Raw genomic sequence first — 230,686 nt, forward strand, 5'->3', positions numbered from 1 at the left:
TCGTTGTCTAACGCAGCCGCCGTCGGAGCCGGCTCGTCCTCGAAAAGAACGGCTGCCGATAAGCGAATGTGCTGAGTATAGGCGTGGGACTCGCAGGTGGTTTGCAGAGCCGACTGAGCGACTTTATCGCCAAAACTGAACAACCAGTACTCGTCCATTTCGCTGATACGGGCAAGTAAGTCAGCGGTAGCCACCTTTTCAAACCGTTGAAAGCGGCCATGCTCATAGTAAATGAGCGTGGATACCTTTTGACGCAATTCTGCAATGATCCACTTCATGCGTGGCGTAAAACGCGCTTCGTTCGGCCATAAGTATGGAAGTAATGCGTTGGTGGTGCGGATAATAGAGGAGTAAATTGGCTCGACAACCTTCACTGGAATATTCATCGGTTCCAGCTCTGACATTAAGTTATTCAGGGCTCGCTCTGAGCTGACGGCTGCCTCTATATTGCCGTTGTTGTGTTGAATGTAGTCGTAAGAAAAGCCGCTTTCGTTATCCAGTGATGACGGAAGCTGCTGCAAAATACTTTCTTCGACACTGGCAGTCGAACTCTGACAGGGTAATTGCTGGTAATGCACTGCCTGATAGTCGAGGGCAGATATCAAGCCAAAGCGTTTTAATCGCTGTTTGTTTATGTGAGCCGTTAATTCGTGTGCGAAATGTTGAACTTTAAAGCGTCCCTGGCTTCTTATGAGCTGCAAAACTTTGCAGTTTTCCTGTTGAATACAGACCGCAATGGGCGTTTGCTCGAGCAACGACATGAAACAATATCCTTATTGTGTAAAAGCCAGATGCAATCGTAGTGTTCTGAACAAAAATCCGCCATAATATGGGGGTAGGATTTAAGCGGTACGTAGTGTCGGAAAATGCTTATTTTGCCGATAGTTACATTTTAAGTGGTTATGGAGCAGGTCATTGAAGTGGTTTAAACGGCTACTCTACACAATGCTAATTTGTGTGGTTCTTGGTGGTGCAACAGTTGGTGGGCTTTATTTATACGTCAAACCGGAGTTACCCAGTGTCGAAACGCTGCGTGACGTTCGTTGGCAGACCCCAATGCAGGTGTTTACCGCCGACGGGCAGCTTATCTCACAATTTGGTGAGAAGCGCCGCATTCCTATTAAACTCGAAGATGTCCCACAGCCACTGATTGATGCTTTCCTGGCAACCGAAGACAGCCGCTTTTATCAGCACTTTGGTGTTGACCCTATTGGCGTGATGCGGGCGTTTAGCGTGCTCATAACAACCGGCGAAGTGCAGCAAGGGGCCAGTACCATCACCATGCAGCTGGCACGGAACTTCTTTTTGACGTTTGAGCGTGCGCTCATGCGTAAAATTAAAGAGTCTTTTATTGCGGTTCACATCGAACAGCAACTGAGTAAAGACGAAATTCTGGAGCTTTACTTAAACAAAATCACCTTTGGTCACCGGGCACATGGTATTGGCGCAGCCGCGCAAGTGTATTACGGCAAAGAGCTGCATGAATTAACGCTGGCACAAATGGCGACCTTAGCAGGCTTGCCAAAAGCACCGTCTAATTTAAACCCGATCTCTAATCCGCAAGCGTCAAAAGAGCGTCGCAGAGTCGTGCTGTTGCGCATGCTGGATGAAAACAAAATTACCCGTCAACAATTCGAGGAAGCCGCGAGTGCGCCGGTGACGGCACGTCGTCATGGTGCGGAAGTGACCGTAAGCGCTCCTTATCTTGCTGAGATGGTGCGTCAGGAAATGGTTGATCGCTACGGCGAAGAGGAAGCCTACACTGGCGGGTACAACGTTTACACAACGGTAAAAAGTGACGTTCAGTTGGCGGCCCGGCAGGCGGTGTGGGATAACCTGCACAGCTACGATGAGCGTCATGGCTATCGCGGACCTATCAGTATTCTGTGGTCTGAAGAAGACGGCCGTAGTGCATTATCCGCTGAGGAAATTGAGCAGTATTTAGAACAGCTCAAGCGCATTGGCGATGTCACACCCGCTGTTGTGACTGGGGTTGAAGAAAAGACGGCGACTGTCATGGTAAAAGACAAGGGCGTTGTTACCCTGCCCTGGGAGTCAATGCACTGGGCCCGCGAATATTTGAATGAAGAGCGCCAGGGCGAGCCGCCGGAAACGGCGTCTGAGATTATGCAGCCGGGCCACGTTATATGGTTGCGTACGGTCGACGAGCAATGGCGTTTGGCACAAATACCCGAGCCTAGCTCAGCCATTGCGTCGTTAAGGCCCGACGACGGTGCCGTGGCCGCCGTCGTCGGGGGTTACAGCTTTACTCTGAGTCAATATAACCGAGCCTTGCAGGCTGAGCGTCAGGTGGGTTCGAATATTAAACCGCTGATTTATTCAGCCGCTTTTGATAAAGGATTGACGCTAGCGACGCTGGTGAACGATGCCCCCATTAACCAATGGAACCCGGGATCGGGCATTGCCTGGCGTCCTAAAAACTCTCCGGAAGTTTACGAGGGGCCTATCCGTTTGCGAAAAGGCCTGGCGAAGTCGAAAAACGTAGTATCAGTGCGCTTAATTCGCGAGGTGGGTGTTGAGCAGGTTGCTGACCATATTGCTAAGTTTGGCTTAAACAGAGACGCGATTCCTGAAAACGAGTCTTTGTCTCTAGGCTCTATGTCGATGACACCAATGGAAGTTGCGCGAGCCTACGCGGTGTTTGCCAACGGCGGCTTTCTGGTCGAGCCTTACTTCATTTCAAAAATTGAAAATTTAGGCGGCGACGTCGTTTATGAAGCTGATCCTGTAAGAGCGTGTTATGACTGTGAGAACCCAGCCCCGCAAATTATCAGCGAACAAAACGCGTTCTTGGTCGAACAAGCGATGAATTCTGCTGTTTGGGGCGGAGGCAGTTGGCCTAACGGTACGGGCTGGAATGGTACGTCGTGGCGTATTCAGCGGTCGAAGCCAATTACCCGGGAAGTGGGCCGCAATATTGCGGGTAAAACGGGTACTACCAACGATGTTCGGGACACCTGGTTCTCAGGCTTTACCTCGGGCTTGGTGACCACAACCTGGGTCGGTTTCGATGATGTGTCCCGTAAGCTGGGTCGTACTAGCAAACACCCTGACGTTGACTCAAGCCAACAAGCGATAACCGGCGGTGAAGCGGGTGCAAAAACGGCGCTACCGGGCTGGATACTCTTTATGGAGAAGGCTATTCCTCAATACCCTGCGAGAGAGTTCAGTATTCCACCTGGGGTGGTGAATGTTCGTATCGACTTGGAAACGGGCAAGCTATCACGTAAGAATGACTACACCTCGCGGTTTGAGTACTTTATTAAAGGTACGGAACCGACGGAGTATGTGCGGGGCAGTGACAAAAACGATAATATTTTTGACGATGACGGCGGGCTGTTTTAACGCCCGCCACCCGTCAATTTAGGTGCTAATGACCGACCGACAATTTGCCAAGCAGCTGGTTGAGGTCGGACTGCACACCGCCAGCGGTAACATGTTTACCGGCTCCTGGTCCGCTGATCACTAGCGGCATTTCTGAATACCAGTCGGTGTAAATCACGAAGATATTCTCGCCTGGAATGAGGTTGGCGAGCATATCGCCTTCCGGAATGTACTCAATGCCGATGCTGGCCGTGACTTTATTGTCCTGACTGACCGAAAAACTGGCCAGTAAGCGAGGAACTTTGCCGTCGTTCGCTGCTTCTTCCAGCATTTGATTCATTGGCTCATCCATTTCGGTGACGTTGCTCATGAAGTCAGCCGCTGAGATATCACGCAAGTGCTGTGGTACAAGTGACTGAACCTGTATGTCTTGCCAGTCCAGTTTTAAGCCAATTTCACGCGCCAGAATCAGCAGCTTTCGCACGAGATCCTGACAGGAGAGATCTTCGCGTGGGTCTGGCTCTGTATAACCACGAGTTTTCGCCTCTTTGACTAAGTCACTGAAGTTGACGCCTTTGGTGAAATTCTCGAACAGCCATGACATGGTGCCGGAAAATATCCCGGAAATACTGCGAATTTCGTCGCCTGAGTTGCGTAGATCATTTATGGCGTAGTTAAGTGGCAGCCCCGCGCCAACCGTGGTGTTGTAAAGCCACTCGCGTTTGTATTCGTGCTGAATGGTGCGTATTTCACGGTACAGAGTCTCGTCGGCAGAGCCGGCGCGTTTATTCGCACTAATGATGTGCATGCCGTTGGCAAACAAGCTTGGGTAGAGTTGTGCTACCTGTTTGGCGTCGGTCAAATCAATAACGACGAGTTCGTCATACGGCGCATTGGGTAACTCCCGGAGTAACTCGGTTAAGACGTAAGGGCGAGCGAGGCGATCAAAATCGCTCGCCCACTCGCCTAAATCGACGCCGTTGTAGTCCAGCCAAAGCTGACGTGAGTTAGCGATACCAATGACTCGCACATCCATGACTTGGTTAATCCGGTCGCGCTGCTGTCTGAAAAGTTCCAACCAAGCACTGCCTATATTGCCGCGGCCAATGACCAAGACGCCCAAACTGCGGCGATAGTTAAAGAGTTGGCTGTGTAAGCGGTTCAGTAAGCGGCTGTCGAGTGACTGCTCTAAAATAGCCACCGCAGAATCGCCTTTTTCGCTTAATACAAAGCGACGTACTTTCTGCTCCGATAATTGCAGTTTAAAAGTCGAAAACTGATCGGTTTCCTGAATGCGATTACCCACAATGGCCAGCATCGAGTAGCCGCGAATTTGTGTGATAGCGTCGTTGGCATCAGCGTCGTCCAGCCATTCGCTCAGGTAATCGGCATGGTTTTGGTGAAAGACCAAATACTGAGTGTGGTTTTCCGGCTCGACCCAGCTGACCAGCGGCGTTAAATCCAGCTGGTCGAGTTTCTCGACCAGTGCTTTATCCTGCAGTTCAACTTTAAACAGCAACACCTCAGAAAGTGAGGTAAATACTTTGCCGCGAGGCTCGGTATCGTGAAATTGTCCAATGCGGGTCTTTTGGTTTTCTACTTTTAAGCTGGAGCGAACAGAAATAACCATGCGGTCACGGTCGACCGGCTGAAAAGTTCGGGGGTGCAGCACCGGGCTGCCCAGACGAGCCAATTCTTCGGCTTCGGTCCAATCGAGCGTTGGTAGACTGACAACTCGTTCGACTTTGCGCGGATCGGCTGAGTAAACGCCGGCAACGTCTTTCCAAATCGTGACTTGTTTTACGTCGAGCAAACTGCCGACCAAGGTAGCGGAGTAGTCACTGCCGTTACGACCTAAGGTCAGGCTTTCGCCGTCTAATCCGCGCGCAATAAAGCCCGTAACAATAAAGCGAGTGCCTGAATGCGGCGCAACACGTTTGAGCAAATTCTCTCGCGATGTTTCCACCTGGATTACTGGCTCTGGAGCATCGGCAGCCAGTAAAAAGTCGCGCGCATCAATGTAGTCGGCGCGAGTTCCCTGCTTCTGTAGCAGAGCGGCTAATAAACGAGCAGACCAAAGTTCACCGTATGACAGAAGCTCTGCGTTGTGCGTTATCGTCTCTTCGCCGGCCAGCCATTGACGCCAGCGTCTAAAGTCGGTTTGCGACTGTTTCATCAGTCGCTCAGAGAGGTCGCCACTTAACAGCTCTTTAATAAGCCCCTGCTGAAACTGTTCGAGTTGGTCCAGTAAAATAGAGGCGGTATCACCCGGACTGTCTTTAGCATTAATAATGGCGAGTATGCGGTTGGTGGTATCGCCTGCTGCAGAGACAACGACGAGATCACTGGCGCCGGCGTATTCTGTTACAATACGCGCAACACGACGGTAGCAGAATGCATCGGCTAAACTACTGCCGCCAAATTTATGCACCTGCACGCTGTCAGCCACGTTTTGTTTTTCTGCGTCAGTGATTGGTACGTCTGTCATCCTTTTTCCTTAATAACTCTGCATTTGCGGTGGCTTTAGAAAGCGTTATTTCCCTAAGGCTAAAATATTGTGAGGCAAATGTCAGCAATTTTTAGCCATCTAGACGGATAAAAATTGACGGGGCCGCTCAGTTGGGTACAATTCAATATAACTTATGTGGTTTTGTTATAACGCAGGGCAAAAATAATGAAGTGGAACGGTGAATACATCTACCCATACGCTGAGCATGGTCTTAAGAGCCAACAGGTAAAAAAAGTGACGGTGTCTATTCCGACCCGTGTACTGAAAGTTCTTACGGATGAGCGAACTCGCCGTCAGGTCAACAATTTGCGCCATGCTACCAACAGTGAGTTGCTCTGTGAGGCATTTTTACACGCTTTTACGGGCCAACCGTTACCCACCGATGACGACTTGAAAAAGACGAACTCGGAGAAAATTCCAAAAGCCGTGCGGGATGAGCTGGAAAAGCGTGGTTTGCCCATCCCCACCGACGACGAATTAGACGATTAATCCATCATGTAATTGTCCGGCATATCGATTTTTGCCACGCCGGACTTCACTGCGGCTTCTGCCACCGCGCGGGCAACACGTTGGCACAAGCGCGGATCAATAGGCTTAGGAATAATGTAGTCTCTGCCAAAGCTGAGTGACTTCTCACCGGCACCTTTTAATACGGATTCTGGCACTTCTTCTTTGGCCAGTTGGCGAATGGCTTCCACCGCCGCCACTTTCATTTCGTCATTAATAGCCGTCGCGCGAACATCCAACGCGCCACGGAACATGAACGGGAAGCAAAGCACGTTATTCACCTGGTTTGGATAGTCCGAGCGACCTGTCCCCATGATGAGATCATCCCGCGCCTCTTTCGCCACTTCAGGTTTAATTTCAGGGTCGGGGTTAGAGCAGGCAAATATGACCGGGTTTGGCGCCATGAGCTTTAGTTCTTCCGGGCTTAACAAGTCAGGGCCTGACACGCCAACAAAAATATCGGCACCGTCAATAACGTCTTTTAACGTGCGCTTGTCGGTGTTGTTTGCAAACAGTTGCTTGTACTCGTTCAAGTCGTCGCGGCGGGTGTGTATCACGCCTTTTGAGTCCAGCATATAAATGTGTTCGCGCTGCGCACCGCATTTAATCAACAACTCCATACAAGCGATAGCGGCAGCCCCGGCACCTAAGCAAACAATGCGTGAGTCAGCCAGTTTTTTACCCTGAATTTCCAATGCGTTGAGCATACCAGCAGCAGTCACAATAGCGGTACCGTGTTGGTCGTCATGAAAAACCGGGACGTTGCAGCGTTCAATCAGCGCCTGTTCAATCTCAAAGCACTCTGGTGCTTTAATGTCTTCTAAATTAATACCACCGAAGGTATCGGCAATATTGGCCACGGTATTGATAAAGTCCTGTGTGGTGCGGTGACTAACTTCGATATCAATGGAGTCCAAACCTGCAAAACGTTTGAACAACAGTGCCTTCCCTTCCATAACCGGCTTCGAGGCGAGCGGACCTAAGTTACCTAAACCAAGAATGGCGGTGCCGTTAGATATAACGGCAACCATATTGCCCTTTGCGGTATAGCGATAAGCGTTGTCAGGGTCTTGAGCTATCTCGCGAACGGGCTCTGCGACGCCAGGGCTATAGGCTAATGCTAAGTCTTTACTGGTTTCAGCAGGGGTTGTTAGTTCGACGGAAATTTTTCCGGGGGTTGGGTATTCGTGGTAGTCCAGTGCCTGTTGGCGAAAGTCAGTCATGAGGTACGTTGCCCAATTTATTTTGCTGAGAATAATGACAGTCTATCGCTTCTCAGTGAAGAAACAAATCATACCTCCCGTTTGTGAGTGGACAGTAAACTTTTCGGGTGGTTAAAAGTACACCGGTTAACTTTTCTTTAACAATAGGCTGTTCAGCGGAGCCGGTAATAAAAAAGGCGCTGTTTAGCGCCTTTTCTAATGAATCTACTATAAAGTAGCGTTTTTTACAGGTTTTCTTAGGCTTATTTCTTGCCCAGGGTACCGAAACGCTTCTTAAATTTGTCAACGCGACCGCCAGTGTCCATTACACGTTGCTTACCAGTGTAGAACGGGTGGCACTCTGAACATACGTCAACCAGCAAGTCTTCAGTGCGAGTTGAACGCGTTTCAAATTTATTGCCGCAAGAGCAAGTTACGTTAATTGCTTCGTACTTAGGATGAATACCTTGTTTCATGGGATTACCTCAGTTATGGGCCGCATCGCTATTCGATCCAAAGCCGAACACCATGCGCAAAAAAACATCAATGATTTAAGAGCCGCGCATTTTATGCGATCCGGAGCTTGTGATCAAGCACAATCTATTGCCTTGTATTATCCGTTCGGGCGTTTCAAAATAGGCGTATGACGCAAGCCAGTACCAGCGGTGAACGGCGCTATAAAATCGCGCTGCCGCTACCTCTTCGACAAACTTACGATTATCTGTGCAAAAGCCCCGACCCTTTGCCGCAGGGCGTGCGCGTACGTGTGCCCTTCGGTCAACGACAACTCGTTGGTTATGTTGTGAATGAAGCCAATGACCCCGCGCCTGAGTTTGAGCTGAAGTACGTAAAAGAAGTGCTTGATAAACAGCGTATTTTGCCTGATGACGTATGGCAGCTAGTGAATTGGGCGGCAGACTACTATCACCATTCTCTCGGTGACGCGGCGGCAAACAGCCTACCGGTGCTGTTACGTAAAGGCGATGCGCCGGAATATCTGACAGAAACCTTCTATGCGCTGACTGATTTAGGGCTGGTGCAGTCCATTAATGAATTAAAAGGCGCGACACGTCAGCAGCAGGTGTTGGCGGCTTTAAAACATCAAGCCTTAAGACGCAGCGATTTAACTGATATTGGCGTAAGCTCAGCGGTGCTTAGAACGTTGCAGGACAAAGGCTGGATAACGGTTCAGGAGCGAGCACCTAAAAAACCAAAAGACTGGCGCAGTCAAGAAACGGTATTGCGAGAAGACGGTCATGCGTTAAATACGGAGCAGGCGGTAGCGGTTTCAACCATCAACCAACAGAGTCAGCACAGTACGCTGTTGCTTGAAGGGGTAACGGGCAGCGGTAAAACAGAAGTGTATTTACAGGCCATGCAGCCGGTGTTGGAGCGTGGTGAGCAAGTGTTGGTATTGGTGCCGGAAATTGGCCTGACACCACAAACTCTGCAACGCTTTAAAGAGCGTTTTGATGTGCCTGTGGTGATGCTGCATTCCGCTATGAGCGATCGCGAGCGTTTAAACACTTGGCTGGATGCGAAGCATGGTCATGCTGCGATTGTTATTGGTACCCGTTCGGCGGTGTTCACCCCCTGCCAGAAGTTGGGCCTTATTGTTGTTGATGAAGAGCATGACTTGTCTTACAAGCAGCAGGACGGCTTTCGGTATCATGCGCGGGATTTAGCCACAAAGCGTGCGGCGCTTTTAGACATACCACTGGTACTGGGCAGTGCGACAGCCTCGTTAGAAACGTTGAATAATGCCGTTAGCAAACGCTTCCACTGGCTTAAGCTGGGGCAACGCGCCGGCGGTGCGAAAATGGTTAAGCACGAGCTTATCGATTTGAAGCAGCAACCGGTAAAAGCCGGTATTTCAAAAGCGTTGCAGGAACAAATTCAAACCGAAATTGAGCGCGGCAACCAGGTGTTACTGTTTTTAAATCGACGTGGTTTTGCACCGGCGTTGATGTGCCACGAGTGCGGTTGGCTGGCGCAGTGTCACCGCTGCGATGCGTATTACACGGTGCATAAAACACATCAGCAGTTGCAGTGTCACCATTGTGGCGGCCAGCAGCGGATACCGCGACAATGCGGTTCATGTGGGTCGCCGCAGCTTATTTCACACGGTGTTGGCACCGAGCAACTGGAGCATACGTTAAAAGATTTATTCCCGGGGCGCGGTGTCTTGCGCATTGATCGGGATTCCACTCGCCGCAAAGGCCAACTTGACGAGTATCTGAAAAAAGCGACCAATAACGAATATCCGCTGTTGGTTGGTACGCAAATGCTGGCAAAAGGACATCATTTTCCGAATGTCACATTAGTGGCCTTGCTGGACGTTGATGGCGCGCTTTACAGTGCCGACTTTCGGGCTGCAGAGCGACTGGGGCAGCTGTATACGCAAGTCGCCGGGCGCGCCGGACGAGAACATAAAGCGGGCAAGGTGGTGTTGCAGACACACCATCCGGAGCATGAGCTCATACAGGACTTACTCAATAACGGGTACTCGCACTTTGCGTTAACCGCCCTCGCGGAACGCCAGCAAAGCGAGCTTCCGCCATTTTCGTACTTAGCACTATTCCGGGCAGAAGCGACCGATCGCGACGCGGTGATACAGGCAATGACACACATTCAGCAGCTCATGCCCGACGTTGAAGGTGCCTTCTTGTTGGGTCCGATGCCGGCACTGATGGAACGTAAAGCTGGTCGTTACCGGTATCAATTGCTGTTACATTGTTCTTCACGAAAACTACGCTTTCAGCTTATTGAGCACTTGCTGCCGCAAATTAACGCGTTGCCATTATTGAAAAAAGTCCGCTGGTCGCTGGATATCGACCCACAAGACTTTAGCTGATTAACACTTAAGCGGTTTTTTTTATCGGGCGTAGCGATTAAACTATACGCTTTGAATTTGAGCGTCTTGAATTCCCTCGTCGATTTTTCATATAGGTAGTCGCATTAATGAAAGAACAACTGGAACAGTTACTGACCGAAGCGATTGGTCAACTTAAAGCACAGGGCACTTTGCCTGATGATCTCCCGGTAAATATTAAGTTGGACCGTCCACGAGACAAATCGCACGGTGATTTTGCGACGAACCTCGCACTGATGTTGGCGAAGCCTGCTAAGTCGAACCCGCGTCAGTTAGCCGAAGCCATTATTGAGGCGATTCCAGAAAATACGTTGCTGGCAAAAACCGATATTGCCGGACCGGGTTTTATTAATTTCACGATTTCACAAGACCAGTTGAAAGATCAGCTGAGCGCGATGTTCAGTAGCGACCGCCTGAACGTCGATGTTGCTGACAATAGCGAAACCATTGTGATTGATTATTCATCGCCGAATTTAGCGAAAGAGATGCACGTTGGTCATTTACGTTCAGCGATTATCGGCGACGCAGTGTCTCGCGTTAGCGAGTTTTTGGGACACAAAGTTATTCGTCAAAACCATGTGGGCGACTGGGGCACCCAGTTCGGTATGCTATTGGCGTACATGGAAGCGCTGGACAACCAGTCTGCAGAGTACGAACTGAGCAACCTGGAAACCTTCTACAAAGCGGCGAAACAACGCTTCGATGAAAGTGAAGAGTTTGCTGATCGCGCACGTCAATTGGTGGTGAAGCTGCAGTCTGGCGACGAGTATTGTTTGAAGCTGTGGAATCAGTTTATTGATGTGTCACTCAGTCATTGTCAGGACGTTTACGACCGTTTAGGTGTTAAGTTAACGCGCGACGACGTCATGGCAGAAAGTGCTTACAACGATAAGCTGCCGGGCGTTATTGAACACCTGAAAGAAAAAGGACTGCTGACCGAGGATCAGGGCGCACAGTGTGTGTTCTTGGACGAGTTTAAAGGCAAAGAAGATGAGCCGCTGCCTATTATCGTGCAGAAAAAAGGCGGTGGTTATTTGTATGCCACTACGGACTTAGCGGCCATTGAATACCGCCAAAAAGTATTAGGCGGCGACCACCTGATGTACTTTGTCGACGCGCGTCAGTCGTTGCACTTTGACCAGATTTTTACGCTGGCTCGCAAAGCCGGTTTTGTCGAAGGCGATATTAAACTGGACCATTACGGTTTCGGAACCGTTATGGGCAAAGACGGTAAGCCATACAAAAGCCGTGACGGCGGTGTGACTAAGCTGGCCGACTTGCTGGACGAAGCCGAGCGCCGGGCACTGGAATTACTGCAACAAAAGACGACGGACTTAACCGAAGAAGAGCAAAAACGCGTTGCGGAAGTAGTCGGTATTAGCTCAGTGAAATACGCCGACTTATCGAAAAACCGCACCAGCGACTACATTTTCGACTGGGATCACATGCTGACATTCGAAGGCAATACGGCACCGTATTTGTTGTACGCCTTTACCCGTGTGAACAGTATTTTTTACCGTCTGGGTGAGACTGGTTTTGATGAAAGTGCCGACTTCATTTTAGACGACGAGCGTGAACTTGCGCTGGCAAACCAACTGGTGCGTTTCAACGAAGTGTTGGTGCAGGTTCAGAACAAAGCTATGCCGCATTTCTTATGCGGTTACCTGTTTGATCTTGCCGGTCGTTTCTCAAGTTTCTACGAAGCTTGCCCAATTTTGAATCAGGAAGATGAATCACTCCGTAACAGTCGTTTGAAGTTAGCACGGTTAACGGCCAATGTGCTGAAACAGGGCTTAGATTTACTGGGTATTCCAACGCTGGAGAAAATGTAGTTGAGTATGGACTACGCGAATCGTAAGCCAAAGCAAAACAAGCGCAAGCCGTCGAAGAAAAAGGGCAGTAGCAAGAAAACGCAACGTGGCGCAAAGCCGGTTAACGACAGACAGCCAGTGCCCTGGGCTATTGTTATTATTGCGATCGCTATCATTGCTGGCTTTGTTTACTTTCTGGTGTCCATTAGTGGCAAGTCTGAGCAACAGGCAAACCAGCCTGAGGTACAGGCACCGCCCGCCGATTTGCTGCCTGAGAAATCAGCCGAGCGCTGGCGCTACATAGAAGAACTGGAAAGCAAAGAAGTGGAAGTCGACGTGCCAGAGCGTGAAGTGGGGCCGCCTAAGCTTATGCAGTGCGGCTCATTTCGTCAGCAGTCAGACGCTGAGCGTTTGCGCGCACAAATTGCGATGGCGGGTTTAGAGTCACAAGTGCGGGCCACCGAAGGCAGCAACGGTCTATGGTATCGCGTCATTTTAGGGCCGTATGAAACTAAGCGCGATGCTGAGCGTGATCGCCATAAGTTGCAGCGTAATCAGGTATTTGGCTGCGCCATATGGAACTGGAACATCGATTAGTCCCCACCTACCATTGAAAAATCCTCAAAGGACCCTCAGATACTGGTCATCGTTGTCATAAATTGACGCAAAGACAAAAGAGGGTCCTGATTTGACTACTATCGTATCGGTACGCCGCGGTGACAAAGTTGTCATTGGCGGTGACGGCCAGGTATCACTTGGCAACACTGTAATGAAAGGCAATGCACGCAAAGTTCGTCGTCTCTATAACGAGCAGGTTTTGGCTGGTTTTGCCGGCGGTACTGCGGACGCTTTTACCTTATTTGAGCGCTTTGAAGCGAAGCTGGAGCAGCATCAGGGCAACTTGATGCGAGCGGCTGTTGAGCTGGCGAAAGACTGGCGCACCGACAGAGCGTTGAGGCGCCTGGAAGCCTTGCTGGCGGTTGCGGACAAAGAGTCTTCCTTAATTATTACCGGGAACGGCGACGTTGTGCAGCCTGAAAATGACCTTATTGCGATTGGCTCGGGTGGTCCTTTTGCGCAATCCGCTGCCCGCGCATTATTAGAGAATACAGAGTTAAACGCTCGCGACATCGTGGAGAAGTCACTGACCATTGCGGGTGACATCTGTGTTTATACCAACGGCAATCAGACCATCGAAGAGCAAGAGTCGATTGTCGAAGACAAGACAGCTAAGGGGAAAAGTTAAGATGTCTGAGATGACCCCAAGAGAAATTGTTGATGAATTGAACCGTCATATTATTGGTCAGGACAATGCTAAGAAAGCCGTTGCGGTAGCCTTACGGAACCGCTGGCGCCGTATGCAGCTAGATGACGATTTACGTCAGGAAGTGACGCCTAAAAACATTTTGATGATTGGCCCAACGGGCGTGGGTAAAACTGAAATTGCCCGTCGCTTAGCGAAGTTGGCAAAGGCGCCTTTTATTAAAGTGGAAGCGACCAAATTCACCGAAGTGGGTTATGTTGGTAAAGAGATTGAGTCCATTATTAAAGACTTGACCGACGTAGCGGTGAAGCAAACGCGCGAAGAAATGATGCAGCGTGTGCGCTACCGTGCGGAAGAAGCGGCAGAAGAGCGTATTCTGGACGTGCTGTTGCCGCCGGCTAAAACCGCGAATCAATCGGGTTGGGCGCAGCAGGAAGAAAAGACTGAAAGCGAAGAGCAGCGCGGTACGCGCCAGGTATTTCGCAAGAAGCTACGCGAAGGTCAGTTGGATGACAAAGAAATTGAAATTGATTTAGCCATGCCGCAAATGGGTGTTGAGATCATGGCGCCACCGGGCATGGAAGAAATGACGTCGCAGCTACAAAACATGTTCCAGAACATGGGTAGCGAGAAGACCAAAGCGCGCAAAATGCGCATAAAAGACGCTTACAAGCAGTTGGTTGAAGAGGAAGCTGCTAAACTGCTCAACCCGGATGACGTGAAAGAAGCCGCTATTGAGTCGGTTGAGCAAAATGGCATTGTCTTCTTAGACGAAATTGACAAAATTTGTAAGCGTGGCGACACCAGTGGTCCGGACGTATCACGGGAAGGCGTACAGCGCGACCTGCTGCCGTTAGTTGAAGGTACGACGGTAAACACCAAGCACGGCATGATTAAAACCGATCACATTCTGTTTATTGCCTCTGGTGCGTTCCAGATGAGCAAGCCGTCGGACTTAATCCCTGAGTTGCAGGGTCGCTTGCCTATTCGGGTAGAGCTTGAAGCATTAACCAGTGGTGACTTTGTTCGCATTCTGACTGAGCCAAGCGCCTCACTAACAACGCAGTACCATGCGTTATTAAATACCGAGGGTGTTGAGGTGAACTTTACCGAAGACGGTATTCAGCGCATTGCGGAAGTGGCTTTCCACGTTAACGAAACGACGGAAAACATCGGTGCACGTCGTTTACACACGGTGCTGGAGCGTTTAATGGAAGAAATTTCATTCAATGCAACCGACCATAGTGGCGAGAAATTGACGGTCGATGCGGCCTACGTGGATGAACACGTTGGGCAGCTGTCACAAGATGAAGACTTGAGTCGCTTCATCCTGTAACGCCATTTAAGTGAATTAATAAGCCGCTACTGCCCCGGGCCGTAGCGGTTTTTTATTGCTTTGAATTTGGCGCTCAATAAATTGCTCGGCAAATTGTTGGCGCATCGGCGGCGAGTAGAAATAGCCCTGCATCATGTCACAGCCAAGCTTTTGCAAAATGTCCTGCTGCTCTTCCGTTTCAATGCCTTCAGCAATGACTCGCTTGCCCAAACCGTGAGCCAAACGAATCATGGCTTTTAAAATGGTTACATCGTTATTGCTTTGCTGAAGTTCACTGACAAAGCTGCGGTCAATTTTAATTTTATTGATAGGCAATGAGCGCAAGTAGGCCAATGAAGAATGCCCTGTCCCAAAGTCATCGATGGCAATACCGTAACCCATTTCACGCAGTCGCTGGATCACACTCATACCATTGTGTAAGTCAGACATAGCCACATTCTCGGTAATTTCCAGTTCCAGCCACTCGGGTTCAATACCATATTCTTTTTGCAGACGTTCCATTTTCTCAATGAGCTGAAAATGCTGGAACTGCGGTGCTGATAAGTTAACGGCAATGGGCCAACACATACCGAATAGACGTTTCCAGTGCATCAATATATTGGCGGCTTCATTTAACACCCAATCATCTAGCTCTGCTGAAAGTCCAAGCTGTTCAATGTACGGCAGAAACTCGACAGGGCTGAGCAGGCCGCGTTCAGGGTGCTGCCAACGAACGAGCGCTTCAAATCCGCACAGTTGTTGATGATCAAAGTCGAACTGAGGTTGCAGGTATAGTTGAAACTCGTTGTCGCTCATCGCTTTACGCAGCACCGGCTCCATATCCACTAAATGTGAATACATTTCGTCCATACCACGCTCGTAAAAGGTAGCTTTGGGTTGATGCGACTCTTTTGACTGCGTCAGTGCGATAGTAGCTTTATTGATCAGTAGTTCTGATCGGGTTCCGTGTTGTGGGTAGCGGGAGATACCAACACCAGCGACAATATTGACGGTTTCATCATTGATTTCAATAGGTTCTGCAATACGATTTTGGATTTCAACCGCTAAGTCTTTAATGCGGTTGCGGCTTTTCAAATGGTCAAAAGCGACGGCGAAAACATCACCGCTGATGCGAGCGACGGTTAATGGTTGTTTATAAAAGTTCTGCAGACGTCTGGCGACTTCTTTTAGTACCTGGTCACCGCCACGAATACCGATGTTTTCATTCACGACTTTAAAGCGGCTAATACCGACCAGCATGACCGTTAAATGACGGTTGTTACTGCGGCAATACTCAATGAATAAGGGAATTTTACTGACTAGCTGGTCGCGGTTAGACACGCCGGTCAGAGCGTCGTGCGTGTGTAAATATTCAGCCCGTTGAATGGCACGAACGGCGGTGTTGCGCTCCGATTCGAGCAACCAGATAATGAGGCCGATCATGACGGCAGCGATAATAATAACGGTCAGTAAAGCCTGAAAGCTGAGTAACCAATCCAGAGCGTTCCCGGTAATAGTGTACATTCCGTAAAGCACGAAGAAGTTTTTAATACCGATACTTAAAAAGCCTGCGGAAACTAATTTAGGCCCAACACCTGAGCCCAGACGGCGCCACATGAATACGCCGATAGCGAATAAAGCAAGGCCAGTGACCAGGAACCGCATAAAGCCCGCATTAGCAGTGCTGGAGGTGTAGCTGATAGAAGGCTCTAGCCAGAAATACGAAATAATACCGCCGAACAACGAGGCGGCGTAGGCAACATAAAGCCAATATTGCTTCGGTTTGCTATTAAAGACGGCCGAGCAAGCGCCTAGTCCGATAAACGTAATAGCGAGGTACTGTAACGTCAGCGCTATACCCTGTAAGCCGCTGGACCAGCTGAGAGCTGACTCCGGATTGACCATAGCGCTGCTGGATAAAAGCGCCCGAATAAGCTCACTGGGACCAAATGCGAAGCCCGCAAATGACCAGAAGCGCAGGTAATCTCGACGGTAAAAGCTGTAGTAGTACAGCAGCAGCGCCGCGAAGCCCAGCAAAAACAATGCTTGTATCGCATGAGTAAAGGATTCTATGGCCAGACTGGTGATCAGATCGAGCTGAGGCATTAAGATTGATTCTGCTTTTATTATTCTTATAGTTACCTAGATTAAACGGGTTTTTATTCTATAATTCAAGAGGTTCGTGCGCTGCTATTGAATCCTTTAGTAATATGAGGATAGCAGGTATACTCCTAGCCCAAGCCAACAGTGACTTTAGGATACGCTCATGGAATACAATACTTCGGAACTTTGTGACCTTTATCCTGACATGGTGGATGTGGTCGAGCCCATGTTTGAATCCTACGGTGGACGCGCCTCTTTCGGCGGACGCTTAGTGATTGTTAAATGTCATGAAGACAAAGGCATTATTGAAGAAACGGTCGCGGAAGATGGCGGCGGAAAGGTGCTTTTGGTTGATGGCGGAGGCTCTTCACGCCGAGCGTTAATTGATGCCGCTATTGCTGAGCAAGCAATGGACAACGACTGGGAAGGTATCGTGTGCTATGGCTCCGTGCGTGATGTTGATGCGTTAGAAGAGCTGGATATTGGCATTTTAGGTGTCGCTTCAATTCCGGTTGCTGCAATGAGCGACGGTATTGGCGAGTTGAATGTGCCGGTGAATTTCGGCGGTGTTACCTTCCTGCCTGATGATCATTTATACGTCGATACCACCGGCGTTATCTTGTCACCTGAACCACTTGATATTGAGTAATGAGCGATATTTCATTTCTGGAACTGACGGACCCGGCAAAGTGGGTGAATGTCAGAGAGCATGAAACGAAAATAGGTCAGGCAATACGGGTGCTTTCAGAAGAAGGCACCTATGAAGAGAGCCTTCAGGAAGCCTGGAATGATGGTCAGCGCGTTGCCTTAGTGGGTATTCCGGAAAGTATCGGAGTACGCGGGAATTTAGGGCGCGGCGGCGCTGAAGATGGTTGGCAGGCGTTCTTAAAAAGCTTTTTGAACCTGCAAAAAACGGGTCTTTTGTCGACTCACGAACTGCTGTTAGTTGGCGCTGTAAATTGTGCTGACTTAATGGATAAAGCAGCAGGTTTAAACGCGAAAAAACCACACGACTTAGCGGAATTAAGAGAGCTGTGCGCTCAAGTCGATGCTCGTGTGCAGGCTGTGATTAAGCCTTTGTTTGAGCAAGGCTTTGAGGTTATCGTCATTGGTGGCGGTCACAACAATGCGTATCCTCTGCTAAAAAGCTTATCTGATATATCAAAAGAAGCTTGTGGCGCCGTCAATTTAGATCCTCATGCCGACTTCCGCCCGCGAGAGGGCCGGCACTCTGGTAATGGTTTCAGCTATGCCTATATGGAAGGCGCGCTGGAGTATTATCATGTTGTGGGTCTTCACCAGGGCAAAAATTCGGCGGACAGTTTGCGACAAATACAGGACGCTGGCATGCGGTACCACACCCTACACCGACTGTATGAGCGTCCCTTTTATGAAGTGATGGACGAAGTCGTCGCCAAGGCAGACTCCTGGCAGCGGCCGTTAGGTATTGAAGTGGATGTCGACGCGTTAAATGCCGTGCCGGCAAGCGCCGTGAATTATGCAGGGCTTAGCCTGGCGCAAGGGTTTCAGTACGTGAAGCGCTTAGCTGAAGTGAATGAAGCTCGTTATTTGCATCTGGCAGAAGCGGCACCGTCGTTATGCAGCGCCGGCTTTGAAGAAGGCCTGAAAATATGTGGCCAGCTGCTTAGCGAGCTGACCACGGCTTACTTACACGGTCGTGAGCGACGCCGTTAAACCACAAGATTTGCAGCGGGTTAACGCCGGTTTGGTAAGTTAGCTCGGCTGCATCCTGGCATTTCCATAAGGCTAAATCGGCGTAGTTACCTTCCGCAATAACACCTCGTTGAGTTTCCCCCAGTGCGTTAGCCGCATTGACTGTCACACCGCGTAGGCATTCTTCAGGCGTTAAATGGAAGAAGGTTGCCGCCATTTGTAACATCAGTGGCAAATTATGAATGGGCGACGAGCCCGGGTTGGCATCTGTTGCTACCGCCATAGGCACTTTATACTTTCTTAATAGATCAATGGGTGGCTTTTGCGTATCCCGCAGGAAGTAAAATGCGCCGGGTAACAATACAGCCACCGTACCGTTCTCCGCCATCGCTTTAACGCTGTCTTCGTCCAGTTGCTCTAAGTGATCAGCCGACAAGGCTTTATATTCAGCCGCCAGTTTTGCACCTTGCTGGTTAGTTATCTGCTCGGCATGAAGTTTCACCGGCAACTCAAGCGCTTTTGCCTGCTCAAAGACGCGACGCGTTTGTTCAATACTAAAGCCGATGCTTTCACAAAAGGCATCGACCGCATCGACAAGCCCTTCCTGAGTGAGTGTTGGCAGAATATTGTTGACGATATCGTCAACATAGCCGTCGGCGTTGTCTTGATATTCAGGGGGGACAGCATGAGCGGCCAGCAACGTTGTTTTCACGTGCACCGGTAGTTTTTCGGCCAACTGACGTGCGACTTTTAACTGCTTTCGCTCATTTTCCAGGTCAAGACCGTACCCGGACTTCACTTCCAGCGTCGTGACGCCTTGCGACATGAGCGCTTCTGCTCGCTCTAAAGCCAGTGCCAGTAACTCTTCTTCGTCGGCTTCGCGGGTGGCCTTTACGGTGCTTTTGATACCGCCACCCTGTTCAGCAATTTCCTGATAACTCATGCCGTGCAGGCGTTGGGCAAATTCATTGGCACGGGAGCCCGCCCAAACCAGATGAGTGTGGCAGTCGATAAGCCCGGGGGTCAGTAATCCACCGTTACCATCGACAACGTCCGCTGTCGGTGTTGCCGGTGCGTCATACGCCGGACCCACAAACTCAATTTTACCGTCGTTAATAATCACTACGGCGTCTTTTATAAGCCCATAGCCAGTGTCATCGGACATGGTCGCGGCAGTAATATTTTCGATGCGCTGCATAATTATCCTTACTGATTGCAATGCTAAAAAGAATAGCAAAACAAGCTTGTATATACAATTGTTCTCAACTAAACTTTCTCTCCACAACTGCCTGTTTAGCGGTGAGGATGCAGTGAACAAATTTACCAAAATAAAAGAACATATTTACCACAAAATTGAGTCTGGTGAGTGGCCTGAGAATCATCCGGTTAGCTCGGAAAATGCGTTGTGTAAGCAATTTTCGGTAAGCCGAATGACCGCTCGCAGAGCCTTGCAGGAATTGGCTGATGAAGGGTTAGTCATACGCACTCAAGGCTCGGGTACTTATGTCGCACCAATTAAGTCACAAACATCGTTTATGGCCATTCGCAATATTGCTGACGAAGTGCGCTCCCGCGGTCATGACTACCGGGCCAAAGTGCATTTACTGAAAGAGCAGCCGGCCTCAGCACAAATTGCCGAAGCATTAGAGCTTGAAGAAGGTGCGCCTGTTTATCATTCATTGATAACGCACTATGAGAATGACCAGCCAGTGCAACTGGAAGAACGTTTTGTGAACCCAACACTGGTCCCTGATTACCTCAAACAGGACTACAGCAAAGTGACGCCGCATGAATACCTCTGTGTGGTGAGTCCACTGACCGAAGCTAGCCATCAAATTGAAGCCATTTTGCCGGTTCACTCGGTCTGCCAATACTTGAGCATTGACCGTCATGAGCCTTGTTTACGCATTTTTCGCCGCACCTGGAGCTCGGGCGGCGTGGTGACTTTTGCCACGCTGACGCACCCTGGCTCTCGTTTTAAGTTAGGCGGCCACTTAACGTTTAAGGAGTAACGTATGTCATTCACCCGTTTGGACAAAAGTCGCAAAATCAGCGCACCTCATGGAACCGAGCTCACCACCTGTAACTGGCAGGTAGAGGCGGCCAAGCGCATGTTGATGAATAACCTGGACGACGAAGTAGCGGAGCACCCGCAAGCGTTAGTTGTTTATGGTGGTATTGGCCGCGCGGCACGCAGCTGGGAATGCTATGACAAAATTATTGAGACGTTAGAGCGCCTGAAACCTAATGAGTCGCTATTGATTCAGTCCGGTAAACCGGTGGGTGTCTTTCCAACACACGAAGATGCTCCGCGCGTACTGATTGCAAACTCTAACCTGGTGCCCGAATGGGCGAACTGGGACCACTTTAACGAGCTCGATAAAAAAGGTCTGATGATGTATGGCCAGATGACCGCCGGCTCGTGGATCTATATTGGCTCACAAGGCATCGTTCAAGGTACTTACGAAACCTTTGGTGCGGTGTCACGTCAGCATTTCAATGGTGATGCAAAAGGTAAGTGGATACTGACAGGCGGTCTGGGTGGTATGGGCGGCGCTCAACCGCTGGCGGCGACGATGGCCGGTTTTTGTATGCTGGCAGTTGAATGTGACGAGACGCGCATCGATTTCCGTCTGCGTACCCGTTATGTCGATCACAAGGCGACCAGCCTCGATGAAGCGTTGCAACTGATTAACGACGCTAAAGCCAAAGGCGAAGCCATTTCTGTTGGTTTGTTAGGTAACGCCGCTGATGTTTACGCAGAACTGCAAAAACGTGGTGTAACGCCGGATGTGGTGACGGACCAAACGTCCGCACATGACCCTTTGCATGGTTACTTGCCACAAGGCTGGACACTGGATGACTACAAAGCGAAGCAGGAAAGCGACCCAAGCGGCACCGTAGCCGCTGCGAAAGAGTCGATGGCGGTGCAGGTGCGCGCCATGCTGCACTTCCAAAAAGACGGTGCGGCGGTACTGGACTATGGCAACAACATTCGCCAAATGGCGAAAGACGTTGGCGTTGATCACGCCTTCGACTTCCCGGGTTTCGTACCGGCTTACATTCGTCCGTTGTTCTGCGAAGGTATTGGCCCATTTCGTTGGGTAGCGCTTTCGGGCGATCCGGAAGACATTTACAAAACAGACCAAAAAGTGAAAGAACTGATTCCGGACAACGAGCACCTGCACAACTGGCTGGATATGGCGAAAGAACGTATTAGCTTCCAGGGCTTGCCGTCACGTATTTGCTGGATTGGCCTGAAAGATCGTGCCCGCATTGCTCGTGCGTTTAACGACATGGTTAAAAGTGGTGAGTTAAAAGCACCAATCGTGATTGGTCGGGATCACTTAGACTCAGGCTCGGTAGCCAGTCCTAACCGTGAAACAGAAGCCATGCAGGACGGTTCAGACGCCGTTTCTGACTGGCCGTTGTTGAATGCCCTGTTAAACACCGCAGGCGGTGCAACCTGGGTGAGTCTGCACCACGGAGGCGGTGTTGGCATGGGATATTCTCAGCACGCCGGTGTGGTGATTGTGGCTGATGGTACCGAAGCGGCTGACAAACGTTTAAGCCGAGTGCTCTGGAATGACCCGGGAACCGGTGTTATGCGTCATGCGGATGCCGGCTACGACATCGCTAAGAACTGCGCTCGCGAGCAAGGTCTTGATTTACCCATGCTGGATACGAAGTAAGGAGGTTGCATGAGTCATTTTGAATTACAGCCAGGAAAGCTGCAGCTGAGCGATTTGCGCCGCTGGTTTTACGAACATCAGACGTTGAAACTGTCTGATGAAGCAAACGACAACATTGCGACTTCCGCAAAAACCGTTGCCGATGTGCTTGAGCAAGGGCGTGTGGTTTACGGTATTAATACGGGCTTTGGGCTGCTGGCGAATACACGTATTCCGCCGGAGCGCCTGACCGATCTTCAGCGCCGCATTGTCTTATCGCACGCTGCGGGTACTGGCGATTTAATGGAAGACGCGGTTGTGCGTTTAATGCTGCTGTTGAAAGTCAATTCACTGTCTCGCGGCTTTTCCGGTGTGCGGCCGGTTGTTATTGATGCGCTCATTAAGCTGCTGAACGCTGAAGTGTACCCATGTGTTCCGGAAAAAGGGTCGGTAGGCGCATCGGGCGACTTGGCTCCATTGGCGCACATGGTGTTACCGCTGTTGGGTGAAGGTACGGTTCGCTATAAGGGTGAAGTGTACGACGCTAAAGAAGGGATTAAACACGCCGGTTTGGAGCCGTTTGAGTTGGCGCCGAAAGAAGGTCTGGCTTTGTTAAATGGTACCCAGGCGTCCACTGCGTTAGCGTTAGCCGGACTGTTCCGCATTGAGCGCAATTATCACGCTGCCATTTTGGTAGGCGCAACATCCGTAGAAGCCGCCATGGGTTCCCGCTCACCGTTTGATGAGCGTGTACATGCGGTACGTGGTCAGCCTGGGCAAATGAAAGCGGCGGAAATGTTCCGCCATGTATTGACCGAAACGTCTGAAATCGCCAAAGATCACGAAGACTGTGAAAAAGTACAGGACCCTTATTCATTGCGCTGTCAGCCTCAGGTTATGGGGGCGGTGCTTGATCAAATCGAGCATGCGTCAGCCATTTTAGAGCGTGAAGCCAATGGGGTAACCGATAACCCGCTGGTATTCAGTGAAGAGCAGGACATTATCTCAGGTGGTAACTTCCACGCGGAACCTGTCGCTATGGCGGCTGATGTTCTGGCGATTGCCGCGAGCGAAATTGGTGCCTTGTCAGAGCGCCGTAGTGCTTTGCTGATAGACAGTAATTTAAGCAAGCTGCCGGCATTTTTGGTGAATGATGGCGGCGTCAACTCGGGCTTTATGCTGGCGCAGGTGACTGCAGCGGCACTGGCTTCTGAGAACAAAACCTTGGCGCACCCTGCCTCTGTCGACAGCATGCCAACGTCTGCTAATCAGGAAGATCATGTGTCGATGGCCACCTTTGCGGCACGTCGCCTGACGGATATAGCAAACAATGTCAGCGACATTATTGCCATTGAGTGGCTAGAAGCGGCGCAAGGCCTGGACTTCCGTCGCCCGTTAAAAGCGTCCGCAGCGGTTGAAACGGCCTTTAACTGCTTGCGTGAACACGTCGCCTATTATGACCAGGACCGCTATTTTGCGCCGGACATTAAGGCGGCCAGTGACTTAATTAAAAATGGTGAGTTGGCGGCAGTGGTGACACTACCGCATATGTTGTCTTAAGCTTTGGTTTTAAGCGCTAATCGCGTTTAGCCAGTACAACAAAGCGGCCGGTGAATTCTGCCACCGGTCGCTCTTCATCCAGAATTTGTGCTTTCATCATTAAGCGCGCATTTTTCCCTTCTTTAAGCGCCGAAAAGTCTCCCGTGACATCGCTTAATCGAGCCACTGCCCGCGGCTCTTGCGTGACCGGTTTATGATAGTGAATATTGCCATCGCCCAGTACGACTGCGCCTTCCAACTCCCGTTCGAGCAGTTGTAAGTGCAATAACCCCCAACAGGTTAGCGTGCCCAGTGAATAGATACTGCCGGCGAACATAGTGCCATGCACATTCACGTTACGCGACAATTGGGCGCGGGTTTCGAAAACGCGACCCGTGTACTGATGAATTTTGATGCCCATCGCGTCAGAAATAGGAATGTCATCTTGCCATGTCTTTTGCAGTTCGGCGCACCAGTCGGGGCGGTAAATAATGCGGTTGTAGTCGTTAAATGACTTGCGCAACTGGTGCTCAGCCATGGGGTTGTTAACGGTATCCGCTTCCTCGACAATGTCGTACCCACACTTCCGATAAAAACCGATGGTATTGTCGCGCGAGTTAATCACAACATGGGTGGCGCCTTCCTGACGCGCCGCTATTTCCAATGCGTAAATAATGGCAACGCCGTGGCCTTCGCCCCGATACTCTGGCGCAACGGCCATGAAGCGAATTTGTGCTTCTTCAGGGCTGTTAAAGTGCAGTCGTCCTACTGCGACGGCCTCGTCGGCTTCGTTAACCACCATGCGGTGATGACCGACTTGATCGTACTCGTCCTGTTCAGAGCCTAAGGGGCGTTGAAAGGGCTCGCGCAGTACTCGCCAGCGTAAGTAAAAGTAACGTTCTAGCTCGGTTTCATTCTGTGGTGTGATCACGCGGTACATAAATTTACACCCTTAATTCAAACGTAACAGGACCGTCATTGACCAGTTCCACTTGCATGTCTGCAGCAAACTGACCGGTTTCGACAGGCAAACCGAGCTTTTTCATAGCGTCGCAGAAGTGTAAATAGAGCGCTTTCGCCTGCTCTGGTGTTGCGGCCGATGAAAAGCTGGGACGGCGGCCTTTGCGGGTGTCTGCTGCTAACGTGAACTGCGACACCACTAGTACTGAGCCTGACTCGTCGATAACGCTGTTATTCATCTTACCTTCGCTATCTGTAAAAACGCGATAATTGGCAATGCGTTGAGCAAGTTTCTCAGCCGCTGCTTCGTCATCTGCGTGTTCGACACCCAACAAAACAAGCAGCCCCTTGTTTATAGAGCCAACGCTTTGGTTGTCGACGGTGACTTGTGCACGAGATACCCGCTGAATCAGTCCTATCATGTTAACCCGAGTTTGTTTAAACGAACCTGTTATGGTCTTTTAAAAACAGCCGCAGGTCAATCAGAAGTCGGCTCTTCCGGTAATTGCTGGTACTCCTCGAGGCTGACCGTTAACACAGCACCTGTGAGGACAATCATCCACGACAGGTAAACCCAAATAATCAGAATGGGTACGGTGGCCAACGCCCCGTAAATGGCTTGATAGGTCGGAAATGAAGTGATGTATAATGAAAAAAGTTGCTTGCTTAGCTCAAATAAAATGGCCGCAATAACGGCGCCAAAGGCAGCGTACCGAAGTTTTACCTGGCGGTTTGGGACCAATTGATACATTAACGTGAAAAATATAAACGACGTAGCGACCGGCACCATCCATAAGGTAAAGCTGCGGACGCCGGAAATATACTCATCAGCGAACTGGCTGAGTGAAATAAGGTAAGACGTTGCGGCAAGTCCTGAACCAATCAGTAATGGACCTAAGGTGAGTAACATCCAGTATACTGCGAAAGAGACCAGCCAGTGGCGCTTGTTTACGTCGCGCCAGATATTGTTTAATGCCTTATCAATGGCCGACATGAGCGTAATGGCAACAATAAACAAAAAGCCGACACCCACCGCCGTCATTTTTGACGCATTGGCGACAAATTCATTGATGTATTCCTGCAGCTGCTCGCCAGAGGTTGGCAATAAGTTCGCGAACAACGCCTGTTCCAAATTGCCTTTTAGCTCTTCAAAAACCGGAAACGCTGAAAAAATGGTAAACATGACAACCAGCAGCGGCACTAGTGAGAGTAGGCTAACATAGGTTAAATGCCCCGCCGTCACGTTAATGCTGTCGCTGTTAAACCGGCGCCCGAAATAGGTTAAAAAGCGCCAAGTCTCACCCGCGTAATGTTTCCAGTCTGTTTGTTTCATGCGATTGAGCCGCTTACCTTTCATTTGCGTAGTTATTAAAGACTATCATGATTGAGGACACGTTAAATGGCAATGGTGATATTGGGCGCCGGCGGCGGGCTTGGAAAAGCACTGACAAATGCACTCACAGCCGAATACCCTGAAGAAACCATCGTTACTGTATCAAGACAGGCACTGGAAGCGCCGGATGAACGTGTGCAGCGGATACAAGTAAAGGATTACAGCGAGGAAGCTTTGAATACCGTTGTTGATGATTTCCAAAGCCACGGGCTCAAGTTGACCGGGCTTATTTCAACGATAGGGATGCTGCACGACGACGATACGTTTCCGGAAAAGAAATTGGGCGACTTAAACGAAGCCAATTTACGCAAGCTTTTTGATGTGAATGCCATTCAGCCAATTTTGGCATTAAAGTCATTCAGTTCAGTTTTAGACAGAAAGCACACGAAGTTCTGGGTGCAGCTGTCGGCAAAAGTCGGCAGCATTGAAGACAACTATTTGGGCGGTTGGTACGCCTACAGAGCGAGTAAAGCCGCGTTAAATATGTTGCTGAAAACAGCATCTATAGAGCTCAAACGAACTCATAAGCGTCTAGTTGTTGCGGCTATTCACCCTGGCACCACAGATACCGCCCTCTCAAAACCGTTCCAAAGCAGGATTCCTGACGAAAAATTGTATACACCGGAATTGTCTGCTAAAAGAATCCTTAAGGTTATCAATGAGATTCAACCAGAGGATACCGGTAAATTATGGCATTGGGATGGGACGGAGCTGCCTTATTAATCGCATGAGGGGTTGATCTGGTTTCGTTGCTTTTGGGTAAGAAACGGTAATCGTTATTTGCTTTTACACTGAGAATATCGGTTAATTGGTAGCAAGGCCTTTCAGTGTAAGGAGTTATTATGCTTTATATTTTAGCCATTTTATTTCCGCCGTTGGCTATTTTGTTCACGGGGAAAATATTCCAGGCCATTTTCAATTTAATTATAGCGGTTGTGGGTGTGGTGTTGTTCATTGTGTCAATTGGCGCCCTGGGCATTGTCTATTTAATTGCGATTATTCACGCCATTATTGCGGTACATGACTATCGTCAACGCAAGCGCGATGAACGGTTAATTAAAGCGGCAAGAGGACAAGATAAATGAAACAGTGGATAGTTCCGGTAGCAGCAGTCGTCGCGCTTTCTGCCTGCCAAAGTGCGTATTATGGCACCATGGAAAAGTTTGGTGTTGAGAAGCGTGACATTCTCGTGGACCGCGTTGACGATGCCCGCGATTCGCAAGCTGATGCTCAGGAAGAGTTTCGTTCGGCTTTCGAACGCCTTGACGAAATGTTGAACATTGAAGGCGGTGAACTGGAAGAAACTTACAACGCGCTTAATGATGATTACGAAGACAGTAAAGCGGCAGCCGAGGACGTGAGAGATCGCATCGATGCGGTGGATGACGTCGCTCAGGATTTATTCGACGAATGGAGCGAAGAACTTGGCGAGTACAGCAATGACAACATGCGTCGTCAAAGTGAACGCCAACTTCGTGAAACAGAACGTCGTTATGCGGAGCTCCTGCGAGTGATGGAGCGGGCTGCCGACAAAATGCAGCCCGTGCTGGATAAAATGCAGGATAACGTGCTTTATCTGAAGCACAACCTAAACGCCAAAGCGATAGATGCCATTCGCGGTGAATTTAACAATCTGCAAAATGACATTTCGTCGTTAATTGCAGAGATGGAAGCATCTATTGAAGAGTCAAATCGCTTTATTGAGTCAATGAAGCAGTAATCAGTTAGGAGACAGTATGACGGTATTATTTATCGGGGGCAGCCGCCGCAAAGAGTCGCTGAATACGAAACTAAAACACCGACTGGTGGAGGTGGCAGAAAAGCATGGTATACAACACAAACTGCTGGATGCTGACGCTTTGGATGCGCCGATTTATCATGGGGATCTCGAAGAAGCTGAAGGTGTGCCTGAGTCAATGCAGGCGTTGGCGAAAGCCATTTATGTTGCCGACAAAGTGGTGCTAGTCAGTCCGGAATATAATTCGTCGGTATCTCCTTTGATTAAAAATGCCATTGATTGGGTCTCACGCCTTGATATGCAGGCATGGAGTGGAAAAACCGTATTGCTAGCGGCCGCGTCCCCGGGCGGTTTGGGCGGTTTACGCGCGGTCAGTCATCTGCGCGATATACTGGCAAATGTAAAAGCATGGACGGCGCCAATGTGTGCGAGCTGCCCCAATGCCAGTGACAGCGCTATTGCGTCAATGGACGAAGAGTTTTTAATTAATTTCCTGCGTCAGGGAGATAACGGTTAGTGATAGATTGGCAATTGGTTCAGGAATTAGGACCTTATTCCTGGGAAGGCATAGGCACAGCGCTTTTGTGTGGTGCCATTGTTGGTATAGAACGGCAGGTTCGCGGAAAACCCGTCGGCATTAGAACGTCAGCCCTTATTACTATCGGCACGTATCTATTTTTGGCGGGTGGTTCGTCGGTATTGTCAGAAACCGGCGATCCATCACGCATCATCGGCCAGATTATCACTGGTGTTGGCTTTCTTGGTGCGGGAGTGATGCTGGCGCGTGATGGTGTTGTTGTCGGTGTCACATCAGCCGCTACTATTTGGGCATTAGCCGCCATCGGTATTGCTGTTGGGCTTGGCATGTACGGTGTCGGTATCGTACTTTCTTTGGTTATTGTGGGTGTTTTACTTGGTGTCGACTTATTAGAAGATACCTTTCAGTCACTGACCAAAGGCGTGCACCGAAAGTACAGTGGCTGGCGCCGGCGGCGCGGCGACAGCAATGAGCCTTAAAGAAATTAGCGCGGTAACCCTTTGATGTAAGTGTCTATAGCAGTATTGCCGTACTCAACCAGAGGGAAGAAGTCGGGTGCAAGTAACCAGTTGTAAATAAGCCCGTCAACCAAGGAGAATAAACCAATAACAGCCATTCTTGCCTCAATAGTCGGGGCAATTTCGCCTGCATCTATTGCTTTCTGGAAGAGGCTTTCAACGTCATCAATACACTCATTCCGGCCGCTGACATGGCGAAGCTTTATTGGATTCACTTCGTCGATATACTCGCATTTATGAAGCAGTATGCTTGCAAGTGATTGAACTTGAGGTTCGTTCTGAACTCTTGCCAAAAACTCTTTAGAACGAGCTTTAATTTCTTCAAGAATTCCAAACTCACTGGCCTCTGAAATTTGCTCGCGCATTTCGTCTATAGGCAGTTTTACCCGTCCCATTAATGACTCAATGAGATCCATTTTATTTTCAAAATGGTGGTATATCGCACCGCGAGTCACACCGGCTTTTTCTGCCACGTGCATCATTGACGTATGGGTCACGCCCTTTTCACTGAACAACGCCTCAGCGGCGTCCAGTAATTTAGAGCGAGTTTCCATGGCGTCTTCTTTAGTGCGTCTAACCATTGTGAACTCCAATTACTTAACATTCGTTCATTATTATAACGGATTCTAATTAATCATGCACATGTGTATGTAAAAACTTAGGCAACTAAATTCAAACATTTGTTCCAAATCGGTTGTCGAAATGGTTTTAGACCCCAATAATAAAGGTATACATTTAACAAGAAGAGGTGCGGCATGAAAAACGAGCTAGACACAAAATTAATGCTTGATGCTTATGAAAAAATTCAGACCCACGGCGAAGCGCGTCAGGGACGCCATTATTTAGACGGTATAGAAGCGTATACCGATCATGACGGCTATACCGTTTTTTTAGAAGGTTACGGAGTCACGCTGACGCTTCAATTTCATAGTTCTTACCACTTGAATTATGAGAACGAGTCACAAGTCGATAAATTTATTCGAGCGGTAAAAAACATTGCGGACGGTTACGAGACACCAGGGTACGAGCGATGAGCCAGCATAAAGCCTATACGGCGATGGAAGAAGTCGCGCATGCGCTGACCCACGGTATTGGGGCGGCGTTAAGCATTGCGGCTTTAGTCGTCATGATACTCTGGTCTGTCGCCTATGGCGACGCCTGGCACGTCGTTGCGGCAAGCGTTTACGGAGCGAGCCTTATTTTGCTCTACACGGCGTCAACGCTCTATCATGCTTTTCCCTGGCCGAATATCAAAGCGGTGTTTCAGCAGCTCGACCATGCGGCTATTTATATTCTGATTGCCGGTACTTACACCCCATTTGCACTGATTAATTTGCGCGGAGCCTGGGGCTGGACGTTACTGGGGATTGTCTGGGGTATTGCCATTGTCGGAGTGGTGCTTGAGCTGGCCATGACCAAACGTATTAAATGGCTGTCACTGAGCTTATATTTAGGTTTGGGCTGGATGGCGCTTATTGCAATAAAACCCATGATAGATAATGTCGATTTCGGTGGCTTAATGCTACTGGTAGCAGGCGGGCTGGCTTATACGTTTGGGGTCATTTTTTATGTGTGGAAGTCACTGCCGTACCATCATGCTATTTGGCACTTGTTCGTGTTAGCGGGCAGTATTTTTCACTTCTTTTCTATTTTCTACTTTGTCCTGCCGCAACCGGAGCTTGTCGCTGCCAGCTAAACATCGTTGCGGCAACTTTCGGGCACATACAAAAAGCCCCGCCGTTAAGCGGGGCTTTCTTTTAGCAGCTAAAGCGTGATTAGCCTTTTGATTCGCGACCCAGTCGCTTACGCTCATTCTCGGTCAAAGCACGCTTACGAATACGGATAGACTCAGGGGTTACCTCAACTAACTCGTCATCGTTGATGAACTCAAGCGCTTGCTCAAGAGTGTACTTAATTGGTGGGCTCAGTGTTTGAGCGTCGTCAGTACCTGAAGCACGAACGTTCGTCAGCTGCTTACCTTTAAGACAGTTAACGGTTAAGTCGTTAGAGCGGTTATGAATACCAATAACCTGGCCTTCATAAACTTCGTCGCCGTGCGCTGCGAATAACTTACCGCGCTCTTGCAGGTTAAACAGTGCGTAAGTCAGTGCTTTACCCTGCGCGTTCGAAATGAGTACGCCGTTCACGCGCTGACCAATAGTGCCGCCTTTGTGCGGGCCGTAGTGGTCAAACGTGTGGTACATCAAGCCAGTACCCGATGTCAGTGTCATGAACTCGGTCTGGAAGCCAATTAAGCCACGGCTTGGTACTTCGAAGTCGACACGAACACGGCCTTTACCGTCAGGTGTCATGTTTGTCATCTCGGCTTTACGTAGGCCAAGTTTTTCCATGACTGCACCTTGGTGCTGCTCTTCGATATCAACGGTCAAAGACTCATACGGTTCCATTTTCTTACCGTCTTCTTCTTTGATGATAACTTCCGGGCGAGATACAGCCAGTTCGAAGCCTTCGCGGCGCATGTTCTCGATTAATACACCTAAGTGCAATTCACCACGGCCTGATACGCGGAATTTATCCGGGTTGTCCGTTTCTTCAACGCGAAGCGCAACGTTGTGAACCAGCTCTTGCTGTAAGCGTTCAAGAATTTGACGTGAAGTAACGAACTTACCTTCTTTACCCGCAAACGGAGAGGTGTTGACCTGGAAGGTCATGGTAACCGTTGGCTCGTCAACGCTTAGCGGCTTCATTGCTTCAGCTGCGCCAACCGCACAAACGGTATCTGAAATTTTCAGTTCGCCCAAACCGGTTATCGCACAAATGTCGCCTGCATGAGCTGATTCAGCGTCAATGCGGTCAAGGCCCAGGTAGTTAAAGACTTTACCAATTTTACCACTACGCTCTTTGCCGTCAGCACCCACAATGGTCACCGGTTGGTTGACTTTCACGCTACCGCGGGTCACACGACCAATACCGATAACACCAAGGTAGCTTGAGTAATCCAGCTGTGAAATTTGCATCTGTAAGTCAGCGTCCGGGTCGGCGTCTGGGTGGCTAACTTCATTGACGATAGTTTCGAACAACGGTGTCATGTTCTCGCCAACCGTGTCCTCTTCGCGAGTCGCCCAACCGTTCAATGCCGACGCGTAAACCACTGGGAAGTCTAACTGTTCGTCGGTGGCACCTAAGTTATCGAATAAGTCGAAGACCTGATCCATGACCCAGTCAGGACGAGCGCCCGGGCGGTCGATTTTGTTGATAACAAGAATTGGGTTCAAACCGTGCTCGAATGCTTTCTGTGTGACGAAACGTGTTTGTGGCATAGGACCGTCAACAGCGTCGACCACCAGTAATACAGAGTCTGCCATAGAAAGTACGCGTTCAACTTCACCGCCAAAGTCAGCGTGCCCTGGAGTATCTAGAATGTTGATGCGGTAGTCCTGCCAGTTAACGGCGGTGTTTTTGGCCAAAATAGTAATGCCGCGTTCTTTTTCCAGATCGTTCGAGTCCATGATGCGCTCTTCGAGCTCACCACGACTTTCGAGTGTACCGGATTGCTGGAGCAACTTATCTACGAGTGTCGTCTTACCATGGTCTACGTGCGCAATAATCGCAATGTTGCGAAGCTTATTGATATCAAATGCCTGAGTTGTCATTAAGAAAGCCTGTGTTTGTCGGTAGTGAGTGTAAACCCAACCCTTCCGACGGGGGTTTATGAAAAATAGCGGCGTATTCTACCTGCTTAGACGATATTAAAAAAGACCTGATTGTTTTTTGTTCGTTATTTTTGTCGAATAAACCGGCACTCATTCTGTTCCGAATTTGTGACTGTCGGTGATCGAATGCACCCTAATGGTGCGTAATGAACGGTAATGGTGCGCAAGTAAGTTTGCGCAAAAATGACACTGAAGTAACTGATTGATTTTTAATAAAAAGTAAATTGGCACAGGCTTTGCTATACTGTGGCTGTTACTTTTTAAAGACGCTGTCTACTGGAGGACAACATGTCAGCTGATAAGATTTTCGATACCATTAAAGAAAACGACGTAAAATTCGTCGACCTACGCTTTACCGATACTAAGGGTAAAGAACAACACGTCACTATTCCGGTGTCGCAAATCGATGACGACTTCTTCGAAGAAGGTAAAATGTTTGACGGCTCGTCAATTGCAGGCTGGAAAGGCATTAACGAATCGGACATGGTGTTAATGCCTGACAATGATTCAGCCGTACTGGATCCGTTCACTGATGAAATGACGTTAAACATTCGTTGCGACATTTTAGAGCCTGAAACACTGCAAGGTTACAGCCGTGACCCACGCTCTATCGCCAAACGTGCGGAAGAGTTCCTGCGCAGTTCTGGCATTGCCGATGAAGCTTACTTTGGTCCGGAGCCAGAGTTTTTCCTTTTCAACGATGTTCGTTTCCGTACTGATATGAGCGGTTCGTTCTATAAAATTGATGCGGATGAAGCAGAGTGGAACTCAGGTCGTGAGTACTCGGAAGGCAACATGGCTCACCGTCCGGGCGTGAAAGGCGGTTACTTCCCGGTACCACCGGTCGACTCAGCTCACGACATTCGTGGCACCATGAGTTTGGTTATGGAAGACATGGGCTTAGTGGTTGAAGCGCACCACCATGAGGTGGCGACAGCTGGTCAGAACGAGGTAGCGACCCGTTTCAACACCTTAACAACCAAAGCCGACGAGCTGCAGATTTACAAATATGTTGTGCACAATGTTGCTCATTCTTATGGCATGACAGCCACCTTTATGCCTAAGCCTTTAGTGGGCGATAACGGCTCAGGTATGCACGTGCACATGTCACTGAATAAAGGCGGCGAAAACCTGTTCGCAGGTGACCAATATGCTGGCTTAAGCGAAACGGCGCTTTATTACATTGGCGGTATTGTGAAACACGCTCGTGCGATTAATGCCTTCGCTAACGCATCAACGAACTCTTATAAACGTTTGGTGCCAGGCTTTGAAGCACCGGTGATGCTGGCTTACTCAGCGCGTAACCGTTCTGCATCCATTCGCATTCCGTTGGTGTCGAGTGCTAAAGCGCGTCGTATTGAAGTGCGTTTCCCTGACCCAAGTGCGAACCCTTACCTGTGTTTCACTGCACTGCTTATGGCTGGTCTTGACGGTATTCGTAACAAGATTCACCCGGGTGATGCAATGGACAAGGATTTATACAACTTGCCGCCAGAAGAAGCGAAAGACATTCCAACCGTTTGTCATTCGTTAGAAATGGCGCTGGAAGCACTGGACAAAGACCGTGACTTCCTGAAGCAAGGCGGCGTCATGGACGATGACATGATCGACGCTTATATTGGTCTTAAATACAACGAAGTAGAGACATTGAAGAAAACTACCCACCCGGTAGAGTTCGATATGTACTACAGCGTTTAACAACCTGTAAAGGGCGGTTTATACCGCCCTTTTTAATTGCACCAATTTGGTGCGTACGCTATTCTCTCCTTGTGAACACAAATACTTTAATCAACCAGCTTCTGACCGGGATACTCGTTTTAGACGAGAATTTCACCATACGCTATGTCAATTCAGCAGCAGAATCGTTGCTTGATCACAGCGCTAAGCGACTGCTCGGCGAGCCCTTTTCGACGGCATTTTTTCAATGCTCGCTGGCCAGTGAGACCATTGCAAACTGCTTTCAATATGAGCAGCGAGTGTTAAATACCGATGTGGAATTCACCTTACATTCCGGGCATCGAATTACCGTTGATGTGTGCATTCAGACGATACAGGACAGCGGTCAAACGCAATTGCTGATGGAACTTCGTAAGGCGGATCAGTTGCGTCGCATTAATCAGGAAGACCAACAGCGTAACCAGCTGTATGCAACTCAGCATTTACTGCGTGGTATGGCGCATGAAATTAAAAACCCGTTAGGTGGATTGCGCGGCGCGGCACAGTTGCTTGCCCGTGAGTTAAATGATGACTACCTGAAAGAATACACGGACTTAATTATCAGTCAGTCTGACCGGCTACGGTTTTTGGTTGACCGTCTGTTAGGTCCGATGAAACCCGGTAAACGGGGGTGGGTAAATATTCATGAAATAACCGAGCGTGTCGCAAAGACCCTGTCTTATGAATATGGCGATACGCTAACGATCACGCGTGACTATGACCCATCGCTGCCGGACATCATGATTGTTGAAGAAAGCTGCGAACAGGTGTTTTTGAACATCGCACAAAATGCGGCGCAGGCAATGAATGGTAACGGGAAGCTGACGGTAAGAACGCGGGTCGAGCATCAGCAGACACTGTTCGGTGAGCGTTATCGGCAATGTGCCGTGGTGCATTTTATTGATACCGGCCCGGGTATTTCGGACGCATTGCGGGACACGCTATTTTATCCGTTAGTCAGTGGCCGGGCGGAAGGCACCGGGTTGGGGTTGTCGCTGGCGCAAACCATCGTGCATCAGCACAAAGGCAAAATTGAGGTGAACTCAGAACCTGGGCGCACTCAATTTTCTGTCTATTTACCTTATGTAAGTGAGGGCTCTGGGAATGACTGACGCGAGTTTATGGATTATCGATGACGATGACTCCATTCGTTGGGTACTGGAAAAAGCGTTCGCAAACAGCCGTTATCAAGTGCGCGCGTTTTCCGACAGCGATTCGTTTTTTAACGCGCTTGAACAGCACCAACCCAGCGTCGTCATGACGGATATTCGCATGCCCGGCGATGACGGACTGGCTGTGCTGGAAAAACTAAAAGAGAACTACCCCGGTATGCCGGTCGTGGTCATGACGGCGCATTCTGACTTAGATACGACCGTCAAAGCCTTTCAGGGTGGGGCTTTTGAGTATTTACCGAAGCCATTTGATATTGATGAAGCGTTGACGACAGTAGACCGGGCTTTACGACACCTGGCTGAAAATAGACAACGTTCGCAGCAGCCGAAAACGGCCAAAGTGCCTGAAATTATTGGTGATGCACCGGCCATGCAGGATGTTTTCCGTGCCATTGGGCGACTGTCGTCATCGAGTGTGAGTGTATTGCTCACTGGTGAAACGGGTACAGGTAAAGAGTTAGTCGCTCGTGCACTACATAAGCACAGTCCGAGAGCTGAGGAGCCTTTCATTGCTCTGAATATGGCTGCTATTCCGGCTGATCTCATCGAGTCAGAACTGTTTGGGCATGAGCGTGGTGCTTTTACCGGGGCGGACAAAAAACGCATTGGTCGTTTTCAGCAAGCCAATGGCGGTACGCTGTTTTTGGATGAAATAGGCGATATGCCGTTGCCGGTCCAAACCCGGCTGCTGCGTGTATTAGCCGAAGGGCAGTTTTATCCGGTGGGGGCGCATCAACCGGTAGAGGTGGATGTTCGGGTTATTGCTGCGACACACCGGTCGCTGGAAACATTGGTGGAAAAGGGGCTGTTTCGAGACGACCTTTATCATCGCCTGAATGTGATTCGACTGAAGTTACCGCCGTTAAGAAAACGCCAGAATGATATTCCCACGTTAGCTGAACACTTTTTGGAAACTGCTTCCGAAGAACTTGGTGTTGCAGTGAAAAAACTGTCTAAAGACGCGTTAAGTGTTCTAAAAGCGTATGAGTGGCCGGGCAACGTGCGCCAACTTGAAAATACCTGTCGCTGGTTGACGGTTATGGCGCCGGGCCAGCGGGTGGGTATCGATGACTTACCGGATGATATTGTTCACCGGGAAAACGATAAAAGGGAGCGATTAAAAACTCCCCGCGAGCGCAGCGAAAGTGAACCTTTTGACGACTGGTTAGGTCTATTAGTCGGTGAACTTAAAAGGCTGCCCGATGATAGCGAAGCAGTATTAGAGAGCTATCAAAAAGAGTTTGAAAAAGCCGCGCTTGAGCACGCATTAAACCGGTTTCACGGACATAAACAGAAAGCCGCACTGTGGCTGGGGTGGGGCCGGAACACGCTGACCCGAAAACGGAAAAATCTGCTAAAGTAAAAGTTCTGTAAATTGGGTCGTATATTGAGCGGTCATTTTGGATCATGGATTTATTTCTGGAGAGAACAACAAGTTATGAGACATTCAGTACTACTCATTGATGATGATAGCGAAATGTCCGTCATGCTGACGGAGTTGTTTAAGCGTGAATCTGTCGATCTGACGACCGCTGAAGACGGCGTGAAAGGACTTGATGAAGCATTAAACGGTGACTATGAACTGATTCTACTGGACGTTATGTTGCCGGGAATTGACGGTATGCAGTTGCTGCAACGCCTTCGTCAACAACACCGTGACACCGCCGTGTTAATGCTGACCGCGCGTGGTGACGACGACGACCGGGTTATGGGACTTGAATTAGGTGCAGACGACTACCTGCCAAAACCTTTTAACCCCAGAGAACTGATTGCGCGCGTTAAAGCGCTGCTACGCCGTACGCCAAACACGACTATGCAGAGTGAACGCCTGTCGGTATGTGGCATTAATTTAGATCCTGCCACAACCGAAGTGCATTGTGATGGCTCTGAACTGATTTTAACGCCCACTGAGTTCGATATTTTACGTTGTTTAATGCAGCAGGCTGGGCACATGGTCAGTAAAGATCAGCTGTCGGTAGCGGCGCTAGGCCGAAAAATGGAGCCTTTTGATCGCAGTTTAGATGTCCACATCAGTAATATTCGTAAAAAATTACCGACCAAACCTGATCGTATTCAAACCATTCGTGGTCGTGGGTATCGCTTACTTGCGAGTTTATGAAAACACGACGCACGCGGTGGTATCGGTCATTAACGTTAAGGTTGCTGCTGGTTTTCTGGGCGCTGCTGTCAGTGACTGCCGCCAGCGGCTACCTTTTGGCTATTTGGAACAAACCTAAGGCGGAGCTTTCTCCGCTTAAACCTGAAATATACCAAACCTTGCAACCGCTTTTGAGCGACGCGCTAACCTTTCACTCCCTGCAGCCCGGACGCCTCATTGCCGGTGATTACCGAGTCGCTGCGCAATTGTCGAATACCGGTAGCGAAAAACTCCTGATGGATGAACTGTTGCGCATTAAACACGGTTCAACGTTATTGCGAATGTTAGGTCAGGAACAACCGCAGCAAATTCCCCTCGACGAACGATTGTTGATGGGTCCCTTCGAGCTTAATGGCAATAAAATACTGGTGACACGACCATTAGGCCCAGAGGAATACGTCGATAAAGAGCAACTTGAACAAGAGTCGATGCAGGCGCGGGCACTGACCGTCATTATCGGCAGTGGCGTGTTGGCTATTTTGTTAGGTATTTGGCTTATTCGCCCTATTCGCCGAATGATATTAGGTATGCGCGAAGTGGCAAAAGGCAGTGCGAAGCCTGATTTAAAGCGACTACCAAAGCGCAGCGACGAAGTGGGTGAGCTGGCACGGGCGTTGTCTCAAACTGCATTGGATTTGGCAAAATCGAGAGACGCTCAACGCCGACTTTTAAGCGATGTGTCACACGAACTGCGTTCGCCAATGGCGCGTATGCAGGTTGCTCTGGACTTAACCGAAACCGACGTAAGTCAGGAAGACCCGAACTGGCAGCAACTGCGCAGAGACACGGAGCGGCTGAGCGTCATTATAGAGCGTATTTTGTCGCTATCTCGTTTGGAAAACGGCTTAATAGAACTGAACAAAGAGGCTCTGGACAGTGGCGAACTGGTACAGCAGTTGATAAACGATATGTGCTATCAGAAGCCTGAGGTTGAAGAACGTTTAGTGAAACTCGGTGATGCCTGGCCAGAAGTGGAAACCGATGCGGAGCTATTCCGTTTGGTACTTGAGAATATTGTACGTAATGCGCTGCATTACACTGAGAATAACGTTGAGCTCGCTTGTGAAGTGGGCCGTGACAATATTTGTGTGATAATTCGAGATCACGGTCCGGGCGTGGAGGAGTCAACGCTTGAGAAACTGTTTGAACCCTTCTACCGGGGCGATCCGGCTCGCCATCATAAAGCGGGGGTCGGACTTGGCTTGGCTCTCAGTCAAAGAGCAGCGGTTGTACTTGGCGGGAGCTTGACCGCCAGAAACCACCCTGAAGGCGGACTGGAAGTCGTGCTAGAATTGCCAAAACGGTAATTTGAGCAACACGCATGTCGCTAAACGACCTTGTAAAACAAAAACCTTCCGATGATTCGCCTAATTGGCGAGCATTTTTTGATGAGACTATTGTGCCTTTCTGGGACACAGAGGTTCAGTCGGCGTACTTTAAAACTGAAGATGGACTCACCCTACATTATGCGTTTTATAAACACAGCGCAGATGCACCTTTGGTTGTTATTAGTCCGGGTCGTATTGAGTCGGCGTTAAAATACCAGGAGCTGTTTTGGGAATTAGCACAATACGGGCTGTCCGTCGCAGCTATCGATCATCGTGGTCAAGGGTTGTCGGATCGTTTAACGAGTAATCCACATCAAGGACATGTCGACGACTTTAATGACTTCGTTCGTGACTTTGCTATTTTTTCTTCTGAACTTCAGAAGCTCTTTGGGGATGCGCCTAAAACGCTATTCTCGCACTCAATGGGCGGAACCATAGCGACTTTGTATTGCGCAAATTACCAACACAGTTATCGCTCGCTTATTTTGTCAGCGCCTATGTTCTCAATTGAAACTGGCGGTGTGCCATATTGGTTAGCGAAGCTGGTTGTTTGTGTGGGGGCTCGGGTGAACCGATGGTTTGCCCGACCTTGGTACTTTTTGGGCATGAAAAATTATCAGCGCCTTGCGTTTGAAGACAATGTGCTGACACAAAGCCCGGCGCGGTATGATGCTTTTCGTGATGGTTATGACGCTCAGCCGGAGTTGAAGCTTGGAGGCCCGACGTTTAATTGGCTGTTTGAAGCAATAAAAGCCTCAGAAGCGGCTCAGAACGTGGTCAATAAAATTGGTATTCCGGTGACATTATTCCGTGCTAGTTCTGATCAGGTTGTTTCTAAAACGGGGCAGCTGGCGGTCGCCGCAAAGGCCACAGAAGAACGCTTCACCTTAAGAACAATAGAGGGGGCGTATCACGAGCTAATGATGGAAAAAGACGAGTACCGTGCACCCGTACTGCGCGCTATCGTTGAGCAGACCCTTCCACTATTGCAACAATCTCAGGATCCATGTGAACAATAATGTCGGCTCCCGGAAAAGCTTTCATTAATTCGGTCTCAACGTTATCGGCAATAGCATGGGCTCTCAATAGTGACAAACGGTTGTCAAGCTCAATATGGAGCTGGATAAAACGAACGGGTCCGGCCTCGCGAGTTCTTAAACCGTGAAACCCTTTAACCCCGTCAACAGACAGCGTGATTTCCGAAATCTGCTTTTGATGCTCTTCTGAGAGTTCGCGATCCATGAGTGACTGAAAGGCATCCCAGCCAATTTTTATTGCACCAACAATTAGATATAGTGCTATGCCAATGGCAAAAACGCTGTCTGCCCAGAACCACCCCATGCTGGTCAGTAGCAGCGCAACAATGACCGCCAGGTTCAGCAAAATATCGGACTGGTAATGCAGGTTATCGGCCTGGATGGCTTGTGACTGGGTTTGTCTTATAGCAATACGTTGAATCACTATCAGCACTGCCGTAATCACAATGGCGATAATAGAAACGATAATGCCATAACCCGCCTTAGGCACACCCCCACCTTGCAACAATTGCTGCACACTGTGAAAGACTAATAACATACTGGAGCCTGCAATAAAGGCACTTTGCGCCATAGCTGCCAGAGATTCAGCCTTACCGTGACCAAAGCGATGTTCCTCATCTGCCGGCTGAAGTGCATAGCGAATGGCAAAAAAGCTGAAAATAGACGCGCCGCTATCAAGAATTGAATCCGTTAAGGAAGCCAGCATACTCGCAGATTCGGTTTGTAACCAAGCAAACAGCTTTATTGCAATGAGGGTGGCTGCCACTATAACCGACGAAGCGCTGGCTAAGCGAACCCAGAAAGCGTAGTTTTGCTGATAATTTTTCTGCTTTGGCACGATGTGGACACACATTAAAAAAGAATATTCTGCTATTCTACCGTTTTTCTATAAATGATGAAAATTAGCCATGCTGCATTTAGTTTTATTTGAGCCGGAAATACCGCCTAACACCGGCAATGTCATACGTTTGTCCGCGAACACGGGCATGCGACTGCATTTAATAGAGCCGTTAGGTTTTGAGCTGGATGAAAAGAAAGTACGGCGTGCGGGACTGGATTACCACGACTTGGCAGCTGTGAGCATTCATGAGAGCTGGCAGGCGTTTTTGTCTAACGTTGAATACAATCGCATTTTCGCCTGTACGACAAAGGGCGAGACGCGCTATACCGACGTTCAATATCAGCCAAATGATGTGTTGTTGTTTGGGCCGGAGACTCGAGGTCTGCCAATGACGGTGCTGGAAACGTTTTCGTCGGAAAACTGGTTGCGCTTGCCAATGGCTGATACCAGCCGCAGCTTAAATTTGTCGAACTCAGTGGCAATTTTTGCTTATGAAGCGTGGCGTCAGCTTAACTTTGCGGGGGCTCGCTAACGTTATTAAAGACATAATTGTCGAATGCACGCTTTAACGAGCGACCGCGCTGTGTATCGGGAAATGCAACGAAAAGTGGACTCGGCTCCGCAATTAATTCTTGCTTATAGGGTTTTTCAGTCCAGTCAGGTAAGTTGCTTCGGTAATCAACAACAGCGTTGACCCGGCCCATGTCTAATAATGCAAAACAGTCGAGAGAGCTGTCTGCTCGGTAAAACGGCCGTTGCGTATCGACCAGATCTTCAATGAATCGTGGCCCCGATAGGCAAATAGGCCCTTCATTTTGTTCGTCCAGACTAAACAGATAAAGACTGTCGTCATAGCCAACGTGATACTTTGACAAAATGGTATTGGGAATGCGTTGGTTGGCTCGAACGCCTAACAGGGCATCGGCGCGAGCCTCCTGAATCATTTGCTTAGCCCGCTGCCAGCTGGTAACAACCGGATGCAACTCTGCCATTTCTGGAAAGACGCGCTTTGCAAATGCCCACAATTTGCCTGTACCGTCTGCGTTAGTTAATCCTTTTTGAACAGGTCCCAAAACAACCACAGGCTTCGATGGGTCGAGTGGCTGTGCGGGAGGCGCTGTATGAACACCATAGGCCTTTTGCAGCTCTTCAATACGGCCACTTTCTTTCAGTTTTTGCAGCTGGTACGTCAGTTGAGGAATAAGCCGGGCGTGCTCTTCGTTTAGGTAATGAAAGCCTTGTTCGATAGAGAGTCGGTGAGTAATAAAGTTAGGGTTTTTGCTCAGCACAGACCCCTGATACTGGAAGTCCGCTATAAAGGCGGCGTCTACTCGACCAGCCTCAACCAGTTTTACTACTTGCTCTAAATCGGTTGGCGTGACAACAGAGGGCGGTTTCGAAAGCTGTTTGACGACGGCAGTAATTGAATCCATGCCGTTAACGTACGCCAGGCTGTCATAGTGTCCCGGGCGACAATAACCACACTGACGTCGGTCGGTAACTGCCAGGATGTCAAACGTGAATAGTGGAAAAGGAACGCGTCGTAGTTCGTGCCGCTTGTTTTCTAAAGCAGTTGTTCTGCCGAGCTCCCCGGCAATGGTTCCTTCGGCGGCTAACTGCTCACCTCGCACCCGCGGCAGGTCTATATAGTTAAGTTGAATACCAAGTTCACGGTACGCTTCTTCGAGCACAGCGGTAACATAGTTGGTAAAGGCACTCTCGTCCGGCGCACGGAAAGTGAGCTTTTCCTGGGCCATTGAAAGACCCGAAAATAAGGTAGCCAGTAGTGCTACTGATGCGACTCGCACGATGAGCTTCATACGTTAAAAATAACCTGAACACGAACAACAGTGAGCTAGTATAACAGCGAACACTCACTATAATAAATGGAGTATTTACGAACGTTTGTTGACACGCATAGTCAGAATCTCTAGCGTTTCACGCGTTGTCACCCAATCGGAGTTTGTTATGGTCAAAAGGTTGTTGTTTTTAGGGACATCTTGTTTATTAGCGTTAGGTACGGCTCAGGCTAACGAGGAGAGTTACCGTCATGTCATGCTGGCAGGCGGGGGGATGTCGGTGTGTTCCAGTATGGCTTCTGATAAATGCGATGACGCGGACTGGATCGATAATGACACCATGCGCACAGACCGTTACCTAAACATTTCTAAGAAGTTTCGCTCAAAAGTAACGGCAGAAGCTGTTTGGCCAACGTATCGTGAAGAGACTCGAAAAGAAGTCATTGATGCATTAGCGCTTATTCATGATCGAATAAAAGAAGATATTGTGCCGGAGCGAGTGTTTCTAAGGGAGTTTACACGGCGGGCGACTCAGCAGCTCTACAACAACTTATCTGACGCAGAGTGGAACCGTATCATTGATTTATTGGAAATGCCGGTGCCGGACAATATTGAGGAAACGGTTAACCTAGATGATAACTTATCCGGAGAGTCGCGAGCTATTTACCGTCAGTTTGTTGGGATGGCAGAGACTGCCTCTGACGACAAACAGCCAACTATCTACTTCTTAACATCGTCGGCTCGAGACCCTTACGCTGAAATTGACTTTTACACTAGCGTCTTTGAACAACTTGGCGCAAAAGCAAAGTGGCTTCCCTTGGACTCTGCCGTTATTGAAGCACGCCGAGAAGGGCGTTGTGACGAGTTGGCTGATGTACAGCAGGAAGTATTAGGCGCCTACGAGCGAGATCGTGTTTACCGTGCAGATTATGCTAAACAGGTTGAGTTTTGTAAGTCGCCAGAAATGACAAAGGCAATGCTGTCAGATGCCGATGGGTTGTTTATTAACGATGGTAACGCTAACTATACACGCTCAACATTCGTAAAAAGCAACAACCAGATATCGGATGAACTGAAAGAAATAGTGGCATTAGTGCAGCAAAAAGAGCTGGTCGTTGGCGGTGTCGGTGCTGGCGCCGCAGTTATGACGGCTAAGCCGATGGTGTCCAACGGAACAACGGCAGCTGCTGTGCAGTCGGGAGCCCTTGCTTCTGACCCTCCGTTGCACGGCTGTGACTTAGACACCACTTGCCCGCCAAATACTGGCCCAGATACGCTGACCTATCATCCATTAGGTGGTATAAGCTTGTTTCATTTCGCGACGGTCGACTGGGCATTATCGGGGAATGGTCGCCACGGACGCTTGTTGAGATTAGCAGCTGAAACCTCTACCCCTTTGTCGCTGGGTGTTGATGAAGAGACGGCAATGACCGTTAACCTAGAGACAGGCGCTTTTGATGTGCATGGCGAGCGTGGGGTGTTCTTTGTCGAAAATGCTCAGTCTACCGATAGCGCTGTTGCCGGAACTTTTCATTATTTAGTGGCCGGTGCTTCTGGCGTGATTTCACCCTTTGGTTTACAAACCGCTGAATTCGCAGAAAGTGATGATGTTGTGCAGACACAGCCGACGACAAATTTCCTGACGGATCGTGGCTTGATCGACTCTATGCGTATTTTATGTGGTGAGCGAAACCAAGTCAGCTTGCTAAATAAGAGTTATCGACTGGTCGCGCAAAAGGGTGAGTCGAGCCGTGTTCAAGCTGCTGGCGGCGAATGCCAAATTGTGAACGGTAGCATTGGCATCGCCTACCAGCCGGAAGAGAAGTTATGATGTAGCCTGACGTTATTACGTCAGGTCACATCTTTAATTCAGCAACTATGCCTAAATAACAAATGGGTGTTTGCGGTGTTCAGCATTGCGCCTGATGCAATAGCATCAGGCTACGCCGAACTCGCTGCGATAAGCTTCAACTTTGGGTAAATACTCTTTGAACGTGTCGTCATCTTTCAAAAAGGTGATGACATCGTTCAGACTGACAATGCTAACCACTTTTGCTCCGAAGTCGCGCTCAACTTCCTGAATAGCCGACAGCTCGCCTTTTCCTTTTTCCTGACGGTCTAAAGCAATTAATACACCCGATAGCTCAGCGCCATTGGCTTGAACAATGTCCATGGCCTCGCGAATAGCGGTGCCTGCGGTAATAACGTCGTCAACCAGCATGACTTTACCTTCCAACGCAGAGCCAACCAGATTACCGCCTTCGCCGTGATCTTTCTTTTCTTTACGGTTAAAGCAGTAAGGTGTGTCTTGGTTGTGCTGGTCGTAAAGTGCGACAGCCGTTGCAGTAGCAATAGGAATGCCCTTATAAGCCGGGCCAAATAAAACATCAAAGTCGATACCTGAGTCGACGAGAGCCTCCGCGTAAAAGCGACCTAAACGCGCTAAGTCCGAACCTTTGTTAAAAAGTCCGGCATTAAAAAAGTAGGGACTGGTGCGTCCCGACTTTAAGGTAAACTCGCCAAATTTAAGAACACCACGCTCAATGGCAAATTCAATAAACTCTTTTTGATACGCTTTCATTTGTTAACTTCCTGAACTATCACTGACACTAGGCTAAAGCTTTTTTCTGAATATCGATAAGCTCGCGGATACTGTGGCGCGCCATATCGACCAGACTGTTCATTTCATCAAAGCTGAACGCTTCGCCTTCGGCAGTGCCCTGAATTTCGATGAATTTGCCGGCTTCAGTCATAACAATGTTCATGTCGGTGTCGGCTTTTGAGTCTTCAACGTACTCTAAGTCGCTGACCGGGTCGCCATCTAAAATGCCTACCGAAATAGCTGCAACCATTTCTTTTAACGGGTTCACTTTGACCATGCCCTGGCTACGCATCCAGTTAAGAGCGTCAACCAACGCAACGCAAGCGCCGGTGATAGAGGCCGTGCGTGTGCCCCCGTCTGCCTGAATAACGTCGCAGTCGACAGTAATCGTATTCTCGCCCAGCGCTGCCAAGTCGACACAGGTGCGTAGTGAGCGACCAATAAGACGTTGGATTTCCAAGGTGCGTCCGCCTTGCTTACCGCGGGATGCTTCACGTTGCGAACGTGTGTGCGTGGCCCTTGGTAACATGCTGTACTCGGCTGTGACCCAACCCTGACCTTTGCCTTTTAAAAAGCGCGGAACGCCTTTTTCAACAGATGCGTTACAAAGTACTTTGGTTTCGCCAAACTCAATTAGCACTGAGCCTTCAGCGTGCTTGGTAAAGTTGCGGGTAATGGTTACCGGTCGAATTTGTTGTGCCGTACGGCCACTTGGACGCATGTCATCTCCTTGTTGAGTGAATGTCGCTGAGTAAGAAATTGAACGCAATTGTAGCAGAATTGCTCGATTAATGGATCGCGATTCCGCGAACAACGTATTACACTACACCTAGCAAAATGAATGGACGGGAGGCGGTATGTCGCGTTCAGATGATGAAGAATTTGAGCTGTTTCGTCAGGAAATGACGGACGTAACGCCACTGGCGGGCGAAGAAGTTGCTGATATTAAACAGGCTTTTGAGCCAACGTTGGCGCAAAAAGAACGGCGCCGCGCCGCTGAGGCAGAAGAGGCTGAAAACGAAAACTTTTTATCGACCGAGTACGTGGACTTAGTTGAGCCGGATGACGTTATTGAATTTCATCGCGACGGTGTTCAGGCTGGTGTATTTAAGCGCCTGAAGCAAGGCCGCTATACCATGGAAGCGAGTCTGAACTTGCACCATCACTCGTTAGCGGAAGCGCGCACAGCACTGTTTAATTTTGTGCAGGACTGCCATGCGGCGGGTGTAAGAACGGCTCTGGTGATTCACGGTATGGGTAAGCATTCGAAACCACACCCGGCGCTGATAAAAAGTTATGTGAATAAATGGCTGCGTGAATTGCCGCCAGTGCTTGCGTTTCATAGCGCGCAACGGCCGCACGGCGGCCGCGGTGCCGTGTACATTATGATGAAGAAAAACGCCGAACAGAAACAGAAAAACCGCGAAAAGCATGCGAAAAAATAAGGTTTAGCGGCCGATTAAATACGGCCGCTCAATATAAAGCCTGCGACTAACCCACCAAAGCCACTGACAAATCCTACGACAGCGCCCAAGTAACACGTCCAGCGCTTGGACTTCGGGCTCTCGACATACGCTTGAGTCTTCAATTGATAATACATTACGCCACTGACCATCAGGCAGTAGGTAAGCGATGGTGCTATCCAGCCTGGATCAAACTCGTAACTGGCATAGAACAAGCCGCCAACGATAGTAAGAAATACCGCTGCCCGATTGCGCAGGGTGATCAGGCGCTGTTTTGCTTCGGCGGTTGGGGCGTATTTTTGTGCATGTTGCGACCCGATAAACAAACCCGCTAGAGCCCCCAATAAGCCGATGGCTGCAATACCCACAACTGCGACCCATTTGGTCGCACCGCCCAGCGCGCCGGTTAACGATAGGCCCGTGGCAGCCGCGGCTGGAGGGCTTGCTAACATGGTGGCGGAGCTAAGAATGGCGGTTACGCTTAATGACGGCGCGCTAAGCAAGGCGGCTTTACCCACCCGCTTAAGCAGATCTTCAGCGAGCGCTTTGCGAGCCCGCGACAGCTTTTGTCTTACGGTGGCGGGCTCCAAACCTAACAGTTCGGCGACATGCTCGGTGGATTGCTGTTCGCGGTAAAACAGCAGCACGATATCTCGGCTGTCGTCAGGCAAGCGTGATAGCGCTGCGTTAATAATCGTTTGTCGTTGCTGTTGGTCCAGCTCGGCATCGGCTTGCTGTTCGAGCACCAACTGATCAAGTGCTTGTTCGAGAGACTCGGTGCGAGCTTGATGATTGTGCTTTTCGCGCTCTAACCATTGGTAGGCGCAGTGACGAGTGATTTGGCGAAGCCACGGTAAGAAACTCTGTGTGCGTTGCAGTTGCGTCAGCTTTTGCCAGGTTTGCACATAGGCTTCTTGAGCAATGTCTTCGCTGGCGCGGATATCGTGCACAATGGCCAGTGCCACGCTAGTGACTAAGTTCTGGGTGCGTTCAACCACTTGACTGAAGGCTGATCGATCGCCGCTTCTGGCCAATTCAACTTGAGCGGTCAAGCTGGCGTAATTAGTCATGACACTGCTCCTGTAAAAAACGTTGAGTGGCTTGCATAAAGGCGTCCGGCTGATCCCACATAATAAAGTGATGCGCATTATCAAACTCTAGCAAGGTTATTTGTTCGCTACCACTGACTTGTTGTTGGTAGTGCGGCAGCGCCATCGGTCGTTGTGCTTCCGGGAACGCCCCCGTCGCTGCCATTTGCAGAACTGGGATTTGAAGCTTAGGTAGTTGCGGACGTAAGTCGGTAATCATTAATTCGTACATGGCACGCCCGACCACCTTAGGGTCGGATTTTTTTGCCATGTCGGTAATTAGCGCCTGACCTGGCTGCCACTGGGTTTGTCTCGCGACACTGGCCGAGGCTTGCTGCGTCATTGCTTTAGCAGACAATTGCTGGTAAACCGCCAACACCTGTTCCGCCTGCGGCTGGGCGTTTGACGAGGTCATGTCAGGGTTCATAGTGACCAGAGCCGAGAAAAAGGGTACCCCATCGACGGCTACTGAACAGCTAACGGAATCAGGGTAAGTAAGTGCTAACTGATAACTTAGAAAGCCCCCCAAACTATGCCCAATTACCGCAGCCTTACTATCGAGGCTTTCTGATAGGTATTGGCTAATGGCAGTTAGTACCGGTTGGGTGAACGATTGTCGTAAACTCGGTCGGGTGGGCGTGTCGCCAAAGCCTGCAATCGCTAATTGGTGTACTTGATAATGGTCGTCCAGTTGCTCGACAGCCTGCTGCCACACTCTACTATCGCTCATTAGCCCGGGAATCAATACGACTGGCTTACCTTCACCAGAGACTTGGCTAGTTATTATTGGGTTTTCCGACTGCGGGAACGCCGTGGAGCTGAGTAGCAGCGTCAATACTGCCAATGGTTTCATCATGTTCATGGAGTTTGCCTTTTTATGTTGACGAGGTTCAACAGTAAGGTCGGGTTTGGTCGCAAAAGTGTGACAAACTTTTTTGTGGTAGTATTCTGACGCAAGATTTTCTGCGAAAAGCGATAAGGCACACACGATGATTCAAAGTATGACAGGTTACGCTCGCTACGAGCATAAAGCCGACTGGGGCACCGCAACATGGGAAGTGCGTTCGGTAAACCAACGTTATTTGGAAACCTTTTTCCGCTTGCCGGAAAACTTTCGTTCGCTGGAAAATTCCCTGCGCGATAAGTTTCGGAAAAAGCTGCAGCGCGGAAAAGTAGAGTGCAAACTATACGTGCACATGGATGAGGCACGCCAAAGTGAATTGTCGATTAATGAAGAACTAGCGAAAAGCGTTATTGCCAGCGCTAAGTGGGTGAGTCAGCATTCTGCTGCAGGGCAGTTGAACCCCATTGATGTGCTGAAGTGGCCGGGCGTGGTTAACGCCGACGAGCAAGACACTGATGCACTGCAAAAAGAAGTACTGAAAGCACTTGATGCAACTATCGCTGAGTTCATAGAGAACCGTAAAAGCGAAGGTTCAGCTATTGATAGAATGCTGCAAGAGCGCCTGGATGGTGTCAGTAAACAGGTTGCTTTTGTCCGTGAACGTATGCCGAAAGTGATGCAATGGCAGCGTGAGCGCTTACTAACCCGTTTTGAAGAAGCGAAAATCGAACTAGACCCTCAGCGCGTTGAACAAGAAATGATTATGCTGGCGCAAAAAGTCGATGTAGCCGAAGAGCTCGATCGCCTGGACGCACACGTAGAAGAAGCTCGCAAAATCCTCAAAAAAGGCGGCCCCTGCGGACGTCGTTTGGACTTTATGATGCAAGAGTTCAACCGCGAAGCGAACACACTAGCCTCCAAATCAATTAACGCAGATATCACCGCTGCTGCGGTGGAGCTAAAGGTGTTAATTGAGCAGATGAGGGAGCAAATTCAAAATATCGAGTAAATTTCTTTACCCTACCTGATATTTTTCTGATGCTTACAAAGCCCTTTTAAATTGAAATGACCCTGGGTAAGTACCCATTTATGGGATTGGTCGATGCTCGCGGTGAACTAATGCTGAAGAAGCGCGGTCATTCGGTTCAGACTATGTTCTACCAGCACGAAGAGGTTCGAATAGACCTTTCATTGGTGGCGACACTATTAATCGTGCGATCAACAAAATGTTTGGTATCGAACAAGGTCGCAAACGCCCTGGGCCTAACTTGATGGGAGATAGAGCATTTTACTGTACATGACTTACGCCGTACCTTTCGCAGCCAAGTGTCAGCATTAGGTTTCAGTGGTGCTGTTGGTGAGCGGGCCATAAACCATAGTTTGAAAGGCGTGGAAGGTATTTATGACCGTTACGATTACTATGAAGAACGGCGGGAGGCGCATCAGAAGGTTGCGGATGTAATTGAGCCGCTGGTTTGGTATGACTTAATGTAACTAAAAATCGCAATCCGACAAGAAAGTGTTGTTTCGTAAGTTAAAAGCCTATTTTGTAACTACAATAGCGTATTTGTAAGTATGATTTTTGATTTGTAATTAAAACATCTAAAATGTAATGATTTTTTTGGTAAACTAGCTATCATATACGTATACATAAACGCTGACTAAAGATAAGACCTTTTTAGCAAGAAGTAAAGGACTGCTATGAAACCAGTTGGATATGCTTACCTTAATCTGCATTACGATCTACGTCTACCGAAGCTCGGGGTGGAGGTTTATCAGGATCCAAATGCGGAAAAGGAACAGTTGATCCAATATGGTGGTAGCAAGCGCAAGGTAATTCCTGGCCACCTAAAGTACGATGATAACCCCTATTCGCAGATGCATGCGGCAATAAAAAACCAAGGCATCAGACTACATTTCTTTGCAGCAATTTATAAAAAAATTAATGTGACTGAATTTACTGCGTTTATTTTAGATAAACCGACAAGTCAATATAACCGAGTCCTTTGGTTTCTTTACGAATGGCTAACTGGGCAGAAACTTGATATCCCGGACCTAAAGTCGTCGAATTATATAAAATTGTTTGAAGACGAGTTCTACTACACCCTGAGAAATGGACAGAAAGATAAAAGAACACGGGTTATTAACAATGCGTTAGGTACACCTGAATTTTGTCCGACGATCCGAAAAACAGCTGATATAAGTCAGCTTGATGAGGCTGACGTTTATAAAACTGCATTTGCGAAAATGCAGCGCATCGGAGAACAGCTATCAGTTGATGTGATTGGGCGATCAGTTAATTACCTTTATACAAAAGAAACAAAGTCATCGACGGAGATAGAGAGAGAAGAGCCGAATCGGCAGCGAATGCAAAGATTCCTGAATGCAATAAAAAATGTTGGATTATATGAGTTGAACAAGCATTCGCTCATCAACGTTCAGAACCAAATTGTGGATGAGAAGTTTAAAGCGACCGATTACCGTGAATCGGAAATTTATGTCGGTACAACGATTCAACGGTTTGGGAATCGAGATGAAGATGTTCATTACGTAGGTGCTAAACAAGAACACATAGCAAGTATGATGAATGGTCTATTCAAGCTACATGAAAACTTGATGATCGATGGCTCAGTTCCCCCATTATTCCATGCAACTTTGATATCTTTCGGTGAAGTTTATATTCACCCATTTGATGATGGAAATGGTCGCATTCATCGCTATCTGATTCATGACGTCATGAAGCATCGAGAACCAGAGCATAAGTTTATTATTCCGATATCTGCTGCGATCTTAAAAAACCAACAAAAATACGATCAGGTTCTTGAAACCATTTCGGTACCAATAATGGCGATGTTGGATTACGAATTCGACAATTCCAATAGAATCGTAATCAATAATGATATTGATTACATGTATCGCTTTCCGGACTACACCGAGCATGTAAAGTTTGTATATGAGATGATGGATACAGCCATCTCCGATGATCTACTAAAAGAAGTATGCTTACTTACCGTGTTCGACTGTTTGAAAAAATTTATCAACGAAAATGCGGACTTGCCGAACAATAAAATCGATATGGTTTTGTCGATTATTATTCAAAACGGTGGTGAAGTTTCGAAGCGCAAACGTAAGCAGATAGAGGCTCTACTAGAGGCTGGAGTTCTTAATGAACTAGAAGAGCTGGCGACGCACTTAATCGAGGATATCAGAGATAAATTCGAGATTGATGTTGTTGCCATGATGCATGAAGAGAGTTAGGTGAGAATAAACAGGACAATAGATGTTTCATGATTTTTGGTTAAGTATAAAGAAATTGTGGGCTGCAACAAAGCGTTTAGAACTTATGTCTGAAGCAGCGAAGAGAGCTCACGCAGAGCAATTTCTAGCAATTGGTAAAGGTTTATATGCTCTAGCTGTAGCAATCCCTGTCACAGAGCTTCACAGCACTGGCTGGGAAGAGTGGAGTCAATTAGAATGGATTTCTACGATTGGTATTACCGCATTTGTCGTGTGTTGTTTGGGAGGCCTTACTTCCCGAGCTGGGTTAAAGATGCTAGATGAAATCGAAGTGGCGAAGGTAGAAAAATAATTTTAATAGCTTCGACTTCACCTGTCGTATCTAACAAGCGGCCGAACTATCAGTTCGATTTAAGTTCGCACAACTTACTATCCACCTTGTGTGTTGTCACTCGGCATGATCGCAGCTGCAATTTTATTGGCTATATCTTCAATAGAATCAAATTGAGTTGTGAAACCGGCTAAATCGGGAAGAATGCCGCTATACTCTCTAACATCATCGAACGTTACATTATGGAGTACAGGAATTAAGGTTTCTTTGTTCAAAAGAGCACCCAACTCTCGCTCCGTCCAAAATCGACCAGTTAGGTAGGCCGGTGTCAATAAAGTAATGCCAGAACGAGCCTTTCGCAGACCAGCATCCATTTGAAGGGATTGACTTTTTCCTGGTGTAATAGAGATCTCATCGAACCAAACTGCTACGCCAAGTGCATTTAGTTGAGATCTAAGCTCTGATGCCACTTCGCTCCCATCGATGCGAGCATAACTTAGGAAGGCATCGTACTCTCTGTCATCGAGAGCGGGAATTGCTTGCTTAACACGATCAGCTAGTCTTAATTCTGCTTCAGAATAATGGACTTTGCTGGCTGATGTCCTCAATTGTCGATTTAATTCCGCGATGGCTTTTTTATTGTAGCTATCTGCCTTTCGATTATAGGCGTTTATTTCTCTATTTATTTTACTAACCGCCTGTCGGTTCTGCTGGTTAATTTTATTTACTTCACGTTTATACTGTTGCTGTGCTTTTCGCTCAATTTGCTGAAGCTGCCGCTTGAATGTATTTGCGTTAAACTTGGCCATTCATATCTCCTAGAAAGTGTTCGGCGTTAAACTGTGTTTTAGCTATAGACTATCTTTCATCCTTTACACCACTGCTTACTTAATGGAATTCAACAAGGCGACGAGTTTACCGCTATTCAAAGAGGGAGCCTCTACATCTAGTCGGTTCCAGTATTCAACAATTTCATTTTCGTGAGTGTTCAATGGGCGACCGCCGCCTCCCGAGTTATTGCAGATTCCGGCACTTAGGCATAAGTTGATATCACCATACTTGATTAGTACTCTCACGCAGACAGGCTCACCTGAGTTTTGTAACTCATTGATTGTGCCCTTGAGCCACCCCACTTGGCTGCTGTCCCAAATTCGGTCTTGCTCGTTGATTATGACTTTAATCATTGCCCTTCCTTGTAATAGATTTGCTATTTAATGGGATTAAAGAAGGGGCGACTGCAAACTGCCCCTGATAACGTTAGTTCGGCGTCGAGCGATAGTGTTCAGGAACCTTCGTGCCATCTTTCTTGGTGTATGCGGGAACGTGAACCTTCTTTTTGCCGCTTGTCGTCTTAGCCATGCGATCATCCTCATGGAAATTTAGACTAAAGGTATCAGCGAGGTACAAGCCAAATCCTTGCCTTGTGGATTAAGTGGGGTTTTTGGGTTAAAAATTCAACACTTAAACAGATTTATTCACAATTATTTTTCAACGGAGGGTTATATGGTTGACTTCTCTTGGACTGCAATAGGTTTTGGTGTGTTTGCGATTGTGGTGTTGTCGGTGTGTGGGCTGTTATATGCGAACGCTGATCGGTTGGAAGCGGCGCTAAAACGCTGTTTTCATGAATAAAGTTCGTTGGCTCGAAAGGTTCAGTTAGCGGCTGACGCAATAACATCAAGCCGCTTGCTACTTATCTGAGTTTGTCCGGTTAGAACTGTCGCAAGCTTGCTTGCAATGCTCTGTAACGCTGAATGAGCTTTAATCGCTGAGCTTTGGATGTGCCTGCGGGCGAACCATAAACGATCGGGAGTCCACCACGGCTCCGTCTAATTGTGCGATGGCACAACCGAATTCAATGATCTCCATGTCATCGACTGTTTGCTTACGGTTCAAACCTTCAACATTGCCGTCCCAGCAAGTGGCTTCAAGATCGATGATCAGAATGAGCTTTTGTGAGTTCATAATATCCGGGGTCTTTTCTGGTGGTGCGTAAATGACTTTTCTTTATTTATCGAAATATATAGATAATAGTGAATTTTATATTTGGAAAGGAATTTATGTATAGGAAACGCAGTTTTTTATACATAATGGGCAGGGTATAAGTGGTGCGTTTCGCTTATTTTTCTTTGCAATGCACAATATAGTTTAATCGATGAGAAAACTGAGTATGCGAAAAAGTCACAGAAAAATAGAACGCGAAATCATCCGCGAGCTGACTAAGGTGTGTGAGGAAGCTAAGTTTGATCATGACGGCTTTATTTGGCTGACGCACGAAGTGGATTACCAGCGTTTTCCGAAAAGTTTAAAGGTAACGCTGGTTTTTAATGAACAGGTAGATGAAACCGTTATGCTGTCAGAGTTTAGCCTTTTGATTCCTAAGGTGCAGGAAGCGCTGGAGCCTGTCATTGGTGTTATATTGCCAGCTAAACAAATTGAGGCGTGCCGCGAGCACACAATGCACTGACGGAGTCAGGAGTTCCTATGCGCTTTTTAAATGGTTGTTTAGTCCTTTTCTGCTTAGTTTTATCTGTACCAAGTTTCGCGGACTCGAATCGAGTTCAACAAGTTGAACAGTTTGTCGCTGCGTTTAATGCCCATGATGCAGAGCGAATGGCACAATATGTTACTAAAGACGTGCAGTGGCTATTCGTAAGTGGCGACGAGATCACGGTTGAGACCAGTGGTAAAGATAATCTGGTTACCGCTATGAGCGGTTACTTTGAGTCTTGTCCTTCGTGCCAAAGCCAATTAGCAAACTTTACCGTTTTAGGTCGTCGCCTCAGCGTTGTGGAAGAAGCCAGCTGGCGCCAGAACGGCAAGCCTCGTTCGCAGAAAAGCCTGACCGTTTATGAGTTCTCCAATAATCTAATCCACCGCGTTTATTATTTCCCTACTGAATAAGTCGATTGACCTTAGTAACTGACCCCACCACCGCGCATACATTGACATCCTGCGCTGCAACCGTTATCAAGATAAACAAAACAACAGGAGAACACACACATGTTTGAATATAAGAAAATTGCACTGGCGGTTTCGCTGGTGCTAATGACAACCGCATGCTCTGACGCTTCCAAAGAAGAAGCGACAACGGCAAATGCTCAGTCTCAAACCGCAACCGCTGAAAATGCGACTCAGAAGGCTGAACAGACTGAATCTGAAAAGGCTAACCAGCTGTTTGAAGACATTTTCATGGAAAATGTTATGCGCAGCCCAATGTACCAGTCCTACCTTGGTATTAAAGACGACCAGGATAAATGGGATGACATTTCTGAAGCACAGGCGGAAGAAGATCTGGCACTGACGAAGAAGCACTTAGAGCAAGTTAAAGCGATTGACGAGTCGAAGCTGAACGAGCAAACCAGAATCAGCTGGATGCTGATGAAGCAAAAACTCGAAAACGAGATCGCTGACTTTAAATGGCGCCATCACAACTACCCGGTTAACCAAATGTTTGGGTTGCACTCAAGCGTGGCATCACTGCTGATTAACCAACACCGCATTAGCAGCGTGGATGACGCGCAAGACTATATTTCTCGCTTAAATGGCTTACCGGAATTGTTTGAACAGTTAGCGGAAAACCTAGAGCTGCGAGCTGAAAAAGGCATTATCGCACCGAAGTTTGTGTACCCGTACGTCATTAGCGATAGCAAAAACATTATTACCGGTGCACCGTTTGACGATGGCGAAGCCAGTGCACTGTGGGGCGACTTCACCGGCAAACTGGATAAGTTGGAAATCGACGAAAGCCAGCGTGAACAGCTGCTCGCAGACGCTAAAAAAGCGATGTTAGAGTCAGTGAAACCAGCTTACGAAAACTTAATTACTGCGGTAGAGGGTATTGCCGAACAGGCCACGACGAAAGACGGTGCCTGGAAGTTCCCTGATGGCGAAGCGTTTTATAATAACGCGTTGCAGCGCACTACTACGACCGACCTGACAGCCGAAGAAATTCACGAAATTGGTTTAAGCGAGATGGAGCGTATTCATAACGAAATGCGCGGCATCATGGAGAAAGTGGGCTTTGAAGGCACGTTGCAAGAGTTCTTCGTGCACATGCGCAACAGCGATGAGTTCGTTTATCCGAATACCGAAGAGGGCCGTCAAAAATACTTGAATGAAGCGAAAGCGATCATTGATGATATGCGCGGTCGTTTGGATGAACTATTTATCAACAAGCCGAAAGCCGACCTGATTGTTAAAGCGGTTGAACCTTTCCGTGAAAAGTCAGCGGGTAAAGCCTTTTATCAGCAGCCTTCTATGGACGGCTCACGACCAGGCACCTACTACGCTAACCTGTATGACATGACTGCTATGCCAACCTATCAGATGGAAGCTTTGGCCTACCATGAGGGGATTCCCGGCCACCATATGCAGATCGCCATTCAGCAAGAACTGGAAGGCATTCCTAAGTTCCGCCGCTTTGGGCGCTATACCGCTTACAGCGAAGGTTGGGGTCTGTATACCGAGAAACTGCCAAAAGAGATTGGTCTATACAAAGACCCGTACTCAGACTTTGGTCGCTTAGCGATGGAATTGTGGCGCGCAGTTCGATTGGTTGTCGATACTGGCATCCACGCGAAAAAATGGACGCGTGAAGAAGGCATCGATTTTTATGTCACCAACACCCCGAATGCAAAATCTGACGCAGTGAAAATGGTCGAGCGTCATATTGTTATGCCAGGGCAGGCAACAGCCTACAAAATTGGCATGAACAAGATTCTTGAACTGCGTGAGAAAGCGAAGTCAGAGCTGGGCGAGAAGTTTGATATTCGCGAGTTCCATGATGTGGTCCTGGGTAGTGGCCCAGTACCGCTAAATATTCTGGAGCAGTTCGTTAACGATTACATTAACGAGAAGAAAAACGCGTAAAGCAATCGCGAATTAAAGCCTGCAACCCAAAATAAACAGCGCATTGCTTTAGTCGGCTCTGCGCTGTTTTTTTATAAAAGTCAGAACACCTTAAAACTGATATTATAGGCTCGATATTCATCGAGGAGTGATTCATGTTTTCCTGGTTTGAGCGCCGACTAAATCCCTTCCCACCTGAGGAGCCGCAACAGGCTCCAACAGGCTTTTTCGCTTTTTGTTGGCATTACACTAAGGGCGCGACACCGTTTATTCTTGTGACGGCTTTATTAATGGCGGGCATCGCCATTGCAGAAGTTTGGCTATTTGGCTTTTTAGGGCAAATTGTCGACTGGCTGGCTGCGCAAGACCGCAATACGTTTTTAAGTGACCAATTTTGGCCGCTTATTGGTATGAGTGCCTTGGTATTGCTGGGCTTACCTTTACTTGTATGGTTTCATTCGCTGCTGACGCATCAAACGCTGTTAGGCAACTTCCCTATGCGTATTCGCTGGCTGGGACACCGCTACCTGATGAAACAGTCTATGAGCTTTTATCAGGATGAGTTTGCCGGTCGTGTTGCTACTAAGCTGATGCAAACCGCGCTGGCGCTGCGGCAATGCATTATGACGTTTATTGAAATCGTCAACTATGTGGTGGTGTACTTTCTGGGGATGTTCGTCATTATCGGTAGTGCCGATTGGCGAATGATGCTGCCATTAGCTGGCTGGCTTGTGCTTTATGCGTTGCTGTTGCGTTATTTTGTGCCGAAGCTTGGCAAAGTGTCGGCAGAGCAAGCCGATGCCCGCTCCGTCATGACCGGCCGAATTGTAGACTCTTATACCAACATTCAAACGGTGAAACTGTTCTCCCACTCTCAACGTGAAGCTGCATTTGCGCACGAGGGCATGGACACCTTCTTAGGCACCGTTCATAAACAAATGCGTTTAGTGACCCAGCTTTATGGCGCACTGTACTTCATTAACTGTGCATTATTGTTTGGCTCAGCGGCCACCGCCATTTATCTGTGGATGGATAACGCAGTCACGTTAGGTGCTGTCGCCGTAGTTATTGGTCTGGTTTTGCGGCTTTTTGGTATGTCACAGATGGTGATGTGGCAAATGTCGACGCTGTTTGAAAGCATCGGTACGGTGCAAGATGGTATCGGGTCTATTGCAGTGCCGCAGCGTATCGTTGATAAATCTAACGCGCCTGCATTAACCGTGGAGCGTGGTGACATTCAGTTTGATCACGTGCAATTTCATTATGGCAAGGGCCATGGCGTGATGGATGACTTTAACCTGCATATACAGCCGGGTGAAAAAGTGGGTATTGTCGGGCGTTCCGGCGCTGGAAAGTCCACTTTTGTGAATTTGCTATTGCGATTCTACGATGTGGAGCGTGGCGAGGTTCGTATTGATGGACAGGCGATACATAACGTTCAGCAAGACAGTTTGCGCGAAAATATCGGCATGGTCACACAAGACACGTCGCTGCTGCATCGTTCGGTGCGAGACAATATTTTATATGGGCGCCCTGACGCCAGCGAAGAAGAGTTAATGAATGCAGTCCGCCGGGCGCATTGCGAAGAGTTTATTGATGAGCTCAGTGATAGCAAAGGACGCAAAGGTTTGGATGCTCATGTCGGTGAGCGTGGCGTCAAACTTTCCGGAGGTCAGCGACAGCGCATAGCTATTGCCCGTGTCATGTTAAAAGACGCACCAATATTAATTTTAGATGAGGCGACATCGGCACTGGACTCTGAAGTTGAAAATGCGATTCAGGAAAACCTGTATCAATTGATGCAGGGGAAAACGGTGATAGCCATTGCACACCGTCTTTCAACAATAGCGGCGATGGATAAGCTGGTGGTGATGGATCAGGGACAAATTATTGAGCAGGGCTCTCATGAAGAACTACTGGCAAAAGGCGGTTTATACGCCAAATTATGGCGTCATCAGTCCGGTGGCTTTTTGGCAGAAGAGGCATAATCAATGAATATCTGGGTAGATGCGGATGCTTGTCCCACCGTTATTAAAGACATTCTGTATCGGGCTGCAGAGCGCAAGCAGCTGCCGCTCATTTTAGTTGCGAATCAACCGCTGCGAGTACCGCCGTCAAAATTTATAAGAACGATGCAAGTGTCAGCCGGGTTTGATGTTGCGGATGATGCCATTGCCGAGCAGTGTGAGCCGGGTGACTTAGTCATTACCGCCGACATTCCGTTGGCGGCGGACGTGATTAAAAAAGGTGGGCAGGCGCTGAGCCCACGGGGTGAGCTTTTTACAAAAAGTAATATTGGTTCGCGTCTTAATATGCGCGATTTCATGGACACCATGCGCAGTAGCGGTGAACATACTGGTGGTCCACCGCCTTTGCATCAGCGTGACCGCATGGCTTTTGCGAACGAGCTGGATAAAATTCTGGCGCGGGTTTAATGAACCTTAGCCGCGTGATAGCGTTTTTATTAAATGCCAGCCAAACGCGGTTTTTACCGGACCATGCACTTCCAGCGTGGGCTTGCCGAAAACGACTTTGTCGAAAGCCGGTACCATTTCTCCGCGGCGAAACTCACCCAAGTCGCCGCCCTTTTTACCCGACGGGCAAAGTGAGTGCTTACGGGCTAAATCTGCAAACTTAGCGCCGCCAGCCAACTTCTTTTTCAAGTCTTCTGCTTCTTCTTTGGTTTTCACTAATATGTGTACTGCGTGTGCTCGTGCCATATTGGACTCCTTAGTTTCTTTGATGCATTTTACCTAAATTTGCATCGTGAGCCGAATGGAATCATTATTTGGCTCAAAAGGTGAGCCGAATAGCGAGACTGGAGTAAACCAGAATGACTGACATTATCGACTTTTCAGTATTTTATGAGCGCGCCTGCGAACGCAAGGGCGGAGAACAAGCGATGCTTGCGTTAATGCCTAAGATGGCAAGTGACGCGGAGCTCGTGAAAATGACTGATGATCGCGTACTATCACTCATGACCCGTTGTATCTTTCGGGCAGGTTTCGTATGGCAAATTATTGACCGTAAGTGGCCACAGTTCGAAGAAGCCTTCAGTGGTTTTGTACCGCTTTACTGGCAGCAAGTGCCACCGGAGCGACTCGAAGAGCTGGCGCAAGACGAGCGTATTGTGCGTAATTTTCAAAAAATAATAACCGTACCGGTTAACGCCCGAATGATTGTCGAAGTGTCGGAAGAGCACGGGAGTTTTGGTAAGTTTTTGGCTAGCTGGCCGCATGATGACCAAGCTGGATTGCTGCTCTTTCTCAAGAAGAATGGTGCTCGCTTAGGCGGTAACACGGGGCAGTATTTATTGCGTATGTTGGGCTGGGACGGTTTCGTTTGCGCAAGCGATGTGCTCACTGCACTACGGAATTTTAATTTACTGGATGCCTCACCAACCAGCCAAAAGGGCCTTAAGCAAATACAAACAGCGATTAATCACTGGCACCAGGAAACAGGACTGCCACGTAGCCATATTTCCCGGATATTGTCATACAGCGTTGGTTAATGCGTACCAAATTTTCGCATTGCCCAAAGCCCTAAAACAGGGCCGGGTAATAGCAGCCAGGCAACCCATTCGTTTAATACTGGCCAGCTCCAGCTAGCTAACCAGATGGCCGGAATGGTCAGGGCAAAGCCAACCGAGTTCATTACGGCTAAGGCACTGCCAACTTTGTCAGCTGGCGCCTCTTGAGCGGCTAATGCTGAAAACTGAGGTGAGTCAGCAATAACCGAAATACCCCAAAGCGTTAGAGTTAAAAGGGCAACCGAGGCTGGCAATTCAGTAATGAATGGGTATAACAAGCACATTGCGCCGGAAGTGATAAGTGCGAGTCTGGCAACCGATATGCCGCCGTGCTTTTTGCTAAGCCAACCACCGCAGATACAACCAAGAGCGCCTACCCCAATTAACGAGAATGATAACCAGGGAATGGAAGACAAAGACCAGCCAAGCTGAGATACCGGTGCTAAAAGGAGCAGAGGTACCAGCATCCAGAAGGCGTAGAGCTCCCAACAGTGGCCAAAGTAGCCACCGGCAACCGCACGGAATCGTGGCTGTTTAAGCGCCGATAATCCCTGACTTAGCGCCGCAGGTTTAGCTGTTGCCGGCAAATGTGGCCCACTACCGAGGAGCCCCACGCCTATACCGCCTAAAACGGCTAGTATAGAGGCAGCAAACAATGAGATGTGCCAATCTAAACCAAGAGTGAAGCCTCTCATTAAGTGCGGAAGTGCGGTTCCTAAAGTCAGCATAGCCAGCAACCAAGACAATGCAGCGCCTGCGTATTTAGGTACCCATGAAATAACTAGTTTCATGCCCATTGGGTAGATACCGGCTAAACACAGGCCGGTCAGTAAACGCAGAAACCACGCGAGCGAGAAATGGTCAACGGTAACGATGAAAAGCGCATTAACTGACGCACCGAGTAAACTGGAAAGGCAGAAAATAGCGCTGGCTTTGTAGCGGTCAGCCAAACCGGTAAGTGCTAAAGATAAAGTGCCTACAATGAAGCCTAACTGAACAGCGAGAGTTAATGCCCCTAAGTCGGCTTCTGAAAGACCTTGTTCTGACGAAAGACTTAACCAAACACCGTTAACACTGAACCATAACGAAGTACCCAGTAGCTGAGCTAAAATAATAACGGGTAAAGCAATGCGCGAACGGACATCCGATGTCATTCATAAACCTCGTGTTAGTATGAACGGTCTGGTATTTTGCGTCGCAATAGTAACGACAAAGGAGTGACTATCATGAAACTGACGGTTGAAATTAGCAAGTACCCACTGGCGGATGATTATATTGGTCCAATAAAAGGTTTTATTGATGAGCTTAATAAAACCGATGATGTAAAAACTATCACCAATACATTGAGTACTCAGGTATTTGGCGACTACGACAAGGTGATGGACGCCCTGCAACGCTGCATAAAATGGTCATTTGAGCGCTATGGCAAAGTCGTCTTTGTTTGTAAATTTTTACATGGTGATTTAAGTCCTGAAGACTAAGATGATAAGTATTCCAAGTATCGCTAGTTAGAGCTACTATAGTCAAAAATAGAGTGGCTTTTATGAAGTATTGGCGTAAGTATCATCCGGAAATTAATGTTGATGACCCGCGTTACCATCAGGTGTCGTTAATATACAGTATACTATTGATAATGCTGGCTTACTTTAGTGTTATAGGCCTGCTGAACGTTACGCTATTTGATGCGGCACATATTGCAGTATATGACTTTTCCGGCTTTCTTCTTATCGCTGGTATTTATTTTTATGTCAGCCGTGGAAGCAACTTTACGGTTGCTGGGTGGTTGGTTACAGGCACACTGATATTCGTGCTCTTGGCATTCATACACTTGGCGGAGGGCAGAAATTATTCATTAATTTGGGTCACAATACTTCCTCCTATTGCTTTTTTTCTTCATGGTCCTCGAGCGGGTGCCTGGGTAACCGGGGTTGTTTTTGCTTACTGCGGTTGGTTTCTTTACGTGCAGTTGAGTCGTGGGGTTCCGGGGGATTTGAGCCTTGGCGCATTTCTTAACTTTATTGAAGTTGCGACGGCACAGTTGTTTCTCTTCCGTTATTACGAGCGCTCCAGAAGAGAAGCTTATGAACAACTTCAGGCCACTTCTGTTACTGATCCTCTAACGGGTTTATATAATCGCCTGCATCTGGACGTTAATCTCAACATGTTACTTTCGTCCTCCCGGCATAAAGACTTAAACCTGTCTGTCTTATTAATCGATGTTGATCATTTTAAGAAAATTAATGATGAATATGGCCACTTAATGGGCGATAGAGTGCTTTGTTCTATCGCGACGATTCTCAAAGAAGCAGTGAGAGAGTGTGATTTTGTGGGTCGGTGGGGTGGCGAAGAGTTTTTAGTTGTTTGTCCTGAAACCGGCAGCAAAGAGGCGATGACTCTGGCTAATAGAATCGTCGAAACTATTCAGTCTCGGCCACTCGTTGAAAGCATACATGCTACCGTTAGCATTGGGGTTGCTGAGGCATCAAATAACACAAACTTGACGGCTGAAGGGTTACTGCACCTGGCTGATAAAAACTTATACATGGCCAAAAGTAGAGGAAGAAATAGGGCTATTTCAATGTTGAATGCCGATTCCTTCGACAACGCTCTGAGCAATATTTAACGCTATCCCAGCAGCCTTTCCATTTTTTTCGCCATGAAAATGGTCGTTGGCAGGTTTCACAAACCTTGTTAGGCAGGTGGGGCTTTTTGTGAGGCATAGCTAATTAGATCTTCAGCCATCTGGGCGTTTGAGCCTTATAGCTTTGATACTCATTGCCGTAAAGTTCGCTTAATGCCTGCTCCTCTTTAACCGCTTGAGCGCGCATCATGGCGATGCCGACCAATAAGCAAATCAAGGTGAAGACACTGGGGAGTGTCAGGAAGAGACCCAGTTGGCCGAGCATAATGGCTAAGAACATCGGGTTACGCGAGTGCGAAAAAGGCCCCTTCGTTAACAGTGCCCGGGAGTTATCGCTGTCGATACCTGAGCGCCAGTCCTGACGCATATAGGCGTGGCTGTAACTGACAAACCCAAGTGACACCAACATTGTGATCATGCCAATAGACAGCACCCAGGGTGTGTAAAGTGGTTCTATAATGCCGAGCCAGGTATCAATAGGGTAAAAGACCCGGGCAATACAAATAACCAAAATTGCACCGCGGAAAAGGTTAAAAACCTGGCGTATCCACCATGTCGTACTGCCTTTTTTACCGTATTGAATATGGCTTTTTGAGGTGCGGCTATTCAGTCCAATAGCGGTACTCGCGTAGTGGACTGCTATGAATAGAAAATACACGGCTAAAAAATGGCGGCTAATCAGGTCAATATCGAACAAAAAGATCTCCAACTTCGGAACACGCAATCGTTTTCCATTCTACGGTTCTTTAAAGAGATTGAAAGAGTCAGGTGAAATATCGTTTTATGTGCTATTGATTAATTATGTTCTTGGCAAAGGAAGTCGTATGCGTTTTATAACCTATAGTGCTGTTTTATTGTTTGGTATGGCGCTGACAGGCTGTGCGTCACCCACCTCTTCTATTCTAATTGGAGACGCTCGGCCGGAAATACCGGTAGCACAAGTAAAAGTGTACTTAGAGGCGCCTGAGAGCTATGAAGAAATAGCTTTAATTGAAGCAAGCAGTGATGCCTCCTGGAGCTTTGGTGAACAAGCGAAAATGGAAGCAGTATTGAAGCGGCTGAAACTGGAAGCGGCTAAAGTAGGTGCTAATGGCGTCTTGCTGCAAAAAACCGGTGACAAGCAAGGCGAGTCAGTTTATGTCGGGGCTGGCTCAGGTGGTTACTCAAGCAATGTGGGATTTGGGGTAAGTGTTGGTAAAGCCTTCGGTTTGACCGATAAAACAGGGGAAGGCATCGCCATTTATGTAAAACCAGACAATGGCGATGCGGCATCAGAGAACGACTCGTCAGAAATTAAGGAACCTGTTAAGGAACTTTAGTCGCGTTCCAGTTAACCGCTTGCCAACGGTCGTCGCGTTGAATTAAAACACCGGTATTATAAAAATATTGAGTGACTTTACCTTCCTCTTCAGCGGTTAACGTAAAGTTGAATACCACTGTGTCACCAAACTGTTTTACCTCGATGTCTTCAGCGCCATACCAGACACTAATGTTGTCTGGGTCTTTGGGTTTAGCGTCTTTCATACCCGACATAAGGTGCTCTTTACCAAAACGTTCACCGCTGGAACTGGTATAGGTCAGTTCTTCCGCCCAGAAGCGGTCATGCGCTTTAGGTGAACCAATACTGGCGCCGTATAAAAAGGCCTCTACGGCTTTGGTTGTAGCTTCTTCAACGCTTTCTTGTGCGGTGCACGTGGCACTGAACAAAACCGCGATGGCTAATAATAAGTAACGCATTGTCGTTATTCCTTTCGGTTGTTTTTCGGTATGCTGTAAGCATATGGCAAGCACAGAGACACGGCAAACAGGTTTACAAATGCTTATCAAACAAACAGAACTGCAATTGGCTCCTCACCCAAGGGGTTTTCACCTTATTACTGACGAGATTGAACGGGCTCTGGTTGAGCTTGGGCAAGTATCAGCCGGGCTATTACAGGTGTTTATTCGGCACACATCGGCATCGTTGACCATTAATGAAAATGCAGACCCGACGGTTCGTCAGGACTTTGAAAGCCATTTTAATGAAATGGTGCCAGAAAATGCGCCGTACTACCGTCATACGTTTGAGGGGCCTGATGACATGCCAGCACATTTAAAGTCGAGCATATTAGGCAGTAACTTAACTCTACCGGTGACCAATGGACGTTTAAATTTAGGCACTTGGCAGGGAGTCTATCTTTGTGAACATAGAGATCACGGCGGCGCTCGCACCTTAATTCTGACTCTACAAGGCGAGTGAGCATGCTACAACGAGCAACAATAGATGAACTCAAAGAAGCACTGACTTGGCCGGACAATGCGGCGGAGTTTCGCCTGTGGTTTGGTGAAAAAGTACCTTATGGCAGTTCCGCAGAGGCTATTTGGGATCAGATTAAAGCAGAAGAGCGTGGCACTTATACCTTTTATCAAGATGGTGAGTTTATCGGTTTTGCACAAGCCTACCAAAAAGTCGAAAACGGTATACACATCGCGTGTCTTATTGTGAACTCTGCAGTTCGTGGTCAGGGGCTGGGTAGAAAATTTGTCGAGGCTTTGTTGGAAAACGCTTGGTCACAGGAAGAAACTCAGTTTATTACTTTGAATGTGTATCCGGAAAACGAGCCTGCCAGACGGTTATACAACAGTCTGGGCTTTGATGAAGTTGGCGAAAATCAAGGTATGGTTGCAATGCGGCTGGAGTCTCAATAAATCAGCAGATTTAAGCCGTTTTTACGGTAAACTGATGCGAAACAATACATAAATCCCAACGGGACTCTCCATGACAGAAAAAGAATTGCATCGACGTCGCCTCATCTCGGCAAAACAGTCCGAAGAGTCTATCGCCAAAATTGAAGGGCAAGGCTCCTACAAATTGGCTTTTGCTGATCATGACTTTTTGCTGAGTGATGACTTACGAGCCGTGCGTCTTCAGCTGGAGTATTTGAAGCCACAGCTGACGTTAGAAAAGCATAATGTCGATGCCACTATTGTGGTGTTTGGCAGCGCCCGCTTTTTGCAGCCGGAGCAGGCGCAACATGATGTTGGTGTTGCTGAGCAAGCGTTGGAGAAAGACCCTGACAACGACACGTTGATGGGAAATTTGAAGCGAGCGAAAAGAGCACTTAAGAATAGTGCTTATTACCAACAAGCAATGGATTTTGCTCGCATCGCCACTGAACATAATCTCTGTCATGATGATGAAAATCTAATGATCGTCAGTGGTGGCGGCCCGGGTATTATGGAAGCTGCAAATAGGGGAGCCATGGAGGCAGGTGGGCACAGTATTGGCCTGAATATCGTGCTACCTCATGAGCAGCGACCGAACCCTTATATAACGCCTGAGTATTGCTTTCAGTTTCATTATTTTGCTATTCGTAAAATGCATTTTTTGCAACGAGCCCGTGCTCTGGTCGCTTTCCCCGGTGGGTTTGGTACGTTGGATGAACTGTTTGAGACGTTAACATTGGTGCAAACGAAAAAGTCCGAACCTGTACCTATTGTGCTCGTTGGAAAAGAGTTCTGGCAGCGGTTAATTGACTTTGATTTACTCGTCGAGGAAGGGACTATCTCCGAGCATGACTTAGCATTATTTGAAATTGTCAATACCGCTGAAGAAGCCTGGCAGGCCATTTGCCATTGTTATGATTTAAAAAATGGATCACGCCATATCCGCTAAGCGCTCTCGGAAGTGGCGCCACGAGATCCAAAAGAATAGAGCGCCAATAGCGCCTAATGCTAACAGCTGTGGCCAGACGATATTGATACCGGCCCCCCGGAATAAGATGCTCTGGCCAAACTCAGTAAAATGAGACGTTGGAGCAAAGTACATAACCGCCTGCACTACTGTTGGCATACTGTCGAAAGGTGTCATGCCACCGGACAGTATCTGCATCGGCATGATAATGAGCAAAAATAACAAGCCGAACTGTGGCATCGAGCGAGCGTAAGTACCTAAAAAGATGCCGATGGATGTGGTCGCAAATAGATGCAATGCAGTGCCGAATAAAAAGAGGCCCAACGAACCACTCGTGGGTATTGCCAATGCTTGTTTTATCACCACGACTAAAGAAAAAGCGGATGCCACTAGGACTACTAACGCCATGGACCAAACTTTACTGACCATAATTTGAAAAGGCGTTACCGGCATCACCATCAGATGTTCGACGGTGCCATGTTCTCGCTCCTTGATCAGCGCAGCGCCAGTTAAAATAATCGACAGCATGGTGATTTGGTTAATGAGCTCCATGATGGCGCTAAACCAGCCACTATCGAGCTCTGGATTGAACTGCGCTCGCACAGCAATATCGATGGGCAGTTGAGCTGCTGATTGAGTGAACGTACTGACCTCCCGGTTAATAATTGACTGAATGTATCCGTTACCAGTAAACGCCTGGCTCATTCGGGTCGCGTCGACAATAAGCTGAACTTGTGGTCGTTCGCCATTGAGTAAATCTCTTTGCAGCCCCTCCGGAATATCCAGAATAAAGGTGTAACGACCTTCGTCCATGAGCTGATCGGCTTGATCCGCCGAAACGGCTTCTGGTGGCAGAAAATAAGGCATTAAAAAGCTATTAATTAATTGGTTAGACAGCTGTGAGCGATCATTATCGATAACGGCTATGGGTGTTTTGTAAAGGGTTTGTGGTGTGGCTGATGCCGCGGTATAAACAAAGACGGTAAAAGCCAGCATAATAAATAAAAGCAGCATGGGATCGCGTGACAAGCTCACTAACTCTTTTACGCCTAAATGCGAAATGTTTTTGAGAGAACGCATTTATCGCTCCTGCTTTTTCACTAAGCTAATGCCAACCGCTATAAAAATAATGGCAGCAATAATGAGTCCTACCAACATGACGTGCAGCTCATTAAAGGACAAGGCTTTTGAGAAAACACCACGGCTAACAATCATGTAATAGGTCGTCGGATAAACCTCCCCAATAATTTTGGCCAACCCTTCTAATGATGTGACTGGCGTTATCATGCCGGAAAACTGTGAGGCTGGAAGAATGGTGGCCAGAGCGGTGCCAAAAAGTGCGGCAATTTGGCTGTTCAGGAAAGCCGACATAATAAGCCCTAATGCAGTGGCGCAAATGACGTAGAAAAACGTGGCGAGAGTAAACGCCAGAAAACTGCCGGTAAGTTCGACCTCGAAAATAAATAAAGCCTGTCCAACCAGTATTAGGAAGTTAACCATCGCAAGGACGACATAAGGCAGCTGCTTACCCAGGAAAAACTCACTTTTACGCGTTGGAGTGACATAAAAATTGGTAATGGAGCCTAACTCTTTTTCCCGCACGACAGAGAGGGAAGTCAAAATAGACGGAAACAGCATTAACAGAAGCGGTATTACTGCAGGGACCATAGCCGGCAAGCTTTTAATATCGGGGTTGTAACGGTATCTGGAAGCAATATCGATAGTGGCTGTTTGGGGTGTAGGGGCACTCAGTTGCTGTTGTTGCTTCTGTAGCCAGTCTATGTGCATACCCTGAATATAACCCTGAGCAGTTTCTGCCCGCATAGGCATAGCGCCATCGACCCACGCACCGACGGTGACGTTGTCGCCTCTTTGTATATTGCGGGCGAAATTGTTGGGTATTTCAATGGCCAGACTAATGTCGCCACTCTGCAGGCGGGCATCAACTTCTCCATAGCTCTTTAAAGGCGGCTGCTCGTTAAAGTAGCGAGAGCCCGATAAGCTAAGAATGTAATCGCGACTGGTGCTGGTCTTGTCGCGGTCAAGTACGGCAAAGTCAATTTCGTCGACATCCATGTTAATACCGTACCCCAAAACGAACATCAGAATGACGCTACCGACTAAAGCCATGACAAGTCGAACGGGGTCCCGGAACAATTCTAATGTTTCGCGGTGACTGATACTAAGCAGTCGTCTTACACTAAAGCCGTGACTTAGCTGAAGGTCACTATGAGTTTGTCGCCTTAGCGTCGGCTCTTCACGGTTATTAGCGGGTTGCCCTGATGCTGTCTCTAAATAGTCAACAAAAGCGTCTTCAAGAGAGCTTTTGTTACAGCTCTGGATAATGCCGTTAGGTGTGTCGGTGACTAACACCTTTCCTGCGTGCATGAGTGACACTCTGTCACACCGTTCCGCCTCATTCATAAAGTGAGTGGATATAAAGATAGTGACGCCGTGCTCGCGGGAAAGTCTCAATAAAATATGCCAGAAACTATCACGGGCGACGGGGTCGACGCCGGAGGTTGGCTCGTCCAGAATCAGTATTTCTGGCTCATGAATCATGGCGACAGCCAGTGATAAGCGCTGACGCTCACCAATGGGTAACTGCTTGGGGAGCTGCGGGAATAGCCGTTGTAAATCGAATTGCTCCGCTATCGCCTCTATTCGCTCGTCAATGTTCTCTTTAGGAATATCAAATAGCTGAGCGTGCAATTTAAGATTTTGATAGACCGTAAGCTCGCTATATAGGGAAAAGCTTTGCGCCATATAGCCAACGCGCTTACGAGTTTCTAAGGAGTGACTGTCAATGGGCTCATCGAAAAGCCAGGCTTTACCTGAGCTGGCTGTTAGCAGCCCGGTCAGCATTTTCATTGTTGTTGTTTTACCGCATCCATTCGACCCTAAAAAGCCGAAAATCTCACCCTTCTGAATACGAAAGCTGGCCTTATCAACGGCGGTAAAATCGCCAAAACGCATGGTCAGTTCTTCTGCCTCTATCGCTGTAGGGCTGTCTTTGTCGGACTGATGCGGCCGGCTCGTAAAAGGCTCTATAGATTGAGCACCAAGCAGTGATACGAAAGCGTGCTCTAAAGAAGACGTTGAGGTTTGAGTTAAAAGTTGGGTGGGAGATCCTGATGCGAGCACCTCTCCGTTATTCATGGTCGCTAACCAATCAAAGCGTTTGGCTTCATCCATATAAGCCGTTGCCACCAGCACGCTCATGTCCGGGTGTTGTTGTCTAATGTCGTCGATAAGCTGCCAAAACTGACGGCGAGACAAAGGATCAACTCCGGTCGTCGGCTCATCCAATATCAGCAGTTCTGGCTCATGAATCAATGCGCAACATAACCCCAGTTTTTGCTTCATTCCGCCTGACAGCTTTGCGCTGGGGCGGTCTTTAAACTCCCACAGACGGGTCGCTTTTAATAAGCGAAAAACGTGTTGTTCGCGTTGTTGGCCCTTAAGTCCAAAAAGCTGCGCAAAAAAGCTGAGGTTTTCTTCGACTGACAGTGTAGGGTAGAGATTTTTCCCCAACCCTTGCGGCATATAAGCAACACGGCGATACAGCCGCTTGCGTTGACGAGATTTACTCAGATCTTCGCCTAGCACAAACAGCTGGCCTGACTGTAACGCTCTAGCGCCGGAGATCAGGGATAGTAACGTTGATTTACCAACGCCATCAGGGCCAATGACACCGCACAACTTTCCTCGAGGGACAGCCAAAGATACAGAGCGCAGTGCTGGTTGCTTGCTGTAGTGATAGTTGAGCTCATTTAGAGAGACAACAACGTCATTCTCTTGGGTCATTCATTGAGCTCCGACTTGAGCTCTTCGGGCCAAGCTTCTTGTTCATCAAGCTTCACGTAGGCAACGCCAGGTAGTCCCGTTTTTACACGTTCAAGATGCTTCTCTAAGAGTGCTTTGTCGATGCTGGCACGAACTCGAAACATGAGTTTTTCTCGTTCTTCCTGGGTTTCAACCGTTTTGGGTGTGAACTGTGCGATATCCGATATAAAGCTGATACTAGCGGGTATGCGATAGTTTGGCAGCGCATCTAACACAATGCGTGCTTCACTTCCTACTGATATCTTTCCAATAGCGCTGGTGGGGAGAAAGAACGTCATATAAACATCGCTCAAGTCCACCATGTTCACAACTCGACCTCCGTTGCCAATAACTTCCCCCGGCCGAGCAATAACGTATTGAATGCGGCCGTCGCGAGGCGCAAGAAGTGTGCTGTCATCTATTTGAGTTTGTATGCGTTCAATCGTTGCTCTGGCGGCATCGGCACCGGACTTAGCTTCCTCATGTCTTGAAATCGCTGTCGCTATGGCTGCATCGGTTGCGGAAATCTGAGATTTAGCTGCGGTGACGGCCGACTCGGCGCTAATAACGGACGCTTTTGCATCATCGAGATCTTGTACTGACATCGAGCCCGTTTGAGATAGACTTTGAACTCGGGTGAGTCGCTTTTTAGCAAGCTCTAACTCAGCGTTGCGTTGTTTCAGTAACGCTTGCGCCGCGCTTTTTTCCGCTCGACGCTGCTCAATTTGACTTTCAGCTGTGTTAATTGCGCTCTTTGCTTGGTTAAATTGTGCCTGTGCTTGGTGAAGTTCGGCTTCGAGCGTCGTGGTATCAATGCTCGCAAGCTTGCTTCCGGTAAGCACGAAGTCACCTTCCGCCACCGACAGGTTAGCGAGTCGCCCGGCAACTTTAGTGGCAACATTAATTTCAGCGGCTTCGATTCTCCCGTTGCCACTGACAATTCCCTCATAGCCTTCGCTTTCCTTGTTAACACCAAGGTAGACAAAAAAAACAAGACCGATAATGACTACGAGCCAAACAAGGTTTCTTTTATTCATAGAGTCATCCCACCCTGGCGCCAGGAGGATAAGAACAGAAATACTGTGGTGGGTTTATTGGTTAAATGTCGATTCATAAAGGGAGCCTTACATGGAAGTTGCCATTTATAGTTTTAGCATTAAACGACATAAATGTAAGGCTCTCTTTTAGAGAAGAGAAGCTACTTTATAAGAGGTAGTGTTAAACCATCGGTTTTGTGCCTTTCCCGCTATGACCAGAGCGCTGCCATAAACTGGTAATACGTGCAGAGCGGACGATAAGCCAGGTAAGCCCAAACAAGCCGACAGCTAAGCCCAGTGCTAACCAGCGGTTGTAAGTCGTGGCTGAGTATATACCGCCATTCCCTACTGGTACTGCCTCTGGTGGCATTAACGGTAAGCCATGGCGTTCTGCCATGGTTTTAATGCCAATAAAGTGAATACCCGGAATGTCTTCCTGCAGGAAGTAGCCCATAACGGTCTCTACTGCAAAGGCACGTGCTGGTGCGTCTGTCTGTAAGCCAGATTTGAACATGTCATCAATGCCAGGGGGACCGACAACCGTCGCGCCACCACCCACGTTGATGTAGGCAGTGTAATTTCGCTCGGCAGAATACTCCCGAAAAATGGCAATTCTATCGGCGACCGCTTCTTGGTAGTTGGCAGGGTCAATGAATTTAACGTCAGCACGTTCAATTGAACGGCGAATGGATTGAATGCCTTCCTCAGGAATGCCAATGCCTCTATCTTCAATGCCGCCAATCGATGCATAATCGGCATGGAGTGAAATAACGCCAGCTTCACGCAGCTTTCGCTCCATATCGAGCCATAAGAAGTTGGGAACGTTGGCCCCCCACTGCGACGACGAAGCAGATGCAACAATAACGGCATTTGCTTCCATCGCCTCAAGTGCTGAGTAGACAGCCAAGTTGAGCGCTGGGAACGAGCCTGAAACTGTCACGGCAACTAAATCGCCTTTTTTAACACCCGCTTCTGCTAATAATTTAACAGCAACTGCCGCCCAATTGGGATTAATAGTGGTTTGTTTAGATTCTCGACCGCCATGATTGGTTGTGACAATACTGTTCTCTAAACCGACCAAGCCCGATCGTTGAGGATCAAACTCAGGATTAATGGGGGCTATTTGAGCTCTCAGTGGTTGCAACACGTTCATGCCCTGGCGCATGATTTTCGCCGCATTTACCATGGTCGCGTAGTTGTCTTCCACAACGGGGTCACGCTGCTTCATTTTTTCTGCCGCAATAACCACAATAATTGCGACGACAATTAAGAAAATGAGCCCCCAGGTCGGTACACCTGAAGAGCGCCAATAAATTTTAGTAAAACTACTCATTATAGGGTTCTCCTGTTACCAACCGGGCATTTGGAAAGCTTGACTAGCTTCATACATTTGCAAAGATTCAGGCATAATAACAATAAGCGCCAACCTCACTAACACGGCGGTCACTGCCAACCCACACAAGGTTTGCAGTACGCCTTGTCGCTCAAACCAAATAGCAATAAGTCCCGGGATAATATAGCCAATGATGCTGCTCTCCATGACTGACATCATTACCGTCGACTCGAGAGCGCCAACTTGTGCTTGTGCATTGTCGCCGCCGGCTATCATTTGTAAGTCTGCCCAGTTCACTAAGTTGCCAATGAATAGGTCGAACAGACCGGCAATTAAATAGCCGGTTAGAATCATAATAATGGTTTGGCGACGACCATAAATAATCGCAAAGCTCGCTATGACTTTAACAATCAAATAGGTAATTAGGGCGGCGAGTAATGTAATTGCCAGACTTAGTGGGTCGGTCAGTTGCAATGCAACATAACCCGGAACAACTAACCCCCCTGCGGCCAGCCCGAGCGTATGGGTAAGCAGCAACGTAAAAAATAAGCCAACACCAATGGCAACAGCCAATATATTGAGCGCTATCATAAATCTTCCTCTTTAACGGCACGGTTTTGGAAGAAGCGAGCGACTTCTTCGCCGCCGCCGTGAATATTGCACATACCAACAACCAGTGCGTTGCCTGCAGATTCTTCTAAAATGGTTTCTGTAATATCGGTCGTGTCACCGCCTTCAAGTACAAGCAGCTTTTCCGGGTCGAGCCCGTGCTTTACTGCGTTGCGAACAAAGACAAAACAACCAGAGCCCATTAAGATGACTTTATCGGCTTTGGTCCATTTTCCGGCTTCTTCAGCCATTTGCTGTGAGCGATGTGGGCGGTCGGCCCGGCAGTTAATCAACATGATTTTGCGGCGATTTTCACCGAACTTCTCAATCATGTTTTCCCAAATTTTTCCGGTCGACTCCGGGTCGTTAGCGGCAAAGCCATTAACAAATACAATTTCACGCTTGAAATAGTTAATGTGCAGAACTTGCATAGCACCGGCTTCTGGCTCAAGTTCGGTCATGCCTTTTAAGGCTTTATCTCGGTCAACGCCAAGGTGTTCGCATATTTTTAATGCCAGAGCGACGTTTTCTTTATGCTCGGCGTAACGAAATTGACTCATCGTGTCGTCAGAAATGGCCTCAACCTCTTCCAGTGTGACACCGTGGAGCTGTGACTTTCTGTCGTTACAGGAGTGTTCAAAGGTGGGGAGTAAATCTCGTTCGGCGGTGAACAAATTGCCTTTAACGGGCGTACTCCCAGCCAAAGCTAAGGCGACGTCTTCTTCGCCAGGTCCCATCACATCTAAATGGTCAGGGCGGGCATTGGTGATCACACCCACATTAGAACGCACCATGCGCAGCTCGCTCAGTGACTGATACTGCGGTTGCAGTGCCATGCACTCCATAACCACAATTTCCGGCTTTAATTTAGCCATGCGCTTTAGCGTGCGCATTTGTTCAATGATATTTGCACCACTGATGCGGTAAATTGGAAACTCACGCCCGTCAGGGTCAGTGACTGCAGCGGCCGAGCCCGTTGTTTTTGCGCATACTCGCTTATCGCCGGCGCGAAGGCCTGCGGCAATCAACCGAGTGACACTGGTTTTCCCACGCGTACCATTCACATGAACACGTACCGGAATGCGGCTAACCAGCCAACGATGTTTTAGCGCTTCTAAACCACCTGCAAGAACAAGTGCTACCCAAAGTCCTGCAACAATGGCGAGCAAAACTGGCATTTCCATAATCGCTCCCCTTAACATACATAAATGTATGTATTCTTTTTAGCGAACCTTTATGAAAAAGACCAATGAATTTAGGGATCTTTACACTTTAGTTCGCAAGAAGAAGCGTATTACAGTATGGCGAATTGAGATTATGCTTTTTTAACGAATTCGGACTTTAATTTCATGGGACCAATGCCGTCTATTTTGCAGTCGATGTCATGATCACCCTCTACCAGGCGAATATTTTTTACTTTCGTGCCGACCTTAACGACGGAAGAAGATCCTTTTATTTTCAAGTCTTTAATCACAGTGACGGTATCGCCGTCTTCAAGCGGTGTGCCGTTAGAGTCACGGTACTGGGGGGTATTTTCAGTGTCTATTGGTTCATCTTCAGACCACTCATGGCCGCATTCAGGGCAAACCAGTAAGTTACCGTCGTGATAAGTGAAGGTTGACTGGCATTCAGGGCAGGCGGGGAAGTCGCTCATTAGAAATCCTTTTAAATTAAAAAGAGGCGCAATTATAGCCTGTTAGCGCCACGCCCGCATTAAACGAACAGCAACACCGCAATTGTTGTTATTACGGCCAGTAGAACGTTAAGAACAACTCCCTCTCGTGCCATAGCTTTTATCGTAATGCGTTTAGAGGCAAACACAATAGAGTTTGGCGGTGTTGCGACAGGCATGCAGAATGCACAGCTACAGGCAATAACGGCCGGAATCATCAGTAATTCAATCGGTAACTGTAATGCCGTAGCGGTGGCTGCCAAAATAGGCATAAGTAGAGTGGCGGTCGCTGTATTGGATGTGACTTCGGTGACAAACGAGACGGTCAGAGTGAGCACAAAAATGAGCAACCATAAAGGAAGCGCACCTAACGCTGTGAGCGACTGGCCAATGATATTGCCCAAACCGCTTTCCATAACGCCCCGGGCCAGACAAATACCTCCGGCGAACAACAACAAGATGCCCCAGGGAATGTCCTTTGCCAACGGCCAGTTAAGCAGTTTTTCGTGCTTAACTTTGCCGCTTGGAATCACAAACATCGCAACCACACCGGCTAAAGCGACAGTGGCATCATTTAAGCTGCCCAGCCCTAAAAAGCCGGTCCAGCCGCCAAATGGTGCTGTGCGGGTTATCCACAGGAAAACGACGGCACCAAACACTATTAATACGCGCTTTTCATAGGTGGTCATTTTACTCGTAGTGGGAAGCTCTAATGGTTTTGTGAGCTTGACGTGTCGGGTGAGCCACAAAGCAATCACTGGTAACCCGAGCAGAACCATCGGTAAACCAATGCCAAGCCAGCGGGTAAAGCTGAACTCGGCTCCGGTAATATTTTGATAAATGGAGGCGAAAATTAAATTAGGCGGTGTGCCGACCAGGGTAGCAATACCGCCTAACGAGCCAGCGTAAGCCAGACCCAATAACAGTGCGCGTTGAAAGCTTTCATCCTCACTGGCATCGGCGAGTGCCAGAGCGACGGGCAAAAGTGCCAGAACACCAGCGGTATTCGATATCCACATGGATAAAAATGCGGTCGCAGCCATAAACGAAATAACCACTTTGCGACCATTGTCAGCTCCGATACGGGCGATAAGCGTTAATGCCATACGTTTGTGAACGCCGCTGGCTTCTACCGCTTTGGCCAGCATAAAAGCACCCATAAACAATAAAATGATATTGTCACCCAGCGCGCCTGCAGCGGTGCTGGTATCAATAACCCCAAACACGGGTAGTAACACGAAGGGTAATAATGAGGTGACGGGCAATGGAATGCATTCGGTGACCCACCACCAAGCGACCCAGACAACTGTGCTTAGAGTGAGAGCCGCCGGTAAAGGCATGTTGGCGAGTTGGGTGGCAAGCAGTACAATGAGAGCGGTTAATGGCCCCAGCGCTAAATGTTTCATTAAACGATTTTTCTATCCATAGCGTATCTTTCCCAGTAAAGATAATAGATAAGAGGTTCACATGCGAGATATTGTTATTCTGCACGAAAATGAAGAGTGGCTAGTGCCATTGAGAGCAGAATTTGAGAAGCGCGGAGTTGCGGCCAAAGAATGGTTTCTTGATACGGGCGTCATTCCTTTTACTGAACTGCCTGACGATGCGGTGTATTACAACCGCATGAGTGCCTCTTCGCATACCCGCGGGCATCGTTTTGCGCCAGAGCTAACTCGCATGGCCTTAACCTGGCTGGAAAGCAATAATCGAACGGTTGTGAATGGTACCGGTGTTCTTGCGCTAGAAGTCTGCAAGTTATCGCAGTATGCGGCATTGCAAAAAGCCGGGTTGAATGTTCCCAAAACACAAGCGGTCGTGGGTAAGAGTTTATTGGTTGAAGCTGCTGAAAAGTTCGCTCAGTGGCCCGTTATTTTGAAACCGAACCGCGGCGGCAAAGGTCTGGGTGTTATTAAGTTTGATGATGCGGCTGGTTTGCAAGCTTATATTGACAGTGCTGACTACGAAGAGCCTCTGGACGGTGTTTGGTTGTTGCAGGAGTACATCAAACCGAAACAACCGCACATTACCCGCAGCGAGTTTGTTGGTCAGAAATTTGTTTATGCAGTGAATGTGAATACTGAGCAGGGTTTTGAGCTCTGCCCGGCCGATGTATGCAGTGTTGATGATGCGTTCTGCCCGACCAGTGAAACGCCGGCGGAAACCCCGAATAAATTCACAATTACTAAGCGCTTTAACGACCACGAAATTATTTTTGCCCTTGAGGCGTTTTTAAAGGCCAATGATATTGATGTTGCAGGTATTGAATTCATTGAGGACGACAAAGGCGAGTTGTACGTGTATGACGTGAATACTAATACCAACTATAACCAAACTGCCGAGCGGGAAGCGGGTGTAAAGCAAACTGGAATGGGTGCTCTGGCTGATTATCTTATTGATTTAGCCAAATAACGACTCCCCAATAAGGGGTAAAAAAACGGCCCCAACAAGTGGGGCCGCAAAAAAGCCAGGGAGAGAGTCTGGCGTTTAGAAAGTGTATTCAACACCAAAGGAGGCTGTTTGAGGCTTGTTAGGACGAGCACCGTGAGGTGAACGAGCGACAATTTGTTGCTGATCAAACAGGTTTTCGACTTTGAAATAAACCGCCATGTTGTTGTTCATCTCATAACGGCTGACGAAATCCGTGACAAACACAGATTCCGTTCTGTCGAATTGGCTGTCGGTACGGTTACAGCCCGTGCTGACGCACATTTCGTCGGCGTATTTTGCCACAATGTAGTTTATCCAACCGTTTTGGTTGTCTAGTGCAACGCGCATACTGAACGTATTTTGCGGAATGTCTGCCAATTCATCACCGTCAAGGTTATTCAGGTTATCTTCGCTGATTTCACCTTTGGTGTAGGTATAGGTTACATCCACAGGAATCAGGAAGCTGCCTGCTTCAAACGTGTTGCTCGCCTGGAATTCCAACCCACGAACGACCGACTCACCCAATACGTAGTTGCCTGACTCCGCGCCGTTGTCACATGGGTTAGCGATTGAGCATTGCTGTGTTGTGTCGTTAAAGTCGCTGTAGAAGCCAACCGCTTCGACAAATAAAGTACCTTGGTTATAACGTACACCAGCTTCATAGTTTGTGCTGGTTTCAGGCTCCTGGTTTTCTTTTGCGCCACCACCTAAAGGAGAAAAACCTTTATGAACACCAGCCAAAACTTGCCAGTTTTCGCTTAGGTCATAAGTAAAAGATGCACCAGGTAACCATTCGCTGCTGTCATTAGAGCGAGTGCTGTCTAACTCGCTGCGGTCCGGCACTGCAAACTGGAGGCGTGAAGATTCAACGTTTTCATGACGAAGTGCCAGATTAACCATCAAATCGTCAGTAACTTGCCACTGGTCAGTAACCCAAAAGCTGACGGCTTCCGCTTTTTCTAAACGGTTGTCGCCACCGGTTGGTTGAATGAACGAGTCAAACACCAGGCTACCGTTAACTTGATCGAAGACTTCTTTTAACTGGTAACGATCCATTTCGTCAGTGTGATCACGTACGCCAATTTCGAGGAAATGCGATGCCAACTCAATACCGGTATTTACTTCAACACCATAAGAGTCGTAGCCACGGTTACCGTTGGTCCAGGTTATGTCTTGGTAATCTTGCTCGCCGTGCAAAACCGCTAGCGCGTCTGTGTCACCCGCATTGGCTAAGTCAACTAAGCCATTAACAACACCCGCTTTAAACCAGTTGCGCTTAAAGTGGTTCTTATAAGTCAGAACATTCAATTCAACGGTGTCAGTTAGCTCCACGTTGTAGTTAAGACTGATAGCGTCATGATGATTGTTCATCTGGTCAATTTCAGACAGCCCATAACGGCGGTTAGGGTCTTCCGCAAAGTCTGCGTCAGTAAGCCCTGCATACGTTTCGTTTGAGGTTTCTTCTGAATACTGGAATTTAGCCAGTAAACTTTGGCTATCCCCTGTCCATTTTAATTTCGCAACATAGTCTTCAATGTCGAATCCAGCGTCACGGCTGCTGCGGTCGATATCTTTAAAACCGTCGCTGCTGCGTTGAACGGTTTCTAGCAAGAAGCCCCACTGACCTTTTGTGCCGCCAACATGCGCATGAATATCGCGGCTGCTGTTTTCACCGAACTCAGTCAATACTTGACCACCGAACTGCTCCGGCACGGGTGTCGTAACCAGGTTAAGTACACCACCAGTGGTTTGAGGACCATAACGCAATAATGGAGCGCCCTTCAGCACTTCAATAGACGACATGCGGAAGGTGGTTGGGAAGTAATATGCCGCCGGGTTTGAATAGGGTGCTGGCGCCATCATCACGCCGTCTTCCAAAATAGTGACTTTACTGACACGGCCGGCGGTTGCGGCACGGATGCCAATGTTTGGGCGGAGGCCTTGGCCGTCTTCTTCACGCACATAGACACCAGGGATGGTTTTCATCAACTGGTTAATGTCGGATGGTACTTCAATTCGCATTTGCTCTTCGTCGATAACGGCGCTTGAGCCTGCAGTGGCTCTGGAGTCAGTTTTTGTACCGATAATTTTGATTTGTTCAATGTCATCAGTTCGGTCAATAGCCACTTCTGCAAAGGTCGGAGCAGCGAAGCTTGCAAGAATAGCCGTAGTCAGTAACGTCTTTTTCATGATCTACCCTGTTAATGTTTTTTGAAAGGTTATTTCATTATTGGTTTATCAAATCGCCGCGAATGCTAATATAAATAATAATGATTCGCAACAACAGTTTTGATCTTTAGCAATTCTTTGGTCGGTTTTTTTGTGGTACTTGTCGTTGTCTTAGTCAGAGAGTTTGGTTAAAAGCGCTTGGGCGAGGTAAAGTCTTTACAAAGAGGGGAAACCGTTAAGGCGCTTTAAATGACGAAAATAATAAAACTGACCACGGTGCTAACCGTATTAGCTGGTGTAGTCGGTTGCAGTTCATTAACTAGTGACTCAGAGCAAACCATTCAGTATCAATGCGGGGCGGCCGAAGTGGCGCTCAACTTTACTGACGAGGCAGCGACACTTCATTACAAAGGCAGCTCGGCACGCTTGCAGCCAGTGGTTAGTGCATCGGGCGCACGCTATAACGACGGTGCTGACCCTGTCACCCAGTACTGGGGGAAAGGTAATGAAGCGACCATTACCTGGCAGGGACAGGAATTGCCAACCTGTGTGGAAAAAGGCACTTTGCCTAAGCACTTTACAGGCCGTGGCAACGAACCTTTCTGGCAGGTTGCGGTTAATCCGCAACACATGACCATTACGACACCGAATACTGAAGCAATTGTTGATGTCGCGCCGGCCAAAGTCGTTTCTGAGAACCCTTATGAATGGCGCATTGACTCAGCCACAGCAACGCAGTTAGTGGTTATTGATACGTTATGTCGGGACTCGATGAGTGGCAGGCTTTACCCCTACCAAGTCGATTTGCACGAAGACGGTAACGTTTATTCCGGCTGTGGTGGCGACAGTGAATGGTTAGTGCAGGGTGTCGAGTGGCAATTGGTTAAATTTGGCGACCATCCGCTCAATACAAAAGCGCCAACATTGAGTTTTCTGGCCGACGGTCAGCTGACTGGATTCAATGGTTGTAATCGGTACTTCGGACAATACAACTTAGGTGGCGAGCTGGCACAAATACAGCTTATGGGAAGTACCAAAATGGCGTGTCCGGAAACCGCCAGTCAACTGGAAAGAGAGTTCAGTGACGCTATGCAACGTGTCTATCAAGTATTTATTGATAACAATGAACGCTTAGTGTTGACCACTCGTGGTAATCGACAACTGATTTTTGTCGAGCAACAGTAGTAATATCCTGATAGGGTTAACACCTATGCAACTTAAAAAATACACCGATTATGGTTTGCGCGTTTTAATGTATCTTGCGGCCAAAAAAAACGACAACAGAGTCACCATTGATGAACTCAGTGGCATCTTCAATGTGCCCAGAAACCACTTAAATAAAGTGGTGCACCAGTTAGGAAAAGAAGGGTTCATTGACACTCGCCGGGGGAAAAATGGTGGCTTTTTGCTGGCTGTTGACCCTGCCGATGTGCGGTTAGACAAGATCATACGCCGGCTTGAAGGTGACGAGTACTGGATAGATTGTCATAAGCCGGAGTGCGCTATATTCCCGGCCTGCGAGCTGAAGAATTTAATCAACGAAGGTAAGGAAACGTTCTACCGGTTTTTATCAGACTATACATTAGCCTCGCTAATGCAGAATGATGCTGATATTCGCCGACTCTGGGGACAGGAAATTCCAATAAACGAAGCACAATAATTAAGGGGAGTTCCATGCTTAAGAAATTAGCAGTAGGCATAGCCGTTGGTTTGGCGGCGACATCAGCGCAGGCAGGAAACTGGCTGCATTGCGGGGACGTATTCGATAGTCAATCCGGACAGCTTATTGGTGAGCGGTACATTGAAGTTGAAAATGGTGATATTAAGGCGGTCAAAGTGAATTCACCGGGAAGCTCCAACCAAGTAACCGACTTGTCAGACAGTACGTGTTTGCCGGGGTTTATTGACCTCCATGTGCACTTAGACGGTCAGTCCGGGCCAAATTCGTACATCAAGCAGTTTACTCAAAACCCGGCGGACTTAGCCTTGATTGCTCAGCACTACGGCATGAAAACGCTGAAAGCGGGATTCACAACGGTTCGTAATCCAGGTGATTCTGACAATGTGACCATTGCTTTGCGAGATGCCATTAACGCCGGTATTACCGATGGACCACGCATTTACACCGCAGGCAAGTCTATTGCAACAACGGGGGGGCATGCGGACCCGACAAACGGTTGGAAAGAACAACTGATGGGTCGTCCAACTCCAAAAGATGGTGTTATTAATAGCGCCGAAGGTGCTCGAGAAGCGGTTCGTCAACATTACAAAGACGGTGCTGACTTCATCAAAATTACCGCAACGGGCGGTGTATTGAGCATGGCAAGCAGCGGTGACAACCCTCAGTTTACTGACGATGAGTTAGAAGCCTTGGTTGATATTGCTGATGATTACAATTTTCATGTCGCCGCCCATGCGCACGGCAAAGCCGGTATGCTTCGTGCGGTAAAAGCGGGTATTGCTTCAGTTGAACATGGTACTTATATGGACGACGAAGTGATTGCGGCAATGAAAGAGCATGGTACGTATTTAGTACCGACGATTTTGGCTGGAAAATTTGTTGCTGAGAAAGCTGAAATTGACGGATATTTTCCTGAGGTTGTGAGACCCAAAGCGCGCGAAATTGGTCCGAAAATTCAGGATACCTTCGCCAAAGCTTATAAAGCGGGTGTGAATGTGGCGTTTGGTACTGATAGCGGCGTATCTGCACATGGTGACAATGCTCTGGAATTCCAGTACATGGTTGAAGCAGGCATGCCTGCAGCTGAAGCGATCCAAGCAGCGACAAGCGTCGCAGCTGATTTTCTGAAGAACGATAAAATTGGCCGTATTGAAGCGAATAAAAAGGCGGATATTGTGGCAGTAAAAGGTAATCCTTTAGAGGATATTACTCTGCTACAAAATGTCAGTTTCGTGATGAAAGACGGAAAAGTGTATAAGCAATAAAATAACCAAGAGGGGTCAGTCGAAACGCACTGACCCTTCTAGTTTCAAAGAGGTGTGGTCGCTACTGCGCACTTCGTACTTGGTTTTATCTTCCTCGCAATTCACCCACAGCTGTACTCTCGCCGGCAAAATAACCGGGCGCTTAAAAGTCACGTCTATGTAGGTTACCGCTTTTGACTGTTTGCGTTCCAGCTCAGCCTGAGCTCGAGCCATCATGTACATACCGTGAATAATCGGTTTTTCGAAACCAAACCAGCGCGACACGAGCGGATGTAGGTGAATGGGGTTAAAGTCGCCGGATATACGGGCGTATCGGCGGCCCATACCGCTGCCTAACTGCCAATGAGCCAAGTTGTCCCAGCCTTCGTCGGGTTCGAAAGGTTTCGGCGGTGCTTTCTTTGTTTGTGCCTTTGCGTTATCGGACTTCATGACTTGATAAACGCTGGTACAGGTCGCCACTTTTTCACCTTCTTGCCAAAACTCGACCGTAAACTGCGGTCTTAACCGGCGTGGAGACACATCAGGTCCGCGCTTAGGTACTTTGACTTTTGACACCAGCTGAAACGACTGGTCAGTTTGAATAACCGCATGGCGCTCTAGTTTGTTGCTGACGTGCACCAGACCCGGTGCAGGCCAAGGGAAGCTGTCGTCGAGCATTTGCGCTAAGTGTGCGCGTTGTGCAATGCAATACAGCATGGCAAGCGGAACATCACTAACAAAACCACCAAAAGCCTCGTGATATTTTTCTAGCTGTTTAGCTGCCGGAGCCGGAATAGAATAATGCTTTTCCAGCGTTTCTGAATCAGCCTCAGACTCATCGCTACGCTGTAAGGTAAATAATGACCTGAACAGCATAGTTGGCATGGGGGCAAGTTTTTGCGGATGGTTATCCACACGTTCCATAGTGATAGTGACTCCCTACTGACTTAGTGGTTATTCTCGCACATGTTGCAAAAATTCAACAGTCCGACCACTAAAAAGCCGCTCCGAAGAGCGGCTACTCTAGTTTTCCCGGTGTTACTTGTTGGTTTCTATATCGTCATTGAGATCTTCATCGTGCTTTTCGAGATCCCATGGCAGAACACCCGGACTGTGATGTCTGAAGTGCAGGTAGTTCTCGAATTGGTTAATGACGTCATTGATGATATCTGATGACTCATAACCGTATAGATCATACGACTGACCACCTTGTCTCAGGAACACCTCTGCTCGGTAGTAGCTTTCACGGTTTTGGTCGTTGCTGAGCACAAACTCCGGCAGTAAGTAGTCGCGCAGACGAATTTCATACGCAAAATCGAGATCATTTTCTCGTTCAACACTAAGAATGATGCGATTGTGCTCTTCGTCCGTTGTAAATTCGGCTGGCCAGTCCTGACTTTTCAGTTCTTCTTTTACTTTTTTCAAAGAGTCTGTCGCAGGTCCGTTAATAAATTCCAATACAGGTTCTTTCTTCGGAAAATCGACCAAGCCGGCTAAACGTTTTTTCCAATAGTCCGGACCCTCGTTAACACCACGACGGTGATGATGGCGGTGGCTCTTCAGACTATTGTATTGGTGCCCTTCAATAACCAATGCACGCCACATACCGGCTGCCGATATCAAAATAATGACAGCGAACGGTAAGGCACTGGTTATTGCCGCGGTTTGCAGCGCGCCTAACCCGCCGGCAACCAGCAATACTGCGGCAACAATACCTTCACTGCTTGCCCAGAAAACACGTTGCCAAACGGGAGTCTCCATACCGCCTGAAGCTAATGAGTCGATAACCAGTGAGCCAGAGTCCGATGATGTGACGAAGAAGGTAATAATTAAGAGTACGGTAACAAAGCTAACAATACTGGTCAGTGGCAATTGCTCGTACAGTTTGAACAAAGCGATGGCCTGGTTATCCTGCACTTCCGAAATGAGTGCTGTGTAACCTTCGTTCATGATCATATTCAAAGCGGTATCGCCAAATACGGCGAACCAGAAAAACGTGAATATGGTAGGCACGAACATGACTCCAAAGACAAATTGACGAATCGTTCTGCCGCGACTGATTTTAGCAATGAACAGCCCAACGAAAGGCGCCCACGCGATGGTCCAGCCAAAGATAAATAGCGTCCAGTTACCAATCCAGTCACTGCGTTCATAGGCTTGCAAGTTAAAGGTCCGTTCGACAATGCCGCTTAAGTAGGCCCCAGTGTTTTGCAGGAAGGTTTCCAGAATGTGGATGGTAGGCCCGGCAATAAACACGAATAACAACAGGAAAAGCACCAGTGTCATGTTCAATAGAGATAATCGTTTAATCCCCTTATCCATACCGGCAACAACCGAGGCTATCGCCGCGAGAGTGATAACACCTATCGCAATCACTTGCACGGTTGTCCCCACAGGAATATCTTCCCACAGGTAATTGAGGCCGGTGTTAATTTGTATCACCGACAAGCCCAGGGTTGTGGCAATACCAAACATGGTGCCTAACACGGCAAAGGTGTCCACAGCGTGTCCTGCCGGGCCATTAATTTTCTCGCCAATTAACGGGTACAAGGTTGAGCGCATCGAAAGTGGCAGGCCATGTCGAAATGAGAAATACGCTAAAACTAAGCCGACCAGCCCGTAGATGGCCCAAATGTGAAACCCCCAGTGGAAATAAGCAATTTGCATTGCCTGCTTGGCGGAGCCAACGGTTTCTGCGGCGCCCGCAGGGGGCTCAGCATAGTGCAACACTGGCTCGGCAACGCCGAAGAAAAGTAAAGCAATACCGTACCCTGCAGAAAACAGCATGGCGAACCAAGAGGTAAAGCTGTATTCCGGTTCACAATGGTCTGGGCCTAACTTAATACGCCCCCAGCGTGATATTGCCACACCAATAATGAACACTAAGAAAAGAGCGACGGCGAGCATGTAAAACCAACCAAAGTTGTCAGTAATGCCTGCTAACGTCCAGTTAAACAGTTCACCGGCTTTTTCAGGCGCGCTTAACGTCCCTATTACCAGCAAAGCGATGACAATAACAGCCGGTAAAAACACCGGAATCAGTATTGCGTTGTGCCACTTAGCTTTCTCCGCTGACATAAAAACTCCTGTTTTTATTATGGTTTGTATATATATAGCCTACTTAAATTGTTTTGTAATGGGTCACTTTACATTTCTTTTACTGCTTATTTTGTAGTCTTTACGGTATGATGAATGCCCGTTCATATTTTTCAGTTAGTGGTTATATGAAGGCTCAGAATTCATCAGTTGATTTAGTGAGTTTAACGAATGCACTGCCGGGCGCGGTCTATCAATTAGAGCTAACCGAAAGTGGCGACTGGCACTTTCATTTTGTTAGTGAAGGTATTGAAAGCATTTACGGGTGCACCGTGAGTGAACTTCAGAAAAACACATGTGTCTTGAAAGATATTATTGTCGCTGATGACTATGAGGCGGTAGTCAATAGCTTACTCGAGTCCGCGAAATATCAAATTCCGTGGAACAAAGAGTACCGAGTGGTTCGTAACGGTGAATTGCACTGGGTGTACGGGCATGCAGTGACCGAGCGGCAGGCGAATGGCAGTACGCTCTGGAAAGGGCAGTTACTGGATATTACTGAGCGGAAGCAGTTGGAATTGGCGGTGAAACGTCACCAGCGAAACCTTGAGCTGGCCGAACGAGTGGCAAATTTAGGCCACTGGAAACTGAATTTAAACACTGGCAAGTCGGTTTGGTCGGATACTGTGTATGAGCTCTATGGTTTGGAAAAAAGCAAGACTGACCCCGGTCTTGATATTGTCATGGAAAAAACGCACCCACAGGACCGAAAAGCCGTAACCGACGCTATTGAAGCCGCCAAAAAGTCAGGTGTGCGCGACGTGGAACATCGTATTATTCGCAGTGACGACACCGTTCGGTGGTTGCGGGAATCCGGTATTTATCAGCTTGATGAGAATGGTGATGAAATTATTTTTGGCACGGTTCAGGATATTACCGACTACAAAGAGATGGAGCTGAAGTTGCGCAGCACCGGTGGGGAGGATGAACACACAGGCTTCTATAACCGACGTATGATGTTGCGTGCTCTCCAGCGACGGTTCAGTTTTTATAAAGCCCACCCAGAATACCCTTATTTTTTACTGGTTTTGAAAGTCACTAATGACTCTAAAACGCTCGCTAGAGCGGCAGAAATTGTTCGCGCGAATATCAGAGATTACGACACACCAGGACATTTAGGCAATGGCTTAATTACCGTTTTGCTGTCGACTCTGTCACGTCCGGAAAATAACAGCAGCCTTCGTCGTGTTATAACGGAACTGAGCGACGCCGGCATTGAAAGCCATTGTATGTTGGAAGAAGCGAAGAATACCGATAACCGATTCGATGACATACTGGCGCGGGCATTACCTCGAGAAGCTGATTGCAGTTTAAATTGACCAATCTTGCTGCTTGCCCATTTCATTGACCGGAATGGCGTCTCCAAACGTAATATGCGTGGGGACTTCAATATCGAGAAGATGCTCGCTTAACCAATGCTTCAGATCAGCTTCCGTTATTTTCTCGCTATGGTTTTTCAGAACCACAAACGCTTTTAACCCTTTACCTTCTGCTGGCTTTTTTTGTCTTACGGCAGCTGCACTGACGGCTGGGTGTGACTCGATAAGTGTCATTACTCGCGACGGATAGACATTGGTGCCTTTAATAACAACAGCACTATCAACCCGCCCACTGACAATAAAGCTCTTATCGGATAGCCAGTTGAGCTTATCGGGCAACTCGTAACTTTGTTGTGTGTGCTTTTCCTGCAGGGTGTTTATCGACTCTTGTTGCCAGCGAGGCAGAAGTAGAAAGGGTTGCTCCGGTGAGAAGCGATAACCAATACCGGCAGTCTCAGAGCTGCCATAAATTTCAATAACGCGGGATGCGCCTGCCTCATAAAGCGCATTGATGGTTTCTGCTGGGCACGGGCCCGACGACGTTGTGAAAGTGACTCCGTGGGGTATATGGCTTAGTAGTTTGGTTGCCTGAGTTAAAGCTTCAGGGAAGCCTATAACGAGGTCGCCCGGCTGCAATGAACCGCTGGTAAATTGCTGAAAGGCACTAAAGCCCCGTATAACGGGAACGTCCAGAATGTCAGGCAGTAATACCGAGAATAACAACCCGTAAATATGATGCGACGGAACCAACGCAATGACGCGATGAACACTTGTACTTTGGGTACTAATCAGTTTGGCAAAGTAGTCTGCTTCGTCAGTGAGTTGAGCCCAGGAGTGTCTGCATGGCTTTGGCTGGCCTGTGCTGCCGGAGGTTGTGACCGTTATGTTGTTTGATGCAATGTCGCGGGCTTTCTGCACTATTTCCGACCAGTCACCGAGCGTGTTTTTGCGCAATAGATAGTCTTCAATACCGCTTTCTTCCATTTGGAAAAACTGTACAACACGACCAGCAATTGCCATCCATTCAAGCGAGTCGACCACGATTTCGTTGTCGGTGCTATCGGTTGCTTTCCCGGTTGCTTTACTTTGCGGAACCAGCTCGTCGGTCGGCAGCCAGCGACGACGTCGCCACTCGTTACTTTCAGCAGGTCGAAGTCTTGTCAGCTCCTCGGCGATAAGATCACCAATGAGCTGAACAAGTGCTGGCTTTTTTAAGTTGACGCTCACTTTACAGGCGCTTTACAAAGACCCAGTAACTATCACCAGATAAGGCTTTTTTCATATGGACTTTGACTTTCGTGGGCTTCATTTCATAGTCGAAGACATACTCAAACATGGTATTTAAATCACCATTTTTTACGCCGTCGTCAAAGCGACCCTTGAATTCAGGGCTGTTTGTACAAGGTGCAACGTCTCGGAAAAAGTTTTTACCGACCACTTCTTCAGGGTTACGACCCGTAATGTCGCCTTCCGCTGCATTGTATTGAATAATTTTTCCGTGACTGTCGAGCTGAATAGCACCAAACGCAATATCATTGATTTTGTCATCAGACATTTGCGCCAGTTTGTTTTCAATATCTTCTGAACCGAATTGAACAATTTCCATCGTCTTTTACCTTTTTTGGTCAATGTCTTTCTTTTAGTACCGAACGATGGAGATTAGATCACACTCCTTAACAAATTCTTTACTGTCATAGTCAAAATAGAGGTCTATACTTATTCTTTTATTAGCAACGTCGAGGGGACACAAGGATGCCAAGAACACCCCAATTTCACCGTGAAACTGCCTTAAATAACGCGTTGTATCTTTTTTGGCGACAGGGCTATCACGCCACTTCGATGAAAGACATTGAAGAAGCTATGGATATGCGTCCCGGTAGTATTTATGCGGCGTTCGGTAATAAGGAAGCCTTATTTAAAGAAGCGTTGGATGCTTACTTTTCTATGGTTGAGCAAAATTTTCGGGAAACCATCGCCAAGCAGCCATCGGTGCTACAAGGGTTCCGTCAATATTTGAAAGATATTGCAAGCACGGGCGAGAGTTGTGCGCCCACTAAAGCGTGCATGTTGGTCAAAACATTATTGGAGTTTGCGCCGGAAGATAAAGCCTTTAGTGACCCGGTATATGCATACTTTGATTCAATTGAGACAATGTTTAAAAGCGCGTTGGAAGACGCAAGAAGCCGTGGCGAGCTCAGTAAAAAAAGCTCACCCGGGCAGTTGGCTAGACTGATTCAAACCAATGTGATTGGTTTGAGGACAATGGCACGGCGGAGCCTGCCGCAGGCGCAATTGGAAGTGTTGGTCGATGACGTTATCGCCCGCATTATTCCAGTGAATTAAATAGTCCTTTGTAGCCCCTGGGATTAAACTGCCAAGTCATTGCCAGAATAATTAAGCCGACCGCAATGTGCAATTGCCAGCCGAATGTATAGTTGCCGGAAACATCACGAAACCAACCGGTAATTAACGGCATAAAGCTGGCAAACATAAAACCGATGCCTTGCATAAAAGACACCAGGCGCCCTGCCTGAACGGGATTATCAATATGGTCTAACGCCATGACAATACACAGTGGAAAGGCGCCGCCTAAACCGAATCCGCAAAGCGCCGACCATAGCCAGGGGGAAACGCCAGGAAACCAGCTCAGGCCAACAAAGCCAATCATTTGCGTCATAACGGCAAGCGTTAACCAAGGTCGGCGATCTTGAGAACGTGATAACGTAGGCAGCACTAACGCCCCAATGACTTGAACGAGAGAGAAAAGCGCCAACAGGTTCCCTGATGCTTGGGCTGACCAACCAAACTCTGCGTAAAAGGGAGCTATCCAGGCAATAAAGCCCGCATAGCCTGCATTTACTAAAGCGAAGTAGGCACCGAGCACCCAGGCTCTTGGTGACTTGTAGGCTCGCAGTAATAAATGCCTGGGTGGAATACTGGCGACGGGTGTCCGGTTGACTGGTAAATACCAAATGACCAAAACCAGCGCTGCCAGAAGACTCCAGCTACCCATTGCCTGATAGCGTTCTGGCAATAAATTAGCGGCCCAGGGCGTGGCAACCGCGCCTAATGCTGCCCCGCCTATTAAAGCCGCTGACCACAGCCCCGTGACCAATCCAAGACGTTTAAGATATTGCTGCTTTGTCAGCTCGGGAATCACTATGTGCAATAGGGAAATGCCGACACCGCCAACCACCGCGCTGGTTATCATACTGGTACTGGTTGGTTCAAAGAGGCGGGAAACTAAACCAGCGGTTAAAATGAAAAGTCCCAAACCAATACCATGGCGGTAACCCAAAGCGGTGGTAACACGTCCGGCAAATAGCGCCATAGCACCAATCATTAGAATAGGAATGGTCGTAAGCAGCGATACTTCACTGAATGACAACCCGGTTATGTCGCGTAATTCACCCGTTAATGGACCGATAGACGTAAGTAACGGTCTTAAATTCAGCCCTAATAGTACTAAAACAGCCAAGCTAACGACGAGTAGAATTCCTGAGGGCGCAGGAGTAAACGTTGGTCCTTTTGACAAAATAATACCGCTGGTTATTTAAAACCTTACTTTACTGAATTTTCATCGTTGTGTGAAACCGTGTTATTCTTTGGCGCCAACAGTCGCTATCCTTTACTGAAAGAGTACCCGTTATGACCGCATCTACGGCGCCAGGGAATTTATTTATCGTTGCAGCCCCCAGTGGTGCAGGTAAGTCGAGTTTAATAAAAGCTTTGTTGGACAAACACGCAGACAACTCCATGCAGGTGTCTGTTTCATCAACCACGCGCGCTCCCAGACCGGGAGAGGTAGACGGTGTGCATTACCACTTTTTAGACGTTGATGCATTTGAGAAGCGCATAGCCGCCGGGGAATTTTACGAATGGGCCAAAGTGTTCGACAACTACTATGGTACGTCACGTAAGGTCGTTGAGTCGCTGTTGGCTGAAGGCAAAGATGTCTTTTTGGATATTGACTGGCAGGGTGCTCAGCAAGTGCGTGAACATCACCCCGAGGTGCGTTCTATCTTTATTGTGCCACCAAGTTTGTCAATTTTAGAGCAACGTCTCAGGGCGCGTGGGCAAGACTCAGAAGAAGTTATTGCTAAACGCATGGCCAAAGCTCAGGCGGAAATGTCGCATTATCATGAGTTCGATTACCTGTTGGTGAACGACGATTTTAATGACTCGCTGAATGCGCTGGAGCACATTGTGATGGCACAACGGCACAAAATGCCGCACCAACAAGTAAGATATTCACAGGTATTGAAGGAATTACTTGGATCGTCAGGCTGAATTCCGTATAATTCTTAGCCTTTCGAAAAATGTCACTCAAGTTTTAGTGGGAGTAAGTAAGCCATGGCTCGCGTAACTGTAGAAGATGCTGTAGACCGTGTAGGTAACCGTTTTGATTTAATCTTGTTAGCGTCACGCCGCGCGCGTCAATTAGCTAATGGTAAAGAGCCACTCGTTGAAACTAAAAACGAAAAACCAACCGTTATTGCGTTGCGTGAAATTGAGCACGGCTTAATTGATGGCGAACGCTTAGACGTAGAAGAGCAAGCGGCTCAGCAAGAGCAAGATGCTGAAGAACTTCGTGCCGTTGATGCACTGCGTGGCATTGAATAATAGAAGTCAGTTCGCCAACGGTATCAATACCGTTGGCAAATCCCTCAAATCCCCTTATTCTGAAAGTATATCTATTATCCAGTCTTAACTGGGGAGTTACTGGTGTACCTATTTGAAGGTTTAAAAGCGCAAATTAGCGAGTATCTGCCGTCTGACCAAGTCGACAGAGTAGCCGAGGCATTTGTTGTGGCTAATGAAGCTCACAGCACGCAAAAGCGCAGTAGTGGTGAACCTTATATTACCCACCCGGTGGCGGTCGCCAGCTTACTGGCCGATATGCGGCTTGACTGCGAAACTATCATGGCAGCGTTGCTGCATGATGTCATAGAAGACACAGAAACCAGCCAGGAAGACCTCGCCGAGCAGTTTGGTTCAACGGTTGCGACCTTGGTAGAGGGCGTGTCTAAACTCGATAAGCTGCAATTTAACTCAAAAGAAGAAGCGCAAGCGGAAAACTATCGCAAAATGATAATGGCGATGGTGCAGGACATTCGTGTGGTGTTAATAAAGCTGGCGGATCGCACACACAATATGCGAACCATTGAACACCTGCGCCCCGACAAGCGTCGCCGCATTGCCCGGGAAACATTAGAGATTTATGCTCCCTTGGCTCACCGGCTGGGTATTCATGACATAAAGAATGAACTTGAGCATTTAGGCTTTTGGGCACTTTATCCGTGGCGTGCGCGGCTATTGGAGTCGGAAGTTAAAAGAGCGCGGGGTAATCGCCGTGAATTTACTGATCGAGTCAAAAGCGAAATATATTCTCGGTTGGAAGGTAATAACATCAGTGCCCGCGTGCTGGGACGCGAAAAGCATTTACACAGTATTTATCGGAAAATGCAGACCAAAGAACTCAAGTTTGAGCAAGTAATGGATATTTATGCGTTCCGGGTCATTGTGGACAGCGTCGACACCTGTTACCGGGTTCTGGGAGCGTTGCATAATCTGTACAAACCAATCGAGACGCGTTTTAAGGACTATATTGCGATTCCAAAGTCCAATGGCTACCAGTCGTTGCATACCTCATTGAAAGGACCGCATGGAGTACCGGTTGAAATCCAAATTCGTACGGAAGAAATGGATTTAATGGCTGACCGAGGGGTTGCGGCGCACTGGATGTACAAGAAAACCGATGACTCTGGCACTACCGCTCAGGTGCGTGCTCGTAAATGGATGCAAAGCTTGCTTGAACTCCAGCAAAGCGCTGGCAACTCTTTTGAGTTCATTGAAAGCGTTAAGTCAGATTTATTCCCCGAAGAGATTTACGTGTTCAGTCCAGACGGACGAATTACTGAGTTGCCGCAAGGGGCAACCGCGGTTGACTTCGCCTACGCCGTGCATACCGACGTTGGCAACACGTGCATTGGTGCGCGCGTCAATCATCGCACCTATTCACTCAGTAAGCCGCTGGAAACTGGGCAAACCGTAGAAATAAAAACGGCACCGAATTCGCGTCCGAATATTGCCTGGCTGAATTTTGTGGTGACCGGTAAAGCACGGGCAAAAATACGACAGTACCTGAAAAGTCAGGAGGCCGACGAAGCTCAACAGTTGGGTGAGCGCTTACTTCGCTCAGCATTGGGGCCTGTCAGTTACGACGATATCCCCGAATCAGAATTTGATCGTGTGCTAACGGACACCAAAGTCGCTTCGAAAGAAGAACTGCTGAAGCAAATTGGTCTGGGCAACTTAATGTCCATTGCCATAGCGAAACGACTGTTGGGTGAGTTACAGCCAATAAAAGATGAAAACGCTTCAGAAAAGAGCTTGTCTATTAAAGGCGCTGAGGGCTTGCTGGTGAGCTTTGCGAAATGCTGCCGGCCAATTCCGGGCGATGACATCATTGCACACGTCAGTCCCGGTAAAGGTTTGGTCATTCATCGCCGTGAATGCAAAAACGTGCGTGGTCATGAGGATGATCCGGGACGTTATTTCCCGGTCGAGTGGGATAACAAGCCAGAAGCGGAATTTATTTCAGAAATTAGAATCGAAATTATTAACCATCAGGGTGTTTTAGCCCGATTAACCTCTTCAATAGCGACCACCGGTTGTAATATTGACGGACTGAAAACAGAAGAAATTGACGCCAATATTTACTTTATCGATGTCGCACTAACGATAAGAAACCGGAAACATTTAGCGGATGTCATACGCCACATTCGAAAAATGCCGGATGTTCAGCGCGTGACGCGCTTAAGGAAGTAGTATGTCAAAAGTGATTATTTCTACCGATAACGCACCTGCAGCGATAGGCACTTATTCGCAGGCAGTAAAAATTGGCACAACGGTGTATTTGTCAGGGCAAATTCCATTGGTACCTGAAACCATGGAACTGGTGAGTGAAGACTTTACCGCACAAGCGGAACAAGTCTTTAAAAACCTGACGGCGGTTTGTGAAGCTGCTGGCGGTGAACTTCAGGACATGGTTAAGCTACAAATTTATCTGACCGATTTGGGCGAGTTCGCCATTGTGAACGAAGTCATGGCGAAGTTCTTTAAAGAACCTTACCCAGCCCGTGCGGCTATTGGCGTGAAGCAATTGCCAAAAGGCGCACAGATTGAGATAGACGGTATTCTAGAGTTGCCGAGCACTAACTAAGCCTCATGCCACTGTTTCTGGCGCTGGCTCTCTGTCTTCCAGAGGTCGGCGCCAAATAATAATAGCGATAGCGACTGCCGCCAGAATAAAGCAGTAACCCGTGTGGATACTGACCGACAACGGCGATATTTTAAAGCTGGCCCCCATCAGTAAAGCCTGCGCTCCGTAAGGTAATGCCCCTTGTACCACACAGGCAAAAATATCCAGTAAGCTGGCGCTTTGACGTGGCGCTAAATTACCAATTTTAGCCAGCCGTTTACTGACTTCCCCGGCTAATAGAATACTGACTGTATTGTTAGCAACGCACAAGTTTGTTAGTGCCGTGAGCCCCGCGACGCCAATAGCAGAAGCGCGTTGCTTGTGCTTGCTGACTTTGTTTGCGGCGGCTTCGACAAACTGCGCTAAGAAAGCTAACCCGCCCTGCTGGCGAATCAATGCTGATAACCCGCCAATAAGCAATGACAGCAAGAAAATTTCCTGCATGCTTTCAAAGCCTTTGTAAATGTCCTGACTGAAAGCAACCCATTGGTAGTCGACGGTGAACATACCAAATGCTGCAGCCATAACGATACCAAGACCAAGAACTGCGAATACGTTCAGGCCTAACACCGCCAGTATAATGATCGCAAAATAAGGAATGGCGAGCCAAAGGTTAGCGTCCGGAACATTAAGAGGGACCCCGCTGGTGTCGTAAGTAACCAACCACAGAACAGTGACAATAGCCGCGGGTATCGCAATTTTTAAGTTCGCTCGGAACTTGTCACGCATGGTACAACCTTGAGTACGCGTTGCGGCAATGGTGGTGTCAGATATTATCGACAAGTTGTCACCAAACATAGCGCCGCTGACCAACACGCCTGCGAGTAGTGGCAAGCTAATGTCAGTGGCTTCGCCAATACCTAAAACCACCGGCGCTAACGCCGCCAGAGTGCCCATGGATGTCCCCATTGCGGTTGAGATAACCCCGGCAATAATGAACAGACCCGGCAGCAGGAACGCGGCAGGAATAATGCTGAGACCTAATGCAACCATTGCATCCACACCACCCGTGGCTTCAGCAACTGTACTGAATGCGCCTGCCAGAAGGTAGATAACGCACATGGTAATGATGTTATTGTCACCCACACCGGCGACAAAGGTGTTAATTCTTTCTTCAAAGGCCTGCTTGCTGAGCAGTATACCTAATACAATGGCGGGTAATATGGCGACAGGACTTGGTAGTTGATAGAAAGCGTACTCAACACCTTCGTTCTGAAAGTAGAGGCCAGTGCCTAAAAATAAAATCAGGAATAGCGCGAGTGGAAGAAGCGCTTTAGCACTTGCCGGTTGTGGCGACGAATCTGTCATAAACTACCTTTTATTTTTATTTTGGACGTCCAGAAGCTTATCCGTCCATTGGTTTTTGTGCAACATTTTTTCTGCAACACGAAAGTAATGCATTGATTGTGACCACAGTGGTATATTTTTGCAAAAGGAGGCGTTTATGGATCAGTTTTTTGGCAGGGCTTATGTGTTTATTCCCTGCTATTTGGACGGAAAAGCACTAAAAGCGGTTGAAACTGAACAAGGGTCCTATGTCAGTGAAATGGCTGACAGGTTTTCAGAAGAAGTGTCGAACCGCAGCTGGAACCAGTTCGAACGCGGAACGCTGGGTCGCTTTTCATTTAACTTTTACGGCGAAAGCGAAAAAGACACGAATTGCGAGCAACTGCCGGGTGACGTTTATTTCACCTTAAACCAGCGTACTCAGTTATGCATTTTAACGATTGTATTTGGTGTTAATGGTGAGCCAATAACTCAGCTGTTAGACAGAGTCTCGCGTGAAGGCATTGAAATAACGAATGGTGATGAGCGTAACGCCAGTTTCTATGAATACTTAAAAGCAAACCATGGATTGCAGGTGTCCGGCAAAGCACGCGTTTGCCTCAGTACAGGTCAAAAGCTGTCAGACATTTTAAAGCCGTCGATATTTGCGAACGAGATGTTTGAGTCCGATGTGATGGAGTCGGCGGGTTTATTGCCGACCTTTGGTCAAGGCTGCTGGCAGGAAAATATAGCGGTGTACAACAGCAGTGAGATATACGCGAGCAAGACAACTGTGCTTCGTTACGACAGTAATCTGGATAATGATGATCCTGAGCTATCGGGCACGTCAGTAAATGCCATTCGGCGTGACTTAATGCTGACCTTTATTATTGAGTTGTTGATGTTCAGAGAAGCGTCTATAAAGCGCGCGAACTTGCGAGTGACCCATTCAATACAAACCGATGAGAAACTGGAGCTGGACGACATTAATGACTTGATGGGTGACTTTAAAGCGGCCATTTTGTTTTGGGATTTGGATATATTTCTCTATCCATCAGCCCAGCAGTTGGCTGACAGCTTGTTTGAAAAGTTTGATATTGATCGTTCGCTGGAAACGTACCGAAAGAACCAAAGCTTCCTCGAACAGCGAGTAAACCTGTCGAATGCTGCGCAGGCAGAAAAAGAAACCCGCACGATAAACTACATTGCTATTATTGTGTTCTTTTTCGAGGCGGTGCCGTTACTATTCGTGTTAGCGGAATCACTTATCCAGAAAAAGCCGCTTAATATGCTAGCGATATATTCCGGGATAGCTGCGATTAGTGTTAGTTTTGTCTTATTTGTTGCGATTTTGGGCATTGTAAGAATGCGTCGGCTCACCAAAAAAGCGGTACGAAGTTAATGCAAGAAAAACAGTTAAGCCCCGGCTTTTTCACCTATGCAGAATTACAGGGAATGGGCTACACCGTTGATGACATTGTTGAAAAAACCGTCGCGCTATCAGCCGATGATATTTCCGGCTATGACTCGCAAGATAACGAGAGTCAGTATTGGTTAAAGCATCGTCGGAACAATATGTCATTGTTTGTTTGTGCTATGCAGGGTGACACTATGTTAGGCCACTTCTCAGCCATGCGCGTAAAAACAGATGAAGCAATGGCGTTTTTAGAGGGGAAGTGCTCTGAGACTGAGTTCACCGTGGTTTCAGGGCAGGATGCTCAAACAGCACCGCACTATGTTTATATTAGCGCCGTCGTGGTGAAGAAGACTTTGCGAAACAGCTCTGTTGCAATGAAACTCATACGCCAAGGGTATCGTCTCTTGAATCAGTATTTAAGGGAAACCCCGCAAGCTAAGGGGATTTTTGCGGAAGCCTACTCGGCAGAAGGGCGAAGACTCTGCGAACTCTTCGGTATGAACAATATATCGGCTAACTTTTATCGTAAGGACAGGTAATGTTCAGTAAAAAGCTCGACCCAGAGTTAGAGTCACAACTGTTATCTTTATCCGTATTGGCCTCGTTGTTCTTCACGGTGTCGGGTATTGTGGTTGGGCTGTTAACCGGCTCGTCAGTGGTTCTTTTTGACGGCTTGTACTCAGGTATCAGCTTATTACTGTCCTATTTGTCGCTCATTGCTGCTAAAAATGTGAATGCCGACGATAGTGTCTCCTTTCCTTATGGTAAAAGCGCTATTGAACCCTTTTTAGTCGGCGTTAAATACCTCACGTTAATTGTCTTATGTGTGTATTCTGCTTTTGCTGCCGCCTTTGATATTGCCGCTGGCGGCAGTGACGTGAATATCGACGTGGCGTTGGTGTATTCGCTTATCTCCTCGGTTGTCTGTGCGGGTGTTTACTTTTATTTCAAAAAAGCCTCAGCCAATTTGGAGTCAGACTTGGTTCGCTCTGAGTCTTACGAATGGTTTCTGGATACCATTTTGTCCACGGGTATATTTATTGGCTTTGTTGGTGCGCTAATACTCATGCGCGTTTCGATGGAAGAGTGGGTGCCCTATATTGACCCTGTATTGGTGTTGGTAGCGTCACTTGCGTTTATTGCTACTCCGCTGAAAGGGCTAATCCAAAGTGCCAAAGAACTCATCGGTTTTCAGCCGAAAGGAAAACTCGTCAAGCAGTTAAATCGCATTGTGGAAGAGGTTGAAAAAGAAAATAACTTTGACGCAAGTGTGGTTCGTATTCAAAAAGTCGGTCGCACCGTATTCCTGGAAATTGACTTTATTGTTAAGGATGATGACTTCTCTGTGACAGTCCTTCGGCAAGATGACATACGTGAAAAAATACACAGTCAAATTGTAAAACTGGGATACCGTTGGTGGCTCACAGTTGCCTTTACCAAAGACGAGAAATGGGTGGCTTAACTGATGGCTAGGCGGCACCACTGACTGGCATCGACGTACAATTGGCCAACATTAGTGCCGTTCATTTTTTGTTTTAACGGATGCTTTTCCAGTTTGTCCCACTTACCGCGTTCATATAGCTCGGTCATTTCCAGTAAAAAGCCCCAGGCACCCTCACGTTTTAATAGGGCGCGTTCGATGTCTTTCGACACAGGAAGCTGCTTTAATATGTCTTCCATGGAGACACCTAAAATAATATCCAGTAATGACAGCATGCCCGTTAAAAACGCAGCAGAATGGTACTTCTCGCTAAGAATTTCAGCACTAATAAGCTCCATAAACCGCGCACGGGTAATTGACTTTATAGTCAGTTCTTCGGGTTCACCTGCAGATACATTGGCCAAAACCACCAGCGTGATGAAACGCTTTATCTCATTGGTGCCTAAATAGGCCAGCGCATGTTGTATGGTTTCTATTCGCTTGCGGCCGCCGTGTAACGCGCTATTGACCAATTTCAGCAAACTGTAAGTGAGCGACAAGTCCTGCTCGATAATCTGCCGTAACACTTTTAAGTCAATATCGTCTTTGTGAGTCTCTTTCAGCAGTGTCAGCATGCTGAGCCGATTGGGAGACAATGACTTTCGTTGAAGTACTTGCGGTTGCTCAAAGAAAAAACCCTGAAAGTAGTCAAACCCGAGCTCCAGACAGCGTTCAAATTCTTCTCTGGTTTCGACGCGCTCCGCAAGTAACGGAACGCCTTGTTCTTTGAAGTATTTTATTTTGTCATCCAGAGCCAGTCCCTGCTCCTGAATATCAATTTTCACCATATTGATCATGGGAATGACCGGCTCCCACTGATTATCGAAGTCGTGATCATCAAGGGCGATGCGATAACCTTTTGATTTGGCGGAGTTGCATGCTTTTAACAAGGGCTCGTCGACACCAACGGTTTCAAGCAACTCCACCCAGACCGTTCGGGCATTAAGAAAAGACGGGAAGTCATTCAACAATGTTTGTGCATGAAAATTAATAAACGCTTGCTTGCCCATACACAAGGTTTGAATGTCGCCCAGCAAGTGCTGTTCGAGCAAAAGCTTTGATGTCGCTTCGTTGGGATCAATATTCGGGAAGCTGTTTGCTTCACTGTCGCGAAACAATAACTCGTACCCGTAAACTTTTTGGTCGCGGGTAAGAATCGGCTGTCTGGCGATGTACGAATATGACATTCAATGTCCTGTTTTGTGTCATTGTTTTCGGTTAGGACTGATTCACTGACTCGGGTATACTGCTAATAATTAGTTCTTTTTTCGAAAAAATGCAATGAGTCCTGAACGCTATTTAAGAATTAACCAAATGCTTGATAAACGCCAGCCTGACTTAACGGTGATTATGGAGAATGTTCATAAGAACCATAACTTGTCAGCGGTGGTGCGCTCTGCCGACGCAGTGGGTGTACACGAAATGCATGCGGTATGGCTGACTAAAAAGGCAAGACTATCGGGTGGCACTGCACTAGGCAGTCAAAACTGGGTGAAAATTCATAACCACCGGTCTATGGATGACGCTATAAGCACTGTGCGTGAGCAGGGAATGCAGGTTGTGGTGACGCACTTATCAGAGCATTCAGTCGACTTCAGAGACATTGATTACACGAAACCAACGGCGATTTTACTTGGGCAGGAAAAGTACGGGGTGACTGAGCGGGCGTTGGCGCAAGCTGACCATCATGTGATGATACCCATGGTGGGAATGGTGCAGTCGTTGAATGTGTCAGTGGCAGGAGCGGTAATGTTTTATGAAGCACAGCGTCAGCGTGAACTGGCTGGTATGTATCAGTCGCCTCAAATGAGTGCGCAAGAGCGTCACCGAGTGCTTTTTGAGGGCGGCCACCCCATTTATGCGAAAGCGTGTAAACGCAAAGGTATAGCTTATCCTGAGCTCGATGAGAGCGGTCAAATTATGGCGGATGATACTTGGTGGCAAAGCATGCGGGAAAAACGTTAAGGGGGCATTGTGCCGGAAAGCGGGCTGCACCGAATTCCATTAACGGTGCTAAAAGGCGTTGGAGACAAAGTAGCGGTTAAGCTGAAAAAGCTTGGGCTTGAGTCTGTCAGTGACGCGTTATTGCACCTGCCGCTTCGTTACGAAGATCGCACCCGTATTGAATCGGTCGCTCAGCTGCGCCAAGGCATGTCGACGAATGTGTTGGTCACTGTCAGGCATGCTGATATTAAATATGGTCGTCGGCGTATGTTGATCTGTCAGGCGTCGGACGACACCGGCAGCATCTCGTTGCGGTTCTTTCAATTCAGTGCCGCTCAGTTGAAGCAGTTTGCCGCCGGGACAAAGATTCTGGCATTCGGTGAAGTGCGGCGTGGTATGACTGGATGGGAGATGATTCACCCGGAATACAAAGTGATGCGGGGGGACGACGCTGTGCCCACCGAAGATACGCTGACACCGGTATACCCTATGACTGAAGGGGTCACTCAAGGGCTACTAAGAAAGGTCATAGAGCAAGCACTGAGTTACTTAACCCCGGGAGCCTTACCTGAGTTACTCCCCAATACGTTGCAGCCACATCATTTATCATTGGAACAGGCTATTTTAACGCTTCACAAGCCTCCGAAAGACGTGTCTCTGCAAGCGCTTGAACAAGGTGAACACCCTGCCCAGCAGCGGCTGGCCATGGAAGAGCTTATTGCTCACCAATTAAGTATGCTGCAACTGCGACATTCGAAACAGCAGCAAGCCGGCTTTAAAGTGGCGGGTTCAGGGCGTTTAACTCAGCCCTTTTTAAGCCAGCTTCCGTTTTCTCCGACGAATGCACAACAGCGTGTAGTGGATGAAATTACCGGTGATATGGCACAGGGCGCCCCTATGATGCGGCTTGTGCAGGGCGATGTCGGCTCAGGTAAAACACTGGTGGCTGCGCTGAGCGCCTTATCGGCTATTGAGGCAGGATACCAGGTTGCGCTAATGGCCCCCACCGAACTGCTGTCCGAGCAACACGCCATTACGTTCGAGCAGTGGTTAAGTTCGCTGGGCGTTAATGTTGCCTGGTTAAGCGGTAAGTCGAAAGGCAAACGCCGTACCGAGCTACTCGACCAATTAAAGGCCGGCGATATTCATCTGTTAGTGGGTACTCACGCGCTTTTTCAAAATGACGTTGAATATCAGAACCTGGCGTTAGTTATTATTGATGAACAGCACCGTTTTGGGGTACATCAACGGTTACAATTGCGGGAGAAAGGTGTTCAGGCGGGTGTGCATCCGCACCAATTAATTATGACGGCAACGCCAATACCCCGAACATTAGCCATGACGGCTTATGCGGACTTGGCCACGTCCATTATCGACGAATTGCCGCCGGGGCGAACCCCGGTGACAACGGTGGCGGTGCCGGATACACGACGACAGGACGTAGTCGAGCGCGTGCGGGACGTGTGTCAGAGCGAAGGCCGGCAAGCGTATTGGGTGTGTACGCTTATTGAAGAGTCTGATGTATTGGAATGCCAGGCAGCGGAGGACACCGCTAACGATCTTCAAGAGCAATTGCCGGGGTTAAATATCGGATTAGTGCATGGCCGCCTCAAGCATGAACAAAAAGAACAGGTTATGCAGGCATTTAAGGCGGGTGACGTTGATCTTTTGGTGGCAACAACGGTTATTGAAGTCGGAGTGGATGTCCCCAATGCGTCGTTGATGATCATTGAAAACCCAGAGCGCCTTGGTTTAGCGCAGTTGCATCAGTTGCGGGGACGTGTTGGTAGAGGTTCGGTGGCCAGTCACTGTGTGCTGCTTTACCACAGCCCGCTGTCGCAAACTGCCCAGCAGCGGCTCGGCGTCTTGCGTGAAAGTAACGACGGCTTTGTGATTGCCCAGAAGGATTTAGAAATTCGTGGACCGGGTGAATTGCTTGGTCATCGACAGACAGGTTTGGCGGCGTTAAAAGTGGCGGACTTAGAGCGTGACGAGCCGCTTATTCCGGAAGCTCAGCGAATTGCTGAAATTGTATTGAAAGAGTATCCGCAAAGCGCAAATGCGCTGATTGAGCGGTGGTTACCAAGGCGTGACCACTATGCTCAAGTGTGAACATCAAGTACACTACAGGAAATTGAGTTCGGGACAGTTTGAATGAACGATAGAAAAGACGATTCGATAGATTTTGGCTACCAAAAAGTCGCCAGAAGTGAAAAGAAAAACCTGGTCGCCAACGTGTTTCAATCGGTTGCGGCTAAATACGATGTCATGAACGACTTAATGTCGTTTGGCATTCATCGGTTATGGAAACGTTACACCATTGATTGTAGCGGTGTTCGTAAAGGTATGAAAATACTGGACATTGCTGGTGGTACAGGCGACTTAACCGCGCAATTTTCGCGCCGGGTGGGTCCGGAAGGTGAAGTGGTGTTAGCGGACATTAATGACGCTATGTTAAAAGTTGGCCGCGACAAACTGCGTGACAGAGGTGTTGTTGGCAACGTGCGTTATGTGCAGGCAGACGCGGAAGAATTGCCGTTTGACGACAACACTTTCGATGTTATTACCATTGCTTTTGGTCTGCGTAACGTGACCGACAAAGACAAAGCATTGCGCTCTATGTTGCGTGTTTTAAAGCCTGGCGGTCGACTGTTAATTCTGGAGTTTTCTAAACCTGTATCAGCCACCTTAAATCAGGTGTACGACTTTTACTCGTTTAATATACTGCCCAAAATGGGGCAGGTGGTTGCGAATGACGCCGATAGTTATCAGTATCTGGCGGAATCGATTCGTATGCATCCTGATCAGAACACTCTAAAGTCGATGATGGAAACCGCCGGCTACGAAAAAGTCGACTATCAAAATATGACAGGCGGTGTTGTCGCTCTGCATAGAGGATATAAGTTCTAATGACGTTATTACCGCTATTGCCAACGGTTCTGTTTGAGAAGTTAGCAAATTCGCTGTTAAAAAAAGACGCGCAAAGCTCTGAAAGACTGCGCCGTTTAGCGGGTAAACGCATTCGGCTGAAACTTAAAGAGTTGCCATTTACAACCACCGTTAGTGTGGATGAAGCGGGTATTTATATCAGCACGGCGGATAGCGATGACGTTGACTGCTGCATAAGCACTGAACTTGGCGTTTTACCGGAACTGCAGGATACCGCCAATTTAACGCGTCTAATTAAGGCTGATCAGCTCGATATTGATGGCGACCCTATGTTGGCGCAACAACTGGTGGGCTTGTTTAAGTCGCTGGATGTCGACTGGGAAGCCGAATTGGCGAATACACTCGGAGATGCCCCCGCACATTGGTTCATGAAACTGTGGCACAAAAGTCGAAGCCACGTCGAGAAAAGGTTGGAAGAAAGTAAACGTTGGTTTAAAGGCGTTGTCACAGATGAGAAACAGTTGCTTCCAACGCGCGAAGAATTTAATGAATTCAAAGACAATATGCAGCAATTGCGTGCAAAAGTAGAGCGCCTGCAAAGGCAGTTCGGGGAAAGGAAGAGCTAATGCGGACTCGGCGTTTTTACAAAATCACTAAAACCTTACTGACTTACGGGCTGGATGACTTAATTCCGGCTCGTTGGCTACCCTGGACGATACGCTTAGGTCGTCATGCGTTATTCTGGATGCCGAATAAGCACAAAGACAAACCGGCTGGGGTTCGCCTAAGGTTAGCGTTGGAACAGCTGGGGCCAGTTTGGGTTAAATTTGGTCAAATGCTGTCAACTCGCCGTGACTTACTGCCGCCGGATATTGCTATTGAGCTGGCGCGCTTGCAGGACAAGGTACCGCCATTCAACGGTGAAGCGGCCCAGAAGATCATTGAGAAGTCGTTAAACCTGAATAGTATCGACGATTGTTTTATTGATTTTGACACGACACCTTTGGCTTCGGCCTCGATTGCCCAAGTGCATACTGCGCAGCTAAAACAGGCGGACGATATTGTCGACGTGGTCATTAAAGTCATTCGGCCAGATATTCGTGAAACCATTCATGCCGACCTTGAGTTGATGGAAACACTGGCCTCTGTGGCGGCGCGACACCTGCCCGACGGGCGTCGGCTAAAGCCCAAAGAAGTGGTTAAAGAATACCGTAAGACATTGCTAGACGAGTTGGACTTATTGCGTGAAGCGGGCAATGCGATTCAGCTTAAGCGTAACTTTGAAAACTCTGACATGCTCTATATTCCGGTGGTTTACAGTGACTACAGCCGCCATAACGTAATGGTGATGGAGCGCATTGACGGCATACCGGTGAGCGATGTTGATACTCTGCGAGCCCGTGGTGTCGATATGAAAAAGCTGGCTGAGCGCGGTGTTGAAGTGTTCTTTACACAAGTATTCCGCGACAGCTTCTTTCACGCCGACATGCATCCTGGCAATATTTTTGTCGCCAAAGACGACCCGTTGCACCCACGCTATATTGGCATCGATTTTGGTATTGTCGGTACCCTGAACAGGGACGACAAACGCTATTTGGCGGAAAACTTTTTGGCCTTTTTTAATCGCGACTATCGAAAAGTCGCTGAGCTGCATGTTGACTCCGGTTGGGTACCCCGCCACACCAATATCGAAGAGTTCGAATCGGCGATTCGCACGGTTTGTGAGCCTATCTTCGAAAAGCCACTGGCGGAAATTTCGTTTGGACATGTACTGATCAATTTGTTTAACACTGCCCGCCGTTTTGAAATGGAAGTGCAGCCGCAGCTAGTGCTACTGCAAAAAACCCTGCTTTATATTGAAGGCTTAGGACGTCAGCTTTACCCCGAGCTGGATTTGTGGAAAACCGCAAAACCTTTCCTTGAGCGCTGGATGAATGAGCAATTAGGTTGGCGTGCCGTTGTTCGCTCGGTAAAAGAGAATGCGCCTTACTGGGCGGAAAAAATGCCGGAAATTCCGAACATGATTTACGACAGTCTGCGCCAGTATCAAACGCAACCTAAGCAAAATGACTATCGTTGGCAAGCGCTGCTTCGCGCGCAAAAGCAGGCCTCAACGTCAACCTTCTGGACCGTGTTAAGTGCCAGCGGACTCATTTGTACCACGCTATTATGGACGGACACCGAATTGTCGGCGCCAACTATCGGCTCTGGTATAATGACGATATTACTAGCCGTCATGGCCTGGCGAAGCCGGCCGAAAACGTCGAACGGCGAATTTAACTAAAAACGATTATAGGAAAGCACATGGGTATATCACCTTGGCAGTTAATCATTCTGCTCGTTATTGTTGTTTTACTGTTTGGCACCAAGCGTTTACGTAATATGGGATCAGACTTGGGTAATGCTGTGAAAGGCTTCAAAAAGTCAATGAATGATGAAGCTGACAACAAAGACGATAAAGAAAAAAAGAAAGAGTCGCTGCAAGACAAAGAGCAACATGACGACTCGGACACCTCTGGAAAGCCTTAAATGTTCGATATTGGCTTTTGGGAGTTATTGCTGATAGCAATTGTCGGGCTGCTGGTACTTGGACCCGAGCGGCTCCCTTCTGCCATTCGTGGCTTCCAACGTATGCTTAGCGGTGTGCGCCAATACACGCAAAAAGTCCAAAGTGAACTCGATCATGAACTTCGTATTAAAGAGTTGCACGAGCACTTAAAACAGGCAGAAAGTCAGGACCTCGAAAACCTTAGCCCTGAATTGCAGCGTTCGCTGGTTGAACTAAGAAATGCCGCCGCAGACGTTCAACGTCCCTATTCGAAAAGGCCGGATGACTCAAATTCACCGAATACGGCAGATAAGAGCAGGGACAGTGAATGAGTGACTCACCGTTACTGAACCACTTGCTGGAATTGCGTAATCGACTGTTGCGATCGGTGCTCGTGGTGTTGGTGGTGTTTGCGGCATTGGCTTATTTTGCTAATGCTCTTTATAACTTGCTTGCGCAGCCGCTGCTAGTGGCCCTACCCGACGATGCTCAGATGATAGCAACCGATGTGGCCGCTCCCTTTTTTACGCCCTTCAAGCTGACATTCGTCATCGCACTGGCGCTTGCCATACCCTATTTGTTATGGCAACTCTGGGCCTTTATTGCCCCCGGTCTGTACCGAAAAGAAAAGCGTTTAGTGGTACCGCTACTGGTGAGCAGTACGTTGTTGTTTTATGCAGGTATTGCGTTTGCGTATTTTGTGGTGTTGCCTATTGCCATGGCCTTTTTTACCGGTGCGGCTCCCGAAGGCGTTACGGTTGCGACGGATATAAGCCGTTACCTCGATTTCGTCCTGGCCATATTTATGGCCTTTGGTATTGCGTTTGAAACGCCTGTTGCCATTATGCTGCTGATATGGAGCGGTGTCAGTACTCGCGAATCGTTGGCACGTAAACGTCCCTATATTATTGTGGGGGCGTTTACTGTCGGTATGCTGTTAACGCCGCCGGACGTTATTTCGCAAACTTTACTGGCTATTCCCATGTGGCTGCTGTTTGAGCTGGGTTTGCAAATAAGTCGCTGGTACACACCCGCAAAGTCGAATGACAAAGAACAGGCTGATGAGGCTTAACGATGTGGTTTGATGCTGGAGTGAATTTAACCAACAAACGGTTATTGAAGGCGTTGCCTGAAGTGATGGAGGCTGCGGAAAAAGCTGGAGTGACAAGGCAGCTGATTATAGCGACCTCGCTCGAAGAAACGCGAGAAGCGATAAAGCTTTGTGAGCAATATCCACAGCAGTTAGTAATGACTGCTGGTATCCACCCCCATGACGCTGGAGAAGCCCCCAAAAGTTTTGCTGATGAGTTGAGAGCACTTGCTGAGCACAAAGCTGTTGTTGCTATTGGCGAGTGCGGGCTGGACTTTAACCGAAATTATTCGCCTCAAGACACTCAAGAACAAGTATTCGTTGCGCAAATAAAGTTAGCGAATGAGCTCAACTTGCCGTTGTACCTCCACGAGCGAGACGCTACTGATAAACAAATTGAATTGTTGAACCGCTACTGCGATGATGAGACAACTTGTTTAACGCATTGCTTTACTGGCGGGCCAGCAGAATTAGAGCGGTATTTGGAGAGAGGTCACTGGTTTGGCGTAACAGGGTGGATTTGTGATGAACGTCGTAACAGCGAATTACTGACCGCTTTGCCGAGTATTCCGCTTGAGCGTTTAGTACTGGAAACCGATGCACCGTTTTTACTGCCCCGAGGCATTAAGCCGCGGCCTAAAATGAATGAGCCAAAGTATTTACCGGTTATTGGGACTGCAGTAGCAGAGGCGCTGGATATATCGGCGGAAGCACTGGCGGAACAAACCACTGACAACGCCAAGCGATTATTTAACCTAGGGTAACTTGTATTGCGCTTAACACGACGGCTGACAAAACATTTTATGCTGATGATACTTGTCATCGGTATGGTCGTTGCGTTTTCAGCGAACGCACAGTTACTGAGCAAGACAGGGTCGTCTTTAGGCATTGAATACACAAACAGTGAGAAAAAGCTGTCACTGGAAGAGGTAAAACGGCTTAATGACGAGCAATGGTCTGCCTTAGAATCAGACAGAGCCTCCTTTGGTTACACAACTGACGAATATTGGTTTCGATTTCAGTTACAAGGTTCAAATACCGACAGAGTGCTGCACATTGCTTATCCGCTGCTCGATGAGTTGAGTATTTACATACAAACGGATGCGGGTATAAAAACGTATGAGCTCGGCGATACGAAGCCGTTTCATGAGCGTCCAATTCCCACGTCTGAATTTGCGGTACCACTGCCTGGAGGCACCAATGGCATGGTATACATTAGCGCGACCAGCCAAAGCTCTATGCGGTTGCCAATAGCGGTGCGATCGAACATCGGCTTCTTTGAAACTCAAATGAATCGGCGTATTGCTGAAGGTATCTATTTCGGAGTTCTGTTGTGTATGGCGGTGTATAACCTGTTCGGCTTTGTCGCGTCGCGAGAGCCGGAGTTTGGTCTGTACTCGTTATATACCGTGTTTTTCGCCGGTCTGATGCTCTCTTTGGAAGGTCTGGGTTTTCACTACCTCTGGCCCGAGTCCATTTATCTTCAGGATAAAGGCATCCCCATATTCGGTAGCCTGACATTTTTAACTGCCGCTCTATTTGCCTATCAGCTATTAGAGCTGAAGCGATATCGAAATACACTGGGACGTGGGTTGATGGTTATGGCATTTTTGTCCGCCGCCAGTTTAGTGGTGGGGATATTTGCCAGTTATCGAATCAGCATTCATATGCTACTGATCCTGGCCGCCCCGGGGTGCTTTTTCTTGTTGTTGGTGGGTGCTTACTTATGGCGTAAAGGTTTCCTGTACGCTCGGATTTTTACATTGGCGTGGTGCAGCTTATTGCTGTCTGTGGTTGCAAACTCGCTCGGTTATTTGGGTGTCATAGACAGCATGTTCATTCAACGCCATGCCATCATGCTCGGTTCAGGGATAGAAATACTGCTACTTTCTTGGGTATTGGCAGTGCGCTACAACGAGCAGCGCAAAGAACGCCTGGCGGCGCAGCAAAAGTACAATCAAGAGCTTGAAGAAAATGTTGAAGAACGCACTTTTGAGCTGCAAATTGCGTTGCGTGAATTGCAGGACGTGAATAGTGAGCTCGAGCAAAAGAATATGGAAGATCCGCTCACGGGGCTTTATAACCGTCGCTATTTCCAGCAACACCTTGAACGCGAGTTACGCAGAACGTTGCGCAGAGAGTTACCATTGGCGTTACTGATGATTGACGTCGACCGTTTCAAACCCATTAACGATACCCACGGACACATGGTGGGTGACCAAATTTTAAAACAGTTAGCTAACTTAATGAGGCAGCACGCTAAGCGAGCCGCTGATGTCGTTTGTCGATATGGTGGCGAAGAGTTTGCTATTATTCTGCCTGAAACGGACCTTGATGATGCGCGGATCTTTGCTGATCAACTGCTAAGTATGGTTAGGGAGCAGCGCTTTGAAACTGATGTCGGAGAACAGCGTATCACCATCAGTGCCGGTGTTATTTCAACTAGCAATCGTATTTTTGATAACGTGGATGAGCTTTTCAAAGCCGCAGATGAGGCCTTGTATACCGCTAAGAATCAAGGTCGTGATCAGGTGGCTGAGCAGTAAAGCAGGAGTAATAAATGACGAATGAAGGGGCATTCCCAAAACGCCGCTTAAGACGGTTAAGACGTTCAGCTTTCAGTCGCAGGCTGGTTTCGGAAAACCAGTTGTCGGTGAACGATTTAATTTACCCTGTATTTGTGCTGGAAGGGCAGAATCAACGGGAAACGGTTGACTCTATGCCCGGCGTCGAACGTCTCAGTATCGATTTGTTGGTGGCTGAATGTAAACGTTTAGTCGAATTAGGCATTCCTATGGTCGCCCTATTTCCGGTAACGCCGGCGTCTGCAAAGTCTGAAATGGCAGAAGCGGCCTATGATGATAATGGTTTGGCGCAGCGAGCCGTAAATGCGATAAAAACCGAGTGCCCGGAATTGGGTGTAATGACCGATGTGGCTCTGGATCCGTTCACGACCCATGGTCAGGACGGCATCATTGACGACAATGGCTATGTTCAAAATGACATTACCACCGAGGTGCTGGTTAAACAGGCGTTGTCTCATGCGAAGGCCGGTGCCGATGTTGTTGCGCCGTCAGACATGATGGACGGCCGTATTGGTGCTATCCGTGATGCATTGGAAGGTGAAGGGTTCCATAATACTCAGATAATGGCTTACTCCGCTAAATACGCCAGTGCATTTTACGGGCCGTTCAGAGACGCAGTGGGCTCTGCGGGCAACTTAAAGGGCGGGGACAAAAAGACGTATCAAATGGACCCGGCAAACTCTGATGAAGCCCTGCATGAAATTGCTCTGGATATTCAGGAAGGTGCCGACATGGTGATGGTGAAGCCGGGCATGCCTTACTTAGATATCGTGCGTCGGGTAAAAGACGAATTCGGTGTGCCGACCTTTGCGTATCAAGTCAGTGGTGAATATGCCATGTTGCAAGCCGCCATTGCTAATGGGTGGTTGGGCGAAGACGTTGTCGAAGAGAGCTTGCTGGCTTTTAAGCGTGCCGGAGCTAATGGGATTTTGACGTACTTTGCTAAAACCATTGCTGAAAAGTGGGCGAAGTCTGAATAGCCGTTAAGCCGTTACTTCATTGGCAAGCTGTGCGAGTAATCCCTCGCGCAGTGCGCCATAGGTTACTTCAAACTCATCGATATTGAGCGCCTCAGTAATTCCCGAAAGAATCGCTAAGCCGCCGGCAAGCACCGCTTTTCTGTCTTCCCTCAAGCCCGGGAAGTCGAGTGCGTTTACGGTTCCTTTTTGCGCGCATCGTCGAATGAGTTCATTAAGCCACTCACGCGTTAGCGTAGGCTGACTTTCCGCGTTTGCTATTTCACTAACCGCTCTGAATGTGCCCGACGCACCCAGTACACGTTGCCAGCTGTGCTGATGGTAGTCGTTGAGAAAAGGCTCAATGAGGGCCGTAGCTTCACGTTTTGCCTGTGCGAAAGCCGGTTCACTCATCACGCCGCCTTTAAAATAACGGTTTTGAAAAACCACACAGCCCATGTCTAAACTTTGCAGGTATTTAGGGGTCAGCCCATGCCCAGCGATAACTTCTGTACTGGCGCCCCCAATATCAATGACCAATACATCGTTGGCGCACTGAGACACACTGCAAACGCCCGAGTAAATTAATTCAGCTTCCTGCTCACCGGTAATCACCTGAATAGGACGGCCTAAAGCATTTTCAAATTGCTCTAATAGTTGGACTTGATTACTGGCTTTGCGTAATGCCGCCGTCGCGACAACGGTCACCGCATCTGGCTGGAATTGTTCGAGCTCTGCGGCAAAACCTGACAAGCATTGACATGCCCGTTTCGCTGCGTCGTCATCAATGCTATTCGCTGAGTTAAGTCCGTCTGCCAGTCTGACTTTCTGTTTGTGCCGTGTAAGCACTCGGGGCTTTGGGAAAAAACCGGTCATTGAAACTTCTGCCATCAACAAATGAAAGCTGTTTGAGCCCATGTCGATGGCAGCCAGTTTTTTCTTTTTCAGCGCCATTGGCGAATTACGACCTCGGTGGTCCTGAACGACGACCACGAGGCTTGCCTTTATTGCCTCCGGAGTTATGGCGGCGTCGGCGTTGCGGTGGACGGGGGCGTCTCAGGTCACTCAACATAGCGTCTGCATCGTACTTAGTAACCGGAATGCTGTGGCCAATATACTCTTCAATAGCCGGAAGGTTATAAACATACTCTTCACACGCCAGGCTAATAGCTGCGCCGCTTGCGCCAGCACGGCCTGTGCGTCCTATGCGGTGTACGTAATCTTCACAGTCGTCCGGTAAATCGAAGTTATAGACATGCGTCACTTCCGGAATATGCAGTCCGCGTGCAGCGACATCGGTTGCGACCAAAAAGTCGATGCGGGCTTCTGAGAAGTCATCGAGAATTTTGAGTCGTTTCTTTTGGGGGACGTCACCTGTGAGTAGACCTGCTCGGTGGCCGTTTGCCACTAACCAACCGTGAACTTTCTCACAGCCATGCTTGGTGTTAGCGAAAACAATCGCCTTTTCTGGCCAATCTTCCTCAATAAGCGTTAACAGAAGCGGGAATTTATCCGGCTTCGATGGGTAAAATAATTCTTCGGTAACCCGCACTGCGGTTTTCTGTGCCGGCTCAACTTCCAGTTTCGTTGGCGCGTTCATGTGCTCGTAGGCAAGCTCCTGCACACGATAGGACAACGTCGCTGAGAATAACAGGTTCAGGCGCTTCGCCGGCTCTGGCATTTTTCTAAGCAAGTAACGAATGTCATCGATGAAGCCTAAGTCAAACATGCGATCGGCTTCGTCCAGCACCACCACCTCAATGTCATTCAATGAGAATAAGCCTTGCTTATAAAAGTCGATAAGGCGACCGGTCGTGCCAACGAGAATATCCGGGCTATTGCTCAGTTGTTCCTTTTGAGCGTCGTAACCTTCGCCACCGTATATGACACCCATGTTTAAACCGCAGCTTTCAAGCAATGGTTCTGCATCGTGGGCAATCTGAATGGCCAGTTCTCGCGTAGGAGCCATAATGAGTGCACGAGGGCCTGAATCGGTTTTTTCGGACGACGCGTTCTGCATTAAGCGGTTGAAAGTCGCCAGAAGAAATGACAAGGTTTTCCCTGTTCCGGTTTGAGCCTGACCAGCAACGTCGCGCTCAGATAACGCAACAGGCAGACTTAACGCCTGGATTGGAGTACAATATTCGAATCCGGCATTGGATAGCGCTTGCTGTAATTTGGGATGAAGCGCCAAATCAGCGAAACGAGTTTCTGAAAGATGTGTTTTATTCATAAGTTATAAGCATATCAGTTTGCGCTTGTATTCAAAAACAGAAATAATACTATTCTATATTTCCACGCGAAAGAATTTAGCGGAGAGTACCATGAGTGACGCAATTGTTCAGCTAAGCGATGACAGTTTTGACGAAGATGTCATCAAATCCGATAAACCTGTACTGGTCGACTTCTGGGCCGAGTGGTGTGGGCCGTGTAAAATGGTCGCGCCAATTCTGGACGACATTGCCGAAGAGTACAAAGGTAAGTTGGTTATTGGGAAGCTGAACGTGGATCATAACGAGCAAACCCCACCGAAATTTAATATTCGCGGCATTCCTACATTGCTGCTGTTTAAAGACGGCGATGTCATTGCAACGAAAGTGGGTGCACTGTCTCGTGCACAGCTGGTCGAATTTTTAGAACAGCACATTTAATCGGTATCAAAAAGCGGCGCATTATGCGCCGTTTTTGTTAGCAAAACTGGACGAATTCTAATTTTGGTGATACCTTCTGTTTATTAACTATTCAAGCAGGCTTGCCAACTCCACCGGCGCGCCTTGTTAAGTAAGAGAAACTTCTGTTTCTGACTTCGCAACTCGCGAAATCCGAACGTTCCATTTGTTTTAATATTCTAGAGTCAATAAAAAAGGCTTTGTGTTCAATCGATAACTCGAAAACCCTCCTATGAATCTAACTGAACTTAAAGATAAACCCGTAAACGAGCTCGTTGAGCTCGCGGACTCAATGGGCCTTGAAAATATGGCCCGTCTGCGTAAGCAAGACATCATTTTTGCTATTTTAAAAGCCCACGCGAAAAGCGGTGAAGACATATACGGCGGCGGTGTGTTGGAAATATTGCAGGACGGCTTCGGCTTCTTGCGATCGGCCGATTCGTCATATTTGGCCGGTCCCGATGACATTTATGTATCGCCTAGCCAAATTCGTCGCTTTAACTTGCGCACAGGTGATACGATTGGCGGTAAAATTCGACCGCCGAAAGACAGCGAACGTTATTTTGCCCTCCTGAAAATTCGCGAAGTCAACTTCGACAAACCTGAAAACTCCCGTAATAAAATTCTCTTTGAAAACCTGACACCATTGCATGCAGATGAACGTTTTCGTTTAGAGCGTGGTAACGGCAGTACGGAAGATATTACGGCGCGTGTTCTTGATTTGTCGGCCCCGATTGGTAAAGGTCAGCGTGGTCTTATTGTGGCGCCACCGAAAGCGGGTAAGACGCTATTACTGCAAAACGTTGCAACATCTATTGCGGCGAACCATCCGGAAGCAGAGCTTATTGTGCTGCTTATCGATGAACGTCCGGAAGAAGTAACGGAAATGCACCGTTTGGTGCAGGGTGAAGTGGTTGCTTCAACCTTCGATGAGCCAGCCAGCCGCCACGTACAGGTCGCTGAAATGGTTATCGAAAAAGCGAAGCGTTTGGTTGAGCACAAAAAAGATGTTGTCATCTTATTGGACTCGATTACTCGTTTGGCGCGCGCTTATAACACCGTTATTCCAAGCTCAGGTAAAGTCCTGACGGGTGGTGTGGACGCTAACGCGCTACACAAGCCAAAACGTTTCTTTGGTGCTGCCCGTAACGTTGAAGAAGGTGGCAGCTTAACCATTATTGCAACTGCGCTTATCGATACCGGCTCGAAGATGGATGAAGTTATCTACGAAGAGTTTAAAGGTACCGGTAACATGGAACTGCATTTGAACCGCAAGTTGGCAGAGAAGCGTGTTTTCCCTGCAATCGACTTTAACCGTTCAGGTACACGTCGTGAAGAATTGCTGACGTCTCAGGACGAGCTTCAGAAAATGTGGATCCTGCGGAAAATTATGAACCCAATGGGCGAAGTTGAAGCCATGGAGTTTTTGATTGACCGTTTGCAAATGACTAAGACCAACGACGAATTCTTCGAATCGATGAAGCGTCAACGCAACAGCTAAGCGGCGTATGAAATATCAAGATCTGCGAGATTTCATCGCGCTCCTCGAGGAGCGCGGTGAACTTAAACGCATCCAGCAAGAAATAGACCCCTACCTTGAAATGACCGAAATATCTGACCGTACGTTAAAAGCAGAAGGCCCGGCCTTATTGTTTGAGAACGTGAAAGGTCATGACATGCCGGTGTTGGCGAACCTTTTTGGTACGCCAGAGCGGGTGGCTTTGGGTATGGGGCAAGAGTCGGTTACGGCCCTGCGCGACGTGGGCAAACTGCTTGCGTTTTTAAAGGAGCCTGAGCCGCCGAAAGGTTTTCGTGATGCGCTGAATTTGCTGCCTACCTACAAGAAAGTGCTGAGTATGTCGCCGAAAAAGCTGAAAAAGGCACCGTGTCAGCAGGTCGTCATGAGTGGTGACGAGGTCGACTTAACTAAGTTACCTATTCAGCATTGTTGGCCGGGTGATGTTGCGCCTTTAGTCACCTGGGGGCTTACGGTGACTCGGGGACCACATAAAGAACGCCAGAATTTAGGTATTTATCGCCAGCAACTTTTGGGGCCGAATAAGCTTATTATGCGTTGGCTGTCGCATCGCGGTGGTGCGTTGGACTTTCAGGAATGGTGTCAGCAGCATCCCGGTGAAAAGTTTCCGGTGTCTGTCGCATTAGGCGCTGACCCCGCTACAATTTTAGGTGCGGTGACGCCCGTACCAGATAGCCTTTCTGAATATGCCTTTGCTGGTTTACTGCGTGACAGCAAGACCGAAGTAACCCAATGTATTAGCAACGACTTACAAGTACCGGCGCACGCAGAAATTATTCTGGAAGGCTATATTGAGCCGGGTGAAACAGCGCCCGAAGGGCCGTACGGTGATCATACCGGCTACTATAACGAAGTGGATGAGTTTCCGGTGTTTACCGTGACTCATGTGACTCATCGTAAGGACCCAATTTACCACAGTACTTATACAGGTCGTCCGCCAGATGAACCGGCGGTGCTGGGTGTGGCTTTGAACGAAGTCTTTATTCCGTTATTGCAAAAGCAGTTTCCGGAAATTGTCGATTTTTATTTGCCGCCGGAAGGCTGTTCGTATCGTTTGGCCGTAGTTACCATGAAGAAGCAATATTCCGGACACGCCAAGCGGGTGATGATGGGCGTCTGGTCTTTCTTGCGTCAGTTTATGTATACGAAGTTTGTCATTGTATGCGATGACGATGTGAATGCACGTGACTGGAAAGATGTGATTTGGGCAATGACGACCCGAATGGATCCGGCGCGCGACACCACATTGGTTGAGAATACGCCAATTGATTACCTCGACTTCGCCTCTCCGGTGTCGGGTCTTGGCTCAAAAATGGGCATGGATGCAACCAATAAGTGGCCGGGCGAAACCGACCGTGAGTGGGGCGAGCCTATTGTCATGAGTGAAGACGTTAAGCAGCGTGTCGACCAGCTGTGGGACGAACTGAACATTATGGAGTCGTGAATGAGTCAACAAATGACCTGTAAAGCCGAAATTTCGCGCCAATTAGCGGACGCTGTATGGGAAGTGCGTTTGCAATTGCCGCAGCCGGTTGAGTTTAAAGCAGGCCAATACATGATGGCGGTTATGGGCGAGAGGGATAAGCGACCTTTTAGTATCGCGTCATGCCCATCGAAGGAAAGTGAGTGGTTACTCCATGTAGGAGCGACGCCAGACAACACCTATGCGATGGAAGTGCTGGATAAAATACGCGCAGACGGTGAGCTGGAAGTCGACGGCCCCGACGGCATTGCGTTTTATCGACAAAACAGCGATAAGCCTGCTGTAATCATTGCGGGCGGTACGGGCTTTTCTTATGCTTATTCCATTCTACAACAGCATTTACGAGCAACGCCGGAGCGCCCATTAACGTTATATTGGGGCGCAAAGAGCCTGGCCGATTTGTACCTGCACGACGAGCTCGAGCATTTAGCAAAACAATACGAGTACTTTGACTATCACCCGGTGGTTGAAGACGCCGCTGGTGACTGGCCGTATTCCATTGGTTTAGTCCATCAGGCGGTAATGGCGCGTCAACAGGACTTGCAAGACTGTGAAGTTTACATGGCAGGCCGTTTTGAAATGGTGCGCGTTATTAGAGATGATTTTGTCGCTCAAGGCGTACCGTTAGAAAACCTTTACGGTGACGCTCTGTCGTTTATTTAAAGACAATTTGTTAATGCAATAAGCTGCGTTATACTGACGCCGCTTTACCAAGGGGTGCCGGCAACGGCTGAGATGCGAAAGCGAACCCTTAAAACCTGATCCGGTTAATACTGGCGTAGGGATGGTAGAAAACCCGTCTAATACAGCCTTACCGGATCGTTTCTGACTTTGTTTTGAGGAAATGATCCATGCAAAAATTCACATCTTACTTAGCAGCCAGTATTGGCTTAGCATTATTACAAACGCCGGTTCTGGCTTATGGTCAGGATAACGCCAGCGATTTCGAAATCATTGAAGTCAGCGGCGACTTTCACAAACGCACGCTGAATGAAACCACCAGCAGTGTGTCAATTATGGACCAAAATGCGATGCAGCAGCGTAACGCGCAGCATTTGCAGGATACGCTCAACAGCTTTGCCAACGTCAATTTCTCCGGTGGTACATCGACCGCACGCTTTATTCAGATTCGTGGCATGGGCGAGCGTTCTCAATTTGTTGATCCGATTAGCCCGTCAGTCGGCCTTATTATAGATGGTATTGATTACAGCGGCTTAGGTACGGCCGCCTCGCTTTTCGATATCAACCAGATTGAAGTCTTCCGAGGACCGCAAAGCGGACGTTTTGGAGTCAACGCGATGGCCGGCTTAGTGTTGTTGGACAGCGTGCAACCAACGGAAGAGTTCAGTGGCCAGTTTGAGTTGTCAGCCGGTAATTATGACGAACGCATGGGCGGCTTAGCATTAGGCGGGCAACTGGGCGTACTGGGCAAGGCCCGCTTTTCTGTCAGTCAGTTTAAGCAAGACGGCTACATTGAGAATACCTATTTAGATCGAGACGACACGAACAATCGGAATGAACTTGGCGCACGGCTTTTGTTGAACACCGAATTTACCAAGAACTGGACGTTAGACACCGTCCTGCACTACAACGATGTTGATAACGGTTACGATGCCTTTAGCCTTGATAACAACCGAACAACGTTGTCAGATGAGCCGGGGTACGATCGCCTGAAAAGTGAAGCGGTAAAAACGACTCTGAATTATCTAGGCTGGGATAACAGCCGGCTTGAGTTGTCAGCCAGTGTTTTAAACGCGGATACTGCTTACGCCTTTGACGAAGACTGGACGTATGTTGGAATTGCTCCTGGTTGGGAGTACTCGTCATTTGATGCCTACCTTCGAGACAGAAAAGACAAAACAGCCGAGGTTCGTTGGTTATCGATCGACCCTGAAGCGTTATTTGGGGTGGAAACTGAGTGGGTAGCGGGAGCCTATTACTACGAAAAAGACGTAGCGCTCACACGTGATTATTTTAATTGGGACTTAGGCCAGCCGGATATTTTCCAAAGTGATTATCGCAGTCAACATGCCGCGGTCTATGGCGAATTGACGCAGCACTGGAGTGAGAAGTTCTCCACTATTAGCGGCTTGCGTATTGAACAGTATGACAATGACTACGCCGACAGCCGTAATATAGAAGCGCAGCCGGAAGATACCATGGTCGGCGGTAGCTTTAGTGCCCGGTATCAGGCCGCACCAAACAGTTATTGGTATGCCACCGTATCGCGTGGTTATAAGTCGGGCGGTGTTAATGGCGAAGCGCTTGGTAAAGCGGACGACCAAGGCCTGGACGAACTCAAAGACTATCTGCTTGAGCGCGCGACCTTTGAGCCTGAAATTCTATGGAGTGCTGAGTTCGGTGTTAAAGGGAGCAGCCCAAGCGGGGACTTAACCTCTCGAGTGAGCACTTTTTATCATTGGCGTGACGATGTTCAGCTGAAAAGCTGGGTGAATCGAAACCAATCGTTTGTCGGTTATATTGAAAATGCCGCAGAAGGGAAGGGCTATGGTCTGGAAGCCGAAATTCGCAATAAATTGACCGACTGGCTTACAGCATTTGCTTCTGCCAGCTGGCTGGAAACCGAAATAGAAGGCTTTGTGACAGAGGATGGTATGGATATGACCGGTCGTGAGCAAGCTCATGCGCCTCAGTATCAATTCAATGTTGGCCTCGAAGGTTGGTATGGCGAGAATGTTCAATGGGTGCTGCAGGCTGACGGCAAAGACGAGTTTTATTTCTCGAACTCTCATAATCAGAAATCTGAGTCCATGACATTGGTGCACTTTGCTGTGAACTACTACGTTGATGACTGGCGCGTGAGCTTGTGGGGACGGAACTTAACGGATGAAGATTACGAAGTGCGTGGTTTCTACTTTGCGAATGATCCCAGAACTCAGTACGAGAATGACGAAACCTACGTGCAGTACGGTGAGCCGCGTCGTTTCGGTATAACTGTTAGCAAGTCGTTGTAAGGAAAAGCTGTGATAGAAACCCTGTTAGAACAGTTAATGATGAGCTCTTTGTGGGAGTTAGCCGCACTATTATTTGCGCTGGGGTACCTGGTGCTTGCCGCGCATCAGAAGCAATGGTGTTGGCTGTCGGCGACCATAAGCTGCAGTATTTACGCGGTGTTGTTCTGGCAGGGTAAGTTGTATATGGAGTCGGTACTGCAGGCTATTTATGTGGCCATGGCTGGTTACGGCTGGTGGCAGTGGCGTTTCCAGAAATCCGCAGCGCAAGAAAGCCCCGGTGGTGCTAAGTACCAGTTGAAGTGGCACTTTTTACAGTGGATATGGCTGGTCGCCTTAGCGGCGGTTATTGCTTATACCCTCTCGGTTTATACCGATGCGGATGCTGTCTGGCTTGATACTTATACCACTGTATTTAGTTTGCTGGCAACTTGGCTTGTTACTAAGAAAGCGTATGAAACCTGGTGGTACTGGCTGGTTATTGACAGTGTTTATGTGTATTTGTATGCCAGTAAAGGCTTTGTCGCAACAGCGTTGTTGTTTGTCGTCTACTTGGGATTAGTGCTTTATGCCATGTGGCGTTGGCATCAGGATAATCCACAACCAGAGCCGGTAAAGAGTGCCGGATGATACCTGCACCTAAAACAGTCACTCGGCTAACCAGTGGCCAGTCAAACCAAGCGCTGCGGCTTAAATCCGATGACTCTGATCTCGTACTAAAGCGGTGGCAAAATGATAGCTTGTTTCAGGTTGATCGGAGCCTGGAGGTTGCTGTACAGAAAACGCTTGCCGAAAGCGGAGCTGCCCCTGACGTGTTGGACTGGAATGAAGCAGAAGGCTGGTTACTGCAGCCTTACTTAGAAGCGCCTTCATTAAATCAGGTAACGTTATCGCCCGCTATTAAAGCAACGGTATTGGCTGAGGTTCTCGCGAAAATTCACTCCTTTAAGCCAAGCATTCCTCACTGGAGATTGAACGACAAAGTAGAGCATTACCTGCAGCAGCTTTCCAACTATCAACCTTCCTTGGCTAACTCTTTTCGGGAAGAGAAAAGTCAGCACCAGCAGGCGATTGATCAATGGCTGGAGTACCCGGTGCTTTGTCACAATGACCTGTCGATGAATCATATTCTTATGACGGCTCCCATTAAAGTGATTGACTGGGAGTATGCGGGAGTCGGGCACCCACTGTTTGATATTGCGAATACCATCGTCATGAACAAGCTTGACGACGCTATGGCGGAACGGCTGCTGACAGACTACGCACGATTAACGCGTTATGACGTCGAGCTTGCTGATATGGCCGAATGGCTTGATTTGGTGGATTGGCTGAATAACTTATGGCAGCATTTACTTTCCTATTCTAAATAAAGTTGAAAGTAGCATGACCGACAAACAGTTGACTGAAAAGGTTTACGGCTATTTAGCGGAAGATGAAGACGCGCGGGTGTGTAAGGACATCCCGGAATCGGCATGTCACCATCAGCCAAAATCGTTTGTGTTAATGCTGCTGTCTTTGACGTTAACTAAGTTGGGCGATAGCTTAGTCAGTGCCCGCTTAGTCTTACCCTGGATGCTAAGCTCGTTAGGCGCTCCTGCAATATTTATCAGTGCGCTAGTGCCTCTGCGAGAGTCGCTGGCGTTATTGCCTCAGCTGTTTGTAGCGCAACAATTACGCCAACAACCCGTTAGAAAATGGTTTTGGGTTGCAGGCAGCGTGGGGCAGGCTCTCTCTTTACTTTTAATGCTGTTAGCAGTGGCCACGCTGAATAACAATGCACTGGGTTGGAGTGTTGTCTCGCTACTTGCACTGTTTAGCCTGTCCCGGGGGATTTGTTCTGTTGCCAATAAGGACGTTACCGGTAAAACGGTGTCTAAAACACGCCGAGGCCGACTATCGGGTGTCGCAGCCTCTTCTGCTGGTTTACTGACGTTGTTGACCGCTTTGGTTATTGTTTTTTCGCCGGAAGTAGATGGTCAGCGTTGGTTATTTTTAGCCTTGCTGGGAGCGGGTGTTGTTTTATGGCTTTTAGCGGCTGCCTTGTACGCCGGTATTCCAGAGGTCGCTGGCGCTACTGAAGGTGGTGGTAACGCAGTCTCTGAAGCCGTTAAGTCAATTTCTCTGCTTTGGCGGAACGGTCAGTTTGGGCATTTCGTTTTGACTCGCGCTTTGCTCGTCGCGGCTGCTTTTGCCATTCCTTATATTGTTGTGCTTATTCAGCGCCAGGGCGATACCGAATTAACCAGTCTGGGTAGCCTTATGCTGGCCAGTGGCCTTGCTGGCTTGCTGGCTGGGCGCTTTTGGGGACGTTGGTCTGATTCAGCCAGCCATCATGTTATGGCAGCAGCATCGGTCATGTCGACGTTCGTCATGGCGGCAGCACTGGCTATATTCTATTGGGCACCAAATTGGCTCGGTCTTGAGTGGATTGCTGCTTTATTGTTGTTTGCGTCCGCAGTCGCCCACCATGGTGCGCGGGTTGGTCGTAAAACGTATTTGGTCGATATGGCAAATCAGGATAATAGAGCACAACTGACCGCTGTTTCAAATACCGTTATGGGAGTTGTTTTATTAGCGGGGTTGTTACTTGGCTGGGTTGACTCAGCGTATGGAGCTCATGCTGTTTTATGGGTTCTTATCGCGGTAGGTATACTTGCAACGTTAAGCGCATTGAAACTACCCGACGTGTCGGGAGACACGTCAGCATAGCTTACAAAAACTTCTGCAGATTTTACTTTCCTCGAATGGTGGCGTAGAGACCAATAATTACTGCGGCAACGCCACCAATTAGGTACCAGATGGTGTTGTCTGTTGGTTCATTGGTTGCCATTTCCGATACTTCCGACGCAATGGATTGTGACGCTTCATAAGAGAAGTACAGCAAGATAGCGCCAACGATAATTAAAACAATACCAACTATGCGAGTCATAACGGTTTCCTTTTGTTGTGTTAACAGTTTCTCAATATATCGCACTGTTATTTAAGCGCAAGCCCTCATTTTTTTGTTGATTTATATCATACGGCATATTCCTTAACGATTACTGTAAGTGTAATTGTTAATAAGCGCACCGTTTAAAACTAAAATAACAAGATTGGGGAAGAACTATGACTAGAGCGCCTTTCAAGCTAGGTTTTTTATCGCTGTCTCTGGCTGCTGCGTTTGTGGCGCCAGGAACGGCTATGGCTCAAGATGCCGTTAATGCCGAAACCGGCGAGTCGATTGAACGCATTGTGACGTTGGGTTCACGCGTAAACGGTCGAACGGCGACCGAATCGGCCTCGCCTATTGATATTATTTCAGCCGATCAGCTGGTTGATACTGGTGCAACTGAACTGGGTAAAGCGCTGCAAATGAGTGCTCCGTCATTTAACTTCTCATCGACGACTATTTCAGATGGTTCGGATATTATTCGTCCGGCTACTTTGCGTGGTCTGAACCCGGATCAGGTATTGGTGTTGGTGAACGGTAAGCGCCGTCACCAGCAGGCGCTGGTTAACGTACAAGAAACCATCGGTAAAGGCTCTGCCGGGTATGACATTAACGCGATTCCAATTACGGCGGTTGAGCGTGTTGAAATTCTCCGCGATGGTGCAGCAGCACAATATGGCTCAGATGCGATTGCCGGTGTTATTAACATTACGCTGAAAAGCTCAGAAGGCGGTATGATTTCCGCTGAAGTTGGACAAACGTATGAAAAAGACGGTGAAGTGAATACCGTTGGTATTAATTTTGGTAAAGAATTCGATAATGGCTTCTTCAACGGAACGTTAGAGTACCGTGACCGCGGCATGACCAATCGTGCCTCGCCGGCTGAAGCATCACTTATTGGTGAATGGCTCTCGCCAAGTGGTGAACCGGTTGTCCGTTTGCATGTTGGCGACGCTGATTCTGAGAACATGTACGCTTGGTTTAACGCTGGCTACAATTTAGGAAATACGACCGAGCTTTACGCATTTGGGGGTATTTCAAATCGTGATGGTGGCTCTTCTGGTTTCTTCCGTGGACGCGGTCATCCAAGAACAATAGAGGCGATTTATCCTGACGGATTTTTACCAAGGCTGGAAACTGAAGCCGATGACCAATCAATAGCGGTGGGTGTTCGTGGTGATTTGCCTAACGCCTGGTTATGGGACGCGAGTGTGGTTTACGGTAAAAATGAGTTTGGGTTTAACTCCTCTAACTCGGCGAACGTAAGCTGGTACTACGAGCCACATCCCGATGGCGGCATATACGGTGAGACACCAACCGAGGCTTTCGACGGTGAGTTAGTCTTTGAGCAGACCACATTCAACTTTGACGTCAATGGTACCGTCGACGTGGCTAATGAACTTCTTTATCTCGCACTCGGTGTCGAGCTGCGTCAGGACAGCTACCAAATTAACCCGGGCGATCCAGTATCTTGGGCTTATGGCCGAGCGAATGATCCTGACGTGGAAATTTTAACGCCTTACGGAACCGTCGCAGAAGCAGGCATCCAGGGCTTCCCAGGGTTTAGTCCAAGTCAGGCGGTAGACGCTGACCGTGATAGCTACGGTGCCTATGTCGATGCTGAATATTACGTAACTCCGGACTTCTTACTAGCTGGCGCGCTTCGCTATGAAGACTATGATATTGCCGGTGACAATATTTCCGGAAAATTGTCGGCTCGCTACGATATTGACAATGACTTCTCCTTGCGTGGAACCGTAGCAACCGGTTTCCGGGCGCCGGGCGTTCAGCAAATATACTACAGCCAAGTTTTGACTAACGTGGTAAACGGTACGCTGGTTGAGACCGGAACCATAGCCAACGACGACGAGTTAGCACGACAATTCGGCATCAAAGAGCTAGAAGAAGAAACCTCAGAAAGCGTCAGCCTTGGATTAATTAAGCGTTTTGATAACGGTTTTGACCTGACGATGGATGCCTACCAAATCAACATCAATGACCGCATTGTTTTATCGGAGTCCTTAACGGCTTCCGTCGGAGCTGAGTTTGGTGAAATTTTGGAGGATAACAACTTAGGTGCCGCACAATTCTTTACTAACTCAGTGGATACCAAAACCACGGGGCTGGATGTTATTGCCTCTTACCCGACGGCGTTAATGGAAGGTGAACTAAAACTGACCGCTGCAATGAGCTTCATGAACACGGAAGTTGAGCGGGTGAATTCCGTTTCATCATTGATCCCTGGTGATGAAATATTCAGCGAGACGCAAATCCTGCGTTTAGAAGAAGGTCAGCCAAGTGAGAAAGCAACCATCACTGCAGATTGGACTCGAAATGCCTGGAATGTGAATGTGGCGTTTAACTACTTCGGGGCTGTTGAAGGTCAGGCATTTACCGGCGTTAAGAAAGAGTGGGGTGGAAAATGGTTGACGGACGCGTCCGTTGGTTATGACTTCACTGATAATCTGAACGTACGTATTGGTGCAAACAACCTGTTTGATACTTACCCGGATGAGTGGGGCAGTGAAGGCTCACCATTCTCTGATGCGGGCTTCAAATACGGTTGGGAAACGCTCCCGTTTGGTATCAACGGTGGCTACTATTACGCGCGTTTGAACTACACGTTCTAAAAACTTATGTGTATAAAAACGCCCCTTTTAAAGGGGCGTTTTTATTTGGGGGCTACTGACCGAGACGACCAACACGTTTCATTGTTCCCCAATTGTGTCTGCGCCCTCGTATGAATTGCCAGAATCCCCGTAAACGCCACCAACTGTTCAGTTGCCTGTAGCCAAAGTTCTCCAGTACGGCGGTAAAAATAAGCCACATGAGATCTCTTTTGGATTGATAGGTTCTGAAGGTCAGTTCCTCTAAAATAAGAGAAAATATGGAAATAAAGACACCTAGTCCGAAAGCAGCAAGCAAAAAAGTCAGTGTAAAATTGAGATCAACCAGGCCGGTAAAAAAGAAATAGGCTGTTAGTAAATAAGCCAATACTTCGATCAATGGGCCTATTCCCTCAAAAAACAGCATGAAAGGGTAAGCTATCCAGCCAGCAGCTTTGCCGCGCAATGAAAATAAAAGCCCTATGTTTTTTGTCAGGCTTTCCATTAAGCCTCGCTGCCATCGAATGCGCTGGTTTTTTAAGGTGGTTAGATCTTCAGGGGCCTCTGTCCAGCAGACTGGATCGGGTATAAAGGCGATACGGTAAGGGATCTTCTTGTTATTCATATGGTGATGTAGCCGTGTCACTAGCTCCATATCTTCGCCGACAGTATTGGCCTGATACCCGCCACACTCGATGACACGCTGCTTGCGGAACACCCCGAAGGCGCCTGAAATAATGAGCATACCGTTGAGTGGTGACCAGCCCATTCGTCCAAATAAAAAAGCGCGTAAGTATTCGACTATTTGCAGACGGGCGAGCCACGAGCCCGGTAAGCCAACTTTGGTTAGCAGCCCTTGCCTTATGGTTGATCCGTTAGCGACTCGAATTGAACCACCAACGGCAACGGTTTCTGGTTCGTCAATAAAAGGGCGCACAATTCTATCTAAGCTATCCCGCTGTAAAATAGAATCGGCATCCACCGCACAAAATAGTGGGTTACGAGACGCATTGATACCCGTATTTAAGGCATCGGCTTTACCGCCATTGTCTTTGTCGATGACCCGAAGCTGCGGGTGTTTTTTTGAGCGGTAGACTTGCCGGATGGGTTGAGTGGTCAGCTGATTCCGGTACGCCTCGTGATACACCTGGAGATCAAATGCGCTGATAAGCGTTGCCATGGTGTCATCGCGAGAACCGTCATTAATGACAATAATTTCATATTTGGGGTACTCGAGCTGCAGAATGCTTTTAACTGACGATACAATGCCAACAGCTTCGTTATAGGCAGGAACAATGACGGAGACTGGCGGTAGCAACGGACCAAAACTCATGGGTAGTAACTGATTATCATATCGCCGCATATACCGACGGATAACTACAAAACTAATGATGTTGAGTATAAGGTAAACAACGGTTAAGGCGACGAAGTAACCAATAAAACTCAGCTGTGCTATTTCAATCCAGGGTTGCCAATTATCAAGCATCGATTATCTCCAAATTCATTTCGTTCGCTACTTGCATCAACATGTTCCTGGCAAATGGATCGGCGAGTTCAGTCAGTTGTTCTTTAAGGTAGTCTGGCGAAAATTCTGGGTGTGAAAAAATTCCTCGAGCAGCTCGGTAACGAACCCACCAAGCCGAATCTTGTAACAGCTGCCATAGGCGCTCTAAATCTTGTTTGTTACGTGCCAGCTCACCCAACATTCGGGTAGCCTGAACCCTGATGCTCAATTCGGCTGACTGAGTCAAACGTCTAATTAATGGCAGGTGGTGCGGGTGATCAAGCAGAGGTATCAGTTGTGCTGTCGCCTCAGGTTGCGACTTAAAATGGCGAATTAAGGTTTCGGCTTCACTGCTGGAGAGAGGTGCATTCACTCCTTGCAGCACCTTAAGCAGATAAACGGCATGTTCAGCCGTGGTTTCAAGTAGAATTTTCTGAGCCTGCTGAATGAGGTAACGTGAGTCACATTCTTTGGCTATCGTAACCAAACGTTCTGGCGCAACGAAACGTTTCAACTGAAGCAGTATTGGCACTGCAATGGTTTGATCATTACGCATTAGAGCGCGCAGTGCTGTAAGAACAACCATACTGCTGGAATGCTGAGTGAGCTCTTTTAAACGTCTTATGGTAGCGGGAGAAAGCTTTTGCAGATCGCCCATGGCAATCGCTGTTGCAATCAACGTTCTGACATCTTGACCGCGCATTAGCTCGAGCGCCTGACGTTCTAGACGAATGTGTTCGGCTAAGCGTTCAAGGCCATCATCTGCATCGCCGCGGACATAACGATGCATAAGGGACCACAGTTGGATGAACCACAAAAAAGCCTGGGTATCCTGCCACAGCTGCTTTATTTGGGCGCGCTCGGGTAATTTTGCTTTTGGATTTGCACAACATTCGAATAGGAATCGGCGCCATTGTCGTTGTAATTCATTGCGCTTTTTCTCATCCTCCTGATGAATAATGCGCAGGATGAACAACCACGACCAAACCAATAGAACGAAAACAACAATAACCAGTAGGGCACTGTGCATCCATTGCAAGAGTTGTTCAGAATCGATAGCGAAGTCCAAGCAACACCCCCCGGCGATCGTAAAAGTCGCCTTGCTGATTAAAGCTCATTGCCCAGCGCAGACCCCAGCTGGGTGAAAGCTGATGTAAACCGTAAACGCTGATACCTTTTACATTGGTTATCAGAACCTGTTGAGGGGCGATTTTTTCTGCTTCTTCACCTTGATTGAGAGCTAGTGTTATGGCGCTCCAGTCATTATAAAAATAGCTAAGAGTTGCGGCATGAGACAGAGCTGAGTCACCACCTAAAAGGTAATCCTGGCGAATTCGGTAAGACCAGCGCCACTGCTCAAAGTAACGCTCTAATTGAAGACTATAACCTTGACTGGTGCTTGTCGGCCAACGGCTTCTGTGAGCTCCTGCACTGATAAGGTAACCATTATTCAGCGCGCGGCTGAGTATAATCTGACCTTGTAACTCGGGACGAACCCGGGACGTTCCTGAACCGCCAAGCTCGCCAAATAATTGCCAGTTTTCGTTAAGCTCAGTGTAAAACCCGGCCAACATTTCGTTATCGCTGAGGTCGAAACGGCGGGTTTGGTTAAACCGCAAATAGCCTAGCGTCTCATCCGATAATGACCGTTCATATTGAATGTAGGCATTTTTCCAATTGTCATAATTACCCGTCAGACTATCGAAACCCACTCCGGCCTCGAGCGCCTGATTATAGGACTGAGCTTGTAGTGGCATACTTAACAAAAAAAACAACGCGGTCAGTACACTGAGCTTCATGAAAAACTCCTTTTCTGACTTTGGATATTAAGCAGTTTACGGAGCCGAGCCTGCAATTCTTTTGGCTGAAAGGGCTTTACCATGTAGTCGTTGGCACCTGAATCCAGAGCGTTGGCAATATCATCGTCGTCTTGTAAGCTGGTTAATACCAAGATGGGAATCGCACGGCTTGGTTCGCGATTGCGGAGCCATTGGATGAGCTGTGCCCCTGATATGATGGGTAATTGCAAGTCAAGGAGCACCAAGTCCGGAGTCGAACCACGTAACCAATCTTGAGCTTCGGAGCCGTCATTACAGCAGTGAGTTTCATACCCTTCGCGCTGTAATAAAAATTCTAATAGTTCACGTAAAACTACGTCGTCTTCAACAATTAAAATTTTGAACTTGCTCATATACGTGTCTCCTCGCTTAATTCAAGCATAAGTAGCTTAGGCGTTGGGAGCAAGGAAAAACCTCTTTAAAGAACAAGCAATAAGTGCTTTACACACAAAAAAAGACCGAGTAATTCTTTACTCGGTCTTGGTTGTTAGCAGTCATTACAGGCGTCGAATTTCTGCCATTAATTACCTAAGTAAGAAGTCAGCATCCACGCTGTTTTCTCTTGCTCTTTAATGTAGTCACTCATCAACGCGTTGGTGCCTTCATCACCGGCTTCTCCTGCGAGGTCTAAAATCTCACGTTGCAGGCGAATCGTTGTTTGATAACTGTCCAGAATATTTGCGACACAAGCGCGACCTTCATGGACGTCTTTTACTTCTTCAATTTCGCTATTCTTAATATAGGTCGAATAAGCGTGTTGAGGACGTTGACCCAAGGTCAAAATGCGTTCTGCAATCTCATCAATCTTCAGCAATAAGTCATCGTAGGTTTCTTCAAACTTCGCATGCAGTTCGAAGAAGCGCTCGCCTTTAATGTTCCAATGGAAACCACGAACGTTCATGTAAAACACTTGATAGTTCGACAACAGCTCGTTCAGCTTGTCGCCAAGTTGCTCGGCTTTTTTCTTGTCTAAACCAATAACGCTTAACTGTTTCATAAAACCCTCCTTTGTCATCGTTATGCATTAACCATAGTCCATTCATGAGGTTAAAGAAAGCGATGAAAATCGATGAAGCTGACAGTTAAATTCGATAACTGTCAGCTTTAGCTTACATCAAGGAGTGCAGTTTTGAAGCGATTTAGATCAACTCAAAGACTCAACTTTACCATCGCGAATGTGCTTTTCGCCGCGCGCTTTGGCAAGCTGAATTTGGCGCTCACGCTCTGCGAAACGCTCTTTTTGTTCTGCGGATGTTTGGTCGAAGCAATGCGGGCAGCTAACCCCTTTCTGATAATGCTCGGATTGCATTTCTTCTTTGGTAATTGGCATGCGGCAGGCGTAACACTGGTCGTATTCGCCTTGTTCAAGCCCGTGCTTAACGGTGACTCGCTGGTCAAAAACGAAACACTCGCCGTTCCAGCGGCTGTTGTCTTCCGGCACCAGCTCAAGGTATTTCAATATCCCGCCTTTTAAGTGATACACCTCGTCGAAGCCCTGCTCTTTTAAGTAAGCGGTCGACTTCTCACAGCGAATGCCGCCAGTACAGAACATGGCGACCTTCTTATGCTTTTCCGGATCCAAGTGCTCTTTAACGTATTCAGGAAACTCACGGAAGGTATCGGTCTTTGGGTTAACCGCACCTTCGAACGTACCTACGGCGTATTCGTACTCATTGCGGGTATCAATAACCAGTACTTCCGGGTCAGAAATGAGGTCGTTCCACTTTTCCGGCTCAACGTAGGTGCCCACAGTATTTTTAGGATCAACCCAGTCGACGCCCATGGTTACAATTTCTTTCTTCAGCTTAACCTTAGTGCGGTAGAAGGCTTGCTCGTCACTCGGTGATTCTTTGTGATCAATGTCAGCAAATCGGTCATCTGATCGCAGATAAGCCAAGACATTATCAATGGCTTCGCGGGTACCACAAATGGTACCGTTAATGCCCTCTCGGGCGAGTAAAAGTGTGCCTTTTACGTCGTTGTCGATAAGAGTTTGATAGAGTGGTTCGCGAATTTGCTCATAGTCATTGAGCTCGACAAACTTATACAATGCCGCACAAATGTACATATCGTGTTACCTTTTTCAGCGGTTCGGAACGTAAATCCGAAGCCTTGTTTGGAAATAGTCGATTTAAAAATCGAGCGCGAATTATACGTATTGATCCAGATCAGCGCAAACCAGGAGTCGAAGTCAGTGGTTAGTGAGTCGTTATTTTATGGGTTAGTGTTGCTCTCCGCGGCAACGTCGTTATTAAGTGCGGTAGCCGGTGCTGGTGGTGGTGCGGTATTAATTGGCGTTATTGCGCTGGTGCTGCCGGGTAGTGCCGTTATTCCGGTTCATGGTTTGGTGCAAATGGGGTCAAACGTAGGGCGCGCAGCTTTGTCATGGCGACATATTCACTGGCCGACTATCGCTTGGTTTGTGCCTTTTGGGCTATTGGGCACCTTTCTTGGAAGCCTGTTACTGGTTCAGTTATCGACAGAAATACTGCAAATTACTATTGGCCTGTTTCTGTTATGGCTAACTTGGGGGCCCAAATTGCCACAAAGTCTTTCTGGCCGGGCAGGCCTTGTCGGCGGAGGCTTGTTAACTGGGTTTTTAGCATTATTTGTTGGCGCATCAGGACCTTTGGTGGCGGCTTTCGTAAAAGCCCGTTTCAGCGAGAGGATGCAAACCGTGGCTACCTTTGCGGCAGTAATGACGTTTCAGCATGGTCCAAAAGCCATTGTGTTTGGTATGGCTGGCTTTGTCTTTAAAGACTGGCTGCCTTTAATTGGGGCAATGATAGCGGCTGGCTTTGCCGGTACCTGGATAGGTTTGCACTGGCTCAAAAAAATTACGAACCAGCGCTTTGATCAACTATTCCGAATGATCATTACTTTGCTGGCGCTGCGCTTGCTTTGGGTCGCGCTTGAGGCGCTTATCCCAGCGCTGTCTGGCGTAGCGGCGTAGGCTGGCAATGTTGTCAGTTTCATCCATTATTGGCGTGCCCAAAATGGTCTCAATAATATCTTCCAGAGTAATAAGCCCTAACCAGCTGCCGTGTTCGTCGTAAACTAATGCCATGTGTTGTCGTGTCGATATCAGGTGGCTCATTAGCGCTTCCACGCTCACGGTTTCGGTGACGACCTCTACCTGGCGAACAATGTCGAGAATGGAGGTGCCTTCGTCGGCATCAAAGACATCGCTTCGAAACAGGATGCCGTAAGGCTCTTCTTCCGAATCTATGACCGGATAACGGGAAAATGGCAGTTCACGAATTTTTTGGCTGACGTCCATGATGTCTTCGTCAGGTCGTATTGACTCGCAGACGGTTCGTGGCGTCATGACTTCTTTTACCCGGATATCGTGGAGGTCGAGAATGTTTAAAATAACGCGTCTTTCGTCGGCATCCAGGGCTTCTTCCTCATGACCAATGGTTGCCATGGCTTTTATTTCAGAGCGCACGTCAATGTCTTCCTCTGTGCCACCAATGCGTTTCGTTATTTGGTCTGACAGCCAAATAAAGGGCTTAAGCGTTAGAATCATGAGGTTCAAAATTGGCGGAAGCCAGGGCGCCAATGGCCGCCAAAATTTGGCACCAATGGTTTTTGGTATAATCTCGGACAAAATGAGGATAAGTAACGTCATGACAGCGGAGGCTACGCCCAGGTAGCCGTCACCAAAAACCACACCAACTTGTGCGCCGACACCAGCCGCGCCGGCGGTATGAGCGACGGTATTTAAGGTTAAAATAGCGGCCAGGGGTTTATCGATGCCATCTTTGAGTTTACGCAGTTGCTTATGCGTTTTTGGTCTGGATTCTTTTAGGTGAGCAATGTAACTCGGTGTTACTGACAGTATTGCAGCTTCCAGAACCGAGCATATAAAGGATACGCCAATAGCTAAAAACGCAAAAAGTATAAGAAGAGTCATCGGGCTCCGAGTGAATAACTGTTGATTATAAAAATTGTATCAACAATATAACAGAAACCGCAGCAATAAGTATGGACCATCCGGCGGGTCCCGAATAACGTTTCCAGATATCTTCCGCTTGTGGCCCGAGCCAGAACACTAAGGCGGCCAGAATATAGTAACGTAATGCTCTCGCAATGCCGGCAGATAATAAAAATAGAGTTAATGGGTACTGACCGGCTCCTGCGGCTAGCATCGCCACCTGAAAAGGAACAGGCGTAACGCCAACCAGGAATATTGACCAGAAGCCGTTATTTTCCAGAGCCGATTGAAACTCGCCGTATTGCTCCTGAACGGATAAGTAGTCAATAAACCATTGGCCGATGGTATCGAACAACGCATAACCAATGTAATAACCGCCGACTGAGCCCGCCATGAACCCAGCTAATGCAACGGATGCAATTAACCAAATACGCTCTCGCTCCAGCACCATATAAGGTACCAGGATAAGCTCTAGCGGAATCGGTAAGACCGTCGCTTCTAACGCCGACAGAAAAAACAGAAGTACTAGCGCGTGTGGTGAGTTGGCCAGTTTCTTGTACCATTTTTCACGAGTAGATGTTGTCGACATATTAAATGGGTCAAGCAAATATTTTAGATAGCGTGTATCGTTGCAGTGTAACCTGATTTTTTTGCAAATAGGGATCGAACCCGTTAAAAATTACGTAAATTTCGCTTTATTCCCAAGCAAAAACAGAATTTTAAGGTAAAAGCAGATGAAATATCGTGGTAGCTCTTCGTTTTCTCACCGCCAAGCTGACAAAATAGGTGTGCTTGTCACTAATTTAGGCACACCTGAGGCTCCAACAAAGAAAGCCTTGAAGCCCTATTTGAAAGAGTTTTTGTCAGACCCTCGGGTGGTCGAGGTGCCACGGTTGCTTTGGTCGTTGATTTTAAATGGCGTTATTTTACGCTTTCGCCCGAAACGCTCAGCAGAAGCTTATAAAACGGTTTGGACAGATCGAGGTTCACCGCTTTTATTTCATACGGAAGACCAGGCCAAAGGCATAGAAGCAAAACTAAAAGAAACCTGGGGTGAGGACATTGTTGTCGACTTTGCCATGCGCTACGGAAACCCAGCTATTTCCGATGTTATTGAACGGATGCTGGAAAAAGGCGTGCGTAAGCTGCTGGTTTTGCCTCTTTACCCGCAATACAGTGCATCAACTACGGCTTCGACGTTCGATGCGTTCGCGAAAGATTTTACCCAGCGGCGTTGGTTACCGGAGCTGCGTTTTGTCACGCATTACCATGACTACCCGCCTTTTATAGAAGCAGCCGCTAAGCGTATTGAACGTCACTGGAATGAACATGGGCGTGCTGACAAATTACTGTTTTCCTACCATGGCATACCGCTGCGTTACTTGAAAAACGGGGACCCGTATCATTGTGAGTGCTACAAAACCTCGCGGCTATTGGCAGAACGCCTCGGTTTGAGCCAAGATGAGTATTTAACCACTTTTCAGTCGCGTTTTGGTCGCGAAGAGTGGCTGCAGCCATACACCGACATGACCATGAAAGCCTTACCCCAAAAAGGGGTTAAGTCAGTACAGGTTTTTTGTCCGGGGTTCAGTGCTGACTGTCTGGAAACTATCGAAGAAATTGGTGAGGAAAACCGAGAGTACTTTATGGAAAGCGGCGGAGAGCGTTATGAGTATATTAGCGCATTGAATGCCGAGCCTGATCATATAAAAGCGCTAACAGAGTTGGTGAATACGCACTTGCAGGGTTGGTCCGTTGAAAAAATGACTGAGCAACGTCAGAAATTAGCGGATAAAGTCGAGAAGCAAACGCTGCCTTATCGTGACTAGGGAGAGCTGTGATGGAAAAAGAGTTTTCAGTATCAATGGAGCTAGTTGATAAGTACAAATTTCTTATCGACTTCGGTGAATTTGGTGAGGTGACATCGGATGAGCCTGAACCATTAGGTGATGGTAGTGGACCGAACCCCTCCCGTTTGTTGGCGGCATCAGTCGCTAACTGTCTGTCGGCTAGCCTAATGTTTGCTTTGAGGAAATTTAAAGACGATCCGGGCAAGGTCAGTGCGACGGTAAAAGGTGAGTTAGATCGAGTGGATGGACGTTGGCGTATTATTGGTATGAATGTCAGCATTACGCTTGGAAACACGGCTGAACAACTTGAACATTTGGACAGAGCGCTTGAGCAGTTTGAGGATTTCTGTGTCGTTACTCAGAGCGTGCGTAGTGGTATTGATGTTACCGTTACTGTCGAGGACAGTAACGGTAACAAGGTAAAAAACTAAAATGGCAGCCGGTAACTCTTTTGGAAAGCCCTTTATGTTCATTGCGTGGGGGCTGGCAATTGCTCTATTAGTTTGGTTTTTTCAAGATCAGCTTCAGGAGCAGTTCAACCCCAATTCAAACATCCAGAGCTATCGCAGCAGTGGTGAGGTTACGGTCGTTTTAGAGCAGAACCGTATGGGGCATTATGTGACCAGAGGAAAAATAAATGGTCAACAGGTGACGTTTCTTTTAGACACCGGAGCGACGCTAGTAGCGGTTCCTGAAGAGCTTGCGCGTCAATTAGGGTTGCAAAAAGGGCGGCAAGGAATGTCACAAACCGCCAACGGTCGGGTCGTTACCTATCGGACAGAAATTGACACGCTGGAACTGGGCGACATACGGCTGAATAATGTGGACGCTTCTATTACTCCGGGGATGGATGGGAACGTCATATTGTTAGGAATGAGTGCGTTAAAAGAATTTGAGTTAACCCAAAAAAACGATACGCTAAGGTTAACGTATTAAAACGGATCAAATTTATAGGAAGAATAAATCATGCATAAGTTGTTTATTGGAATGGCAGCGGTTGCCTTCAGTGCTACAAGTTTTGCTCAACAGTCAGGATTAGAGGCCTGTGCCGAAATTGAAGATTCGTTAGAGCGTTTGGTGTGTTATGACAATTTAGCTAAGAAAGAACGAGCTGGAGAGAGAAAACGTCAGGACAGAGAGCTTCCGGAACAGGCCCGTAAAGGTAAGCAAAAGGCCGCCGAGATGAAGGAAAAAGCTCAAGAGCGACGCGAAAGTGCCAATGATCGTTTCGGATTTGAGCATAAAGAAAAAGAAGGGACGGAAGATGAGCGTATTAGCGTGACCTTGGCCGATCGCGAAGAAGGCCCCTATGGAAAGTGGCGCATAACGTTAACCAACGGTCAGGTTTGGAAACAAACCGACAGTGGTTATTTTTCATGGGACGGAGACTCATACTACATTGAGCGGGGTGCACTGAATTCATTCTTCTTTGGTCGTGAAGGTTCCAATCGCCGCATGCGGGTTCAACGCATTAAGTAATATCTAACGGATATGGATAATGCAGGGTAACTTACTGGAGTATTCGTGGATAGCAACAGGAGTGGTGCTGACACTCTTAGCTATCACGTTGCTTTGGTCGGTTTACCGGCACTATTCGCAAAAAAAATCTTACCGTCTGGGTTACTTGCTCGAAGCGCAGTATCAGGCGTTAAATTCGTTGGTTCAGAAAAAGCCGTTTGATAAGAAACTTGAAGATATCTGTTATCTGATAGAGTCGCAAATTGAAGGGGCGTTTTGCTCCGTTATGCTAAGGTGTGACGATGAGCAAGTGCTAAGAGCAGCAGCTGGACCTTCATTACCTAAGTCGTTTGTTAGTGCTCTCCAGATGTTACCCATTGAAGATGGTGTCGGTGCCTGTGGTACCGCCGCCGCGCTTGAAAAGTCGGTTATTGTCAAAGATATGCGACTGGACGAACGCTTTACCGACTTTGCTGAACTTATTGATACACATCATTTGGTTGCCTGCTGGTCCCACCCTATCTTTCATGTCAAAGAAGAGCGTGTAATAGGTACGTTTGCGGTCTATTTTCAGCATCCAAAGTTACCGACTAAGACAGAGCTTGAGTTTCTCATCCGCACACGAGACCTAGTCGCTTTAGTGATGGAGCAAAAAGAGCTGGAAGAGCAGCGTGAGAGAACCGAACAGCATCATAAGTCTCTCTTTTCGTATAATCCACAACCCGTGTTCACTATGGATATCGAAGGTCGGTTTATATCAATTAATCGAGCCGGCTGTGAGCTGTTAAAACTCCCTGAGGACGAATTAATTGGTCAGCATTATGAGTTAGCGGTAGTGGAAACCGACAGAGCACGAACAAAGGAACATTTTGAGGAAGCGAAGTGCGGTAATGCCCAGTCTTACGAAATAAAAGTGATTGATAAGCTGGGCCACATATACGATTTAGATATCACGAATACACCCATTATTATCAACGGCGAGGTGACTGGGGTTCATGGCATAGCCCGTGATAGAACTGAGCAGAGGAAAAATGAAGCTCAGTTAAAAATACTGGAAAGTGGTATCGAGTCGAGCGTGAATGGGGTGGTTATTAGTGATGCTTTGAAACCAGGATACCCCGTTACTTATATTAATCCGGCGTTTGCGAAATTAACCGGGTACAGCTTTAGTGAAATGGTTGGCAGAAGCTGTCGTATTTTGCAGGGTAAGGATACGGACAAGCGCACGGTTCAAGAGATTCGGCGCACACTGAAAGAAAGAAAACAAGTTCGCACGGTCATTAAAAACTACCGAAAAGATGGTTCCGCTTTTTGGAATGAGTTATTGATATCACCGGTAAAAAGTGCGTCAGGACAGGTTACTCATTTTGTTGGTTTACAGAGTGACATTACTGATCGCATTAATAAAGAAGAGGCGTTGGCATTTAATGCCACGCATGACACCTTAACCAATTTACCTAACCGCAAGGCACTGGAAACGCACTTGATGAAAGCGCTCGACGACGAAGAGCGTGCAGTCTATGTCTTGTTTATTGACCTTGATGGCTTTAAGCCTGTGAATGACAGCTTAGGACATTATTTGGGTGACCAGGTACTCATTGAAACCGCCGAGCGTTTGAAGCGCGTTGTTCTAATGCCTAATTTACTGTGCCGGTTCGGTGGTGATGAATTTGTTGCCGTCATAACAAACACCAGTAATAAGGAACAAATATCGTCATACTGCCAAGAAATACTGTCTGTATTTGAACAACCTTTTAAAGTGGAAGGTAAGTCGGTGTCTTTGTCTGCGGCTATCGGTGTATCTTCCAATATGGCGACATTTAGTAACCCGATGGAGCTGATTCAGCGTGCTGATATTGCAATGTACGAAGCTAAAAAACGAGGAGGTAACTCCTGGTTGTGGCACGAATCAAAACTCGACGAGCGATTGAGCTTTCATGTTACTTTGCGTAGCCAAATTCAGGGAGCAATACAAAAAGAGCAGTTCGAGCTATTTTACCAACCTATTGTAACTGCAGCAGGGCGAGTGGCCGGCGTGGAAGCGCTTATTCGCTGGCAGCATCCAGAGCGTGGTTATATTTCTCCTGCTGACTTTATTCCGGTGGCAGAACGTACCGGGCAAATTATTCCTATTAGTGACTGGGTGCTTCGCCAAGCTTGCCGCGACTTAGAGAAACTTAAAGCGCGTGGAGTAAGCTTGGTAGCAGTGAACTTTTCACCCATTCAGTTTTATAGAGATGACTTTATTGAAAAAGTAAAGAAAACCTTAAAGTCTTATCAAGTTCAGCCTGGTGAGCTAACAGCGGAAATTACGGAAAATGTGCTCATGCACGATACGAAGCGTATCACGGAGTTGCTGGAACAACTTCGAGAGTTGGGCATGGGCGTTGCGATTGATGATTTTGGTAGTGGTTTTGCCAGCCTGAGATATCTGAACTCGTTGCCGGTCAATAAATTAAAAATAGACCGAAGCTTTACTGAAAACATCAACGAAAATGCTCAAAACGCAGCTATTACTCGCGGTATCTTCAAGATGGTTAAGGACTTACATATACAGGTCGTTGCCGAAGGAGTCGAAACGGAAGCCGAGTTTGCCTTTCTTGCCGAGCAAGGCTGTGACTATATGCAGGGCTATTTGTTCTGTAAACCAAAACCGCTGGACGAACTGCTCAGTTGGGCAGAGCGCCAGCAGTCTCTGGATAACGAACTCTAGCTGATTCGGAATTGACGCAACTCGCGTTGTAAGTCAGACGATAGCTTTGCTAAATTATCACTCGATTCCTTAACTTGAGCAGATGCCTGGGCCGACTGATCAGAAATATTGCTAATCGTATTAATGTTCTGGTTAATTTCTTCGGTTACAGAGCTTTGCTCGTCAGCCGCGCTCGCAATATGGCTGTTCATATCATTAATTTCGTCGACGGCCTGAGTGATAGATTGTAGTGACTCATCGGCCTCCTGCGCTCTGTCGACTGTATGATCGGCTTCTTTTTTACCGGTTTGCATTGATTGTACAGCTTCTTTAGTCGCCGCTTGCAGCCGCTCTATCATTTCCTGAATTTCCTGCGTGGACTCTTGAGTGCGGCTAGCCAACGTTCTGACCTCATCAGCGACTACTGAGAAGCCACGACCATGTTCACCAGCGCGTGCTGACTCAATAGCGGCATTTAACGCCAGCAGGTTGGTTTGTTCGGCAATACTGCCAATGACATCTAATACTTTGCCAATGTTATCACTGTCTTCGGCCACTTTTGTGATGGTTTGCGTGGTTCGATTCACGTGGTTCGCTAAATTTTTGATAGCAGTAACGGTTGCATTGACAACGTCCCGGCCTTGCTTGGTGTGATCGTCTGCTGTGCGCGCAGAATTAGCCGCCTCGTTGGCACTTTTCGCAATTTCATCCACCGTCGTCGACATTTCATGAATGGCCGTTGCGACTTGTTCGACGGCTTGATGTTGTTCCCTAACACTGGCGTTGGATTGCTCGGAAATGCTGGATAGCTCTTCAGATGATGTAGCCAACTGTTCTGTCATGGAGTTTATTTTGGTAATAGTACGTTGTAGCTTGGCGACAAACTCATTAAAGGCGTCGGCGACTAGGCCTAACTCATCGCTTCTATCCAGATTGACACGCGCAGTTAAATCCCCTTCACCTTTAGCCATGTCTTCAAAGCGTTCAAGCATTAAGTTTAAGGGCTTGGTAATTAAAGGTGGGAAGAACAGCGCAAGCAGCACACAAATAGCTAAACCGACAACAAGGACAACCATTTGTGTCCAGTTACTTTGAATAATAATTCCATCTATCAACTCCGATTGACTAAGAGCGGCTTCTTCTTTTCGTTGCTCGAGCTGATCCAGTACATTGCGCATCGTTTCGAATTGTGGACCACTGTCAGTTTGACTGAGCTGAATGGCTTGTTGAACACTACCTTGTCGGTGTAATTCAATCACCCGCTGAGCGGTGGTTGTCCATATTTCGTTTTTTGTTTTGTAGTCTTCGACCATACGGCGCTCTTCTGCGCTGGACGTTAGATTTAAGAATCGATTCACCCGCTGTTCGGCTTGCTCTAGGTTTTCGTTGTGTGTGTCTAAAAGTTGCTGCTGACGAGATGAGCCTGGTTCAACCGAGAGCAGAGTCCGCTCTGCGACTTGGGCCTGATGAAGATCCCGGTCAGCTTGAAGTAAGTAATTAAGCCCGGGTAAATGTTCACTGGCTATTTTATCAACACTGTTTGCGACAGATTTAAAGTTAACGGCGCTGACAGCAGCGATACCGATTAATACCATTGCTAGAAGGACAATGGGAAGTAATAACTTATAGCGGAATCGAAGGTTATTGAACCAGCTCATATTATTCGCCTTTTTTGCTTTACGACTAAAGTCTAATGACTTGTTATCGTAAGCTAAGCAGCTTTACTTTAGCTGGTCAATAAATAAACGCCGAGCTCTCGCGAGCCCAGCGTTTGGGTTGACGTTATTTTATATCGGTTAGGCGAAGATAGGGTTTTAGTGTTTTCCAGCCTTGTGGAAATTTCTCTTTTGCATCATCGTCACTGACATTAGGACGAATAATGACGGAGTCGCCTGGTGTCCAGTCCGCAGGGCAAGCGACTTCTTCGCGATCTGTCGTTTGTAACGCATCAATCACGCGCAAAATCTCGTTGAAATTACGACCAACCGTCATTGGGTAAGTCATTATCAGACGAATTTTCTGGTTCGGATCGATAATAAATACCGAGCGAACCGTCGCTGTAGCACTCTCATTCGGGTGAATCATGTCGTACTTTTGAGCGACTTCCAGCTCTTTGTCTGCAACAATTGGAAACTCCAAAACGGTATTTTGAGTTTCGTTAATGTCGTTGATCCAGCCTTTGTGCGCGTCAACTGAGTCGGTAGAAAGCCCTAATGGTTTTACGTTGCGCTTTTTAAACTCCGGTGCTAACTGCGATGTACGCCCCATTTCTGTCGTACAAACTGGCGTGTAGTCAGCGGGGTGGCTGAAGAAAAAGACCCAAGAGCCTTTGGCCCAGTCATGAAAATTGATCGAACCTTCTGTGGTATCAATCGTAAAATCGGGTGCGGTATCACCAATACGTAATGTCATAGAGCTACTCCTAGTATGTCTTTTTAAGACGAAAATAGATAACCTTTAAATAGTAGCTGATTGCCCGCTTTACAAGGTGGTTAACTTATAACCTTTTACTCTACGTTAGACAGCTAAGTTATTAGCAGGAGTTACGTTTGTCTTTAGTTGTATTTTTGCCTCTGGTCGTTTGGGTTATGTTGGGCTTTTTTTCGCCCACGGTATTGACGAGTGTTGACTTACCGGTGCCAGAGAGTGTTATTGCCTCTTTGAGTTTGATCGTCGTTGTTGCGGGTTTTTTCCGACAATGGCAATGGTTTTATTGGTGCGCCTGGACCGCGGGATTTTATGCGGTGATTCAGTTGGGCTTGCAGCAGCCACTGAGCCAACAACCTGTGGCGGTTTTATATGAAGCGTTGCCGGTTTGGCTGTCGCTAACGGCGGTGCTGTTGGTGCTTATCAAGTTGCCGGTACTGTTTTCTATCAACGGCTTCTTGCTGTTTATTGCTGGTGGCCTTTTTCCCTTGTTACTGCTTATAGAACCATTTTCTGGCGCTGTGGCTCTGTTAAATCCTTCTGAAATGCTAAGCCTGGCTGGCGAATTTCCCGGTGTAGGCACGGCGCTATGGATGACTGCTATGGGAGGGGGATGGGCCACTATCTTGCTCTATAGACAAGCATCGGCGTTTCGCTGGAGTCAGTTAGCGGCCTGGTTAGCTTTTATGGTGTTTGTTATCGGCGTTGAGCAAACTGAAGCGTCAATGTGGGCTGTGTTGGTTGTTTCAGTTAGCTTCTTGCTGGCACTAGCCGACAGAATGTTAAAGCTGGCTTATATTGACGAGCTCACCGGGTTACCGCAACGCCGAGCGCTCATGAGTGAGCTGCAACATTTACGCAAGCGAAGTGCTGTATGCATGCTCGACGTCGATCATTTTAAGAAGTTCAATGATCGCTACGGGCATGAGGTTGGCGATCAGGTGCTTAGGCTGCTTGGTCGTATTCTAAAAAGTGTTAGCGGATTTAAAGCTTACCGATATGGGGGCGAAGAGTTCACTTTAGTGTTTTCACACAACAACGAAGAAAAGTTAAAAGACGTACTGGAAACTGTACGCTCAAAGGTGGCTAATTATCCGCTTGCTTTACGAGACCCTTCCCGACCTGAAAAGTCACGAAAAGGTAAAGAAAAACGTGGCAAGCAAAGCGACAAAAAAACGGTGAAAGTTACCATCAGTTTAGGAGCGACGACAAAAGCGCCCGGCGATACGCCCGACAGTATTCTGAAGCGAGCGGATGAAAACCTGTATGCAGCCAAAAAGGCGGGGCGGAATCGTTATGTAATGAGGTAAATGTAAAGAATTATTACAAAATTGGACAAATTGTAATCATAATAGTAGCGTTATTGTTGAGGGCAATCCTCAATCCTTAAATTTTCTATAACAAAAACAAGATGTACGTACACTTTGCTAGTGGCGTTTGTTTAAGGAGAGAACAATAATGCTAAGACTTAAAAGAACGCTCACGGCGTTATCGGTCGCTGCCGCTCTCGGTGTTGCGTCCTCAGCTTACGCTCAGGATACCGGTACGCTTCGTATTCAAATCACAGATAGTCAGGGTAACCCTGTTCCTAATGCAACGGTTAGCGTCAGCGCTCCAGATACATTAGTCTCACGGACAGCTGAAACTGATGAAGACGGTTATGTTCGCTTAGGCGGCTTACAGCCATCTCGTGAGTATCAGGTTGAAGTTGTTGAAGAGGGTTACTCGGACTTTGAATCTGGTAATGTTCGTGTTTCATCAGGCCAAACGTTTGAACTAAACTATGCGTTGAGCCGTGCGGGTGGTGATATTGAAACCATCGAGGTTACCGGTCGCGCGATGTCGACAATTGATACGACTTCCTCTACAACGGGGACTTCCGTTACACTCGATATGACGGAATCATTGCCAACGGCTCGTAGCTTCCAGGATTACTTGCAACTCGCACCAAGTACCAAGCCTTCACTTGATGGCAACCCATCGTCCAAGTCAGGTGTTAACTATTCCGACATCGGCGGTGAGTATGGCTCTTCTTCAGATAACGTGTACTACCTTGATGGTGTTAATGTTACCGACAACCAGACCGGCACCTTTGGCGCAAATATCAACTCTGAAATTATTCAGGAGCAGCGTATCTTAACCGGTGGTATTCCTGCAGAATATGCCGGTGGTCAGGGCTTGGTGACTCGAGTTATCACGAAGTCTGGTAGTAACGAGTGGAGCGGCTCAGTTAACTACTATTTCCAGAACGATAGCTTGGTCGCTGATAACGAGCACCTTTCTCAAAATAGCTTTGATACTTTTGATACTGCGGTCACTTTAGGTGGTCCAATCATCAAAGATGAACTTTGGTTCTTTGGTTCATACCAAATTAAAGAGCGCGAAGAAGACGTGACTGATCCGGTTACGGATACGAAGTTACGTAGCATCAGCGATGAGCAAGATCTTGGCTTCTTTAAATTAACCTGGCAGCCAACCGCGAATGACCGGTTTGTGGCGAGCTGGTTTAATGACCCTAGAGAAATTAGTGGTTCAGATGACCCGACGGTATTGAATAACAGGGATAGAGCTCAGGAACAAGGTGGGGATAACTACCGGATAGAATATTCTCGTTACTGGGACAACTTTATTCTTACTTTAAAGGCTTCAAGTCATGAAGGTGAAGTCTCAAATTTAGCTGCGGATAATTCGACTCGAAATGACGTTGCTTATCGAACTAACGGCGGTTTTGAACCAACGAACGCTGATACTGATAAAGGCGGTTACGGTGTTAACTCAATTAATTTCCGTAATAAAGACGAGTATCAGGCAACACTTGAATACTTCCTGGATACTTATGACTATGGTAGCCATGAGTTGAAAGCTGGTTTTGTCTATACGGTCAACGAAAATATCCAGGACAGTCAAGTTACGGGTGATGGTGCTCAGTATACGTCTATTGGTGCTAGAGAAAGTGGTACAACAATGGATGAGTATCTCAGTGGTGAAAATTGGGTTGGTGAAATTAGCTTATCAGCTGACGACCTGGAACGACTGATAACCGGTATGCAAGAAAGTGAAGACGCTGCTTTGTACGAATCTCGCTATGACAGCAATGGCGATGGCACTATAACGCCTGACGAACTGCGTAATGGTGTCGTTTTTGACTCGACTGAAGGAAACCCGACAGGAGATGTCAACGTTTACCGTTATAACGAGATTGAAACAGCTCAGGTTCAGATGGAAACAAAAGGCAAAACGTTCTTTGTTCAAGATACCTGGACAATTGATCAATGGACAGTCAATGCCGGCCTTCGCGCTGAAACTTGGGAACACTTCTCGTCTAAAGGCGATAAAATTGCTGAATTTGATTGGGAAGTTGCGCCGCGTTTCAGTGTTGTATACGACATAGATGGTTCGAGTAAAGTGTGGGGCTTTGTTGGTCGTTACTACGATCCAATTCGTACCAACATGACAGACTTTGCCGGTAACTTAACTGGTCCTGTTCGTCATGAACAAATTTACCTGGAAGATCGCTGGTTAACTTATCGCGTGCGCGGTGGTGAGCAAGTTCAGGATGCGTTTTTCGCGCCAACCACAAAAACCCCGTATACCGATGAGATCTTGCTTGGTTACGCCACAAATATTGCGGATAACATGAGCGTAGAAGTGACTTATACGGATCGTACAACCAAAGATATCCTGGAAGATTATGACCTTGGTTTATATACCGAGCAATTAGAGGGAACAGAGTTCTACTTGCCACTTTCATACTTTGGTTATGAGGAGAACCCAGGTTCTAACTACGTGATTGGAACGTTAGCAGGCGCTAAGCGTGACTACCAAGGTTTGCAGGTAGCGTTCACTAAGCATAGAACGCCATCAGACAACTGGTTCTTCAATGCGTCGTGGACTTACAACGATGCTAAAGGTAACAGTAACTCGGATAGTAATGCCGACTTCCAGGGTGACGTTGTATGGTTAGATCCAAGAGCTCCAGGAACTTATGGTGATCAACCAGGTAATATGGAACACTTGGTTAAATTATTCGGTAGCTATAAGTTTGATAACGGTATTGAAGTGGGTGCTGTTTATAACTGGAATTCAGGTACCATCTATAGCCGTACATGGTCAATTTACGGTCGACACTTACCGTTGCAAGGGGATGCTTACGAGTATGGCGGTGTGACCACAAACTGGTTAGCCGAGGACTCTATTGGCTCTCAAGAGTCTCCTGCTTATGGCACTTTGGATCTTCGTGTTAAATACACCCATAACTTCGGTGAAGATTATAAAGCTGAATTCTTCCTGGATGTCTTTAACGCACTGGATGATCAAGCGGTACGCCGCGAGCAAGATCTTGTTGCTGGTGACGGTGTTTATGCCTTTGGCGAAGGAGTTGACTGGGTTAAACCCCGTCGTTTCTACTTAGGCGCACGTTTATCGTTCTAGTCTCCCTGCTGGAGCGTTTTGTAACCCGGTGGCTTGCTACCGGGTTTTTTTGTTTTAAGTACTTGGCGATCTAAATTTAACGGAGTACGTTAAATTAAATACTATTAATTAATAAAAAGGGCGGACATGAGCTATATAAAAGACACTATCGAGACATTAAAGCAAACCAGCCCGGCGCAGTCGGAGTTTTATCAGGCGGTGGAAGATGTACTTGAATCGATAGAGCCTTTGTTAGAGGAGCGCCCTAAATATCGAGAACAAGCGATTATTGAGCGTCTGGTTGAGCCGGAAAGGCAAGTGATGTTTCGTGTACCCTGGGTGGACGATAGCGGTCAGATACAGGTCAATAAAGGGTATCGTATTGAATTTAATTCGGCATTAGGCCCTTACAAAGGCGGTTTGCGCTTTCATCCAAGCGTTAATGCCGGAATTATAAAGTTTCTTGGTTTTGAACAAATATTTAAGAATGCGCTGACAGGCCTGCCTATTGGCGGCGGTAAGGGAGGCTCCAACTTTGATCCTAAAGGTAAGTCGGACGCTGAAATCATGCGTTTTTGCCAATCGTTTATGAGCGAATTGTATCGCCACATTGGGCCAAATACGGATGTTCCTGCTGGGGATATTGGTGTCGGAACACGGGAAATTGGCTATCTGTTTGGCCAATATAAACGCTTAGCGAATCGATTCGACGGTGTTCTTACGGGTAAAAGCACGCTCTGGGGTGGTTCCTTTGTTCGTAAAGAAGCGACGGGTTATGGGGCCGTCTATTTTGCCGAATGCATGCTGGACGATAAAGATGACTCATTAGAAGGGAAGCGTTGTCTGGTATCCGGTTCTGGCAATGTGGCTATTTACGCGATGGAAAAGCTCTATGAACTTGGTGCTACGCCCGTGACTTGTAGTGACTCAAGTGGAGCGATTTACCATGACAACGGCATCGACTTAGACTTAGTAAAACGTATAAAAGAAGAGCAAAATGGGCGTTTAGAGGAGTATTTAGAAACTCACAGTAACGCAGAATACACACCACGAGATGATTATCCGGAAGATGGGCATACGGTCTGGCGTTATAAAGGCGACATCGCACTTCCGTGCGCGACTCAAAATGAGCTGACCGAAAAGGACGCCCAAGCCTTACTGGAAAACGGATGCAAATATGTGGTGGAAGGCGCCAATATGCCGTCAACACAAGCAGCTGTCGACTTGTTCATTGAAAGCAATACCGCTTACGGTCCGGGTAAAGCCGCGAATGCGGGAGGAGTTGCTACCAGTCAGCTGGAAATGATGCAAAATGCCAGTATGTTGCGCTGGTCGTTTGAAGAAGTGGATGAAAAGCTCAAAGGCATTATGCGTAATATTTTCAGAGATGCGAAGCGTACGGCTGAGGAATTTGGTCATCCGTCAAATCTGGTATTGGGTGCCAACGTAGCCGGCTTCCGTAAAGTCGCTGACGCTATGATTGAACAAGGCGTAGTTTAATTCTGGTTCTTGGATGTTTCAGTCAGTAGCGAAAGAGCATCACTGTTCACGTTGACTGACTGAGCATTGAGAACGACAACACCCCGGCTACCGTCTAAATAAAAGCCAACAAAACTGCTAAAGCCGGCCGTTTGGCCGTTGTGCCAAGCATATGGCTTACCGTTACTGTCTTCACTGATCATCCAGCTTAAGGCTTGTTGGCAGCAGCCTTCGATAGTTTCCCGTGGTTTGAGTAATGTTGATACAACCTTGTTGTTGTTAGCGCTTTTTCCCATGAGCGTTTGAATATAGCGAGTCATGTCATTGGGGCTTGAAACCACGGCGCCAGCGCCGGCCAGTGATTTGAAGTGCCAATGAGGCACCGGCTCACCGAGTACATTGTGTCCTGCTGTCAGGTTTGCCGGCTCATTATCGCTATTTAATGCGACATAACTGCTTTGCATACCAAATGGTTCAAAAATTCGTGTTTGTAATAAGTCCGAAAATGACGTGTCAGAGTGTTTAGCCAAAGCTTCTGCAAGCACTCCATAGCCAAAATTCGAATACTCGTAAGCTCTTTCGCCAACGGATGTGCTCGTCAGTGAAGACTCTAGCATGGAGTCATCAAAATGAGCGTAAGGGTCACTCTGGTCCGCATTGTCAAACAGGTTAGCCGGTAAGCGTGGCAGCCCACTATGGTGCACCGCTAACTCTTTTAAAGTGACATCTGTCGGGCCCTTTGACCAAAACTCATTAATGGACGTATTCAGATCCAGATTGTCGTTAGTTGCGGCCGCAGCTAATAAATAACCCACCATAGTCTTAGTGACAGAACCAATCTCATAAAGCGTATTGTCATCATGGTCGCCATAGAATTTCTTTTCTACTTTGTCTGGCATTATAACTACAGCGGTAGCGCCGTGTTCGCCAAGCTTGGGCGCGTCAGCGTTAGCCTGTTCCGTTCCCGATTCTAATTTCTTTAATGTGAGTGGGAAATCTTTGCCTTGCGTAAAAGTACCTGCGTATCCGTCTTCAGTCAGTTCACCAGAGAAGCTGGCTTGCAGCATTGGTGACTTAAAGCTGAGCTCACTGTCATTGATAACAAGTTCAGTCAGAGGAATGCCATAGCTTTGCTGGGCAGGGCTATCAAGCGTACCAATGTAACCATCGTGAACAACAGCGACGTTAAGTCGAAGCGGAAGTGTACTGTTTTCGGTAACTGGTAGCTTGCCGGCGTAGGTCGCTTCATACTTTAAACGGGCTTTGTCACTATCAGTCAGCTTGTGCATATCCAGGTTAAACGACTTACCTTGTTTAAAGGTGCCTATCAAAACATCTTCGTTCAATTTTCCCTGGTAACTGGCGTTTAAACTTTTGTCGGAAAAGCTGACTGTATTCTCTGTAATAGAAAACTCAGTCGGTTTATGTTCAAACATGCCCTGGTTAGGGCTGTCTAAAGTCAATTGACCGTCTTTTATTGAAAGGCCAATGGTCAGACTAACGCCCTCTTGAATTTCTAACTCCCCACGCCACATGCCATTAAGATCAGAGTTATACTGGCTAGCGAAAGATGCTGGGTGGCAGAGAACTGCCACCGCTATAACATTAAATAATACCCATTGAGTTAGTGTTTTCATGATATATCCTCAAAAGTTATTGAGTCTCCATGGTTCGATGAAACTCCGCCAGATCCTCTACAACCGTTTGATTCGGTAAGTCTGCATAAGGCTCGTCAGAGAATTTAGCGCCGCGAAGCTGTACTGAAATGCGAGCGGCGTCTGGGTTCATTAGCGTATCTTTATAAAAAGCCTTAGCGTCTGCCAGCGTTGTGCTTTCAACGGCTTTAATCAGCTGTTCCTTGCTGTCAAAGTCATAACGCTCAAGCGCTAAGTCTGACAGTATCGGAGCGACTTCTTCGCGCATATTCTTCGGTGTTTCTCTTAACGTTACCAGCGCGCTTTGTTTTAATTGAGCGAACTCGTCTTCGGTCATTGCTTCAAGCTGCGCCCAGTACTCGTCTTTGAACTTGTCAAAACGCGCCTGCATATCCGCCACGCTTTTAACCGGCGTTTGAATGTATAGACCAAAGCCTGCGTAATGATCAAGCGATGGTGCGAAAGCGCCCACTGCATAGGCTAGCTGTTCTTCGGTACGCAAGGTATCAAAAGCCGCCGTGCGGAAATGGCTTTGTAATACTGTACCCGCAGCCTGAGCTTTGAAGCCAGGCTCAGGATGAATGTGCGCATCGACTAAGGCGACGTCGGCCACCTCAAGATCTTTGCGTAGTACAACGGCCTTGTTTGATTGAGGAGACCAGAACTCGGCGGTCTCAAAGTCAGTGACTTCCCTGTTCTCAGGTAAGCTTGTTTTAACGCGCTCAACCGCTTCTGTTAAATCGGATTCGTTGTAATTACCAAAAGCAAACACGCGAATGGAATTATTACCTAACAGAGTGTCCATATAAGCTTCTAATTCTTCATTGGTAAGTGACTGAGCTGTGTCTATTAAGTCTGACTGCTCAAAACCACCTTCGCGAATTAACTGCCCATAGGCATCGAAGCTTTGGTAAATAGGGAACTGCTGACCTTTATTCTTAAGCGCACGAACATAGCGGTCAACGGCTTGTTTAAAGGCTTGTGGTTCAACCTCAAAGCTTAAGCCTTCAATAGCACGCTCAAGCAACTGTGGCTGCTTGTCGGTAAAGCCTGACACGGTCAGCGTCATACCGGTGGTGTCATTTAAGCTTAAATTCATACCGGCAATGTTGGCTTCGGTGTCCAGTGCACTAACATTCATGTTGTACAAATCTTTCCACAAAGCGCCTAATACGTTGGCTTTAATATTCTGAAGCGACGCAGGGTTATTTATTTGAATAGTGAAAATGCCGCGTGGTTGGTCGCCGTACAACTGACTTGGGTACTGCCATACCTGCAGGCCTTCTTCTTCAATAACCACTTGAGGTTTCTCAAACGCATCGTTATTTTTAATCTCGAAGCTTTCCGGCAGAAGCGTGTTGACCTTAGGCAAGTTAATAGCCATTTTTGGCTCTTGTTTCCAGCTCGCCATTTCTTCGGCGGTTATGTCTGTGACTTTGTACTTACCATCGTAGTAGTCAAGTTCGCTGTCATGCGGCTCATCTTGGCTTATGTACCAAACTCTTAAGCGTTCAGGGGTTAACTGCGACAGCACTGAGCAAATGGCCTCCGGGTTAAACTCCTGGTACTCGTAAGGCGCACTAATCGCGTATTCAGCGGGGTAATTTTGCATGGCTTGCGCAAGATTAGACACATAGCTAAACTCATCACCTTTTTCCAGGAAGCGGAAACGGTTGTTTAGACTGGTTTTAATTTCATTGAAATACTTTTTGTCGACGCCTTCAGCGCGAACTTTGTCGATATATTGCATGATGAGAGCGACGATGTCGTCACGCTGTTGCATGCCGTTGTCAGTCAACTCAATGTCCAGACGCATAACGCCGTAGTTTCCGTAAAACGTCGGTTGCGCAGAGGCATTTAAACTCGAAATAAGCCCAGCTTCTTTGAGCTTCTGAGCTGGCGTGCCTGGCATTTCAGAACCTAACAAGTAGCTGACGTAACGGTTAGGTTTTACCTTAAATTGGTCTTGATTATTATTGATGATGAACTCGAGTTTGAGTTGCTTCACATCTTCATTTGGCACGTAGTGAATGCGCTTTTTACCAACATCATCAAAGTTGATTTGTGCGGTCACTTCCGGCTCTTCAATCTTGTCATCTTCAATACTGGCAAAATGCTTACGTGCTAGCGCTTCCATGTCATCAAGCGAGCGGTTGCTTATCATCGCCACTTTCATAATGTTTGACGAGTAAAAGCGGTTATAGAAGTCGACAGTTTCCTGGTGCAGCTTACTGTCTTCTTTATCACTTAAGCTTTCCAGGTTGCCAATAAGGAAGCGGTTAGAAGGGTGAGAGCCAAGCAATAAACGACCGAGTTTAAATTGACCAAAAAAGTCCATCTCACGGCGCATCGACCATTCGGCGTTTACCGCATTACGCTCTTTATCCACATACTCAGGGTAAAGTTTTGGCGCTTTGAAGAAGTCAGAAAAGCGATCCAGACCCTCGTCGTAAGCCTCGTTATTCACCTTGAACATGTAGTTAGTAATGTCCAGCCATGTGGACGCGTTTTGGCTGCCGCCATTATTGCTCATAAACTCGCTGTAGCCGTTGGTGTCCGGGTATTTTTCCGTACCCAAAAACAGCATATGTTCCAGGTAATGGGCCATGCCTTGTTGTGATTTAGGGTCTTGCAACAGACCGACACCAACACTTAAGGAAGCCGCTGACTTATCAACATCAGGGTCTGACACCAGCATAACTTCAATGTTGTTATCGAGTTTCAACACGCGATAGCCACGCTCGTCGTTTGGGCTTTTAATCACTTTACCCGCGACAATACTTTGCGTATTCGGTGTTTCAGTAACGGTCTGGCTGCAGCCTGTTAGTAGCAGGGCAGAGCTAATAGCGCTCGCCAGGAGTAGCTTTTTCATGTTGGAGTCCCCGTTTATTCTTTAATGACTCAATGATACTCGGGCACTTCAGAGGCTTGAAGTTATTTTGTTAGTAATTTGTAACAGAGTGTTTAAGTGAGAAACCGGATGTGGCCAATAAAGCTTCTGGCGACCGGGCCGACACTGTCTGCATCTTCGAAATTAAGGTAAATGGGCATAGAGCGAGTGGCGCCTCGCTCAAGGTTTAATGTTACCAAGCTACCGTCGTCAATATGGGCTTTCACTGCCGACTCAGGCAGCCAGGCGAAGCCGAGATTTTTGCGAATCAGCTCAACAGACGTGGTTAAATGGCTGACAGTCCAGCGCTGCTCAGAACCCAGCCAACCTATGTCAGAGCTTTTCTCGATACCTGAGTCTCGTAGGACTATTTGACGACTATTCTTCAAGTCTTCGAGAGTGACAGACGCTTTTGATGCAAGTGCATGGCCTTTGCCGCATACGGCAATGAAGGTAACGTCGCTAAGCGCCTCGCTGAGTTCGTTATCGAGCATGAAAGGCGATAGAGAAACGGTTGCTAACCCTTTTCGTAAAAGCTCGTCGGCACCGGTTAATATGGTTTCAATAACTTCTATGTGCACCAGCGGGAATTCTTCAGAGACTTTTTCTAGCGCCTCGTACAGCACTTCTTTCGGAAACGCCTCATCAACAGCAATGTTCAGTGTCGATTCCACGCCCTCTTTCAGGTTCTGCGCGACATTTTCAAAACGTTCGGCTTCCGATAACAGATAATTAATACGGCGTAGCAAGAGTTTGCCGGCATGGGTTAACACCGTTTTGCGGCCATCGACCTCAAACAAATTAACACCTAATTGCTCTTCCATTTTATTAACAGCGTGATGAATGCTCGACTGGCTCTTGTGGACCTGCTGAGCCGCTTGCATAAAGCCACCATGATCAGCCACTGCTTTAAACATGCGCCATTGTTCGAGAGTTGATTTCGCCATTTACCAGTCTCTTGCTCGGTGTATTAGTTAGGATGATATTATGCTTTGGAAATATTTAACAGGACGCTGAATATGTTGGCTTTGTTACTCACTAAAACACTCGGGCTGTTTTTTGTAACCGCTATTGCTGAAATTGTAGGCTGCTATTTACTTTAACTGTGGTTGAAAAAGGTGAAAATAGTTGGCTGGAAAGCCCCCTGACTCTTCCAGAGGGCTTAAAACCTAAGGCTAGCGCATAGTAACAAACTCTTCAGCACTAGTAGGGTGCAGCGCTACAGTCGAGTCCAAGTCTGCTTTGGTGGCTCCCATTTTCAACGCAGTGGCGAAGCCTTGTAAAATTTCATCCATGCCCTCGCCAATGCCGTGAATGCCTACCACTTTTTCCTCTTTGCCGTGGCAAACCAGCTTAAAGTAGCTGAGCGCCCGGTGTGGTGTCACGGCATTGTACATTGCCGCAAATGATGACTTATACACGCTAATATTCTCTTCGCCGAACTTCAGTTTGGCGTCTTCTTCGCTCAAACCAACAGTACCAATGGTTGGGTGACTGAACACAACGGTAGGAATATTTTCGTAGTCCATGTGCGCGTTTGGCATGTTGTTAAACAGGCGCTCTGCTAATTGGCGACCTGCTTTAATCGCGACGGGGGTTAGCGCTGCGGCGCCAGTATTATCACCGACCGCATAAATGCCTTGCACATTGGTGTTCTGGAATTTGTCGACTTGAATGAAGCCGTCTTTGTCGAGTTCAACACCGGTGCACTCCAGGTTGATGTTGTCAGTAGACGGCACGCGGCCAATGGCCCATACCAGGCAATCAACACCTTCCATTGTTTTGCCGTTTTCAAAATGCAGGGTCAGTGTCCCGTCGTCCTGTTTAACGACTTCACGTACGGTGGTTTCGGTATGCAGCTCAGGGCCGTCTTGTTTCATGCGTTCAAGCAAGCCATCAGTAATGTCTTTGTCGAAGGTGCGCAGCGGGCGATCGCGACGAACCAGCAAGTGCGTGTCCGTGCCTAAGGCATGGAAAACACCGGCAATTTCAACCGCGATATAGCCGGCACCGACAACGGCCGCCTTTTTAGGCTGCTCGGTTAACGCAAAAAAGCCGTCAGAATCGATGCCATGCTCAGCACCTGGAATTTCAGGAATCATCGGGCGGCCGCCGGTCGCAATGGTAATATGGTCGGCAGTAATTTTCTCGCCATTAACTTCAACCGTTTGGTGGTCGACAAACTTGGCAAAGCCTTCTATGAACTCAACGCCATTGCTTTGGAAACCACGATGATAGCCTCCGTGAATACGTTCAATGTACGCTTCCCGGTTTTTCACCATAGTTGCCCAGTCAAAGCCCTTTTGCTCCAGGTTAAAGCCATACGAGGGTGAGTATTTAACGGCTTCGGCAATATGAGCGCCATACCACATGACTTTCTTAGGCACGCATCCCACGTTTACGCAGGTGCCACCAACGAATTTAGCTTCAATAACGGCGGCCTTTGCACCACGAATAGCGGCACGGTTGGCTGAGGCAATACCGCCACTGCCGGCACCTATCGCCAGATAGTCATAATGTCTGCTCATACTGCTTAACTCCTGTGCTTAATTCAAAAACTGCGCATATCTTGAATAAAAACCCCGTATCTTGCAAATAGAGACACGGGGCTGTCACGTTGTTTATACCGATAGAGGTAATCGAAAGATCAGTTTATAAAGCCGCTCTTAGCGACCGCCTGCCGGCAAGTTCTCTTTCACAAACTCGGTCATCATGGTGCGCAGGTGTAAGGTGGTACCTTCACCTTCATAAATACCATGAGAGCGGTTCGGGTAGGCGAAAAACTCGAATTGTTTACCGTGCTTAATCAGCTCGTTAACTAAGCGCTCACTGCCCTGGAAGTGGACGTTGTCGTCACCAGTACCATGCACTAACAATAAGTCACCTTCCAAGTTCTCAGCGTGTGTAATCGCCGATGTTTCTTTGTAACGCTCCGCTGACTCAGGCAATAACCCGGAGTAACGCTCCTGATAAATGGTGTCGTACAAGGTTAAGTCAGGTACTGGTGCCAGCGCCATACCCATGTGGTAGGCGTCCGGGTAACGGAACAGCGCATTCAGGGTTTGTGAACCGCCGCCACTGTGGCCCCAGATACCAACACGACTTTCATCAATAAAGTCCCAGCGCTCCAGCATCTGTTGCAGCGCGTCGTACTGGTCGCGTACGGTGACAACGCCCAGATTTTTATAGATGGAACGGCGCCAGTCAAAGCCGCGTGGTGACTTGGTGCCCCGGTTATCGATAGAGGCAACAATATAACCTTGCTGTGTCAGCATGGTGTGCCACAAATACAACGATCCACCCCATTTATTGGCTACCGTCTGTCCCCAGGGCTCGCCGTAAACGTAGAACAAAATAGGGTACTCTTTGCTCGGGTCAAAGTCGGTTGGCTTCATGATGTAGCCATCCAGCTCAAGGCCATCGCGCGCTTCAACACGGAAAAACTCAACCGGCTGTTTCTCGACGTTTTCGACCGCTTTTTGGACGTCAGTGTTGTCCACTACCGTACGAATAACCTTATGGTCCGGCAGAGAAATCATCTTGGTTACAGGCACCTGATTCACAGAGTGAAAGGTATGCTCTGCGTATTTGGCATCTTGCGAAATACTGTAGCTGTGGGTACCGTCCATGTCCGGCGTCAGACGTTCTAAGCGACCACTGCCGTCTAGGCTGGCGCGGAACAAATAACGCTCTAACGGCGTTTCAGGTGATGCAATAAAGTACACCCAACCGTCTGCTTCGTTGACACGCAGTACATCGACAACGTCCCAGTTGCCGCGGGTAATAGCGCTAATGCGTCCACTGTCACGGTACACGCGATAAATATGACGATAGCCGCTGCGCTCGCTTAGCCAGGTAAATTCTTGCCCGTCATTCAGAAAGTGAATGTCGTCGACGTACTCGGCCCATGAGTCAGTGCTTTCACGCAGTAATTCCTGTGCATCGCCTGACTCTATGTCAGTAATGAAGGCCCGGTTAATGTGTTGTTTGCGAGTAAGCTGCTGTATAAGCAGTTGCTCACTATTACCGGCCCACTGCATGCGTACTAAATAGTGCTGGCGCGGGTCGCCGGGAATATCCATCCACTGTGTTGTACCACCACTGGCCGGCATGACACCAATACGCATAGCGGCGTTGGTTTCACCGACTTTCGGGTAAGGAAACTTTTTAAGCGTAGGGTACAGTTCGTCGGTGTTATTGATCATGGTAAACACCGGCGTGCCTTCGGTATCGAGCTGCCAGTAGGCAATGTGCTGCCCATCCGGGCTCCAGCGGAAACCGTCACGCAGGAAGAACTCTTCCTCATTCACCCAGTCGAAGGTACCGTTCACAATGGTGTCGTTACCGTCTTTGGTGAGCTTGTTAATGCGGAAGCTGTTTAAGTCCTGCACGTAAATGTTGTTCTGCATCACATAAGCGACTTTGGTGCCCTGCGGGTTAAACTTGGCAAACTGCAGTGTCGACTCGGGGGCGTTGCCGCCAAGTTTCTTCAGTTCATTATTACTGCGGTTTAAGACCCAATAGTCGCCCAGCGTATGGGTGCGCCATGAGCGTTTTGTATTGGTAAAAATTAATACTTTGTTGCCATCGTCAGACCAGACGTAGTCAGCAATATGCAATGCTTTGTCTTTACCTTTTGGCGTCAGTTGTTCGGCGCTGACTAACACGGTGCGTTCGTTAGTCTCCGGATGGTAACGGACAATGTCGCGACCATTCGTAGACTCGGACTCTTCCAGTGTTGTATAACCTGAGCCATCTTCCAGCCAGCGAGTCGGCGCGGGATGCTCAACGTTAAAGGTGTCGCTGGCAAAGATTTTCTCAGGTGTAAGCTGGCTACTACCAGTAACCTCAGCTTGCTTAGATTCTTCTGAGGACTGTGTGCCGCCCAGGTTACTACAGGCGCTTAAGGTGACAATGGCCGTAATTCCAGCCATTAAGCGCAAAGAGCGAAAAGAGGTGTCAGACATGACATTTACCTTTATTCTGATTTATTAACGATTTGATAATACCGTAAAAAACGCAGGAAACCACATAAGCGTGGTTGAAGACTCGCTTAAAGACCCAATATCTACCGTAAGCATTTTGAAAAAATTGAGGTAACAATGAGCCAGAATCCGCTACTTGAACAAGGTCAACTTCCTGACTTTGAAAGCATTAAGCCAGAGCATGTAAAACCTGCGGTAGAACAATGCATTAATGATGCACGAAAAACGATTGACGACGTGCTGGCGCGAGGGGATTTCAGCTGGAACGGCTTAATTGAACCGTTAACCGACGCCGATGAAAAGTTAGAGCATGTGTGGGCGCCGGTGTCGCATTTAAATTCGGTGGTTAGTACGCCAGAGCTTCGTGAAGCCCATGACAGTTGCCTGCCGTTGCTGTCTGACTATGCAACGTATGTGGGTCAGCACAAAGGCTTGTTTGATGCCTACGAAACGCTGCGTAACAGTGATGAATTTACCGAGCTGACCGAAGCTCAGCAGAAGCTCATTAACGATACCTTGCGTGATTTTCGTTTGTCGGGTGTCGATTTACCTGCGGACAAAAAGAAACGCTACGCTGAAATTTCGTCTCGTCTATCTGACTTATCGTCGACGTTCAGCAATAACTTGCTGGATGCAACTCATGCCTGGACGTGCTTAATCACGGACGAAAGTCGCTTAGCCGGACTGCCTGACAGCATTAAAGAAGCGGCGAAAGAAACCGCGGCCGATCAGGAAAAAGAAGGCTGGTTATTTACTCTGGACATTCCGAGCTACCTACCTGTGATGCTGTATGCCGAAGACAGAGAACTTCGCAAAGACATGTATCAGGCCTTTGTAACGCGGGCTTCAGAAACCGGCCCTAACGGTGGTCAGTTTGATAACTCGGCAGTAATGGATGAGACCCTGGCTTTGCGCCATGAAATGGCGAAGTTGCTTGGCTTTAATGACTACGCTGAAATGTCGTTAGCGACGAAAATGGCGGAGTCACCCGAGCAAGTGCTGGGCTTTGTGAAAGATTTAGCGGACAAGTCCATGCCGCAGGCAAAAGAAGAATACGCCGAAGTGGAAGCTTTCGCTAAAGAGCAGGGCGTTGAGAAAATGGAAGCCTGGGATGTGCCATATTTCAGCGAGCAACTGAAGCAGCAACGTTATTCGATTTCTGATGAGTTACTGCGTCCATACTTCCCGGAACAGCAAGTGTTAAATGGCTTGTTTGACGTGGTTAAGCGCTTGTTTGGCATGACAGTGAGTGAACAAAAAGACGTAAAAACCTGGCACGAGCACGTGCGCTTTTTCCGCATTCACGACGCCGATGGTCACTTGCGCGGCAGCTTTTACTTAGACTTGTATGCTCGCCAAGGTAAACGAGGCGGAGCGTGGATGGCGGATTTTGTTGGTCGCCGAGTTCATGCCGACGGCGAGTTACAAAACCCGGTGGCGTTTCTAACCTGTAACTTCAGTAAACCCGTGGGTGGTAAACCTGCGCTCTTTACCCATGACGAAGTGCTGACGCTATTCCATGAGTTTGGTCATGGCTTGCATCACATGCTGACACAAGTTGATACGGCAGGGCTTTCCGGCATTAATGGCGTTGAATGGGACGCCGTAGAGCTGCCAAGTCAGTTTCTAGAAAACTGGTGTTGGGAGCCAGAGGCTCTGGCGCTTATTTCTGGCCATTACGAAACCGGTGAACCATTACCGCAGGAACTGCTGGATAAAATGCTGGCGGCACGTAACTACCAGTCGGCAATGCAAATGATGCGTCAGTTAGAGTTTTCCCTGTTTGATATGCGCATTCACCACGAGTTTGATGAAAGCAAAGGCGCGCGTATCAGCGAAATTTTGAGTGAAGTTCGTGAGCAGACCTCAGTGCGCATTCCGCCAGAGTACAACCGGTTCCAGCATAGTTTTGGACATATCTTCGCTGGTGGTTATGCTGCGGGTTATTACAGCTATAAATGGGCAGAAGTGTTGTCGTCAGATGCATTCGCACGTTTTGAAGAGGAAGGTATTTTCAGTGCCGCCACTGGGCGTGACTTCCTGCTAGTGATTTTGGAGCGCGGTGGCAGCCGTAAAGCCGCTGACTTATTTCAGGAGTTCCGCGGTCGCGAACCCAGCGTGGAACCGCTGTTACGTCATAGTGGCATCAAGGCTGCGTAACTATTAGGGCGCTGAGGCTATGAGGGCTCTTCATGAGGACGCCGTAGCCTGACGTTATTACGTCAGGTGCGGTATGGCCACTTGTGCCAATGCTTAATTATTGATCTTTGCTCTAAAGCTCATCGATCTCTCCTGATGCAATAGCATCAGGCGACAGGTGGATTATGCCAAGTTGGCCATAACTAAATTAACCACACCAACCAGACCTAAAACAAACAAAATGGTCAGAATAACGCCAATGATGATATAGGCTTTGGGGTTACCATGTTGGAAATCTCGTTGGCGGTTTTTCTCAGTTTGCACACCCAAAAACGCCGCCAGTACGCTGACAACCATGCTAACTAAACCGGGTTTTTGTTGTGTGTTTTCCTGCTGTTCAGACATGAATGTACGTCTTAACGAGAGTAGTTGTTTTTGTAACGTTCTTTTTGAGCGTCGCTAGAGCTCGAGAAAAGCTCTATTAGGTCAAAAAAATGGAACTGTACTGAACGGCTGTGACCTTTTAACCAGTCACCCCAAGTGACTTCTCCGGCTGCCAGTTCGCATTCTTTTTTCAACTGATTATTTTCACTGCCGGCAAGGAGTTGTTGGCATTGTTGAGTGGCATTTTGCTGGGCAAACAGAGTGCTAGGCGTTACCGCTGCAACTGAGGCAAGAGCCATCAGTGTCAGTGATAGAGTAACTATAGATAAGCGCATAACGTCCCCCAAAAGCATTAGACTGAACAATTTATCAGCGATTTTGTAAAAATTCCAGTCATCGATACGAATTTTTTTGTCCGCGGTTAGCTGCTACAATAGCCGCCACTTTTGACACCTTGGGATAAATAACGATGAAGCCTTTAATAGCCCCTTCTATTCTGTCCGCAGATTTTGCGCGTTTAGGTGAAGAAGTTGAGTCCGTATTAAATGCTGGCGCCGATGTTGTCCACTTTGACGTAATGGATAATCATTATGTGCCGAATCTGACTATTGGTCCGATGGTGTGCAAGGCATTGCGGGACTATGGCATTGAAGCGCCTATCGACGTGCATTTAATGGTTAAGCCGGTGGATAGAATTATTCCTGATTTTGCAAAAGCCGGTGCTTCTATTATTACCTTCCACCCGGAAGCGTCTGATCATGTGGACCGCACTTTGCAACTCATTCATGAGCATGGATGTCAGGCTGGACTGGTATTGAACCCAGCGACACCTTTGCACTACTTAGACCATGTTATGGACAAGCTTGATGTGATTTTGCTGATGTCGGTCAACCCGGGTTTCGGTGGTCAATCGTTTATTCCATCAACGTTAGATAAGCTCAAAGCGGTGCGCGAGCGAATTAATGACAGTGGTCGTGATATTCGTTTGGAAGTGGATGGCGGTGTCAAAGTTTCAAATATTGGTGAAATAGCAGAAGCGGGCGCAGATATGTTTGTGGCAGGCTCGGCTATTTTTAATGCGGATGATTATGCCAGTGTCATACAGACCATGCGTGATGAAATTGCTGCAGTAACAGGCTCGTAGAGGAAAGAAGAAGAATGTCGAAACCAATTGTATTAAGTGGTTGTCAGCCGTCAGGGCAGTTGTCTATTGGAAACTACATTGGTGCGTTGCGTCAGTGGGTGAATATGCAGGACACGCATGACTGTAAGTTTATGCTCGTTGACCAGCATGCAATAACGGTTCGGCAGGAGCCTGAGCAACTGCAGCAGGCGACGTTAGACGGTTTAGCGCTTTATTTGGCGTGCGGCTTAGACCCTGAGAAAAGCACCGTATTTATTCAGTCGCACGTACCGGAGCATGCACAGCTGGCTTGGGTGTTGAACTGCTACACGCAAATGGGCGAGCTGAACCGCATGACTCAGTTTAAAGACAAGTCGCAGCGTCATGCGAATAATATTAATGCGGGCTTGTTCACCTACCCCGCATTAATGGCGGCTGATATTTTGTTGTATCAGGCAAATGAAGTGCCGGTGGGTGACGACCAAAAGCAGCATCTGGAAATGACACGTAATGTCGCAGAGCGTTTCAATAATTTGTACGGTGATATTTTTACGATTCCTGAGCCTATGATTCCGAAAGTGGGCGCGCGGGTTATGTCGCTGCAAGACCCAACTAAAAAAATGTCTAAGTCGGATGACAACCCGAACAACTTTGTGGGTCTATTGGAAGAGCCGAAGAAAATCCTTAAGAAAATTAAGAAAGCGGTGACTGACTCGGATGAACAGGCGCGTATTTACTTTGATCCAACTGAAAAGCCTGGCGTATCTAATTTACTGAGCATTATGTCTGCCGCAACAGGTAAGTCGATAGACGAGTTAGTGCCTGAGTATGAAGACAAAATGTACGGGCACTTGAAAGTGGATGTGGCGGAGTCAGTGGTTGCTATGCTAGAGCCTGTTCAGCAACGTTACCATGAGATGCGCAATGATCAGGCATTCTTGCAAAGTGTTATGAAACAGGGCGCCGATAAAGCACGCGAAGCTGCCGCTAAAACTTTAAAAGATGTTTATAACGCCGTTGGATTTGTACCTTACCCAGAGGCGTAATGCCGGTACATGATTGTACTCATTGATAACTTTGATTCTTTTACTCATAACCTGGCTCGCTATTTTTGCGAGCTGGGCGAGTCGGTTGAGGTTTTCCGCAATAATGAAATTAGCGTAGCAGACATTGAGCGCTTAAACCCAGAGGCTCTCGTTATTTCTCCGGGACCCTGCACGCCCGACGAGTCTGGAGTTTCTTTGGAAGCCATTGCAGCTTTTAAGGATAGGCTTCCCATATTGGGTGTCTGCCTGGGGCATCAGGCATTAGCTCAAGTGTTTGGTTCAACCGTTGTTCGTGCGGAACGAGTAATGCACGGCAAAGTGTCTAGCCTGATGCATACAGGCCAAGGGCTGTTCGAGGGGTTACCCACCCCCATGAACGTGACGCGATATCACTCACTGGTTGTTGCGCCGGATACCTTATCTCAAGCATTTACTGTTGATGCCGAAACCAAAAGCGTAACGGGGCTGCAAGAGATCATGGCGATTCGACATAAGGCACTGCCACTTTTTGGTGTTCAGTTTCATCCCGAGTCGGTAATGACTAAGCAGGGACATAATCTGTTAGCGAATTTTTTACGTTATATACGATGATTGGTAACTGTTGCTAAGCACTGAAATTGCCGATACTTACGCTAGTAAACACTTCATAGGCGAGCATTGATGTTTCATTTTTTTTCAAATACCACGGAAGGTGGCAGTAAAGACCCCGCATTGCGGCTTGAGAAACGGTTTATTAACTATTTAATTAGCTTTCCGTTTGCGCGTAAAGCTCGCTCTGCGGCCGATGGTATTGAAGACGAGGAGAAGGAGCAGCGCCGTCAATTACTTGAGGTAGAGCGTCTAAACTACGAAGAGCGTGACAGAAAGGCGCAAGCACGCCAACGTTTTTCAGATAAAATTTCAGCAGAATTGCATGAGGAAATTTATCACCGTGCCTTGAAAACAATTGAAGACGGTGACTATGTTCGCGAGCGTTTAATCCCTCTTCCGGAAAAACTGCCTGAACTTCTCGATACCCTCAGTCTGAAAGCCGCTTCAATGCGTCGTATTGAATCTATCGTGCAGGGTATGGACTGGTTTCATACTGGCTTGCTGCGTACCGTTAATCAACCACCGTTTATTGATCGTAACAAGCAGGTAAAACTTGATAACTTGCGGGTGGCGATGAGTTTTGTGGGTACCGAGAACCTTCGGTTACTGGCACCAGCTTACATTATGCAAAACTGGTTACCGCCGTCGACACAGCCGTTTACGTTGTTTCGCAGAAAAGTCTGGGAGCATTCACTGGGTACCGCTATAGCGGCTCATAACATTGCGGTGGAAAGAAAGTTAAAAGATCCGATTTTGGCTTACACCATGGGGATGTTCCATGAGCTGGGCAAAATCGCGCTAACTAAGCTGTACTTGAAGCTGTTTGATGACGTGCAGCGTGAGTTCGCGATGGCCTCAGTTAACGACAAGTCTCCGGAACGACATAATGCGCTTGTTCAGTTAACGCCGGACGAGCGTTTTTTGCGGGACTTGATGTTAGAGAAAGATAAAGAAGTGAGTTATTTGGTTGCCGAAGGCTGGGGGTTGAAGCGGGTGCCAGTCAGCAAGCATTTGCTCGATTTTACCCAAGCAGACAGAACAACACCTCACTATGATTCCGAGTATGCTGAGGTATTAGCCCAGGCAAACGCTTATTGTGAATTCCGCATGATGCGGGAAGTCGACTTAGCGAGTCTGGAAGAAGGTAAGCACATATTGAACAAGTATTCGGTGTCGGCGGAAACGCTCGCCCGGCTAAATAACGTGAGTTTAAAACGTCCGCCAATCATTGTTCCTGACTAACATTCGAAGTCGGTGTCAATGAGCAGGTGACTAAACACTTCGGTTATATGCTCTTCCGGGTCGGTAAAACGAACACCAATACCGATTCGGCCCACTTCTTTACGCTGGTTCATAATTTGGCCGGACAGTGTCAACGGCTCTCTTTGCGACCCTGAACCTATGTTTACCTTGATATTCATGTGAGTTACATTCCCAGCTGCGTTTTGAGCTTTAAAAAGTATTCGGCAACCTGCTGAGGAAATATCGACAATGACACCGCTGGCAAGTTTTTTACGCTCTCCGGGTTGAACGGCTGCTGAGGTAACATCAACTGGGATGTGGGTGCTGACGCGCTTTTGAGCCCGCAACGCGCGCTGCTCAACTTCTTTAGGGTAGTCAAGGTAAACGAGCCGGAAAGGAAAGTTGGTTACCGCCCGTATTTTACTTTTGAAGGCAATACATTCACCAGTCTCACCTTCTAAAACTAATCGAACGATGACGGGATTGCCCTCATACAAAACGTCAACATAACTGCCGTCAGTTTTCGGGTTAGGTTGCTTCAACAACAAGTAGTGGCCGCTGTCAAATCCGATAAGTTGAAGCTTGGTGCGTACTTTGGTGGCAGATGCAAACTCAACGTCGATCATATCGCCCGGACGTAAGTAATTTAACTTCATATGGGGCTGAGATGATTCCGGTATTGTCGGTGTTTCTTTTTCCATAGCCTCTGCCGAAGTTGTATAAGGATAAGTTCAGGCTAAAAGAAGAATGGAAAAATTGCAATGCAATTCATGATACAGAGTTGTTAATAAATTTTACAAAAGGAAATTTAAGGAAAAAAGTGTGAGTAAAGATTCAGTGAGTACTGACACTTAAGCATAACTATTCAATTAAAACGCAATAAATTCCCAAATGCTGATGTGAAAAGGGTTTTGAAACTAATTAACACAGACAAGGTGGTCAAATTTTGGCATAATAACGCCCTTTTCAAGACATTCATTTGTTGACACCTTTGTTAATTCGCATGAGCGATAAGGACGAGAGTAATGACAGACAAAATGGCAGTAAATCGCGAAATGTTTAACGACGTTATGGTTCCAAACTACAACCCAGCGTCAATGATCCCAGTTAAAGGCGAAGGCGCCCGAGTGTGGGATCAAGACGGCCGCGAGTATGTGGATTTTGCCGGCGGTATTGCTGTTAACTGTTTAGGTCATTGTCACCCGGCAATGGTGTCAGCGTTACAAGAGCAAAGCCAAAAGTTGTGGCACTTAAGTAACGTATTTACTAATGAGCCGGCTATTCGCTTGGCTAAAAAATTAACAGACGCTACTTTTGCTGACCGTGTTTACTACGCAAACTCTGGCGCAGAAGCCAACGAAGCGGCACTTAAGCTGGCGCGTCGCTGGGCGATTGAAAAGCACGGCGAGCATAAGCAAAAGATTATTGCTTTTACTAAAGGTTTTCACGGTCGTACTTTCTTTACGGTAACCGTTGGTGGTCAACCGGCGTACTCAGACGGCTTCGGTCCAAAACCAGGTGCTGTTGAACACGTTGACTATAACGATGCTGAAGCGTTGAAAGCGCTTATTTCTGAAGACACGTGTGCCGTTATGATGGAGCCGCTGCAAGGTGAAGGCGGTGTTGTAGCGCCAGACGTTGAGTTCGTAAAAACTGTCCGTGAATTGTGCGACCAGAATAACGCATTGCTTATTTTCGACGAAGTTCAAACCGGTTTTGGCCGTACCGGCACACTGTACGCTTACGAGCAGCTAGGCGTAACACCTGACATTTTAACGTCAGCGAAAGCGCTGGGCGGCGGTTTCCCAATTGGCGCTATGCTAACGACCAAAGAAATTGCCGAGCACCTGAAGCCAGGAACGCATGGTAGTACTTATGGTGGTAACCCACTGGCCTGTGCGGTCTCAGAAGCTGTCTTCGATATTGTGAACACCAAAGAAACATTAGATGGCGTTAAGAAACGCGAACAGCTTTTCAAAGAAGAACTGCAACGCATTAATGACAAGTATAATGTGTTCAGCGAAATTCGCGGCCAGGGCTTGTTGTTGGGCGCAGCGCTTAACGAGCAATACGAAGGCAAAGCGCGTGAGTTTTTGTTAGCGGGACAAGAGCACGGTGTTATGGTGCTGGTAGCAGGCGCAAACGTTGTGCGCTTTACACCATCGCTGATTATCTCTGAAAACGATATTAAAGAAGGCCTGCAACGCTTTGAAAAAGCCGTTGCTCAGGTTGCTGGCTAATTACTGAGGCGTTTTTATGTTGCTAATCAGACCCATTAAGCCGTCGGATTACGAAGCGCTTTATCAATGTGCGATTGAGTCGGGCCACGGGTTTACCTCGTTGCCCGTCGATCAGTCGCTATTAGAGCGTCGTATTGATCGTGCCCAAAAAGCTTTTCGAAAGGAAAGCGTCGAAACACCGGGTGACGAAAGTTACTTGTTTGTGATGGAAGACACCGAAACCGGAACCATCGCGGGTGTGAGTGGTATTGAAGCTGCGGTGGGTCTGGATGAAGCATTTTGGCATTACCGTCTCGGTAAAGTCGTGCATCATTCAGAAAAACTTAATATCTATAATGCATTGGAAACTTTGACCTTGTGTAATGACTACACGGGGGTGTCAGAGTTGTGCACCTTGTTCTTGCGCGAACCATACCGTCACAACATGAACGGTCGTACGTTGTCGCGTTTCCGTATGTTATTTTTGGCCCAGTTTAAACAGCGTTTCAGCGACTGGGTGATTGCAGAAATGCGTGGGGTTTCCGACGACAATGGTGACTCGCCGTTTTGGACTTGGCTAGAAGATAATTTCTTTTCAATGGATTTTCCAAAAGCGGATTATCTAAGCGGTATTGGCGATAAAACCTTTATTGCTGAGCTAATGCCACGCTTTCCAATTTACACGAATTTGTTGAGTGAAGACGCTCGTGCGGTTATCGGAAAAGTACATGATAACACGCGTCCTGCGCTGAAGCTGCTTGAGTCGGAAGGTTTCCGTTTCCGTGGCTTTGTCGATATTTTTGATGCAGGTCCAACAGTAGAAGCGGAAGTGTGTAACTTAAGCAGCGTGCGAAACAGCCGACTTGTGAACGTTAGAGTCAAAGAGCAGGTGCCCGACATAGAGGCTGCGGTACCACATATTGTCTGCAATACTCAGCTTGAAAACTTTAGAGCCACCAAACTGCTGTTAGCAGAAGGTGCAGATGAGCTGATTATTGATAACGAGCAAGCCGAAAAAATGCATTTAAGTGACGGCGACGACGTTCGAATTGTCGCACTTTAAGCAGGAGTTAAATTTATGACGAACAGTATTCAATTTATTAACGGAGCTTGGGAAGCGGGCGAAGGCCAGAAATTCGACTCGGTTGATCCAGCTCGCAATGAAGTTATTTGGTCTGGTGAATCAGCCAGTGCCAACCAAGTTGAAAAGGCGGTAATGGCCGCTCGTGAAGCTTTCCCTGAGTGGGCTGATAAGTCTGTCGAAGAGCGCTTGGCAATTTGTAAAAAATTCTCGGAGTTACTGGAAGAAAACAAAGAGCACTTGGCGCGCACAATGGCGAAAGAAACGGGCAAACCCGTTTGGGAAACTCGCACGGAAGTTGGCGCGATGATGGGCAAAGTAGCTATTTCAGAAAAGGCTTACCATGAGCGTACTGGAACGGTTGAAAATGAAATGCCTGGCGCGAAAGCTTTTATTCGTCATAAACCTCACGGTGTTGTTGCGGTTTATGGGCCTTATAACTTCCCGGGCCACCTGCCAAACGGTCACATTGTGCCAGCGTTAATCGCTGGAAATACCATTGTATTTAAACCGAGTGAGTTGACCCCAATGGTGGCTCAGGAAACGGTTAAGCTATGGGAAAAAGCGGGTATACCTGCCGGCGTAATCAACTTGGTACAAGGTGAAGTTGAGACTGGTAAAGCGCTGTCTGCGCATCCACAAATTGATGGCTTGTACTTTACCGGCTCGTCGAATACTGGGCACTTGCTGCACAAGCAGTTTGGTGGGCGCCCGGACAAGATCTTAGCGCTGGAAATGGGGGGGAATAACCCATTACTGGTGAAAAATGTGTCTGATATTGACGCTGCGGTTCATAATATTGTGCAGTCCGCTTTTATCACCTCTGGTCAGCGTTGCACGTGTGCGCGCCGATTGTTCATTGAAGATTCCGAGCAAGGTCGTGCAGTGCTGGAACGCTTAGTGGAAGTCACAGAAAATATTTTGGTTGATGACTACGATGCAGATCCGCAGCCTTTCATGGGCGCCATGATTTCTGCTAAAGCTGCCGGCGAAATGGTCGATGCACAGAATGAGCTTTTGCATAAAGGTGCGAAGTCGCTGGTTCGTATGAAGCAGGAAGACTCTAAAAAAGGGTTTGTGACACCGGGTATTGTTGATGTAACCGGCGTTGAAGGTCTTGAAGACGAAGAGCACTTTGGCCCGTTGCTAAAAGTGTATCGCTATAAAGAGCTTGATGACGCGATTAAAGAAGCGAATAACACGCGCTATGGTTTGTCGGCAGGCATTTTGTGTGACGACGAGCAGACCTATCGCTACTTCTTTAAGCACATTCGAGCAGGCATTGTGAACTGGAACAAGCCAATTACAGGTGCGAGCAGCGCTGCTCCATTTGGTGGCATTGGGGCGAGTGGCAACCACAGAGCAAGCGCTTACTACGCGGCTGACTACTGTGCATACCCAGTTGCCTCTGTCGAGGCTGACTCGATGACGTTACCTGAGTCATTAGCACCGGGACTTAAATTCTAGTCACAATCTGTGCTACTTTAGCGGTTGGGCAATTTGAATGGTTGTCCAACCGCATACATAAAGAGAGTCAGATGATAGTAGAAAACGACGGATACATTGAGCTGATTCAGTACTTAACGGGGCAGTTACCGTTATTTTCTGACCAAAGCGCTCAGGAAAAAACCGCAGACTATACGCTGCGGGACTTAATGGAAGAAAAGCTTTCCATGAGCATGATGGCTGTTTTTGAGCAAAACGAACTGAGTCAGGAACAACGGCTCGACATAGTCCGTGAAACCGACGCTATCGTTTATGACCTAGAAGAAGTTCTCTCCAAAGTGCTAGATACTCACCCTACCTCAGAGCAGGAAGCCTTCATTGATGAGTTTGTTGGGCTGGTCAAAAACTTGTTTGACGAACACCTGCGAGAATACCGCGTATAAACCTTTTTAAGATGACAAGGAACAATAATGGCTGATAACACGATGAACGCAAGAGTGAGCTGGCATGAAGATATGACGTTTGTGGCGACTTCCGGTAGCGGTCATCAAGTCATTATGGATGGAGATTCGCCCGGTAAAGCACCCAGCCCAATGGAAATGGTGCTAATGTCCGCTGGCAGCTGCGCCTCTGTTGATGTTGTCAGTATCCTACAAAAAGCCCGTCAGGACTTCAGCGAGTGCTACTGTGAGCTTTCTGGTAAGCGCGCTGACTCAACTCCCAAAGTGTTTACAGACATTCATATTGAGTTTGTGGTGGTTGGCAAAAGCGTCAGCGAAAGTCATGTTGAGCGTGCGGTCAAACTGTCAGCTGACAAATACTGCTCGGTGGCTAAAATGCTGGAAGCCTCAGTCAACATCACTCATAGTTATCGTATCGAAGAAGCGTAGAATTACTGTTGGCTGGAAATCCAGTCGACCTGTCGGCGAACTTGGTTTTTTCTATCCATTATTTGTTCAATCAATGGCGTTAGAATTAGCTCCATTGCCAACGCCATTTTTCCACCCGGAACGACTAATGTGTTGGTCCGGGACATAAATGACCCCTCTATCATTTGTAAGTAAAACGGAAAATCGACGTTTTTAATTCCGCGGAAACGAATGACCACGAAGCTTTCATCAAGTGACGGTATGTCCTTCGCGCTAAATGGGTTGGACGTATCTACAGTAGGCACGCGCTGGAAGTTAATATGGGTACGTGAGAACTGCGGCACAATATGGTGAATGTAGTCTTCCATACTGCGAACAATGCTTGTGGTGACTGCTTCTCGGGAATGACCTCTCTCAGACGTATCCCGGATTAACTTTTGAATCCACTCCAAGTTAACAATGGGAACCATGCCAATGAGCAAGTCGACATATTGCGCCACATCATAACTGTCGCCGCAAACACCGCCGTGTAAACCTTCGTAGAAAAGCGCATCGGTGTTTTCCGGCAGCTCTTCCCAAGGTGTAAAAGTGCCGGGCATTTGATTATAAGGCACAGCATCATCAAAACTGTGTAAGTAACGGCGGATTTTACCTTGGCCGGTTTGCGAGTAAGAGCGGAAAAGGGACTCCAGACGATCAAAGTCATTTGCTTCAGAGCCAAAATAGCTAATATGGCGACCTTGCTCCTGCGCTTTGCGAATAGCTAAGTCCATTTCCGGGCGGGAATAGCGGTGGAAACTGTCACCTTCGACAAAAGCCGCGCTCACGTCTAGCGAACGGAAGATATGCCGAACGGCTTGACCGGTCGTTGTCGTACCGGCACCCGAAGACCCAGTAACCGCTATAATTGGATGTTTTGATGACATAACATTCCCGCAAACTAAAACAGAACACTTGTTATACGTTGCTTAACCCGCAAGATCAATATTAGTAATGTGGTGGTGGCGGTTCGTTCGCGGGGTCGGAATCCGTGGTATTTTGCTCTTGCATCTGCTTCAGGCGTTTACCAAGCCAGCGAATTTGACGTTGCATCTCGGTCATTTGATGAGTCTGCTCAGTGACTAATTGATTCAGTGATTCAATGGTGTCTTCCTGAAACGTTAATTGCGTTTCAAGATTAGCCATTTGTTCTTCAACTTTTTTTAAATCCATTATTTACTACCTGTTACGTCAATTTCCCACCATTCAACCAGCCCTGCCGAACTCTCGCTAACGACGGTGTTTTCCTTTTCGTCGAATACCACCGCAAGAACTGCCGCATTACTCGGACGTCCACCGTCCCGTAAGGCGACTCGCCAATCACTCAAAAGTTTGCCCGTGGCCGTATCCCACAAAGCAATTCGGCGTGACGGGGCACCGGTAATTAAGTAGTCACCCGACTGGCTGAATCGAGCGGCACTGAAAATACGTTGGCGGTCAGGAAACTTAAGGCGGCTAACTTCCTCTCCGCCTGGTAATGCTCTTATAACCGCGTTGTCAGTAGAGTCAGCTGCAAATGCGTATTTTCCGCCAGGGTGTAAGGCAACTTGTGTCATGCGACCTTCGTACTCCCACCGGTGTACGATTTGGCCGCTGCGTGTGTCCCATAAAATAGCCGTGTAGTCGTTAGATGCACTGAGTACATAGAAGCCATTAGGTGAAATATCCAGAGCATTGACGGCTTCTGTGTGGCCATAAAACTCAATACGTCGTCCGGACTGTGGGTTAAATGCGACTTGCGTTCCATCACGCTTACCTAAAACCACCGTGCCACCGGACTTGCTGACAACGATGTTTTGGATTCGACCGTTACCTATGCTCCAAAAACCCAGGTTTTTGCCGGTTTCTATGTCCCACATAGAAAATTCGTAACGTGATGCGGCAACGGCGACACTATTGTCTGCAGCGATATCGACGTCAATAATTTGTGAGACTTCGCCTTCTTCGTGTTCCCACTGATATTTGGCGTTATTGGCATAGCGAGGCCACAGCAGCAACCCGGTTTCGTCTGTGGATACCAAGCTGTATGATGCATCATCGGAGATATCGGCAGCATAGGTGCCGTTTTCAGCATGAACTTTTTTATGAATTTTGTCAGGGGAAGGCTGACAGGCACTTGCCGCTAAAGTGAATAGCAGTATAGCGCTAAGCTTTATAAAAGGCATAGGCAACTCCCCTGTGGTTGTGTAGTATGGTTCTGTTCACTAACACTATTATGACATAGTCCGAAAGGATGCAAGACGATAATTGGAGAAAACAATGAAACATCTGATGAAGCCGTTGGCAGTATCAGCGGTCGCCCTGGCGTTAGCCGCTTGCTCACAAGAGAAGTTTCCGGCAAACGACACTCAGTTGCAGACAGAAAAAGACAAACAAGCGTACGCATTGGGCTCATCGGTTGGTGGCTTTATTGCTCGTAACTTAGAACGTCAGGAAGAAGCTGACTTTATTCTTGAACGCGATGTCATCATCGCGGGCTTTGTCGACGCTATTAAAGGTGACCCTCAATTGAGCGACGAAGAAGCGGAAGAAATTCTGACGGCAATGCGCCAGGAAGTGATGGAACAGCGTCAAAATGTTTTAGGGCAGAAATCTGCTGAAGAAGGTAAAGCGTACCTTGAAGAGAACAAGAAAAAAGAAGGCGTTCAAGTAACTGAGTCAGGTCTTCAGTACGAAGTTCTTGAGGAAGGTGAAGGTGACAGCCCTTCTGAAACAGACATGGTGGAAGTTCACTATGAAGGCACGCTAATTAACGGTGAAGTGTTTGATAGCTCTTACGAGCGCGGAGAACCAACGTCATTCCCGTTAAACCGTGTTATTCAAGGTTGGACCGAAGGCCTTCAGTTGATGAAAGAAGGGGCGAAGTATCGTTTCGTTATTCCGGCTGAGCTTGCTTACGGTGAGCGCGAAGTGGGTGGTGGTCAAATCCCACCGAACTCGACATTAATTTTCACAGTTGAGTTGCTCGACGTGAAAAATACTGAAGAAGCGCCTGCAGGCGAAACAGAGCAGTAATACCAGAACCAGACGTAGCCTGATGTAAATAACATCAGGCTACAACTCTATTGTTATGCTGATATCAGCTGGTGTTCTTCCAGGTGGTTCAATAGCTGATCTTCAAATTCCATCCGAAGCTCAATGGCTTCACCTAAGGCCGATAAATCGCGATCAAATTTATCGCAATTATTTGTTGAGTCGATATCACCGTACTTATCATTAAAGTCCAGCGCGATATCAGTTGTATCTGAAATGAGCGGGAATAAGTCATCCGCTAAGTCATCAACGGAGTGCCCCTGGCTGCTTGCTTCGCGAACAATCTGATCATAAATTTCAAAGTGACCACTGGACACATAATCAACCAATTGGCCGCAGAAATTTCGGATATCAACGACGTCTGGCAAACCTTTATGGCTGTTTTCGTAGGGTGGCAGAGCGGCAAGCTTGAAGTAATTGATCAGTAAGTCCTGACGCTCTTCCAGCCAGTGATCAATCGTTTTATGAGCGCCACCCCAGCGCTTTTTTGCCTGTTCATTACGGCTTAACATGATACTCTCCGTTATTGATATCAGTCATCAATGTAAATTCTCAGTCGTTAGAACTCAATAGGTTTTACGCAAAAATCGTCCTACAGAAGAAAGAACGTAAATATGGCCACTTTATACGCAACTCCCGCCATTGATGAACCCGCCTGGTGGTTTGTCGTCAGCGCTGATCATGTTTTTCTGACGCATGATGGTGAAGTTCCTTTTGGACCGCTTAATGAACTCGCGTTTCCGGATTTAACGCAATATCAGGTGATTGAAATTGGCGAAATCCGTGAGAGAACTTGCTATCTGGTCATGGCGGATTACATGGATGAGCAGTTCAATGGTGGTGACTTTGCGCCGTTACGACAACTGTTAAGCCCTGAGGACATGGAAATGTTTGCGATGGCAGGGCGCGCCCGTCAATTCAGCGACTTCCTTAATACCCATCGGTTTTGTGGTCGCTGTGGCACAAGGATGCAAAGTGTTGAATGGGAGTTGGCGATGCATTGTCATCAATGCCACCATCGTTGTTATCCGCGTGTTTCGCCCTGCATTATTGTGGCAATCACTAAAGGTGATGAATTACTGCTTGCCCAGGGCAAAAGGCATAAAGCCGGGCTATATTCCATTTTAGCGGGCTTTGTTGAAGCGGGTGAAAATTTAGAACAGGCGCTTGAGCGTGAGGTTTACGAAGAGGCGGGAATCCGTGTTAAAAATATTCGGTACCATATGAGTCAGCCCTGGTCCTTCCCACACTCTTTAATGATGGGCTTCACCGCTGAATGGGAGTCTGGTGACTTGCATATTGACCCGCATGAATTGGTTACTGGCGACTGGTTTCCGGTAGACGACTTACCGCAAATACCACCGCATGGCACGATCGCCCGCACGCTTATTGATATAGCTCTAAAGAGGTAGAAAGTAAGTAGCTATAAGTTTTCATGGAGTGCGGGCGCGCTCGCTGTTAAAATGCGCCGCAGTATTTTGTTGAAAATGGATGAGTTATGACGGCGCCAGCGCTAAAGAATGATCGTTACCTTCGAGCCTTATTGAAGCAACCCGTTGACCGTACACCGGTGTGGATGATGCGTCAGGCAGGGCGCTATTTACCAGAGTACAAAGAGGTGCGGGCCGAAGCTGGCGACTTTATGTCGTTATGCCGCAATACAGAGTTGGCCTGTGAGGTGACGCTACAGCCGTTGCGCCGTTTTGATCTCGATGCTGCTATCTTATTCAGTGACATATTAACCATTCCGGATGCTATGGGTCTTGGTTTGTACTTTGAAGCCGGCGAAGGGCCTAAATTTAAGAACCCGGTAAGAGACATGGCGGCGATTAAGAACTTGTCGGTGCCTGATATGGAAGACGAGCTTGGTTATGTGACCGATGCAGTCCGGATGATTCGCCGTGAACTGCAGGGGGAAGTGCCATTGATAGGCTTTTCCGGCAGCCCGTGGACGCTAGCAACTTATATGGTTGAAGGCGGCAGTACTAAGAATTTCTCGAAAGTTAAGCAGCTGATGTTCGCGGAGCCAGAAGCAATGCACATGCTTCTCGACGTACTGGCCGACTCAGTGACTCAATACTTGAACGCGCAAATAGCCGCTGGCGCGCAGTCAGTCATGATATTTGACACCTGGGGTGGTGTTTTATCGCCCCGGGACTACAAGCAGTTCTCACTGGCCTACATGGAAAAGATCGTAAAAGGACTGACCCGTGAAGCGGACGGGCGTAAAGTGCCGGTGACGCTATTCACTAAAAACGGCGGCCAATGGTTAGAAGCAATGGCTGCAACCGGTACTGACGCTCTTGGTGTTGATTGGACAACTGACTTGTCAGATGCACGAGCTCGCGTTGGCAGTCAGGTAGCGTTGCAGGGAAATATGGACCCAAGTGTTTTATACGCCTCACCTGAGCGCATTGAACAGGAAGTTCAGACAATACTGGAAAGCTTTGGTCATGGAGAGGGTCATGTCTTTAATTTGGGGCATGGCATTCACCCGGAGGTGAACCCGGAGCATGCGAAAGCGTTTATTGACGCCATTCATAAGCACAGTCCGCAATACCACAAGTAGCTATCGGGTAATGTCGCAACTAAAATACTGAATTTGCGATTAAAGACCGATAATCCTCGTTAAGTGCACCGCCTTTATGGCGGTGTTTTCCGTACAATAGGCTATGTTTAAAACCGTTGGACACAAGCGTTTAGAGGTCAACATGGCAAAGCGTACCTGGATTAACCCAATTACTATTGTGGTTGTCGTTTTAATAGCGGCAGCTGTGTACTTGTTTGGGTTTCCACCAAAAGAGACTGTAGAGCAAGGAGAGCAGCAGGCTGTACCGGTAAAGGTTCAGCAGGCGGAAGTCAGTGAGTTTCGGGATACTATCGAAGCTCTGGGTACGGCTATGGCTAATGAGACCGTCGAAATAACGGCGCAGACCCAGGACGTTGTTGAAAAAATCTATTTCGACAGTGGTGATTTGGTAAAAGAAGGGCAACTTTTAGCGGAGCTTAACGCCCGCAAAGAAGTGGCTCGTGTCCAGCAAATTAAATTTAGCTTAGAAGAAGCAAAGCGCCAATTAGACCGCATTGGCGAGTTGCGTCGTGGAAATGCGGCTTCACAGCAACAGCTTGATGAACAACAAGTTAAAGTCAACGGCCTACAGGCTGACTTGGAAGTCGCTGAAGCGACGTTGCGGGAAATGAAAATTTACGCACCATTTTCCGGACGAGTGGGAATTCGGCAGGTCAGTCCCGGCTCTTTAGTCAGCCCGGGTGATGTTTTCACGACCTTAGACGATATTAAGCCGATAAAAATCGATTTCAGCGTACCTGAGCGCTTTTTTGCCAGTATTGCGGTTGGCCAGGAAGTGATGGCCCGCAGCCGCGCTTACCCGGGAGAACTTTTCAGCGGTCGCATAACCAGTATTGATTCACGCATCGATCCGGTGACCCGCGCGGTACGTGTCCGAGCTAAAATCACCAACGACGACGAGCGCTTGCGTCCGGGAATGCTGCTACAAATAACGTTATTGCGCAGCATTGACGAAGCGATGTTGCTTCCGGAAAAAGCGCTAGTTCCAATACAAAGTCGTCAATATGTGTATGTGCTAACGCCGGATAACCGAGCGCGTCAGAAGGAAGTGACCATTGGTCGCAGAAAGCCAGGCATTGTTGAGATAACGGACGGGCTGAAGCCCGGTGAGAAAGTGATCATTGAAGGTATTGTTCGCCTTCGCGACGGAATTCCAGTATCCGTTCAGGGAGAGTAATTTATGTTGTTGTCTGATCTCTCTGTAAAGCGTCCGGTATTTGCGACAGTTCTAAACATATTGTTATTGGTATTTGGCATTGTTGCATTCACCATGCTGCCGTTGCGTGAGTACCCGGACATTGATCGACCCATTGTCTCTATTGACACCGACTACCCAGGAGCCTCGGCCGAAGTCGTAGAGACCCAGGTTACCCAGCTGGTTGAGGACCGGATAAGCGGTATTGAAGGCATAAAAAACATCAGTTCGAGCAGCAGTAATGGTCGTTCTCGTATCAGCATCGAATTCAACCTGACTCGAGATATTGATGCCGCGTCGAATGATGTCCGGGAACGTGTTTCCAGGGTGCTTGATAATCTACCAGAAGAAGCTGACCCGCCTGAAGTGTCAAAAGCCTCAAGCGATGAAAGTACGGTTGTTTGGTACAACCTGCGTAGCGAAAGCATGTCCATATTGGAGCTGACTGACTACGCAGAGCGATACATCGTTGACCGTTTGTCAGTAGCCGATGGCGTCGCTCGGGTCGTTATAGGCGGTGATCGCCGTTATGCTATGCGGGTTTGGCTGGATCGTGATGCGATGGCTGCGCGGCGCGTCACTGTGACGGATATTGTCAGTCGCTTGCGGGAAGAAAACATCGAGTTGCCAGCAGGGGAAGTGGAATCGACAGACCGGGAGTTTTCGGTTCGCATGGCGCGAGCGTATTTAACACCCGAAGACTTTAGAAACCTGGTGATACGTCAGGGAGACGATGGCTATCTTGTTCGGTTAGGTGAAGTGGCTCGAGTGGAACTGGGAGCCGAAGATGACAAGACTGACTTCCGGGGCAATGGCGTCAATATGGTCGGTATTGGCATCATTAAACAGTCTAAGGGGAATACTCTTGAAGTGGTCAACAATGTTCACCGCGAAATGGAGAATATTCAGGAAACGCTCCCCGAAACCATGTACTTGGCGCCAAGTTATGACTCTTCTATTTTCATTCAAGGCTCAGTGGATGAGGTTTACAACACATTAGCCGTAGCGATGGCGTTAGTCATTGTTGTTATTTATTTGTTCCTGGGGAACGTGCGCGCAACCATTGTGCCGGCATTAACCGTGCCGGTTGCCATCATTGCGTCTTATATTGTTCTGTTTGCTCTGGGCTTTTCCATTAATCTACTGACCTTACTGGCGCTGGTGTTAGCCATTGGTCTGGTGGTTGATGACTCGATTGTCGTTCTCGAGAATATTTACCGCCGTATAGAAGAAGGCGAGCCACCTCTACTGGCTGCTTACCGGGGGGCACGAGAAGTTGGCTTTGCGGTAATAGCGACCACCTTGGTGCTTATTTCTGTGTTTGTTCCTTTGGCGTTTCTGGAAGGTAATATCGGTAAACTTTTTACCGAGTTTGCGCTGGCCATCGCCGCCGCAGTTGCATTTTCAAGTGTTGCTGCGCTGACACTAACGCCTATGCTGAGCTCCAAAGTCCTGAGCAAAAAGGAACGTACCAGTAAATTCGGACGTGCATTCGATACGACGTTTAACTGGTTAGAGCAAGGCTACAGTAACATTCTGGAAAAAAGCGTAAAACGACCTTTGATGGCGGTTGTTTTAGTCGTCATGTCAGGTGTGGTTGCCTACGGGTTGTTCAGCTTTATTCCTCAGGAGTTTGCGCCGCCGGAGGACCGCGGGACCTTCTATATACGCGTCAATAGCGCCGAAGGTGCCAGCTTCGAGTCGAGCTCACGCCATATGGATGAAATTGAGCAAATTCTTTTGCCTTATATCGACGAAGGCAAAATTGACCGTTTAATTGTAAGGGCGCCGGGGTGGGGCGGCAGTGCCGGTATTGCGATTGTTGGAGCGGTGCCGTTCGACGAGCGCGACTGGTCAAGCTTTGACTTAATGGAAGAAATGCGAGAACAGCTGAACTCGGTAGTCGGTGTGCAGGCCTTTGCCTTTATGCGTAGCGGCATTAGTGGCGGCGGTGGTCGTCCTGTGCAGTTCGTGTTGCAGGGGAATACATACGAACGGTTGGCCGACTTCCGTGATATTGTTATTGAAGAAGCATCGACAAACCCAGGACTGCAAAATATCGATAGCGACTATAAAGAGACGCTACCGCAGTTACTTATTCAGGTTGATGAGGCTAGCGCTGCGGACTTAGGTGTTTCCGTGCAGGATATCGGTATTACTCTGCAGTCAGTTCTGGGGCAGAGGCGTGTAACAACGTACCTCGACAGGGGTGAAGAATATGACGTGATGCTCGAGGGTGAAAAAGCGGATTATCGTAGCCCCAGTGCTATTGATAATATCTATGTGCGCTCGCGTGAAAGTAATGAACTCATTCCGCTTTCAAATTTGGTCACCATTACTGAACAGGCAACGTCAGCAAGGCTGAATCGCTATAACCGTATGCGCAGTGTGACAATCGAGGCAAACTTAGCTGAGGGATATTCGCTGGGTGAGGCGCTAAGCTATCTTGAAGGTGTGGTTAAGGAAAAACTACCGGAAGACGTGTCTATTGACTATAAAGGCGAATCGCAGCTTTACAAAGAAAGTGGTAGCTCTATTGTTTTTGTGTTTGGGCTCGCGTTGATTATTACGTTTTTAGTATTGGCCGCTCAGTTTGAGAGCTTTATCCACCCACTGGTGATTATGCTGGCTGTGCCTATGGCCATTGTTGGTGCGCTTATAGGACTTTACCTAGCCGGTATGAGCATCAATATCTACAGCCAAATAGGCATTGTTATGCTGATAGGTCTGGCCGCGAAAAACGGTATTTTAATTGTCGAGTTTGCGAACCAGCTGCGTGACTCCGGTGTCGAGTTTAAAGAGGCAGTGCTACGGGCTTCGCGTCAGCGTTTGCGCCCTATTGTGATGACTGCATTCACGACTCTCATGAGTGCCATGCCGCTTATTCTTGGCTCAGGTCCGGGCGCTGAAAGCCGTCAGGTCATTGGTACGGTGATATTTGCCGGCGTGGCGGTATCGGCGTTCTTAACCCTGTTTGTTATTCCGGCGCTTTATATTGCATTGGCTCAGAAGACCAGTTCACCAATGGCAATTACTCGTAAGCTGGAGTCAATGCAGGAAGAATACCCTGACCACCACAGTTAGTAGTGCAAGATAGGTTCATTGCCGGCGGTTGTTAAGCCGGCAATGACGTTTTGCGCAAAGCTTGGGTGGTTGGTAAAAATGCCGTCGACACCCATTTCGTGAAGCTCTTCAATATCGTGCTGTTCATCGACTGTGTAAACATACACTTGCAAACCTCTTTTGTGCCCATCCTCGACCAGTTCCTTGGTCACAAAATCGACTGCAAAATGGGCTGAGTACGCGTTAAGGTCTTGTGCAAACTGACAGTAAGTTAACGGACAGCTGGCACTTAACGCGCCAATAAGCGCACTGGGGCGACGGTTTTTGAGGCGTTGCAACCAATGATGGTTAAACGATGAAAACAAAAGCTGGTCTTGCGAAAAGTTCGTATTGGTTAGTGCGAAATCCACATCTTTAAGCAATTCGCGAGTCGGAATGTCGCCTTTGAGCTCAATGTTCACATGACAGTGGCCATTAATGTGTTTGAGGGCATCGCGCAGCGTCGGTATGGGTTGTTGTCCAAATATTTTTAGTTGCTTTATTTGCTCGGCAGATAAGTCCTTTAAGCGTCCAGGTGTTGCGGTGAGGCGCTCGAGGTAGCGATCGTGAAAGACGAAGCGCTCGCCGTCAATGCCATAAACATCGAGTTCAATGCCATGCACGCCTGAGTCCATGGCTCGTGTAAAGGCAGCTAGCGTATTTTCCGGGGCTTCGTAACTTGCGCCCCGGTGAGCCCACAAAATCAATCGCCACTCTCTTTAGTTTCAGATTTAATTTTTGCCATCACTTCACCCATGCGAGTTGTGGAAAGAGGCTCCAGCTCGTCGTCAAACTCTATCGCATCTTTAGCAAATGTTAGTACCACGGTTGAGCCTAATTTAAAATGACCCATTTCCTCGCCTTTCCTGAGATGGATAGAAGCTGGGCCTGATGTTGGATAAGACCAACTTTGAATTCGGCCACCGGTTGGTGGCGTGACTGTGCCGGACCAAACAGTGCCAATACTGGCGACAATGGTCGCGCCAACCAGCACTAACGACATAGGTCCCACCTCGGTCTCAAAAATAGCGACAACGCGTTCATTACGCGCAAATAAGTTGGGCACATTGGCGGCTGTTAATGGGTTAACCGAATATAAGTCACCCGGTACGTAAATCATTTTTTTCAGCACACCGTCGCAAGGCATGTGAATACGGTGATAGTCTTTCGGTGCCAGATAAATAGTTGCGAAGTCGCCATTCATAAACGGTTTGGCGTCTTCGTCGCTGCCACCGAGCAACTCTTTTAATGAATAATCATGTCCTTTGGCTTGAAATATACGCCCGTCTTTTATCTCACCCACCTGACTCACAGCACCGTCTACCGGATGAGCCAATTCGTCCTCATCCGCTTTTAACGGTCTCAGCTCTGGTTTCAGTCGGCGCGTAAAAAAGTCATTAAAGGTTTTATAGGCGTGCGGCGACTCTTCAATAGCCTCACTCATATCAATTTTGTATTGACGGATAAACCAGCGGATGAATGCTTGAGTGAACCACCCTGCACGTGCCGCTGCAAATTTTCCCATTAAACGGGAAATAAAATGTTTCGGCATAATATGCTGGAAGAAAATTTTGGCTTTATCAGTCTTTGCCACAGTTAATTACCTCTAATAACCCTGCTGGGTTTCTGTGTTTTCATCGTTTCAATAATGCGATGATAATTAGAAAGGCGCCAGTCGTGCAATTCATTCTTGCTGACGGCGTCCTGCAATGCGCAGCCCGGATCGTCTGCATGCTTGCAGTCCCGGAATTTGCAGCCACCTAAATAGTCGCGAAAGTCGACATAACACCAGGCAACACGTTCCGGCTCCAGATGCCATAGTGAAAACTCCCGAATACCGGGGGAATCGATTAAGGCGCCGCCTTCGTCTAAGTCATACCAAGTCGCCACTGTTGTTGTATGCTGACCCAACCCGGAGTTATCTGACACTTGTTTGGTTTCGGCGTTCACTTCGGGCAGTAATTGATTCACTAAAGATGACTTCCCGACTCCCGACTGCCCGACCACAATTGATACGTGGTTTTTTAGCCGCAGCCTAAACGCATCCAGTCCTTGCCCAGTTGCGCTACTGACTTGCAGTACCGTGTAACCAATTTCCTGATAGTCGGTCAAACGTTGTTCTATTTGTGCTTTTTCTTCTTCACCTATTTGGTCGAGTAAATCAGCTTTATTAAGTACAAGAATAGGTTCAATACCAATGTCTTCACAAGCGACTAAATAGCGATCAATGATTTGTGATGAGAAGCTCGGCAGTACGCTGGATATAACAAAAATTTGGTCAATATTGGATGCCACAGGCTTCAAGCCGTCGTAATAGTCCGGGCGGGACAGCAAACTCTGACGCTCGTGTACGGCAATAACGACGCCCTGCATACCTTGCTGCTCAGTCGTTGCCCGAGCCCATTGAACGATGTCGCCACAGACTAAGCTGTCGACCACACGGCGAATATGGCAACGAAAGGTATTACCCTGCTCATCTCTAATATCAGCGTGCTGTCCAAAACGGCTAATGACACGGCCTGTTTCAGGCGCATTAAGCTGACCGTCGTTCCATTCGACATCATTGCTTTTCAGCCGCTTTTTCTGATTCGCCGATACGCGGCGCTGCTGACCTTTATTGAGACGTTTGCGTTTTGCCAATCGGGATAACCTGTTGTCGAGCTTTAAATGACGCTATCATACAACAAATTGCATTGAGAGAGCAGGGTAATGGCTGAAGACGATAAGAAACAACGCTTAATCTGGATAGACTTGGAAATGACCGGCCTGGTGCCGGAAGAGCATCATATTATTGAGGTAGCGACTATTATCACGGATGCTGGACTCAATACAATTGCCGAAGGCCCGGTAATTGCGGTTCATCAACCCAAGAAATATCTCGATCGCATGGACGCCTGGAACGTGAAAACTCATACCGGCTCAGGGTTAGTCGAACGTGTGCAAAAAAGTCAGCATAACGAGCGCACAGCAGCGGCAGCAACCATTGAGTTTTTACAGCAGCATATCGACGCCGGCGTATCGCCTATGTGTGGTAACAGCATTTGCCAGGATCGTCGTTTTTTAGCACGCCACATGCCGGAACTTGAAGCGTTTTTCCACTACCGAAACCTTGATGTCAGCACCTTGAAAGAACTGGCAAAACGCTGGCAGCCAGAAGTAGCGGATAGTTTTAAAAAGTCCGGTGCCCATGAAGCTCTGGCAGATATTCGAGAGTCTATTGATGAATTGAAGCACTACAGAGAACATTTTTTCAGCAAATAAGCCAATTGCGGCGCAAAAACTATTGACCTTATCGGTGGTATCAGTAGAATACACGCCGCACTGACGAAGCGGGAATAGCTCAGCTGGTAGAGCACAACCTTGCCAAGGTTGGGGTCGCGAGTTCGAATCTCGTTTCCCGCTCCAACGTCAGACTTTCCAGAATACTGCAAAAGTATCAATACGCGGGAATAGCTCAGCTGGTAGAGCACAACCTTGCCAAGGTTGGGGTCGCGAGTTCGAATCTCGTTTCCCGCTCCAAGTTTTTATCTAAAAGTCAGCTAATAAGTCTCTCTTTTCGAAGACGAAGACCTTCAAAAATAGGCTCTGCAACTTTCATTGGAAAGTGCTTGGGTAAGCGCTTACTAACTTTTTCAATAACGTTATCTGTGCTTTCATGCATTACCTTAAGGACATCCTGCATCTCTTTTAGGCTGTACTGCGCTTCCTTTGCTGAACTGATGAAGTGACGCCCGTAGATCTGAAAAAGCTTTGATTTTCGACCTTTTGAGCCTTTAAGTGTCATAGCGAGTTTTAAGTCTCTTAAATGAAGCCCTTGACCTCCGACTGCTGGGTACGCAGAAAGAATGTCGTAAAGCGGAGTTAACTTGAAAGAACCGCCTGGCTCGATATACACAGAAAAGTTTTTAGCATGTCCGTCGGTTGCGCCTAGCAGAAAAAATAGCACCTGCGCAGCCATAAAGGTTTGTCTGTCTTTATGGGCATTAGAAGAGCTTTGTAGATGTTTCATAATTTGCGCTATAGATGGACCGCCGTCAGGTTCGTACTTGCGAGCGGAGGGGCAACTAAGTACCTGACAGTAGTCCTCTTGTGGCAGGCGCATGAGCCAGGATTTATCGCTGGAATATTTACGATCAAAGCGCTCTACGGCCAGAGCCTTTACTTTACCTGTATTTACAATTTCACAAGCTGGCACGTCGAACCCAAATTCCCTGGCGATTTCCAGACACAGCAGCTCATTTTCAACGCTGTCGGATAAGTCGATAGTATGGTCTGCTCCTTGGATCTTGCCGATAGGGAGCTTGATGATGTGGCTTGTCGGTGTAGCTCCTTCGGGAACACACCATTTATCTTCTATTTTAAGTAACGCAGTTTTCTCTTGTGCACCAGCTATAGATATACGAAAGTCATTGAGCTCATTCACCATGCCAAGCGGTGCCTTTGACTGATAGCCTAGAAGAACCTTTTCTAACTCGCTTGCATTGAGAGGCTTGTAGTTGATTGTCTTTATATTGCCAGGTTGTTCCCCTTGGGGGTAAAACTGTAAAGCGCCTACTGTGTCTCGACCTACTGCTTTGAGAAGATCAAAAGGTTGTTTCGAGTCGGCTCGATAGCGCGCAACAATCCGGTCTCGAACTTCCTGGTTATCGGGCAGAAGGTTATCGAAAAAGTTGATGACTTCAGCACCTTCGTAGGCGCTTCTTGTTAGAGGCATTGATAACGAAATTGGGCGGGCGCCCGGTGTATTGAGCCAGTTGATACTGTAGTTAAAACGGTGGGCGCCAGAGTGACTACGGTGCAGCTCACCGACCAGTAGCCCGTTCATATAAATATCGAGTTTATCCATTACCATTCCTCATTCCATGAGTGTTCAGTGGTGTTTCCCTGAGCGTCTTCCTTGCTCTTAATGTTTAACTCTAGTCCAAGCGCTGATAGAAGCCGAAATAACGTATCTATTTGGCTTTTCTCAGGAGAAAGTTCAAAGCTTGAGACAGTGCCTTGCCTTAAACCAACAAATTCAGCAACTTTTGTCTGACTTAAATTTTGGCGTTTCCTTTCATCTTTCAAATGGGCAGCTAAAGCGTGGGGGCTTGTAATTTTCATATTATTCCTAAACGTGACTCCGTTTAAGAACAGTATCATACGCATTTGCGTATAAATCAAATTTTAATCGCTAGTGCGTATATATGAGTTTTTAGACGCACTAGCGATTAGCCGAGTTTTAAGGTTATCACTAACTCTTCTTCGAACTATCCACAAACATCGCAATAGCACCGTCACCGGTAATGTTACAGGCAGTACCGAAGCTGTCCTGAGCCATGTACAAGGCTATCATCAAGGCAACTGCGGTTTCGCCGAAACCGAGCATGGAGCCTAATAGGCCAACTGCAGACATAACCGCACCGCCTGGAACGCCCGGTGCAGCTAACATGACAATACCCAGCATTAAAATAAACGGCAGCATGGTAAAGAAGCCGGGAATAGCTAGCGAGTTGTGCAAAACCATAACCGCAACCGCGCAGCTGACAATCGTAATGGTAGAGCCAGCCAAATGAACCGTCGCGCACAACGGAACCGTAAAGTTGGCAACGTCGTTATCGACTTTGTTTTTACGTACGCTTTGTAGGGTGACTGGAATAGTGGCTGCACTAGACATAGTACCTAGCGCCGTAAAATACGCCGGCAGCATGTTTTTGATTAAAAACAGCGGCGAACGACCGGTTCTTATGCCTGCCATAATGTACATAGAGGTAATGTAAACCCAGTGCAAGGCAACGGCGAGTATGAGGATAACGCCAAAGGTTTTCAGGGTGTTAAAGACGGTACCGGCCACGGCCATTTCCGCAAAAATGCCAGCGATATACAGCGGCAATAAAGGAATAATAACTTTAACCAGCAGCAGCTCAATAATGTCACGGCCCTGATCTGACAGCTTTTTTAGGTTTTCTGCTTTGGTACTGGCAATACCCAACCCAAAAATAAAGGCTAAAACCAAAGCAGACATGACTTCCATTAGCGGTGGAACTGACAGTTCAATAAAGGGTTCGATAGTGGCTTTGGCCTCGGTCGAAACACTTTGGGCATCGGTGGTCAGCCAGGGAACGACAATGCTGGCAGCAAAAAACGCAACAATGCCTGCAGTAACCGTAGAGGCATAAGCAATGCCTAAGGTTTTACCCAGCAATTTCCCAGAGTTACTGGGCAAACTGGCGATACCGCTGGTAATAAAAAAGAGAATCAATAATGGGATAGTGAAGAACAGTAGCTGGCCAAACAGTGTTTTGAAGGTCAGCAGAAGTTGGCTGACCCATTCTGGCATGTATAACCCAATAAGAATACCGGCGACAATGCCCGCCACAAGCTTAAGAACTAATCCCATAATAGTCGACTCTTTTTTATGAATGTTTTAAGAATAGAAGTGCGCTTAGAGTAGGCCTTTTAAGTGCGCAACAATACTGCGACCTAACGCGCTGAGATTATACCCGCCTTCGAGCGTCGATACGATACGGCCGTCACAGTGTTTGTCGGCAATTTCTTTCAGCTTAACGCTTATCCAGTGGTAGTCTTCTTCTTTCAGTAGAAACTGTGACATTTCGTCTTCTGCGTGACCATCGAAGCCTGCCGAAATGAGCACCAATTGAGGCTGAAATTCGTCGAGTGCATGGAGCCATTTTTCTGAAACGGCTTGTTGCCATTGTTCGCCTTTACAACCAGCTGGCAGTGGTACGTTGTGTACATTGCTGGCGCTGTTGTCTTCGCCTGTGAACGGGTAAAACGCCTGCTGGAACGAAGAGCAAAACAAGATACGGTCATCATCCTGAACAATATCCTCGGTACCGTTACCGTGGTGAACGTCAAAATCGACAATAGCAACGCGTTCAAGCCCATGCCTTTCAATGGCATGATAGGCAGCAATGGCAATGTTGTTGAATAAGCAGAAGCCCATGGCTTTTGTTCGCGTCGCATGATGTCCCGGCGGTCGAACGGCACAAAACGCCTGTTTGTTGAGCGTTGTCATAACGTCGTCTACGGCGTTTACAGCAGCCCCAGCGGCTTTCAAGGCGGCGGTTAAGCTGCCGGGTGTGACTAAAGTATCCGGGTCTATCCATTCATGATCGTACTCGGGAATTTCCGCACGAATAAAGTCGATATGTGCTTGCGAATGCGCCGCTTGAATCGCCTCCCAAGGGGCCGCGGTAGCCTCTTTGCGTATAAGCACGAAGTCGAGCCCGGAGCGAATGAGTTGGTCATTAATGGCTTCAATACGGGCAGGGCATTCGGGGTGCTGCTCGTTGGGGATGTGTTTAAGGCAGTCATCGTGACTGAATACGACTATCGACATAATTTATTCACTGCCCTCTATAAGGTCGAGTTTTAGCAAAACGTCACCGGGCTCTTCACTGGGGAGGCGCTTAAAGCCGCCCCGTTCAAACACACTCAGCATGGGTTTATTGGCAGCTAATACGTAGGCTTGCATACTGTCCAGGCCACGCTCCCGTGCTATGCGGATCATTTCATCTAAGAGCTTGCCCGCCATGCCGCGGCCCTGGTATTTCTCGCGAGTGACAAAAGCGACCTCACAGCTATTTTGCGACTCGATATAGTAGTAACGCCCAACCGCCTGAATCTGAACTGCAGAGCCTTTCTGGTGAACAATACAAAGTGCTAAGTCTTTGGACTGATCGACGCTGACTAAGTTACAGGACTTTTCACGACTCATGCTGGTGGGCACGGCGTTGTATCGCAATTGCAGCGTTTCTTTGGTGTGCGAGTAGAAAAACTCCTGCAGACGACGTTCATCCGACGGGTATAACGGACGTAAGTCAAAACTCTCGCCATTAATTTGTAGTTTTTTGAAGCCAATGTCGCCAAGCTCTGGCACATCGACCGGGGTTTGCTGTTGATAATGCGGTACCCAGTAATGCTTACGGACTTCTTGAAGCAGGTGATTACGAAACTTCGGGTGCGCTACGCGAATAAGTTCAAGTGCCCGCTCGCGGATGCTTTTACCGCGCAATGAAGCAACTCCAAATTCTGTGACAACGTAATGTACGTGTCCACGAGTTGTAACGACGCCGGCCCCTTCTCTTATAAATGGTACGATGCGTGAGACTTTCCCGTCGTTTGTGGTAGAGGGGAGAGCAATAACTGGTTTCCCGCCTTTACTTAAGGAAGCCCCTCGACTGAAGTCGACTTGTCCGCCAATACCGCTGTAAAATTGGTGACCAATAGAGTCCGACACAATTTGTCCGGTTAAATCGACTTCAATAGCGCTGTTGATGGCCACTAACTTATCATTACGTGCGACGTTAGCGGGTGAGTTGACGTACTCACTCGGGTAGAAGCCGACATGAGGGTTATGATCAACAAAGTCGTATAGGGCTTTTGAGCCCATGCAGAAACTGGTCACAATTTTATTCGGGTGAAAGGTTTTCTTGCGGTTATTAATGACACCTTTCAACATTAAGTGCATGACATCGTCGGTAATCAGTTCGCTGTGAATGCCTAAATCTTTATGATTACTGAGGTATCTCAAAGCGGCTGCACAAATATTGCCAATACCGACCTGCAAAGTAGCACCGTCTTCGACTAACAGGGAAATATACTGACCAATACGCTCAATAATTTTACTGTTGTCGTGCTCTGGAGGTGCTAACTCAGGCAGTGGCGACGAATGTTCCCAAAAGTAGTTAATTTGATTTTCGTGTAAAAACGACTGTCCGTAAGTGACCGGCATTTGCGGGTTAACCTGAGCAATCACGGTTTTTGCGGATTTAGCTGCAGCCGCTACCACATCAACGGATACACCCATTGAGTGATAGCCATACTTATCGCCCGGAGCAACCATAATCAACGCCGCATCTAATGGCAAAATACCATTATTGAACAGGTTGGGGATGTCTGAAATAAAGCTGGGCGTGTAGTCGGCTCGACCTTCATTAACGGCTTTGCGAATTGTGCCTCCGCCAATGAAAAACGTATTCACCTTAAACAGTTGCTGATACTGGGGCTCTGCCCATTTGTTGTCGGACAGCGTCATAAGCTGCACAATTTCAATATCGTGCAGGTCTTTTGAGTTCTCAATTAGGTCGTCAATTAACGCCGTTGGCACGGCCGCATGAGAGCCGATAAAAATGCGCTGACCCGATTTTAGAACGTTTGACCAATTTATCTTTGTTTCTGTCATAACATCCGTTTTATCGCAGATGTATACTTTGTGCAATCACTAAAATTAAGGTAAACTCGACGATTAATTAATAACCAAAAAGACATCGCTCCCATGTATAAAAATAACAATAAATGGGCTCAATTTGGGGCTACTTTGTCATTGTTGCTGCTACTTAGTTTTGCGGTAAAGGCAAACCAGGCTCCCATAGAAAATATCAATGGTGTTCCTGTTGATATGGCGATGGAAAAGCGGCTTGATGAATATTTAACGACAATTGGCGATGAAGGCGTTGATTCCAAAGCGTTGCTTTTTGGCGTTCTTGAAAAAATCTCTAGCGAAACCCCGGTTGCAACTCGCGCCAGAGCGTTGAGCTATGAAGCTTACTGGCACTATTATGAAGGCAATACAGAGCTTGCTTTTGAAACGCTGGATAAATTATTTAATCTTGCTGAAAATACAGAGCTAGCTGATGTAAAAGTGGAAGCTTTAGCAACACAGCTGGAACTGCTCCAATACGAAGGCAAGTACGGTGAAGCATTTTTATTACTTAGTGATATAGAAATTCACCTGTCCAGCGCACGCATGCCTCGTCTTAGATACTTTGCACACAACCGTATTTCCCGTGTTTATGCTGACTGGAATAGGTATGACGATGCCCTGCGTCACTTGCTCGCTGCTCAGGAAGCTGTTAGCGAAACCAACAACGAAAGAACCCCTATTCGTCAGCAGTACCTGGATTATTCCATTGCGGTTATTCAGTCGGAGCTGAAGAATTGGCAAGGCTCATTGGATACGATTAATAAAGCGATAGAGCATGCTAAACAGCATGAATTAACTTACGATTTGCCTGACTTTTACCTTCATAAATCGTATGTCGAAGCCGGCATGGGTGACAGGCGAGCCTCGCATGACTCATTAAGAAAAGCCTATGATACCGCTAAAAGTGGCGAACGAATTTATTTGTTGCCGACAATTTTGAACAATTTCGGCGATCATTACATGTATGAAAAAGACTGGGAGAAGGCACGCAGCCATTTACTAGAAGCGCTAGAGCTTGCTGAAGAGGTTGAAGATGTTTGGATGGCTCAAACTATACATTTTAATTTAGGGTTTGTTGAGGTGCATCAGGGGAGTACTGAGTCAGGCCTAAAAGAAATGACGGATGCCGTTCAATTTTACAGGGACGAAGAGTTAACAAAAGAAGTGGAAGCGATGTTGGGTGAACTCGCTCAGGCTTACGAATTTGCGGGCTTATATCAGAAACAAGCAGAAACTCTAAAAGAGCAGGTTGAGTTGTCAAAGGAGCACTACCAAAGCGATCAGCAAAAAAACCTCGCAAACCTGCAACAACTTTATGAAACCAAAGACAAAGAGCAGCAAATTGAGTTATTAGAGCGTCAAAATGAACTTAAAGAGCAGTTGCTGGAAATAAATCAACAGCGCAACATGATTTGGTTGTTACTTGGAGTCGTGGCGGTATTTGCTGCGGTTTTCGTCTTTATTATGTACCGCAAAGCCCGGAAGTCGAATTTACGCCTGAAAGCCGCGAACACTATGCTGGCAGATCAGTCCTTAAAAGATCCTCTAACCGGCTTATGGAACCGTCGAGCACTGCAAAAGGAGATGGACGAGCGCAAAAAGCACGGAGAGCGTCGGGATGCAGCTATACAATCAGACGGTTTAATTCTCCTTGATCTCGACTTTTTCAAACGTATCAATGACAAGTACGGTCACGCAGCGGGCGACGCTGTTTTGGCCGAGGTGAGTCGCCGCTTGCAAATGGTTTGTCGAGACAGTGATAAGCTCATTCGTTGGGGCGGTGAGGAGTTTTTATTTCTGGTTCGCAACATCGATGACGAGAACCTAAAAGAAATGAGTGAACGAATACTGAACGAGTTGGCGAAAAAGCCGATCAGGTTCGAAGGTCATGAAATACCAGTAACAACCACTATCGGTTTTATTCGCTTGCCTTTCTCGGGTGTATCCGAAAACCAAATGGACTGGGAAAAAGTACTGCAGGTTGCTGATATGGCCTTGTACATGGGTAAGGCGCATGGCCGCAATCGGGCCTGTGGAGTCACTGAGCTGCATGTCTCTTACGAAGATGCTCGGGCAGTATTGGAAAAGGACTTATCTGAGGCGCTTAGCAACAAATGGATATCGATGGAAACCATAGAAGGTCCGAAGATGCCGAATAAAGATCCGTCATGAAGCTTTCTCAGTTTGGGCCCGGCGCGCTGGTGGCAGCCGCCTTTATCGGCCCAGGAACTGTTGTTACTGCATCGCTAGCCGGGGCTAACTATGGTTACGCCCTATTATGGGCACTAGCTTTCTCTGTTTTCGCTTGTCTCATTTTACAAGAAATGTCAGCTCGTATCGGTCTTGTGACTCAAGCCGGGCTGGGCGAGAATATCCGGAGCAATCTTACGTCTGGCTGGCTGCGTTGGTTGGCATTACTGCTTATTTTTAGTGCGATAGCTATTGGCAACAGCGTTTATCAGGGCGGTAATTTATCCGGTGCAAGCTTGGGGGCTTTTGAATTGCTCGGACCTGTTCCTGTGCTGGATCATTGGCTAAGTAATGCCTGGGCGGTTGTTATCGGTTTTGTGGCATTCCTGGTGCTTTGGTCGGGTAATGCGCGAATTATTGAAAAGTCACTTATTGCTATGGTGCTCCTTATGAGCATCGCATTTCTAGGTACGTTCTTTTTGACCGACCCTGACTGGGCTGGTGTACTTAACGGTATTTTCTCACTCAGCATGCCTTCGGGAGCCACATTGACCGTGGTGGCGCTCATTGGCACGACAGTGGTGCCCTATAACATCTTTCTTCATGCCTCCAGCATTTCCAAAAAGTGGCAATCAACAACTGACTTGCCAGCCGTTCGCCGCGACTTATTTGTTTCCATTCCATTGGGTGGTTTGATATCAATGGCAATTGTAGCGACCGCTGCATCCGCATTTTTTGGTCACCAGATTACAATCTCCAGCGCTGCCGATTTAGCTGTATCTTTAGAGCCATTGTTTGGCAACGCGGCAACGTACTTAATGGCAATGGGTCTGTTTGCTGCCGGTATATCGTCGGCGACTACGGCTCCTCTAGCCAGCGCCTATGCTCTCAACGGTATAATGGGGTGGTCAGTGAGTTTGAAGAGCCGCGCCTTTAGAGCGGTTTGGTTGACCATTTTGTTATTGGGCGTTGCTATTTCCAGTCTCGGCATCGAACCGGTCACCGTTATTTGGTTTGCGCAGGTAGCGAACGGTATTTTGCTGCCTGTTATTGTGAGCTTTTTGTGGTGGTTAAGCTGGGGAAGCTTGCTGGGCAAGAATCGCAATTCCTGGTGGCAAAACCTGTTAGCTGCGCTGGTGTTCATTATTTCAATTGTATTGAGTATCAGAAGTTTAGGCTCAGCGTTTGGCGCTTTTTAATTCTCTAAAATAGGAAAAAGGCAGCGTCCCTGCTGCCTAAAACTCACGAAACGAGTTACTCGCTTGCGGCACCAACGAACTCGAGTTCTACCGGCTCGCTTGATGCTTCAATGGTGACATTTTCCGTTAAGAAAAACTCTATGTCGTCATCGGCTTCTGGGTCGTCCGCATCGTTACACGTTAATGCCGCGGTGTAATCGCCAGTCGCAATGAAGCCCATAGCGAAGTCATAGGTGTCAACTCCGTCAAAATAAACCGCTGTGCTTGCGTACGGCTCATTTTCTTCGCTACCGCCGTTGTCGGCTAACGCTGAAGTTTCTAGGCCACTGCCTTCATAAAGGTAAACGTAAGCAACTGGTTGCGACTCATCTTCAGGTGCGACAGTGCAGGCTTCATTAAACAGCAGAGCCCCTTCCGCTACCGTGCCTTTCAAGTGACCAACCGCGGAATTATCAACCAGGCGAACGCCGCGCGGCTTAAGAATATAGTGTTCTTGACCGACCGGGTTGGTCATTGCATGGCGAAGATCAAACTCAACGGTGAAGTTAAGGTTACCGCCTGCATCGGCGATGAACCCATCAAGCTTGAGCTCATTTGAAGGCACTTGGACCGGCACTTGCTCAGCCTCTCCATCGCCATTCGTATCGGTCATTACGTACGAGCCATCGGCCATCACCAGTCTTAGCTGCCCATATTGGCCGGCATCAATTTCAGCATTTTCGAGAAACACCATCGACTCGTTTCCGGTAAATTCAAGTAAATCGATACCGATCGTATTAGGGATCGGGTTGCCTTCAGAGTCTAAACAAAGGTCATTTTCTTCCGGTGCTTCTAAATTGTCTCCGACGGTAAATGTTTGTGCCCCGTCACCATTCCCCGTGAGTTCAACGGCATTAAAGCAAGCAACAACAGCCTCAGCGTTATCGACAGGCGCGTCACTCACTCCCAAAGTGAACTGAGCAGTATCCGGTGTGGTCGGGTCATCATCAGAACCGCCACAAGCGGCTAATGTTACTGTCGCTAAAGCTAACGTTGTGTATGCAAATAAACGCATGGGTATTCCTCCTTGTGAGTTATTTCCCGTTAGTTATAGACTTGAGCCAACAAAATTTAAACGCGTTTTACAAAAATTTTCATTGACAAAGTTGTGGTATAGCTCTATATCGTTTTTGTCGTAAATAACGACAGGCTTTTTGTTCGGTTTTAGTCTGTAGGAAGGGCTTATCATGACCACTATTACCCGAGAGTTATTATTGAAGAAACCGTTTAACGATTTCAGAAACTATCCGTATGGCTTCGCGCGTTCTGGCGACTTTTCTATCAGGGAAAGCGATGCATTGACACACTATGGTTGTTTGATTACCGCCATGCTCAATGGCGAGTTTAAACCGACGTTGCAGGAAGACATCGATTTACTGGCTGCTGCAAAAGGCGAGCAAGCGCCTGCTACCCCGGTTGAAAAGACATGGGCGAAATATCAGGCGCGTATTCACCGTCCTAAAGTGGCGAGTATGTATGGTAAAGGTAAGTTTGCTGACGATTCTTTAGGCTCATCTTCGGACACAGAAGATGATCTGATAGTCGAAGATTAAGAGTGCGAACTAACAAGCTTTAAGCGTCTGGGAGCCTGGCGGTGGCAATGGTAACAATAGCTGCCGCCAAAACGTTTTGCTTCCTTCTTGGCTTCGGTTGCAAGTAACGCAACGTCGTGGTGCGACTCACAAAGCTTAGCGTCTGGGCTGACAACGCCAACCGCAATGCTCAATAAAGAGAAGAATGTTGGGTGGCCCTCGCGGTTCACCGCTTTAATACCGCCAAGTTTTATATGTTCTTCTTGGTAAAACTGAACAATGTCCTCATCAAACCGTTCAATGACTTTCTGGCAGCTGTTTTCAATTCTGTCGGCAGTGACAGCGGCATGATCAAATATCACGACAAAGTCATCACCGCCAATATGGCCGACGAAGTTACTGCACCCTGTCAGCGTTTTTTGCAGTAACTGAGCGACCCATTTTATCACTTGGTCACCTTGCTCATAGCCGTAAATATCGTTGTAGGGTTTAAAGTGGTTTAAATCGAAGTAGGCAACGCTAAATTGACGTTGTTCTCTCAGTTTTTCGTTGATAACACGATTGATTGCGACGTTGCCGGGCAGTTGAGTCAACGGATTTGCATGTCGAGCATCGTTAATTTTCAGTTCGGTTATTTTGCGTAGCAAGCTTTTTATCGAGGCCACGCCGTAATATCCGTTGTTGCGAGTAACAATAATATGTTGATAGACATCGGTTTCGTCATGCTCAGTAATTAACTGACTGACGTCTTCCAGCGACGCTTGCCAGTCGACAGCAATAGGCTCTTTTTCCATTATGTGAGCAACAAGTTTATTGGCATTCAGTGCATGTCCATACGATCCAGAAAACCGCTCTAATAACTTTTCCCGGCTGATGACGCCGACCACTTTTTCGTGGCGAGTGACAGGAAGTAATGACAATGCCGCATTTTTGGTAAAGCGGTTCAGTGCTTCTAAAGCCGGTTCATCATCAGCAATAATTTCCAGCGAATTAACAACGCTGGCAATCGTTTCATTATAACCGCCTTTTACTGGCTTATAGGTGTTTAAAAGTGATGGTTGAACATTATACACCGGTAATTTAGCAGGCTTACCAAACAGATACCCCTGACAGTGTTTAATGCCTAATGCGTGAAGTTGTTCAAGTTCCTCTTTGGTTTCAATACCCTCGGCAATCACCTTTGTTTGTATGTTTTTTGCCAACGATAGAATGCTTTGTACAAATTCTCTTTTCACCGATGATTCATGAATATCCTGAACGAAATAGCGGTCAACTTTAACGTAATCGGGGTGTAGCTCAGACCAAAGCTTTAAACCGGAGTAACCAGCGCCTAAGTCGTCTATGGCTATCATAAAGTCTAATTGTCGGTAGTGAATAATGGCTTCCTTTAGGTTTTCAGTGTCTTCTATCGGATAACGCTCGGAAATTTCGATCACTATTTGGTTTGGGTCGAGGCCAAGCTGTTGTGATAGCCGTAAAGTCGAACCATGGGGGTGAGAATCATCTTTTAATACGTTGGGGTTTACGTTTAAAAACAGTTTGCCGGTCATGCCCTGACGCTGAAACTCTTTTAGTGCGGCATAACGGCAGGCAAGCTCCAGCTCAGACAGTAAGTCGCACTCATTGGCAACAGAGAAGAGCTTATCGGGAAACTCCAGGTCGTGACCTTTTGGCCCTCGAATGAGCGACTCATGGCCAATGACATAACCGCGGGCAGTATCAACAACGGGTTGAAATAAGGGGAACAATTGTTGATTTTCAATCAGTGAAATGAGCGCCTGGCGGCTATCGCACGTTGACATAAAGCCTCCTGTCATAAACATCACGGATGATAAATCCGCTTTATGACGATGTTATGACAGGAGGTGAGCTTTAGCTTTCGCGTTTAATCGCTCTGTGAGCGATATCCGTACGGAAATAAACATTGTCCCAGTTAATACCATTAACTAGGTCATAGGCTTGCTTCTGAGCTTCAGTGACCGTGTTACCCAGTGCAGTGCAGCAGAGCACACGTCCACCGCTGGTAACAACGTTTCCATTTTCTATTTTAGTACCGGCGTGAAAGACCTTTTGATTCTCAGACTCAGCATTTGGTAAGCCTTGAATAACGTCGCCTTTCTTATAACTCTCTGGGTAGCCGCCGGCAGCCATAACAACGCCTACTGCTGCGCGCTCATCAAACTCGATAGGTGCTTGGTTTAGTTTACCGTCAACGGCTTGCAAGCATAGCTCCACTAAGTCTGATTTCAGACGCATCATAATGGGTTGTGTTTCCGGATCTCCAAAACGGCAGTTGTACTCGAGCACTTTGGCAGTACCGTCGTTCGCAATCATTAAGCCAGCGTATAGGAAACCTTTGTAAGGAGCTCCTTCAGCAGCCATTCCGTCAACAGTCGGTTTAATAACATGGCGCATTACCCAATCATGGATAGCCGGAGATACGACGGGCGCGGGAGAGTAGGCTCCCATGCCACCGGTGTTCGGGCCTGTATCGCCATTGTCTCGAGCTTTATGGTCCTGGCTAGAGGCAAACGGTATTGCGCGTTCACCGTCAACCATAACAATGAAAGAGGCTTCTTCACCGGTTAAGAATTCTTCAATAACCACGCGGTGACCAGCGTCGCCAAATCGGTTACCGGCCAACATGTCATCAATCGCTGCGTTCGCTTGCTCTAGGGTTTCGGCAATAATAACGCCTTTACCAGCAGCTAAGCCGTCCGCCTTAATGACAATAGGCACACCTTTTTCCGCAACATAGGCTTTTGCAGGCTCTACTTCAGTGAAGTTCTGGTAGTCGGCGGTTGGAATATTGTGACGCTGCAGGAAGTCTTTGCTGAACGCTTTAGAGCCTTCCAGCTGAGCCGCTTGGGCTGTCGGGCCAAAAGCGGCTAATCCGGCATCAGTGAACTTGTCGACAATGCCAGCAACCAAAGGGGCTTCAGGCCCAACAATGGTCAGCCCGATACTTTCCTGCTTGGCAAAGTTGAGCAGACCGTCGATGTCTTCGGCTGCAATATCAACATTTGTGAGGTTAGGCTCACGCTCAGTACCTGCATTGCCAGGAGCTACAAAGACACAGTCTACTTGTGAAGACTGCGCTGCTTTCCACGCCAGTGCGTGTTCACGGCCTCCGCCGCCAACAACCAAAACTTTCATGAGTATCCTTATTCTACGGGTTTTCTAAACTTTAATGTGAATCGGTCGCTCTCACCGATAGCTTTATAAACTTCCACGTCGTCACCATCTTCTACATTCAGTGTTGGTGGTAAGTTCCAAACACCGTTGGGGTGGTCTGCTGTATCTTTCGGGTTTGCATTAATGTCACTGCTTTCGACCAGCTCAAAGCCTGCCTTCTCTGCAAGGTCAATCACCCAGCTTTCTTTAATGTAACCACTGTTTTCCATAGCGCCATCGTCTGCACTTTCTGGTAAACGGTGATCAACCACACCCAAAATACCATCCGGAATTAATGCTTGATGGAATTGCCGGAAAGCATCCAGCACCGCTTCTTCGCCGCCACTCATATACCAATTGTGTAAGTTACGGAAGGTCAGTATGCGGTCAGCGCTGTTTGGCGGCGCAATGTCTGTTTCCAGTGGCGTTAACGGCGCAAACTGAGTCAACTCAACATTGCCAAATACCGCTTCGCTGGTCAGGCGCTCTTTAAATTTATTGAGCGAACGTTGGTAGTAGTCGCTTTGTGTGTCTTCGGGGAAATGAGCTGCGTAAAATGTCCCTTCTTCAGCAAGGTATGGCGCCAGAATTTCGCTGTAGTAACCACCACCTGGCCATATTTCCACAACCGTCATGGATGGCTCAAGTTCGAAAAACGCTAGTGTTTCTTTCGGATGACGAAACTGATCACGCTCAACATACGCGGGCGTACGATCATCATGATTGACCGCTTGTTCCAACGTTATTGAAGCTCCCTGCTCGGTGCTCGCTGGTGCGGATGACTTAGGGCCGCTATCGCAAGCCGACAGAGCTAACAGCGATACCATAGATAATGCGATTGCAGAATATTTCATAAACCTGCCTCTTCGTTTTTATAAGTGTTTGTAAAGATTAGCCCCGAATTGTCGGGGCGGCAAATAACATCACTTATCACTACGCATTAATGGCGGAAATGGCGCATTCCGGTAAAGACCATGGCAATACCGTGCTCGTCTGCGGCGGCAATAATCTCGTCGTCGCGAATTGACCCGCCCGGTTGAATAATCGCCTTAATACCGGCTTCAGCGGCGGCGTCAATCCCATCTCGGAATGGGAAAAACGCGTCAGAAGCCATGACCGAGCCTTCAACCTGGAGGCCTTCGTCGGCTGCTTTAATGCCTGCAATTTTTGCGCTGTAAACACGGCTCATTTGGCCGGCGCCAACACCAATGGTCATGCCGTCTTTGGCATAAACAATAGCGTTCGACTTAACAAACTTCGCTACCTTCCAGCAGAATAGTAAATCAGTCATTTGTTCTTCGGTTGGCTGAACTTTGCTGACGACTTTCAACTCGTCTGCATTAAAGTCCTCGGTATCGGTATCTTGCACTAACAGGCCACCGGTGACACGTTTATAGTCAAGTTGAGTCCCAGAGTCAGCCCACTGGCCGCATTCGAGCAAACGCACATTTTTCTTACCGGAGACGGCTTCTTTTGCGGCATCGCTGACGCTTGGTGCGATAATAACTTCGACAAACTGGCGTTCAACAATGGCAGTCGCAGTCGACTCATCGAGCTCGCGATTAAATGCGATGATCCCACCAAACGCTGAGGTTGGGTCGGTTTTGAACGCCCGATCGTAAGCGTCGGAAATAGATTCACCAATAGCAACGCCGCATGGGTTCGCGTGCTTGACGATAACGCAAGCCGGTTCAACGAAACTTTTCACGCATTCTAAAGCGGCGTCGGTATCGGCAATGTTATTGAAAGAAAGTGCTTTGCCTTGCAGCTGTTTGGCCGCAGACACGTTACCTTCAGGCGCATTGCTCTCAGTGTAGAATGCTGCTGATTGATGCGAGTTTTCTCCGTAGCGTAGGTCTTGTTTCTTCGATACTTGCAGGTTTAATGTGCGGGCGAAGTCATTGTCGCTTAACTGTTTGCCCAGATAATTTGCTATCATGCCATCGTATTGCGCAGTATGCTCAAACGCGGCAACCGCTAAATCAAAGCGAGTATCGTAGCTGACAGTGCCACTGTTATTCATTTCACTTAGAACGCGGTCATAGTCAGACGCATTAACCACAATAGTGACATCTTTATGGTTTTTCGCTGCGGCTCGAACCATAGTTGGCCCACCGATATCGATATTCTCAATCGCGTCTTCTAACGTACAACCTTCTTTAGCAACGGTCTCGGCAAACGGGTAGAGGTTTACAACAACCATGTCGATAGGCGCGATGTTTTGTTCCTGCATAATGGCCTGATCAATGTCACGACGGCCCAGAATCCCACCGTGAACTTTCGGGTGTAGTGTCTTAACACGACCGCCCATAATTTCCGTTTGTCCGGTGTGCTCAGAGACATCAATTACGGTTAAGCCAGAGTCGCGTAAGAGTTTGGCAGTGCCGCCTGTAGAGAGTATTTCAATATTCTTTGCTGCTAATGCCTGAGCAAACTCAACAATGCCTGTTTTATCTGAAACACTAATTAACGCGCGTTGAATAGGACGGTTTTCCATGGTTTTGCCTTTCTGTTCTAGGTTACTTTTTAAGCCATAAAAAAAAGGCGCCAAAAGGCGCCCAAAAATCGTATTAGTTCATGCCGTATTTTTTCAGCTTTTTGCGTAAGGTGCCGCGATTAATGCCAAGCATGGTTGCGGCGCGGGTTTGATTACCCCGGGTGTAAGTCATGACCTCTTCAAGTAACGGTGCTTCTACTTCTGACAGCACCAGTTCGTACAGCTCTTCTGGATCCTGACCGTCAAGCTGGCGCAGGAAGCTGTGCAGTGCTTGCTTTACGGAATCACGCAGTGGCTTAGGCTGAGCGTTGTTTCCGATAGTGGTCAGGGGAGATACATTCTCACGATTAGGGTTTTGATCAAACATAATACGCTTATCTCTTCTCTACAGTGACAAAATAATCTTCGAGTGCCTGGAGTTGCTCGCTGGCATCTTCCAGACGGTTAAATACCTGCCGGAACTCATCGTTACTGGCTTGCTCTTTCAAGTACCAGCCGACATGCTTTCTGGCTATACGTACACCCTGAAAGCTGCCGTAAAAGCTGTGCAGCTGTTCAACGTGGTTAATTGTTGTTTCCGCAACTTCTGCTATTGGCGGCGGTGCTAATTCTTCACCAGTTTCCAGGTAATGGCTTATTTCCCGGAATAACCATGGGTTTCCTTGTGCGCCCCGGCCAATCATGATGGCGTCAGCACCAGTATAAGCTAAAACGTCTTTCGCTTGTTGTGGCGTGCGAATATCGCCATTAGCAATAACGGGAATTGAGATCGCTTTTTTCACTGCCCGTATGGTGTCGTATTCTGCTTCGCCCTTATACATACATGCCCGAGTCCGGCCATGCAGAGCAAGTGACTGGATACCACAACGTTCCGCTATTCTTGCTATTTCAATTCCGTTTTTATGTTCGCGATCCCAACCTGTGCGGGTTTTTAAAGTGACCGGAACATCAACCGCTGAAACCACAGCCGTCAGTATTTCTTCCACAAGCTCTGGGTATTGCATCAGCGCAGAGCCTGCCATTTTTTTATTCACTTTCTTTGCCGGGCAGCCCATATTAATGTCAATAATTTGAGCGCCCATATCGACATTCACCTTGGCCGCCTCTGCCATTAGCGAAGGCTCCGAGCCTGCAATCTGCACGGCGCGAATACCTAACTCACCAGAGTGATCCATGCGTTGCCTGGACTTACCGGTTTTCCACACTTTCGGGTTACTGGACAGCATTTCAGACACTGTCAAACCTGCCCCTTTGCTGTAACACAGCTGACGAAAGGGCTGATCAGTAACTCCGGCCATGGGAGCTAGAATGACCTGATTGTCGAGTTGATATGGACCAATCCGCATCGGTTAAAAACTACTCAGCGAAAGGGGAGAGAATTTTATGGAATTTGCGCAATAAAGAAAAGGCTATTTATTACGCAATTTGAGTCTTTTTTTAACTTTTTACTATTGACAAAGCGAACGCTTGTTAACCAACTCGAGTACCGCTCAGCATTGCCCAGTCACCGTCTATGACAGGCGTGTCGAAATTAATGTCAGGTTGATAGGCTTGCATAACGTCATCGACTTGGCGTTCCAGAATGCCTGACAGCACAAGCTGGCCACCGGGCTTTACAAACGCCAGTATGGTGTCCGATAGCTCCCTGAGTGGACCGGCAAGCACATTAGCGAGGACTAAATCAACCTGTGTTTGTGGTTGCTCACTTGGTAAGTAGACATCGAACTTGTCGCTGACACCGTTACGTTCGGCATTATCTTTGGTCGCAATGAGCGCTTGTTGATCAATATCGATACCAATGGCGTGCTTAGCGTCAAATAGCAACGCTGCGATGCCTAAAATACCGGAGCCACAGCCAAAGTCTAAGGTGGTCTTATCTTTTGGTGGGTTCGCATCAAGCCATCTCAGGCACATCGCCGTCGTTGGATGCGTACCGGTGCCAAACGCCATGCCTGGATCAAGCAAGATATTGACGGCCGATGGATCAGGAGTATCACGCCAACTTGGGCAAATCCAAAGGCGTTCGCCAAATTGAATAGGGTGGAAGTTATCCATCCACTCGCGTTCCCAGTCTTTGTCTTCAAGTGCATCAGTTTTATATTGAAGAGGCGCCGGCAAAATAGCTGACTTTTCCAGGTTAGTGACAACTGATTTAATATCAGCTTCAGCGTCGAACAACCCTGTGACAAGGGTATTTTGCCATAGCGTCACTTCGCCCGGTCTGGGCTCAAAAATAGGTGTGTCGGCGCCGTCGCGGTAGGTGACCGCTTGAGCGCCGTTCCCCATAAGCATGTCGCCGACACGCGGCGCATGCTCTTCACTGCTTGAAAGTGTGAGTTGTATCCAGGCCATTCTATTAATGACCACCCATACCCAGCTTTTTCTCTAAGTAATGGATGTTTGTGCCACCATGCTGGAAGTTCTCATCCGCCATGATGCTTTTTTGCAGCGGTACGTTGGTTTTTATGTTCTCAATAATCAGCTCACTTAACGCGTTGCGCATACGGGCAATGGCGATATCTCGGTTTTCCCCGTAAGTAATGAGCTTTCCAATCATTGAGTCATAATTGGGGGGGACTTTGTAGTCTGCGTAAACATGAGAGTCCCAACGCACACCAAAGCCACCCGGTGGATGGAAACGGGTAATTTGACCGGGCGACGGTACAAAGGTATCCGGGTCTTCAGCGTTAATACGACACTCAACAGCATGCCCACGAATAACGACATCTTCCTGGCTGATAGAGAGTTGGCGACCAGCAGCAATGCGAAGCTGCTCTTTAATGAGGTCGATACCGGTAACCATTTCGGTGACCGGGTGCTCTACCTGAATACGGGTGTTCATTTCAATGAAGTAGAACTCGCCGTTTTCATATAAGAATTCAAAGGTACCGGCACCGCGATAGCCAATTTCAATACAGGCTTTGGCGCAGCGCTCGCCGATGAATTTACGCATTTCTGGTGTAATACCCGGGGCTGGCGCTTCTTCTACTACTTTTTGGTGGCGACGCTGCATGGAGCAGTCACGCTCACCTAAATGGATAGCATTACCCTGGCCGTCAGCTAGAACCTGAACCTCGACGTGGCGAGGATTCTCCAGGAACTTTTCCATATAGACAACGGGATTCCCGAAAGCAGCGCGAGCTTCGTTTTGCGTCATACTAATAGCGCTTAGCAGTTCGCTTTCCTGACGCACTACGCGCATACCGCGACCACCACCGCCGCCGGCTGCTTTGATAATAATTGGGTAACCGATGCGTTTAGCGAGCTTAATATTGCGCTCATTGTCGTCGTCTAATGGACCGTCTGATCCCGGGACGCAAGGAACACCCGCTTTTTTCATGGCTTTGATTGCTGACACTTTGTCGCCCATCAGGCGAATAACGTCTGCTGTTGGGCCGACGAAAACAAAGCCAGATTGTTCAACCTGCTCAGCGAAGTCTGCGTTCTCCGCTAAGAAGCCGTAGCCCGGGTGGATAGCTGCAGAGTCGGTAATTTCCGCTGCACTAATAATTCTGGGGATGTTCAAATAGCTTTCATTCGCCGGTGCTTTACCAATACAGATAGCTTCATCAGCTAGCAGTACGTGTTTTAAATTTCTGTCGACCGTCGAGTGAACCGCAACCGTTTTAATGCCAAGCTCTTTACAAGCTCGCAAAATTCTCAGTGCAATTTCGCCGCGGTTCGCTATGACCACTTTATCTAACATGACAAATTCCTGCGGTTACTTTATTCGATAACAAATAGTGGCTGGTCAAACTCAACTGGTTCTTCGTTTTCGACCAGAATTTGCTTCACAACACCGGACTTGTCCGCTTCAATTTGATTCATCATTTTCATTGCTTCCACAATGCACAGCGTGTCGCCTGCGTTGACTCGCGAACCCACTGTGACAAATGGTTTTGCATCTGGTGAAGGCGCTTCATAGAAGGTACCCACCATTGGTGAACGAACAATATGACCGGATATTTCCTCACTGGGTGCTTCAGCACTGTCTGCAGCCGCCGGAGCTTGAGGCGCCGCCTGAGGTGCCGGCTGCGGAGCGTACTGAACAGGTGCCGGCGCGGCTTGAGCGCTGTATCGGTTAATACGAACCGACTCTTCGCCTTCAGTAATTTCTAATTCAGCTACACCTGATTCTTCAACCAGTTCAATCAATTTCTTAATTTTACGAATGTCCATGCTAACGCTTACCTTTCAATGTCGTTGTTATTTAAATGCTGTAAAGCGGCGTTTAACGCGTACTCATAACCCGAGGGGCCTAAGCCGCAAATTACGCCGGTTGCGGCGTCCGCTAAATAGGAGTGATGCCGGAATGATTCACGGCGATAAATATTGGAAATGTGTACTTCGATAAATGGAATGGCAGTGGCTAACAGCGCATCTCTTAACGCAACACTGGTATGGGCATAAGCTGCTGGGTTGATGATGATGTAATCGACACCCGATTCCGCCGCTTGTTGTATCCAGTCAATGAGTTGGTGCTCAGCGTTTGATTGCTTAAAGGTTAATTCTGCACCCTTAGCTTTGGCGATGCTGTTTAGATCCTGCTGAATATCAGAGAGCGTTTTATGACCATAAATAGAGGGCTCCCGCGAGCCTAGCAGGTTAAGGTTTGGCCCATTTAACACTAATATATGAGAAGGTTTCGCCATTATGCCGCCATCTGCTCCGAAATCACTGAAAACTAACTATTGTAGACAGCGACTTCAAGTATGAGTTCTTATTTTCCGTATTATAGGCAAAAATGACAGGAATGCAGCACTTTACTGGTCTTATCAGAGCATTTAGGCGCAAAATTACTCATTTAGCATCGTCTCAAGATGCATTTTGAATTCTTCGGCGTCTTTAAAGCCCGTTACGCGGTATATTTTTTGCTCTTCGCCGCTTGGTGAAAAGAACAAAATGGTTGGCAGACCAAGCACGTTGTAGTAATTCAGTATATCGATATCTTGCTGATTGTTGGCGGTAACGTCAGCTTGTATTAAATGCATGTTCTCAAAGTGTTTTTGCACGCTCGCTTCGGAGAAAGTGTATTGCTCAAACTCTTTACAGGCAACGCACCAGTCTGCGTATAAGTCCAACATGACCCATGTGTTACTTTCAGCGACTTCGCGTTGAATATCTTCCAGAGTCGCAACTTGTTCGAATAAGCCATGACTTTGCCGCTCCAACTGTGCTTTATTTACTTGCCAGTAAACGCCAACGGTGGCCAGGCTCGACAAAATAACTAATGAAACAACGGTTGATTTAACTGAGGTAATTCGACTAATAGCGGCGATTAAAGCACCGGCGGCAATCACAAAGTAGAATATCCAGAGCCACATACTTATATGGGTTGGCAGTAAGCGTTCGACTAAAAACAGTGTGACAGCAAGCAGTAACCAGCCAAAAAACTGTTTCACAACGGTCATCCAGGCGCCGGCCTTAGGCAGCAGCTTACCACCGCTGAGGCCGAACAGTATAAGAGGCACACCCATGCCCAGGCTTAACGCATAGAGTATTGCCGCACCGTTAATGATATCGCCTGATTGTGCAATAAAGAGCAAAGCACCGGAAAGAGGAGCCGTTGTGCACGGAGACGCCACTAATCCGGAGATGGCACCAATAATGAATACACCTAACGGGCTACCTCCTTTTTGTTGGCCGCTAAACTGCTGCAGTCGAGACTGCCAACTAACGGGAAGCTGTAAGGTAAACGCGCCAAACATACTAAACGCAAACGCAGTAAACAATACCGCCAAAATAATGAGAACGGCTGGATGTTGGAAGTAAGCCTGATATTGCATACCGGCCAGCGCAACGACCAGACCAAGTAACGAATAGGTAATAGCCATACCTTGTACATAGATAAAGGACAGCCATAATGTATTGCGCCAGTTACGCTGGCGGTTACCTAAAACGACGCCGGACAGAATGGGGTACATAGGGAAGACACAGGGCGTAAAGGCTAAACCAATACCTAATGCGAAAAATAGCAAAAGTGTCACGACAAGCGATTGCTCACCAATACCAAACAGGGAATTTTCAATAGCCGTTTCCTGTACGTTACTGGTGTTGTTGTCGGCATTAGCGTCGAGCGGTATGATTTTTTGAGTCGGCGGATAACACAGCCCGGCATCAGCACAGCCTTGGTATTGAATAGTAATTTTTTCGCCAGAGTAGTCTTCACTTAACTCAAAGGTGAGTTCTACATACTCCCGGTAAATAAAGGACTCCCCAAAAAACTCATCGTGGTGGGACTCGGCTTCCGGAAAGCTTAATGTTTCAGCTAGAGCATTCTCTGGTACCACGGAAAAACGATGCTGATACAGATAATAATCTGGCGCGATTAACCAACTGACCGTCACGGTTTTGCCATCAATGCCGCTGCTAAAATCAAAGGCTTGATCAACGGGCAGAAACTCTTGACTGTTACTGGCGAAAGGACTTTGCGCTGCGTGAGCAGGCAGAGCAGCTATGAAGAATAAGACTATAACAACGTTGAACAGCGACTTTCTCATTTTACGGTATCCTGAACCCACTGCAGATAATCAGGTAAGCCATCGGTAACATTGACACTGATAAGCTCTGGCGAATCGTACGGGTGTGCTTTTAGTATGGCGTCTTTGAGCGGCTCAGACATCTCGTCAGTGGTTTTTATCAGTAGCAACCACTCTTGATCGTGTTGAATCTCGTTATCCCAATGATACACCGAGGTAATGCCCGGGATGATATTAACGCAGGCGGCCAATTGCTGTTCCACGACTGAAACGGCCAGCTCATTAGCAGATGACTGACTGTCGGTTGTGCAATAGAAGAGTTTGACCATGGAAACACCTGTATCATTGCGTTATTCAATTGAGCAGCAAAATTACCATAAAAAATTTTTATCTGCCCCCTTGATAAGACAAAAATTTCCCCCATTTATTGAGCACAACGTTTTTAACACGCCCCAAAGGGGTATTTACCACTAACAACATAGGTTGAGGAGTTATCACCAATGAAACTTCGTCCTTTACACGATCGAGTCATTATTAAACGCATCGAAGTCGAAGCAAAATCGGCAGGCGGCATTGTTCTGACTGGTTCTGCGGCAGAAAAATCCACACGCGGTGAAGTCGTCGCTGTAGGTAATGGCCGTATTTTGGATAACGGTGAAGTGCGTGCGCTGGACGTAAAAGCCGGCGACAAGGTTCTGTTCAACGAAGGTTACGGTGTCAAAACCGAGAAAATCGACGGTGAAGAGTACTTGATCATGAGCGAAAGCGACATTTTGGCTATCGAAGAATAAGCCAAACCCTAACGCATAAATCGTTAAACCGTATTTAAAGAGGAAAGCAAACATGGCAGCTAAAGAAGTTAAGTTTGGTAACACAGCGCGTCAAAAAATGCTGAAAGGCGTCAATGTACTGGCTGACGCAGTAAAAGTAACCTTAGGCCCTAAAGGTCGTAACGTGGTTCTAGATAAGTCATTTGGTGCGCCGAACATCACTAAAGATGGTGTGTCCGTTGCAAAAGAAATCGAGCTGGAAGACAAGTTCGAAAACATGGGCGCACAGATGGTTAAAGAAGTTGCGTCTAAAGCAAACGACGAAGCTGGTGACGGTACAACTACTGCGACCGTATTAGCGCAAGCTATCGTAAACGAAGGCTTGAAAGCTGTTGCGGCGGGTATGAATCCAATGGATTTAAAACGCGGTATCGACAAAGCGGTTATCGCTGCTGTTGAAGAGTTGAAGAAAATTTCTCAACCATGTGCCGACAGCAAAGCGATTGCGCAGGTTGGTACTATTTCGGCAAACGCTGACGAAACTATCGGTCAAATCATCGCCGAAGCAATGGACAAAGTAGGTCAGGAAGGCGTTATCACTGTTGAAGAAGGTCAGGCATTGACTGACGAACTTGATGTGGTCGAAGGTATGCAATTCGACCGTGGTTACCTGTCTCCTTACTTCATTAACAATCAGGAAAGCGGTTCAGTTGAACTGGATAACCCGTTCATCCTGTTGGTGGATAAGAAAATCTCTAATATCCGCGAATTACTGCCGGTATTAGAAGGTGTTTCTAAAGCAGGTAAACCATTGTTGATCATCGCTGAAGATGTTGAAGGCGAAGCGTTGGCGACATTGGTTGTAAATAACATGCGTGGCATTGTTAAAGTGGCTGCCGTTAAAGCTCCTGGCTTTGGTGATCGCCGTAAAGCAATGCTGCAAGACATCGCAGTATTGACAGGTGGTACTGTTGTTTCTGAAGAAATCGGCATGGAGTTGGAGAAAACTCAGCTGGAAGATTTAGGCACAGCGAAACGTGTGGTTATCACTAAAGATAACACCACTGTTGTTGATGGTAATGGCGATGACGCTGCTATTGAAGGCCGCGTAACACAAATTAAACAACAGATGGAAGAAACCACTTCTGACTACGATCGCGAAAAACTGCAAGAACGTCTGGCGAAGTTAGCCGGTGGTGTTGCAGTCATTAAAGTAGGCGCTGCGACCGAAGTTGAAATGAAAGAGAAGAAAGCACGCGTGGAAGATGCTCTGCACGCAACTCGTGCTGCGGTTGAAGAAGGCGTTGTCCCAGGTGGTGGTGTTGCACTGGTTCGTGCAGCGAGCAAACTGGGTGAACTACGTGGTGACAATGAAGAGCAAAACGTCGGTATTCGTTTAGCACTGCGCGCAATGGAAGCACCACTGCGTCAAATCGCAACCAACGCAGGTGCGGAAGCGTCTGTTGTTGCTAACAACGTACGTGATGGAGAAGGCAACTACGGTTACAACGCAGGTAACGATACCTATGGCGATATGCTGGAAATGGGTATTTTGGATCCAACCAAAGTAACTCGTTCAGCGCTGCAGTTTGCTTCTTCAGTTGGTGCGCTGATGATTACTACTGAAGCTATGATTGCTGACATCCCGCAAGACGATAACGCTGGCGGAATGGGCGGCGACATGGGTGGCATGGGCGGAATGGGCGGCATGATGTGATGCGCGCTTAAACGCCTAAAAAGGGAGCCTCAGCTGGCTCCCTTTTTTTATGGAATTTTTTTGCTTTTCGGCACTCTAACGACATATAAGCAAAACGTATGACGGAGGAATAAGCATGCGTATCCGTAGTTTGGTCGTTTTAATGGCACTTTCATTCAGTGCTCTTTCCTTTGCGGGAGAGGCTGAAGTTAAATGGGAAGGTGTTGATAAATACACCGATTTTGAGCCGGCTAATGGCCATGAAGAGCGTTATCAGGAAAAAGTGAAAGGGCAGCTCGCTGAGCATATTCAGACTCTTGCAAAAGAGTTACCAGAGGGACAAAAGCTCACTTTAACGGTAACCGATGTCGACTTAACGGGTCGTTTAGAGCCAACGTTTGGACGTTCAACCTCGAACTATGTGCGGATTGTTCGTGAAATAGACTTTCCGCGTATTCACTTTAATTATCAGCTAACTGACAGCAGCGGGCAGGTGATAAAGAAAGGCCAGGAGAAGTTAAAGAACATGGGCTTTAACTATGACAGCCTGGCTTCAGTAAAACGTCGCAACGATTTGTATTTTGAAGAAGAAATGCTGACTCGATGGTTTAATGAAACCTTACGCGAAAAGAGCTAACCTGCTTGGCGAATAGCCTTCAGCCTCGCTAGAGTTTCTGTCATGAGCTGCAGTTGCTGAACCAGTAGCTGCAGCAACTCTTCATTACTCTGGTCTTGTTTCCAGGCTTCAAAGTTTTCGGTAATTTCATTTAAATAAGGCTGAAACTTATTGCCTTTACTATTAAAAATCGTTTGCTCGGCAAACACGCCCTGAAACTTAGCCTTACCTTGCTGGCGCATGTCATCTAGATACTGATCGGCATCGACGACTTGTCTGTAGAGAATTTGCAGGTGCTCTTGAATTTTCTGTTCAACACTGTCAAAGCTGTCGCTCATGAATCATCCTTCATTATGTTGTTAAGCCATCGGGCATTATGGCTGTTTTACTGGGTTTATTGGCTTGTTCCCGAACGAGCTTAGGAACTAAAAAGCCAGGTAACTTTTGTGTCATGCCTAACCAAAGTTGCTGAGCTTCATTGTCATTCACTTCAAAATGACTGGCGCCCTCAACTTTGTCGAGCTGGTGCAGATAGTAGGGTAACACGTTTGCGCTGAACAGCGTTTCGCTCAAATGACAAAGTGCATCTGTACTGTCATTAACCCCTCTTAGCAAAACGCTTTGGTTCAGCAGATGTATGCCGGCGTTATGCCAATTTTTTAAATTGGCGGCCAACTCGCCAGAAATCTCATTTGCGTGATTTGCATGTATGACTAACACGACTTGCAAGCGGCTTTGGGTAAAAGCAGTTAATAATTCATTCGTTAGTCTGGACGGAATAACGACCGGCAATCGACTGTGAATACGCAGTCTGGTTAGCTGAGGCAGAGCTTCCAGCTCATGCACGAGCTTTTGCAACCGCTCATCCTTAGCCATTAGTGGGTCGCCGCCGCTGAGAATAACTTCGTTAACGTCCGGATTTTGTTTTATGTAGTCTAAGGTTTCATCGATTTGGCGTTGGCTAATGGTTAATTCGTCATACGGGAAATGACGGCGAAAACAATAGCGACAGTTAACGGCACACCCACCTTGTAAAATGAGTAAAACACGCCCGTGGTACTTGTGCAGTAACCCATTAGCAGGTGAGGTCTGCTCGTCTAGCGGATCTTTGCTAAACCCAGGTTCGACGGTAAATTCCTCTGCGAGAGGAAGCACTTGGCGAAGCAACGGGTCATGAGGGTCGCCGACTTTCATTTGTCGCACGAACGGGCGTGGTACCCGCATAGAAAACAATTGTCGAGCTTTTATGTCGTTGGCGTAAGTACTGGCGTTAAGCTGCAAGGCGGAAAGCAAGTCTTCGGGACGAGTATATGACTTTTTTAATTCGTATAGCCAGTCGGCTCTTGGACTGATCGATACTGCATTTTCGCCCATGTGACCTCCCTACGCTCAATAAAGTGCGTATTTTACCTGAAAATAAACTCATTTTGTTTTATTATTGCGCGCAAATAATGATGGCTTAAGCAAGGAAAATGTCGTTATGGCAAATTACAGCACAAGTGAATTCAAAGGCGGTTTAAAAATCATGCAAGACGGTGAGCCGTGTTCGATCGTCGAAAATGAAATGGTTAAGCCTGGTAAAGGCCAAGCGTTTAACCGTGTGAAAATCCGTAAGTTAATTAGCGGAAAAGTAGTAGAAAAAACCTTTAAATCGGGCGAGTCGGTTGAAGGTGCTGATGTTATCGAACTTGAATTGTCTTATTTATACAATGACGGCGAGTTCTGGCACTTCATGAACAATGAAACTTTCGAGCAAGTTGCTGCTGACGCTAAAGCGGTTGGCGACTCAGAAAAATGGCTCGTAGAGCAAGATGTGTGCACGCTTATTCTTTGGGAGGGTAACCCTATCAGTGTGCAGCCGCCAAACTTTGTTGAATTAGAAGTTACCGAGACCGACCCAGGTTTGAAAGGTGATACTGCAGGAACCGGTGGTAAACCGGCAACCTTGAGTACGGGGGCCGTTGTTCGAGTGCCACTTTTCGTACAAATTGGTGAAGTGATAAAAGTGGACACTCGCTCTGGCGAATACGTCTCACGCGTTCAGAAGTAAGTTGAAATAATGAGCTGGCGCCCTGACGCAAGTTGGAGCATGCTGCAACAGCGGGCTGAGCTGTTTAAGTCGGTGCGCCAGTTTTTCGAAAAGCGGGGTGTGACTGAAGTCGATACTCATTTGCTTTCCCAGTATGGTGTTAGCGACATTCATCTAAAAAACCTGTCTACTGAGTTTAGCCAGTCTCTTCCATCCGGTTCACACACACTGTATTTGCAAACTTCCCCTGAGTTTGCAATGAAACGAATTATTGCCGCTTACCAGCAAGATATTTATCAGCTCAGCCATGTTGTTCGTGATGATGAAGTTGGGCGCTTCCACAATCCTGAATTTACGTTGCTTGAGTGGTATCGGGTGGGTTATGACGATACGGCGCTTATTGACGAAGTATCTGAGCTGCTATCAGAAACCTGTGGTGCTCTCCCCTTAGTTAAACGAACATATCAGGAATGCTTCCTGAATGTCTTGAAGCTAGACCCGCTTACACCAGAGGGTATAGAGAGTATAAGACAACATTTAGCAGAGTTGCCTAGTCTTACTGATTGGATGCAAAAAGAAACGGATGCATCGACGATATTGCAAGTCGCGTTCTCTGAATGTATTGAGCCAACCTTTCCTAAGAACACGCCACAGTGTGTGACACACTTCCCTGTAGAGCAAGCAGCATTGGCTAGAGTAGATGAGTTCGATACACGGGTCGCAAAACGGTTTGAGGTTTATTATCAAGGTGTCGAGCTTGCCAACGGTTATCATGAACTGACCGATGCCGTTGATCAGAAAAAGCGTTTTCAAGACGATAACCAAAAAAGACGTGTAAGAGCGCAGTCGCAAATGGCCGCAGACGATCGACTAATCGCCGCTTTAGAATCTGGTTTACCGGACTGTGCAGGCGTTGCTTTAGGTTTCGATAGGCTGCTAATGATAAAATCTGGCGCTCAGCACATTAGCGAAGTGCTTCCTTTCACTATTAATAACGCCTAAAACCCACCAACAATTCTGTCTTAAATCAAAATTTAGATGATCTGTCTTGGATAATGAACGCGTATGTTATAATATAACACGTCAGTTAGGTGATGAGTTCAATAAACTCATTCAGTAAGAAAGAGTAAGGCAGAACGTTTTATGCAGGCCAATACGCCCAAAAACTTAGATAAAGCAGGAATTTGGATTACTACATTATGTGCTATCCACTGCTTGCTGCTGCCTCTTATTCTGCCATTACTCGCAATGGCGGGCTTAGCCTTTATCGGTGAGGATGCGTTAGAAAACTCAATCCTTGGACTGAGCGTCTTTATCGGACTTTGGTCATTGGTGAGTGGAGCACGCAAGCACGGTAACTGGAATTTATTGCCGCTGTTACTCTTGGGGGCTGCTATTTACTCACAGCGAGACGTGCTTGGTCATTGGGGCGAACCCGTCATTATTCTATTTGGCGCAGGCTTGATCGTATACGCTCACGTTTCAAACTTACGCCTTATTAAAAAGTTGGCTTTTACTTCCTCTCAGCAACCTTTGTAAAGCTAGTCAGCTTTAGCCTTAAGTACGACTCCCGTTTCTACATGATCAGTATATGGAAATTGATCAAACATAGCGGCGGCAGTAATCTCATGAGTTTCCGTTAAATAATCTAAGTTCTCTGCTAACGTATCCGGGTTGCAGGAAATGTAGATAATTCTGGAATAAGCCGACACCATTTTCAGTGTTTCAGCATCAAGCCCAGCGCGAGGCGGGTCAACCAACACGGTCTCGCAATTAAAGCTTTTAATATCAGCCTCATCCGCGCGACGAGATGTTCGCTCACCATTTAACGCCTCAGTAAATTCTTCAGCAGACATACGAACAACGGTGACATTTTCAATGTTATTCAGCTCAGCGCTTTTCCGAGCTGACGCCACCGAGCTTTTACTAATTTCTGTAGCTAAAACTCGCTGGAAGTTTTCTGCTAAAGGTAGGGTGAAGTTGCCGTTACCGCAGTACAGCTCCAATAAGTCATGATCATTTTGCCCGATATGCTGTTTGACCCAACCAATCATCGCTTCGTTAATTTTTGCATTGGGCTGGGTAAAGCTATTTTCGGTTTGAATCGATTGGTAGGTTTTATTTCCGACGTGGATATGCTCGACAACACTGTCGTCAAACAAAACCCGTTTTTGCTTTCGAGCACGACCAATAATATTAATGTCTGCCAACTCTTTAAACTCTTCACGTAAAGTTGTGGCTTCCTTTTCCCATTCGTCATCCAGGGCGCGATGATAAAGCAAAGAGATAACAGCTTGATTCGTTGTTGTCGTAAGAAAATCGACTTGAAAAAGCTTGTTCCTGAGTACTGGATTAGGTTTTAGCTTTTCTATTAGTTGTTTCATTAAGCGATTAATTAACTCGCTACCCGGTAAAAATTCGTCCATACGGATTTTTTCCCGCGTTTCCGGGTTGAACATGATGTAATAAAGATCATCGCCCTCATGCCAAACACGAAACTCAGCACGCATACGGTAGTGCTTTTGGGGGGACTCGAAAGTATCCAGTTGTTGTACCCCAAATTTCGACAACTTCTTTATTAAGCTTTCTTCTTTGCTTCGGAACTGCTCTGGGTAGTTTGCTGTATCAATCTTTTTGTACGTCATAGTATCCGCTGTTGCGTAAGTTTCGTTTATTCCTCTATTTTACGCACCGAAACTATTAACTACCAAATTTTGCTCAGATTTAACGCATAAAATGTTAACGCCCGATCACATTTGAACGAATACTGAACGGTTGAGATAGAAACAGTTAAAAAGGCATAAAAAGCGCTTGACGGTGAGAGTTAAACCTCTAAAATGCGCTCCACGTTCGAGGCAGGCAACGAAGCCGCCGAAAACCTAAGTTTTCTAAAAAATCTTTTTTCAAAAAAGTATTGACGGAAAACACACGGTGTGTAGAATACGCACCTCTCGCAGCCAAGGCTGCTGAGAAACGCTCTTTAACAATACTATCAAGCCAAGCAAACTGTGTGGGCACTTGCAGAAGTTACGCAAAACAGAAATATGTATTGCAACTTTTGAATGAGTGTTCAGCTACTAAGTAGCAAAACGCGTAATTCATTGAGTTGATTGAACTACTTTTAATTGAAGAGTTTGATCATGGCTCAGATTGAACGCTGGCGGCAGGCCTAACACATGCAAGTCGAGCGGTAACAGAGAGAAGCTTGCTTCTCTGCTGACGAGCGGCGGACGGGTGAGTAATACTTGGGAATTTGCCTTTAGGCGGGGGACAACCACTGGAAACGGTGGCTAATACCGCATAATGTCTACGGACCAAAGTGGGGGACCTTCGGGCCTCACACCTAAAGATGAGCCCAAGCGGGATTAGCTAGTTGGTGAGGTAAAGGCTCACCAAGGCGACGATCCCTAGCTGTTCTGAGAGGATGATCAGCCACACTGGGACTGAGACACGGCCCAGACTCCTACGGGAGGCAGCAGTGGGGAATATTGCACAATGGGGGCAACCCTGATGCAGCCATGCCGCGTGTGTGAAGAAGGCCTTCGGGTTGTAAAGCACTTTCAGTGGTGAGGAAAGGGTAATCGTTAATAGCGATTACAGTTGACGTTAGCCACAGAAGAAGCACCGGCTAACTCCGTGCCAGCAGCCGCGGTAATACGGAGGGTGCAAGCGTTAATCGGAATTACTGGGCGTAAAGCGTACGTAGGCGGTGTGTTAAGCTAGATGTGAAAGCCCCGGGCTCAACCTGGGAATAGCATTTAGAACTGGCACGCTAGAGTCCTGAAGAGGGTGGTAGAATTTCCAGTGTAGCGGTGAAATGCGTAGATATTGGAAGGAATACCGGTGGCGAAGGCGGCCACCTGGTCAGAGACTGACGCTGAGGTACGAAAGCGTGGGGAGCAAACAGGATTAGATACCCTGGTAGTCCACGCCGTAAACGATGTCAACTAGTTGTTCGTGTCATTAAGACGTGAGTAACGCAGCTAACGCACTAAGTTGACCGCCTGGGGAGTACGGCCGCAAGGTTAAAACTCAAATGAATTGACGGGGGCCCGCACAAGCGGTGGAGCATGTGGTTTAATTCGATGCAACGCGAAGAACCTTACCATCCCTTGACATCCAGTGAATTTTCCAGAGATGGATTAGTGCCTTCGGGAACACTGAGACAGGTGCTGCATGGCTGTCGTCAGCTCGTGTTGTGAGATGTTGGGTTAAGTCCCGCAACGAGCGCAACCCTTATCCTTAGTTGCCAGCGGTTCGGCCGGGAACTCTGGGGAGACTGCCGGTGATAAACCGGAGGAAGGTGGGGACGACGTCAAGTCATCATGGCCCTTACGGGATGGGCTACACACGTGCTACAATGGCGCGTACAAAGGGCAGCGAACCTGCGAGGGTAAGCGAATCTCATAAAGCGCGTCGTAGTCCGGATTGGAGTCTGCAACTCGACTCCATGAAGTCGGAATCGCTAGTAATCGTGGATCAGAATGCCACGGTGAATACGTTCCCGGGCCTTGTACACACCGCCCGTCACACCATGGGAGTGGGCTGCACCAGAAGTGGTTAGTTTAACCTTCGGGAGAACGATCACCACGGTGTGGTTCATGACTGGGGTGAAGTCGTAACAAGGTAGCCGTAGGGGAACCTGCGGCTGGATCACCTCCTTACATTATTGCGCTAACTTTTGAGTAGGCAAAAAATTGCGTCCTGCATTTTTTGCATACCTCACATCCATGTGAGTAAGTGCTCACACAGTTTGCAGGCTTGATATTGAAAGAGAAGAAACTGGGTCTGTAGCTCAGCTGGTTAGAGCGCACCCCTGATAAGGGTGAGGTCGGCAGTTCAAGTCTGCCCAGACCCACCATTTCTGCGCTGTGAACTGCGTTGCTGCGTCGTCGCATACTGGTGTATGCGTCCTCCTTGCGGCCTTGTCACAGCTTGAAATACCCTTATCGGGGTGTGTCGGACATGCCGACAGACCGTCGGTCTGTGGGGCCATAGCTCAGCTGGGAGAGCGCCTGCCTTGCACGCAGGAGGTCAGCGGTTCGATCCCGCTTGGCTCCACCACTTCTTCTCTAAAGTAACCGTTAGCGTTAAGTGCTCTTGATTAAGAGCATTTACCGGTAACTTAGTGTTACACGCTCTTTAACAACATGGAAAGCTGATTGTAAATAAAGTAAGAAATGCCACTCTACTTGAACAAACCGTAAGGTAGAGGCGTATCGAACTTGTGTACAGCGAGAACAAACAATCTTGGTCATGTAGTCCAGACACCTTCGGGTTGTATGGTTAAGTGACTAAGCGTACACGGTGGATGCCTAGGCAGTTGGAGGCGATGAAGGACGTACTAACTTGCGATAAGCCATGACGAGGCAGTAAGAGCCACTTGAGTCATGGATTTCCGAATGGGGCAACCCACTGAGCTTGCTCAGTATCCGGCACTGAATAAAATAGGTGCCAGGAGGCGAACCCGGAGAACTGAAACATCTAAGTACCCGGAGGAAAAGAAATCAACCGAGATTTCCCTAGTAGCGGCGAGCGAACGGGAAGCAGCCCTTAAGCTTTACATGTGCTAACAGAATCTGTTGGGAAGCAGAGCCATAGACGGTGATAGCCCGGTATGTGAAGGTGCATGAAAAGTGAAAACGAGTAGGTCGGGACACGTGTTATCTTGACTGAATATGGGGGGACCATCCTCCAAGGCTAAATACTCCCAACTGACCGATAGTGAACCAGTACCGTGAGGGAAAGGCGAAAAGAACCCCGGCGAGGGGAGTGAAACAGAACCTGAAACCGTGTACGTACAAGCAGTAGGAGCGGACTTGTTCCGTGACTGCGTACCTTTTGTATAATGGGTCAGCGACTTATATTTTGTAGCAAGGTTAACCGCATAGGGTAGCCGTAGGGAAACCGAGTCTTAACTGGGCGTTGAGTTGCAAGGTATAGACCCGAAACCGGGCGATCTAACCATGAGCAGGTTGAAGATTGAGTAACATCAATTGGAGGACCGAACCCACTAATGTTGAAAAATTAGGGGATGACTTGTGGCTAGGAGTGAAAGGCTAATCAAGCCCGGAGATAGCTGGTTCTCCCCGAAATCTATTTAGGTAGAGCCTCGGACGAATACCATTGGGGGTAGAGCACTGTTTGGGCTAGGGGGTCATCCCGACTTACCAACCCCATGCAAACTCCGAATACCAATGAGTACTATCCGGGAGACACACGGCGGGTGCTAACGTCCGTCGTGGAGAGGGAAACAACCCAGACCGCCAGCTAAGGTCCCAAAGTTATGGCTCAGTGGGAAACGATGTGGGAAGGCACAGACAGCTAGGAGGTTGGCTTAGAAGCAGCCACCCTTTAAAGAAAGCGTAATAGCTCACTAGTCGAGTCGGCCTGCGCGGAAGATGTAACGGGGCTAAGCCATACACCGAAGCTGCGGCAGTAGTTTACTACTGGGTAGGGGAGCGTTCTGTAAGCGGATGAAGGTGAATCGAGAGGTTTGCTGGACGTATCAGAAGTGCGAATGCTGACATGAGTAACGATAATGCGGGTGAAAAACCCGCACGCCGGAAGACCAAGGTTTCCTATCCCATGCTAATCAGGGTAGGGTAAGTCGGCCCCTAAGGCGAGGCGGAAACGCGTAGTCGATGGGAAACAGGTTAATATTCCTGTACCGATGTTCATTGCGATGGGGGGACGGAGAAGGCTAGGCAAGCGCGGCGTTGGTTGTCCGCGTGAAAGTGCGTAGGCTGGTGACTTAGGCAAATCCGGGTCGCTAAGGCTGAGACACGAGACGAGCACCTACGGGTGTGAAGTTGCTGGTGCCCTGCTTCCGGGAAAAGCCTCTAAGCTTCAGATGAACATCGACCGTACCCGAAACCGACACAGGTGGTCAGGTAGAGAATACTAAGGCGCTTGAGAGAACTCGGGTGAAGGAACTAGGCAAAATAGTACCGTAACTTCGGGAGAAGGTACGCCGCTGGTGGTGATTGACTTCGCGTCATAAGCTGCTGGCGGTCGCAGTGACCAGGTGGCTGGGACTGTTTATTAAAAACACAGCACTCTGCTAACTCGAAAGAGGACGTATAGGGTGTGACACCTGCCCGGTGCCGGAAGGTTAATTGATGGGGTTAGCTTAGGCGAAGCTCTTGATCGAAGCCCCGGTAAACGGCGGCCGTAACTATAACGGTCCTAAGGTAGCGAAATTCCTTGTCGGGTAAGTTCCGACCTGCACGAATGGTGTAACCATGGCCACGCTGTCTCCACCCGAGACTCAGTGAAATTGAAATCGCAGTGAAGATGCTGTGTACCCGCGGCTAGACGGAAAGACCCCGTGAACCTTTACTACAGCTTGGCACTGAACATTGAACCTACATGTGTAGGATAGGTGGGAGGCTTAGAAGCACTGGCGCTAGTTGGTGTGGAGCCATCCTTGAAATACCACCCTTGTATGTTTGATGTTCTAACATAGGCCCCTAATCGGGGTTGTGGACAGTGCCTGGTGGGTAGTTTGACTGGGGCGGTCTCCTCCCAAAGAGTAACGGAGGAGCACGAAGGTTGGCTAAGTACGGTCGGACATCGTACGGTTAGTGCAATGGCAGAAGCCAGCTTAACTGCGAGACAGACACGTCGAGCAGATACGAAAGTAGGTCATAGTGATCCGGTGGTTCTGAATGGAAGGGCCATCGCTCAACGGATAAAAGGTACTCCGGGGATAACAGGCTGATACCGCCCAAGAGTTCATATCGACGGCGGTGTTTGGCACCTCGATGTCGGCTCATCACATCCTGGGGCTGAAGTCGGTCCCAAGGGTATGGCTGTTCGCCATTTAAAGTGGTACGCGAGCTGGGTTTAGAACGTCGTGAGACAGTTCGGTCCCTATCTGCCGTGGGCGTTTGAGAGTTGAGAGGAGCTGCTCCTAGTACGAGAGGACCGGAGTGGACGAACCTCTGGTGTTCGGGTTGTCACGCCAGTGGCACTGCCCGGTAGCTATGTTCGGAATCGATAACCGCTGAAAGCATCTAAGCGGGAAGCGAGCCTCGAGATAAGCTCTCACTAGCACTTAGAGTGCTCTGAAGGGTCGTTGAAGACTACGACGTTGATAGGCGGGGTGTGGAAGCGTAGTAATGCGTTGAGCTAACCCGTACTAATTGCCCGTGAGACTTAACCATACAACACCGAAGATGTTTGAGACGTTACGCACAAGCGAGCGACTCTGCTGTACGGCAAGAGAGTGGCGTTTATTAGGCAATCAGTTTTTTATGTTGTGACAGTTTATGTCTGGCGGCCATAGCGGTGTGGCACCACCTGAATCCATCCCGAACTCAGAAGTGAAACACACCAGCGCCGATGGTAGTGTGGGGTCTCCCCATGCGAGAGTAGGACACCGCCAGACTTCAAATCTAAGAAGCCCTCAGCTGACGCTGGGGGCTTTTTTTATGCCCGTCTCCTGGGTGGGACTCCCATCACACCTGATGCAATAACCTTAGACTACTTATAACAAATGTTCATATGTCATCGCTAACAGGACTGAACCAAATTACGTTTTAACTGCTATATTAAAATGACATATAAATGGGGAGAACAGCAGTATGAAACGTATAAATCCTATAACACTAGCTTTGGCTAGTAGTTTTCTTGTCGCTCCAGTAGCATTAGCACAAAATGCTGATACAAATGACAGTGCAGAGGTTGAAGAGGTTATTCAGGTTGTAGGTTCTCGTTTATCGATGAGAACAGCGACTGATGGTTCTGCGCCAGTCGACATTATTAGCGGAGAAGATCTAGCTGCCACAGGAATGACCGATACAGCAAAAGCACTTCAATATGCTGTACCAAGTTTTAACTTCCCATCATCTTCTATTACGGATGGTAGTGACGCTGTTAGACCAGCCTCACTAAGAGGTTTATCGCCTGATCATACGCTCGTCCTTATCAACGGCAAACGGCGTCACAGTTCTGCTTTAGTCCACTTAAATGGGACAACGGGGCGAGGTAGCTCAAACGTTGACCTTAACGCTATACCAATGTCGGCCATAAAACGCATTGAGGTCTTAAGAGATGGCGCTGCTGCACTTTACGGCTCAGATGCTATTGCTGGTGTGATTAACGTTGTATTGAAAGACAATTCAGAAGGTGGTAGTGCGAGCTTTCAGCTTGGCCAAACACATAAAGGTGATGGTGAACAATGGCGCGCATCGGCTAGTACTGGCTTTTCGGTGGGCGAAGACGGTGCGTTAACGTTGTCTGGAGAACTTCAACATAAAAACCGTACCAATAGAGCAGGTCCAGATACTCGGCAACAGTATCCATTGCTTGAAAACGGTGACCCAGATCCCCGAGAAGAGACCTTTGATAGACAAAGTTTTCATATTGGCCAAGCTGAATACGAGAACGCCTCTTTATTTGCTAACTTCGATATGACTTTGGGCGACGGTAGGATTTATGCTTTTGGCGGCATGAGTGACCGTAAATCTGAGTCCGGGGCTTTTTACAGAAGAGCGATTCAAAGTAACACGTTGACTGAAATCTACCCTGACGGGTTTCTGCCTATTCTAGCACCTGATGTTAAAGACTACTCTATGTACGCCGGTTATGAGTGGTACTTGGGTGAATGGATTTTAGATTTTAGTGGTGGTTATGGTGTTAGTGAGTTCCAATATAATGTTGAGAACTCATTGAATGCATCTCTGGGGCCTGACGTAACTCCAACCTCGTTCGATGCGGGAACTCTGACGAACGAAGAATCGAATATCACATTCGATGCTCAGCGTTTTGTCCCGTTTGTGAACAATTCTGATTTATCGATTGCGTTTGGTGTGAGCTACCGCGACAATACTTACCAAATTGAAGCTGGTGAAGAGGCTTCTTATATTAACGGTGGTTACGAGGATCGTCCTGCCGGGAGTCAGGGCTACACAGGCTTTAGGCCTGACGCGGAAGTTAACCAAAGCCGTGACAATGTTGGCGTGTACTTCGAAACCGAAAACCAGCTAACTACAGACTTTATGTGGGGCGCAGCGGTACGCTATGAAGACTATTCAGACTTTGGTGACAATACGAGCTGGAAGGTATCGGGACGCTACGACATTACGGACAGAATAGCGGTACGTGGCGCGGTTAATACCGGTTTTAGAGCACCCAGTGCCCAACAACTTTATTTCACCAACATCTCGACTCTGGCTGTTGATGTTGATGGCGAGACAGTTCTGCAACGCTCTGGAACCTTTAACTCTCTGAGTCCGGTTACAGAGGCTTTGAATATCCCTGATCTTGAACCAGAAGAATCTGACAGTATCAGTGCAGGTATTGTCTGGAATGGTTATGACGGTTTGGCCATTACATTAGACTATTTCCGAATCAATATTGATGACCGCATTATTTTATCAAACCAAGTGTTTCCGGGTGACTCGCCGGCTGTGGCCGATGCGCTAAGCACGGTGTCCGCAGAAAATGCCCGATTTTTTATCAATGCAGTTGATACAAAAACAGAAGGCTTGGATATTGTTGCGAGCAAGACATTTAGCTTAAATGACTTTGGTGAGCTAAAAGCACAACTTGCTTATGGCTTTAATAACACGGAAATAGAGTCAGTTAATTTGCCGCCACTTTTTGATGGGCTTGAGTCGGTATTATTCGATTATGACGAAAAAATCCGTATGACCGATTCAACACCAGATCATAGTGGCTCGTTGGGCTTTACTCATTCATTAGGAAACTGGAAAACAGACGTACGTTTTAATTACTTTGGAACTTACATTATTGGTGATTACGACACAGGAGAGACTGCCGAAGAAGCCAATGATACTTATGGACCCAATTGGGTGACTGACATTTCAGTGAAATACGCATTTTCTGATGACCTCAGCTTAATCGTTGGTGGCCAGAACGTGTTTAGTGAGTATCCAGAAGAACAACCGGTAGAAAGTGTGTTTGATACGATATTTAAGTATCCTAATACAAACTCGCCTATTGGATTCAACGGCGCTTACTTCTATTCCGAAGTTGAGTACAAGTTCTAAATTATCGAAAACTTAGTAAAAACCGCCATTATTTGGCGGTTTTTTTATTTCCGTCAACATCTTTTTTCCAAAATAACTTTAAAAACAGAGAGTTACTCATTGGCATGGTTTATGAAAGCAATACTATTAAAATGATTTCATAGGTGTGGATAAGATTATGTCAGACAAGAAAACTGTTTGGATCATTGTAATTGCAGTTATCGCTTTTCTATTGTTTGGGGATGAGATTGTTGCCTTAACTGCTTCTATCTTAGGGGCTGCAGTTGAGCTGTCGGTGTCACTAATTGTTTGGTTACTGGTCGTCGGTGGCATTTTCTTCATAGTGACGACGATATTCGGGAGCACGCTACTTGGCTTCTGCGCAGCGTTTATAGCACTGGTGCTAAGTGGAATTAGCTTTTTCTGGCCACTTTTACTCTGTCTTTTCGTTCTTTACTTAGTGTTTCGCAAACCGAGGGTTTCTAGGGCTCCTTAATTAAGTGTAAGATAGCGCATTATAAGCTGATTACTGGAATGACAATGCGTACATTACTGGCTGGTATCTTTACACTATTAATGACATCGACGGTATACGCCGATGTCGTTACTTTTTCCGAAGGATGGGCGCGAGAAAGCATACCCGGAGCGGAGAATGGAGCCGCTTACGGCAAGTTAGCCAACCCGTCTCAAAAAGCCCTCATTATAAAGGGCGTGAGCGGTTCCGTTGCAGACAAAATAGAAGTCCATACTCATGTGATGACCGATGGAATGATGTCGATGCAACAGGTAAAGGCGCTTGAATTACCTCCAAATGAACAAATAACCTTTGAACCCGGAAGCTATCACTTCATGTTATTTGGACTCTCGTCACCGCTGAAAAGTGGGCAATCGTTTGATTTGCAATTACACTTTACCAATGGTGAAACCCAGCAAATTTCCATTCGTGTTAAATAAAACGTTGTATTAAGGATGAACATGTACAAGAAAAGTATTATGGTCGCAGCCGCTTTGGCACTGACTCCGGCGCTTGCGAGCGCAGACACTGTTTTAGGTCTGTATGTTGGCGGGCAATACTGGGACACCGATGCCAGTGGTGAGTACGGAGTTGGCTCGGAAATTTTTACTCCGGGCTTTGAAGACAAAGGACAAACAAGCTACTACGCCGCGTTAGAGCATCCTGTTCCATTAATTCCGAATGTAAAAATTCGAGAAAATTCGCGTGAATTTGATGGTGGCTACGGACGTAATGACTTTAGTCATCGAGACTACATTTTCTATTACGAGTTTTTCGATAATGACATTATTTCTTTCGATGCGGGCATCAACGCAATGGACTTTGACGGCACAGTTCGTACACCCGTGAGTACGACTTTTGGTCGACAAGACTTTTCGGTGACGGTGCCAACGGCCTATTTAGCGACTCGCGTGGGCATACCCATGACCGAGCTGACGATGTTTGCGGAAGTGAGTGCGTTAAGTGTCAAAGACTCAAAAGTGCAGGATGCTCAAATCGGTGTTGAATATCGATTGGTTGAGAACTTGGCAGTGGACTTGAACTTACATGCAGGCTACCGCCACTCAGTCATTGAGTTAGACGATGTTGATGATATCTATTCTGATGTAACCTTCAAAGGTCCATTTGTTGGCCTGGAAGTTCACTTCTAAAGAAAACGAATGCTGCTTATTCGCTTGCAGTTGTACAACTTTATAAGCTAAATTGTTAGATGTTTGTAACGATTTAAGCGGAAGGCGAATGAGCAGTACCACTGATGAGCCGCTGTTCCTTCATGACGATGATGAAGAGATCAAGGTAGATAAGCCAAAAGGTTTTTGGAAAATCCTGATTGTCGACGATGATCAGGAGATTCATGCTGTTACAAAAATGGCACTCGCCGATGTCGTTATTTCTGAGAAGCCCCTCCAGTTTTTGCATGCCTATAGTGGCAGTGAAGCACTTGATCGCCTAAGTGAGCACGATGATGTTGCTATGATTCTCCTCGATGTGGTCATGGAAACGGACGATGCTGGCTTAAGAGTCGCACAAGACATTCGTGAAAAGCTCGGTAATGATGAAATACGCATCGTTCTGCGAACGGGGCAGCCCGGGTATGCTCCTGAAGAAAATGTTGTCAAAGCGTATGACATTAATGACTATAAAACCAAAACCGAATTGACTCGTAGCCGCTTATTAACCACTGTATTTTCTGCTGTGCGTTCTTACCAGCAATTAAAGACCATTAATGAAAACCGTCGGGGCTTAAGAAAAATCATTCATTCTGCTTCGAACTTGATGGAGCGGCACTCCATAGTTAACTTCTCAGAAGGTGTCGTCACGCAAATCGCCTCATTACTAGGTCTTAATGCTGAAGGTATCGTAGGCGCACGAGCACCTCATAAAGACAACGAAATTTTAGTGCTTGGTGCTGCCGGCCACTTTGCTAATAGTATTCATAAAAGCTTATCGACGCTTAATTCAGAAGAAATAGAAAGCGCCGTACGGCAATGTTTGAATGAAAAACGCCATATTCAGAAGGAACATGCGACGGTATTTTTTATTGATGGGCAAGAGCATCAGGCTGCTGCTTACATTGAGACTGACCGAACGGTGGCAGAGTATGACCAGGAACTGTTGGAGGTGTTTTTAGCCAATATAGCTGTGGGCTTTGAGAATGCGAACTTATTCGAAGAACTCCGCACCGCCGCTTATCTTGATCCGTTAACGGGTATCCCAAATAGGGCGGAATTTACTCGACAGTTGCAGAGTATTTCTGAGAAGCCATGTCAGGAAACCGCCATAGCGGTTCTGGATATAGACCATTTTTCAGACGTTAATGACGGATTGGGTCAAGATATTGGTAACTTACTGCTGCGCTCCGTTGCGCTCAGGCTCACTGAGCAGCTTGGTAATAACGTGTTCGTCTCCAGAATTTCGGCGGACGTTTTTGGCATTACTGGTCCGAAGAGTATCGTTACGCCTGACAATCTTAGTCAATTGTTTATTCTACCCTTTAGGGCTGGTGAACATTACATACCGTTACAAGTGACTTGTGGTTTCACGTCAGCTGAAAATACAGAACAAGTGAATGGTAAAGGTCTCCTCAAGCAAGTCTATATCGCTTTAAAAAGTGCCAAAACTCACTCATTCGAGCGTTTCGACTTTTATGAGCCGGTGATGGAGCAGGAGACGCAGCGGCGCCTGGAGCTTGTCAGAAAGCTGCGCTCTGACTTTGCAGATAGAAAACTTGAGGTGTGGTATCAGCCGCAAGTTGAACTGGAGAGCGAACGTATTATTGGTGTGGAGGCGTTACTGCGCTGGCCACAGAGCGATGGTAGCTTTATTTCGCCCGCCGAATTCATTCCATTAGCGGAATATTCAGGCCTCATTGTTGATATTGGATCTTGGGTTATTGAAGAGTCTTGCCGACAAATTCAAACATTTGACGAACAGGGTCTCCCTAATCTGCGTATTGCGATTAATGTATCGGTACCCCAATTTAGAAAGCGGGACTTTCCGGAATTGGTTGAAAAGCAAATCGAACAGTCTGGTATATCGCCGGAACGAGTTGAGCTTGAAATTACAGAAAGTATTCTAATGGAAGAGCCTGAATTAGTAGCAGACATTCTTAAGCGACTAAAACTTCAGGGAGTTAAAGTGGCTATTGATGACTTCGGTGTCGGCTTTTCTTCACTGAGCTATTTGCAGAAACTCCCACTTAACCGTATAAAAATTGATAAAACCTTTGTGAACAACTCTGCGCACAAGAGTGGTCAAATTATTATTGAAACCATTGTCGATATGGCACATCGGTTGGGGTTAGAGATTTTGGCTGAGGGTATCGAAGAGCCGGAACAGCGTGATTACTTTATTGGTTTGAACTGCAGCGAAGGGCAAGGCTTTTATTTCGCCAAGCCCATGCCTGCAAGTGAGCTAATTAAGCTGCTAAAGGAACAGAAAGAACTTACTGGTACACTTCGACAGAGTCAGCGTTCATAGTGTAACCGACAACGGCTAAGTCACCTTCTTTGCGCTCTACCTTAATGGTTCCTTCAATCCATACGGCATCATAAGTGTTCTCGTAAGGAACACCCTCTTCGTATTCAACGTGAATAATTTGATTTGGGGGCGGTGGGGGAACGTGGATACAGGCACCAAAGTACGGCACTAATAAAAACTCCGTGACGTTGTCGGCATTGCCTTCCAGTTGAACAACATAACCCGGTATGCGCACTTTTTTGCCGTCCAACGACTCAACCACCGGTGCGTCCAGGTTCGTTTGCCTGTCTTCTTCGGGGTTTGCATCATAGTAAGATTGAGGTTTAACCGGAGGGGGGGTGAACCCTTCAGGAATCAAGTCTTTCCAGCCGATTTTTTCCGCTGCAAACGTCGGCATTGCAACGACTAAAAACACTAATGCTAATAACTGCTTCATACTTTCACCGTAAGTCCGTCTGCTAAAGACTGGCGATAGGCCCGCCAGGCTGGAATTAAACTTAACACAAAACCAGTAGCTACCACGAGCCCTAAACGCCACCACTCAGCCACTGTTGGCCATGAGAAGCTCAGTACGATACCGGTTTGCGATTGAATGAGGCCAGCAAGGGACCATTCTAAAAAGTACAACAAGGCCAGTCCGCTTGCTGCACCAACTACTGTCAATAGCAGTGCCTCACTGACAAGTAGCCCGAAAACAGTACCGGGGCCTGCCCCTACCGCTCGTAAGACCGCCATTTCGCGGCGGCGTTCACGTAAACTGGCAAGCATAATCGTCAGCATACCCAGTAACCCAATAAGCACGACCATCGAGGAAATAACAGTCAGTGCTTGCTCGAATATACGCAGAGTTTTCCAGAGCTCCTGCAGTGTCATACCGGGCAGTAGTGCCGTTAAGGGCTCTGGTTTGTAGGTGTTAATTTGCCGCTGAAGTCGCAACGCTAACGGTTTGGCTTTGAGCCCCAGTAATGCGGCGCTAATGCTTTCCGCCGGAGGGTGAGCATGATGGTCGCCATGGTCATGTTCTTCATGGCTGCCGCCGCCATGAAGAACTTCAAGGCTCGTCAAGCTGGTTAAAACAGTTTGGTCAACGGGGGTTCCCGTAAGCTCTAAGATACCTACCACGGTAAGTGGATGTTCGTCATGCTCACTAAAGCTAATGCCACCACTGCCATGCGCTATGGTGATGTTATCACCCACTTTCTTCTTTAATTTAGCGGCGGCTTCAGCGCCTAATACGACTTGTTTGGCGTTGTGGAAAGCGTTGCCATCCGCAAAAGCTAGTGATTGCTTATTACCGTATTTAAAGTGCTGAAAGTAGTCTTCTGTGGTGGCAACAACGGGTAAACCACCGACGCTGTCGCCTAAAGAAATGGGTACCGCCCATTTTATTTCCGGGCGCGAGCGAATATCTTCAAAGGCATCCCAACTCATATTATTGGTCATACTGCCAATATGGAAAACAGACGACAGCAAGAGCTGTATTTGACTGGTTCTGGCGCCAATAATTAAGTCAGTCCCTGATACCGTATTGGCGAAGTTGGTTTGTACCTGTTCTCGGGTGCGCTCGACAGCCAGTAGTAAGGTGACGCTGACGGCAATAGCAACAATAGTGAGTAGAACGCTCGCACGGCGGTTTAGCAAACTTTTAATCGCCAACTTCATCATACGACAGCCCCCGCTTTATTGAGGTCACTCAATTCGACGTGCGAGTTAAAGTAGCGCGATAAGGCTGCGTCGTGGGTGACAAAAATTACCGTTGTGTCGTTTTTAGCTGACAGCTCCAGTAATAATTGAATAAAGGTGTCACGGTGCTCAGCGTCGAGTGCTGATGTCGGTTCGTCGGCAATTAACAGTGGCGGCGCCCCAAGTAATGCCCGAGCGGCAGCAACACGTTGCTGCTGACCAACACTCAGTGAGTGTGCAGGTTGTTGAATTTGGCGCTCGCTCAACCCCAAACGTTTCAGCATACCGTGAGCTGAGTTCTCCTGCGTGTCACCGGTTTTCGCAATTCGCTCTTTACGAACCTTAGAAAACTGACAGGCTAACAGTGCATTGTCCAGTGCGGATAAATACGGGAGCAGATTAAACTGCTGAAAGATGTAGCCGATGTTATCGGCCCGAAACCGATCTCTCTGGCGCCCGGAAAGCTTAGAAAGCGGTGTGTCGAACAGGCTCAACTCACCTTTTTGCGGAGTATTAATACCGGCCAGCAGCGATAACAGAGTGGACTTCCCGCTACCGCTGGGGCCGCGTAAAAGCAGCGTATCGCCGTTCTGTACTTGCCACTGTGGTATTTCTAATGTGGCTGATTCATTGCGCTTCCAGGCGAAGCTTAAATCATGAACAGAAACGGCGGTCATACATACTGCCTTCTTACGTTAAGAGTTTACGACTTTTGAGCGCGCTCAAATGACGTTTTAATTTCTTCTTTAGCGGACGCTGCGTCTTCCCAACCATCAACTTTAACCCACTTGCCTTTTTCTAGCTCTTTGTAGCGCTCGAAGAAGTGAGTAATTTGTGCTTTCAAGAGCTCAGGCAAGTCGTTCACATCATTAATATGGTCATATTCTTTGGTCAACTTGCTGACAGGAACGGCGATAACTTTTGCATCTTCACCAGATTCGTCGGTCATTTTTAATACGCCAACTGGACGGCACTTGATCACACAACCCGCTTGAAGTGGGTAAGGAGTTGGTACTAAAACGTCAACCGGGTCGCCGTCAAGTGACAAGGTTTCATTAACGAAGCCATAGTTAGCTGGGTAGAACATTGGCGTTGCCATGAAACGGTCAACAACCAGCGCACCAGTGTCTTTGTCGACTTCATATTTAATTGGATCAGCGTTTGCCGGAATCTCGATAATAACGTTAACTTCTTCTGGCAGGTTTTTGCCTGCTGGTACGTTTCCTAAGCTCATAATACTTCCTGTTCTCAATGTAAAAGTGATACCGATTGCGCGATTATAGCGGTTCGGCTTTATCGTGCAATATCGCTAAAGGTCTAATAAGGTTTTGGGTATTGCTTATGGTACTTCAAACAAGCGTCCACTTCGTTTGCTGAACCTAGTACCACGGCAACGCGTTGGTGAATGTGCTCAGGCACAATATCCAGAATACGTTGGTAGCCGTCGGAAGCTTTGCCCCCGGCTTTTTCAACCAACATTGCCATGGGGGCAGCTTCGTACATTAAGCGAAGCTTGAATGGCTTCTTAGGTTTGCGAGCGTCCCACGGGTAAGTAAACAATCCGCCACGAGAAAGCACTCGGTGTACGTCAGACACCATGGCTGCGTTCCAACGCATATTAAAGTTCTTGCCGCGAGGCCCTTCTTTGCCTTCGAGTAAGTCGTTGATATAGGCTTTAATTGGATCCGCCCAGTGGCGGCGGTTCGACATGTTGATTGCAAACTCTGTCGTGTCTTTTGGAATTTCTGCTTTTTCTTGGGTTAACAAAAACTCGCCAACAGTTTGGTCTAATGTGTAAATCCGTACCGATTTACCGGTGGTTAGCACCATCATGGTAGCTGGACCATATAATACATAACCTGCGGCAACTTGAGCTTTACCCGGTTGCAGGAACATCGACTCGCTGGTTTCTTCACCTTCCGGCTTTCTTAGTATCGAAAAGATGGTGCCTACGCCGCCGTTAATATCGATATTAGAGCTTCCATCGAGTGGATCAAACGCTACTAAGTAATGGCCGGAATTCGGGCTGTCGACAACGGAGTCTTCTTCTTCAGAGGCGACTGCATGAACATTGGGTGATTCCAGCAATAGGCTTTTCAGCAGTTGGTTGGCAACCACATCGAGCTTTTTCTGAGTTTCGCCCTGAATATTTTCATCCAGCGTTGAGCCTAGTACGCCGGCTAGCGCGCCCTGATGAAGTCGGAACGAAATTTCCTTGGCTGCAATTTGAATGGTGTTAATAACGGATATCAGTGACTCGCTGGTTTGGTCGGCTCTCAGTGTAGGCAATAAGCGTTTCATAACAGTTCCTGCAGCTTAAAATGTTGGTGCGTTAAACGACATGTTTTTGAGGGCGCAAATGATACCTTATTTTTTAGTAAAAATCCTGTTTGGCGTTTTTGACGTGGTACACTTTCGCTTCAGTAACAAATAGATGAATTGGATTGACGCATGCATATTCATATCGTCGGTATTTGCGGCACCTTCATGGGGGGGGTGGCCGCCATTGCTCAACAACTTGGACACAAGGTAACCGGTTCCGATGCCAGCGTGTACCCGCCAATGAGCACACAGCTGGAAAACTTGGGCATAGAGTTAATGAAGGGTTATGCCGAAGCAAACTTGAACCCTGTGCCGGACCTGGTGATTATTGGCAACGCATTGAGCCGGGGGAATGAAGAAGTGGAAGCGGTACTGCGTGAGCGGCTTCCTTATGTCTCTGGTGCGCAATGGCTGCATGACAATATATTGACCCGACGCTGGGTACTTGCGGTTGCTGGTACTCACGGCAAAACCACAACGGCCAGTATGCTAGCGTGGATCCTGGAAGATAACGGTTATAATCCTGGGTTCATGATTGGTGGTGTGCCGGGAAACTTCTCTGTCAGTGCAAGGTTGACCGAGTCAGACTTTTTTGTGATTGAAGCCGATGAATATGACACGGCATTTTTCGATAAGCGTTCGAAGTTTGTACATTATGCACCCGACACGCTGATATTGAATAACCTTGAGTTTGATCATGCGGATATCTTCGATGATCTTGCCGCCATTAAAAGACAGTTTTCGCACTTGCTGCGTGTTGTGCCGGATTCCGGGCAGATTATTTATCCAACTGAAGACAAAGCGTTAAACGAAGTTGTTGACGGTGGCTGCTGGAGCGACAAAGTCCAGCTGGGTAAAGACTGGTCTGCAAAGCTCAACAACGAGGATGGCACGTCCTTCGAGGTGATGCATGAGGGCGACACGGTCGCAACCGTTGAATGGTCGTTATTAGGTGAGCACAACGTTAATAACGCCATGATGGCTATTATTGCAGCTCGTCATGTTGGTGTTCCGGCTGAACAAAGTGCTGACTCCTTAAGCCGCTTTCAAAGCCCTAAACGACGCATGGAACTGATTGGCGAACACAACCGTATAAGAGTTTATGATGACTTTGCCCATCACCCCAGCGCAATTAAAACAACGCTGAGAGGCTTGCGCTCTCACCTGCCGGATTCGCGCATTGTTGCGGTACTGGAACCACGCTCAAACACCATGAAAATGGGTGTTCATGCTGACGCTATGGAAGAAGCGTTGAGAGCTGCTGATGAGGTCTTTGTACTGCAACCTGACGGGTTAAAGTGGGAGCTGGCGCGAGTGTTACCGAATGCACACGTTTTCACTAGCACCGAGCAGTTGCTTGAGGGGCTGCTGCATGAAGCTCAGCCGGAAGATTCCGTAGTTATCATGAGTAATGGCAGTTTTGACGGGCTGCATCGCCGTTTTCTCAGTGCGCTCCAACAAAGCCAGGAGGCCCAATGAAACAGGATAACCGAGTCACTGTCGCTATCACCGGTGCATCAGGTGCACCTTATGCGCTGCGTTTGATACAATGCCTGCTTGATCAAGATCAACAGGTGTTTTTGCTGATATCCAGCGCAGCCAGAGTGGTGCTGGCAACTGAGCATGGTATGCAATTGCCGGCAGCGCCCGACAAAGCGGCTGAGCAATTACGCCAATACTTTTCAGCGAGCGACGATAGCCTTCAGGTGTTCGGCAAAGAAGAGTGGTTCTCGCCGGTAGCGTCAGGTTCGTCTGCACCAAAGAAAATGGTGGTTTGTCCGTGTTCAACCAGCACCTTGTCGGCAGTCGCTTGTGGTAGCAGTAACACGCTTATAGAACGGGCCGCTGATGTTGTTATGAAAGAGCGGGGACAGCTTATTTTGGTTCCGCGCGAGTCACCGTTATCGACCATACATTTACAAAATATGCTGCAGTTAAGTCAGCAGGGCGTCACGATAATGCCGGCAGCGCCCGGCTTTTATCATAAGCCAGAGAGTATAGACGACTTAATCGATTTTATGGTTGCCCGAGTGCTTGATCATTTGGG

General features: G+C 47.7%; 214 protein-coding genes, 4 tRNA genes, 3 rRNA genes, 1 pseudogene and 1 riboswitch (2 of these 223 cut by a window edge). Of the genes and pseudogenes, 127 read left to right on the top strand and 95 right to left on the bottom strand.

The genetic code is table 11. The annotated features are described in order from the left end of the window. Positions 1–761: the 5' portion of a hypothetical protein gene (locus CWC33_RS06340; RefSeq protein WP_100691258.1), read on the bottom strand. It extends 52 nt beyond the left edge of the window; the window shows 761 of its 813 coding nt (coding positions 1–761); it begins with the start codon at positions 759–761; its stop codon lies off the left edge, out of view. Positions 762–915: 154 nt separating this feature from the next. Between CWC33_RS06340 and CWC33_RS06345 the strand changes: the two genes are divergently transcribed. Then, entirely contained in the window at positions 916–3,366 is a 2,451-nt protein-coding gene (locus CWC33_RS06345) for a penicillin-binding protein 1A (protein WP_100691259.1), read from the top strand. Positions 3,367–3,391: 25 nt separating this feature from the next. Here CWC33_RS06345 and CWC33_RS06350 read toward each other — a convergent pair whose 3' ends face one another. Beyond that, entirely contained in the window at positions 3,392–5,833 is a 2,442-nt protein-coding gene (locus tag CWC33_RS06350) for a bifunctional aspartate kinase/homoserine dehydrogenase II (RefSeq protein WP_100691260.1), read from the bottom strand. Positions 5,834–6,019: 186 nt separating this feature from the next. Here CWC33_RS06350 and metJ point away from each other — a divergent pair, with 186 nt between their 5' ends. Continuing rightward, positions 6,020–6,343 (top strand): met regulon transcriptional regulator MetJ, encoded by a 324-nt coding sequence (gene metJ / locus CWC33_RS06355; RefSeq protein ID WP_088767228.1) that lies wholly within the window; start codon positions 6,020–6,022, stop codon positions 6,341–6,343. Here metJ and CWC33_RS06360 read toward each other — a convergent pair. After that, complete coding sequence (locus tag CWC33_RS06360) at positions 6,340–7,584, bottom strand: malic enzyme-like NAD(P)-binding protein (RefSeq protein ID WP_100691261.1); 1,245 nt, start codon at positions 7,582–7,584, stop codon at positions 6,340–6,342. The genes metJ and CWC33_RS06360 overlap by 4 nt on opposite strands. Positions 7,585–7,826: 242 nt before the next feature. Beyond that, positions 7,827–8,039: a 50S ribosomal protein L31 gene (rpmE, locus tag CWC33_RS06365; protein ID WP_088767230.1), complete on the bottom strand. Its 213-nt coding sequence runs from the start codon at positions 8,037–8,039 to the stop codon at positions 7,827–7,829. A gap of 167 nt (positions 8,040–8,206) precedes the next feature. On the opposite strand from rpmE, the gene priA reads away from it, so the two are divergent. From priA to hslU, 5 genes are all read left to right on the top strand, one after another. After that, the gene (gene priA / locus CWC33_RS06370; protein WP_100691262.1) at positions 8,207–10,417 is read left to right on the top strand and encodes a primosomal protein N'; all 2,211 of its coding nucleotides are present in this window, start codon (positions 8,207–8,209) and stop codon (positions 10,415–10,417) included. 107 nt (positions 10,418–10,524) lie between these two features. Next, positions 10,525–12,267 carry an arginine--tRNA ligase gene (gene argS, locus CWC33_RS06375; protein WP_100691263.1) on the top strand — a complete coding sequence of 581 codons (1,743 nt, stop codon included), beginning with the start codon at positions 10,525–10,527 and terminating at the stop codon, positions 12,265–12,267. 6 nt (positions 12,268–12,273) lie between these two features. After that, positions 12,274–12,843: an SPOR domain-containing protein gene (locus tag CWC33_RS06380; RefSeq protein ID WP_100691264.1), complete on the top strand. Its 570-nt coding sequence runs from the start codon at positions 12,274–12,276 to the stop codon at positions 12,841–12,843. A 91-nt stretch (positions 12,844–12,934) separates the two neighbouring features. Further along, positions 12,935–13,492, top strand: a complete 558-nt coding sequence (hslV, locus tag CWC33_RS06385; RefSeq protein WP_100691265.1) for an ATP-dependent protease subunit HslV — start codon at positions 12,935–12,937, stop codon at positions 13,490–13,492. Between the two features lies 1 nt (position 13,493). Further along, complete coding sequence (hslU, locus tag CWC33_RS06390; RefSeq protein WP_088767235.1) at positions 13,494–14,846, top strand: ATP-dependent protease ATPase subunit HslU; 1,353 nt, start codon at positions 13,494–13,496, stop codon at positions 14,844–14,846. Between the two features lie 15 nt (positions 14,847–14,861). On the opposite strand, the gene CWC33_RS06395 is transcribed toward hslU, so the two are convergent. Continuing rightward, positions 14,862–16,931: a putative bifunctional diguanylate cyclase/phosphodiesterase gene (locus CWC33_RS06395; protein WP_100691266.1), complete on the bottom strand. Its 2,070-nt coding sequence runs from the start codon at positions 16,929–16,931 to the stop codon at positions 14,862–14,864. Positions 16,932–17,091: 160 nt separating this feature from the next. Between CWC33_RS06395 and rraA the strand changes: the two genes are divergently transcribed. Both rraA and CWC33_RS06405 read left to right on the top strand, forming a co-directional pair. Further along, positions 17,092–17,577 (top strand): ribonuclease E activity regulator RraA, encoded by a 486-nt coding sequence (gene rraA, locus CWC33_RS06400; RefSeq protein ID WP_100691267.1) that lies wholly within the window; start codon positions 17,092–17,094, stop codon positions 17,575–17,577. Further along, entirely contained in the window at positions 17,577–18,623 is a 1,047-nt protein-coding gene (locus CWC33_RS06405) for a formimidoylglutamase (protein ID WP_100691268.1), read from the top strand. Before rraA ends, CWC33_RS06405 begins: the two co-directional genes overlap by 1 nt. On the opposite strand, the gene hutI is transcribed toward CWC33_RS06405, so the two are convergent. Beyond that, positions 18,574–19,800 (bottom strand): imidazolonepropionase, encoded by a 1,227-nt coding sequence (gene hutI / locus CWC33_RS06410; protein ID WP_100691269.1) that lies wholly within the window; start codon positions 19,798–19,800, stop codon positions 18,574–18,576. The two genes, CWC33_RS06405 and hutI, sit on opposite strands and share 50 nt — an antisense overlap. A gap of 112 nt (positions 19,801–19,912) precedes the next feature. Here hutI and hutC point away from each other — a divergent pair, with 112 nt between their 5' ends. The 3 genes from hutC to hutH are packed head-to-tail and all read left to right on the top strand — an operon-like array spanning position 19,913 to position 23,833. Next, the gene (hutC, locus tag CWC33_RS06415; protein WP_100691270.1) at positions 19,913–20,614 is read left to right on the top strand and encodes a histidine utilization repressor; all 702 of its coding nucleotides are present in this window, start codon (positions 19,913–19,915) and stop codon (positions 20,612–20,614) included. A gap of 3 nt (positions 20,615–20,617) precedes the next feature. Then, positions 20,618–22,294 (top strand): urocanate hydratase, encoded by a 1,677-nt coding sequence (gene hutU / locus CWC33_RS06420; RefSeq protein WP_100691271.1) that lies wholly within the window; start codon positions 20,618–20,620, stop codon positions 22,292–22,294. Positions 22,295–22,303: 9 nt separating this feature from the next. Next, complete coding sequence (hutH, locus tag CWC33_RS06425) at positions 22,304–23,833, top strand: histidine ammonia-lyase (protein WP_100691272.1); 1,530 nt, start codon at positions 22,304–22,306, stop codon at positions 23,831–23,833. 16 nt (positions 23,834–23,849) lie between these two features. Here hutH and CWC33_RS06430 read toward each other — a convergent pair whose 3' ends face one another. Genes CWC33_RS06430 through CWC33_RS06440 form a run of 3 tightly spaced genes read right to left on the bottom strand, consistent with a single transcriptional unit; the run spans position 23,850 to position 26,105 of the window. Continuing rightward, positions 23,850–24,752 (bottom strand): bifunctional GNAT family N-acetyltransferase/hotdog fold thioesterase, encoded by a 903-nt coding sequence (locus CWC33_RS06430; protein ID WP_088767243.1) that lies wholly within the window; start codon positions 24,750–24,752, stop codon positions 23,850–23,852. A 4-nt stretch (positions 24,753–24,756) separates the two neighbouring features. Next, the gene (dtd, locus tag CWC33_RS06435; protein ID WP_100691273.1) at positions 24,757–25,194 is read right to left on the bottom strand and encodes a D-aminoacyl-tRNA deacylase; all 438 of its coding nucleotides are present in this window, start codon (positions 25,192–25,194) and stop codon (positions 24,757–24,759) included. A gap of 56 nt (positions 25,195–25,250) precedes the next feature. Further along, entirely contained in the window at positions 25,251–26,105 is an 855-nt protein-coding gene (locus CWC33_RS06440) for a virulence factor BrkB family protein (RefSeq protein ID WP_100691274.1), read from the bottom strand. Positions 26,106–26,171: 66 nt separating this feature from the next. Between CWC33_RS06440 and CWC33_RS06445 the strand changes: the two genes are divergently transcribed. The 5 genes from CWC33_RS06445 to CWC33_RS06465 all read left to right on the top strand — a co-directional run bounded on the left by CWC33_RS06445 (position 26,172) and on the right by CWC33_RS06465 (position 28,920). Beyond that, on the top strand, positions 26,172–26,888 hold the full coding sequence (locus CWC33_RS06445) for an SDR family NAD(P)-dependent oxidoreductase (protein ID WP_100691275.1): 717 nt from the start codon (positions 26,172–26,174) through the stop codon (positions 26,886–26,888). Positions 26,889–27,007: 119 nt separating this feature from the next. Beyond that, positions 27,008–27,250, top strand: coding sequence for a YqaE/Pmp3 family membrane protein (locus CWC33_RS06450; protein ID WP_088767247.1), 243 nt, complete (start codon positions 27,008–27,010; stop codon positions 27,248–27,250). Next, positions 27,247–27,885 carry a DUF2959 domain-containing protein gene (locus CWC33_RS06455; protein WP_100691276.1) on the top strand — a complete coding sequence of 213 codons (639 nt, stop codon included), beginning with the start codon at positions 27,247–27,249 and terminating at the stop codon, positions 27,883–27,885. Before CWC33_RS06450 ends, CWC33_RS06455 begins: the two co-directional genes overlap by 4 nt. Before the next feature lie 16 nt (positions 27,886–27,901). Then, a complete protein-coding gene (locus CWC33_RS06460) occupies positions 27,902–28,420 on the top strand; it encodes an NADPH-dependent FMN reductase (protein ID WP_100691277.1) in 519 nt (172 codons plus the stop codon). Further along, the gene (locus tag CWC33_RS06465) at positions 28,420–28,920 is read left to right on the top strand and encodes an MgtC/SapB family protein (protein ID WP_088767250.1); all 501 of its coding nucleotides are present in this window, start codon (positions 28,420–28,422) and stop codon (positions 28,918–28,920) included. The genes CWC33_RS06460 and CWC33_RS06465 overlap by 1 nt, the downstream gene beginning before the upstream one ends. 5 nt (positions 28,921–28,925) lie before the next feature. Here the strand turns inward: CWC33_RS06465 and CWC33_RS06470 are convergent, their stop codons facing one another. Further along, positions 28,926–29,540 (bottom strand): TetR family transcriptional regulator, encoded by a 615-nt coding sequence (locus tag CWC33_RS06470; RefSeq protein WP_100691278.1) that lies wholly within the window; start codon positions 29,538–29,540, stop codon positions 28,926–28,928. Positions 29,541–29,714: 174 nt separating this feature from the next. Here CWC33_RS06470 and CWC33_RS06475 point away from each other — a divergent pair, with 174 nt between their 5' ends. Continuing rightward, positions 29,715–29,993: a DUF3081 domain-containing protein gene (locus tag CWC33_RS06475; RefSeq protein ID WP_088767252.1), complete on the top strand. Its 279-nt coding sequence runs from the start codon at positions 29,715–29,717 to the stop codon at positions 29,991–29,993. Further along, positions 29,990–30,655 (top strand): PAQR family membrane homeostasis protein TrhA, encoded by a 666-nt coding sequence (trhA, locus tag CWC33_RS06480; RefSeq protein ID WP_100691279.1) that lies wholly within the window; start codon positions 29,990–29,992, stop codon positions 30,653–30,655. Before CWC33_RS06475 ends, trhA begins: the two co-directional genes overlap by 4 nt. A 79-nt stretch (positions 30,656–30,734) precedes the next feature. Here the strand turns inward: trhA and typA are convergent, their stop codons facing one another. Further along, positions 30,735–32,573, bottom strand: a complete 1,839-nt coding sequence (typA, locus tag CWC33_RS06485) for a translational GTPase TypA (protein WP_100691280.1) — start codon at positions 32,571–32,573, stop codon at positions 30,735–30,737. Between the two features lie 348 nt (positions 32,574–32,921). Here typA and glnA point away from each other — a divergent pair, with 348 nt between their 5' ends. The 6 genes from glnA (at position 32,922) to CWC33_RS06515 (ending at position 40,026) form a co-directional block, all read left to right on the top strand. Then, complete coding sequence (glnA, locus tag CWC33_RS06490) at positions 32,922–34,331, top strand: glutamate--ammonia ligase (protein ID WP_100691281.1); 1,410 nt, start codon at positions 32,922–32,924, stop codon at positions 34,329–34,331. Positions 34,332–34,402: 71 nt separating this feature from the next. Continuing rightward, complete coding sequence (glnL, locus tag CWC33_RS06495) at positions 34,403–35,461, top strand: nitrogen regulation protein NR(II) (RefSeq protein ID WP_088767256.1); 1,059 nt, start codon at positions 34,403–34,405, stop codon at positions 35,459–35,461. Beyond that, on the top strand, positions 35,454–36,884 hold the full coding sequence (gene ntrC / locus CWC33_RS06500) for a nitrogen regulation protein NR(I) (protein ID WP_100691282.1): 1,431 nt from the start codon (positions 35,454–35,456) through the stop codon (positions 36,882–36,884). Before glnL ends, ntrC begins: the two co-directional genes overlap by 8 nt. A gap of 75 nt (positions 36,885–36,959) precedes the next feature. Beyond that, positions 36,960–37,640: a response regulator transcription factor gene (locus CWC33_RS06505; RefSeq protein ID WP_088767258.1), complete on the top strand. Its 681-nt coding sequence runs from the start codon at positions 36,960–36,962 to the stop codon at positions 37,638–37,640. Next, entirely contained in the window at positions 37,637–38,986 is a 1,350-nt protein-coding gene (locus tag CWC33_RS06510; RefSeq protein ID WP_100691283.1) for a sensor histidine kinase, read from the top strand. Before CWC33_RS06505 ends, CWC33_RS06510 begins: the two co-directional genes overlap by 4 nt. A gap of 14 nt (positions 38,987–39,000) precedes the next feature. After that, entirely contained in the window at positions 39,001–40,026 is a 1,026-nt protein-coding gene (locus tag CWC33_RS06515) for an alpha/beta hydrolase (RefSeq protein ID WP_100691284.1), read from the top strand. Here the strand turns inward: CWC33_RS06515 and fieF are convergent. Then, a complete protein-coding gene (gene fieF, locus CWC33_RS06520) occupies positions 39,968–40,882 on the bottom strand; it encodes a cation efflux pump FieF (RefSeq protein WP_232709762.1) in 915 nt (304 codons plus the stop codon). The two genes, CWC33_RS06515 and fieF, sit on opposite strands and share 59 nt — an antisense overlap. Before the next feature lie 70 nt (positions 40,883–40,952). Between fieF and trmL the strand changes: the two genes are divergently transcribed. After that, complete coding sequence (gene trmL, locus CWC33_RS06525) at positions 40,953–41,417, top strand: tRNA (uridine(34)/cytosine(34)/5-carboxymethylaminomethyluridine(34)-2'-O)-methyltransferase TrmL (RefSeq protein WP_100691286.1); 465 nt, start codon at positions 40,953–40,955, stop codon at positions 41,415–41,417. Here trmL and CWC33_RS06530 read toward each other — a convergent pair. Then, positions 41,395–42,705 carry an ABC transporter substrate-binding protein gene (locus tag CWC33_RS06530; protein ID WP_100691287.1) on the bottom strand — a complete coding sequence of 437 codons (1,311 nt, stop codon included), beginning with the start codon at positions 42,703–42,705 and terminating at the stop codon, positions 41,395–41,397. The two genes, trmL and CWC33_RS06530, sit on opposite strands and share 23 nt — an antisense overlap. A 148-nt stretch (positions 42,706–42,853) precedes the next feature. Here CWC33_RS06530 and CWC33_RS06535 point away from each other — a divergent pair, with 148 nt between their 5' ends. Next, positions 42,854–44,515 (top strand): cyanophycinase, encoded by a 1,662-nt coding sequence (locus CWC33_RS06535; protein WP_198511813.1) that lies wholly within the window; start codon positions 42,854–42,856, stop codon positions 44,513–44,515. A gap of 105 nt (positions 44,516–44,620) precedes the next feature. Here CWC33_RS06535 and pyrE read toward each other — a convergent pair whose 3' ends face one another. Further along, positions 44,621–45,265 carry an orotate phosphoribosyltransferase gene (pyrE, locus tag CWC33_RS06540; protein WP_100691288.1) on the bottom strand — a complete coding sequence of 215 codons (645 nt, stop codon included), beginning with the start codon at positions 45,263–45,265 and terminating at the stop codon, positions 44,621–44,623. Between the two features lie 28 nt (positions 45,266–45,293). Further along, positions 45,294–46,007, bottom strand: coding sequence for a ribonuclease PH (rph, locus tag CWC33_RS06545; protein WP_058578501.1), 714 nt, complete (start codon positions 46,005–46,007; stop codon positions 45,294–45,296). A 136-nt stretch (positions 46,008–46,143) separates the two neighbouring features. On the opposite strand from rph, the gene smrA reads away from it, so the two are divergent. Then, positions 46,144–46,731 carry a DNA endonuclease SmrA gene (gene smrA / locus CWC33_RS06550; RefSeq protein WP_100691289.1) on the top strand — a complete coding sequence of 196 codons (588 nt, stop codon included), beginning with the start codon at positions 46,144–46,146 and terminating at the stop codon, positions 46,729–46,731. Positions 46,732–46,745: 14 nt separating this feature from the next. On the opposite strand, the gene CWC33_RS06555 is transcribed toward smrA, so the two are convergent. Together CWC33_RS06555 and CWC33_RS06560 are read right to left on the bottom strand one after the other, a co-directional pair. After that, positions 46,746–47,819, bottom strand: coding sequence for a sigma-70 family RNA polymerase sigma factor (locus tag CWC33_RS06555; RefSeq protein ID WP_100691290.1), 1,074 nt, complete (start codon positions 47,817–47,819; stop codon positions 46,746–46,748). Then, positions 47,812–48,699, bottom strand: coding sequence for an alpha/beta fold hydrolase (locus CWC33_RS06560; RefSeq protein WP_232709763.1), 888 nt, complete (start codon positions 48,697–48,699; stop codon positions 47,812–47,814). The genes CWC33_RS06555 and CWC33_RS06560 overlap by 8 nt, the downstream gene beginning before the upstream one ends. 127 nt (positions 48,700–48,826) lie before the next feature. Between CWC33_RS06560 and CWC33_RS06565 the strand changes: the two genes are divergently transcribed. The 4 genes from CWC33_RS06565 (at position 48,827) to CWC33_RS06575 (ending at position 52,270) form a co-directional block, all read left to right on the top strand. Further along, positions 48,827–49,690 carry a YicC/YloC family endoribonuclease gene (locus CWC33_RS06565; RefSeq protein ID WP_100691291.1) on the top strand — a complete coding sequence of 288 codons (864 nt, stop codon included), beginning with the start codon at positions 48,827–48,829 and terminating at the stop codon, positions 49,688–49,690. Positions 49,691–50,007: 317 nt separating this feature from the next. Further along, positions 50,008–50,175, top strand: a complete 168-nt coding sequence (locus CWC33_RS12800) for a hypothetical protein (RefSeq protein ID WP_157803482.1) — start codon at positions 50,008–50,010, stop codon at positions 50,173–50,175. Positions 50,176–50,382: 207 nt separating this feature from the next. Next, positions 50,383–51,939 carry a Fic family protein gene (locus CWC33_RS06570; RefSeq protein WP_100691292.1) on the top strand — a complete coding sequence of 519 codons (1,557 nt, stop codon included), beginning with the start codon at positions 50,383–50,385 and terminating at the stop codon, positions 51,937–51,939. A 22-nt stretch (positions 51,940–51,961) separates the two neighbouring features. After that, complete coding sequence (locus tag CWC33_RS06575; RefSeq protein ID WP_100691293.1) at positions 51,962–52,270, top strand: hypothetical protein; 309 nt, start codon at positions 51,962–51,964, stop codon at positions 52,268–52,270. Positions 52,271–52,347: 77 nt separating this feature from the next. Here the strand turns inward: CWC33_RS06575 and CWC33_RS06580 are convergent, their stop codons facing one another. Beyond that, entirely contained in the window at positions 52,348–53,058 is a 711-nt protein-coding gene (locus CWC33_RS06580; protein WP_100691294.1) for a toll/interleukin-1 receptor domain-containing protein, read from the bottom strand. A 75-nt stretch (positions 53,059–53,133) separates the two neighbouring features. Next, positions 53,134–53,433: a hypothetical protein gene (locus tag CWC33_RS06585; RefSeq protein ID WP_100691295.1), complete on the bottom strand. Its 300-nt coding sequence runs from the start codon at positions 53,431–53,433 to the stop codon at positions 53,134–53,136. A gap of 319 nt (positions 53,434–53,752) precedes the next feature. On the opposite strand from CWC33_RS06585, the gene CWC33_RS12765 reads away from it, so the two are divergent. Then, a complete protein-coding gene (locus tag CWC33_RS12765) occupies positions 53,753–53,881 on the top strand; it encodes a hypothetical protein (RefSeq protein WP_269799245.1) in 129 nt (42 codons plus the stop codon). Between the two features lie 129 nt (positions 53,882–54,010). Here CWC33_RS12765 and CWC33_RS06590 read toward each other — a convergent pair whose 3' ends face one another. Further along, entirely contained in the window at positions 54,011–54,214 is a 204-nt protein-coding gene (locus CWC33_RS06590) for a hypothetical protein (RefSeq protein ID WP_232709764.1), read from the bottom strand. Between the two features lie 205 nt (positions 54,215–54,419). On the opposite strand from CWC33_RS06590, the gene CWC33_RS06595 reads away from it, so the two are divergent. The 5 genes from CWC33_RS06595 (at position 54,420) to CWC33_RS06615 (ending at position 59,535) form a co-directional block, all read left to right on the top strand. Beyond that, complete coding sequence (locus tag CWC33_RS06595; RefSeq protein WP_100691296.1) at positions 54,420–54,716, top strand: hypothetical protein; 297 nt, start codon at positions 54,420–54,422, stop codon at positions 54,714–54,716. A gap of 17 nt (positions 54,717–54,733) precedes the next feature. After that, complete coding sequence (locus tag CWC33_RS06600; protein WP_100691297.1) at positions 54,734–55,153, top strand: nuclear transport factor 2 family protein; 420 nt, start codon at positions 54,734–54,736, stop codon at positions 55,151–55,153. A gap of 99 nt (positions 55,154–55,252) precedes the next feature. Further along, positions 55,253–57,121: a DUF885 domain-containing protein gene (locus CWC33_RS06605; RefSeq protein ID WP_100691298.1), complete on the top strand. Its 1,869-nt coding sequence runs from the start codon at positions 55,253–55,255 to the stop codon at positions 57,119–57,121. 134 nt (positions 57,122–57,255) lie between these two features. Continuing rightward, positions 57,256–59,088: an ABC transporter ATP-binding protein gene (locus CWC33_RS06610; protein WP_100691299.1), complete on the top strand. Its 1,833-nt coding sequence runs from the start codon at positions 57,256–57,258 to the stop codon at positions 59,086–59,088. A 3-nt stretch (positions 59,089–59,091) separates the two neighbouring features. Continuing rightward, positions 59,092–59,535 (top strand): YaiI/YqxD family protein, encoded by a 444-nt coding sequence (locus tag CWC33_RS06615; RefSeq protein WP_088767276.1) that lies wholly within the window; start codon positions 59,092–59,094, stop codon positions 59,533–59,535. A gap of 6 nt (positions 59,536–59,541) precedes the next feature. On the opposite strand, the gene CWC33_RS06620 is transcribed toward CWC33_RS06615, so the two are convergent. Then, a complete protein-coding gene (locus CWC33_RS06620; protein ID WP_100691300.1) occupies positions 59,542–59,820 on the bottom strand; it encodes a peptidylprolyl isomerase in 279 nt (92 codons plus the stop codon). A gap of 113 nt (positions 59,821–59,933) precedes the next feature. On the opposite strand from CWC33_RS06620, the gene CWC33_RS06625 reads away from it, so the two are divergent. Continuing rightward, positions 59,934–60,611, top strand: a complete 678-nt coding sequence (locus CWC33_RS06625) for a DNA-3-methyladenine glycosylase I (protein ID WP_100691301.1) — start codon at positions 59,934–59,936, stop codon at positions 60,609–60,611. Here CWC33_RS06625 and CWC33_RS06630 read toward each other — a convergent pair. Beyond that, the gene (locus CWC33_RS06630) at positions 60,608–61,783 is read right to left on the bottom strand and encodes an MFS transporter (protein ID WP_100691302.1); all 1,176 of its coding nucleotides are present in this window, start codon (positions 61,781–61,783) and stop codon (positions 60,608–60,610) included. The genes CWC33_RS06625 and CWC33_RS06630 overlap by 4 nt on opposite strands. 72 nt (positions 61,784–61,855) lie before the next feature. On the opposite strand from CWC33_RS06630, the gene CWC33_RS06635 reads away from it, so the two are divergent. Both CWC33_RS06635 and CWC33_RS06640 read left to right on the top strand, forming a co-directional pair. Beyond that, positions 61,856–62,110 (top strand): YkoF family thiamine/hydroxymethylpyrimidine-binding protein, encoded by a 255-nt coding sequence (locus tag CWC33_RS06635; RefSeq protein ID WP_100691303.1) that lies wholly within the window; start codon positions 61,856–61,858, stop codon positions 62,108–62,110. Positions 62,111–62,172: 62 nt separating this feature from the next. Beyond that, on the top strand, positions 62,173–63,252 hold the full coding sequence (locus CWC33_RS06640) for a GGDEF domain-containing protein (protein WP_100691304.1): 1,080 nt from the start codon (positions 62,173–62,175) through the stop codon (positions 63,250–63,252). On the opposite strand, the gene CWC33_RS06645 is transcribed toward CWC33_RS06640, so the two are convergent. Beyond that, a complete protein-coding gene (locus tag CWC33_RS06645) occupies positions 63,200–63,349 on the bottom strand; it encodes a DUF2256 domain-containing protein (RefSeq protein ID WP_100691305.1) in 150 nt (49 codons plus the stop codon). The genes CWC33_RS06640 and CWC33_RS06645 overlap by 53 nt on opposite strands. A 6-nt stretch (positions 63,350–63,355) precedes the next feature. Continuing rightward, positions 63,356–63,994 (bottom strand): methyltransferase family protein, encoded by a 639-nt coding sequence (locus tag CWC33_RS06650; RefSeq protein ID WP_232709765.1) that lies wholly within the window; start codon positions 63,992–63,994, stop codon positions 63,356–63,358. A 100-nt stretch (positions 63,995–64,094) separates the two neighbouring features. Between CWC33_RS06650 and CWC33_RS06655 the strand changes: the two genes are divergently transcribed. Continuing rightward, entirely contained in the window at positions 64,095–64,589 is a 495-nt protein-coding gene (locus CWC33_RS06655; protein ID WP_100691306.1) for a hypothetical protein, read from the top strand. Here the strand turns inward: CWC33_RS06655 and CWC33_RS06660 are convergent. Beyond that, positions 64,576–65,007: a nuclear transport factor 2 family protein gene (locus CWC33_RS06660; RefSeq protein WP_100691307.1), complete on the bottom strand. Its 432-nt coding sequence runs from the start codon at positions 65,005–65,007 to the stop codon at positions 64,576–64,578. The two genes, CWC33_RS06655 and CWC33_RS06660, sit on opposite strands and share 14 nt — an antisense overlap. Positions 65,008–65,086: 79 nt before the next feature. Between CWC33_RS06660 and CWC33_RS06665 the strand changes: the two genes are divergently transcribed. The 3 genes from CWC33_RS06665 (at position 65,087) to CWC33_RS06675 (ending at position 66,925) form a co-directional block, all read left to right on the top strand. Next, complete coding sequence (locus CWC33_RS06665; protein ID WP_100691308.1) at positions 65,087–65,509, top strand: secondary thiamine-phosphate synthase enzyme YjbQ; 423 nt, start codon at positions 65,087–65,089, stop codon at positions 65,507–65,509. Between the two features lie 2 nt (positions 65,510–65,511). Continuing rightward, positions 65,512–65,958 carry a GNAT family N-acetyltransferase gene (locus CWC33_RS06670; RefSeq protein WP_100691309.1) on the top strand — a complete coding sequence of 149 codons (447 nt, stop codon included), beginning with the start codon at positions 65,512–65,514 and terminating at the stop codon, positions 65,956–65,958. 70 nt (positions 65,959–66,028) lie between these two features. Further along, complete coding sequence (locus CWC33_RS06675) at positions 66,029–66,925, top strand: TIGR00730 family Rossman fold protein (protein WP_100691310.1); 897 nt, start codon at positions 66,029–66,031, stop codon at positions 66,923–66,925. Here CWC33_RS06675 and CWC33_RS06680 read toward each other — a convergent pair. The 8 genes from CWC33_RS06680 to CWC33_RS06715 form a co-directional block, all read right to left on the bottom strand. After that, complete coding sequence (locus CWC33_RS06680; RefSeq protein WP_100691311.1) at positions 66,908–68,023, bottom strand: ABC transporter permease; 1,116 nt, start codon at positions 68,021–68,023, stop codon at positions 66,908–66,910. The two genes, CWC33_RS06675 and CWC33_RS06680, sit on opposite strands and share 18 nt — an antisense overlap. Continuing rightward, the gene (gene rbbA, locus CWC33_RS06685; RefSeq protein ID WP_100691312.1) at positions 68,024–70,750 is read right to left on the bottom strand and encodes a ribosome-associated ATPase/putative transporter RbbA; all 2,727 of its coding nucleotides are present in this window, start codon (positions 70,748–70,750) and stop codon (positions 68,024–68,026) included. Then, on the bottom strand, positions 70,747–71,805 hold the full coding sequence (locus CWC33_RS06690) for an HlyD family secretion protein (protein WP_100691313.1): 1,059 nt from the start codon (positions 71,803–71,805) through the stop codon (positions 70,747–70,749). The genes rbbA and CWC33_RS06690 overlap by 4 nt, the downstream gene beginning before the upstream one ends. A gap of 181 nt (positions 71,806–71,986) precedes the next feature. After that, entirely contained in the window at positions 71,987–73,138 is a 1,152-nt protein-coding gene (gene pgsW / locus CWC33_RS06695) for a poly-gamma-glutamate system protein (RefSeq protein ID WP_100691314.1), read from the bottom strand. Positions 73,139–73,153: 15 nt separating this feature from the next. After that, positions 73,154–73,729, bottom strand: coding sequence for a poly-gamma-glutamate biosynthesis protein PgsC (gene pgsC / locus CWC33_RS06700; RefSeq protein WP_088767290.1), 576 nt, complete (start codon positions 73,727–73,729; stop codon positions 73,154–73,156). Beyond that, complete coding sequence (pgsB, locus tag CWC33_RS06705; RefSeq protein WP_100691315.1) at positions 73,726–74,931, bottom strand: poly-gamma-glutamate synthase PgsB; 1,206 nt, start codon at positions 74,929–74,931, stop codon at positions 73,726–73,728. The genes pgsC and pgsB overlap by 4 nt, the downstream gene beginning before the upstream one ends. Positions 74,932–75,062: 131 nt before the next feature. Further along, positions 75,063–75,401: a zinc ribbon domain-containing protein YjdM gene (locus CWC33_RS06710; RefSeq protein WP_058578485.1), complete on the bottom strand. Its 339-nt coding sequence runs from the start codon at positions 75,399–75,401 to the stop codon at positions 75,063–75,065. 59 nt (positions 75,402–75,460) lie between these two features. Then, positions 75,461–76,825, bottom strand: a complete 1,365-nt coding sequence (locus CWC33_RS06715; RefSeq protein ID WP_100691316.1) for an SLC13 family permease — start codon at positions 76,823–76,825, stop codon at positions 75,461–75,463. A 61-nt stretch (positions 76,826–76,886) separates the two neighbouring features. Here CWC33_RS06715 and CWC33_RS06720 point away from each other — a divergent pair, with 61 nt between their 5' ends. Beyond that, a complete protein-coding gene (locus CWC33_RS06720; RefSeq protein ID WP_100691317.1) occupies positions 76,887–77,828 on the top strand; it encodes an ATP-grasp domain-containing protein in 942 nt (313 codons plus the stop codon). A 75-nt stretch (positions 77,829–77,903) separates the two neighbouring features. Here the strand turns inward: CWC33_RS06720 and CWC33_RS06725 are convergent, their stop codons facing one another. After that, complete coding sequence (locus tag CWC33_RS06725; protein ID WP_100691318.1) at positions 77,904–80,036, bottom strand: TonB-dependent receptor family protein; 2,133 nt, start codon at positions 80,034–80,036, stop codon at positions 77,904–77,906. Positions 80,037–80,264: 228 nt separating this feature from the next. Between CWC33_RS06725 and CWC33_RS06730 the strand changes: the two genes are divergently transcribed. From CWC33_RS06730 to CWC33_RS06740, 3 genes are read left to right on the top strand one after another with little or no spacing between them, the layout of a single operon-like run. Further along, positions 80,265–81,200 carry an META domain-containing protein gene (locus tag CWC33_RS06730; RefSeq protein ID WP_100691319.1) on the top strand — a complete coding sequence of 312 codons (936 nt, stop codon included), beginning with the start codon at positions 80,265–80,267 and terminating at the stop codon, positions 81,198–81,200. A gap of 25 nt (positions 81,201–81,225) precedes the next feature. Next, the gene (locus CWC33_RS06735; protein WP_100691320.1) at positions 81,226–81,675 is read left to right on the top strand and encodes an RrF2 family transcriptional regulator; all 450 of its coding nucleotides are present in this window, start codon (positions 81,226–81,228) and stop codon (positions 81,673–81,675) included. Between the two features lie 14 nt (positions 81,676–81,689). After that, on the top strand, positions 81,690–82,961 hold the full coding sequence (locus CWC33_RS06740; RefSeq protein WP_100691321.1) for a metal-dependent hydrolase family protein: 1,272 nt from the start codon (positions 81,690–81,692) through the stop codon (positions 82,959–82,961). Positions 82,962–82,976: 15 nt separating this feature from the next. Here the strand turns inward: CWC33_RS06740 and CWC33_RS06745 are convergent, their stop codons facing one another. After that, on the bottom strand, positions 82,977–83,864 hold the full coding sequence (locus CWC33_RS06745; RefSeq protein ID WP_100691322.1) for a MaoC family dehydratase: 888 nt from the start codon (positions 83,862–83,864) through the stop codon (positions 82,977–82,979). Positions 83,865–83,978: 114 nt separating this feature from the next. Then, positions 83,979–86,018 carry a BCCT family transporter gene (locus tag CWC33_RS06750; RefSeq protein WP_100691323.1) on the bottom strand — a complete coding sequence of 680 codons (2,040 nt, stop codon included), beginning with the start codon at positions 86,016–86,018 and terminating at the stop codon, positions 83,979–83,981. A gap of 146 nt (positions 86,019–86,164) precedes the next feature. Here CWC33_RS06750 and CWC33_RS06755 point away from each other — a divergent pair, with 146 nt between their 5' ends. Further along, positions 86,165–87,355 (top strand): PAS domain-containing protein, encoded by a 1,191-nt coding sequence (locus CWC33_RS06755; RefSeq protein ID WP_232709766.1) that lies wholly within the window; start codon positions 86,165–86,167, stop codon positions 87,353–87,355. Here the strand turns inward: CWC33_RS06755 and CWC33_RS06760 are convergent. Further along, positions 87,347–88,582 (bottom strand): AMP-binding enzyme, encoded by a 1,236-nt coding sequence (locus tag CWC33_RS06760; RefSeq protein WP_100691325.1) that lies wholly within the window; start codon positions 88,580–88,582, stop codon positions 87,347–87,349. The genes CWC33_RS06755 and CWC33_RS06760 overlap by 9 nt on opposite strands. Before the next feature lies 1 nt (position 88,583). After that, positions 88,584–88,961 carry a photoactive yellow protein gene (gene pyp, locus CWC33_RS06765; RefSeq protein WP_100691326.1) on the bottom strand — a complete coding sequence of 126 codons (378 nt, stop codon included), beginning with the start codon at positions 88,959–88,961 and terminating at the stop codon, positions 88,584–88,586. A 146-nt stretch (positions 88,962–89,107) separates the two neighbouring features. Here pyp and CWC33_RS06770 point away from each other — a divergent pair, with 146 nt between their 5' ends. Beyond that, complete coding sequence (locus tag CWC33_RS06770) at positions 89,108–89,698, top strand: TetR/AcrR family transcriptional regulator (protein WP_100691327.1); 591 nt, start codon at positions 89,108–89,110, stop codon at positions 89,696–89,698. Here CWC33_RS06770 and CWC33_RS06775 read toward each other — a convergent pair. After that, the gene (locus tag CWC33_RS06775) at positions 89,682–90,833 is read right to left on the bottom strand and encodes a cyanate transporter (protein WP_232709767.1); all 1,152 of its coding nucleotides are present in this window, start codon (positions 90,831–90,833) and stop codon (positions 89,682–89,684) included. The two genes, CWC33_RS06770 and CWC33_RS06775, sit on opposite strands and share 17 nt — an antisense overlap. Before the next feature lie 170 nt (positions 90,834–91,003). Between CWC33_RS06775 and gmk the strand changes: the two genes are divergently transcribed. The 4 genes from gmk (at position 91,004) to CWC33_RS06795 (ending at position 94,580) form a co-directional block, all read left to right on the top strand. After that, positions 91,004–91,645, top strand: a complete 642-nt coding sequence (gene gmk / locus CWC33_RS06780) for a guanylate kinase (RefSeq protein ID WP_100691328.1) — start codon at positions 91,004–91,006, stop codon at positions 91,643–91,645. Between the two features lie 63 nt (positions 91,646–91,708). Further along, on the top strand, positions 91,709–91,978 hold the full coding sequence (gene rpoZ / locus CWC33_RS06785) for a DNA-directed RNA polymerase subunit omega (RefSeq protein WP_088767306.1): 270 nt from the start codon (positions 91,709–91,711) through the stop codon (positions 91,976–91,978). Positions 91,979–92,080: 102 nt separating this feature from the next. Further along, entirely contained in the window at positions 92,081–94,186 is a 2,106-nt protein-coding gene (gene spoT, locus CWC33_RS06790; RefSeq protein WP_100691329.1) for a bifunctional GTP diphosphokinase/guanosine-3',5'-bis pyrophosphate 3'-pyrophosphohydrolase, read from the top strand. A 1-nt stretch (position 94,187) separates the two neighbouring features. After that, complete coding sequence (locus CWC33_RS06795) at positions 94,188–94,580, top strand: RidA family protein (protein WP_053953304.1); 393 nt, start codon at positions 94,188–94,190, stop codon at positions 94,578–94,580. A 3-nt stretch (positions 94,581–94,583) separates the two neighbouring features. Here the strand turns inward: CWC33_RS06795 and CWC33_RS06800 are convergent, their stop codons facing one another. Continuing rightward, on the bottom strand, positions 94,584–95,927 hold the full coding sequence (locus CWC33_RS06800) for a Na+/H+ antiporter NhaC family protein (RefSeq protein ID WP_100691330.1): 1,344 nt from the start codon (positions 95,925–95,927) through the stop codon (positions 94,584–94,586). Between the two features lie 136 nt (positions 95,928–96,063). Here CWC33_RS06800 and CWC33_RS06805 point away from each other — a divergent pair, with 136 nt between their 5' ends. Genes CWC33_RS06805 through CWC33_RS06815 form a run of 3 tightly spaced genes read left to right on the top strand, consistent with a single transcriptional unit; the run spans position 96,064 to position 98,764 of the window. After that, positions 96,064–97,287 (top strand): hypothetical protein, encoded by a 1,224-nt coding sequence (locus CWC33_RS06805; protein WP_088767309.1) that lies wholly within the window; start codon positions 96,064–96,066, stop codon positions 97,285–97,287. Next, positions 97,287–97,841, top strand: a complete 555-nt coding sequence (locus CWC33_RS06810; RefSeq protein ID WP_100691331.1) for a hypothetical protein — start codon at positions 97,287–97,289, stop codon at positions 97,839–97,841. The genes CWC33_RS06805 and CWC33_RS06810 overlap by 1 nt, the downstream gene beginning before the upstream one ends. After that, a complete protein-coding gene (locus CWC33_RS06815) occupies positions 97,841–98,764 on the top strand; it encodes a cation diffusion facilitator family transporter (protein WP_100691332.1) in 924 nt (307 codons plus the stop codon). The genes CWC33_RS06810 and CWC33_RS06815 overlap by 1 nt, the downstream gene beginning before the upstream one ends. On the opposite strand, the gene CWC33_RS06820 is transcribed toward CWC33_RS06815, so the two are convergent. Further along, positions 98,761–99,969, bottom strand: a complete 1,209-nt coding sequence (locus CWC33_RS06820; RefSeq protein WP_100691333.1) for an EAL and HDOD domain-containing protein — start codon at positions 99,967–99,969, stop codon at positions 98,761–98,763. The two genes, CWC33_RS06815 and CWC33_RS06820, sit on opposite strands and share 4 nt — an antisense overlap. Positions 99,970–100,063: 94 nt before the next feature. Between CWC33_RS06820 and trmH the strand changes: the two genes are divergently transcribed. From trmH to hemB, 11 genes are read left to right on the top strand one after another with little or no spacing between them, the layout of a single operon-like run. Continuing rightward, positions 100,064–100,747: a tRNA (guanosine(18)-2'-O)-methyltransferase TrmH gene (gene trmH / locus CWC33_RS06825; RefSeq protein ID WP_100691334.1), complete on the top strand. Its 684-nt coding sequence runs from the start codon at positions 100,064–100,066 to the stop codon at positions 100,745–100,747. 9 nt (positions 100,748–100,756) lie between these two features. Next, positions 100,757–102,838 carry an ATP-dependent DNA helicase RecG gene (gene recG, locus CWC33_RS06830; RefSeq protein ID WP_100691335.1) on the top strand — a complete coding sequence of 694 codons (2,082 nt, stop codon included), beginning with the start codon at positions 100,757–100,759 and terminating at the stop codon, positions 102,836–102,838. Between the two features lie 42 nt (positions 102,839–102,880). Further along, complete coding sequence (gene ubiE, locus CWC33_RS06835) at positions 102,881–103,636, top strand: bifunctional demethylmenaquinone methyltransferase/2-methoxy-6-polyprenyl-1,4-benzoquinol methylase UbiE (RefSeq protein WP_100691336.1); 756 nt, start codon at positions 102,881–102,883, stop codon at positions 103,634–103,636. Then, positions 103,636–104,241, top strand: coding sequence for a ubiquinone biosynthesis accessory factor UbiJ (locus CWC33_RS06840; RefSeq protein WP_100691337.1), 606 nt, complete (start codon positions 103,636–103,638; stop codon positions 104,239–104,241). Before ubiE ends, CWC33_RS06840 begins: the two co-directional genes overlap by 1 nt. Continuing rightward, a complete protein-coding gene (gene ubiB / locus CWC33_RS06845; RefSeq protein ID WP_100691338.1) occupies positions 104,241–105,899 on the top strand; it encodes a ubiquinone biosynthesis regulatory protein kinase UbiB in 1,659 nt (552 codons plus the stop codon). The genes CWC33_RS06840 and ubiB overlap by 1 nt, the downstream gene beginning before the upstream one ends. Positions 105,900–105,919: 20 nt before the next feature. Continuing rightward, entirely contained in the window at positions 105,920–106,144 is a 225-nt protein-coding gene (gene tatA / locus CWC33_RS06850) for a Sec-independent protein translocase subunit TatA (protein WP_100691339.1), read from the top strand. Beyond that, positions 106,145–106,495: a Sec-independent protein translocase protein TatB gene (tatB, locus tag CWC33_RS06855; RefSeq protein ID WP_100691340.1), complete on the top strand. Its 351-nt coding sequence runs from the start codon at positions 106,145–106,147 to the stop codon at positions 106,493–106,495. After that, positions 106,492–107,235, top strand: coding sequence for a twin-arginine translocase subunit TatC (gene tatC / locus CWC33_RS06860; protein ID WP_100691341.1), 744 nt, complete (start codon positions 106,492–106,494; stop codon positions 107,233–107,235). Before tatB ends, tatC begins: the two co-directional genes overlap by 4 nt. A 2-nt stretch (positions 107,236–107,237) precedes the next feature. Next, positions 107,238–108,017, top strand: a complete 780-nt coding sequence (locus CWC33_RS06865) for a TatD family hydrolase (protein WP_100691342.1) — start codon at positions 107,238–107,240, stop codon at positions 108,015–108,017. Between the two features lie 39 nt (positions 108,018–108,056). Then, entirely contained in the window at positions 108,057–109,799 is a 1,743-nt protein-coding gene (locus CWC33_RS06870) for a sensor domain-containing diguanylate cyclase (RefSeq protein WP_100691343.1), read from the top strand. A 14-nt stretch (positions 109,800–109,813) separates the two neighbouring features. Then, positions 109,814–110,818, top strand: coding sequence for a porphobilinogen synthase (gene hemB / locus CWC33_RS06875; protein ID WP_100691344.1), 1,005 nt, complete (start codon positions 109,814–109,816; stop codon positions 110,816–110,818). Positions 110,819–110,821: 3 nt separating this feature from the next. Here hemB and CWC33_RS06880 read toward each other — a convergent pair whose 3' ends face one another. Both CWC33_RS06880 and rhlB read right to left on the bottom strand, forming a co-directional pair. Continuing rightward, a complete protein-coding gene (locus CWC33_RS06880) occupies positions 110,822–111,787 on the bottom strand; it encodes a Ppx/GppA family phosphatase (protein WP_232709768.1) in 966 nt (321 codons plus the stop codon). Then, positions 111,756–113,027, bottom strand: a complete 1,272-nt coding sequence (gene rhlB, locus CWC33_RS06885) for an ATP-dependent RNA helicase RhlB (RefSeq protein WP_100691346.1) — start codon at positions 113,025–113,027, stop codon at positions 111,756–111,758. Before rhlB ends, CWC33_RS06880 begins: the two co-directional genes overlap by 32 nt. A gap of 91 nt (positions 113,028–113,118) precedes the next feature. On the opposite strand from rhlB, the gene trxA reads away from it, so the two are divergent. From trxA to CWC33_RS06925, 8 genes are all read left to right on the top strand, one after another. Beyond that, positions 113,119–113,445, top strand: a complete 327-nt coding sequence (trxA, locus tag CWC33_RS06890; RefSeq protein ID WP_088767326.1) for a thioredoxin TrxA — start codon at positions 113,119–113,121, stop codon at positions 113,443–113,445. Positions 113,446–113,695: 250 nt separating this feature from the next. Further along, on the top strand, positions 113,696–114,964 hold the full coding sequence (rho, locus tag CWC33_RS06895) for a transcription termination factor Rho (protein WP_053953284.1): 1,269 nt from the start codon (positions 113,696–113,698) through the stop codon (positions 114,962–114,964). Positions 114,965–114,971: 7 nt separating this feature from the next. Beyond that, positions 114,972–116,444: a 4-hydroxy-3-polyprenylbenzoate decarboxylase gene (ubiD, locus tag CWC33_RS06900; RefSeq protein WP_100691347.1), complete on the top strand. Its 1,473-nt coding sequence runs from the start codon at positions 114,972–114,974 to the stop codon at positions 116,442–116,444. After that, a complete protein-coding gene (fre, locus tag CWC33_RS06905; RefSeq protein WP_100691348.1) occupies positions 116,445–117,146 on the top strand; it encodes an NAD(P)H-flavin reductase in 702 nt (233 codons plus the stop codon). It begins immediately after the preceding gene. A gap of 40 nt (positions 117,147–117,186) precedes the next feature. Beyond that, positions 117,187–117,285: riboswitch (TPP riboswitch) on the top strand. Between the two features lie 49 nt (positions 117,286–117,334). Then, entirely contained in the window at positions 117,335–119,458 is a 2,124-nt protein-coding gene (locus CWC33_RS06910) for a TonB-dependent receptor (RefSeq protein WP_100691349.1), read from the top strand. A gap of 9 nt (positions 119,459–119,467) precedes the next feature. Then, positions 119,468–120,085: a nicotinamide riboside transporter PnuC gene (gene pnuC, locus CWC33_RS06915; protein ID WP_232709769.1), complete on the top strand. Its 618-nt coding sequence runs from the start codon at positions 119,468–119,470 to the stop codon at positions 120,083–120,085. After that, positions 120,082–120,825 (top strand): phosphotransferase, encoded by a 744-nt coding sequence (locus tag CWC33_RS06920; RefSeq protein WP_100691350.1) that lies wholly within the window; start codon positions 120,082–120,084, stop codon positions 120,823–120,825. Before pnuC ends, CWC33_RS06920 begins: the two co-directional genes overlap by 4 nt. Positions 120,826–120,838: 13 nt before the next feature. Then, the gene (locus tag CWC33_RS06925; RefSeq protein WP_100691351.1) at positions 120,839–122,164 is read left to right on the top strand and encodes an MFS transporter; all 1,326 of its coding nucleotides are present in this window, start codon (positions 120,839–120,841) and stop codon (positions 122,162–122,164) included. Between the two features lie 22 nt (positions 122,165–122,186). On the opposite strand, the gene CWC33_RS06930 is transcribed toward CWC33_RS06925, so the two are convergent. After that, positions 122,187–122,384: a DUF3185 family protein gene (locus tag CWC33_RS06930; protein ID WP_053953278.1), complete on the bottom strand. Its 198-nt coding sequence runs from the start codon at positions 122,382–122,384 to the stop codon at positions 122,187–122,189. A 176-nt stretch (positions 122,385–122,560) separates the two neighbouring features. On the opposite strand from CWC33_RS06930, the gene CWC33_RS06935 reads away from it, so the two are divergent. Further along, positions 122,561–125,014 (top strand): TonB-dependent receptor plug domain-containing protein, encoded by a 2,454-nt coding sequence (locus CWC33_RS06935; RefSeq protein WP_100691352.1) that lies wholly within the window; start codon positions 122,561–122,563, stop codon positions 125,012–125,014. 52 nt (positions 125,015–125,066) lie between these two features. On the opposite strand, the gene CWC33_RS06940 is transcribed toward CWC33_RS06935, so the two are convergent. The 6 genes from CWC33_RS06940 to trhO form a co-directional block, all read right to left on the bottom strand. Beyond that, on the bottom strand, positions 125,067–126,476 hold the full coding sequence (locus CWC33_RS06940; RefSeq protein WP_100691353.1) for a glycosyltransferase family 2 protein: 1,410 nt from the start codon (positions 126,474–126,476) through the stop codon (positions 125,067–125,069). Further along, positions 126,469–127,563: a HEAT repeat domain-containing protein gene (locus tag CWC33_RS06945; protein ID WP_100691354.1), complete on the bottom strand. Its 1,095-nt coding sequence runs from the start codon at positions 127,561–127,563 to the stop codon at positions 126,469–126,471. The genes CWC33_RS06940 and CWC33_RS06945 overlap by 8 nt, the downstream gene beginning before the upstream one ends. Beyond that, the gene (locus CWC33_RS06950; RefSeq protein WP_100691355.1) at positions 127,541–128,293 is read right to left on the bottom strand and encodes a YaiO family outer membrane beta-barrel protein; all 753 of its coding nucleotides are present in this window, start codon (positions 128,291–128,293) and stop codon (positions 127,541–127,543) included. Before CWC33_RS06950 ends, CWC33_RS06945 begins: the two co-directional genes overlap by 23 nt. Continuing rightward, a complete protein-coding gene (locus CWC33_RS06955; protein WP_100691356.1) occupies positions 128,290–128,685 on the bottom strand; it encodes a response regulator transcription factor in 396 nt (131 codons plus the stop codon). The genes CWC33_RS06950 and CWC33_RS06955 overlap by 4 nt, the downstream gene beginning before the upstream one ends. Before the next feature lie 167 nt (positions 128,686–128,852). After that, entirely contained in the window at positions 128,853–129,329 is a 477-nt protein-coding gene (locus tag CWC33_RS06960; RefSeq protein ID WP_100691357.1) for a Dps family protein, read from the bottom strand. 147 nt (positions 129,330–129,476) lie between these two features. Continuing rightward, positions 129,477–130,400, bottom strand: coding sequence for an oxygen-dependent tRNA uridine(34) hydroxylase TrhO (gene trhO / locus CWC33_RS06965; protein ID WP_088767337.1), 924 nt, complete (start codon positions 130,398–130,400; stop codon positions 129,477–129,479). A gap of 48 nt (positions 130,401–130,448) precedes the next feature. On the opposite strand from trhO, the gene CWC33_RS06970 reads away from it, so the two are divergent. Continuing rightward, complete coding sequence (locus CWC33_RS06970; RefSeq protein ID WP_232709770.1) at positions 130,449–131,285, top strand: sulfite exporter TauE/SafE family protein; 837 nt, start codon at positions 130,449–130,451, stop codon at positions 131,283–131,285. Here CWC33_RS06970 and CWC33_RS06975 read toward each other — a convergent pair. Continuing rightward, positions 131,193–132,248 carry a CNNM domain-containing protein gene (locus CWC33_RS06975; protein WP_100691359.1) on the bottom strand — a complete coding sequence of 352 codons (1,056 nt, stop codon included), beginning with the start codon at positions 132,246–132,248 and terminating at the stop codon, positions 131,193–131,195. The genes CWC33_RS06970 and CWC33_RS06975 overlap by 93 nt on opposite strands. A 25-nt stretch (positions 132,249–132,273) precedes the next feature. After that, positions 132,274–132,858 carry a YqaA family protein gene (locus CWC33_RS06980; protein ID WP_100692295.1) on the bottom strand — a complete coding sequence of 195 codons (585 nt, stop codon included), beginning with the start codon at positions 132,856–132,858 and terminating at the stop codon, positions 132,274–132,276. Between the two features lie 145 nt (positions 132,859–133,003). Between CWC33_RS06980 and hemH the strand changes: the two genes are divergently transcribed. Genes hemH through CWC33_RS07005 form a run of 5 tightly spaced genes read left to right on the top strand, consistent with a single transcriptional unit; the run spans position 133,004 to position 138,290 of the window. Further along, positions 133,004–134,098 carry a ferrochelatase gene (gene hemH, locus CWC33_RS06985; protein ID WP_100691360.1) on the top strand — a complete coding sequence of 365 codons (1,095 nt, stop codon included), beginning with the start codon at positions 133,004–133,006 and terminating at the stop codon, positions 134,096–134,098. A gap of 11 nt (positions 134,099–134,109) precedes the next feature. Beyond that, the gene (locus CWC33_RS06990) at positions 134,110–134,550 is read left to right on the top strand and encodes an OsmC family protein (protein WP_100691361.1); all 441 of its coding nucleotides are present in this window, start codon (positions 134,110–134,112) and stop codon (positions 134,548–134,550) included. A gap of 1 nt (position 134,551) precedes the next feature. Further along, positions 134,552–135,055, top strand: a complete 504-nt coding sequence (locus CWC33_RS06995; protein WP_100691362.1) for a retropepsin-like aspartic protease family protein — start codon at positions 134,552–134,554, stop codon at positions 135,053–135,055. A gap of 30 nt (positions 135,056–135,085) precedes the next feature. Then, positions 135,086–135,598 carry a hypothetical protein gene (locus CWC33_RS07000; RefSeq protein WP_100691363.1) on the top strand — a complete coding sequence of 171 codons (513 nt, stop codon included), beginning with the start codon at positions 135,086–135,088 and terminating at the stop codon, positions 135,596–135,598. Positions 135,599–135,617: 19 nt separating this feature from the next. Beyond that, positions 135,618–138,290 carry a sensor domain-containing phosphodiesterase gene (locus tag CWC33_RS07005; protein ID WP_100691364.1) on the top strand — a complete coding sequence of 891 codons (2,673 nt, stop codon included), beginning with the start codon at positions 135,618–135,620 and terminating at the stop codon, positions 138,288–138,290. Here the strand turns inward: CWC33_RS07005 and CWC33_RS07010 are convergent. Further along, entirely contained in the window at positions 138,287–139,927 is a 1,641-nt protein-coding gene (locus CWC33_RS07010) for a methyl-accepting chemotaxis protein (protein WP_100691365.1), read from the bottom strand. The two genes, CWC33_RS07005 and CWC33_RS07010, sit on opposite strands and share 4 nt — an antisense overlap. 124 nt (positions 139,928–140,051) lie before the next feature. After that, positions 140,052–140,681 (bottom strand): peroxiredoxin, encoded by a 630-nt coding sequence (locus CWC33_RS07015; RefSeq protein WP_100691366.1) that lies wholly within the window; start codon positions 140,679–140,681, stop codon positions 140,052–140,054. A 137-nt stretch (positions 140,682–140,818) separates the two neighbouring features. On the opposite strand from CWC33_RS07015, the gene CWC33_RS07020 reads away from it, so the two are divergent. The 3 genes from CWC33_RS07020 (at position 140,819) to gdhA (ending at position 146,606) form a co-directional block, all read left to right on the top strand. Further along, positions 140,819–142,006, top strand: coding sequence for a GGDEF domain-containing protein (locus CWC33_RS07020; protein ID WP_232709771.1), 1,188 nt, complete (start codon positions 140,819–140,821; stop codon positions 142,004–142,006). 148 nt (positions 142,007–142,154) lie between these two features. Next, on the top strand, positions 142,155–145,127 hold the full coding sequence (locus tag CWC33_RS07025) for a TonB-dependent receptor (RefSeq protein ID WP_100691367.1): 2,973 nt from the start codon (positions 142,155–142,157) through the stop codon (positions 145,125–145,127). 126 nt (positions 145,128–145,253) lie between these two features. Further along, positions 145,254–146,606 (top strand): NADP-specific glutamate dehydrogenase, encoded by a 1,353-nt coding sequence (gene gdhA / locus CWC33_RS07030; protein ID WP_100691368.1) that lies wholly within the window; start codon positions 145,254–145,256, stop codon positions 146,604–146,606. On the opposite strand, the gene CWC33_RS07035 is transcribed toward gdhA, so the two are convergent. The 3 genes from CWC33_RS07035 to CWC33_RS07045 all read right to left on the bottom strand — a co-directional run bounded on the left by CWC33_RS07035 (position 146,603) and on the right by CWC33_RS07045 (position 152,077). Next, a complete protein-coding gene (locus CWC33_RS07035; RefSeq protein WP_100691369.1) occupies positions 146,603–148,222 on the bottom strand; it encodes a serine hydrolase domain-containing protein in 1,620 nt (539 codons plus the stop codon). The two genes, gdhA and CWC33_RS07035, sit on opposite strands and share 4 nt — an antisense overlap. Before the next feature lie 16 nt (positions 148,223–148,238). Then, positions 148,239–151,112, bottom strand: coding sequence for an insulinase family protein (locus CWC33_RS07040; protein WP_100691370.1), 2,874 nt, complete (start codon positions 151,110–151,112; stop codon positions 148,239–148,241). Between the two features lie 92 nt (positions 151,113–151,204). After that, the gene (locus CWC33_RS07045) at positions 151,205–152,077 is read right to left on the bottom strand and encodes a LysR family transcriptional regulator (RefSeq protein ID WP_100691371.1); all 873 of its coding nucleotides are present in this window, start codon (positions 152,075–152,077) and stop codon (positions 151,205–151,207) included. Positions 152,078–152,149: 72 nt separating this feature from the next. On the opposite strand from CWC33_RS07045, the pseudogene CWC33_RS12805 reads away from it, so the two are divergent. After that, a pseudogene (locus CWC33_RS12805) lies at positions 152,150–152,227 on the top strand (YnfA family protein); the annotation flags it as partial. 78 nt (positions 152,228–152,305) lie between these two features. Here CWC33_RS12805 and gorA read toward each other — a convergent pair. Together gorA and CWC33_RS07055 are read right to left on the bottom strand one after the other, a co-directional pair. Further along, positions 152,306–153,658 carry a glutathione-disulfide reductase gene (gorA, locus tag CWC33_RS07050; protein ID WP_100691372.1) on the bottom strand — a complete coding sequence of 451 codons (1,353 nt, stop codon included), beginning with the start codon at positions 153,656–153,658 and terminating at the stop codon, positions 152,306–152,308. A gap of 138 nt (positions 153,659–153,796) precedes the next feature. Continuing rightward, a complete protein-coding gene (locus tag CWC33_RS07055) occupies positions 153,797–156,097 on the bottom strand; it encodes a S9 family peptidase (RefSeq protein WP_100691373.1) in 2,301 nt (766 codons plus the stop codon). A 135-nt stretch (positions 156,098–156,232) separates the two neighbouring features. Between CWC33_RS07055 and prlC the strand changes: the two genes are divergently transcribed. Further along, complete coding sequence (gene prlC / locus CWC33_RS07060) at positions 156,233–158,275, top strand: oligopeptidase A (protein WP_100691374.1); 2,043 nt, start codon at positions 156,233–156,235, stop codon at positions 158,273–158,275. 162 nt (positions 158,276–158,437) lie between these two features. Here prlC and CWC33_RS07065 read toward each other — a convergent pair whose 3' ends face one another. Further along, positions 158,438–158,659 carry a DUF2970 domain-containing protein gene (locus tag CWC33_RS07065; RefSeq protein ID WP_100691375.1) on the bottom strand — a complete coding sequence of 74 codons (222 nt, stop codon included), beginning with the start codon at positions 158,657–158,659 and terminating at the stop codon, positions 158,438–158,440. Positions 158,660–158,670: 11 nt separating this feature from the next. Further along, positions 158,671–158,973 carry a hypothetical protein gene (locus tag CWC33_RS07070; RefSeq protein ID WP_100692297.1) on the bottom strand — a complete coding sequence of 101 codons (303 nt, stop codon included), beginning with the start codon at positions 158,971–158,973 and terminating at the stop codon, positions 158,671–158,673. 134 nt (positions 158,974–159,107) lie between these two features. Here CWC33_RS07070 and rpe point away from each other — a divergent pair, with 134 nt between their 5' ends. The 4 genes from rpe (at position 159,108) to CWC33_RS07090 (ending at position 162,640) form a co-directional block, all read left to right on the top strand. Next, positions 159,108–159,782: a ribulose-phosphate 3-epimerase gene (rpe, locus tag CWC33_RS07075; protein ID WP_100691376.1), complete on the top strand. Its 675-nt coding sequence runs from the start codon at positions 159,108–159,110 to the stop codon at positions 159,780–159,782. A 14-nt stretch (positions 159,783–159,796) separates the two neighbouring features. Beyond that, positions 159,797–160,807, top strand: a complete 1,011-nt coding sequence (gene trpS, locus CWC33_RS07080; RefSeq protein WP_088767361.1) for a tryptophan--tRNA ligase — start codon at positions 159,797–159,799, stop codon at positions 160,805–160,807. A gap of 9 nt (positions 160,808–160,816) precedes the next feature. Then, complete coding sequence (locus tag CWC33_RS07085) at positions 160,817–161,398, top strand: anthranilate synthase component II (RefSeq protein ID WP_100691377.1); 582 nt, start codon at positions 160,817–160,819, stop codon at positions 161,396–161,398. Between the two features lie 69 nt (positions 161,399–161,467). Further along, positions 161,468–162,640, top strand: a complete 1,173-nt coding sequence (locus CWC33_RS07090; RefSeq protein ID WP_100691378.1) for an HDOD domain-containing protein — start codon at positions 161,468–161,470, stop codon at positions 162,638–162,640. On the opposite strand, the gene CWC33_RS07095 is transcribed toward CWC33_RS07090, so the two are convergent. Next, positions 162,637–163,341: a flagellar brake domain-containing protein gene (locus CWC33_RS07095; RefSeq protein WP_100691379.1), complete on the bottom strand. Its 705-nt coding sequence runs from the start codon at positions 163,339–163,341 to the stop codon at positions 162,637–162,639. The genes CWC33_RS07090 and CWC33_RS07095 overlap by 4 nt on opposite strands. Before the next feature lie 336 nt (positions 163,342–163,677). Here CWC33_RS07095 and CWC33_RS07100 point away from each other — a divergent pair, with 336 nt between their 5' ends. The 5 genes from CWC33_RS07100 (at position 163,678) to CWC33_RS07120 (ending at position 168,276) form a co-directional block, all read left to right on the top strand. Next, complete coding sequence (locus CWC33_RS07100) at positions 163,678–164,880, top strand: aspartate aminotransferase family protein (RefSeq protein WP_198511847.1); 1,203 nt, start codon at positions 163,678–163,680, stop codon at positions 164,878–164,880. A gap of 16 nt (positions 164,881–164,896) precedes the next feature. Continuing rightward, the gene (gene astA, locus CWC33_RS07105) at positions 164,897–165,922 is read left to right on the top strand and encodes an arginine N-succinyltransferase (RefSeq protein WP_100691381.1); all 1,026 of its coding nucleotides are present in this window, start codon (positions 164,897–164,899) and stop codon (positions 165,920–165,922) included. A 15-nt stretch (positions 165,923–165,937) separates the two neighbouring features. Next, positions 165,938–167,407 carry a succinylglutamate-semialdehyde dehydrogenase gene (astD, locus tag CWC33_RS07110; RefSeq protein ID WP_100691382.1) on the top strand — a complete coding sequence of 490 codons (1,470 nt, stop codon included), beginning with the start codon at positions 165,938–165,940 and terminating at the stop codon, positions 167,405–167,407. Between the two features lie 71 nt (positions 167,408–167,478). Continuing rightward, entirely contained in the window at positions 167,479–167,829 is a 351-nt protein-coding gene (locus tag CWC33_RS07115) for a DUF3802 family protein (RefSeq protein ID WP_088767368.1), read from the top strand. Positions 167,830–167,871: 42 nt separating this feature from the next. Then, positions 167,872–168,276, top strand: a complete 405-nt coding sequence (locus CWC33_RS07120; RefSeq protein ID WP_198511848.1) for an OsmC family protein — start codon at positions 167,872–167,874, stop codon at positions 168,274–168,276. A gap of 2 nt (positions 168,277–168,278) precedes the next feature. On the opposite strand, the gene CWC33_RS07125 is transcribed toward CWC33_RS07120, so the two are convergent. From CWC33_RS07125 to CWC33_RS07135, 3 genes are all read right to left on the bottom strand, one after another. Beyond that, positions 168,279–169,181: a phosphoribulokinase gene (locus CWC33_RS07125; RefSeq protein ID WP_088767370.1), complete on the bottom strand. Its 903-nt coding sequence runs from the start codon at positions 169,179–169,181 to the stop codon at positions 168,279–168,281. Positions 169,182–169,242: 61 nt separating this feature from the next. Beyond that, entirely contained in the window at positions 169,243–169,467 is a 225-nt protein-coding gene (locus CWC33_RS07130; protein ID WP_100691384.1) for a SlyX family protein, read from the bottom strand. Beyond that, complete coding sequence (locus CWC33_RS07135) at positions 169,467–170,459, bottom strand: WD40 repeat domain-containing protein (protein WP_100691385.1); 993 nt, start codon at positions 170,457–170,459, stop codon at positions 169,467–169,469. The genes CWC33_RS07130 and CWC33_RS07135 overlap by 1 nt, the downstream gene beginning before the upstream one ends. Positions 170,460–170,553: 94 nt before the next feature. Between CWC33_RS07135 and fkpA the strand changes: the two genes are divergently transcribed. After that, complete coding sequence (fkpA, locus tag CWC33_RS07140) at positions 170,554–171,309, top strand: FKBP-type peptidyl-prolyl cis-trans isomerase (RefSeq protein ID WP_100691386.1); 756 nt, start codon at positions 170,554–170,556, stop codon at positions 171,307–171,309. A 53-nt stretch (positions 171,310–171,362) separates the two neighbouring features. On the opposite strand, the gene rsd is transcribed toward fkpA, so the two are convergent. Then, positions 171,363–171,839, bottom strand: a complete 477-nt coding sequence (gene rsd, locus CWC33_RS07145) for a sigma D regulator (RefSeq protein ID WP_100691387.1) — start codon at positions 171,837–171,839, stop codon at positions 171,363–171,365. Positions 171,840–171,941: 102 nt separating this feature from the next. Between rsd and nudC the strand changes: the two genes are divergently transcribed. The 4 genes from nudC to CWC33_RS07165 all read left to right on the top strand — a co-directional run bounded on the left by nudC (position 171,942) and on the right by CWC33_RS07165 (position 178,196). Then, the gene (gene nudC / locus CWC33_RS07150) at positions 171,942–172,739 is read left to right on the top strand and encodes an NAD(+) diphosphatase (RefSeq protein WP_100691388.1); all 798 of its coding nucleotides are present in this window, start codon (positions 171,942–171,944) and stop codon (positions 172,737–172,739) included. 86 nt (positions 172,740–172,825) lie between these two features. After that, entirely contained in the window at positions 172,826–173,896 is a 1,071-nt protein-coding gene (gene hemE, locus CWC33_RS07155) for a uroporphyrinogen decarboxylase (RefSeq protein WP_100691389.1), read from the top strand. Between the two features lie 142 nt (positions 173,897–174,038). Further along, entirely contained in the window at positions 174,039–175,094 is a 1,056-nt protein-coding gene (locus tag CWC33_RS07160) for an efflux RND transporter periplasmic adaptor subunit (protein ID WP_100692298.1), read from the top strand. Between the two features lie 3 nt (positions 175,095–175,097). Next, a complete protein-coding gene (locus tag CWC33_RS07165; protein WP_100691390.1) occupies positions 175,098–178,196 on the top strand; it encodes an efflux RND transporter permease subunit in 3,099 nt (1,032 codons plus the stop codon). Here the strand turns inward: CWC33_RS07165 and CWC33_RS07170 are convergent. From CWC33_RS07170 to rsgA, 3 genes are read right to left on the bottom strand one after another with little or no spacing between them, the layout of a single operon-like run. Beyond that, a complete protein-coding gene (locus CWC33_RS07170; protein ID WP_100691391.1) occupies positions 178,193–178,921 on the bottom strand; it encodes a glycerophosphodiester phosphodiesterase in 729 nt (242 codons plus the stop codon). The two genes, CWC33_RS07165 and CWC33_RS07170, sit on opposite strands and share 4 nt — an antisense overlap. Next, complete coding sequence (gene asd, locus CWC33_RS07175; protein ID WP_100692299.1) at positions 178,918–179,766, bottom strand: archaetidylserine decarboxylase; 849 nt, start codon at positions 179,764–179,766, stop codon at positions 178,918–178,920. Before asd ends, CWC33_RS07170 begins: the two co-directional genes overlap by 4 nt. Positions 179,767–179,810: 44 nt before the next feature. Then, positions 179,811–180,854, bottom strand: a complete 1,044-nt coding sequence (gene rsgA / locus CWC33_RS07180; protein ID WP_100691392.1) for a small ribosomal subunit biogenesis GTPase RsgA — start codon at positions 180,852–180,854, stop codon at positions 179,811–179,813. A gap of 69 nt (positions 180,855–180,923) precedes the next feature. Between rsgA and orn the strand changes: the two genes are divergently transcribed. The 3 genes from orn (at position 180,924) to CWC33_RS07195 (ending at position 181,733) form a co-directional block, all read left to right on the top strand. Continuing rightward, a complete protein-coding gene (orn, locus tag CWC33_RS07185) occupies positions 180,924–181,475 on the top strand; it encodes an oligoribonuclease (RefSeq protein ID WP_100691393.1) in 552 nt (183 codons plus the stop codon). Between the two features lie 68 nt (positions 181,476–181,543). Then, positions 181,544–181,619 (top strand) — tRNA-Gly (locus CWC33_RS07190). A gap of 38 nt (positions 181,620–181,657) precedes the next feature. Continuing rightward, positions 181,658–181,733, top strand: a tRNA-Gly gene (locus CWC33_RS07195). 16 nt (positions 181,734–181,749) lie between these two features. Here CWC33_RS07195 and CWC33_RS07200 read toward each other — a convergent pair. The 5 genes from CWC33_RS07200 to CWC33_RS07220 form a co-directional block, all read right to left on the bottom strand. After that, entirely contained in the window at positions 181,750–183,060 is a 1,311-nt protein-coding gene (locus CWC33_RS07200) for a type II toxin-antitoxin system HipA family toxin (protein ID WP_100691394.1), read from the bottom strand. Then, positions 183,060–183,317, bottom strand: a complete 258-nt coding sequence (locus tag CWC33_RS07205; protein WP_100692300.1) for a helix-turn-helix domain-containing protein — start codon at positions 183,315–183,317, stop codon at positions 183,060–183,062. Before CWC33_RS07205 ends, CWC33_RS07200 begins: the two co-directional genes overlap by 1 nt. Positions 183,318–183,447: 130 nt before the next feature. After that, complete coding sequence (locus CWC33_RS07210; RefSeq protein ID WP_100691395.1) at positions 183,448–184,593, bottom strand: dicarboxylate/amino acid:cation symporter; 1,146 nt, start codon at positions 184,591–184,593, stop codon at positions 183,448–183,450. Positions 184,594–184,638: 45 nt separating this feature from the next. Then, complete coding sequence (locus CWC33_RS07215) at positions 184,639–185,556, bottom strand: histone deacetylase family protein (protein WP_100691396.1); 918 nt, start codon at positions 185,554–185,556, stop codon at positions 184,639–184,641. Positions 185,557–185,559: 3 nt separating this feature from the next. Further along, a complete protein-coding gene (locus CWC33_RS07220; RefSeq protein ID WP_100691397.1) occupies positions 185,560–187,401 on the bottom strand; it encodes a bifunctional acetyl-CoA hydrolase/transferase family protein/GNAT family N-acetyltransferase in 1,842 nt (613 codons plus the stop codon). A 93-nt stretch (positions 187,402–187,494) separates the two neighbouring features. Between CWC33_RS07220 and CWC33_RS07225 the strand changes: the two genes are divergently transcribed. Further along, positions 187,495–189,594, top strand: a complete 2,100-nt coding sequence (locus CWC33_RS07225; protein ID WP_100691398.1) for a tetratricopeptide repeat-containing diguanylate cyclase — start codon at positions 187,495–187,497, stop codon at positions 189,592–189,594. After that, complete coding sequence (locus CWC33_RS07230) at positions 189,591–190,811, top strand: Nramp family divalent metal transporter (RefSeq protein WP_100691399.1); 1,221 nt, start codon at positions 189,591–189,593, stop codon at positions 190,809–190,811. The genes CWC33_RS07225 and CWC33_RS07230 overlap by 4 nt, the downstream gene beginning before the upstream one ends. A 55-nt stretch (positions 190,812–190,866) precedes the next feature. On the opposite strand, the gene CWC33_RS07235 is transcribed toward CWC33_RS07230, so the two are convergent. Continuing rightward, positions 190,867–191,865: a DUF4382 domain-containing protein gene (locus CWC33_RS07235; RefSeq protein ID WP_100691400.1), complete on the bottom strand. Its 999-nt coding sequence runs from the start codon at positions 191,863–191,865 to the stop codon at positions 190,867–190,869. A 172-nt stretch (positions 191,866–192,037) separates the two neighbouring features. Here CWC33_RS07235 and maoP point away from each other — a divergent pair, with 172 nt between their 5' ends. Next, positions 192,038–192,403 (top strand): DUF413 domain-containing protein, encoded by a 366-nt coding sequence (gene maoP, locus CWC33_RS07240; RefSeq protein ID WP_088767390.1) that lies wholly within the window; start codon positions 192,038–192,040, stop codon positions 192,401–192,403. Here the strand turns inward: maoP and CWC33_RS07245 are convergent. From CWC33_RS07245 to cutA, 12 genes are all read right to left on the bottom strand, one after another. Further along, complete coding sequence (locus CWC33_RS07245) at positions 192,400–194,184, bottom strand: bifunctional diguanylate cyclase/phosphodiesterase (protein ID WP_100691401.1); 1,785 nt, start codon at positions 194,182–194,184, stop codon at positions 192,400–192,402. The two genes, maoP and CWC33_RS07245, sit on opposite strands and share 4 nt — an antisense overlap. A gap of 70 nt (positions 194,185–194,254) precedes the next feature. Further along, complete coding sequence (gene purD / locus CWC33_RS07250; protein WP_100691402.1) at positions 194,255–195,538, bottom strand: phosphoribosylamine--glycine ligase; 1,284 nt, start codon at positions 195,536–195,538, stop codon at positions 194,255–194,257. A gap of 8 nt (positions 195,539–195,546) precedes the next feature. Further along, positions 195,547–196,410, bottom strand: a complete 864-nt coding sequence (locus CWC33_RS07255; protein WP_100691403.1) for a class I SAM-dependent methyltransferase — start codon at positions 196,408–196,410, stop codon at positions 195,547–195,549. 86 nt (positions 196,411–196,496) lie between these two features. After that, a complete protein-coding gene (gene purH, locus CWC33_RS07260) occupies positions 196,497–198,053 on the bottom strand; it encodes a bifunctional phosphoribosylaminoimidazolecarboxamide formyltransferase/IMP cyclohydrolase (RefSeq protein WP_100691404.1) in 1,557 nt (518 codons plus the stop codon). A 73-nt stretch (positions 198,054–198,126) separates the two neighbouring features. Continuing rightward, entirely contained in the window at positions 198,127–198,420 is a 294-nt protein-coding gene (fis, locus tag CWC33_RS07265) for a DNA-binding transcriptional regulator Fis (protein WP_053954316.1), read from the bottom strand. 7 nt (positions 198,421–198,427) lie between these two features. Continuing rightward, complete coding sequence (gene dusB, locus CWC33_RS07270) at positions 198,428–199,399, bottom strand: tRNA dihydrouridine synthase DusB (protein WP_088767394.1); 972 nt, start codon at positions 199,397–199,399, stop codon at positions 198,428–198,430. A gap of 124 nt (positions 199,400–199,523) precedes the next feature. Beyond that, positions 199,524–200,405: a 50S ribosomal protein L11 methyltransferase gene (prmA, locus tag CWC33_RS07275; protein ID WP_100692301.1), complete on the bottom strand. Its 882-nt coding sequence runs from the start codon at positions 200,403–200,405 to the stop codon at positions 199,524–199,526. A gap of 4 nt (positions 200,406–200,409) precedes the next feature. Beyond that, positions 200,410–201,759 carry an acetyl-CoA carboxylase biotin carboxylase subunit gene (accC, locus tag CWC33_RS07280; protein ID WP_088767395.1) on the bottom strand — a complete coding sequence of 450 codons (1,350 nt, stop codon included), beginning with the start codon at positions 201,757–201,759 and terminating at the stop codon, positions 200,410–200,412. A gap of 20 nt (positions 201,760–201,779) precedes the next feature. Then, positions 201,780–202,232: an acetyl-CoA carboxylase biotin carboxyl carrier protein gene (gene accB / locus CWC33_RS07285; protein WP_100691405.1), complete on the bottom strand. Its 453-nt coding sequence runs from the start codon at positions 202,230–202,232 to the stop codon at positions 201,780–201,782. Between the two features lie 8 nt (positions 202,233–202,240). Continuing rightward, entirely contained in the window at positions 202,241–202,705 is a 465-nt protein-coding gene (aroQ, locus tag CWC33_RS07290; protein ID WP_100691406.1) for a type II 3-dehydroquinate dehydratase, read from the bottom strand. A gap of 144 nt (positions 202,706–202,849) precedes the next feature. Then, positions 202,850–204,553 carry a protein-disulfide reductase DsbD gene (locus CWC33_RS07295; protein ID WP_100691407.1) on the bottom strand — a complete coding sequence of 568 codons (1,704 nt, stop codon included), beginning with the start codon at positions 204,551–204,553 and terminating at the stop codon, positions 202,850–202,852. Then, positions 204,550–204,861 (bottom strand): divalent-cation tolerance protein CutA, encoded by a 312-nt coding sequence (cutA, locus tag CWC33_RS07300; RefSeq protein ID WP_100691408.1) that lies wholly within the window; start codon positions 204,859–204,861, stop codon positions 204,550–204,552. The genes CWC33_RS07295 and cutA overlap by 4 nt, the downstream gene beginning before the upstream one ends. Before the next feature lie 171 nt (positions 204,862–205,032). Between cutA and CWC33_RS07305 the strand changes: the two genes are divergently transcribed. From CWC33_RS07305 to CWC33_RS07315, 3 genes are all read left to right on the top strand, one after another. Next, the gene (locus CWC33_RS07305; RefSeq protein WP_053954308.1) at positions 205,033–205,323 is read left to right on the top strand and encodes a co-chaperone GroES; all 291 of its coding nucleotides are present in this window, start codon (positions 205,033–205,035) and stop codon (positions 205,321–205,323) included. A gap of 52 nt (positions 205,324–205,375) precedes the next feature. Then, on the top strand, positions 205,376–207,019 hold the full coding sequence (gene groL, locus CWC33_RS07310) for a chaperonin GroEL (protein WP_088767401.1): 1,644 nt from the start codon (positions 205,376–205,378) through the stop codon (positions 207,017–207,019). A gap of 115 nt (positions 207,020–207,134) precedes the next feature. After that, entirely contained in the window at positions 207,135–207,635 is a 501-nt protein-coding gene (locus tag CWC33_RS07315; RefSeq protein ID WP_100691409.1) for a DUF3016 domain-containing protein, read from the top strand. Here CWC33_RS07315 and CWC33_RS07320 read toward each other — a convergent pair. Both CWC33_RS07320 and epmB read right to left on the bottom strand, forming a co-directional pair. Then, entirely contained in the window at positions 207,632–207,952 is a 321-nt protein-coding gene (locus CWC33_RS07320) for a primosomal replication protein PriC (RefSeq protein ID WP_100691410.1), read from the bottom strand. The genes CWC33_RS07315 and CWC33_RS07320 overlap by 4 nt on opposite strands. A 13-nt stretch (positions 207,953–207,965) precedes the next feature. After that, complete coding sequence (gene epmB, locus CWC33_RS07325; protein ID WP_100691411.1) at positions 207,966–208,988, bottom strand: EF-P beta-lysylation protein EpmB; 1,023 nt, start codon at positions 208,986–208,988, stop codon at positions 207,966–207,968. 106 nt (positions 208,989–209,094) lie between these two features. Between epmB and efp the strand changes: the two genes are divergently transcribed. The 3 genes from efp to CWC33_RS07340 all read left to right on the top strand — a co-directional run bounded on the left by efp (position 209,095) and on the right by CWC33_RS07340 (position 211,182). After that, positions 209,095–209,664 (top strand): elongation factor P, encoded by a 570-nt coding sequence (gene efp / locus CWC33_RS07330; protein ID WP_100691412.1) that lies wholly within the window; start codon positions 209,095–209,097, stop codon positions 209,662–209,664. Between the two features lie 9 nt (positions 209,665–209,673). Beyond that, positions 209,674–210,645 carry an EF-P lysine aminoacylase EpmA gene (gene epmA / locus CWC33_RS07335; RefSeq protein WP_100691413.1) on the top strand — a complete coding sequence of 324 codons (972 nt, stop codon included), beginning with the start codon at positions 209,674–209,676 and terminating at the stop codon, positions 210,643–210,645. Between the two features lie 141 nt (positions 210,646–210,786). Further along, positions 210,787–211,182: a MerC domain-containing protein gene (locus tag CWC33_RS07340; protein ID WP_100691414.1), complete on the top strand. Its 396-nt coding sequence runs from the start codon at positions 210,787–210,789 to the stop codon at positions 211,180–211,182. Positions 211,183–211,184: 2 nt separating this feature from the next. On the opposite strand, the gene trmA is transcribed toward CWC33_RS07340, so the two are convergent. Further along, a complete protein-coding gene (trmA, locus tag CWC33_RS07345; RefSeq protein WP_100691415.1) occupies positions 211,185–212,288 on the bottom strand; it encodes a tRNA (uridine(54)-C5)-methyltransferase TrmA in 1,104 nt (367 codons plus the stop codon). Between the two features lie 477 nt (positions 212,289–212,765). On the opposite strand from trmA, the gene CWC33_RS07350 reads away from it, so the two are divergent. The 10 genes from CWC33_RS07350 to CWC33_RS07395 all read left to right on the top strand — a co-directional run bounded on the left by CWC33_RS07350 (position 212,766) and on the right by CWC33_RS07395 (position 224,634). Then, positions 212,766–214,307: ribosomal RNA gene (locus CWC33_RS07350) — 16S ribosomal RNA — on the top strand. A 120-nt stretch (positions 214,308–214,427) separates the two neighbouring features. Next, a tRNA-Ile gene (locus tag CWC33_RS07355) sits at positions 214,428–214,504 on the top strand. A 127-nt stretch (positions 214,505–214,631) separates the two neighbouring features. Continuing rightward, a tRNA-Ala gene (locus CWC33_RS07360) sits at positions 214,632–214,707 on the top strand. Between the two features lie 220 nt (positions 214,708–214,927). Next, a 23S ribosomal RNA gene (locus CWC33_RS07365) occupies positions 214,928–217,811 on the top strand. 108 nt (positions 217,812–217,919) lie between these two features. Next, a 5S ribosomal RNA gene (rrf, locus tag CWC33_RS07370) occupies positions 217,920–218,035 on the top strand. Together the 16S, 23S and 5S rRNA genes with 2 tRNA genes alongside form the textbook arrangement of a ribosomal RNA operon. A 196-nt stretch (positions 218,036–218,231) precedes the next feature. Beyond that, positions 218,232–220,661: a TonB-dependent receptor plug domain-containing protein gene (locus CWC33_RS07375; protein ID WP_100691416.1), complete on the top strand. Its 2,430-nt coding sequence runs from the start codon at positions 218,232–218,234 to the stop codon at positions 220,659–220,661. Between the two features lie 157 nt (positions 220,662–220,818). Further along, on the top strand, positions 220,819–221,136 hold the full coding sequence (locus CWC33_RS07380; protein WP_100691417.1) for a hypothetical protein: 318 nt from the start codon (positions 220,819–220,821) through the stop codon (positions 221,134–221,136). 44 nt (positions 221,137–221,180) lie between these two features. Next, the gene (locus CWC33_RS07385) at positions 221,181–221,594 is read left to right on the top strand and encodes a copper chaperone PCu(A)C (protein ID WP_157803483.1); all 414 of its coding nucleotides are present in this window, start codon (positions 221,181–221,183) and stop codon (positions 221,592–221,594) included. Between the two features lie 21 nt (positions 221,595–221,615). Continuing rightward, the gene (locus tag CWC33_RS07390) at positions 221,616–222,305 is read left to right on the top strand and encodes a TIGR04219 family outer membrane beta-barrel protein (protein ID WP_100691419.1); all 690 of its coding nucleotides are present in this window, start codon (positions 221,616–221,618) and stop codon (positions 222,303–222,305) included. A gap of 88 nt (positions 222,306–222,393) precedes the next feature. Next, positions 222,394–224,634, top strand: a complete 2,241-nt coding sequence (locus tag CWC33_RS07395; RefSeq protein ID WP_100691420.1) for a GGDEF/EAL domain-containing response regulator — start codon at positions 222,394–222,396, stop codon at positions 224,632–224,634. Here CWC33_RS07395 and CWC33_RS07400 read toward each other — a convergent pair. The 5 genes from CWC33_RS07400 to CWC33_RS07420 all read right to left on the bottom strand — a co-directional run bounded on the left by CWC33_RS07400 (position 224,600) and on the right by CWC33_RS07420 (position 228,618). Then, positions 224,600–225,070: a DUF3299 domain-containing protein gene (locus CWC33_RS07400; RefSeq protein ID WP_088767413.1), complete on the bottom strand. Its 471-nt coding sequence runs from the start codon at positions 225,068–225,070 to the stop codon at positions 224,600–224,602. The genes CWC33_RS07395 and CWC33_RS07400 overlap by 35 nt on opposite strands. Then, positions 225,067–226,299, bottom strand: coding sequence for an ABC transporter permease (locus CWC33_RS07405; protein ID WP_100691421.1), 1,233 nt, complete (start codon positions 226,297–226,299; stop codon positions 225,067–225,069). Before CWC33_RS07405 ends, CWC33_RS07400 begins: the two co-directional genes overlap by 4 nt. Then, positions 226,296–226,994 carry an ABC transporter ATP-binding protein gene (locus tag CWC33_RS07410; protein ID WP_100691422.1) on the bottom strand — a complete coding sequence of 233 codons (699 nt, stop codon included), beginning with the start codon at positions 226,992–226,994 and terminating at the stop codon, positions 226,296–226,298. Before CWC33_RS07410 ends, CWC33_RS07405 begins: the two co-directional genes overlap by 4 nt. A gap of 26 nt (positions 226,995–227,020) precedes the next feature. Next, a complete protein-coding gene (gene ppa, locus CWC33_RS07415; protein WP_088767416.1) occupies positions 227,021–227,551 on the bottom strand; it encodes an inorganic diphosphatase in 531 nt (176 codons plus the stop codon). An 83-nt stretch (positions 227,552–227,634) separates the two neighbouring features. Then, the gene (locus CWC33_RS07420; RefSeq protein ID WP_088767417.1) at positions 227,635–228,618 is read right to left on the bottom strand and encodes a class 1 fructose-bisphosphatase; all 984 of its coding nucleotides are present in this window, start codon (positions 228,616–228,618) and stop codon (positions 227,635–227,637) included. A gap of 150 nt (positions 228,619–228,768) precedes the next feature. Between CWC33_RS07420 and mpl the strand changes: the two genes are divergently transcribed. Both mpl and CWC33_RS07430 read left to right on the top strand, forming a co-directional pair. Then, a complete protein-coding gene (gene mpl, locus CWC33_RS07425; protein WP_100691423.1) occupies positions 228,769–230,118 on the top strand; it encodes a UDP-N-acetylmuramate:L-alanyl-gamma-D-glutamyl-meso-diaminopimelate ligase in 1,350 nt (449 codons plus the stop codon). Next, positions 230,115–230,686 carry the 5' portion of a flavin prenyltransferase UbiX gene (locus CWC33_RS07430; RefSeq protein ID WP_088767419.1) on the top strand. 49 nt of this gene lie beyond the right edge of the window, so 572 of the gene's 621 nt are visible here — the first part of the coding sequence; it begins with the start codon at positions 230,115–230,117; the stop codon falls past the right edge of the window. The genes mpl and CWC33_RS07430 overlap by 4 nt, the downstream gene beginning before the upstream one ends.

Origin of the sequence: Idiomarina sp. X4 (assembly GCF_002808045.1) — a bacterium.
GTDB lineage: Bacteria > Pseudomonadota > Gammaproteobacteria > Enterobacterales > Alteromonadaceae > Idiomarina.

What these genes read in the sequence shown, in the direction of transcription:
- CWC33_RS07340 (WP_100691414.1), top strand. Translation starts at nt 210,787, where the DNA reads ATGCAGGCCAATACGCCCAAAAACTTAGATAAAGCAGGAATTTGGATT.
- CWC33_RS07035 (WP_100691369.1), bottom strand. Translation starts at nt 148,222, where the DNA reads ATGAAAACACTAACTCAATGGGTATTATTTAATGTTATAGCGGTGGCA.
- CWC33_RS07125 (WP_088767370.1), bottom strand. Translation starts at nt 169,181, where the DNA reads ATGTCATCAAAACATCCAATTATAGCGGTTACTGGGTCTTCGGGTGCC.
- gdhA (WP_100691368.1), top strand. Translation starts at nt 145,254, where the DNA reads ATGAGCTATATAAAAGACACTATCGAGACATTAAAGCAAACCAGCCCG.
- pgsB (WP_100691315.1), bottom strand. Translation starts at nt 74,931, where the DNA reads ATGGAAATGCCAGTTTTGCTCGCCATTGTTGCAGGACTTTGGGTAGCA.
- CWC33_RS06555 (WP_100691290.1), bottom strand. Translation starts at nt 47,819, where the DNA reads ATGACTAATTACGCCAGCTTGACCGCTCAAGTTGAATTGGCCAGAAGC.
- CWC33_RS06815 (WP_100691332.1), top strand. Translation starts at nt 97,841, where the DNA reads ATGTTCAGTAAAAAGCTCGACCCAGAGTTAGAGTCACAACTGTTATCT.
- CWC33_RS06715 (WP_100691316.1), bottom strand. Translation starts at nt 76,825, where the DNA reads ATGAAACATTTAGCGCTGGGGCCATTAACCGCTCTCATTGTACTGCTT.
- trpS (WP_088767361.1), top strand. Translation starts at nt 159,797, where the DNA reads ATGTCGAAACCAATTGTATTAAGTGGTTGTCAGCCGTCAGGGCAGTTG.
- pyp (WP_100691326.1), bottom strand. Translation starts at nt 88,961, where the DNA reads ATGGAAATTGTTCAATTCGGTTCAGAAGATATTGAAAACAAACTGGCG.
- purH (WP_100691404.1), bottom strand. Translation starts at nt 198,053, where the DNA reads ATGGAAAACCGTCCTATTCAACGCGCGTTAATTAGTGTTTCAGATAAA.
- CWC33_RS06745 (WP_100691322.1), bottom strand. Translation starts at nt 83,864, where the DNA reads ATGGAACGTGTGGATAACCATCCGCAAAAACTTGCCCCCATGCCAACT.
- CWC33_RS07130 (WP_100691384.1), bottom strand. Translation starts at nt 169,467, where the DNA reads ATGGATTTAAAAAAAGTTGAAGAACAAATGGCTAATCTTGAAACGCAA.
- CWC33_RS06560 (WP_232709763.1), bottom strand. Translation starts at nt 48,699, where the DNA reads ATGAACATGATGAAACCATTGGCAGTATTGACGCTGCTACTCAGCTCC.
- CWC33_RS07025 (WP_100691367.1), top strand. Translation starts at nt 142,155, where the DNA reads ATGCTAAGACTTAAAAGAACGCTCACGGCGTTATCGGTCGCTGCCGCT.
- nudC (WP_100691388.1), top strand. Translation starts at nt 171,942, where the DNA reads ATGGCCACTTTATACGCAACTCCCGCCATTGATGAACCCGCCTGGTGG.
- hutI (WP_100691269.1), bottom strand. Translation starts at nt 19,800, where the DNA reads ATGCAGCGCATCGAAAATATTACTGCCGCGACCATGTCCGATGACACT.
- CWC33_RS07100 (WP_198511847.1), top strand. Translation starts at nt 163,678, where the DNA reads ATGGCAGTAAATCGCGAAATGTTTAACGACGTTATGGTTCCAAACTAC.
- hutH (WP_100691272.1), top strand. Translation starts at nt 22,304, where the DNA reads ATGAGTCATTTTGAATTACAGCCAGGAAAGCTGCAGCTGAGCGATTTG.
- epmB (WP_100691411.1), bottom strand. Translation starts at nt 208,988, where the DNA reads ATGGGCGAAAATGCAGTATCGATCAGTCCAAGAGCCGACTGGCTATAC.
- rph (WP_058578501.1), bottom strand. Translation starts at nt 46,007, where the DNA reads ATGCGTCCAAGTGGCCGTACGGCACAACAAATTCGACCGGTAACCATT.
- trmA (WP_100691415.1), bottom strand. Translation starts at nt 212,288, where the DNA reads ATGACGTACAAAAAGATTGATACAGCAAACTACCCAGAGCAGTTCCGA.
- tatC (WP_100691341.1), top strand. Translation starts at nt 106,492, where the DNA reads ATGAGTGACTCACCGTTACTGAACCACTTGCTGGAATTGCGTAATCGA.
- dtd (WP_100691273.1), bottom strand. Translation starts at nt 25,194, where the DNA reads ATGATAGGACTGATTCAGCGGGTATCTCGTGCACAAGTCACCGTCGAC.
- trhO (WP_088767337.1), bottom strand. Translation starts at nt 130,400, where the DNA reads ATGTACATTTGTGCGGCATTGTATAAGTTTGTCGAGCTCAATGACTAT.
- CWC33_RS06840 (WP_100691337.1), top strand. Translation starts at nt 103,636, where the DNA reads ATGACGTTATTACCGCTATTGCCAACGGTTCTGTTTGAGAAGTTAGCA.
- CWC33_RS07115 (WP_088767368.1), top strand. Translation starts at nt 167,479, where the DNA reads ATGATAGTAGAAAACGACGGATACATTGAGCTGATTCAGTACTTAACG.
- CWC33_RS06440 (WP_100691274.1), bottom strand. Translation starts at nt 26,105, where the DNA reads ATGAAACAAACAGACTGGAAACATTACGCGGGTGAGACTTGGCGCTTT.
- CWC33_RS06810 (WP_100691331.1), top strand. Translation starts at nt 97,287, where the DNA reads ATGCAAGAAAAACAGTTAAGCCCCGGCTTTTTCACCTATGCAGAATTA.
- CWC33_RS06535 (WP_198511813.1), top strand. Translation starts at nt 42,854, where the DNA reads ATGGTCAAAAGGTTGTTGTTTTTAGGGACATCTTGTTTATTAGCGTTA.
- CWC33_RS07205 (WP_100692300.1), bottom strand. Translation starts at nt 183,317, where the DNA reads ATGAAAATTACAAGCCCCCACGCTTTAGCTGCCCATTTGAAAGATGAA.
- priA (WP_100691262.1), top strand. Translation starts at nt 8,207, where the DNA reads ATGACGCAAGCCAGTACCAGCGGTGAACGGCGCTATAAAATCGCGCTG.
- CWC33_RS07410 (WP_100691422.1), bottom strand. Translation starts at nt 226,994, where the DNA reads ATGACCGCCGTTTCTGTTCATGATTTAAGCTTCGCCTGGAAGCGCAAT.
- CWC33_RS06460 (WP_100691277.1), top strand. Translation starts at nt 27,902, where the DNA reads ATGACGGTATTATTTATCGGGGGCAGCCGCCGCAAAGAGTCGCTGAAT.
- rho (WP_053953284.1), top strand. Translation starts at nt 113,696, where the DNA reads ATGAATCTAACTGAACTTAAAGATAAACCCGTAAACGAGCTCGTTGAG.
- ppa (WP_088767416.1), bottom strand. Translation starts at nt 227,551, where the DNA reads ATGAGCTTAGGAAACGTACCAGCAGGCAAAAACCTGCCAGAAGAAGTT.
- gmk (WP_100691328.1), top strand. Translation starts at nt 91,004, where the DNA reads ATGACCGCATCTACGGCGCCAGGGAATTTATTTATCGTTGCAGCCCCC.
- CWC33_RS06605 (WP_100691298.1), top strand. Translation starts at nt 55,253, where the DNA reads ATGTTTGAATATAAGAAAATTGCACTGGCGGTTTCGCTGGTGCTAATG.
- CWC33_RS06570 (WP_100691292.1), top strand. Translation starts at nt 50,383, where the DNA reads ATGAAACCAGTTGGATATGCTTACCTTAATCTGCATTACGATCTACGT.
- CWC33_RS06430 (WP_088767243.1), bottom strand. Translation starts at nt 24,752, where the DNA reads ATGTACCGCGTGATCACACCACAGAATGAAACCGAGCTAGAACGTTAC.
- CWC33_RS06530 (WP_100691287.1), bottom strand. Translation starts at nt 42,705, where the DNA reads ATGAAGCTCATCGTGCGAGTCGCATCAGTAGCACTACTGGCTACCTTA.
- CWC33_RS06690 (WP_100691313.1), bottom strand. Translation starts at nt 71,805, where the DNA reads ATGAATAAAAGAAACCTTGTTTGGCTCGTAGTCATTATCGGTCTTGTT.
- CWC33_RS06360 (WP_100691261.1), bottom strand. Translation starts at nt 7,584, where the DNA reads ATGACTGACTTTCGCCAACAGGCACTGGACTACCACGAATACCCAACC.
- purD (WP_100691402.1), bottom strand. Translation starts at nt 195,538, where the DNA reads ATGAAAGTTTTGGTTGTTGGCGGCGGAGGCCGTGAACACGCACTGGCG.
- hutU (WP_100691271.1), top strand. Translation starts at nt 20,618, where the DNA reads ATGTCATTCACCCGTTTGGACAAAAGTCGCAAAATCAGCGCACCTCAT.
- CWC33_RS06795 (WP_053953304.1), top strand. Translation starts at nt 94,188, where the DNA reads ATGTCAAAAGTGATTATTTCTACCGATAACGCACCTGCAGCGATAGGC.
- CWC33_RS06645 (WP_100691305.1), bottom strand. Translation starts at nt 63,349, where the DNA reads ATGCCTCACAAAAAGCCCCACCTGCCTAACAAGGTTTGTGAAACCTGC.
- accB (WP_100691405.1), bottom strand. Translation starts at nt 202,232, where the DNA reads ATGGACATTCGTAAAATTAAGAAATTGATTGAACTGGTTGAAGAATCA.
- gorA (WP_100691372.1), bottom strand. Translation starts at nt 153,658, where the DNA reads ATGAGCAGACATTATGACTATCTGGCGATAGGTGCCGGCAGTGGCGGT.
- CWC33_RS06615 (WP_088767276.1), top strand. Translation starts at nt 59,092, where the DNA reads ATGAATATCTGGGTAGATGCGGATGCTTGTCCCACCGTTATTAAAGAC.
- rhlB (WP_100691346.1), bottom strand. Translation starts at nt 113,027, where the DNA reads ATGAATAAAACACATCTTTCAGAAACTCGTTTCGCTGATTTGGCGCTT.
- rpe (WP_100691376.1), top strand. Translation starts at nt 159,108, where the DNA reads ATGAAGCCTTTAATAGCCCCTTCTATTCTGTCCGCAGATTTTGCGCGT.
- efp (WP_100691412.1), top strand. Translation starts at nt 209,095, where the DNA reads ATGGCAAATTACAGCACAAGTGAATTCAAAGGCGGTTTAAAAATCATG.
- CWC33_RS07160 (WP_100692298.1), top strand. Translation starts at nt 174,039, where the DNA reads ATGGCAAAGCGTACCTGGATTAACCCAATTACTATTGTGGTTGTCGTT.
- rpmE (WP_088767230.1), bottom strand. Translation starts at nt 8,039, where the DNA reads ATGAAACAAGGTATTCATCCTAAGTACGAAGCAATTAACGTAACTTGC.
- CWC33_RS07135 (WP_100691385.1), bottom strand. Translation starts at nt 170,459, where the DNA reads ATGCCTTTTATAAAGCTTAGCGCTATACTGCTATTCACTTTAGCGGCA.
- CWC33_RS06575 (WP_100691293.1), top strand. Translation starts at nt 51,962, where the DNA reads ATGTTTCATGATTTTTGGTTAAGTATAAAGAAATTGTGGGCTGCAACA.
- hemB (WP_100691344.1), top strand. Translation starts at nt 109,814, where the DNA reads ATGACGAATGAAGGGGCATTCCCAAAACGCCGCTTAAGACGGTTAAGA.
- ntrC (WP_100691282.1), top strand. Translation starts at nt 35,454, where the DNA reads ATGACTGACGCGAGTTTATGGATTATCGATGACGATGACTCCATTCGT.
- CWC33_RS06820 (WP_100691333.1), bottom strand. Translation starts at nt 99,969, where the DNA reads ATGTCATATTCGTACATCGCCAGACAGCCGATTCTTACCCGCGACCAA.
- CWC33_RS06725 (WP_100691318.1), bottom strand. Translation starts at nt 80,036, where the DNA reads ATGAAAAAGACGTTACTGACTACGGCTATTCTTGCAAGCTTCGCTGCT.
- maoP (WP_088767390.1), top strand. Translation starts at nt 192,038, where the DNA reads ATGACCACTATTACCCGAGAGTTATTATTGAAGAAACCGTTTAACGAT.
- CWC33_RS06735 (WP_100691320.1), top strand. Translation starts at nt 81,226, where the DNA reads ATGCAACTTAAAAAATACACCGATTATGGTTTGCGCGTTTTAATGTAT.
- CWC33_RS07385 (WP_157803483.1), top strand. Translation starts at nt 221,181, where the DNA reads ATGCGTACATTACTGGCTGGTATCTTTACACTATTAATGACATCGACG.
- CWC33_RS06930 (WP_053953278.1), bottom strand. Translation starts at nt 122,384, where the DNA reads ATGACTCGCATAGTTGGTATTGTTTTAATTATCGTTGGCGCTATCTTG.
- CWC33_RS07220 (WP_100691397.1), bottom strand. Translation starts at nt 187,401, where the DNA reads ATGACAGAAACAAAGATAAATTGGTCAAACGTTCTAAAATCGGGTCAG.
- CWC33_RS06590 (WP_232709764.1), bottom strand. Translation starts at nt 54,214, where the DNA reads ATGAACTCACAAAAGCTCATTCTGATCATCGATCTTGAAGCCACTTGC.
- CWC33_RS06910 (WP_100691349.1), top strand. Translation starts at nt 117,335, where the DNA reads ATGCAAAAATTCACATCTTACTTAGCAGCCAGTATTGGCTTAGCATTA.
- CWC33_RS06755 (WP_232709766.1), top strand. Translation starts at nt 86,165, where the DNA reads ATGAAGGCTCAGAATTCATCAGTTGATTTAGTGAGTTTAACGAATGCA.
- CWC33_RS06920 (WP_100691350.1), top strand. Translation starts at nt 120,082, where the DNA reads ATGATACCTGCACCTAAAACAGTCACTCGGCTAACCAGTGGCCAGTCA.
- CWC33_RS06475 (WP_088767252.1), top strand. Translation starts at nt 29,715, where the DNA reads ATGAAAAACGAGCTAGACACAAAATTAATGCTTGATGCTTATGAAAAA.
- CWC33_RS06565 (WP_100691291.1), top strand. Translation starts at nt 48,827, where the DNA reads ATGATTCAAAGTATGACAGGTTACGCTCGCTACGAGCATAAAGCCGAC.
- pgsC (WP_088767290.1), bottom strand. Translation starts at nt 73,729, where the DNA reads ATGATAGCGCTCAATATATTGGCTGTTGCCATTGGTGTTGGCTTATTT.
- CWC33_RS06635 (WP_100691303.1), top strand. Translation starts at nt 61,856, where the DNA reads ATGAAACTGACGGTTGAAATTAGCAAGTACCCACTGGCGGATGATTAT.
- CWC33_RS06405 (WP_100691268.1), top strand. Translation starts at nt 17,577, where the DNA reads ATGAGCGATATTTCATTTCTGGAACTGACGGACCCGGCAAAGTGGGTG.
- trhA (WP_100691279.1), top strand. Translation starts at nt 29,990, where the DNA reads ATGAGCCAGCATAAAGCCTATACGGCGATGGAAGAAGTCGCGCATGCG.
- hslU (WP_088767235.1), top strand. Translation starts at nt 13,494, where the DNA reads ATGTCTGAGATGACCCCAAGAGAAATTGTTGATGAATTGAACCGTCAT.
- CWC33_RS07070 (WP_100692297.1), bottom strand. Translation starts at nt 158,973, where the DNA reads ATGCGCTTATCTATAGTTACTCTATCACTGACACTGATGGCTCTTGCC.
- CWC33_RS07320 (WP_100691410.1), bottom strand. Translation starts at nt 207,952, where the DNA reads ATGAGCGACAGCTTTGACAGTGTTGAACAGAAAATTCAAGAGCACCTG.
- CWC33_RS06675 (WP_100691310.1), top strand. Translation starts at nt 66,029, where the DNA reads ATGACAGAAAAAGAATTGCATCGACGTCGCCTCATCTCGGCAAAACAG.
- CWC33_RS12765 (WP_269799245.1), top strand. Translation starts at nt 53,753, where the DNA reads ATGGTTGACTTCTCTTGGACTGCAATAGGTTTTGGTGTGTTTGCGATT.
- CWC33_RS06950 (WP_100691355.1), bottom strand. Translation starts at nt 128,293, where the DNA reads ATGAAGCTCAGTGTACTGACCGCGTTGTTTTTTTTGTTAAGTATGCCA.
- CWC33_RS06925 (WP_100691351.1), top strand. Translation starts at nt 120,839, where the DNA reads ATGACCGACAAACAGTTGACTGAAAAGGTTTACGGCTATTTAGCGGAA.
- CWC33_RS07255 (WP_100691403.1), bottom strand. Translation starts at nt 196,410, where the DNA reads ATGAAATATTCTGCAATCGCATTATCTATGGTATCGCTGTTAGCTCTG.
- CWC33_RS07090 (WP_100691378.1), top strand. Translation starts at nt 161,468, where the DNA reads ATGTTTCATTTTTTTTCAAATACCACGGAAGGTGGCAGTAAAGACCCC.
- CWC33_RS06660 (WP_100691307.1), bottom strand. Translation starts at nt 65,007, where the DNA reads ATGCGTTACTTATTATTAGCCATCGCGGTTTTGTTCAGTGCCACGTGC.
- astA (WP_100691381.1), top strand. Translation starts at nt 164,897, where the DNA reads ATGTTGCTAATCAGACCCATTAAGCCGTCGGATTACGAAGCGCTTTAT.
- argS (WP_100691263.1), top strand. Translation starts at nt 10,525, where the DNA reads ATGAAAGAACAACTGGAACAGTTACTGACCGAAGCGATTGGTCAACTT.
- aroQ (WP_100691406.1), bottom strand. Translation starts at nt 202,705, where the DNA reads ATGGCGAAACCTTCTCATATATTAGTGTTAAATGGGCCAAACCTTAAC.
- hemE (WP_100691389.1), top strand. Translation starts at nt 172,826, where the DNA reads ATGACGGCGCCAGCGCTAAAGAATGATCGTTACCTTCGAGCCTTATTG.
- accC (WP_088767395.1), bottom strand. Translation starts at nt 201,759, where the DNA reads ATGTTAGATAAAGTGGTCATAGCGAACCGCGGCGAAATTGCACTGAGA.
- CWC33_RS07000 (WP_100691363.1), top strand. Translation starts at nt 135,086, where the DNA reads ATGCATAAGTTGTTTATTGGAATGGCAGCGGTTGCCTTCAGTGCTACA.
- CWC33_RS06730 (WP_100691319.1), top strand. Translation starts at nt 80,265, where the DNA reads ATGACGAAAATAATAAAACTGACCACGGTGCTAACCGTATTAGCTGGT.
- CWC33_RS07015 (WP_100691366.1), bottom strand. Translation starts at nt 140,681, where the DNA reads ATGACATTACGTATTGGTGATACCGCACCCGATTTTACGATTGATACC.
- CWC33_RS06505 (WP_088767258.1), top strand. Translation starts at nt 36,960, where the DNA reads ATGAGACATTCAGTACTACTCATTGATGATGATAGCGAAATGTCCGTC.
- CWC33_RS07225 (WP_100691398.1), top strand. Translation starts at nt 187,495, where the DNA reads ATGTATAAAAATAACAATAAATGGGCTCAATTTGGGGCTACTTTGTCA.
- rraA (WP_100691267.1), top strand. Translation starts at nt 17,092, where the DNA reads ATGGAATACAATACTTCGGAACTTTGTGACCTTTATCCTGACATGGTG.
- CWC33_RS07245 (WP_100691401.1), bottom strand. Translation starts at nt 194,184, where the DNA reads ATGTCAACGTGCGATAGCCGCCAGGCGCTCATTTCACTGATTGAAAAT.
- glnA (WP_100691281.1), top strand. Translation starts at nt 32,922, where the DNA reads ATGTCAGCTGATAAGATTTTCGATACCATTAAAGAAAACGACGTAAAA.
- CWC33_RS06955 (WP_100691356.1), bottom strand. Translation starts at nt 128,685, where the DNA reads ATGAGCAAGTTCAAAATTTTAATTGTTGAAGACGACGTAGTTTTACGT.
- CWC33_RS06960 (WP_100691357.1), bottom strand. Translation starts at nt 129,329, where the DNA reads ATGAAACAGTTAAGCGTTATTGGTTTAGACAAGAAAAAAGCCGAGCAA.
- prmA (WP_100692301.1), bottom strand. Translation starts at nt 200,405, where the DNA reads ATGGCCTGGATACAACTCACACTTTCAAGCAGTGAAGAGCATGCGCCG.
- trmL (WP_100691286.1), top strand. Translation starts at nt 40,953, where the DNA reads ATGCTGCATTTAGTTTTATTTGAGCCGGAAATACCGCCTAACACCGGC.
- CWC33_RS06870 (WP_100691343.1), top strand. Translation starts at nt 108,057, where the DNA reads ATGCTGATGATACTTGTCATCGGTATGGTCGTTGCGTTTTCAGCGAAC.
- fkpA (WP_100691386.1), top strand. Translation starts at nt 170,554, where the DNA reads ATGAAACATCTGATGAAGCCGTTGGCAGTATCAGCGGTCGCCCTGGCG.
- CWC33_RS07305 (WP_053954308.1), top strand. Translation starts at nt 205,033, where the DNA reads ATGAAACTTCGTCCTTTACACGATCGAGTCATTATTAAACGCATCGAA.
- CWC33_RS07120 (WP_198511848.1), top strand. Translation starts at nt 167,872, where the DNA reads ATGAACGCAAGAGTGAGCTGGCATGAAGATATGACGTTTGTGGCGACT.
- pyrE (WP_100691288.1), bottom strand. Translation starts at nt 45,265, where the DNA reads ATGAAAGCGTATCAAAAAGAGTTTATTGAATTTGCCATTGAGCGTGGT.
- CWC33_RS07200 (WP_100691394.1), bottom strand. Translation starts at nt 183,060, where the DNA reads ATGGATAAACTCGATATTTATATGAACGGGCTACTGGTCGGTGAGCTG.
- CWC33_RS06515 (WP_100691284.1), top strand. Translation starts at nt 39,001, where the DNA reads ATGTCGCTAAACGACCTTGTAAAACAAAAACCTTCCGATGATTCGCCT.
- rsd (WP_100691387.1), bottom strand. Translation starts at nt 171,839, where the DNA reads ATGTTAAGCCGTAATGAACAGGCAAAAAAGCGCTGGGGTGGCGCTCAT.
- CWC33_RS06350 (WP_100691260.1), bottom strand. Translation starts at nt 5,833, where the DNA reads ATGACAGACGTACCAATCACTGACGCAGAAAAACAAAACGTGGCTGAC.
- CWC33_RS07005 (WP_100691364.1), top strand. Translation starts at nt 135,618, where the DNA reads ATGCAGGGTAACTTACTGGAGTATTCGTGGATAGCAACAGGAGTGGTG.
- CWC33_RS06595 (WP_100691296.1), top strand. Translation starts at nt 54,420, where the DNA reads ATGCGAAAAAGTCACAGAAAAATAGAACGCGAAATCATCCGCGAGCTG.
- CWC33_RS06380 (WP_100691264.1), top strand. Translation starts at nt 12,274, where the DNA reads ATGGACTACGCGAATCGTAAGCCAAAGCAAAACAAGCGCAAGCCGTCG.
- CWC33_RS06445 (WP_100691275.1), top strand. Translation starts at nt 26,172, where the DNA reads ATGGCAATGGTGATATTGGGCGCCGGCGGCGGGCTTGGAAAAGCACTG.
- prlC (WP_100691374.1), top strand. Translation starts at nt 156,233, where the DNA reads ATGAGCCAGAATCCGCTACTTGAACAAGGTCAACTTCCTGACTTTGAA.
- CWC33_RS07215 (WP_100691396.1), bottom strand. Translation starts at nt 185,556, where the DNA reads ATGTCGATAGTCGTATTCAGTCACGATGACTGCCTTAAACACATCCCC.
- CWC33_RS07165 (WP_100691390.1), top strand. Translation starts at nt 175,098, where the DNA reads ATGTTGTTGTCTGATCTCTCTGTAAAGCGTCCGGTATTTGCGACAGTT.
- CWC33_RS06770 (WP_100691327.1), top strand. Translation starts at nt 89,108, where the DNA reads ATGCCAAGAACACCCCAATTTCACCGTGAAACTGCCTTAAATAACGCG.
- CWC33_RS07235 (WP_100691400.1), bottom strand. Translation starts at nt 191,865, where the DNA reads ATGCGTTTATTTGCATACACAACGTTAGCTTTAGCGACAGTAACATTA.
- mpl (WP_100691423.1), top strand. Translation starts at nt 228,769, where the DNA reads ATGCATATTCATATCGTCGGTATTTGCGGCACCTTCATGGGGGGGGTG.
- CWC33_RS06750 (WP_100691323.1), bottom strand. Translation starts at nt 86,018, where the DNA reads ATGTCAGCGGAGAAAGCTAAGTGGCACAACGCAATACTGATTCCGGTG.
- CWC33_RS06510 (WP_100691283.1), top strand. Translation starts at nt 37,637, where the DNA reads ATGAAAACACGACGCACGCGGTGGTATCGGTCATTAACGTTAAGGTTG.
- astD (WP_100691382.1), top strand. Translation starts at nt 165,938, where the DNA reads ATGACGAACAGTATTCAATTTATTAACGGAGCTTGGGAAGCGGGCGAA.
- CWC33_RS06640 (WP_100691304.1), top strand. Translation starts at nt 62,173, where the DNA reads ATGAAGTATTGGCGTAAGTATCATCCGGAAATTAATGTTGATGACCCG.
- CWC33_RS07400 (WP_088767413.1), bottom strand. Translation starts at nt 225,070, where the DNA reads ATGAAGCAGTTATTAGCATTAGTGTTTTTAGTCGTTGCAATGCCGACG.
- typA (WP_100691280.1), bottom strand. Translation starts at nt 32,573, where the DNA reads ATGACAACTCAGGCATTTGATATCAATAAGCTTCGCAACATTGCGATT.
- fis (WP_053954316.1), bottom strand. Translation starts at nt 198,420, where the DNA reads ATGTTTGATCAAAACCCTAATCGTGAGAATGTATCTCCCCTGACCACT.
- pgsW (WP_100691314.1), bottom strand. Translation starts at nt 73,138, where the DNA reads ATGAGTAGTTTTACTAAAATTTATTGGCGCTCTTCAGGTGTACCGACC.
- CWC33_RS06620 (WP_100691300.1), bottom strand. Translation starts at nt 59,820, where the DNA reads ATGGCACGAGCACACGCAGTACACATATTAGTGAAAACCAAAGAAGAA.
- CWC33_RS07395 (WP_100691420.1), top strand. Translation starts at nt 222,394, where the DNA reads ATGAGCAGTACCACTGATGAGCCGCTGTTCCTTCATGACGATGATGAA.
- CWC33_RS07065 (WP_100691375.1), bottom strand. Translation starts at nt 158,659, where the DNA reads ATGTCTGAACAGCAGGAAAACACACAACAAAAACCCGGTTTAGTTAGC.
- groL (WP_088767401.1), top strand. Translation starts at nt 205,376, where the DNA reads ATGGCAGCTAAAGAAGTTAAGTTTGGTAACACAGCGCGTCAAAAAATG.
- CWC33_RS06585 (WP_100691295.1), bottom strand. Translation starts at nt 53,433, where the DNA reads ATGATTAAAGTCATAATCAACGAGCAAGACCGAATTTGGGACAGCAGC.
- cutA (WP_100691408.1), bottom strand. Translation starts at nt 204,861, where the DNA reads ATGGTCAAACTCTTCTATTGCACAACCGACAGTCAGTCATCTGCTAAT.
- CWC33_RS06710 (WP_058578485.1), bottom strand. Translation starts at nt 75,401, where the DNA reads ATGAGCGACTTCCCCGCCTGCCCTGAATGCCAGTCAACCTTCACTTAT.
- smrA (WP_100691289.1), top strand. Translation starts at nt 46,144, where the DNA reads ATGTCGCGTTCAGATGATGAAGAATTTGAGCTGTTTCGTCAGGAAATG.
- CWC33_RS07405 (WP_100691421.1), bottom strand. Translation starts at nt 226,299, where the DNA reads ATGATGAAGTTGGCGATTAAAAGTTTGCTAAACCGCCGTGCGAGCGTT.
- CWC33_RS06625 (WP_100691301.1), top strand. Translation starts at nt 59,934, where the DNA reads ATGACTGACATTATCGACTTTTCAGTATTTTATGAGCGCGCCTGCGAA.
- CWC33_RS06470 (WP_100691278.1), bottom strand. Translation starts at nt 29,540, where the DNA reads ATGGTTAGACGCACTAAAGAAGACGCCATGGAAACTCGCTCTAAATTA.
- CWC33_RS07210 (WP_100691395.1), bottom strand. Translation starts at nt 184,593, where the DNA reads ATGGGATTAGTTCTTAAGCTTGTGGCGGGCATTGTCGCCGGTATTCTT.
- CWC33_RS07040 (WP_100691370.1), bottom strand. Translation starts at nt 151,112, where the DNA reads ATGAAAAAGCTACTCCTGGCGAGCGCTATTAGCTCTGCCCTGCTACTA.
- trxA (WP_088767326.1), top strand. Translation starts at nt 113,119, where the DNA reads ATGAGTGACGCAATTGTTCAGCTAAGCGATGACAGTTTTGACGAAGAT.
- CWC33_RS07095 (WP_100691379.1), bottom strand. Translation starts at nt 163,341, where the DNA reads ATGGAAAAAGAAACACCGACAATACCGGAATCATCTCAGCCCCATATG.
- CWC33_RS06630 (WP_100691302.1), bottom strand. Translation starts at nt 61,783, where the DNA reads ATGACATCGGATGTCCGTTCGCGCATTGCTTTACCCGTTATTATTTTA.
- CWC33_RS06580 (WP_100691294.1), bottom strand. Translation starts at nt 53,058, where the DNA reads ATGGCCAAGTTTAACGCAAATACATTCAAGCGGCAGCTTCAGCAAATT.
- CWC33_RS06975 (WP_100691359.1), bottom strand. Translation starts at nt 132,248, where the DNA reads ATGACTCTTCTTATACTTTTTGCGTTTTTAGCTATTGGCGTATCCTTT.
- dusB (WP_088767394.1), bottom strand. Translation starts at nt 199,399, where the DNA reads ATGCGGATTGGTCCATATCAACTCGACAATCAGGTCATTCTAGCTCCC.
- fre (WP_100691348.1), top strand. Translation starts at nt 116,445, where the DNA reads ATGAGTCAACAAATGACCTGTAAAGCCGAAATTTCGCGCCAATTAGCG.
- CWC33_RS07085 (WP_100691377.1), top strand. Translation starts at nt 160,817, where the DNA reads ATGATTGTACTCATTGATAACTTTGATTCTTTTACTCATAACCTGGCT.
- CWC33_RS07295 (WP_100691407.1), bottom strand. Translation starts at nt 204,553, where the DNA reads ATGAGAAAGTCGCTGTTCAACGTTGTTATAGTCTTATTCTTCATAGCT.
- trmH (WP_100691334.1), top strand. Translation starts at nt 100,064, where the DNA reads ATGAGTCCTGAACGCTATTTAAGAATTAACCAAATGCTTGATAAACGC.
- epmA (WP_100691413.1), top strand. Translation starts at nt 209,674, where the DNA reads ATGAGCTGGCGCCCTGACGCAAGTTGGAGCATGCTGCAACAGCGGGCT.
- CWC33_RS07420 (WP_088767417.1), bottom strand. Translation starts at nt 228,618, where the DNA reads ATGAAACGCTTATTGCCTACACTGAGAGCCGACCAAACCAGCGAGTCA.
- CWC33_RS06600 (WP_100691297.1), top strand. Translation starts at nt 54,734, where the DNA reads ATGCGCTTTTTAAATGGTTGTTTAGTCCTTTTCTGCTTAGTTTTATCT.
- CWC33_RS07230 (WP_100691399.1), top strand. Translation starts at nt 189,591, where the DNA reads ATGAAGCTTTCTCAGTTTGGGCCCGGCGCGCTGGTGGCAGCCGCCTTT.
- CWC33_RS06450 (WP_088767247.1), top strand. Translation starts at nt 27,008, where the DNA reads ATGCTTTATATTTTAGCCATTTTATTTCCGCCGTTGGCTATTTTGTTC.
- hemH (WP_100691360.1), top strand. Translation starts at nt 133,004, where the DNA reads ATGAAATATCGTGGTAGCTCTTCGTTTTCTCACCGCCAAGCTGACAAA.
- metJ (WP_088767228.1), top strand. Translation starts at nt 6,020, where the DNA reads ATGAAGTGGAACGGTGAATACATCTACCCATACGCTGAGCATGGTCTT.
- CWC33_RS07375 (WP_100691416.1), top strand. Translation starts at nt 218,232, where the DNA reads ATGAAACGTATAAATCCTATAACACTAGCTTTGGCTAGTAGTTTTCTT.
- CWC33_RS07010 (WP_100691365.1), bottom strand. Translation starts at nt 139,927, where the DNA reads ATGAGCTGGTTCAATAACCTTCGATTCCGCTATAAGTTATTACTTCCC.
- asd (WP_100692299.1), bottom strand. Translation starts at nt 179,766, where the DNA reads ATGCCGAAACATTTTATTTCCCGTTTAATGGGAAAATTTGCAGCGGCA.
- CWC33_RS07390 (WP_100691419.1), top strand. Translation starts at nt 221,616, where the DNA reads ATGTACAAGAAAAGTATTATGGTCGCAGCCGCTTTGGCACTGACTCCG.
- CWC33_RS07055 (WP_100691373.1), bottom strand. Translation starts at nt 156,097, where the DNA reads ATGTCTGACACCTCTTTTCGCTCTTTGCGCTTAATGGCTGGAATTACG.
- CWC33_RS06980 (WP_100692295.1), bottom strand. Translation starts at nt 132,858, where the DNA reads ATGTCGACAACATCTACTCGTGAAAAATGGTACAAGAAACTGGCCAAC.
- CWC33_RS06805 (WP_088767309.1), top strand. Translation starts at nt 96,064, where the DNA reads ATGGATCAGTTTTTTGGCAGGGCTTATGTGTTTATTCCCTGCTATTTG.
- tatB (WP_100691340.1), top strand. Translation starts at nt 106,145, where the DNA reads ATGTTCGATATTGGCTTTTGGGAGTTATTGCTGATAGCAATTGTCGGG.
- CWC33_RS06740 (WP_100691321.1), top strand. Translation starts at nt 81,690, where the DNA reads ATGCTTAAGAAATTAGCAGTAGGCATAGCCGTTGGTTTGGCGGCGACA.
- rbbA (WP_100691312.1), bottom strand. Translation starts at nt 70,750, where the DNA reads ATGACCCAAGAGAATGACGTTGTTGTCTCTCTAAATGAGCTCAACTAT.
- CWC33_RS06800 (WP_100691330.1), bottom strand. Translation starts at nt 95,927, where the DNA reads ATGACAGATTCGTCGCCACAACCGGCAAGTGCTAAAGCGCTTCTTCCA.
- CWC33_RS06940 (WP_100691353.1), bottom strand. Translation starts at nt 126,476, where the DNA reads ATGCTTGATAATTGGCAACCCTGGATTGAAATAGCACAGCTGAGTTTT.
- CWC33_RS06935 (WP_100691352.1), top strand. Translation starts at nt 122,561, where the DNA reads ATGACTAGAGCGCCTTTCAAGCTAGGTTTTTTATCGCTGTCTCTGGCT.
- rpoZ (WP_088767306.1), top strand. Translation starts at nt 91,709, where the DNA reads ATGGCTCGCGTAACTGTAGAAGATGCTGTAGACCGTGTAGGTAACCGT.
- CWC33_RS06395 (WP_100691266.1), bottom strand. Translation starts at nt 16,931, where the DNA reads ATGCCTCAGCTCGATCTGATCACCAGTCTGGCCATAGAATCCTTTACT.
- CWC33_RS06720 (WP_100691317.1), top strand. Translation starts at nt 76,887, where the DNA reads ATGCGAGATATTGTTATTCTGCACGAAAATGAAGAGTGGCTAGTGCCA.
- CWC33_RS06865 (WP_100691342.1), top strand. Translation starts at nt 107,238, where the DNA reads ATGTGGTTTGATGCTGGAGTGAATTTAACCAACAAACGGTTATTGAAG.
- ubiB (WP_100691338.1), top strand. Translation starts at nt 104,241, where the DNA reads ATGCGGACTCGGCGTTTTTACAAAATCACTAAAACCTTACTGACTTAC.
- CWC33_RS06610 (WP_100691299.1), top strand. Translation starts at nt 57,256, where the DNA reads ATGTTTTCCTGGTTTGAGCGCCGACTAAATCCCTTCCCACCTGAGGAG.
- ubiE (WP_100691336.1), top strand. Translation starts at nt 102,881, where the DNA reads ATGAACGATAGAAAAGACGATTCGATAGATTTTGGCTACCAAAAAGTC.
- CWC33_RS06665 (WP_100691308.1), top strand. Translation starts at nt 65,087, where the DNA reads ATGCTTATCAAACAAACAGAACTGCAATTGGCTCCTCACCCAAGGGGT.
- CWC33_RS06680 (WP_100691311.1), bottom strand. Translation starts at nt 68,023, where the DNA reads ATGCGTTCTCTCAAAAACATTTCGCATTTAGGCGTAAAAGAGTTAGTG.
- orn (WP_100691393.1), top strand. Translation starts at nt 180,924, where the DNA reads ATGGCTGAAGACGATAAGAAACAACGCTTAATCTGGATAGACTTGGAA.
- ubiD (WP_100691347.1), top strand. Translation starts at nt 114,972, where the DNA reads ATGAAATATCAAGATCTGCGAGATTTCATCGCGCTCCTCGAGGAGCGC.
- tatA (WP_100691339.1), top strand. Translation starts at nt 105,920, where the DNA reads ATGGGTATATCACCTTGGCAGTTAATCATTCTGCTCGTTATTGTTGTT.
- CWC33_RS06670 (WP_100691309.1), top strand. Translation starts at nt 65,512, where the DNA reads ATGCTACAACGAGCAACAATAGATGAACTCAAAGAAGCACTGACTTGG.
- CWC33_RS07045 (WP_100691371.1), bottom strand. Translation starts at nt 152,077, where the DNA reads ATGGCGAAATCAACTCTCGAACAATGGCGCATGTTTAAAGCAGTGGCT.
- CWC33_RS06990 (WP_100691361.1), top strand. Translation starts at nt 134,110, where the DNA reads ATGGAAAAAGAGTTTTCAGTATCAATGGAGCTAGTTGATAAGTACAAA.
- CWC33_RS07315 (WP_100691409.1), top strand. Translation starts at nt 207,135, where the DNA reads ATGCGTATCCGTAGTTTGGTCGTTTTAATGGCACTTTCATTCAGTGCT.
- CWC33_RS07380 (WP_100691417.1), top strand. Translation starts at nt 220,819, where the DNA reads ATGTCAGACAAGAAAACTGTTTGGATCATTGTAATTGCAGTTATCGCT.
- CWC33_RS06455 (WP_100691276.1), top strand. Translation starts at nt 27,247, where the DNA reads ATGAAACAGTGGATAGTTCCGGTAGCAGCAGTCGTCGCGCTTTCTGCC.
- CWC33_RS06655 (WP_100691306.1), top strand. Translation starts at nt 64,095, where the DNA reads ATGCGTTTTATAACCTATAGTGCTGTTTTATTGTTTGGTATGGCGCTG.
- CWC33_RS06995 (WP_100691362.1), top strand. Translation starts at nt 134,552, where the DNA reads ATGGCAGCCGGTAACTCTTTTGGAAAGCCCTTTATGTTCATTGCGTGG.